This window comes from Serratia sp. S4, assembly GCF_000347995.1.
In the GTDB taxonomy this organism is placed as follows: domain Bacteria; phylum Pseudomonadota; class Gammaproteobacteria; order Enterobacterales; family Enterobacteriaceae; genus Serratia; species Serratia quinivorans.
Genome location: NZ_KB661120.1, coordinates 2,992,459 through 3,223,144, shown reverse-complemented (window position 1 = coordinate 3,223,144; position 230,686 = coordinate 2,992,459). Strand labels below are relative to the sequence as shown.

The following is a 230,686-nucleotide window of genomic DNA, read 5'->3' as shown; positions in this document are numbered from 1 at the left end:
TCGGCGGCGCTCATCGGCTCCATAAAGTTGAGCGTTTCCATGCCGGTGGTGGTCTCGCGGGATTCGAGAATATCCTCCAACAGGCTGGCGGCGCGCTCTTCGCCCAGCGCTTTAACCAGCACCGAACGCAGATAGTCGCTGGCGTTGACGCTCAGTGCCGCATATTGTTCGGCGTCATCTTCAAATTCGCGCAGTATTTCATTCAGTTGTTTGTGCGATACCTGGCTCATGCTGGCCATGGTGCCGCTCAACTGCTGAACTTCCCGCGAGGAGAGGTGTTTGAATACCTCGGCGGCGCGATCTTCACCCAGGGTCATCAGCAGGATGGCGCTTTTTTCGGTTCCGGTCAGACTCATAATTCGTTGCTCATCCATTGGCGGATTACCAGAGCGACCACGCGTGGGTCTTTATCAGCCAGATCGCGGATCCGCTGGCTCTGGACTTCTGCACTGACGCGCTGTTGTGATTTACGGTGCTGCGCCAGCTCCTCGTTACTCTGTTTATTGCTCTCTGCCGGTTTGGCCATTGGCGTATTGGCGGCGGCGATAGCGGCTTTTTGTACGGCCTGACGGTTTTGCAGCTGCGGACGTACCAGTTTGCGCCATAGCAACCAGCCGACCAGCAGGACCAGCAGATAGCGACCGGCGTCGAACAGACGATCGATAAACGCCTGGCTTTGCCAGAACGGCAGCTCACCGCCGGTGACTTCGCTATCGGTAAACGGCGTGTTGACCACGTTGAGCGTGTCGCCGCGGGTGCTGGAGAAACCCATGGACTCGCGCACCAGCGATTCGATCTGCGCCAACTGCTCTTTACTCATCGGCAGTGGTTTGCCGTCTTTATCCGTACCGCGATAGTTAACCACCACTGCCACCGACAACCGCTGTACCGTCCCGGCTTTTTGCTGGGTATGGCGGATGGTGCGATCGACTTCGTAGTTGGTGGTTTCATCCAGGCGGGAATTCTGCGGCCCCGAGGCTGCGCTGCGGGTTGCCGCGGCATTGGGCTGGGTGGCGTTGGCGTTGGCGTTGTTGCCGGTGGCCGCCGGTTTGGCGGTTTCAATCGGCGCGGTCGCTGGAGCGCTAGGCTGATTGGACAAGGCACCCGGTACGCCACCGACCAGTGGCCCGCCAATCTGATCGCTTTGACTCATTTGTTTGGAGCGGACGGCGGCCTTATTCGGCAGTTGGTTCGGTTGGTATTCTTCGTCGGTTTGCTCGCGGGTGGCAAAATCAATCTGCGCGGTGACCTGGGCGCGCGCGTTACCGTTACCGACCATCGGTGCCAAAATCGCTTCGATGCGACGTTGATAGCGGCTTTCCACTTCGTTGGCGTACTTGAGCTGTGCGGCGTTCAGATCGCGCCCGGCACCGTCAGACTGGGTCAGCAGACGACCGGACTGATCGACCACGGTCACGTTGCCCGGCGGCAGGCCGGCGACGCTGCTCGAGACCATATAAACGATGGCATTGATCTGGCCGTCATCCAACGCGCGGCCGGGTTGCAGCGTCAGTGTCACCGAGGCGGAAGGGGATTTTTGCTCGCGCACGAACAGCGAGGGTTTTGGCAGTGCCAGATGCACCCGGGCGTTTTGTACCGGCCCCAGTGATTCGATAGTGCGTGACAATTCGCCTTCCAGCGCGCGCTGGTAGTTGATCTGCTCACTGAACTGGCTGATGCCGAATTTTTCCTGATCCAGCAGTTCGAAGCCAACGGCACCGCCTTTCGGCAGGCCCAACTGCGCCAGACGCAGGCGGGTTTCGTGCACTTTGTCTGCCGGGATCAGCAGCGCCGCGCCATTTTCGGCAAAGCGGAAGGGGATGTTCATCTGCGTCAGTTGGGTGACGATGGCACCGCCGTCGCGATCGTTAATGTTGCTGTACAGCACCCGGTAATCAGGACTTTTTGCCCATAACAGCAGCGCAACCACAATGGCGATGGCGGCGGAAGCGGCGATCAGCAGTGGGATTTTCGGGTTGGCGCGCAGACGGCTCCACATGGCTTGCAGGCCATTATCGCGGCTTTCGGTGGCGGAGATTGAAGCACTCATTTTAGCCAGTGTCCTTCAATGACGCTCAGGATCCGGTTCGGGCCACGGCGTAGCTCTCTGCCAGGCTGATGAACTATGTGGTTAGCGTTGTGTGACAAAACAGACTCCCTGATACACATATAAATATACCCTATGCCTTTCAAGTTGCAGCTAGGCGGCCAGCTCGCTCATCCCCAGGCGCTTACTCGAGTAAGTAACTGGGGATGAGCGAGTGCAGATAACAACGCTGCAACTTGAAAGACGACGGGTATAGCGGCGCTCCCATTACTGGGCAGGCCATTATTTGCTTTTATGGTGATTTCGATGGCCCGAAAAGCCGGGTTTTTTGCAGTTAATTAGCCGCTTTAGGATAAAAACGCTGTGTTAGGGTGTGCAGCATCAGAGTAGTGTCTGCCGCCACAATGGCCGGCAGCCGCATTTTTATTGGGGTTACCATGGCAATTCAGGGTATTGAAGGGGTATTGCAGCAGTTACAAGCCACCGCGATTCAGGCCGGGCAAATGGATCGCGGTGCTGCTGCGCCGGGCGTCAGTTTCGCCAGCGAGCTGAAAACGGCTATTGGCAAGATCAGCGATACCCAGCAGGCCGCACGCAAGCAGGCGCAGGATTTTGAGATCGGTGTACCGGGCATCAGCCTCAATGATGTGATGGTCGATCTGCAAAAATCGTCAATCTCGCTGCAGATGGGCGTGCAGGTGCGTAATAAGCTGGTTTCCGCTTACCAAGAAGTCATGAATATGGCGGTGTAATTGAATGTCACGCGTGCATCGCGTACCACGACATTGTCTTATTAAGTCTTATTAAAAGTCCGGCTGGCAATAGATCAATTGCTGGCGCAACTGCCGGCCAGATTGGCGCAGCTCGGGCCTTAGGTTGTGATGGTGGGATTTTTAGTGGTGGGGTTTTGAACACTGAATTAGCATATTAGGCGTATTACCCTTGGCATAGCGATCGCCAATAGCTGGAGTAACAGGGCAGAAACCCTGCTTCAACTCACATTGCGGCACTTGTCACAGAGTTATAATTTTGGGGTTAAGGGTGTTTTATTACCGGGAAAGACAATGAGCAGCAAAAGTGAACACAGATGGCGGCTGTTGAGTATTTTGATTCTGGCCGTTTTGGTCGTATTAATAATCGTTTTAATTAAACAAAGCTAAAAAACCCGGGCCACTTTAGTGGCCTTGCCGGTTTATTTTCCCGCCAGTATCCGCATGACGTCTTCCTCGTAGGTCAGGCCCAGCAGCCACATGCCGAGCAACAGTATGGCCAGGGAAAACAGCAGTTTTTCGTTGAGCATGGTTTATCACCCCTGATTGAATTAATGCTCGCCGATGCTATCCCACCCGGCTGTTTTCCGCTAACCCGCACTGCATAAACGAGGCTCCCGTTGCTCAATGATTTAACTTATGGCCGTGGCTGTCATTCCTGTGCCTCCATCATGCTGAAATGATCGGGGCGAATAGCGCTGCTCTCCATTGCCCGTTGGTGGCCGCGAATGGCGGTGGGGGCAAAGCCAAAGCGTTTGCGAAAACGTTCTGCAAACCTTGAGGAACTTTCATAACCGACGTGCTGGGCGATGGCGGAGATGGGCCAATCGGTGGATTGCAGTAGTGCCAGTGCGCTGCTCATGCGCACGTCTATCATCAGGGTACGCAACGAGGTATTTTCTGCCGATAATTTACGGCGCAGCATCACTTCACTCATCGACAGGGTGTCCGCTACCTCGGCCGCCGTCCAGATATTATGCGGATCGGTCGCCAGACAACGGCGCACCTGCTGGGTTAAATTTCTGACCTCGTTATGAATGAAGCTGATATTGAATTGCTTCAGCCACAGCAGAATCTCCAGCATTTTGTGGCGAATGATGACCGCAGGGAAACGATGTTTAAGTGCCAGCGCCAGGCTGGTGGTTTCAAAACTGTGTATTAGTGCGCAGGGCAGGTTGCGCAATGCCAGTACTGCGTCGAATGCCGTTGGGGCCTGGGTTTCAACCTGGGCCGGTGGTGCGGCGAACAGCAACGGATCGCAGGTCAACAACTGACAGCTGAATGCCCCTTCCTCTGAGGGCTCATTAATGATATCCACGGTTTGCCCTCCGTCGATAATCAACAATTCCCCGCTATGAGCCACCACTTCACGCTGTTGCCAACGTACGCGTTTATGGCCTTGCTGTACCAAATACAGATGGGGTTGTTCAAAATAGACTGAAGGGAATAATAATTCAGTATGCTGAATGATATGCGCCGAGGCACCAATTCCAGGACAAAGATTAATTGTACGTTCCATCGATATTCATTTCGCAGCCAGTATCTGGGAATATCTTTACGCTTTGATCGGCGCTGGAGCAACATTTTTCCATGCGTTGTGAAACACAACGACGTGTTTTATCTATCAAAAATCAATTTCCTGCTGAACAGAAAACGTCCGTGTCGGCGTAATATTTATCCGTCTCGTAGGGGCGTTGCATGCCGCGCCCGTGTAGGTCGGGGCGAATATATTCGCGCCCTACCAGACCGAGGTGAAAAATACTATAGGTGTATATAATTCAAATGTCATGGATTAATATCCTGACTTAACCGGAGAATAATAGTGCATAGTGCTATTAATTCTGCTTTTTCCGTTATTGTTATGAGTTCATCTGATTTGCGGCTCTCCCAACAGCAGGGCGCGGTCGTTAAACTGGCCATAGGTGCTGTTAACCACGTTCTGACGAGTTGACTGGCCGATCAACTCTTTTAATTGGTCCATGCGTTGCTGCAGCAGGCGTTTGAGCTCGGTTTCGTTGTCCAGGATCTGCTGCAGCTTATTGCGCAGCAACTCCTGCAGTGCCATCGATGGGCCGGCCTGCCCGGTAAAGGCGGCGGTGCTTTCCACTGCGGTGACGTAGGCCAGTTCCAGTTCGACCAGATCCTCCCATCTTTCGGTTTGCGCCAGGGCGATCATCTGGCTGCTCAGGCTATGTATTTGTTGATACGCGGCTAGCAATTGCTGTTGACGTTCCATTAAACGGCGTCCTGAGAGGGGTGATAATTGGGGCCGATTTGGCGCCAGGCGTCGGCAATATTTTCCAACAGTTTGACCACTTCGGTGATCGCCGCCTCGTCATTATGCAGGTTGGCCTGCATCAGGCGTCGCTTCATATAGTCATACAGCGCCGCCAGATTATCGGCCATTTCGCCGCCCTGCTGGTGGTCGAGACCACTTTTCAGGCCGTTATCGATAATGTTGATGGCCTTTGACAGTGCCAGTCCCTTGCCGGCGATATCGCCCTGGTTCATCAGAATGCGTGCGCGTAACAGGGCGCTAAGCGCCCCGTCGAAAAGCATCACGATTAACTGATGCGGGCTGGCGCTCATTACGCCGCTTTCCAGACTGACCTGGGCGTAGGCTTGAGTTCCGCTTCGGTTATACATGTGATTTCTTACCTGGTTAAAAAGTTCTTATTTGAACTGTTGGGTTAAATAATTACCTGTACTGCCCAACTTGGACATCATGGTATCCAGTTGAACGAATTGTTGTTTATAGCGATCTATGGTGTTTTGAATACTGGCGGTTACGGTGGTGATCTGGCTGTTCAGGCGGTCGAGGTTGGTATTAATGCTTTTGGTCGAGTTCTCGATGATGCCGCCGGCCTTGATGTAGTTCTGGATCTCGTTATGGATCTCGGTCGCCATACCGGTGTCCTTGCCGTTGCCGGCGAAGAAGTTGGCGACCTGTGCCGGTTTCTCATCAATGGCTTTGTTCAGCTTGGTGCTGTCGATTTCCAGCTTGCCGGTTTTGGTATTGGTCGAGATACCCAGGTTGCCCAACCCTTTCAGTTCCGGGTTGTCCTGTGCGGCGCTGAGCGCGCTTTTTATCGATGACTGAATGCCACGCAGGGTGTTATCCCCCAGCAGTGCGCCATTTTTGGCATTCTGCGCTTCACCGGTTTTGACCGGGGTAAATTTGCTCAGCGAGTTGAAGGTGTCCAGCAGCGAGTTATAGTTATCGACCCACTCTTTTACTTTATCGGCGGTGCCGGCTTTATCGGTGCTGATCACCAGGTTCTGCGGTGAGTCGGCTTTGGTGACGGCTTTTAGATCAATAGTCACACCCTGCAATGCATCAACAATCGAGTTGGTACTGCGTTTGATCGGCGTGCCGTTGACCTCGATCTGGGCATCCTGGCCGGCCACGGTTTGCTTCATCGAACCGCTTTTGGCCTTGTTGTCATAGTTGAGAATGGCTCCGAGCTTATCGTCATTATTGACCTGCACCGTGATAGTGCTTTTTTCCCCGGTGGTAGTAGAACTGAGCGCCAGTTGGTAGTCGTCATCCCCTACGCGCATGATGGTGGCATTGACGCCGGCCTTGGCGTTGTTAATCGCATCGCGCATTTCCACCAGTGAGGTTTGCTCATCGCTCAGTGGGATCTTCACGTCTTTTTGCGGATTGCCTGCAGTGATGGTAATTGAGCGGTCGCTGCTGCCTGCTGCGCCCAATTTTTCGGTCTGATTGGCGATCGGGGCTTGGGTGGTCAGCGTTTGCGGTTGGGCCAGTGCGTTTACTTTAACAATGTAGTTACCCGCTACGGCTTTATCGGTAGTGGTGATGGTGAACTGGTCGTGTTTGCTGGCGGTGGTGTTGTTGAAAAATGCCGGTTTCGCCAGTTCTTTACTCAAGTTATCAAACTTTTCCAACGAGCCTTTTAACGTGCCGTAAGCCGTCAGTTGGGCGTTATAGCTGGTTTGCTGGGTAGTATAAGGCGTCAGCCGCTGCTGTTCCGCTTTGGTTAGCTTGTCCAGCAAGCCGTTGAGGTCGAGTCCTGAGCCGATGCCTAATGAGCTGATCGATGCCATTGGTAATTCTCCTTGATTATGACTTTATTCGCTTTACGCGTTATCGGCCCAGTGGAGAGAAAGTTTACCGAAAAGTTTAAAAACCGATGACGCAATAGAAGAAGGAAAAAGCGCGTTATTTCTGCCATTGCCTGTAAGCGAAAAAAAAACAAAAAATTTCTAAAGGTTGCAGGGGGAGGGCCGATACCTGATGGGACGGTGGTTGACGCCGTGGGCAAAGCAGCCCGAACCATTTAAACCCTGTTGCGAAGATCGCAACTGACTCGTAAGGAAAGCATACAATGGCACAAGTAATTAACACCAACAGCCTGTCGCTGATGGCGCAGAACAACCTGAACAAATCACAGTCTTCTTTGGGTACTGCGATTGAGCGTCTGTCTTCTGGCCTGCGTATCAACAGCGCCAAGGATGACGCCGCGGGTCAGGCAATCTCTAACCGCTTCACCGCAAACATCAAGGGCCTGACTCAGGCTTCTCGTAACGCCAACGACGGCATCTCCCTGGCGCAGACCACTGAAGGCGCACTGAACGAAGTCAACGACAACCTGCAAAACATCCGTCGCCTGACCGTACAGTCTCAGAACGGTTCCAACTCTTCCAGCGACCTGCAGTCCATCCAGGACGAAATCACCCAGCGTCTGTCCGAGATCAACCGTATCTCTGAACAAACCGATTTCAACGGCGTGAAAGTGTTGAGCGGCGACCAGAAACTGACCATCCAGGTGGGTGCCAACGACAACGAAACCATCCAGATTGATCTGAAAAACATCAACTCTAAAACTCTGGGCCTGGACAAGTTCAGCGTGGCAGATCCAATCGATACAACTAAAGTGGGTACTGCAGCAGTAACAGCTACCGACAAAATGGGCGCGCCGACCATCGCGGCTGACTCCAACACCACGCCAAAAACCAGCGACGGCAAGCTGTACTCTGCTGACGACGGTACTGGTACTGTTAACTACTTCGTTAAAGACACCACTGGCGCTATCTATGACGCGACAGTAGATGCAACCGGTAAAGCAAGCTGGGATTCTACTGCTACTGCGACCAAAGCGACTGCGGGCATGAAAGAAGCTTCTCAAGTTAAAGTGGGTACCAACACGGTGAGCGGCCTGAGCACCGGCGACGAACTGCGCACTTACACCGATCCAGCAGGTAAAGCCGGCTACGTGGTGAAAGGCAAAGACGCTGACGGCAACGACGCTTTCTTCAAGGCTTCTGTAGATTCCGCCGGTAAAGTGACCAAAGGCGTTCAGCAGTCTACCGACCCTAAAACTGCTGACCCACTGGCAACTCTGGACAAGGCACTGTCTCAGGTTGACGGTCTGCGTTCTTCCCTGGGTGCGGTACAGAACCGTTTCGATTCTGTTATCAACAACCTGAACAGCACTGTGAACAACCTGTCTGCTTCCCAGTCTCGTATTCAGGATGCTGACTACGCGACCGAAGTGTCCAACATGAGCCGTGCCAACATCCTGCAACAGGCTGGCACCTCTGTTCTGGCACAGGCTAACCAGTCTACTCAGAACGTGTTGTCCCTGCTGCGTTAATCGACTCTCCCCGATTAACCTGTCGCAAAGAACCCCGCCTCGGCGGGGTTTTTTTATGATGGCGAGTTGTGCAGAGAGTGCATGGCGCAAATAAGGCCTGTTTTGTACGACTGTTCAGCCGATTGGCATTTTGCCCCCTACGGATAATAGCGCTGACTCTCTTATCCGCAGGTTTTAGACATAGTGAGCGATTTGTATACCGCCGAAGGCGTGATGGACAAAAATTCTCTCTGGCTACGCTACGTTCCGTTAGTGCGCCACGAGGCGTTGCGCCTGCAGGTCAGGTTGCCCGCCAGCGTGGAGCTCGACGATCTGTTGCAGGCCGGAGGAATCGGCCTGTTGAACGCCGTTGAGCGTTATGACGCTATGCAGGGCACGGCCTTTACTACCTACGCGGTGCAACGTATCCGTGGCGCCATGCTTGATGAGCTGCGCAGCCGCGACTGGGTGCCGCGCAGTGTACGTCGCCATGCGCGTGAAGTGGCGCAGGTCATGCGGCAATTGGAACAGCAACTGGGCCGCCCGGCCAGCGAAGTGGAAGTTGCGCAGACGCTGAATCTGTCACTGGATGAGTACCGTCAAATTCTGTTGGACACCAATAACAGCCAGCTTTTCTCCTACGACGAATGGCGGGAAGAGCATGGCGAAAGCGCGGAACCGCTGCTGGAAGGGCACGAAGAGGCCAATCCGTTACATCATCTGCTGGAGGGCAATCTGCGCCAACGGGTGATCGACGCCATCGAGGCGTTGCCGGAACGCGAGAAAATGGTGCTGACGCTGTATTACCAGGAAGAGTTGAACCTGAAGGAAATCGGTGCCGTGCTGGACGTGGGGGAGTCGCGTGTCAGCCAGCTGCACAGTCAGGCGATCAAGCGCCTGCGCGCCCGTTTGGCAAGCGAGAACTGACATGCATTCAACTCTGAACCTTCAACCTTGCCACCATTGCGAAAACCGGACTGCCTAATGCCAGGAATAATGTTGAAAAAACGGCCGCTGAGCCGTTATTTAAAAGATTACAAACACAGCCAGACTCATTGTTCCCAGTGCGGTAAGTTGTTGGATCGCATGGCGTTGGTGTTTCGTGGCAAAATCATCAATAAAGACGCCATCGCGCGTATGGATCAGCCGATTGACGATCACGTCTGGCTGAACGTGCAAAATGAGCTGACCGCACTATGCCGGTTCTGCAGTGAAATTTCCTGCAATAGCCATCCGAGCTATTTCGACATTATGGCCTTCAAGCAGTATCTGTTTGAGCAGACCGAAATGAGCCACAGCACCATTCGCGAGTACGTGGTGCGCCTGCGTCGGCTGGACGAAATGCTGGTGGAACGCAACTACCCGGCAGACAAGTTTGCCAGCAACGCCAGTCATCAACGCATCATTGAAGACTTGCCTTCTGCGGCACACAACAATTACCGCATTGCCCTGCGTAAATACGACCAATATCTCGCCTGGCAGAAAAGCTACTGATCTTGCCTCCCCGGCAGGCCAGCCGGGGTTTCCACCGCTATCCCAATACGAATAAAGAGTGATTATTAGGTTCACATCTGCTAAATCTATCCTTTAGCTATTGATACCTTATTCCCTGGGGGAAGTTGTGAATCTGCAACAAAAATTGGCGCAGTTCCCGCGTCTCGATTTAGTCGGTTCTGCCACACCGCTCGAAAAACTGTCTCGCCTCTCAGACTACCTTGGCCGTGAAATTTACATCAAACGTGACGACGTCACGCCGATGGCAATGGGCGGTAACAAACTAAGAAAGCTTGAGTTTTTGGCCGCCGATGCGCTGCGGCAGGGAGCCGATACGCTGGTCACCGCCGGTGCCATCCAATCCAACCATGTGCGCCAAACGGCGGCGGTGGCGGCCAAGTTGGGCCTGCACTGCGTGGCGTTGCTGGAAAATCCGATCGACACCCAGGAAGAAAATTATCTGACCAACGGCAACCGCTTGCTGCTCGGGCTGTTCAACGCGCAGGTGGAAATGTGCGAAGCGCTGCACGATCCGCAGCAGCAGTTGGCCGATCTGGCTACACGCCTCGAAGCACAAGGCTTCCGACCTTATGTGGTGCCGGTAGGTGGCTCTAATGCGCTGGGTGCATTGGGTTACGTACAGTGTGCGCTGGAAATTGCCGAGCAGAGTCAACGCAGCAACGTCGCTTTCAGCTCGGTTGTAGTGGCGTCTGGCAGTGCCGGTACCCATGCCGGGCTGGCGGTCGGTCTGCAGCAATTGCTGCCGGAGACTGAACTTGTCGGTGTGACCGTTTCACGCAAAGTTATCGACCAATTGCCCAAGGTAGAACAGATCCAAAAAGCGCTGGCCAACAGTTTGGCTATCGACCAACTGGCACCCATCACTCTGTGGGATGATTACTTCGCACCGCAGTACGGCATGCCCAATGAAGAAGGGCTGGCGGCCATCCAGTTGCTGGCGCAACAGGAAGGAGTGTTACTGGATCCGGTGTATAGCGGCAAGGCAATGGCTGGGCTGATAGACGGCGTAGCCCAGCAGCGTTTCCGCGATGACGGCCCGATTCTGTTCATCCATACCGGCGGTGCTCCGGCGTTATTTGCCTACCATCCCCAGGTGTGAACGCACTTGGTTATTCCATTTTGAACTATATTTATAATGTTATATTCCTGCGTTCAAATGTTGTGGCTGTTAAAGTGCTGATATCAAAAAAGATAAACAACAGATGGGGTGTTTATGATGTTTTCTAAAGTTCGTCGTCAATTGCTGCTGGGAGTGATGAGCGTTGCGCTGACCGCCGGTTTGAGCACGCAAACCTATGCCGCCGATAACCTGCTGGAGCAGGTGAAGCATCACGGGACTCTGGTCGTCGGGCTGGAAGGCACTTACCCGCCGTTCAGCTTCCAGGGGGAAGACGGCAAACTCACCGGCTTCGAAGTGGATTTCGCCAATGCGTTGGCGCAGCATCTTGGTGTAAAAGCCAAGCTGAACCCGACCAAATGGGACGGCATGCTGGCCTCGCTGGATTCAAAGCGTATCGACGTGGTGATCAACCAGGTGACCATTTCGCCAGAACGTCAGAAGAAATATGATTTCTCCACGCCTTATACCGTCTCCGGTATTCAGGCGCTGGTGAAGAAGGGCAATGAAGGCACCATCACCAAGCCGGAAGATCTGAAGGGCAAGAAGGTCGGCGTCGGCCTGGGCACCAACTACGAACAGTGGCTGCGTGACAATGTGCAGGGCGTGGACGTGCGCACCTATGATGATGACCCGACCAAATACCAGGATCTGCGCGTAGGCCGTATCAATGCCATTCTGGTTGACCGCCTGGCGGCCCTGGATCTGGTGAAGAAAACCGGCGATACGCTGGCGGTAGCCGGCCCGGCGTTCTCTCGTCAGGAGTCTGGCGTTGCGGTCCGTAAAAACAACCCGGAACTGCTGGCCGCGATTAACCAGGCGATTGCCGACATGCAAAAAGACGGCACGCTGGCGAAGATCTCTGACAAATGGTTTGGCGCGGACGTAACTAAATAATGCACGAAAGTATTCAACTGGCGCTGGATTCAGCGCCATTTTTATTGAGGGGCGCGATACTCACTCTCCAGCTCAGTCTGGGGGGCATGGCGCTCGGTTTAATGCTCGGTTTTCTGCTGGCGCTGATGCGCCTTTCGCCGTTATGGCCGCTGTCCTGGCTGTCGCGTTTCTACGTGTCGCTGTTCCGTGGCACGCCGCTGATTGCCCAGCTGTTCATGATTTACTATGGTCTGCCGCAGTTCGGCATCGAGTTTGATCCCTTCCCGGCGGCGCTGATTGGCCTGTCGCTCAATACCGCGGCCTATACCTCAGAAACCCTGCGTGCGGCGATTTCGTCGATCGAAAAAGGGCAGTGGGAGGCCGCGGCCAGCATAGGTATGACCCGCTGGCAGACGCTGCGCCGGGTGATCTTGCCGCAGGCGGCGCGTACCGCATTGCCTCCGTTGGGTAACAGCTTTATCGGCCTGGTGAAAGACACCTCGCTGGCGGCGACCATTCAGGTACCGGAGCTGTTCCGTCAGGCACAGTTGATTACCTCACGCACGCTGGAAGTGTTCACCATGTATCTGGCGGCCTCGCTGATTTACTGGGTGATGGCGACTCTGCTTTCTGCGCTGCAAAATCGTCTGGAAGCCCACGTCAACCGCCAGGATCAGGAGTAACGCATGAGTGCCATCGAAGTAAAACAGCTGATCAAGCAGTTCAAAGGTCAAACGGTGCTGCATGGTATTGATCTGGAGGTCAGTGCGGGCGAAGTGGTGGCGATTATCGGGCCCAGCGGCTCGGGTAAAACCACCTTGCTGCGCTGCATCAACCTGTTGGAAGTACCGGATTCCGGTACCATTCGCGTCGGCGATATTCAGATTGACAGTTCCAAATCGCTGAGCAAACAGAAAAATTTGGTGCGGGCGTTACGCCAGCAAGTCGGGTTCGTGTTCCAGAGCTTCAACCTGTTTCCACACCGTTCGGTGCTGGAGAATATTATTGAAGGCCCGGTTATCGTTAAAGGCGAGTCAAAAGCCAGTGCCGAACAGCGGGCACGGGCATTGTTGGCTAAAGTGGGCTTAAACGGTAAAGAGTCTGCCTATCCACGTCGTCTTTCCGGTGGCCAACAGCAACGGGTGGCGATTGCCCGGGCGTTGGCGATGCAACCGGAAGTGATCCTGTTTGATGAACCCACTTCTGCGCTGGATCCGGAACTGGTGGGCGAGGTGCTCAATACCATCCGTTCGCTGGCGGAAGAAAAGCGCACCATGGTGATTGTGACGCACGAAATGAGCTTTGCCCGTGATGTGGCCGACCGCGCCATCTTTATGGACCACGGCCGCATCGTTGAGCAGGGACCGGCGAAAGAGCTGTTCGCTAATCCGCAACACCAGCGCACCCAGCAATTCCTCGACAAGTTTTTGAATCAGTAAGAAGGGGGGCATTTTGCCCCCTGACTCTCGATTAGCCAGCGTTCAATAATTCATTACGGGCGGCTGCGGCCAAAAAGGCGCTGCGGCTACCATAGCCCGGATGCTGCTGTACCATTGAATCAATACGGTTCAGCAGGCGGTGCGGCAGGGTAATATTGATACGTTCAGCCCGACCGTCAAACTTATCCATATTGATGTCGACCAGCAGCCACTGTCCGCCATTCAGCGTGTCGCTCTCCTGCGCCAGATGGAAGGAAACGGCCTGTGGGCGTGGGATGGACTGGTTGTCTTCGCTCAGAAGTTCGAAATGTGCGTCCAGCGCGCTTTTGGCGTCTTCAAAGGCTCTATCGAGGGTATCGCCTGCAAAATAGCAGCCCGGCACATCGGGAAAGAAACCGCTGGCGCTGCCGTCGTGTTCTGAATGTACATAAGCAGGGTAGAACATAATTTCTCCTGTTAATTCATGGTGCCGGGGGTTAGCGCAGTCCGGCATCTTTCATGATTTGGCGCAGCGTTCCCGGTTTAAGATCCTTACGCGGGTGTGGAACGGTGATCACCAGGCGGGATCCTGGGTGTTTAAACTGATGGTGGCTTCCCTTTATCCGCTCTAAAACCCAACCTTCCTGTTCTAATAGCCCGATCAGTTCTGAACTTTTCACACGCCTACCGTCCTTTTATTGTACGCACCATACACACTCGATGGCAACGAGATTAATACGCTAACGTGCCGCTTTTGTGCAGACAATAAAAAACCCTGCACGAGTGCAGGGTTTGCGGGAAGGTACGCAGGCTGGATGATAAAAGGCAGTAATCCAGCGCTACGGATTAACCAATGGTCATCAGGCTGGCGTTACCGCCGGCGGCTGCGGTGTTGACACTCAGCGAGCGTTCGATCAGCAGGCGTTCCAACAGGATATTGGTCTCGCCGTGGGCAAAGCCCTGCACCGAAACGATCGCGCCACTGCGCTGGGCAATTTGCTCGCACAGGGTACGCAACTGATCGGCGTCGCCGTGGTAAATGGCGGCGTCAAACTCCACCTTGTCCTGTTGCCAGTCCTTGCTGAAACTGATGCTGGCCTGAACCGCTACCGGCAGGCGGCGATACAGGGCGCGTTGCAGCTCGGCTTCCGGCCACAGCACGCTGCTGCCCACTGCCAGTACCGCAGCCAGTTGCGTCAGAGCATCGGCTTCGTTATCGGCCAGGCACAGTACCCGCTCACGCGGCAGCAGGGCGTAGGTATTGCGCTCGCCGGTCGGGCCTGGCAGAGGGCGCAGGGTGCCGCCCTGGCCCAGTTCGGCGTAGCGCTGTGCCAGCGTCACCAACTCAGATTGTTTTTCGGCAACGGCCCATTGCTCCAGAGCCTGATGGGCTTTGAGCAGTTGTGGCCGTGCGGTTGCCTCCAGCGGGTGCTCGTCGTCCTGACGGTTCAGGGTACGCAGCACCGCGTCATCCGGACGGTTGGCCAACAAGCGGTACAGATACAACGGGCCACCGGCTTTCGGACCGGTGCCGGACAGGCCTTCGCCACCAAACGGCTGCACGCCGACCACGGCACCGACCATGTTACGGTTAACGTACAGGTTACCGACCTTGGCGCGTTCGGTGACGCGGGCAATGGTCTCGTCGATACGGGTGTGAATACCCAGCGTCAGGCCATAACCGGCGGCGTTGATCTGATCGACCAGCGATTCCATATTCGAGCGCTGGAAGCGCACCACGTGCAGTACCGGGCCGAAGATCTCTTTTTGCAGCTCGTCGAAGCTGTCCAGTTCGATCAGCGTTGGCTTGATAAAGGTGCCGCGTGACCACTCTTTCTCATCCTGCGCATTGCCTTTCGCCGCCTGATAGACCTTACGGCCCTTGGCGCGCATCGCCTGGATATGGCGTTCGATACCGGTTTTGGCCTCGGCATCGATCACCGGCCCGATGTCGGTAGACAGGCGTTCCGGGTTACCCATGCGGCACTCGGCCATCGCACCGCGCAGCATTTGCAACGTATGGTCCGCCACGTCTTCCTGAATGCACAGGATACGCAGGGCAGAACAACGCTGGCCGGCACTGTCGAAGGCGGAGGCGACCACGTCCGTCACCACCTGTTCGGTCAGCGCGGAAGAGTCGACGATCATCGCGTTCAGACCACCGGTTTCGGCGATCAGCGGCGTTGGGCGACCTTGCGGATCCAGACGACCGGCGATATTGCGTTGCAGAATACCAGCAACGTCTGTAGAGCCGGTAAACATCACGCCACGCACGCGGGCATCATTGACCAGCACCGAGCCGACGCTTTCACCCTGGCCTGGCAGCAGCTGCAGCACGCCTGGTGGAATGCCGGCTTCCAGCAGAATACGTACCGCCTGTGCGGCGATCAGCGGGGTTTGCTCGGCCGGTTTGGCCAGCACGCTGTTGCCTGCTGCCAGCGCAGCGGCAATCTGGCCGGTAAAGATCGCCAGCGGGAAGTTCCACGGGCTGATACAAACTACCGGGCCCAGTGGACGGTGGCTGTCATTGGCGAAGTCATCGCGTACCTGACCGGCGTAGTAATGCAGGAAATCGACCGCTTCACGCACTTCGGCAATGGCGTTGTTGAAGGTTTTACCCGCTTCGCGTACCAGAATACCCAACAGGCTTTGCAGCTGGCCTTCCATCAGTTCAGCGGCGCGTTCAAGAATGGCGGCGCGTTCGGACGGCGGGGTGGCGAACCAGATTGGGCCGGCAGCGGCAGCGGCGTCGAGCGCCCGGCTGACTTCCCCTTCGGTGGCTTCACGCACGTAACCGACGATATCGCCCGGTTCGGCAGGGTTAATCACCGGTTGTTCCACGCCCTGATCCAGCTCGGCATCGATAATCGGTTCTGCGCGCCATGGCTGTGTGGCGCTGGTCAGCAATGCGCTGGACAGTGACGCCAGACGCTGTTCGTTGGACAGGTCCAGGCCGCTGGAGTTGGTACGTTTCTCGCCATACAGCTCACGCGGCAGCGGGATACGTGGGTGCGGCAGGCCAATTTGCCCTTCGCTGGCCGCCATGGCTTCAACGGCGGTGACCGGATCGGCCACCAGTTCGTCGAGCGGCAGGGTAGCGTCGGCGATACGGTTAACGAATGAGGTGTTGGCCCCATTTTCCAGCAGGCGGCGCACCAGGTACGCCAGCAGCGTTTCATGGGTACCGACCGGAGCATAGATGCGACACGGACGGTTTAACTTGCCGTCGGCCACTTTACCCACCACCTGCTCATACAAAGGTTCGCCCATGCCGTGCAGGCACTGGAACTCATACTGACCTGGGTAGTAGTTGTTGCCCGCCATATGGTAAATCGCGCTCAGGGTGTGGGCGTTATGGGTAGCAAATTGCGGATAAATCAGGTTTGGCACCGCCAGCAGTTTGCGGGCGCAGGCCAGGTAGGAAACGTCGGTGTAAACCTTGCGGGTGTAAACCGGATAGCCTTCCAACCCGTCCATTTGGGCGCGTTTGATTTCGCTGTCCCAGTAGGCACCTTTCACCAGACGGATCATCAGGCGACGACGGCTGCGCTGCGCCATGTCGATCACGGCGTCGATGGCGAACGGGCAGCGCTTTTGATAAGCCTGGATCACGAAGCCAATGCCGTTCCAGCCGGCCAACTGTGGTTCAAAGCACAGCTTCTCCAGCAGATCGAGTGAGATCTCCAGGCGGTCGGCTTCTTCGGCGTCGATATTGATGCCGATATCATATTGGCGCGCTTGCAGGGTCAATGACAGCAGGCGAGGGTAAAGCTCTTCCATTACGCGTTCGTACTGCGCACGGCTGTAGCGCGGATGCAAGGCGGAAAGCTTGATCGAAATGCCCGGGCCTTCATAGATCCCACGGCCGTTAGAGGCCTTGCCGATGGCGTGGATCGCCTGCTGGTAAGACACCAGGTAGGCCTGCGCGTCGGCTTCGGTCAGCGCGGCCTCACCCAACATGTCGTAGGAGTAGCGGAAACCTTTGTCTTCCAGCTTGCGGGCGTTGGCCAGCGCTTCGGCGATGGTTTCACCGGTCACGAACTGTTCGCCCATCAGGCGCATCGCCATGTCCACGCCTTTACGGATCAGCGGTTCACCGCTCTTGCCGATAATACGGTTCAGTGAGCGCGACAGGTTGGCTTCGTTATGGGTCGCGACCAGTTTGCCGGTAAACAGCAGGCCCCAGGTGGCGGCGTTAACGAACAGCGACGGGCTACGGCCAAGGTGAGAATGCCAGTTGCCGTTGCTGATTTTGTCGCGGATCAGCGCGTCACGGGTTGGTTTGTCAGGAATACGCAGCAGGGCTTCCGCCAGGCACATCAGTGCCACGCCTTCCTGTGAGGAAAGGGAGAACTCCTGCAGCAGGCCCTGCACCATACCGGCGCGGCCGTTTGCACTCTTTTGGTTACGCAGTTTCTCGGCAATATCGTAAGCCATCTTATGGGTGGCTTTGGCGAGATCGGCAGGTAAGCGCGCCTGTTCGAGCAACATCGGCACCGCTTCGGTCTCAGGACGGCGATAGGCTGCGGTGATCGCCGCGCGGTTGACCGACTGCGGCAGAATTTGTTCAGCAAATTCAAGGAATGGCTGGTGGGACTCTTCCTGCAGTTGCGGCATAATGTCGTCCGCTTCGGCCTGGCCGGCAGCGGCAGTGGCAGGGATTTCAGGAATGTCGGAACCGTTCTCGAGACGCTCGAGATAATTAAAAATGGCCTGCTTGATCAGCCAGTGCGGCGTGCGATCGATACGCTGTGCTGCGCTTTTGATGCGATCGCGAGTTGCCTCGTCGAGCTTTACGCCCATGGTGGTAGTGCCCATGCCAATCCAACTCCTGTGTTTAAGAACCTATATACAAACGGCGGGCCAGATAGGCTGCTGGGATAGGTTCGTGCGTTGTGTGCTGTGATGAATGCAGACAATATCCAGCATGTTGCAACTTTGTGCAACCGTGTTAAATCAGGCGGATGAACGAAGTGTGAGTTCCATCGATTTTTTAACATCAATAACCGGCATGGTTCTTGCGTGGCCTTTGGCACGACAGGGTGGCGAGGGAGGGTTTGAGTGGGATATCCCCAGTGATATCAGGGCTAACATCAGATTTTTATTAGGTGCAACTCCGTTTGGTGTCGTCGGGTGTAACCCTGAGAGCGGTTAAATGTGACGCAGGGTAAACTTTGTGTAACTTTGTTGTTAAATATCTTGTTGGATAATGAATGGGTCATCTAGGATAGCCGGCAGTCAGACAATTGCGGGCGGAAACTATTTTCACCTGCGGGGGCCCGCAATTTCGCCACGTTCCGGCGGATTGGCAAGCAGTAACTATCGCAATACAGCGCGAAATAATAATGAGAGTGGAGAATTTCATGACAATGAGCACACCGATGCTGGTGACCTTCCTGGTGTATATCTTCGGGATGGTGTTAATCGGCTTACTTGCCTATCGGGCAACCAATAACTTTGACGACTACATTCTGGGCGGTCGTAGCCTGGGTAGCGTAGTGACCGCGCTTTCTGCCGGCGCATCAGACATGAGCGGCTGGCTGTTGATGGGCCTGCCGGGCGCCATCTTCCTGTCCGGCATCTCCGAAAGCTGGATTGCCATTGGCCTGACGATCGGTGCTTATTTCAACTGGAAGCTGGTGGCGGGGCGGCTGCGCGTGCATACCGAAGCCAACAATAATGCCCTGACGCTGCCGGATTACTTCACCAGCCGTTTCGAAGACAACAGTAAGCTGCTGCGGGTGATTTCCGCCATTGTTATCCTGGTGTTCTTCACTATCTACTGTGCTTCCGGCATTGTGGCCGGTGCGCGCCTGTTCGAGAGCACCTTCGGGATGAGCTACGAAACCGCGCTGTGGGCCGGTGCTGCTGCCACTATCCTTTATACCTTTATCGGCGGATTCCTGGCGGTGAGCTGGACCGATACCGTGCAGGCCAGCCTGATGATTTTCGCGCTGATCCTGACGCCGGTGATTGTTATCTTCGCGGTTGGCGGCATTGATACCTCGATGATGGTGATTGAGGCCAAGAATCCGGCCAATCTCGATATGCTGAAAGGTTTGAACTTTGTGGCGATCCTCTCGCTGCTGGGTTGGGGACTGGGTTACTTCGGTCAGCCACACATTCTGGCGCGCTTTATGGCGGCAGACTCTCACCGTACCATTCGCAGCGCACGCCGCATCAGCATGACCTGGATGATCCTGTGTCTGGCCGGTACCATTGCGGTCGGTTTCTTCGGGATTGCCTACTTCGCCAATAACCCGGATCAGGCGGGCAATGTGTCACAGAACGGTGAACGCGTGTTTATCGAATTGGCGATGCTTCTGTTCAACCCGTGGGTAGCGGGCATTCTGCTGTCGGCGATTTTGGCGGCGGTAATGAGCACCCTGAGCTGCCAACTGTTGGTGTGTTCAAGTGCGATTACCGAAGACCTGTACAAGGCCTTCCTGCGTAAGGGTGCCAGCCAGCGTGAGTTGGTGTGGGTCGGGCGCTTCATGGTGTTGCTGGTGGCGCTGATTGCCATTGCGCTGGCGGCAAACCCGGAAAACCGCGTACTGGGTCTGGTGAGCTACGCCTGGGCCGGCTTCGGTGCAGCCTTTGGTCCGGTGGTGTTGATCTCGGTAATGTGGTCACGCATGACGCGTAATGGCGCTTTGGCCGGTATGTTGGTGGGTGCAGTAACGGTGATCGTCTGGAAACAGTTTGCCTGGTTGGATCTGTATGAAATTATCCCGGGCTTCCTGTTCGCTTGTATCGCCATCGTGGTGGTGAGCCTGATGGGGCGTCAGCCTTCGGCAACCATCACCGAACGTTTTGATCAGGCAGAGGCCGAGTTCAAAACCGTTTAATTCTCTCGAGGTAATCATCTCAAAGGGCGCTTAATGCGCCCTTTATAAAGTTGTTTATTAGTCCGAGATACTCGGGCCTAGCGCACCGAGGGGCGCTCCGGCGGGCAAGCCGCTACGACCCCTTCGGCACGCTCTCCCTAATAATTGGCTTTGTCCGTAGTCTGAGGGCGCTTAATGCGCCCTTTGTCATTTTCTATTCCGCGGTTTTCTGTCATCTGCTTGAAACACCTGGCGACATTTGATTAGAAAAAATCACCCTTGCGGCTCTTGTATTTCTTCCAGCCAGAATGATAATCACTATCGTTGTGTTTTACTTTTCTTTACATTGGCGTTGCCGCTATTTCTGGCGTGCGGGCGCTTCGCAGCAGATGCCTTTTTAGGGGTTATTAATTATGTTTGTTCCCTTCCTTATCATGTTCCGTGAGGGGCTGGAGGCGGCGTTGATCGTCAGCCTGATTGCCAGTTACCTGAAACGCACGCAGCGCGGTCAATGGTTAGGCGTGGTATGGATAGGGGTGATTGTTGCCGCTGCCCTGTGCCTGGCGCTCGGCATTTTCATCAATGAAACCACCGGCGAATTCCCGCAGAAGCAACAAGAGCTGTTTGAAGGCATTGTTGCGGTGGTGGCGGTGCTGATCCTCACTTATATGGTGTTCTGGATGCGCAAAGTATCCAAGTCGGTCAAGGTGCATCTGGAAGGCGCTATCGATAACGCACTCAGCTCCGGTAAAGGCCAGGGCTGGGCGCTGGTGGCGATGGTGTTTTTTGCCGTGGCCCGCGAAGGTCTGGAATCGGTGTTTTTCCTGCTGGCAGCCTTCCAGCAGGACGTTGGCATTGCGGCGCCTATCGGTGCGGTGCTCGGCCTGGTGGCGGCCATCGTGCTGGGCATGATGATCTACTGGGGCGGGGTAAAGTTGCACCTGGCCAAGTTCTTCAAGTGGACCAGCCTGTTTATCCTGTTCGTGGCCGCCGGTCTGGCGGCCGGGGCGATCCGCGCCTTCCACGAGGCCGGGTTGTGGAACCACTTCCAGGATATCGCGTTCGACTTCAGTAACCATCTGTCGACCCATTCGCTGTTTGGCACCCTGCTCGAAGGCATCTTCGGCTATCAGGAAGCGCCAACGGTAAGCGAAGTGGCGGTCTATTTCCTGTATCTGATCCCAACGCTGATTTTCTTTTTCCTGCCGCAGCGTGCGGAACCGTCAGCGGTTTCGGCGCAACGTAAAATCAATCATTAATTTAAATAGGGAATCTGTATGTCTACTCCATTATTCCGCCGCAAGGCGTTGCACGCAGCATTACTGGCTCTGCCGGCGTTCGCGCTAAGCATCAACGCTCAGGCGGCGGACGTGCCGCAGGTGAAAATTACCGTTAACGACAAACAGTGTGAGCCGATGCAGTTGACGGTAGCGGCCGGTAAAACCCAGTTTGTGGTGCACAACACCAGCCAGAAAAACGTCGAATGGGAAATCCTCAAAGGGGTGATGGTGGTGGAAGAGCGTGAGAATATCGCGCCGGGCTTCACCCAGAAGATGACCGCCAACCTGGAGGCGGGTGAATACGACATGACCTGCGGACTGCTCAGCAATCCGAAGGGCAAGCTGACCGTGACCGCTGCCGCAGGCGCCACCACCGACGGTAAACCGAATGCGATGGATCTGGTCGGGCCGATTGCCGAATACAAGGTTTATGTGACCAAAGAAGTGGAAGGCCTGGTTAAACAGACCAAGCTGTTCACCGATGCGGTGAAAGCCGGCAACGTGGCCGAGGCGCGTAAACTCTATGCACCGACCCGCCAGCACTACGAGCGCATTGAACCGATCGCCGAACTGTTCTCCGACCTGGACGGCAGCATCGACGCCCGTGAAGACGATTACGAGAAGAAAGCGGAAGATCCGAAGTTCACCGGTTTCCACCGCCTGGAAAAAGCGCTGTTTGCCGATAACACCACCAAAGACATGAGCAAATACGCTGACCAACTGTACAACGACACCGTCGAGCTGCAAAAACGCGTCACCGATTTGACCTTCCCTCCGAGCAAAGTTGTCGGCGGGGCGGCCGGTCTGATCGAAGAAGTCGCGGCGAGCAAAATCAGCGGTGAAGAAGACCGTTACAGCCGTACCGACCTGTGGGACTTCCAGGCTAACGTCGACGGCGCGCAGAAAATCGTTAACCTGCTGCGTCCGCTGCTGGTCAAGGCCAACAAACCGCTGCTGGACAAGATCGACGCCAACTTTAAAACCGTTGATACCATTTTGGCGAAGTACAAAACCAAAGACGGCTATGAGTCTTACGAGAAGTTAACTGATGCCGATCGCAATGCCATGAAAGGGCCAATCACCACTCTGGCGGAAGACCTTTCACAACTGCGTGGCGTTCTGGGTCTGGATTGAGGCAAGCATAATGAGTAACAAGATCGGCCCGGAAAACGGGCCGCATCCACAGGACGCGGCGTCACCGTCGCGCCGTCGTTTGTTGCAGGGGTTGGGGCTGGGCGTGCTGGCGCTGGGCGGCAGCCGTCTGACCCAGGCGGCGGATAAAACCGCCGATCCGCTGGCGGTACCGCAGGACGAACGTTGGCAGAAGCAACCGTTCTATGGCGTGCATCAGGCCGGGATCCTCACGCCGCAGCAGGCCGCGATGATGCTGGTCGCGTTCGACGTGCTGGCGAGTAACAAGCAGGATTTAGAGCGTTTGTTCCGGTTGCTGACCACCCGTATTGCCTTCCTGACTACCGGCGGCAGGGCACCGGAGGTGGATCCCAAACTGCCACCACTTGATTCGGGCATCATGGGGCCGGAGATTTATCCGGATAACCTGACGATCACCGTGTCGGTCGGTACCTCGTTATTTGACGAACGTTTTGGTCTGCAGGCGCAAAAACCGCTGCGGCTGCAGAAAATGACGCGCTTCCCGAACGACTCGCTGGACGCCAGCCTGTGCCACGGGGATTTGGTGCTGCAGATTTGCGCCAATACCAATGAAACGGTGATCCACGCGCTGCGCGACATTATCAAGCATTCGCCGGATCTGCTCAGCGTGCGCTGGAAGCGGGAAGGGTTTATTTCTGCCCATGCAGCGCGTAGCAAAGGCAAGGAAACACCGATCAACCTGCTGGGCTTTAAGGATGGCACTGCCAACCCGAAAACCAGCGACAAACCCTTGATGGATCAGGTGGTGTGGACAGCAGACAACGCCGGGGAACCGGCATGGGCGGTGGGTGGCAGCTATCAGGCCGCGCGTATTATCCGTTTCCATGTGGAATTCTGGGATCGCACGCCGTTGCAGGAACAGCAAACCATCTTTGGTCGCGACAAGCACAGCGGTGCGCCACTTGGCATGAAGCATGAGCACGACGAGCCGGACTACGCGCAAGATCCCGAGGGCAAAATGATCCCGATGGACGCGCATATTCGCCTGGCCAACCCGCGCACGCCGCAAACCCAGAGCAACTTACTGCTGCGCCGTGGTTACAGCTATTCAATTGGCGTGTCCAATTCCGGCCAGTTGGAGATGGGGTTGCTGTTTGTTTGTTATCAGGCCGATCTGGAAAAAGGCTTCCTGACGGTGCAAAAACGCCTGAACGGCGAAGCGCTGGAAGAGTATGTCAAACCGATCGGCGGCGGCTATTTCTTTGCGCTGCCGGGGGTAAAAGACGCCAATGATTACCTGGGCAGCGGCCTGTTGAAAGCGTAACTCACCTCTTACAAGGCGGGGGATCCCCGCCTGAATTTTGCAGCCATTCACGACGAACCGCCGTTAATTAAAATCAATAGTGACCTTGCGCAATTGGGGGACCGGGCTTTAATTAGGCTAACTATTTTCATTTTTTGTTAAAAGCATTAACATGCTGGCCATAACGTTCCAAATGGTTCATACCCTTCGATCCCTTTAACGGCATTTTCCTGATGAAAAGCACTCATAAAAACCGGTTGGCAGTTTCAGCGCTGGTTATTCCAGCCCTACTGCCTGTTTCTGCCAGCTTTGCGCAGGACAAGGATAGCGAACAGACCATGGTGGTCACGGCCAAACGCAGCGGTCTTTCTGAACTCTCAACCCCGGCTGCCGTCAGCGTGGTCACGGGCGATCAAATCCGTGAGGCGAGGCCGCAGATCAACCTGTCGGAAAGCCTGGGCAGCGTGCCGGGTCTGCAAATTCAGAACCGCCAGAACTATGCGCAGGATTTGCAGCTCTCGGTGCGTGGTTTCGGCGCGCGCTCAATGTATGGCGTGCGCGGCGTGCGTATCTATGTCGATGGCATTCCGGCCACCATGCCGGATGGGCAGGGGCAGACCTCGAATATTGACCTTAACTCGGTCGAGAAGGTGGAAGTGTTACGTGGCCCGTTTTCCGCGCTCTACGGTAACGCCTCCGGCGGCATGGTGAATGTGGAAACCGAAACCGGCCAACAGCCGCCCCGCATTGAGGCCGGTTCGTACTTCGGCAGCTACGGCACCTGGCGCTATGGCGTCAAGGCCACCGGGGCAACCGGTGACGGTACCCACGCCGGTGATGTCAACTACACCATTTCCGGCACCCGTTTCACCACTCAGGGGTTCCGTGACCACAGTGGCGCGCGGAAAAATCTTGGTAATGCCAAGCTCGGTGTTCGCATCGACGATGTCAGTACGCTCACGCTGCTGTTCAACAGTGTTGATATCAACGCCAACGATCCGGGCGGCCTGACGAATGCCGAATGGCACGATAATCCGCGCCAGGCACCGCGAGCCGATCAGTACAATACGCGCAAAACCACGTCACAAACTCAGGCCGGGTTGCACTACCAGCGTGAGATGGGCGTTGATGACGATCTCAGCATCATGATGTATGCCGGTGAGCGTGAAACCACTCAGTACCAGTCGATCCCGGTCGCGGTACAGCAGCGCAGTGCGCAGCATCCGGGCGGGGTGATTGATCTGACGCGCCATTATCAGGGGATTGATACCCGCTGGACGCACCGTGGCGAGCTGGGCGTGCCATATACCCTGACCGGCGGGCTGGATTATGAAACCATGACCGAGCAGCGTAAAGGGTATGAAAACTTTACTCAGGTCAACGGCGTCACCGAGCTTGGCACCGAGGGAGCGCTGCGCCGTAACGAACGCAACCTGATGTGGAATGTGGATCCTTACCTGCAAACCTCATGGCAGTTGACGCAACAGCTGACGCTGGATGTTGGTATGCGTTACAGCACCGTTAATTTCGACTCTAACGATCACTACGTTACCGGTGCCAATGGCGATGACAGCGGCAGCGCCAGTTACCATCAGTGGCTGCCTGCCGGATCCCTCAACTATGCGGTGATGAGCGGCTGGAACCTGTATCTTTCCGCCGGTCGCGGTTTTGAGACGCCGACCATTAACGAACTGTCTTACCGTTCAGGCGATCAGGCCGGGCTGAACTTCGGCCTGAATCCCTCGACCAGCGACACGGTGGAGCTGGGTAGTAAAACCCGCATTGGCAATGGCCTGCTGACCGCCGCCGTTTTCCAGACTGACACCCGCAACGAAATCGTGGTGGATGAAAGCAGCAACGGCCGCACCAGTTACAAAAACGCCGGGCAGACCCGCAGGCGTGGTCTGGAGCTGGCGCTGGATCAGCAATTCGCTTATGACTGGCGGGTACAGCTGGCCTGGACGCTGCTGGATGCACGCTATCGCGATGATGTGTGCGGCGACAGCCAGTGTTCGGCGACCAACATGGTGCCCAGTGGCAACCGCATGCCGGGCATTGCGCGCAATATGGGCTATGCCTCGCTTGCCTGGTCACCGCCGGAAGGTTGGTATGCCGGCGCAGAGGTACGCTATATGAGTGATATTGAAGTTAACGATGCCAACACGGAGCAGGCCCCGGCTTATACCACCGTTGGTTTGAATACTGGCTACCGCTATCCGCTGGGTAATTGGATGCTTAACGTTTTCGGCCGGGTAGATAATCTGTTTGACCGACAATATGTAGGGTCGGTGATCGTTAATGAAGGTAATGGCCGTTACTACGAACCGGCACCGGGCAGAAACTGGGGCGGCGGATTGAGCGTCTCTTATACCTTCGAGTAACTTCAGGACTTGCCTGTCGGCGTAATCATTCAGCATCAGGGCGGGAGCTTTCCCGCCTTTTTTATTTATAAATTTCGGCGGATTGACAGGTTCTGAGTTGGATGAAATTTAATCGGGAAACCAAAATGTCATCGACGCCATTTAATGGTAACTATTTGATATTATGCATGTTAAAAATTTTATTGAATGACGTAATCGGCGTGATATAGTGTTCTTGCGCCGCGTGAAAACAAAAAAGATTAAAATTTTTTACATTTTAGTAACGCGGCAGGGTTGAATGTCATTATACTGTAATCATCTGGCGGTAGTTTTCACAAGGTGCACAGCTCGAAGCTGTAAATAACACTGCGGGGATCGCTAATGGTAAAGTCCTTGGTTGGGCTAGAAAGAAAAAATAACAGACCTTCCCTGATTTCTCGTTGTAACGAGGGCATTCGCTCCGACTCTCTTTTCCTGGCTACTCCGCACTCTCGTCATCACAAATTCTTGTCACTTTTTAATCTGGTTTTAATTACGCAATCGCGTTATCCCGTGAAACATCGGTGTGCCGTCACGCCCGCCGTATATTCACTTTTTCAATTGGCTATTGTTGGCTCGAAAGGAAGCCGAAACCTAATCTGTGTGTGAAACATAATCGCGCGGCCAGGCCGTTGCGGTAGGTGAAACAAACTGTAAGGTGCCACTATGAGACAAAAAGCAGTGATCAAAGCACGTCGTGAAGCGAAACGCGTTATTCGTCGTGACGCTCGTAGTCATCGCCAGCTTGAAGAAGAGTCCGTAACCTCGCTGGTACAAATGGGTGGTGTTGAGTCTATCGGCATGGCACGTGACAAGCGCGATAGCTCTCCCATAGAGGCACGAACCGAAGCTCAGGGTCATTACTTAATCGCCATAGATAAGAAGCAGTTGATTTTTGCCACCGGTGAAGCCGGCTGCGGCAAAACTTTCATCAGCGCTGCGAAAGCGGCAGAAGCCCTTATACATAAAGAAGTGGATCGGATTATCGTTACTCGTCCGGTTCTGCAGGCGGATGAAGACCTCGGTTTCTTACCCGGGGATATTTCTGAGAAGTTCGCCCCTTATTTCCGTCCGGTGTATGACATTCTGGTGCGCCGTTTAGGATCGTCCTTTATGCAATACTGCCTGCGTCCGGAAATCGGCAAGGTAGAGATCGCGCCTTTCGCCTACATGCGCGGGCGTACCTTCGAAAATGCGGTCGTTATCCTGGATGAAGCCCAGAACGTAACCGCCAGCCAGATGAAGATGTTCCTGACCCGTTTGGGTGAGAACGTAACGGTAATCGTTAATGGTGACGTCACCCAATGCGACTTGCCACGCGGCGTGAAGTCCGGCCTCAGCGATGCGATGGAACGCTTCGAGGAGGATGAAATGATCGGCATCATCCGCTTTGACAAACAAGACTGCGTCCGCTCCGCCCTGTGCCAGCGTACGCTCAACGCCTACAGTTAAAACCTGCCTGCTAATTGAAGGCCGCCGCTTCGGCGGCCTTTTTACTGCGCTGGAGATGGGGCCGACCGATCATCTCAAAACCAAGGATACTGGCCCATCACGCCAGAGTAAAATAGCATCCGGCCACTCACCGAGGCGCAAAGCAGGGCCAGCATCAGCACGCTGGCGGTTCCTGCTGACAACACCGGTCGGCGATAAAGATAGGTCGCCAGCCCGGTCGCGATAATCAACCCGGCAAAAATCAGCCAGACCATCAGGCCTGAGCCAAAGATGGCGATGGCACTGGCCAACATTTTACCCTGTTCACTAAAGCCTGCGCTGTACCCCAGGATCACCGCCAACATCAGTGCCACCGCCAGCAAAATGCCGCCCGGCAGTTGGGTGGGAAGCTGTCGTTGATGCTCATCCAGCGTGGCATTGAAGACACTGATCCTCAGGCCCAAAGTAGCAAAACCCAACAGCAGCGCCGTGGTAATAAAGCTGAGATGGGTGATGGGCGAGTGCCACAGCGGGTGGCTGCTCATCTGGTAATAAACCTGTGCCGAAACCAAAATGGCAGCCAGCCCGGCAAGGGAAGCCAGCAGGCTAACGCCGCGGATTAAGGCATGGCTACGGTTAAAGCGAAACAGGATGGCCGCCCAGCTAAACACCACCGCATTGAGCAAGAAGAAAGCGACGACTTCCCGGCTTAACCAGGAATGACCGATACCCAAAATGGCGCGGTAGGCACCGGTTGGCGAGCCCAGATGCAATAGCGACAGCATCGAACCGAGAATATTGACGGTTAGAATAACCACCGCCATGTTGCGCAGGGCATTAAAGCGTTTTTCTTCCGTCAGCCATATCGGCTGGGCGAGGATTAGTATTGTGATGGCCACAATCGTGCCCACCGCCCACTGACAAAATACGGTAAAAAAGACCAGGGGAAGTTCATATTCAGACATGGCATCTATTCCTTATCACCGGCGGGAATAATCACGATATTGGGATGGCTGATTTGATGGTTCGGCAGTGAGTAACGGGTTTCGATGCGCGTTAAGTCAGCGGAGTACTGCACGCGCAGCACGTCTATATCACCAAACTGCAGCACTCCGGCCGGGCAGGACTCGACACAACGGGGTTGCAACCCCTCATCCAGCCGGTCGGCACACAGGTTGCACTTGCTGGTTTTCCCTTCGACCGGGTCAAATACCGGCGCATTGTAGGGACAAGCCATAATGCACATCCGGCAACCAATGCATTTGTCGTGATCCTGCACCACGATGCCGTCCGGGCGTTTACTGTAGGTATCGGCCGGGCAGACTTTCATACACTGCGGATCGTCACAGTGATTGCAGGACATCGAGATAAACGCCATTGCGTTAGGATCGTCAAAGCTAAATTCCCTGACCCGGCGCCACAGCACGCCCGCCGGGGTGGCATTTTCGGATTTGCAGGCCATTGAGCAGGTTTTACAGCCGTAACAGCCACGCATATCAACCAAGAATCCATATTGTCTGACCATGATTACGCCTCCGCCCGAACGTCAACCAGGGTGCTGTTACAACAATGGCCGGTGCCCAGAACCTCCACATGATCGTTAGTCACATGGCTGCTGCTGCCTCCTTGCTGTTCCCACCAACCGTTATCCAGACACACCACGCCGCGTTTGATTTGGCGGGTCACCACTGCCAATGCCCGGTGTTCGCCACGGTGATTGAAAGCAATGGCCCATGCGCCATTCTGGATATTGCGGCTGGCGGCATCATCCGGGTGGATCATGATATTGGGCTGATTGCGCTGCACCTCGAGGATCCATTCATTCATGCCGTGGCTGGAATGAATGCTGCGGGCCAGCTTGCGCTGCACGGCCATTAACGGATATTTTCTCGCCAGTTCAGGAGATCCTTTGGGCGATTCTTTAACCTGCATATAGGTGACAATCGGCGGGAAGTCCTTCTTCTGCCAGGCTTCAATAAACAGGTGGGCTTTTTTAGTCGGCGTGCGGAAGATGCCATCTTTGAACGGGATCCACGGCACAGGAACCGGCTTGACTGGCCCCTGGCGCAGTTGTTCAATCGTGATGCCGGTACCGGCCAGGCAGTTTTCGATATAGTGCTCAATCGGTTGATTAAACACTTCGCCAAAGCCGAAACGTTCGGCCAGCCGGGCAAAAATCCAGTAATCCGCTTTTGCTTCGCCCACCGGTTCTACCGCTTTTTCCATCAGTTGCACGTAATGGCTGCGAACGCCGGCCATCAGGCTGAGATCTTCAAAGATGGTGGTCACCGGCAGCACCAGATCTGCATACAAGGCGGTGGAGCTCATCAGGTTATCGGCCACCACCACAAAGGGCACTTTCTTCAATGCCTTCTTGACCATATTGGTATTGGGTAGCTGGGTCAGGGCCCCCAGAGTCATAATCCACCAGAAATTAATTGGGTGAGGGCGATCGTTGACGATCCATTCACCGGTTTTGGACACCGGTTTTGGACACCGGTATCGGCGAGATTTTTTCTACCTTGGGTGCCGCCGGCACTGGCGGATTGAACTTCATCATCTGTCTTGCGCCGCCGGCATCACAGACACCGCCACCGGCTTTGCCCATATTACCGGTCAGCAGCGCCAGATAGAACTGGCTGGCGGCCACATAGGTGCCAAACTCGGTGCGCTGAGCGCCGGACATATTCTGTACGATCATTGAAGGCTTATTGCTGGCATATTCCCGCGACAGCCGCAGCAGGGTAGCCGGTGGAACATCAGTCTCCGCCGCTACTTTCTCAGGGTTCCAGGGGGCGGCTTGCTGGCGGATCAATTCAAACACCGTGCTAAAAGCGGCATCAGCAGGCAGTTCTGCCTGCGTCAGTGCCGCAACAATGGCGGGCGTATCGTGACGCACCAGGCGCCGGCTCAGGATGTCGTAGACCAGATAGCTTTCTTGATCCTGTGGGTTTTCCCTAAGTTGTTTTTGCTGGGTATCGACCAGATAAACCGCCCCGGAATGTTGACGCAGAAAGTCGGCATCATAGCGCCGCTCATCGATAATGATTTTAATCATCCCCAGCGCCAACGCGGTGTCCGTGCCTGGAACAATCGGGATCCATTCATCGGCTTTGGCTGCAGTTTCGTTAAATCGAGGATCGATCACTATCAGGCGTGCCCCCCGATTCTGCGCCTTAATATATTCTTTAAAGTAGGCCTGCATGGTCACCGCCGGGTTATTGCCCCAGCACAGGATATAGCGGCTATCGCTAATGGTGTCGCGCATATCCGCATAGCGCAGGCCAAGCATCGGTATCATGGCGGCGGTGACCGCAGAGCAACACAAAGATCCACTGCGTTTGGTGGCACCGCCGAGGTAATCAAAAAAGGCCTTGGCCATATCGTTTTTAATCGAATCCATATTGCCTGCGTGAGTTGAAATCAGCAGGCCTTTATTCCCGTGACTGGCAATGGTATTACGGATATTTAGCTCAATCAGATCCAATGCTTCATCCCAGGATATGGGTTTGAATTTTCCTTCGCCCTTTTCCCCGTCCCGCAGCAAAGGTGTTTTAACCCGCAGTGGGTGATACACCCATTTGGTTCGGCTAATACCGCGCAAGCAGCACTTGACGTTAAAGCCTTTGCTGGCCTCTATTTTCTTGAGTTCACCCTGATAGACATAAGCCGTTAAGTTGCAGTGCAAACACTCCATCGCGCAGGTTGACCTATAGGTTTGGTAGTCGGCGAGTTTAAGCCGCACTCGGGGTAAGGGTTTGCCATTGTCCAGGGCCATGGAAAATATGCAGGGTGAGATGCTGGCCAAGCCAATAACTCCCAGTCCTTTTAACAAGGTTCTGCGATTCAATCTGATATCTGATATGTTTTTCATGATGTTTCCCGCACGTATTATTTGTTTTTATTATTGTTCGTGGTGTTGTTATTTATTTTAAATAACACCCTGAGTTAAACATGGGGGGATTATGATGCACTGATCGAAATCAAATTATTAATTTATTGTTTTACCGTGACTTACACGTTCCACTTATAGCTTAACGGCAAAGTTAATTTTCGTTTATTGCCTTTGGCAGACCGCTCTGGTTGGCCTGGTTGGACAGCGCTGAACCGTCAATTTCCGCTTGTTTACCTCTTGTGTAAATTATTGTGGTTTTTTGTATAGATTTTAGTTGGGTTAGCGTTAATGCTTAGTGGTGTTCCAGACGGGCGAAGGGGTTCATCCGCCAAAAGGAAATATCTGGGAGTATGCCGGGTTGGCGTACTGGGCATTGGGATTTTCAAAGCGGTTCAATCATGAAATATATTATTTTATTGCTATTTATTTTGTGCGTTGTGTATGTCCATTACCGTGGCAGGGTGCGTTACACCTTCTGGCGGCAACTTTCCGATCATTCGACCTTCACTGCGCCATTGAACGTTTTTATGTATTTATTCTCACGCGTGCCGACTACCCCTTATTTGCCGCCGGAGCAATTTCCAGAACTGCAGGTGCTGCGGGAGAATTGGCAAACCATTCGCGATGAAGGGCAGCAGCTGATGGCGATCCAGCAGATCAAAGCCTCGGATCAATTTAATGACGCCGGATTCAATTCGTTTTTCAAAACCGGCTGGAAGCGCTTTTATTTAAAATGGTATGAAGACAGCCACCCGTCGGCGATGAGCCTGTGTCCGCAGACCACGGCTTTGTTACGGAGCCTGCCTTCGGTCAAGGCGGCGATGTTTGCCGAACTGCCGGACGGCAGCCGCCTGCCGCGCCACCGCGACCCTTACGCCGGTTCGCTGCGTTATCACCTGGGGCTGATTACCCCGAATGACGACCGCTGCTTTATCGAAGTGGATGGCGAGCGTTATAGCTGGCGTGATGGTGAGGGGGTGATGTTTGACGAGACCTATCTGCATTTCGCCGAAAACCAAAGTGGGCAAAACCGACTGATCCTGTTTTGTGATATCGAAAGGCCGATGCGTTTCCGCTGGGCGCAGGGCATCAACTACTGGTTGGGGCGTAACCTGATGAGCGCGGCTACCGCACCCAATGAAGAGGGCGATCGCACCGGTGGCGTCAACAAGCTGTTCAAGTACATTTATGCGGTGCGTAAAGTGGGCAAGCGGCTGAAGGCGTGGAACCGTACCGGGTATTACATCATTAAATGGATTTTGTTTGGTGGGATTGCGGCGGGCATTTTCTTCGCGATTTAAACTTTCGCGCTATAAAGGCGATGGGCGCCAACAGGGCGCCCATCGGTTAATCAGGCAAAGATAGTCATCATATAGGCGGCGAACAGTGCCAGGTGCGCAGTCCCGTTCAGCACGTTGGTTCTGCCGGTGGAGAACGAAAGCTGGCACAGCAGCAACACCGTCAGCATTACCACGATATGTGGCGTCTGCAAACCGAAGATCAACGTCTGACCGGTCAGCGTGGCGATGACGGTGACCGCCGGTACCGTCAGGGAAATGGTCGCCAGCACCGAGCCGAAGAACAGGTTCATGGCGCGCTGTACCTGATTATTCAATACCGCACGCAGTGCCCCCAGACCTTCAGGCGACAGGATCAGCAGAGCGACCAGGAAGCCGGTAAATTGCGCCGGGGCATTTACCTTGGTCAACAAACCTTCCAGCGGATTGGCGTTAAACTTGGTTACCGCGATCACCGCAACCAGATGCACGATCAGCCAAACAGCATGCCAGGCACTGCTGTGCGAGGAAGGCTTGCCATGGTGCGGATCGCCATCGTCATCTTCGTGCTCATAGACGAACAGGCTCTGGTGAGTTTTGGTCTGGATCACCAGGAACACGCCGTACATGGCGGCAGATATCACCGAAACCAGCAGTGCCTGACCGGTAGTGAAGTTACCGCCGGGCAGCGCACTCGGGAACACCAGCACAATCACCGCCAGCGGGAAAATCGCCATCAGATACTGTTTTATGCCGCCCAGGTTTACGTACTGGGTAGCGAATTTACGGCCGCCAAGCAGCAGCGCAACGCCGACCAGCCCCGCGCTGACAATCATAATGATCGAGTAAAGCGTATCGCGCATCAGTGCCGGCGCGGCGTCGCCGGTGGCCATCAGCGCTGAAATCAGGCTGACTTCCAGGATCACCACCGACAGGCTGAGGATCAGCGAGCCATAGGGTTCACCCAGGCGGTGGGCCAGAACGTCGGCGTGGCGCACTACGCTGAAAGCACTGCTGAGAATACCGATCAAGGCAACGATGTTAATGCCGACGATCAGCGGAAAGTTGCTGGTAGTGCCCCACAGATTCAGCACCACCAGGGCGGCGATAGGGAGCAACAGGGAATACTCAGTGTGGCGGGATTTGGATCGGCCAGGATCGTTTTGCGACTTCATTTTGATGGTACTCCTTCTCAAACAGCGTGGTCCCGTCATCGCTGACTGCCGTTAAAGGCAACTCTGCGCATCCAGAATGTAATTATATTTAATAATAATAGGATACACCCGGTGGTGCGTGCCGGGGAATGATGTGATGTTGTTTTACTTGCAAAAGCAAATGCTTGCAATATGTGACTAGGTTAACAAAAAAACCGCACGGGATGCGGTTTTCTTTACTTTCTTTTACGCAGTAACATGAAATTACTTCATTAACGGCACATAAATTGCAGTTTGAGCGTGTATGACACCGTTAATAAAGGAAAAAATCCACATCAGTCATCAATATTGTCCATAATTTCATGCCGTTTATTATGATAACCCTCTTCGTTTAACCCCTCACGCCAGTAAGGTACGGCATAAAGCCGATTACGCTCACATTGACGATCGCGGCGCAGGAAGCGGCGCAGTTCAACCACCAGACGATCTTCACCGGCCAGCCAGTATTGGGTCGCGGCCTGTGGCTGCGGCAAGGCGCAAAACTGGGTGATCAGCTCGGCGGTTTTCTCGGTGCCGCCAATAATCCAGCTTAGCTCAAGGCCTGCAGGTTTTTTCAGCTCGATCACGTCGGCCGAGCTATCTACACGGATAAAGGCATTGCCTTCGCTGTGTGCCGGTAGCCCTTCCAGCAAAGCCGCCAATGCGGGTAAGGAAGAAGGATCGCCGGCCAGGCAGTAGAAATCGGCCTCAGGCAGCATGGGTTTCGGGCCACCGGGGTTACTGATGCCAATTTTATCGCCGGCTTTTGCCGCGCGCGCAAAGTCAACGGCCGGGCCGCTGTGATCATGAATGGCGAATTCAATGTCGACCTCTGCCAGTTCTGGACGCACCGCACGGATGGAATAGGTGCGAACAATGGGGCGTACTGCGTCAGCCGCCCAGCGCGGGCCATTTTCGGTCAGTGTCGGCAGATCCGGCTGTGTCTGGCCTGCAAGCGGCAGGAAAACCTTAATGTGTGCGGCGGCGGCGTTGGCCGGGTAATAGCGCAGGTCCGGCGCGGTGAAGGTGATACGACGCAGGTGCGGGGTAATATCGCGAATGGCACTGACTGCAATCAGGTAGGGTGCGCGTGAGCGTGTGGCTTCGGTGGTCACGGGTTTCTCCTTATGTTCGTTTGGCGCAGAGTATATCACGCCATTTGATAATGAGAATTGTTTGCTGATGAGGCTGGTGACAACGGCAGCTGCGCAAAAGCAGGCATTCTTTCCGAAGGGATAACCTAATTGGGAGGCATCATCTGGTTATGCTTAGGTGTGGCATTTTACCTTTTGATATTATTGCTGCTGAGTACAAATACTTTTTCACTTTAAATCCCGCGTGAAACTTGATTGCTCCACGAGAAAAGAATAAGGTCATTATTATCGCGGAAAGGGTTATAGAATTAATAAAATTCCGCAGCTAATAAATATACCCTATAGCTTTCAAGTTGCAGCTAGGCGACCAGCTCGCTCATCCCCAGGCGCTTACAAAAGTTAAGTAACTGGGGTGAGCGACAAATCTGTCGGGAACAGATTTGAACGCTGCTTGCAGCGGCCCTGAAAGGGCAAGGCCCATGGATGGGCCTTGTAAGCAGATAACAACGCTGCAACTTGAAAGATGACGGGTATAAGATGAACAGTGGCTAGGGAGTATGAGCAATCTTATTCCCGGGAGGTTGTTAAGGTGTTAACGCGAGATTTTCTGCAAAATGCGGATTGCAAAACAGCATTCGGCACCATTGAGGAGTCGCTGTTACTGACATCAGAGCAGCGTGCGGCCTCACTGGATTGTACTTTATCCCGCCGGCCGGATAACAGCCCGGTGTGGGTTTTCGGCTACGGTTCATTGATGTGGAACCCGGTGTTTGAATCCGAAGAGGTGCGACCGGCCACGCTGCAAGGTTGGCACCGTGCCTTCTGTTTGCGGTTGACGGCCGGACGTGGCACCTTGCATCAGCCGGGGCGTATGCTGGCGCTGAAAGAGGGCGGCCATACCACCGGCCTGGCGTTCCGCCTGCCGGAAGCCAAACTGCGCGAAGAGCTGGAACTGCTGTGGAAACGTGAAATGCTGACCGGCTGCTATTTGCCGACCTGGTGTGACCTCACCCTGGCCGATGGCCAAGTGGTGACCGCGTTGGTGTTTGTGATGAACCCGCAACACCCGCTGTTTGAAGAAGATACCAGCCACCAGGTGATCGCGCCGTTGATCGCCAGCGCCAGCGGGCCATTGGGCACTAATGCCCAGTACCTGTTCTCACTGGATAACGAGCTGAGAAACCATGGTATGAAAGACGACTGCATCGGTGATTTGGTCAGCTATGTGCAGCAGTGGTTGCAGCAAAATACCTCCGGCCCTGTTGGTGGAGAGGCGACGGCATAATCCCGCACCGCGCTTTCATAAGGCTCAGCATGCTGAGCCTTTTTTATTTGATATATCTAATACCTATATTTAATAACTTTATTCTGCATGAGCACTTAATCCATACTTTATTGATGGGTATTTATCTCGTTAATATTAAAGGAATTGATTATTTATTGGCTTAGAAACAGTTAATCCACCGCGGTGAAAAAATTCACTTAGCATGAAAATGCATAACTAAAGGTTATTTCTTATTTGTCCCCTTACCCCAGACTCCGTATCACTGTGTTTAACAATATTGTTCGACCGGGGGGAGTGGATGAACTTTCAACAATTAAAAATTATTCGGGAATCGGCGCGCTGCAACTACAACCTGACCGAGGTAGCCAACACTTTATTTACCTCACAATCTGGGGTCAGTCGTCATATTCGGGAACTGGAAGAAGAACTGGGTATTGAGATATTTATCCGCCGCGGCAAGCGTTTATTAGGCATGACCGAGCCGGGCAAAGAGCTGCTGGTGGTGGCAGAACGCATCCTGAATGATGCCAATAATATCCGCCGTCTGGCAGACGTATTCAGCAGCAACGACGCCGGTCAGTTGCACATTGCCACTACCCATACCCAGGCTCGCTATAGCCTGCCGGGGGTGATCAAAGAGTTCCGGGCGCTATACCCACGGGTGAGAGTGGTGCTGAATCAGGGCAGCCCCGAGGAAATCGTTGGCATGCTGGCCTCTGGCGAAGCCGATATCGGCATTGCCAGTGAGCGACTGATGAGTGATGAGTCTCTGGCGGCGTTTCCCTACTACCGCTGGCACCACACCATACTGGTGCCGGAGGGGCATGAACTGACCCGCCAGTCGCAGGTGACGCTGGAAATGCTAAGCACCTTGCCGCTGATCACCTATCGACAGGGTATTACCGGCCGTTCACGGCTGGATAGCGCTTTCAAAGCCGCCGGGCTAACGCCGGATATCGCCTTAAGCGCGCAGGATTCAGATGTGATTAAGACCTATGTCGAACTGGGGTTGGGAGTGGGGGTGTTGGCGGATATGTCTTACGAGAAGGAACGCGACCATGGGTTGGTCAGCCTTAACGCCGAACATCTGTTTGAACCCAATACCGTTTGGTTAGGTTTGAAACGCAGTCAGTTACAACGTAACTATGCATGGCGATTTATCCAGCTGTGTAACCCGACGCTGTCGCTGACTGAAATCAAAGACAAAGTATTTTCCTCACAGCTCGATACGGTGATCGACTACCAGATTTAGTTCAGAGGGCGGCGAAAACGCGCCGGGCATAGCGCCCGGCGATAGATAAAGCTAAAGCTGTTTTCTCAACAGTTTTCTCACCAAACGGCGTTTGCTTTTTTGCACTGGACCAATGAGCTCTAATATGGGGACTTCTTCATGAGGCGGTGGATTCTCCATATGCCAGCGAAGATGTTGCTGCAAAATTTCGATTGCGATTTCTTTTTGTTCTTGAATGGTTAGCGTTGGGTCGGTTAGATCCTTCTGTTTCATAGCCTCTTCCTTTTGAGCGTTATTTGTACACATCCTATCATGTGCTGATATTCAATCCCGCGGTCTTTTCAGATCCTCGATGTATTTACTCAATGTAAGAAAGTCAGTTTTGCAGTTCATGGTGCCGGGTATCACGGTGAATGATGCCTGGCGGGTATAGAGCTCGAGCAGACGATTGTTGAGGACGTTACTGATCAGTATGTCGGGAAGCGCTGTAGATATCAGCCCTTGCGTGTGCAGATTCACGCCATAAAAATAGAGGGTGTGCAGGCAGTGTTGCAGCATTTTGCCTCTTAGCGGATGTTTAGCCGCACGTCTGGTAAAGCTCTCCAGTGCGACCAGTTCGATGACGTTATCCACTCGGTGGTAGTAACACAGGCAAAAGCCAACACGAGTCAACGGCGCAGTAATCCACCTGAAAACAAAAGCAAAGCTTCCTGGCCTGAGCGCTGTGCTGTTATAAAATTTCAATAGCGAGCGCCAGTTAAGCGAATGACCATTTTTTCTGCCTTTTTGCCAGCGGCGATCTTGTTCAGTCAATGGGCTAATGAACAGCCCCGATTGGGCCAGCACGGTGTTCATATCTTCAATTGTTTGTTGAACCGCCCGATTATGTGAATCTTTGCCGCCATCCGTTGGCGTGTTTGCTTCCATTTGATAGCCCCCTGTAGCAACAAGTCGCACACTAATTGCTGCTAAGGGATTGCACAAAACGTTGTTTTCTCTAATGCGCAGCGGTACGCAAAAGATGTCATTTGTACTCAGAATTGCCCCGACGATTACGCCGCCACCCGCAAAACCCCGCCTGCTTAATAATCAAAATCGCAGCTATAGACATAAAAAGAATATCTATAGTTATTTAAGTACCTTCGCCTGCCGATGACTCTCACATACACTCGCGAAATTACTATAAATTCCATCCGCTTGGAGAGTTTTGATGAAAGCCTTCGTCCCTTCTTTGGTGTTTTTGGCCGTGGCGGCCAGTTTCAGCACACAGGCAGCAACTCCGGCCAATACTCTGGTGATCGCTCAGTCAATTGATGACGTGGTCAGCTTTGATCCGGCCCAGGGCTTTGAATTAACCACGGTGCAGTCATTTAACAGCCTGTATCAGCGGCTGATCCAGTCCGATCCAAAAAATCCGATTGAGCTTAAACCGACGTTGGCCAGCGAATGGCAGGCGGGCAGCGATAACCGCAGCCTGACTTTTACCCTGCGACCGGACGCCAAATTTGCCAGCGGCAACCCGCTGCGCCCGGAGGACGTGATCTTCTCGCTGTCGCGGGTGGTGAAGCTGAATCTGGAGCCGTCGTTTATCCTCACCCAACTGGGCTGGAACGCTAAAAATGTCGACCAGTACCTGACCAAGGTCGATGACCATCGGGTAAAAATCAGCTGGAGTGAAAACGTCAGCCCGGCCTTTGTGCTTAGCCTGCTATCGGCACCGGTGTCGTCCATTGTCGATGCCAAAGAAGCGCTGGCGCATCAGCAGGGTGATGACTTTGGTCATCAATGGCTGAACAGCCATTCCGCCGGTAGCGGCCCGTATAAAATTCGCACCTATGTGCCGCATGAAGTGGTGGTGCTTGACGCCAACCCTGGCTCGCCAGAGGGCGCACCCACGCTGAAAACCATCCTGATCAAGAACGTGCCGGATCCGGCCGCCCGCCGCTTGCTGATCGAGCAGGGGGACGCCGATATTGCGCGAAACCTTGGTGCCGACCAGATGGCAGCGCTGAAAGGCAAGCCGGGCGTCAAGCCGCTGGCGATCCCGTATGCCTCACTCTATTTCCTGCAGTTCAACGCCAAGGCGTCACCGGCGCTGGGTAACCCGGCATTCTGGGAGGCGGCGCGCTGGCTGTTCGACTATAAAGGCATTGCCGACGATCTGCTGAAAGGGCAATTCCAGACCCATCAGGCGTTCCTGCCGGAGGGTTACCTGGGGGCGTTGAAGGATAAGCCTTACAGCTTTAATCCGACCAAGGCCAAGGAGATTCTGGCCAAGGCCGGTCTGAAAGACGTCAGCTTTAAGCTGGAGGTCAACAACCAGCCGCCGTATCTGGATATCGCGCAGGCATTACAGGCCAGTTTCGCACAGGGCGGGGTGAAGGTGAGTCTGGTGCCGGGCCTCAGTGCGCAGGTCTCCACCAAGGTCAAATCCCTCAACTACGACGCGACCCTGACCTCCTGGGGGCCGGATTATTTTGATCCAAATACCAACGCCGCCGCCTTCGCCTATAACCCGGAAGACGGCAGCAAAACGCTGGCCTGGCGTGCCAACTGGCAGATCCCTGCGCTGAACAAGCTGACGCTGGCGGCCACGGCGGAAAATGACACCGCCAAACGGGTGGCGGATTACCAACAGTTGCAGCAAGCCGTTCAGCAAAGCTCGCCGTTTGTGATCGGCCTGCAGGCACGCAGCCTGATTGCGGTGCGCGACAACCTGAAAGGCTATGAGCAGGGCATCAACCCCGACATGGTGTTCTACAGCAAGGTCAGCAAGTAATGATCAGCCGTTCCTCTTCGGCCGGGTTCGCCCGGCACGGTTGGCGCTGGGGCCGCAGGCTGCTTACCGGCTTACTGTCGCTGGCACTGACGCTGCTTGGCCTGCTGCTGTTCACCTTTATGCTCTCGCACCTGGCGCCGATCGATCCTACGTTGCAAATTGCCGGCGATCACGCCAGCGAAGCGACCTATGCTCAGGTGCGCCATGATTTGGGGCTGGATCAGCCGTTGCCGGTGCAGTTCTGGCGTTACCTGGTGCATCTGGCGCACGGGGATATGGGCATCTCGCGCATTACTTCGCAGCCGGTGCTGAGCGATTTACTTCGTACCTTCCCGGCAACGGTGGAACTGGCGACCTGCGCGATTATCCTCGGTGCCGTCGGCGGCATTACGCTGGCGTTTCTGGCGGTGATCAAACCGGGCGGCTGGCTGGACAACGTGGCGCGCCTGCTGTCGCTGATCGGCTATTCGGTGCCGATCTTCTGGCTTAGCCTGCTGGGGCTGCTGCTGTTTTACGCCACGTTGCATTGGTCGGCGGGGCCGGGGCGGCTGGACGATATCTATCTGTACAGCATGGAGCCGCGCAGCGGATTTATCCTGGTTGACAGTTGGCTGTCCGGCGATCGTGAAATGTTCTACAACGCCATCAGCCACCTGTGGCTGCCGGTGGTGGCGCTGGCGCTGCTGTCGATGGCGGGCATCACCCGTTTACTGCGTGCCGCGATGCTGGAAGAGTGCAATAAAGAGTACGTTACCCTGGCGCGTTCCAAAGGGGCCAGCCGCGCGCGCATTCTGGTGCGTCACGTATTCCCCAACGTGTTGGGTACGTTGATCACCGTACTGTCGCTGTCCTACGCCAGCCTGCTGGAGGGCGCGGTATTGACCGAAACGGTATTTGCCTGGCCCGGTGTTGGACGTTATCTGACTACCGCGCTGTTTGCCGCCGATACGCCGGCCATCCTTGGTGCCACCTTGCTGATTGGCACCTGTTTTGTGGTGCTTAATGCGCTGGCCGACGCGCTGACCTATTTAGTGGACCCGCGAACCCGATGAGCCAATATCTTTCTGAACATGAACCCCAGGGCGAACCGGCCGCCGCTTACCGCCCACGCGGCCGACTGACTACGCTAACGATTGGCGCAACGCTGGTGGCTATTTTAATCCTCACTGCGCTGTTGGCCCCCTGGCTGGCGCCGTTCGATCCCAATTTGCAACACATCGAGCTGCGGCTGTTGCCGCCTTCATCCGGCCATTGGCTGGGCACCGACGGCTTCGGTCGTGACCTGTTGTCGCGGGTGATTTACGGGGCCAGGCCAACGCTGATCCTGGTGTCATTGATCCTGCTGCTGACCATTCCGATTGGCCTGCTGGTGGGCATTAGCGCCGGTTATCTCGGTGGCTGGGTCGAGCGTATTCTGATGCGCATAACCGATATTTTTCTGTCGTTGCCCAGCCTGGTGATCGCACTGGCGTTTGTTGCCGTGCTGGGGCCGGGGTTGATGAACGGCGCGCTGGCGTTGGCGTTAACCAGTTGGCCTTCTTTCGCCCGGCAGGCGCGGGCAGAAACGCTGGCGCTGCGTCGCAGTGATTATTTGGCGGCGGCGCGGATGCAGGGCATTGGTGGCCTGCGGCTGATGGTTGGGCACATTTTGCCGTTATGCCTGCCGAGTGCGGTAGTGCGTGCGGCGCTGAGCCTGGGCGGGATTATCCTGTCCGCCGCCGGTCTGGGCTTTCTCGGCATGGGCGTGGCCCCACCGACCGCCGAATGGGGGTCAATGGTAGCCGAGGGCAGCAAGGTGATTTTTGACCAATGGTGGGTCGCCGCGGTACCGGGTGGGGCGATCCTGTTTGCCAGCCTGGCCTTTAACCTGTTGGGCGACGGCCTGCGCGATAAAATGGATCCTCGTCATGGGCACTGATAACAATTTATTGACCGTTGAACGGCTATCGGTAGCGCTGCCGGGCGCGCAGCCGCTGGTCAAAGGCATTTCTTTCAGCATGGGACAGGAGCGGCTGGCGCTGGTCGGTGAGTCCGGTTCCGGTAAATCCCTGACTGCGCGGGCCTTGATGGGGCTGCTGCCACCGCCGTTACAGCTACAGGCGCAGCGTTTAACCTTGGGCGGGGACGATCTGGCACGCCTGAGCGAGCGTCAGTGGAACCGTCTGCGCGGCAACAAAGTGGCGATGGTAATGCAGGATCCCAAGCATGCACTGAACCCGACCCAGCCGATTGGCCGTCAGGTGGAGGAGCCGTTGCTGCTGCATACCCGCCTGGGCCGCGCCGAACGGCGAGAGAAGGTGCTGGATATGCTGGCGGCGGTTGGCTTGCCCGACCCTGCCGCGCTGCGTCAACGTTACCCGCACCAGCTGTCTGGCGGCATGGGACAACGGGTGATGCTGGCAATCGCGTTGATTAACGATCCGCAATTACTGATTGCCGACGAACCCACGTCCGCTTTGGATCACCAGATGCGCGATCAGGTATTGCAACTGATTGAGAACCTGGTGGAGCAGCGCAATATGGGCCTGATTTTGATCAGCCACGATTTACAACAGGTGGCGCACTACTGCGAACGGGTGTTGGTGATGTACAAAGGCGAACTGCTGGATCAGTTACCCGCCGATCGTCTGGCCTCGGCCACTCACCCCTATACCCGCACGTTGTGGTCGTGTCGGCCAAGTAAGCAAACCCATGGCAAATCCTTGCCGGTGTTGGATCGCGCGTTGCTGGAGTCGCTGAAATGAGCCTGATTACACTGGATAACCTCAGCGTCAGCCATCGTCAGGGCTACGAAATACGTACCGTGGTGCATGAGGTCAACCTGCATATTGAAGCTGGCGAGTGTTTTGGTTTGGTCGGCCCTTCCGGCTGCGGTAAATCGTCGCTGCTGTGGGTGTTGGCCGGGCTGAATGAAAACTGGAGCGGCGGTTTCCAACTGCTGGGCCGCGATTTGCAGCCGGGTCGCCCGTTCACCGGTACGTTGCGGCGCGAGGTGCAGATGGTGTTTCAGGATCCTTATGCCTCGCTGCACCCCAAACATCGCTTGCTGCGCACGCTGGCAGAGCCGCTGAAATTGCTCAAAGAGAGCGCTATCGAACAGAAGATTAGCGCCGGTTTTCGTCAGGTAGGCTTGGATCCTCGGTTGTTGGACCGTTATCCGCACCAGCTTTCCGGCGGTCAACGTCAACGAGTAGCGATAGTGCGCGCACTGCTGTTAAAACCCAAACTGCTGTTGCTCGATGAGCCAACCTCGGCGCTGGATATGTCGGTGCAGGCGGAGATCCTCAACCTGCTCAACGAGCTGAAACAGGCGGGTGACCTGACGATGATCCTGGTCAGTCACGACGCCGATGTGATCGACCACATGTGCGATCGCTCGGTGGCGATGGCGCACGGCCGTCTGGTCAGCTGAATTCTGCCCGCCGTTAACCCGGCGGGTATTATTTGGAATCAATAGACATCTGCGTAATAAATAAAGCAATTTATAGTCGTTCTTCATCTAAGCCACTGCGCCTACACTCGAAAAATAACGCATCCGCGTAATTCTGGAGAGTGCATCTAATGAAACGGCTAATTCCCACCTTATTGTTCAGCGCCCTGGCGGCGAGCTTTGGCGCACAGGCGGCGACCCCGAAAGACCAGCTAGTAGTGGTCAGTTCGCTGGAAGGCATCATCAGTCTGGATCCGGCGGAAAGTTTCGAAACCGTCAGCTCGGCCAACCTGGTCAATCTGTATCAGCGGCTGCTCACGCCGGACCGTACCACGCCGGAAAAATTGGCGCCGGAGTTGGCCAGCGGTTGGCAGGCGGGGGCGGACGGTCGCAGCCTGATTTTTACCCTGAAGGCAAACCAGCGCTTTGCTTCCGGTAATCCGGTGCGGCCGGAGGATGTGATCTTCTCCCTGGTAAGAGCGGTGAAACTGAACAAGGCGCCGTCGTTTATTCTCGGCGAATTTGGCTGGACGCCGGAAAACGTCGAGAGTCAGTTGAAGAAGCTGGGCGATAACCAGGTGCAGTTAAGCTGGTCGGCCAATATCGGTAGTGGGCTGGCGCTGCGGCTGTTGACCGCGCCGGTCGCCTCGATCGTCGATGAAAAACTGTTGAGTGAGCACAGCCAACAGGGGGATTTCGGCAACGCCTGGCTGCGTTCCAATTCCGCCGGTGCAGGGCCTTATCGTGTCAGTAACTATGTGCCGCATGAGGCACTGTTATTCAGTCGGAACGACTACGCTCAACCGCAGGCGAAGATAAAAACGGTGCTGCTGAAGAACGTCAGCGATGCCGGAACCCGGCGCCTGTTGCTGCTGAAAGGAGACGCCGACGTGGCTTACGATCTGGGTGCCGATCAGTTCAATTCGTTGCGTAAAGAGCCGGGTGTCAGGATAGAGCAGCAGGACTCGTCCAAAGTCTATTATCTCGGCTTCAACACCGGCAGCAAACAGACGCCGGCGTTGAGCAACCCAGCCCTGTGGCAGGCGGCGCGCTGGCTGGTGGACTATCAATCCATTGCCGACAACCTGTTGAAGGGGCAGTACCGTGTTCACCAGGCGTTTCTGCCGCTGGGGCTGGATGGCGCGATCGACGACCAACCGTTCAAGCTCGACGTAGCCAGGGCCAAACAGATTTTGCATGACGCCGGGATTGCCGAAGGTACGCGCATTGATCTGATCGTCATCAACCAGCCGCCGTATACCGATATTGCCCAGGTGCTGCAGGCCAGCTTTGCCAAGGCCGGTTTGCAACTGGATATCCATCCGGTGGTGGAAAGCGATCTGTGGGGCAAGATGCGCAGTCGTGATTTCCAGGCCATTTTCACCTATTGGGGGGCCGACTATCTGGATCCGAACACTAACGCCAGTGCCTTTGCCTATAACGTGCCTAACGGGCCGAAAACCCTGGCATGGCGTACCCAGTGGAACATCCCGGCGCTGAGTGCGGAAACCCGCGCAGCGGCGGCGGAAGGTGATGGGGCAAAACGCGCCGCGCACTACGCCAGCTTGCAGCGTGAATTACAGACCAGCTCACCTTACGTGGTGGCATTGCAGGGGCAAACGTTGGTGGCGCTGCGCGACAACGTTAAAAACGCCAAAGTGGATATCGCCAACAGCATGCTGTATCTCGATCGCGTGAGTAAGTAGCCCGCCACGGCACGGCTTTTGCAGGATCGGTTTATTTAGCGAATCGGGGATCCTGTCATGAGCCGCAATCACGTTTTCCCACCCAGCGCCGGCGACTTTTTGCTGGCCTCCAGGCGCTGTGAAATCACCGTATTGCAGCAACTGTTGCAAATGGGGCAGTTGGTCGGCCGGGTCAGCCAACTGATCCATGTGCTCCAACGGGAACGCGGTACCGTCAATATTTACCTGTGTTCACAGGGAGCATTGTTCGGTGAACGCTTGGCCGGAAGGGCGCAGGAAGTGCAACAGGCTGAACTGGCGGTGCAGCGCCAGTTGATGCAGTTGGATGACAACACCGCCCCCCTGGCCAGCGCCAGCCGTCTTTTCAGCCGCATTGCCTGCGCATTGCATAATCTTGCCGGCCTGCCCGCGTTGCGCTGCCAGGTGCAGCAACGTCAAATTTTGCAGCCTGCCGCCATGGGCATCTTTAATGAGGTTATTCATAGCCTGCTGGCGCTGGTGTTCGAAGCGGCGGATGCCTGCGCGGAACCCACCACGGCACGTGCGTTGATCGCCATGTTCAGCTTTATGCAGGGCAAGGAGCTGGCTGGGCAGGAACGGGCGATCGGCGCGGCCGGTTTTGCCTCCATGCATTTCGATGCGTCGGCGCACCAGCAGCTACTGGTGCTTATCGAAGGGCAAGAGCGCTGTTTTGCTACCTTCGGCGAGTTTGCCGATGAGCCTTCGCTGGCCCAGTGGCGGCGAATGCAGCAACAGGATGACCGCGAGTTTGAGCGCCTGCGCCGTATTGCCTGCACCCAATGGCAACTGAGTAACAAAGCCGACACCAGTCTGCGCTGGTTCGAGATCACCAGTGCGCGTATCGATCTGATGAAACAGATTGAGGATCGGCTGGAGGAGGCGCTGATGGCCAGTTGCCGCCACAATCTGACGCAGGCCCAGCACGCAATGGCGGAGGATTGCGCAGTTTACGCGCCACAGCCGATGCGAGAAAGTTACGCGGTTTTCGTGGCTGCGCCTTTGGGGGATGCATCGCCGCTGGTGGGGGATGGTATCCATCCGCGCCTGGGGCGCTCGATGCTGGAATTGATTCAGCAGCAGTCACAACGTCTGCATGCGCTGTCGGAGGAACTGGCCACGGCGCGTGCGACCTTGAGTGAACGCAAGCAGATAGAACGCGCCAAAGCGCTGCTGATCCAGCATCGCGGATTGACCGAGGCGGCGGCCCATCGGCTGTTGCTAAAGATGGCGATGAACCAGAACCAACGGCTGATTGATATTGCCAATGCCATGCTGGCGGTGGCGGATATTCTGCCGCCCAGCGGGAATACTCCCTAAGGGGTATATGCACACAGTCAGTGCAGTTACTGCCTTGCGATCGTGCAAAAGGGACGAATATATTTGCCCTGAATCATGCGGGCGCAGCATGCAGCGCCCCTACGGCCCGCATAACTATAACTTGGCATGTAAAATTAAAAATTGGCACGCAAGCTGCATTACTAAAACGTAGCCCGGCCAATGGCGGTCGGGTTGCCAACAAGATTATGGATAAAGGCGTCCTTTCAGCATGTTCACCCCAACGGTGGAATGTGCTGATGGGACGCCTTTTTTATTTTATCGCCTGATTGAAGGAATTGCCGATGACGCACACCAAACCCTCCGGACTTAGCCTGACGCGCCGCCGTTTTTTGGCCGGTAGTGCGGCGTTGGGCGGCAGCATGATGTTGCCCGGCCTGATGAACGCCGCCTGGGCGGCAGGCTCTGACGCCCCAGAGAAAAAAGAGATCCGCGTGGGCTTTATTCCACTTACCGATTGCGCTTCGGTGGTGATGGCGGCGGTGAAACAGTTCGATCAGAAGTACGGCATCAAAATTATCCCCAGCAAGGAGGCCAGTTGGGCGGCAGTACGCGACAAACTTTTGTCCGGTGAACTGGATGCGGCGCACGTACTGTACGGCATGGTGTATGGCCTGCAGCTTGGCGTCGCCGGGCCGCAGCAGGATATGGCGGTGTTGATGACGCTCAACAACAACGGTCAGGCGATTACGCTCTCCAACCAGTTAAGGCAGGCCGGTGTCACCGATGCTGCGAGCTTGAAAAAAACCGTCGATGCCAGCGCCAAAGGCACCTATACCTTCGCCCAAACCTTCCCGACCGGCACCCACGCCATGTGGCTGTATTACTGGCTGGCTAACGCCGGAATTCACCCGTTTGACGACGTACGCAATGTGGTGGTGCCGCCGCCGCAGATGGTGATGAACATGAAAATCGGCAACATGAGCGGTTTTTGCGTGGGTGAGCCGTGGAACCAACGTGCAATTGCGGAAGACATTGGTTTTACCGCCGTGACCAGCCAGGAGATTTGGCCCGATCACCCGGAAAAGGTGCTGGGTACCACCGGTAATTGGGTGACGGCCAACCACAATAGCGCCCGCGCGCTGACCGCTGCGGTACTGGACGCCGCACGCTGGATCGACAGTTCGGACGCCAACCGACAGGAAACCGCTCAGGTGGTGGCGGGGCGCGCCTATATCAACACCAGGCCGGAAATCATTACCGGCCGCATGCTCGGCCAATACCAAAACGGTCTGGGCAAGTCGTGGCAGGACTCACATGCGATGCGTTTTTTCCACGATGGCGAGGTGAGCTACCCCTACCTGTCCGACGGCATGTGGTTCCTGACCCAGCATCGCCGCTGGGGCTTGTTGAATGCCGAACCGGACTATCTGGCCGTCGCGAAGAAAATCAACCGTATCGAAATCTATAAGCAGGCGGCCAGCGCGGTGGGTGGAGTGAACCTGCCCGGCAGCGATATGCGTACCAGCACGCTGTTAGACGGCAAGCGCTGGGACGGCAGCAATCCGGCGGAATACGCCAACAGTTTCACTTTAAAGCGTTGAGGTCACCAATGAAAAATCTTGCTGAACGGATCGATATTCCTGCGTCATCGCGGGCAGAAGTCAGTGCGGAAATCGTGCCGCTAAAGCGCCCGGTAATGCCACTGCCGCAGCGCAAAGCCCGCTGGGGTTTGCTGTTACAGCAGGGTTTCCGCCGTGGCGTGCCCGCCGCGTTGGGATTGGTGCTGACTCTGGTGGTCTGGCAGGTTGCGGCGCTTAACAGCAAGGGTTTCCCTACGCCATGGGCCACCTGGCAGGCGGCACTGGTGCTGTTTGCCGACCCATTTTATTCCGCCGGGCCGAACGATCAGGGCATTGGCTGGAACGTACTGGCTTCGCTGCAGCGTGTGGCGACCGGTTTTGGGCTGGCGGCGCTGGTCGGTATTCCGGCCGGTTTTCTGCTGGGGCGCTTTGCGTTTTTGGCCAACATGCTCAACCCGATCATTTCACTGCTGCGCCCGGTCAGTCCGCTGGCCTGGTTGCCGATTGGTCTGCTGCTGTTTCAGCGGGCGGAGCCTGCTTCAACCTGGACCATTTTCATCTGTTCCATCTGGCCGATGATCCTCAACACCGCCGAGGGTGTCACGCGTATTCCGCAGGATTACCTCAACGTGGCGCGGGTGCTCAAACTGTCGGAGTGGACGGTAATGCGAAAAATCCTGTTCCCGGCGGTGCTGCCTTATGTGCTGACCGGTGTTCGCCTGTCGATTGGCATCGCCTGGCTGGTGATTGTGGCGGCGGAAATGCTGACCGGCGGCGTTGGCATCGGTTTTTGGATCTGGAATGAGTGGAACAACCTCAACGTCGAAAACATCATTATTGCCATCATCGTGATCGGTGTGGTCGGGCTGCTGCTCGAACAGGGACTGATGTTACTGGCAAAACGTTTTAGTTATCCGAACCGCTAGGAGTACGCCATGAAACCGATTATTCAGGTCCAGAACGTCAGCCAGCGTTTTGCCACCCCGCAGGGGGAGTTTATTGCGCTGGATCGGGTGAGTTTTGATATTCAGGCCGGGGAAACGCTCAGCCTGATCGGCCACTCCGGCTGCGGTAAATCAACGCTGCTGAATTTGATCGCCGGGCTGACCTTGCCCAGCGACGGCGTGTTGCTGTGTGACAACCGGCAAATCACCGGGCCTGGCCCGGAGCGCGGGGTGGTGTTCCAGAACCATTCGCTGCTGCCGTGGCTGACGACCTACGAGAATGTGGCGCTGGCGGTGCATCAGGTGTTTCGCCATGAGATGACGCGCAGCGAAATGCGCGACTGGATTGAACACAACCTGGCGCTGGTGCATATGAGCCATGCGCTGGACAAACGGCCGCATGAAATCTCCGGTGGTATGAAGCAGCGCGTTGGCATAGCTCGCGCACTGGCGATGAAACCCAAAGTGCTGTTGATGGATGAACCCTTTGGCGCACTGGATGCGTTAACTCGTGCACATCTGCAAGACGCGGTGATGGAAATTCAGCAGCGGCTGCACACCACCATAGTGCTGATTACCCACGACGTCGACGAAGCGGTGCTGCTGTCTGACCGGGTGTTAATGATGACCAACGGTCCGTCGGCCACCGTCGGCGAAATCCTGCCGGTGGCGCTGCCACGCCCGCGTTCACGAGTCGCGCTGGCGGATGACCCGCAATATCACCATTACCGTCGGCAGGTGCTGAAATTCCTTTACGAGAAGCACGCGAAAGCGGCATGAGAGCCGGACGATGGATAAACCCAGACTGGTGGTGATTGGTAACGGCATGGCCGGTATGCGGCTGGTGGAAACCCTGTGTCGGCTGGCGCCAGAGCGTTATGCCATCACGGTGATTGGCGAAGAGCCGCGTGGCAACTACAACCGCATTCTGCTGTCACCGGTGTTGGCAGGGGATAAGGCCTTCAGCGACACCCTGCTGCATGACTATGACTGGTATCGGCAGCAGGGAGTGCAACTGCTGGCCGGGGAACCGGCGCTGGCGGTGGATCGGCAACAAAAGTGGGTGAGTACTGCCCGGCATCGGTTGCCTTATGACCTGCTGGTGTTGGCTACCGGTTCGCGCCCCTTGCTGCCGCCGCTGCCGGGTGGGGCATTGAACGGTATTTATGGCTTCCGCACTCTGGATGATGTTGAAGCGATGATCGCTTGCTGTCGTCCAGGCCGACCGGCGCTGGTGATGGGCGGCGGCGTCTTGGGGATTGAGGCGGCGGCGGCACTGGCGCAGCGCGGCATGAGCGTCACCGTGGTGCACCGGGGCGAGCACCTGATGGAACGTCAGTTGGATGCCCGTGCGGGGCGGATGCTGCAACATAACCTGTTGCAGCGCGGGATCGAATGCTGGCTGAGCTGCGAAGTCAGCCGGTTTCAGGGAAGCGAACGGGTCAGTTCGGCCAGCCTGAGTAACGGCGAGATAGTGGCCTGCGAACTGGTGGTGATCGCCGTCGGGGTGCAGCCGGAAATTAGCCTGGCGCACTCCGCCGGACTGGCCTGCCGGCGCGGCATCGTGATTGACGACCAGATGCAAACGGCAGATCCGGCGGTGTTCGCCATCGGCGAATGTGCTCAGTTTGGCGAGACCACTTTGGGCCTGGTAGCCCCCTGCTGGCAGCAGGCTGAACTGTTGGCGCGGCGGCTGAGTGGGGAGCCGGTGGCGGGCTACCGGCCAACGCCGTTGCATACCCGCCTGAAGGTCAGTGGCGTCGAGGTGTTCAGTGCCGGTGAGATGGCCACAGACGGGCTCACCGAGGTCCATCACGCCGAAGATCCGCAGGCGCAGCATTACCGCCGCCTGCTGGTGCGCGACGGAAAATTACAGGGCGTGGTGTTGTATGGCGACGCTCAGGACAGCCCTTTTTATCTGCAGCAGCTTGGCCTGCCGGCGCAACACCCGGACGACTTGCTGTTTGGCAGCAGCGAACCCGTGACGCCTGCGGCGTCTGACGAGAGGATATCTGATATGCACAAGCCCGTTTTGGTGGTTGCCGGTCACGGCATGGTCGGTCATCACTTCCTGGAACAACTGGTTACGCGCGAGCTGCATTTGCAGTACCACATAGTGGTGTTTGGCGAAGAGCCGGTGGCGGCTTACGACCGGGTACACCTGTCCGAGTTTTTCTCCGGCCGCAGTGCGGACTCGCTGTCGATGGTTGAGGCGGGGTTTTTCGAGCGTAGTGGCATAGAACTGCGGTTGGGGCAGGAGGTGTGCGCTATCGACAGACAACGCAAATGCGTGATTGATGCCGAGGGCCGTGAGACGGCCTATGACCAGTTGGTGCTGGCGACCGGCTCCTATCCGTTTGTACCGCCGATCCCCGGCAACGATCGCCCTGGCTGCCTGGTTTACCGCACGCTCGACGATCTGGCCGCGATCGCAGACTGCGCCAAAACCGCGCGCGTCGGGGTGGTGGTCGGTGGCGGCTTGCTGGGACTGGAGGCTGCCAATGCGTTGCGTCAGCTTGGGCTGAACACCCATGTCGTGGAGTTTGCGCCGCGCCTGATGGGGGTACAGTTGGATGACGGTGGCGCGACCATGCTGCGCAGTAAAATTGAGGCATTGGGCGTCAGTGTGCATACCGGCAAGCAAACTCAGGTGATTATTGAAGGTTCGTTACACCGTCACTGCATGAATTTTGCCGATGGGGAGCAGTTAGAGGCTGATTTAATTCTGTTTTCCGCCGGTATCCGTCCTCGTGATCAGCTTGCCCGCGCTGCCGAACTGGAGGTGGGAGCACGCGGCGGTATTGTGATTGATAGCCAGTGCCGCACCAGCGACGAGGCGATTTATGCCATTGGTGAATGCGCCTTGTGGAACGGACAAATTTTCGGCCTGGTGGCACCGGGCTACCAAATGGCGCGTATCCTGGCCGATCGACTGGCTGGAGGCGAAAACGTGTTCTGTGGCGCGGACATGAGCACCAAACTGAAACTGTTGGGCGTGGAAGTGGCGTCGATCGGTGATGCCCATGCTCACACCCCCGGCAGCCAGAGCTACACCTGGGTCGACGGCCCGCAGCAAGTGTATAAAAAAGTGGTGATTGATGCGGATGGCAAGCGATTGCTGGGGGCGGTGCTGGTGGGCGACAGTGCTGAATACAGCACGCTGCAACAGATGATGCTTAACTGTCTGCCGTTACCCACCACCCCGGAAAGCCTGATTTTACCCGCAACGGCGGGGGCTGCGCCGAAAGCGCTGGGCGTTTCCGCCTTGCCGGCCACGGCGCAGATCTGTTCTTGCCATAACGTCAGCAAGGGCGATATCAGTGACGCGGTGGAGCAGGGTTGCGGCGATTTGACGGCGGTAAAAGCCTGCACCAAAGCGGGTACCGGCTGTGGCGGCTGTTCGGCGCTGGTAAAACAGCTGATGGAACACGAATTGCAGCAGCGCGGCGTGGTGGTGAAGAAAGACATTTGCGAGCATTTCGCCCATTCACGCCAGGAGCTGTATCACCTGGTCCGCGTTGGCAACATCCGCACCTTTGACGAGTTGCTGGCCCGACATGGTCATGGGTATGGCTGTGAGGTGTGCAAACCGCTGGCGGGGTCGATTCTGGCTTCGTGCTGGAACGAATATCTGCTAAAGCCGCAGCATCTGCCGTTGCAGGATACCAACGATCGCTTTTTTGCCAATATCCAGAAAGATGGCACCTATTCGGTGGTACCGCGGGTACCGGCCGGGGAAATTACTCCGCAAGGATTGATCGCCATCGGCCAAATCGCTCTGCGCTATCAGCTCTACACCAAGATTACCGGCGGCCAGCGGGTTGACCTGTTCGGCGCCCGGCTGGAGCAATTGCCGGAGATTTGGCAGCAGCTGGTCGACGCCGGATTTGAAACCGGGCATGCCTACGGCAAGTCACTGCGCACGGTGAAATCTTGCGTCGGCTCCAGTTGGTGCCGCTATGGCGTGCAGGATTCCACCGCGCTGGCTATCGAGCTGGAGCATCGTTACAAGGGGTTGCGGTCGCCGCATAAAATCAAGATGGCGGTTTCCGGCTGCACGCGAGAGTGTGCGGAGGCGCAGAGCAAAGACGTCGGGGTCATTGCCACCGAGAAAGGCTGGAACCTGTACCTGTGCGGCAACGGCGGCATGAAACCGCGCCATGCCGATTTATTTGCCAGCGATCTTGATACCGCCACGCTGATCCGCACGGTCGACCGTTTCCTGATGTTCTACATTCGTACCGCCGATCGTCTACAGCGCACCAGCACCTGGATGGACAACCTGGAAGGCGGGCTGGACTACCTGCGTGATGTGGTTTTGCAGGACAGCCTGGGGATCGGTAGCGAATTGGATGCCGAAATGGAAACTGTGGTCAGTCATTACCAATGTGAATGGCAAACCACGCTCGCCAGCCCGGATCGCCTCAAGCTGTTCCGTCCGTTTGTTAACAGCGAACAGCCGGATGAGGCCATAGTCTGGCAGGCGGAGCGCGGACAACGTCGCCCGGCGGCAGGAGTGGAACGCGGGCAGGTGATTGAGGTGCAACCGGCGGTGGCCGCCCAGCAACAGTGGCTGGATGTCTGTGCGCTGGCGGAAATCCCGATCAACGCCGGCATTGCCGCCCGGCTGGGGCAGCGGCAGATTGCGCTATTCCATCTGGCGGACAAGGGCGTTTATGCGTTGGCCAATCAGGAACCGGACAGTGACGCCAACGTGCTGGCACGCGGGCTGTTGGGGGACGTAGCCGGTGAGCCGGTGGTGATTTCTCCGCTATACAAACAGCGTTTTCGTTTGAGTGACGGTATCTGTGCAGATAATGCCGGGCGTGCCGTCACCGCCTGGCCGGTCCGGGTAGAAGCAGGCCGTGTGTGGGTATGCAGTACGCCACTGTCGATACAGGCCAAACTGCCAGAAACGGCGGAAGTGACGTCATGAGCGCCGTACATTGCACCACCTGTCCCTACTGTGGCGTGGGCTGCGGGGTCGCCATTGAACAGCACAGCAACGGTGAACTGACGGTCGGCGGCGACGTTACGCATCCGGCCAATCAGGGACGGCTGTGTGTCAAAGGCAGCGCTCTGGGCGAGACGCTGAGCCTGACGGGCCGCCTGTTACAGCCGCAGGTCGATGGCCTGCCGGTTAGCTGGGATCAGGCGCTTGAGCAGGTGGCACAGCGTTTTAGCCAGATTATTGAGCAATATGGCCCGCAGGCGGTGGCGTTTTATGCTTCCGGTCAGCTGCTGACCGAAGATTATTACGTGGCAAACAAACTGATGAAGGGATTTATTGGTGCGGCCAATATCGACACCAACTCCCGGCTGTGCATGGCGTCGGCGGTAGTCGGCTACAAGCGGGCATTCGGCGGGGATGTGGTGCCTTGTTGTTATGAAGATATCGAACAGGCGGATCTGGTGATATTGACCGGTTCCAACACCGCCTGGGCGCATCCGGTGGTCTACCAACGGTTGGTGAAGGCCCGTAAGTTGCGCCCGCAAATGCGGGTGGTGGTGATTGACCCGCGTGAGACGGCGACCTGCGATATTGCCGACTTGCATTTGCCGCTGCGGCCCGGCAGCGATGCGGCTTTGTTTACCGGAGGGCTGCACTGGCTGGCTGAACAGCAGGCTCTGGATACCGCCTTTTTGCAACGGCATGCCAGCGGCACAGAGGCTACGCTGGCAGCGGCGGCGGATTGGACACCACGGCGGGTGGCCGATTTTTGCGAACTGCCACTGAGTGCCGTGCTGGCGTTTTTCCACCTGCTGACCGCGTCCCACAACTGGGTCACGCTCTATTCGATGGGCATTAACCAGTCTGCCAGTGGCGCGGATAAATGCAATGCGATTATCAATCTGCACCTGGCGGGAGGGCGCATTGGCCGCGCTGGCAGCGGCCCGTTTTCGATCACCGGTCAACCCAATGCCATGGGCGGACGGGAAGTCGGTGGATTAGCCAATCAGTTGGCGGCGCATATGACGTTCAACCCCGAAGACACCGACCGGGTACAGCGTTTTTGGCAGTCGCCACGCATCGCCCAACAACCGGGGCTGAATGCGGTGGATTTATTTCAGGCGATCGCCGCCGGGCAGGTAAAGGCGGTGTGGATTATGGGCACCAACCCGGTGGTTTCCCTGCCGGATGCCGATGCAGTCAGGCAGGCGCTAAAAAATTGCCCGCTGGTGGTGGTGTCCGAAGTGATGGCGATGACCGATACCGCCGAACTGGCACATATCCGCCTGCCGGCATTGGCCTGGGGAGAAAAGGAGGGCAGCGTGACCAATTCCGAACGCTGTATTTCACGCCAGCGCGCCTTTCTGCCGGCGCCGGGGCAAGCCCGTGCCGACTGGTGGATCCTTAGCCAGGTTGCGCAGCGTATGGGGTATGGTACGGCCTTTGGCTATCAACATCCTTCGGAGATATTCAGTGAGCACGCGGCGCTGTCAGGATTTGAAAATAACGGCACGCGCGCGTTCGATATCAGTCAACTGGCGGGATGGGATCTACAGCAATGGTTGCAGATGGCACCGGTACAGTGGCCGGTCAATACTCGGCATCCTGTGGGTTGTCGACGAATGTTTGACGACGGGCGTTTTTTCCATGCCGATGGCAAGGCGCGACTGCTGCCGGTGACGCCACGCTTGCCGCAGAATGCGCTATCACCCGGTTATCCACTGGTGCTGAACACCGGTCGCATCCGCGATCAGTGGCACACCATGACGCGCACCGGCAAGGCCGCGCGGCTGATGCGCCATTTGAGCGAACCCTACTGCGAAATACACCCGCAGGATGCGGTCGAACTGGGAATTGCCGATAGCAGTCTGGTTCGCCTGAGCTCGCCCCACGGCTGGATGCTGGCGCGTGCACAGTACCATCCGGGGCAGCGGCGCGGTAGCCTGTTTGCGCCGATGCACTGGAACGGTCAATTCACCGCGCAGGGTCGGGTCGACAGCCTGATCCCGCCGATAGTGGATGCCGACTCCGGTCAGCCGGAAAGCAAGCATGCGCCAGTGCGGGTCAGCCATTGGCCCACGAGCTGGCAGGCGGAAATTTTTATTCGTGCCGAGGTTGCCGCCCCCAAGGGTATCTACTGGAGCCGGGTCGCGCAGGACGGTTTGACTCACTACATTATGGCCGGGCAGCGGCCGGTTGAAGACTGGCAAGCCTGGTTACGACGGCATTTCTCGCTGGAGGGCATGACGCTGCAAACGGCACAGTTGGCCCAGCGCGGTCTGCACCTGATTGGCTGGCGGCAGGGCGAGGTGCAATTGGCGTTTTATGTTCGCCAGCAGGCCCCGCAGCTGGATCGCCCGGCGATCCTCCGCGCCTTTGAACAGGCTCCCACCGCAGGGGCGGAACGGCTGGCACTGCTGGCGGGGTGTGGTGCGCCAGGCCAGTCAGCGGCTGGTGCCACGATTTGTAGCTGTTTCGGCGTGGGCGAGAATCGCGTCATTGCGGCCATCCAGGCAGGTTGCCACAGCGCAGAGGCATTGGGCGCCCGTCTGCAATGCGGCACCAACTGTGGCTCCTGCCTACCGGAGCTAAAAAAACTGATTCAACAGCATGCATCCCAACGGGTGGCCTAGCGGAGGTAGTGAGATGAACAATATAGATAAACTGATGCTGGCCGGAGATCTGCGCCAGCCGGTACGTAACGGTGAAGTGTGGCTGGTGGGCGCCGGGCCGGGGGATGCGGAGTTACTGACGTTAAAGGCATTACGGGTCATCCGGCAGGCGGACGTGGTGGTGTTCGATCGTCTGGTTTCCCCGGCGGTAATGGCCTTGCTGCCGCCGGAGGCGCTGCGCATTGACGTAGGTAAGTCCATGGGCTGCCACACGCTGTCGCAAAAGCAGATCGATCACCTGTTGGTCGAATTGGCCCTGTCCGGTAATCGGGTGGTACGCCTCAAGGGTGGGGATCCGTTTATTTTTGGTCGCGGCGGGGAAGAGATGGTTGAATTGCAGCGCCATGGCGTGGTCTGCCATGTGGTGCCGGGTATCACTGCCGCCAGCGGTTGTGCGGCGGCGAGTGGTATCCCGCTGACACACCGCGATTACGCTCAATCGGTGCGTTTTGTCACCGGCCATTGCCGTAACGGTGAGGTGAGTCTGGACTGGCACGGCCTGGTCTCTGCGGGGCAGACGCTGGTGTTTTATATGGGGCTGACATTAAGCGAAACCATTGCCACGCAACTGATGCGCCATGGCATGGCTGCACAGACGCCGTTGGCCATTATTGAACGTGGCACGCTACCGCAGCAGCGGGTATTAACCGGTACGCTGTCAGAATTACCGCTGTTAATTACCCGTCAGCGGCCGGTTTCACCCAGCCTGCTGGTGATTGGTGAGGTGGTCAGCCTGTACCGCGCGCCGGCTATTGTCGCTGAGATGCCGACAGAGGCGTTGACCGCCTGAGCCGCTATTGGCCGAAGCGACCGATAATGCCCGCACCGCCCTTGGCGTGGCCCTGTAATTTCTCCAGTAGCTGTTCGCGGGTAAGCCCCGGCCCGAGCGCGTGGGGGGGCAGATCGGTTGCGATCAACACAAAGGTATAGTGGTGAAGCCCGGACCCCGCTGGAGGACAGGGACCATGATAAACCGAGGTGCCCGGTGAGTTTTTGCCACCGACAAAGCCTTTGCCCTGGGTGAGATCGCCCTCGGCGAAGCCGCTGGCGTTGGCAGGTATGCCATAGGCCACTAAATGGCTAACGCCCAGACCTGCCCGGCCCTCGGGATCGGACAGCAGCAGGGCGAAACTTTTGGTGTCTGCCGGTGGGTTGGCCCAGCTTAGCGGCGGCGAAACATTGTCGCCGGTGCAACTGGCGTTGCCCGGTGTAGCTCCGGCATATTTCTGCGCCAGCGAGCCACCATCCTGGAATGCCGGTGAGCTGAGGGTAAAGGTGCCGGCGGCCTGTGCCGCGAACGACAGCGAACCGCTGGCCAATGCCGCGCTGAGCGCGAGTGCAGATAAACCACGACCTGACATACAACCTCCTGTGTTGATTTGGGTAAACCCCGTTTTGCCTTGGGCAAAGCATAGTGCTGCAGGCGGAGGGGCGCCATAACAGCTACGCCAACAGTAGGCTATAACAGCGACATAACGGCCGGGCCAGTCTGGTATCAGGGTGAAATAAGGTGAAATGCTGTGATTTCTCCGCTGAAAGATGAAGGGCCGCTATCGGCGGTCGCCAACAGAACCAACCAGCCTGAAAGCGCCAGATAAAGGCCAAAGGGCAGCGTATCCTGCCTGCCGGGCTTGCGTAGTAAACAGGCTATTGCCGTAGCGCACAACCCGGCCGCTGCGGCGCCGCTGACCAGCATCGGCAGGGCGGCCCAGCCGGTCCAGGCACCCAGTGCCGCCAACAGTTTAAAATCCCCTTGGCCGATACCGTCCGTTTTCCGCCTGCGGCGATAAGCCACATTGAGCAACCACAGCGAAAGATAACCGATACAGGCCCCGCTCACCGCTTCGGTCAGCGAAACAAAATAGCCTTGCTGATTGACCAATAGCCCGGCCCATAGCAGCGGTTGGGTCAGGCGATCCGGTAATAGTCGCTGTTGCCAGTCAATGAGAGCCAGCGCCAGTAATATCGCCGCTGCCGGCAGCAGCAATAGCCGTTGTAGCAGTGGAATATTGAAAGGCAGGGCCGCCAGCCCGGCACTGACGGCAATCAACATTAGCGTGCGTTCCCTCGGTAGCGGGTGTTGCGTCAAGCCTGGTGAGAGGATGCCGATCAGTCTGGTGGCGAGCACTGCGGGCAGTAACATGGCCGGGATAAACAGGCCGCGAAACCAGAAATCGAGCTGAGGATTATCGAACATAAAAGCTTCCTTACCGGTCTGAAATTAGCGTTCAAAATAGCGGCAAAAAGGGTTTCATGCAGAGCGAATGTTTTATCGATTACCGGTATTGCGCAGGGGGCCGCAATCCACGGTTAAGTGCCAGGTGAAATACACTGAAATTGCGAATTGCTACGCATAATCAATAGATTAATTTCTTGGTGAATTTAAATTTGCGGTTTTTTTCGGCAAAATCAGCGATGAAATAAAGTGAATTCTCGTTTTCAGCCGCAAGAGTTTCAGCGTTTTTCTGGCACTCCATCACCGACTGAAATAATTGAAGGTCATGTGACGTTGTCACTAAATTAAATGAGGTTTATCCGATTGTTTCTGATGATAAAGCCATTAGACTTTAGGGTTCATGATGCAGTTTGGCTCGCAACTGCCCGTTAGGGGCAAAATGCCAGACTGCGCAAAGTTTGGGTGGTCTGTCGTCTGGAGTGATGGCAGCAAGAAAGGGTTTATTTGCCAACCCTCTGGATCAAGGGGTGGCGACTGTGCAATGACAGACGTTATTCATAAAGCGCGTTACCGATTGAAAAAAGTTGTGCCTTTTGCCGCGGGTTGTTTACCGGTGATGGGGTTGGCGTGGCTATGCGGCGCGTTGCCCGCCTACGCCGAATCGCCACCCGCACCGGACTCGGTTGTTCAGCAACCGGCCAACGATTTGCCGGAACTGGGCGGCAATGCTTCCAATGACGCCGAGCGCGAAAAAGAGTGGGCCACCATGGCCAAACAGCTGGGCGAACGTAACCTGAATAACGTTTCGAGCCAACAGGTGCGTACCCGTGCCGAGAGTTATGCGGTCGGTCAGGCCAGCAGCGTGCTGCAACAGCAGGCCCAGGAACTGCTTTCACCGTTGGGTAACGCCAAACTGTCGCTGGTGATGTCCGACCAGGGGGATTTTACCGGTAGCAGCGGCCAGTTGTTCAGCCCGCTGTATGACGTTAACGGCTTGCTGACCTACAGCCAACTCGGCCTGTTGCAGCAAACCGAGGGTTCGCTGGGTAATTTTGGCCTCGGCCAGCGTTGGGTCGCCGGCGATTGGCTGTTGGGGTATAACACGGTGCTCGACAGCGATTTCGAGCGCCATCATAACCGTGCCAGCCTGGGGGCCGAAGCCTGGGGAGATTTCCTGCGTTTTTCCGCCAACTATTACTATCCGCTGTCGGCGCTGGCGCAACAGAGGGATAACGCCCAGTTCCTCAGCCGTCCGGCGAGCGGATATGACATCACCACTCAGGGCTACCTGCCGTTTTACCGCCAGATTGGCGGCTCGCTCAGCTATGAACAGTACTGGGGTGAGAACGTCGATCTGTTTGGCAGCGGCAAAAAGCAAAATGACCCGCGTGCCATGCAACTGGGGGTGAATTACACCCCGGTACCCCTGGTGACGGTGAAAGCGTTGCACAAGATGGGGGAAGGTGGGGTAAGTCAGGATCAGGTCGAGCTGGCGTTAAATTATCGGCTTGGTGTACCGCTGGTGAAGCAGATTTCGCCGGAATATGTTGCTCAGGCCAAGTCGCTGCGTGGCAGTCGTTATGACAACATCGAACGGAAAAATGTGCCGGTGATGGCGTTTAAACAGCGTAAAACGCTGCAAGTGTTCCTGGCCACGCCGCCATGGCGCCTGCAACCGGGAGAAACCTTGCCGCTGGTGCTGGAAATCAAAACCACCAACAAAATTACCCGGGTCAGTTGGCAGGGAGATACACAGGCACTAAGCCTGACGCCGTCGCAAAACGGTAACGATCCACATGGCTGGAGCCTGATTGTGCCGCAATGGGATGACTCACCGGATGCCGCCAACCGCTACCACCTGTCGGTGACGCTGGAAGATGACAAACAGCAATTGGTGACCTCTAACTGGATCCAACTGCAGGTGACGCCGCCTTTGACCGTTTCATCTGAAATAGAGCAGGGGCTGCCACCGGCAAAAGTACTGCAACCACCGACTATCCCGGCAGAAACCGGGCCGTTGAACGGCAGTGATTAACCGTTTTTTCCCTGCAGTACCCAGACGGCGGCTTCAACGCGCGATTTCAGCTTCATTTTTTTCAACAGGTGTTTGACGTGCACCTTGACGGTGCTTTCGGTGATGGTCAGCTTACGGGCGATCATCTTGTTCGGCAGACCCTGGGCGATCAGTTTGAGAATGTCACGCTCACGTGGCGTCAACTGCTGGATATCGCGTTCGGCGCTGGGGCGGTTCTCACGCAGGCTGGCCGCCAGGATCGGCGTCAACGCCTCGCTTAACACCATCTGACCGGCCGCCGCCTGATGCAGGGCTTTCAGCAACTCCTCTGGCTCCATATCCTTCAGCAGATAGCCGTCGGCACCGCGTTTTAGCGCGCTGACTACGTCATCCTCGTGATTAGACACGCTAAACACCACAATGCGCCCAGAGAGCGCAGTCATGCGCAAGCGATCCAGCGTCTCCAGGCCATTGATGCCCGGCATGTTCAGATCGAGCAGGATCAGATCCGGGTCATGCTCTTCGGCCAGTGCGACACCCTGTTCGCCGTTGCCGGCTTCAGCGATCACCTGCAGGCGGGAGTCCATGCCGATGAGCTGTTTTACGCCATTGCGCAGCATCGGGTGGTCATCAATCAATAAAATAGTGGCGGCAGTTTCGGTGGTCATGGTTTCTCCCATTAGTCGATGGCGTGGTTGTCCGGTTTAAATACCACCCGGACCTCAGTGCCGCCGCCGCTGCGGGGTAAAATCTCGCAGCGGCCGTGCAGGCTTTTGGCGCGATCGCGCATAATTATCAGGCCGTAGTGATCGGGGCGATCGGTGTCTGGCGGCAATCCGCAGCCGTTATCGCAGACGCTCAGCGTGACCTCGCCTCGTTGATTGACTACCTGAATGCTCACCTGGCTGGCCTGAGCATGTTTGTTGATGTTGCTTAACGCTTCGCGGGCAATTTGCAGCAGGTGGATAGCCTGATAAGCGGGCACCGTACGCGGCGTTAACTGATAGTCGAGCTGGATGGAAATGCCGAGCCGTTGGCTAAACTCCTGCACCGTCGACTGCAAGGCTGCCAGCAGTCCTGGCTCTGTCAGCCGCAGGCGGAAGGTGGTCAAGAGTTCACGCAACTGGCGGTAGGCGATGTTTAACTCTTCGCGCATCTGTTGTACCAGCGCCAGGTTGGCGGGTGAAAGTTCGGCCCCCTGCATTTGCAGGCAACTGGTTTGCATCTTCAGGCACGATAATGATTGGGCAATAGAGTCATGCAACTCACGGGCTATCGCCGCGCGTTCTTCCATCAGCATCAACTGCTGTTGATGATCCACCTGGCGCTCAATCGCCAGCACGCTGGTCAACTGTTCGACCAGGGTACTCATCAACTGCCGATCCTCGTCATTCAGCGGGCGCTGTGGCGCATGTTGCGCAACGATCACCCCGTAATCTCCCAGTTTGTCACTCAGGCTCCAGCTCAGCGAAGGATGATCGGCATGTTGCTGATTGTCGTCGCTCAGGCAGGCGCTGCACACCGGATTATTGCAATATTCCGGCCGCAACGGCTGGTTGCCGCATAGCTGTACAAACTGTTCCTGACTGTTGTTTTCGTACAGGCGTACCTGGATGGCGCGCAGTGGCGTCAGGGTTTGCAACTGATTGAGGATCGGTGTCAGGCGGCTGCACAATGGTTCGTTGGCATGCAACTGACGGCTGGCGTGATACAAAAAGCCCAGCACCTGATTCTTTTGCTGCAGATCGGCGGTTTTTTCTGCCACCCGCTGCTCCAGCCCGTTGTACATGGTAGCCAATTCGTCGGACATGGTGTTCAACGCGCCGCCGAGTGAGGCCATTTCATCCTGATGGCCACGCTGGGCAAAACGGCGGCTGAAATCGCCGCGACCCGCTGACAGCGCCATCGCCACCAATTGACGCCACGGATGCAGCAGACGACGGCGCAGGTAACAGATAGTCCCCACCAGCAGCAGCAGCGTCAGCGCGATAAACACCGCCTGTACCAGCGTCACCGTCAGCAGTCGCCGCTCGGTATGGTGGTCAATATCCGAGACCAGCGTATCGAGCAGGGAAACGAAATGTACCACCTGCGGGGTTGCCTCCGCTGGTTGCCGGGCTGCCCGCAACCTTGGCAGCAGGGTTTCTTGCCAGTAATTATTCAGCGCCTGAAACTGTTCGGTCAGTTGCTCTTGCGTCACTGAACGCTGAAGATCGGGACTGTTGGCATCCTGATCCAACTCACGGATCAGTGCTTCGCTGTGTGCATTCAACGGCACCTGAGCCAGCAGGCGATAACTTTGCATTCGCAGCGAACCGGCTTTGTTGATGGCATGCGCGTTGCCCTGAATGCTTTGCGACATCCAGGCTGAAATGCTCATACCGGCCACGCCCAGTATCCCCAGCAGCAACATCAGGACGGCCACCTGATTCACGATGGAAAGTGGTGCTAACAGGCGTTTCATAGGTTTTGGGTCCCCGAAGGCAGAGCAAGATACGGCTGGTAACCAGAGGACAACGCAGGTGGCATCAGCGGGTGTGGTAACGATTCCGCGTTATTTTTCATCATACCCGGCGATAACCCCATACCTCTAACGAAGTACCCACTAGTTTCCCGTCTGCCTTGCCGGCCGCTGCCAATGGCGTTGAGTAATAGCCAATAGATTGATTTTCAATGTTTTAAATCTATGCGGAGAGTTACTCATAAAGGGATGGCGGGGCTTTTCTGGCGGTTGGCTACCTGCATCCGGGTTGATTTACATCAACTTTGCCGTAGGGGCCGCCGCCTAGGGTGGGCGAAGTTATCATCCTGTGTCTGAGGTTTTTATGTCGCAATCTGCAACGTCATTATCAAAACAAACAGGCGCGGTTATTCAGGACTGGCAGCCTGAGGATGCCGCATTCTGGCAACAACGCGGCCAACGTATCGCCAACCGCAACCTGTGGATTTCCATTCCTTGCCTGCTATTGGCTTTCTGCGTCTGGATGCTGTTTAGCGCGGTCGCGGTCAATTTGAATAAGGTTGGCTTTAATTTCACCACCGATCAGCTGTTTATGCTCACCGCGTTACCTTCCGTTTCTGGCGCTATCCTGCGTGTGCCTTATTCCTTTGTGATCCCGATATTCGGCGGCCGTCGCTGGACGGCGATCAGCACCTGCCTGCTGCTGGTACCCTGCCTGTGGCTGGGGTTTGCGGTGCAGGACGCGAGCACGCCATATAGCGTGTTTGTGATTATCTCTTTACTGTGTGGTTTTGCCGGGGCCAACTTTGCCTCCAGCATGGCCAATATCAGCTTCTTCTTTCCAAAGGCCAGACAGGGCGGCGCACTGGGCCTGAATGGCGGCCTGGGCAACCTGGGCGTTAGCGTGATGCAGTTGGTGGCTCCACTGGCCATCTCTGTTGCCATCTTTGGCGCCTTTGGTGGTACCGGTCAGGTACAGGCTGATGGCAGCTCACTGTGGCTGGAGAACGCCGCCTGGATTTGGGTACCTTTCCTGCTGGTCGGTACGCTGGCGGCCTGGTTCGGTATGAACGATCTGGCGGCCTCCAAAGCGTCGCTGCGTCAGCAACTGCCGGTACTCAAACGCGGTCACCTGTGGGTGTTAAGCCTGCTGTACCTCGCCACCTTTGGTTCCTTTATCGGTTTTTCCGCCGGTTTTGCCATGCTGTCCAAAACCCAGTTCCCGGACGTGGTGATTTTGCATTATGCCTTCTTCGGTCCGTTCCTTGGCGCTCTGGCACGGCCGGTGGGCGGGGCACTGTCGGATCGCTTCGGCGGCATTCGCGTCACGCTGATTAACTTTGTGCTGATGGCCGTGTTTGCTGCGTTGCTGTTCCTGACCTTACCGGGAGCAGGGCATACGGGCTCGTTTATCGCATTTTATAGCGTCTTTATGCTGCTGTTCCTCACTGCTGGATTGGGCAGTGGTTCCACCTTCCAGATGATTGCCGTGATCTTCCGTAAAATTACCGTAGATCGGGTTAAGGCCAGCGGCGGCAGTGACGAAAGCGCTCAACGCGAAGCGGTTACCGATTCCGCGGCAGCTCTGGGCTTTATCTCGGCGATCGGGGCCGCAGGCGGCTTCTTTATCCCAAAAGCCTTTGGCACTTCCCTGGCGTTGACTGGCTCTCCGGCGGGGGCGATGAAAATCTTCCTGGTGTTCTACGTGGTCTGTGTGCTGGTCACCTGGGTCGTCTACGGCCGTAAAAAATAGTTCACACAACCCCAGTTCCTCCCCGGCAGGGGAGGCGCTATTTCCCTTCTTTGCCATGTGAAGTTTTACTCCCTCAGTGAAATCCCTGTCGCTTTAGGTAATATTCTTATTATCGCACGCCATTTTTCCCTTTGTTTATAGGCCTCTCTCTCAAACTGTGCTTTTCACTTTAGATAGACGGTTTTTTTTCTGTTGGTTATTTTTCATTTCCCAGTCGAATTCCTTACGAAAATAAAGCACTGTTTATGACCCATAGCGTGATAATAATTTTTGGTTTTTTCGTTGCCCGAGAATTATCTCACCAAGTTAACAATAGTCCTTTGTATTTGGTGCTATATTTTAACCTGGTGCCCTGTGAAGGATTAAATCAGACAACTCTCATTCTGTTTTGACAGGCTTTTTGTAGGCTGTCTGGCAATCGGATTAGGTGGAAAAACAGGTGATATTCTTCAAAGGCAGGGTAGGATTTCACAATTTCACTTAGCTAACAAATTGATAACATATTTTTATTTTGATTTAAAAACAGCATGTTGGCTGTATTTTATTGCCGGTAAGCATGATAAGAAACCATGTTGCCAACAGGGAAATAATGACATTCAAACAATCATAACCTCCATTTGAGGAGGGATGTAAAAAATGAAATCAGCAAATTTTTATAAAAATAAATATCTGATGAATGCAACCTGTTGAGTTTACATTTAATTTCTTGAACATTTTTTCATATTTCTATACAAAGTGTGCAGGACAGGCACGCTAAGGAAATTAAAAGTGAATCTTGATAAAAGAATAAAGATTAGGAATCTAGATGTTCTGACACCGTCCAGGGAAAAGTTTCGCCTACGTTGGAAGGAGTATCAGATACTTTCACTTCTTGTCGCCAGATCCCCAGAACTGGTTAGCCGTACGGAAATTATAGAAAACATATGGAAAGGAACTTATTGTTCAGATTCAACGATAAATCAAACAATTAAATCTATTCGTCAAAAAATAGGTGATGCTGAGCATACACTTATCAGAACTATTCCTCGCCTGGGTTATAAGGTGGAAAACAAGGCGGTTTTTCACTTTATTTCTGAAGAGGATGAATACGTCGCCGATGAAATATGGAATATCGAAAGTGATGCCAATAAAGATATTCAAGCGGAACTTTCTGAAAGTGACAATAAAGATGATGAAATTCTTACTGAAGAAATAGAACGGCCGGAGGAGGTTGTTGCTCCGGTTTCTTCGTCTGTCGCGCCCGCAGTGCTTAAAAATACGGCAATAACAAACAAGGCTTCAGCGGGTTTTTTCTCAGTTCCTGCCATTCGCGTGGTGAAATACCTGTCGGTATTCGTGTCATTGCTGGTTATTTCACATTTTTCATATGTACTGGGGAACCAAACTCGCCCGCCAATTATCAATGATATTCAAAACAATACCCGCGTGGTACTCACTCTGACGCTGAATAATCCTTTGGCCAAGGGGCCGCAAAGCCTGCTTTGTCTGTATCAGGGTGAAAACCTGGATCAGGCGACCATTGAGTGTGTTGACCCCAAGCAGGGGAAGTTTAAACAGCCGGTGAAATACGATACTTCAGACGCACAGGGAGTGGGTAAGATTAATCTTATATTACCGGGTAAAACCATGGAATATCAAGTTGCTTACGATGTTAAAAATTAGCACCATACGATATTTCACCTTTGTCGATAATTTTACATTCGGCTAATATTTTTATTTCATTATTTGTTATTTGAAAGCCCGCTCTGTTTTGTCCAGTCTGGTTTCCATGTTCTAACGCCAATTAGCGTCCTGCCTCATGGTGCGGTAGGGAATAATGGGAAACCGGATTGAGTGACAAATTATGGATAAGCGTAAAGTAGCTATCATCGGGGGTTCCGGCTTTATCGGGACGCGTTTGGTTAAGCGTCTGAGTGCGCGTAACGACCTGCTGTTGACCATCGTGGATAAAAAGCAGAGTGAGCATTTTCCTGAACTCTATCAGTTTGGCGATGTAACCCAGCCCGAAACCCTGCGGCAGGCGCTGGCGGGTTGTGACGCCGTGATTAATCTTGCGGCCGAGCATCAGGATAACGTCGATCCTGTCTCACTGTATTATCAGGTTAACGTTGATGGTGCGCGCAATGTTTGCATGACGGCCTCGGCGCTGAATATCCAACAAATTATCTTTACCTCCTCAGTGGCGGTATACGGTTTCGTGACTCAGGAAACCGGCGAGGAAGGGCTTTTTGAACCCTTTAACCATTACGGCAAATCCAAGCTGGAGGCCGAGTATGTTTACGAAGCCTGGCGCAAAGCCGATGGCAGCAACAAATTAACCATCATCCGCCCAACGGTGGTGTTTGGTGAAAATAATCGTGGCAACGTCTATAACCTGTTCCGGCAAATCGCCAGCGGCCGATTTGTGATGATTGGCAGCGGTAATAATATGAAGTCTATGGCTTACGTGGAAAATATTGCCGCCAGACTGGAGCATGCGCTGGATCAGCAGGCAACCTACCAGGTCAGCAATTATGTTGATAAGCCCGACTTCACCATGAATCAACTGGTCGACGTTATTTCTTCTTCATTAGGAAAAAGTAATAAGACTATTCGCATTCCCTATTTATTTGGTCTCTGCGGCGCTACGGCCTTGGATGTGGTGAGCAAAATAAGTCACCGTAAATTCCCAATTAGCCGCGTGCGGGTACAAAAATTCTGCGCCAGAACGCAATTTAAAAGCAATGTGCAAAATGATTTCGTGGCGCCGGTCGATCTTAATTTGGCAATCGAAAAAACAATTAAACACGAGTTTTCCTAGAGATAACTTTTTCTAAAACCAGGGCTGTTTATTTTTCGTCGATGACAACCGGATAAATCTGTAATTAACAGGATTAACTCATGCTGACTTATATCCTGGCAATATCAATTTTGTTTTTGTTAATAGCGCATTGGGAGCTGTAACTCAAGGGCGGTAGCGTGCTTATTCGCTGGAGGAACCATGTTATATCAACTGAGTGTGATATTTATTTTGGCGCTGATGCTGGTAGTTATTGCCCGCCGCGCTGCGCTGGCGGTGGGGTTAGTGGATAAACCCAATGCCCGTAAGCGCCATCAGGGGCATGTACCGCTGGTCGGTGGCATTGCTATCTACCTGATCATGACGCTGGTGACTTTCTGGCAACCGGATTGGCTGCCGCACAGTACCACCTATTTGTTGTGCGTCACCGCATTAGTGATGCTGGGGGTGCTTGATGACCGTTTTGATCTGCCGGTGGCGCCGCGCGTCATTGTGCAGGGAGGGATCGCGCTGGCGATGATGCTGGCGGCAGGGATGCAACTCTCTTCATTGGGGTTCCTGTGGGGCCACCAGGAGCTGTTGCTGGGTTATGCGGCGTTGCTGATCACCCCATTGGCGGTATGGGGGGCGATCAACGCCTATAACATGGTTGACGGTATCGACGGCCAGCTTGGCGCACTGTCCTGTGTCACCTTTATGGCGTTGGCCATTTTGTTCGGGCTGGCCGGGCATGAGGCTCAGGCTTTGTGGTGCCTGAGCCTGATAGCGGCCCTGGTGGCCTACCTGCTGTTCAACCTCAGCGTATTCGGTGCGCGTAACAAGATTTTCATGGGTGATGCCGGCAGCATGGTGATTGGTTTCAGCGTGTTGTGGCTGCTGATTGTCGCCACCCAGGGTGCGGACGCGGTCATACGACCGGTGACCGCACTGTGGTTAATCGCCATCCCGCTGATGGATATGGTCACCGTGATGGTGCGCCGTTTAATGCGTCGCCAGAGCCCTTTCAAGGCAGGACGCGATCACCTGCATCACATTCTGATGCGCCGCGGCCTCAATGCGCGCCAGGCGCTGGGGATGAGCTGCATGTTGGCGGTCACTCTGGCCTGTGTCGGCATCTGTAGTGAAGTGCTGCAGACACCGGACCACCTGATGCTGCTGGCCTTTGTATTTTGTTTCTTCGGTTATTTTGCCCTGTTGCGCGAACCGCGCCAGGCAAGAATCTTTACTGATAATCCTACCGCCGATCGTTAATCCCCTAACGTGGCTCTGACCAAGCCCGTTATTAGGGAGAGCGTGCCGAAGGGGTCGTAGCGGCTTGTCCGCCGGAGCGCCCCTCGGTGCGCTAGGCCCGGGTATCTCAGTTCTTAAAGACAACTTTGTCATTCATCTGACGGGCTGCAATGGTGGCCCGTTTTCTCACGGTACCGTTATGAACCTTCATTTGCCTCATTGGATGCCACTGGTGCTGTCCAGCGTTTTGCTCAGCGGTTGCACTGCCTTTCCGGGGTCGCACCTGCCGACCCATGGCAAAGACGTCGTGACTCAGCAGGACGAAGACTTCGATTTGAACAAGCAGGTCCAGGTGTATCGCGTTACGCCGCTGCTACTGCAGAAGATGCGCCGGGTAGAGCCGGTGGCGCGGCCAAATCTGGCGCTGGACCAGCGTCTGCAAAGTTATCAGTACCGTATTGGTATCGGCGATGTGCTTAACGTTACCGTCTGGGATCACCCCGAATTGACCACCCCGGCGGGGCAGTACCGCAGCGCCAGCGACACCGGCAACTGGGTGCATGCCGACGGCTCGATCTTCTACCCCTACATCGGCCGGGTGAAGGTGGTGGGTAAAACCGTCAGCGAAGTGCGCAACCTGATCGCCGGCCGGTTGGCGACCTATGTGGAAAGTCCACAGGTCGACGTCAGCATTGCTGCCTTCCGCTCGCAGAAAGTCTATGTGACCGGCGAAGTGAAAACCTCCGGGCAGCAGGCGGTGACCAACGTGCCGTTGACCATTCTTGATGCGATCAATGCCGCCGGTGGTCTGACCGATAACGCCGACTGGCGCAACGTGGTGTTGACGCATCAGGGCAAAGAGCAGCCGATTTCACTGCAGGCACTGATGCAGCGCGGCGATATCAGCCAGAACCATCTGCTGGAGCCGGGCGACATCCTGTATGTGCCGCGCAACGACGAACTGAAAGTCTTTGTGATGGGTGAGGTCGGCAAGCAGTCGACGCTGAAAATGGACCGCAGCGGTATGACGCTGACCGAGGCATTGGGCAGTTCCGAAGGGATCAGCCAAACGGTGGCCGACGCCACCGGCGTATTCGTGATCCGCCCGAATGGCGGCAAACAGCCGCAGCGGCTGGCGTCGCTGTACCAGTTTGACCTTTCTGATGCCTCCGCGCTGGCGATGGGCACCGAATTCCAGTTGGAACCTTACGACGTGGTGTACGTCACTGCGGCGCCGATCGCGCGCTGGAACCGTTTGATCAGCCAGTTGGCACCGACCATTTCCAGCTTTAACGACCTTAGCGAGGCCACGTTGCGGGTCCGTAATTGGTAAACCCGTAACGGTGACTTAAGGAATACTGATGATGAAGAACAACGCATTGCCGATTGTGATGGCTGAACAGGACGACAAACTGGAGTGGGAGCGCCTGATTGGCCCGCTGTGGGATAACCGCTGGCGCATTCTGCTGGTGACCGGCGTCGCCGGTATTCTGGGCTGCGCTTATGCACTGATGGCGACGCCAATCTATCAGGCCACGGCCCTGGTACAGGTGGAAAAGCAGCTCTCGGGCGATTCATTGCTGCGTGAAACGCTGGACAGCTCTATTGGCGGCTCCATCGGGCAGAACTCGGCGACACAGGACGAAGTTTCGCTGGCGAAATCGCGCTACGTGATTGGCAAAACCGTCGACGATCTTGGTCTGACTGTGCGTATCAGCCCGGATTACTTCCCGCTGCTTGGCAAGGGCATTGCCCGCCTGAGCGGTGAAACGCCGCCGCTGTTGAACATCTCCGGCATGAAGGTGCCGGCGGTCATGCAGGGCCAGGAACTGACCCTGACCGCAGAAGATCAACAGCGTTATAGCCTGAGCCATGACGGCAAAAAATTGTTCAGCGGCAGCGTGGGGCAAGCCCTGCAGCAGGGCAGTTGGGCAATGAATGTGACCGCGCTGGAGGCCTTGCCGGGCACGACTTTCACTATAGTTAACGTGCCGCGCCAGAAAGCGGTGGATGACCTGCGCAATATGCTTGACGTTGCCCCCGGCGGCAAGGAAAGCGGCATCATGACCTTCAGCCTGGCGGGGGAGGATCCGCAGCGTGCAGAGGCGGTGCTCAAAAGCATCACCGACAACTATTTGCAACAGAACGTGGATCGCAAAACCGAGGAGGCGCAGCGCATGCTGGCCTTCCTGCACGAGCAGTTACCTCGTACTCAGAGCTCGCTCAACAACGCCGAAAATCAGCTTAATCAGTTCCGTCAGCAAAACGACTCGGTGGATTTGTCACTCGAGGCCAAATCGGTGCTGGATACCCAGGTTCAGCTTGAAGGCCAGTTGAATGAGCTGACCTTCAAAGAGGCGGAAATCTCCAAGCTTTATACCCGTGTGCATCCGGCCTATCGGGCGCTGTTGGAAAAACGCGCCACGCTGGAAGCGGAAAAAGCCCGCCTTGGCAAGCAGGTACAAAGCCTGCCGAAAACCCAGCAGGAAATTCTGCGCTTAACCCGCGACGTGCAGGTGGACCAGCAGGTCTATATGCAACTGATGAACAAACAGCAGGAGTTGAGCATCAGCAAGGCCGGCACGGTGGGCAACATCCGCATTATCGATGAGGCGGAAACCGGTCTGCGCCCGGTGCAGCCGCAAAAGGCGATGATTGTGTTGTTTGCGCTGCTTATGGGGGGCGTGCTGTCAGCCTCGGTGGTGGTGTTGCGCACCGCGCTTCATCGCGGCATCGGTGACACCGATACGCTGGAAAAGCGCGGTATCAGCGTGTACGCCACGGTGCCACTGTCGCCATGGCAGCAAAAGCGCAACCGCGCTCAGCAGCAACTGCTGACTAAACACGGCAGCGGCAAACTGCCGATATTGGCGCAGGAGGAACCGGAAGATTTATCCGTTGAGGCGATCCGCAGCCTGCGCACCAGCCTGCACTTCGCCATGATGGAGGCCAAAAACAACATTCTGATGGTTTCCGGCGCCAGCCCCGCCAGCGGCAAAAGCTTCACCAGTACCAACCTGGCGGTGGTGATCGCTCAGGCCGGTCAGCGGGTGTTGTTGATCGACGCCGATATGCGCAAAGGCTTTTTGCACCGTTGGTTGAACAACAGCGCCAAGGCCGGTCTTTCAGACATGCTGTCCGGACTGATCGCACCCGACCAGGCGGTGAAGAAAACCGATATCGCCAATCTGGACTTTGTGCCGCGTGGCCAGGTGCCGCCGAACCCGTCCGAATTGCTGATGCATCAGCGCTTTGCCGACTTCCTGCGCTGGGCGGGGCAAAATTACGATTTGGTGCTGATCGACACGCCGCCGGTACTGGCGGTAACCGACGCCGCCATCGTTGGCCATCATGCCGGTACGGCGCTGATGGTGGTGCGTTTTGAGGTCAACACCGTCAGACAGATTGAAACCAGTATCCGTCGCTTCGAGCAGAACGGCGTGACGATTAAAGGGGTGATCCTCAACGGCATGGTGAAAAAAACCGCCACCGATGCCGGTTACTATGCTTTTGCTTACCCCAGCCACCAGGAAAAGGTTCAGTAACCGCATGAAAGCGATGCTGATGAACTCCCTGTGGTTGATGTTGGAACGGGTATCGCTGAGCCTGTCAGGCATTTTTGTTTCGGTGTACGTGGCGCGCTACCTGGGGCCGGCGCAATACGGGCTGATTAACTACCTGCTGTCGGTGATCGCCATTGCCGTACCGCTGGTGCAGCTGGGGGCCGACGCGGTGTTGTTTAACCGCGTAGCCCGGCACCGGCACAGCGGCATCCGGCTGATGCTGGCCTCGATGCGCCTGCGGCGGCAACTGTTCGCGTTGATCGCCATACCGCTGATGGCCTGGGCATTGCTGACGCAGGATCGTACCAGTCAGATCATGATGGCGTTGATGCTGTTCAGCGCCTATTTTTCGGTACAGGACGTTTATAAGATTTATTACGACGCCCTGCTGAAATCTAAGTTGAACACGCTGATCAACAATTTGGCGCTGTTACTGTCGATCGTGGTTCGGCTGGCGCTGGTGCATGCCAAACTGCCGCTGGAGTGGTTTGCCGTGCCTTATGTGCTGAGCAGCCTGATCCCCTACGCGGTGCGCTGGCTGCTGTTTCGCCGTGAACAAGTGGGCATGCGGCCGATCGCCAGGCGTCATCAACGGCGTTACGGACGTTACCTGCTGAAAGTAGGGTTGCCACTGGCGGTTTCGGGCCTGTCGATAGTCATCTACACCCGTATCGATCAAATCATGATCGGTAACTATCTGGGGGAACATAGCGTCGGGTTGTACAGCGCCGCCATCACCCTGAGTCAGGGCTGGATCTTTGTGCCGATTGCGCTGATCACCTCAATGATGCCCGGGGTGGCGAATGCCCGCACGCTGCTCGAACAGGAAGGGCGTATCCGGCTGCTGTATCTGGTGGTGCTGCTGCTTTCGATGCCGGTGATTTTGCTGCTTTCGCTGTTTCCCGGGCCAATAGTGGCGCTGATGTTTGGCGACAGCTACCGTGAAACCGCCACTATCCTGGCGCTGTGTTCGGTGACTTCGTTGTTCTCGGTGATGGGCACCGTCTCTTATCGGGCGATTGTGCTGTTCGGCGGCTATCGGTTTATCGCGATAAAAATGCCGCTGGCCGCCCTGGCCAATGTATTGATGAATCTGGTGTTGATCCCGCGTTACGGCATTGCGGGCGCGGCGGTTGCAACGCTGATCACCGAGTTTATTTCATTTTTTGTACTTAATGGTTTTTTCAGAAGAGGACAAATTACCCGGCTGCAGGTGACCTGCTACCGTTGTTTACCTCAACTAATAGGGAAGGTGCGAGAACTTTATGCTAAATAATCTGGTGGAGGGTTTTTACCGTAATATACCCGATGCACTATATCATCAGTTAAAGTACGCATTATTTTTCCGCAAGATGCCGCATTTGGCCAGACCGGTGGGGTATAGCGAAAAACTGATGCGTAGAAAAGTCTATCCCCTGGCAATGTACACGCAATTATCCGATAAATATCAGGTGCGGGAGTATATTAAAAAACTGTGGGGGGAAGAGTACCTGATTGAACTTTACGCACAGGGAAAAGAACTGACTGAGGAAATGTATGAGGCATTGCCTGATGCATTCGTTATTAAAGCCAACCATGGCAGTGGCTATAACAAACTGGTTTTTGATAAGAGCCAGACCAGTTTTAATGAGCTAAGAGTCCTGACCAACAGTTGGCTGCGGCAGAATTTTTATCAGGTTTACCGCGAGCGCCATTATAAAGATATTCCGCCCTGTGTAATGGTGGAAAAAATGTTGCTGGAAGACGGCAAAACGCCGAATGACATCAAGGTCCACTGCTTTAATCGCGGCGGTGAAGTGCGGTTTTTCATCCAGATTGATTATCAGCGTTTTATTGATCACCGGCGTGACTTTTTTGACGCCGACTGGAACCGTACCGAAATCCGCCTGGGCGTGCCCAACAGCGAAGTGCCGATGGATAAACCCTGCCGGCTGGAGCTGATGCTGGCGTTGGCACACCAGGTCGCCGAGCAATTCTCTTATGTACGTGTTGATTTTTATCAGGTGCAGCAACGTATCTATTTTGGCGAGCTGACATTCACCCCGGGGGCCGGCCTGCAAAGGCTGACGCCAGAAACCATTGAACAGGAGTGGGGAGGTTATTTCCAGGAGTAGTTGAATAACCGGTAGGCTGCGCGGATTTTACCCGCGTCAGGACGGGGGGTAATAACCGGACAAGGATATTCTGGGATAACAAACTATTCCGTTGGCAATAATGCTGTTTTGCCAAATGATAATATATTGTTGAGGTAATAAATGGACTTATCGATTGTCATGCCCGTTTTTAACAACTCAGCCAGTTTGGCCGCCACATTAGTCAGGATGACTAATGCCTGCCTGGGGTTCGATTATGAAATTATCGTGGTTGATAATGCTTCCGACCAACCAGAGCTGGATAATATGCGCGGCTTATTGGCCGCCAATCGCCGGGCACGGTTACATGAAAATAAAGTTCGCAGTAATACGGCGGTTTCCTGTAATACCGGTTTTCGTCTGGCGCGTGCGGAAGTGGTTTTCTTTCTGGAACCGGAGGACTCCTTTAGTACCAACTATATTATCCGCCGCCTGGAACGCCATCAGGACACCCGGCTGGACATTATTTTTGGTAATTACGCCACGGTGAGTGACAAAAATATTCGCAGCTATCGATTTGATTACAAGGAGGGGGCGGCAGGGGCGGATTTTTTATTTCTCGACATGGGGGATATTCGCACCTCCACCATCAGTCTGCGTAAAAAAGATGACCGACGGTTTTTATTCCCGGAGTTCCTCTACAAGTACCAGGACTGGGGGTTTTTGGTCAATGCCACCAATCTGGGGGCCAAAGTGGCCTTTGACGAAGGGCTAGGGGTGTTCATCCGCTGCGGTGATGCCGATACGGATCGTTGCCGGATGAACCTCGACGACAGCGAACAGTTTATTGATGCCTACCTGAATGCCAGTGGCCGTTACATCAGCGGGTTTGCCTGCAAACACCTGCTGGCCTCGCTGTACAGCGAGAACCTGCAGGCTTTCAACTATTACTCATCGCGCACGGAACGCCAGGCTCTGAGCAGCAAGTTCAGGGCGATCAAACTGTACGGCGACTGCCTGGCCAGGCTAGGGCTGTTTCCGTTGGGGGGACGTCTGTTACGCAGCGCCCGTGAGGGATTTCGGAGATGACATGCAGCAACGAAAAGTAGCAATCGTGATTGAGAACATCGCCGAAAAAGGCGGTACCGAACGGGTCGCCAGCAGCCTGGCCAATGCGTTGGCTACGCGTTTGGGGCATCAGGTGGAACTGGTGTCGATCAGCGGTGACCGGGCATTTTACCCGCTGGACGCCGCGGTGACCCTGCGCTTTATGCCCGGCAGAACGCTGCTGTGGCCCTGGCGGCTGGCGTGGTTTCTGCGGCGCGGCCGTTATGACGTGATTATCACCGTTTCGATGGGAAAACTCTCGTCGCTGATGGTGCCGTACCTGCGTTTACTGTGTCCGCACAGCCGCCTGTTGCTGAGTGAGCACGTCAGTTTCCATCAATACGCCTGGCCGATGAAATGGCTGAAGGTGCTGGTTTATCGGTTGGGCGACCGCACGGTACTGCTGACCCAAAAAGATCTGGCCACCATCAGCCGCTGGGTGCCTGAACGCAAATGTTTGGTGATCGAAAACGTTTCTCCCTTCCCGGTGCAATCGCCGCAGCCGAAGTTGCAACAGCCAGTGGCGCTGGCGGTCGGTCGGCTATGCCATCAGAAAGGGTTTGATCGCCTGATAGCCGCCTGGCAACGGGTGGCACGGCAAACGGCGGGCTGGCAACTGCATATCGTCGGTGATGGCCCGGATCGGGCGGCGTTACAGCAGCAGATTGACGCCGCCGGGTTGGCTGAACAGGTGAAGTTGCTGCCGGCGACCGCGGACATTGCCGGCCACTATCGCCAGGCGGCAATGCTGTTAATGACCTCGCGTTACGAGGGGCTGCCGATGGTGTTGATTGAAGCCATGAGCTTCGGCCTGCCGCTGGTGGCGTTTGACTGCCAGACCGGGCCAGCTGAGCTGATCGATGACGAGGGCAATGGCTATCTGGTGGCGGAGGGCGACATCGAGGCCTTCAGCCGACGCACGCTGGCGCTGATCGACGACGGCCAATTGCGTCAACGTTTTTCCCTGCGCTCGCTGGAGCGGGCGCAACAGTTCATCCCTGAGCGGATTTATCCCCAATGGCAACAGCTTATCGCTGGAGGTTAAGATGGAAAAAGTTTCAGTTATCATGCCGGCTTACAACGCCGCAGGCTTTATCAAACAGTCGATCCTCGGGGTGCTGAACCAGACCTATCAGGATTATCACCTGTATGTGATCGACGATGCCTCCACCGATCAAACCGCTGAGGTGGTGAAACCCTTTATTCACGATCGCCTGACTTACATTCGCAACAACACCAACCAGGGCGTGGCCGAAACCCGCAATATCGCGATAGAAGCGGCGCGTGGCGATTATATTGCCTTCTGCGACAGCGATGATGTCTGGCACCCGAACAAGCTGGCACGCCAGGTCGGCATTCTGAAAACCGACCGCTATGACGTGGTGTGCTCGCACTATTACACCTTTGAAGATGACCCGGCGCGGGTGAAAAACTACCGCGGTTCCGGGGAGATCATCGCCTACCGGGACATGCTGAAAAGCAATTGGATCGGCAATTTGACCGGGATGTATAACCAGCGCCAGGTCGGCAAGGTGTACCAAAGCAAGGTCGGGCACGAGGACTACGTGATGTGGCTGTCGGTGCTGGAAAAAGCGCGTAACCACCTGGCGTATTGCATACCCGAGCCGCTGGCCTTTTACCGTCTTTCTGCACAGTCGTTGTCCGGCAATAAAATTCAGGCGGCCGACTGGCAATGGCAGATTTATCGCCGTCATCTGGGGCTTTCCTACCAGAAGTCCTGCTATCTGTTCTTCTCTTATCTGTACAACGCGGTGATGAAACGCCAATGAAACTCAGCAAGCTAACCACCGCCTGCCTGCTGGTAGGCTCCGGGCTGGCCAATGCCGCCCCCTGCGGTAATAACCTGCTGCAGGATCCCGGGTTCGAGCAGGGGGGCGCGGGCTGGTCACTGGCCTCGGCACAGGTGGTAGCGGGCGGCCACGGTGGCCGGAGCAGCCTGTTCTATCAAAATCACAACCCCGCCAACTACCACAATATGCTGCAGACGCTGTCGGTTAAACCGGGTCAGCAGCTGGCTTTTGGCACCTGGGTGCGCGGTGAGAACCTGAAGGGTAAGGGGGAGAATCAGGGTGCCGGGGTGTTTATCGAAAGCTATGACAGCCAGGGGCGTTTTTTGGCCGGCAGCTATCCGCAGGGCCTGCTGGGCACCAGCGGTTGGCAGCCGGTCACGGGGGATTTTCGGGTGCCGCCGCGGGCGGTGAAAGTAGTGCTGGGTGTTTATCTGCGCCAGGGTACTACCGGCAGCGCCTGGTTTGATGACGTCTACGCCTGTCAGCAGCCGGTCGCGCCGGAGCTCTACCAGATGCGCAGTAGCCAGGGGACGGCATCGAGCCTGATCGAAGTGGTTGATCCGCAGCAGGTGCAGGTGGACAGCACGCTGGTTGACGACAAAAACACCGCCGTGAAACACGACAGCCGCCGTTACCGCATTAGCGGAAAACAGCAGGTGGAGTTCCCGCTGCCTGCTGGTCTTGCTGCCGGGGAGTATCGTCTACAGCAGCAGGTGACGGACGTGGCTTCACAGCGCAGCCAGAGTAGCGAAATGCCGATCAGCGTCGGCCGTGAACAGCCCAAAGTGGCATTGGATGCACAGGGCTATACCCTGAAACAGGGCAAACGTTTCTTCCCGCTCGGTATTTATATGTACGGCGAGATGGTGACGGATGAGCATCTGGCACGCATCCGCGATGCCGGTTTCAACACCTTGCTCAATTACAACTACGGCACCGGACGTGACCCTGATAACTATTTCCGCAAAACCCAGCAGTACGGTTTGCAGGTGATTTTCTCACTCAAGGACATGTATGCCGGCACCCGCTTTGCGCCGGAAACCAAAATGAGCTATCCGCAACTGACGGCGAGCTATGTGGAAAGGTTTAAACACCAGCCGAACCTGCTGGCCTGGTATATCAACGATGAGCTGGGGCCGGAATACGTGCCGCAAATTGAGCAAAAGCATCTGCAGGTAAAACGCCTGGATCCGGATCACCTGACGTTCCAGGTGCTGGACAAGACCGGCACGCTCAACGCCTATTTCAACAGTTCGGACGTGCTGGCCAGCGATCCTTACCCGGTCGGCAGAGACGCCGATCTGACGCGGACGCTGGAGTACAGCCGCATTACCAGCCAGGTCGCGCGGCAGGTCAAAGGGGCCTGGCTGGTGATGCAGATTATGGATCACGCCGCTTATGCGCCGGGGCGTAAACCGCGCCAACCGACGGAGGCGGAGATGCGCAATCAGGCCTGGCTGGGGCTGATTGGCGGCGCTAAAGGCATCCTGTTTTATTCCTATACCGACTTGTTCTACAAGCGCCAACGCGGCGGCTTTAGCCAGCAGGAGTTTGATGCTATCTGGCGGGGTGTGGCCAGCGTGGCGCAGCAGATTGTCAGCTTTAACCCTTACCTGCTTTCCGGCGAAAGCACCCTGCTGCAGGGCAACAATACCGCCATCCCGGCAAGGTTGTTTATCGACGGTGATAAGGGCCTGGTGCTGATCGCCAACCCTTACTACCGGCCGATGTCGGCGCGCTTTGATTTGCCAACGGGCTGGCAGGCGCAAGGGCAACGGCAGATTGAGGCTGAGTTGCCGTCGATGGGCAGCCGGGCAGTTTGGGTGCAACTTCAAAAAGAAAAGAAAGGATAACCGATCATGAATATCACTCTGAGCCTGATTATTCCGGTGTATAAGGTCGAGGCTTATATTGAGGCTTGCCTGTGCTCAGTGCTGCAACAACTGCCGGACTGGGCGGAAGTGATCATCGTGGATGACGGCAGCCCGGATGGCGCTATCGGTATTGCCGAAGAGGTGCTGTGCCGCTATCCGCAGCACAAACTGCGGGTCAGTATTCTGCGTCAGCAAAACCAGGGGCTGAGCGAGGCGCGCAACAGCGGCATTGCCCATGCCGAAGGACTCTATATCGGCTTCCTCGATTCCGATGATGTGCTGCTGGAAGGGTATTTCAGCATTTTGGGGCGCCTGCTGGCGGATAACCCTTTGGCAGACATCGTCGCCTTCAATGCCCAGCGTTTTTCGGCTTTCAACAACGGCAAGATCCAGCCGGACGGCACCCTGGCCATCGTACCGGGCAATGCCGCCCCCCAGCAGCGTGATGCCCATATGGCGCTGCTGGCGGACAGCTTCAACCGCAGCCTGTGGTACGCCTGGGCGCGTATTTACCGCAAAACGCTGTTCGAGCAGGCCCGCTTCCCGGCGGGGCGCAATTTCGAAGATATTCAGCTGATCCCGCAACTGTACCTGAAAGCGGAACGTATCGTGTTGTGCGACACGCCGCTGGTGGGTTACCGCGCCAACCCGAATGGCATTACGCGTGCGCCCAAACGACGCGATCTGGACGATCTGGATTATGCGCTCGGCGGTGCCGACATGGGACGCCGGGAGGGAGTGGGGCATGGGCTGTACTCCGTGCTCTTCGTTACCACGCTGAAGGCGCGTTTGCTGGTGGGGCTGGATTTTTTCGGGCTGCGTGACGCGCTGCGCGAAACCCGCGAGCTGAAACGCCGCTACTCCGGCCTGCGGGCAGAGGAGCGCAAAATGCTGAGCCGCAAGAATCGGCTGTTTTACCGCAGCCCGCTGGCTTACTACCTGATGGCCCGGCTGTATAACCTACGGGTGAAATAAAACTATGAGTATTACCGTCAGCGTCATCATACCCACCTATGGCCGCAGTGAACTGTTGGCACGCGCCATCGACAGCGTGCTGGCGCAAACCCATCGCCCGCTGGAAATTATCGTGGTGGATGACAACCCGCAGGGCGATGCGCATCGCCTGGCGACCCGCGAACGCCTGGCCGACTATATCGAGCAGGGGCAGATCATTTACTACCCGCGTCGCCACAACGGCGGGGGCGCACAGGCACGTAACAGCGGGATCCTGCGCTCGCGCGGCGAGTACATTACCTTTCTGGATGATGACGACTACTACCATCCGCAAAAAATCGCCCGTCAGTTGGCGTTTATGCAGCAGGGCAATTACGACGTCAGCCTGTGCGACATGGATATTCTCAAGGACGGGCAGATCAGCGCCGAGCATTATTACCGGGCGCGTTGCGCAGGGCTGGAAGATTTTATGCTGGCCGGGGTGGCCTACACGCCGATGATCATGATGCGGCGCAGCATGGCGATTGCGGTGCGCGGTTTCTTTAATACCCCGCGCTACCAGGATCATATCTTCCTGTACCGGTTGTTGGCGGCCGGGGCGAACATCGGCACGCTGCATGAACGCCTGGCAGTGCACAACGATCATGATGGTGAACGCATCACCTCCAGCCCGAAAGGCATCCTGGGTTACCGCAATAAAATGCAGTTTGAAAAGCGCTTGATGCCGCAGATCTCGCCCCGGGCGCGCAACATCATGCGTTTGCGCCACACCTGCATTAACTCGCGCATCATTACCGACGGCAAGAGCCGTCTGGCTGGGGTGTTATACGGGCTAAGGGGCATTGTCTACGTCAATAGCGGCCTGATGGCTGGGGTCTATATGAAGAATATCATCCGCAATGTGTTTTTCCGTGGCGTGCCTTTCTGATATTACGAAATTAGTCAGGTAAACGTCACCCTCTCCTGTGGGAGAGGGCCGGGGTGAGGGGCTTTTGCCTCTGCTCTGTCTGTTTCCCCTCACCATAACCCTCTCCCAAAGGAGAGGGGACAGTATCGCCTTAACGGATGAGCAATACTCCCAATGAGAGGGAATTATTTAGCCAGAGGATGATTATGCGCTTTGAACGTTCTACGCTGATTGGCAGCGTGCTGCTGCTGACGGTACCGCTGTTTGCCTTGCTACACAGCATTGGCACCCTGCGGGCGGGAAAGAAAAATACGGTGGCCTATCTGCTGATTGCGCTGTGTTTTTTCTTCTTCTTTATCAAAATCCCGCCATTGGCCGATCTCTACCGCCACTTTGCCAACTATGATGCGATTAACTCGGCCACCAACCTGGCTGATGTCGTTCAGGGCAAGGTGGACGTGGTGCTGTACGCCAACTTTTATATTTTCAAAACCCTGGGTATCCCTTTTTACGTCATTCCGGGGCTGTACGTTGGCCTGTCGGTTTACTGCTATCTCGCCGCGCTCAATATTGTCATGCTGCACTCCGGCAAGGTGTTTTCAGCCAGGCAGTTTGTATTGCTGCATCTGGCGGTGCTGTTTCTGATCAACCCGTTTATCATCGGCATGGGGCTGCGTTTTGGCTTCTCGATGGCGGTGATGACGCTGGCGATGGTGCTGTTTTGCCATAAACAGAATCGGCCGCTGGCCGCCGGCCTGATGTTATTCGCCATGCTGACCCACTTTTCCAGCATGCTGCTGGTCGGGGTGTTTCTGTGTAGCCGGGTAATGCGGCTAAACCGCCTGCTGACGGTGGTGTTTAGCGCCATTGCGTTGCTGACCGCCAAGTTCGCACTGCCGTTTATTCTTTCTCACATTACGATTTCTGGCATTAACAGTTATTCCGACGTCTATACCTCCGGCATGTATGCCAGCGATTATCTGACCTCCGGCAATGCCAATGGGATGATTAACTTCCTGATTGTGCTGTTCCCGGCGCTGTTTCTCGGGGTCTTCATGCTGGCGAATCCGATGCGTAACCAGGCGGGGGACATCAAAAACACCGCGGCCTGGCTGGTGGTGTTTGTGTTTCTGTGTTCCAGTTCGCTGCAGGCGGCCAGCCGCTATGCCAGCGTGGCGTCGGTATTCCTGCTGTTTTACTACGTGGCTCATCATCGCTCGTTCATGCGCGGCAGGTTTAACTATTTCTTCCTGTGCTTCATGCTGATGGCCACCGGTTATAACCTGATCGAGAATATCTATGTTCCGCGTCGGCCGATTATGCTGGGGCAAATGTGGCAGTCATTTTATAAAACGCCGTTGCTGAACCTGTTCTACGGTGAACAGGAGTATGAGCAATATCTGCGGGTTATTAATCGCGACAGCGGCGAGTGGATCGGCCATGAGATGGATGCAGGTTAATGAGCTTCTTCCTCCACTAACATCAACATAGCAGCCAGGGATGCGGACGCCCGCCCGCATCCTACCCCCAAATACCTCAACTCACGTCGCAGTACATCCCGCCGAATATCTAAATCATGATTTTTATTCTATTTTCAATTAATTAGCGCCACTTCTTGCCCTGATACTTTAGGGGTAGGCACGCCGTTGCCGCCGTTATTCTCCCTCCGTTCTCTTGATCGCAATCAATTTGCCGTAGTTCTGGCCTCAGTAGGCTGGCGGCAGATTGAGCAATGTCACTTCATATAACAATGAAAGCCTTCAGGAGAATTCCGGATGAGCAAGTTTCTAGACCGATTCCGCTATTTTAAGCAGTTGGCGGAACCCTTTTCTGGCGAACATGGCCAGACGCTAAACACCAACCGCGACTGGGAAGACGGCTATCGCAGCCGCTGGCAGCACGACAAGATTGTGCGATCCACCCATGGGGTTAACTGCACCGGCTCCTGTAGCTGGAAAATATATGTAAAAAACGGCCTGGTGACCTGGGAAACCCAGCAAACCGATTACCCGCGTACCCGCCCGGACTTGCCCAACCATGAACCTCGCGGTTGCCCACGCGGTGCCAGCTACTCCTGGTATCTGTACAGCGCCAACCGACTGAAATACCCATTGATGCGCAAACGCCTGATCAAACTGTGGCGTGAGGCCAAGGCGCTGCACAGTGACCCGGTCGATGCCTGGGGCTCGATCGTCAGCGATGCCGAAAAATCCAAAAGTTACAAAGTCGCGCGCGGACGCGGTGGTTTTGTCCGCTCCAGCTGGCAGGAAGTGAACGAACTGATCGCCGCTTCCAACGTCTACACCGCCAAAACCTTCGGCCCGGATCGCATTATCGGCTTCTCACCGATCCCGGCGATGTCGATGGTGTCTTACGCCGCCGGCGCCCGCTATCTGTCACTGATTGGCGGCACCTGCCTGAGCTTCTACGACTGGTACTGCGATTTACCACCGGCCTCGCCAATGACCTGGGGCGAGCAGACCGACGTGCCGGAATCGGCCGACTGGTACAACTCCTCCTACATCATCGCCTGGGGCTCTAACGTGCCGCAGACGCGTACCCCGGACGCCCACTTCTTCACCGAAGTGCGCTACAAAGGCACCAAAACCGTGGCGGTGACGCCGGACTATGCCGAAGTCGCCAAACTGTGTGACCAGTGGCTCAATCCGAAGCAGGGTACCGACAGCGCTATGGCGCTGGCAATGGGCCACGTGATGCTCAAAGAGTTCCACCTGGATCGTGAGGTGGGCTACTTCCGTGACTACGTGCGTCGCTACACCGATATGCCGATGCTGGTGATGCTCGAGCCGCGCGAAGCGGGCTATTACGCCGCCGGTCGCCTGCTGCGAGCCGCCGATCTGGTGGATGGCCTGGGGCAGGAAAACAACCCAGAGTGGAAAACCGTCGCCATAGATCAGCGCAACGGTGAGCTGGTGGCACCGCAGGGGTCGATTGGCTTCCGCTGGGGCGAGCAGGGCAAATGGAACCTGGAACAGCGCGCCGGTGAAGACGGGCAGGAAGTCGAATTGCAACTCAGCCTGCTGGGCGCACATGACGAAGTGGCCGACGTCGGGTTCCCTTACTTTGGCAGTACCGAAAGTGAACATTTCAACAGCGTGGCGCTGGATGAGATCCTGCTGCACAAACTGCCGGTCAAACGCCTGCGCCTGGCGGACGGCAGCGAAGCGTTGGTGACCAGCGTTTACGATTTGACCCTGGCCAACTACGGTCTCGATCGTGGCCTGAACGATGCCAACTGCGCCACCGACTATGACGACGTCAAAGCCTACACTCCGGCCTGGGCCGAGCAGATCACCGGCGTCTCACGTCACAACATTATCCGCATTGCCCGTGAGTTTGCCGACAACGCCGAGAAAACCCATGGCCGTTCGATGATTATCGTCGGTGCCGGGGTTAACCACTGGTACCACATGGACATGACCTACCGCGGCCTGATCAATATGCTGATCTTCTGCGGCTGTGTTGGCCAGAGCGGCGGCGGCTGGGCGCACTACGTCGGCCAGGAAAAACTGCGGCCGCAGACCGGTTGGCTGCCGCTGGCGTTTGGCCTCGACTGGCAACGTCCGCCGCGCCATATGAACAGCACCTCGTTCTTCTATAACCATTCCAGCCAGTGGCGCTATGAAACCGTCGGCACCGAAGAGCTGCTGTCGCCGTTGGCGGACAAGACCCGCTTTGGCGGTAGCCTGATTGACCTAAACGTGCGCGCCGAGCGCATGGGCTGGCTGCCGTCGGCACCCCAGTTGGGCACCAACCCGCTGCATCTGGCGGCACAGGCGAAAGCCGCCGGTCAATCGCCGCTGGACTATACCGTCGAAGGGTTGAAAAAAGGCAGCCTGAACTTTGCCGCCGAACAGCCGGATAACCCGCAGAACTTCCCGCGTAACCTGTTCGTTTGGCGTTCCAACCTGCTGGGCTCATCCGGCAAGGGCCACGAGTACATGCTCAAGTATTTACTGGGCACCGAAAACGGCATTCAGGGCAAGGATCTGGGCCAGCAGGGCGGCGCCAAGCCTGAGGAAGTGGAATGGCTGGATAACGGCGGCGAAGGCAAGCTGGATCTGGTGGTGACGCTTGATTTCCGCATGTCCAGCACCTGTCTTTACTCCGACATCGTGTTGCCGACCGCCACCTGGTACGAAAAAGACGACATGAATACCTCGGATATGCATCCGTTTATTCACCCGCTGTCGGCGGCGGTCGATCCGGCCTGGGATTCGAAAAGCGACTGGGAGATTTATAAGGGCATCGCCAAAGCCTTCTCCGAGGTGTGTGTCGGGCATTTAGGCCAGGAAACCGACGTGGTGACGCTGCCTATTCAGCATGACTCGGCCGCCGAGCTGGCGCAGCCTTATGGCGTCAAAGACTGGAAAAAGGGCGAGTGCGATCTGATCCCGGGTATTACCGCGCCGCATATCATGGTGGTAGAGCGTGATTACCCGGCCACCTACGAGCGTTTCACTTCGCTGGGCCCCTTGCTGGATAAGCTGGGCAACGGCGGTAAAGGGATTAGCTGGAACACCCAGACCGAAGTCGACTTCCTGAAAAAACTCAACTACGTGAAGGCCGATGGCCCGGCGGCCGGTCGGCCGAAGATTGAAACCGCCATCGATGCCGCCGAGGTGATCCTGGCGCTGGCACCGGAAACCAACGGACAGGTTGCGGTCAAGGCGTGGGACGCGTTGGGCAAGATGACCGGCCGCGATCACCGCCATCTGGCGCTGAACAAGGAAGATGAAAAAATCCGCTTCCGCGATATTCAGGCCCAGCCGTGCAAAATCATTTCCAGCCCGACCTGGTCAGGTTTGGAAGACGAACATGTGTCTTACAACGCCTGCTATACCAACGTGCATGAGCTGATCCCATGGCGCACCATCAGCGGCCGTCAGCAGCTGTATCAGGACCATGAGTGGATGCGTGCCTTTGGCGAAAGCCTGCTGGTGTACCGTCCGCCGATCGACACCCGTGCCGCGCAGCCGTTGCTGAACCAGAAGCCGAACGGCAACAAAGAGAAGGCGCTGAACTTCCTGACGCCGCACCAGAAATGGGGCATTCACTCCACTTACAGCGACAACCTGCTGATGCTGACCCTGTCGCGCGGTGGGCCGATCGTCTGGATGAGTGAGGAAGATGCCAAGGATCTGGGGATTGAGGATAACGACTGGATCGAAGCCTTTAACGCCAACGGTGCGCTCACTGCGCGGGCGGTGGTCAGCCAGCGCGTCCCGGCCGGCATGACCATGATGTACCACGCGCAGGAACGTATCGTGAATATTCCCGGTTCGGAAATCACCAGTCAGCGCGGCGGTATTCATAACTCGGTGACCCGCGTCTGCCCGAAACCGACCCATATGATCGGGGGTTATGCGCAGTTGGCCTATGGCTTCAACTATTACGGCACCGTCGGCTCCAACCGCGATGAGTTTGTGGTGGTACGCAAGATGAACCGCATCGACTGGTTAGATGGTGAAGGCAACGACGACTCGCAGGGTAGCCAGCAGGAGAAAGCAAAATGAAAATTCGTTCGCAAGTTGGCATGGTGCTGAACCTGGACAAATGCATCGGTTGCCACACCTGTTCGGTGACCTGTAAAAACGTCTGGACCAGCCGCGAGGGCATGGAATACGCCTGGTTCAATAACGTGGAAAGCAAACCCGGCGTCGGTTATCCGTACGCCTGGGAAGATCAGGAGAAGTGGAAGGGCGGTTGGATCCGTAAAATCAACGGCAAGCTGGAGCCGCGCATGGGCGGCCGCGTCGGCCTGTTGTCGAAGATATTCGCCAACCCGGACGTTCCGGCGCTGGACGACTATTACGAGCCGTTCGACTACGACTACCAGAACCTGCATACCGCGCCGCAGGGCAAGCATCAGCCGATCGCCCGGCCGCGCTCGTTGATCACCGGCCAGCGCATGAAGAAGATTGAAAATGGCCCGAACTGGGAAGAGATCCTCGGTGGCGAATTCTCCAAGCGTTCGAAGGACAAAAACTTCGACAATATGCAAAAGGAGATGTACGGCCAGTTCGAAAACACCTTCATGATGTACCTGCCGCGCCTGTGCGAACACTGCCTTAACCCGGCCTGTGTCGCGACCTGCCCGAGCGGGGCGATCTACAAGCGTGGCGAAGACGGCATTGTGCTGATCGATCAGGATAAATGCCGCGGCTGGCGCATGTGCCTGACCGGCTGCCCGTACAAAAAGATCTATTTCAACTGGAAAAGTGGCAAGTCCGAGAAGTGCATCTTCTGCTATCCGCGCATCGAATCCGGCCAGCCGACGGTGTGTTCGGAAACCTGTGTGGGCCGTATCCGTTATCTGGGCGTGCTGCTGTATGACGCCGACCGCATCGAGCAGGCGGCAGCGGTCGAAAACGACAAGGATTTATACCAGAGCCAGCTGGATATCTTCCTCGACCCGCACGATCCGGCGGTGATTGCCCAGGCGTTGGCAGACGGCATTCCACAAGGGGTGATCGAATCTGCCCAGCAGTCGCCGGTATACAAAATGGCGATGGACTGGAAGCTGGCGCTGCCTCTGCACCCGGAATATCGCACGCTGCCGATGGTGTGGTACGTACCGCCATTGTCACCGATTCAATCCGCCGCCGATGCCGGTGAGCTGGCGCACAGCGGCGTGTTGCCGGACGTGGAAAGCCTGCGTATCCCGGTGCAATACCTGGCCAACCTGCTGACCGCCGGCGATACCGCTCCGGTGCTGTTGGCGCTCAAGCGCATGCTGGCGATGCGCCACTACAAACGTGCGGAAACCGTTGACGGCGTGGTGGACACCAGCGCACTGGAACAGGTGGGGCTGAGCGAAGCGCAGGCGCAGGAGATGTATCGCTATCTGGCGATCGCCAACTATGAAGACCGCTTCGTGATCCCGTCCAGCCATCGCGAACTGGCGCGTGAGGCCTTCCCGGAAAGCAAAGGCTGCGGCTTTAGCTTTGGTGACGGCTGCCAGGGTAGCGACGGTAAATTCAACCTGTTCAACAGCCGACGCATTGACGCTATTGATGTGACGAAAAAAACGCCCCGCCAGGAGGATGCCTCATGATCAGCCTGAAAGTGATTGCTCGCCTGCTGGACTACCCGGAGCAGGCGCTGTTTGACCATCAGCAGGCGCTGGTGGAGGCGCTGGAACCGGCCAGCGAACTGGATTTGCACCACAGCGCGAAGTTGATCCTGTTTATTCGCCGTTTCTGCGCCCGTCCGTTGCTGGATGTGCAGGCTGAATACTGCGAGCTGTTCGATCGGGGCCGCGCCACCTCGTTGCTGTTGTTTGAGCACGTACATGGCGAGTCGCGCGATCGCGGTCAGGCCATGGTCGATCTGATGGCGCAATACCGCGAAGCCGGGCTGGAGATCGACAGCCGCGAGCTGCCGGACTTCCTGCCGCTGTACCTGGAGTATCTTGCCAGCCGCAGCAAGGAGCAGGCCGCGGAGGGGTTACAGGACATCGCACCGATCCTGGCGTTGTTGGGCGCCCGGTTACTACAGCGGGAAAGCCCGTATGCGGTGCTGTTTGATCTGCTGCTGGCGCTATCTGGCAGTGACGTTCAGGCACAGGCGCTGACGTCTCAGGTAGCAAAAGAAACCCGCGATGACACGCCGCAGGCGCTGGATGCGGTATGGGAAGAGGAACAGGTTAAGTTTCTAGGTGAGGAAGGTTGTGCTTCGGCACAGCAGGCGGCGCACCAACGGCGCTTTGCCGGTGCGGTAGCCCCGCAATACCTGGACCTGACGGATGCGCTAACCGGAACCAAAGGACGCTAATCATGCAATTTTTAAATCAGTTCTTCTTCGATATTTACCCCTATCTGGCGGGGGCGATTTTCCTGATCGGCAGTTGGCTGCGTTACGATTACGGCCAATACAGCTGGCGCGCCGGATCCAGCCAGATGCTGGATAAAAAAGGAATGCGACTGGCCTCCAACCTGTTCCACATCGGCATTTTGGGCATCTTCGCCGGGCACTTCCTCGGCATGCTGACGCCGCACTGGATGTATGAATCCTTCCTGCCGATCGACGTGAAGCAGAAACTGGCGATGATCGCCGGTGGTGCCTGCGGCGTAATGACGTTGATTGGCGGGGCGCTGCTGCTGAAACGCCGGTTGACCAACCCGCGGGTGCGGGCGACCAGCAGTTTTGCCGATATCATGATCCTGACGCTGTTGGTGGTGCAGGTGTGCCTGGGGCTGCTGACCATTCCGTTCTCCGCCCAACATATGGACGGCAGCGAGATGATGAAGCTGGTGGGCTGGGCACAGGCGGTGGTGACCTTCCACGCCGGTGCATCAGAACATCTGGTGGGCGTTGCGCCGATTTTTAAACTGCATATGGTGCTGGGCATGACGCTGTTCGTGCTGTTCCCGTTCTGTCGCCTGGTGCATATCTGGAGCGTACCGGTGGAATACCTGACCCGCCGTTACCAACTGGTGCGTAATCGCCGCTAAAGACATTTCCCCAACTATTACCCTCCATCTGGCGAAACGCGATCCGTCAGATGGGGGGAATTCGTGATACAAACTTTTTCTTCCCTCAGCCTCAGTTCCATCGACGCCTGCCAGTTTGCCAGCAAGGCTCGCGCTCGCTGTGGCGCCAGAGCAAATAACTCCACCTCACTGTGCAACCCCAACCTCTGCATTAAGTGACGCTTCTGGAAACTGACCGTTTTCACGCTGCGCCCCTGCTGGAACGCGATGTCCGACACGCTGTGGCCATTGAGCAGGGCATTTAGCACCTGTTGCTCGCGCGGCGCCAGTAACTGACGGCGCGCGGTAATATCCGCAGATAACGGCGGATTGAGCAGCGCCCCCAGCGCATACAGCATGGCATTGCTGGTCAGACCGAGCTTACCCATAGCCCGTTGCTTGTGGCTGCTGATGGTGCGGATATCGCGCTGCAGCTTCCAGGCAATTGCCGTCAAGTCCTGTCCGCTGAGCAGCGACTGTACAATACGGCGTTCCGTGGGGGTCAAGCGTGCGAGCAGATAGGCCGGCAGCAGAGCCTGGCGAGCAGGCTCACCGTCGCGCTGGAAGGGCTGCGGGCCAGCGTGCGTGCAACGCGATGCCGCGAAAGGATAAACCGGCGAGCCCTTCATTTACTGTACCAAATGGTAAAGGTGGCGCTGGCATTGGCACTGCCAGCGGTTACCGTGTCGCTGATGGCGATGTAGCGTGCGCTGAAGGTCAGAGAATTCACTGTGCTATTGCCACCGATGATTGACATCAACGGTGAACGCGTCCCCGGAGCCAACACTTTTTTCGCACCGTCCAGCAGTTGCACACCGACCCCTTTCGCTACGCTACTGCCGGTCAGCGCTAATGCACTGTTATCTCCGGTTGCGACGACGCCATCAAACTGCACCTGTACCTGGCTGACCTCTGCCGGGCAGCTATTCAGGCGTAAGGTGAAGTCGGTATGGGTACCGGTCGCGCCTTTGCTGCTTAATACGCTGCGCGACAGGGTGCCCAGGTCCACCGCCAGCGGGTCAACCGTCGGTTCACAAGCGGCCGACAGCACGCGTCCGCTAATATTGACGCTGGCGTCATCGGCCCTAACGACCCCACTGCAAAGCATTAGCGTCAGTAGCGTCCGAGCAGTCTGTAAAGCTACCATGTGCATGACAGATTCCTTGTCGTCGCAATCAGTTATTGATAGGTAAAGGACACCACAATGTTGCCAATTACCGTGCCGGCAGTGGCCGAGCCTTTCGAGTAAATTTGCACTTTCTGGCTAAACACCGCGGCTTTGGTAGTCGCGTCCACGGCGACCTGACGGGTGGTGTTGGGGGTAATCGTTTTGCTTGCACCATCCTGAACGTACAGCGCCAACTGTCCTGCGGTACCGGTATTGATAAAACTGTCGTCATAGAGAGGCGAAACCGTGCCGGTGTAACTGGCCGTTACCTTGGTGGTTGCCGCCGGACAGTCCTTCAGTTTTAAATCAAAGCTTTTAAACGGGCTGGTGTCACCGGCTTTTTGCAATTTGCTGACCACGATATCGTCCAGTTTGATATCCAGAGAGCCGGCACCATCAATGACACAAGGGGCGGCAATCACATTGCCGGTGATATTGACCGTGACTGCGTCGGCCTGAGCCAAACCGTTGGCCCCTAAGCCGCTACACAGTATCCATACCGCCGGGTGGCGAATAATCTTCAGCATGTTCCTTCTCCTGTTAGTGTTTTCCATAAATTACATATTGAGTTACTGATAGGTGATATTCAGCGTGGCGGTAGTATTGGCTCGGCCACCGGTGACGTCCTTTTTGGTCTGGTAGTAGCGAGCGCTGAAGGGCAGGCTATCTTTGCCGCCGGCAACCGTTTTCACCAGTAGGTTGGTATCCCGCTTGAGCAATGTCCCGTCAGACAATATTTGTACCCCCAACCCGCTAGCTACGCCGATTTGCCCGGCACCGGTCAATGCCAGTACGCTGCTATCCGTAGTTTCGGCGCTTTGTGTTCCACTCAGGGAAACGCTGACCTTAAGCCCCGGATCGCAGTTCAGCCCCACATCGAAGGTTTTTTCACCAAAGGTGGAGCCAACAGCGGTGAGTTTAGCCGCAGATATACTGCCTAAAGAGACATCAATCGCCGTGTTGGTCAGGGTACAGGTGGTTTGAGAAAATGATGCAGCGGTGCCGACACGAATTCTGCCCAGCTCCCAGGAGCCATTCGGATCCGTCAGGCTAAAGATTGCCAGGGTGGTCCCCGTCGGTAGACTACCGCTGGTAATCTTCCCGGTTTTTATCAGTTCAACCTTCCAGGTGTAATTCAGGACCTGGACAAAGTACCACCCTGCCTTGGCCAGCCATTCATCGCCGATATAATTCGAGTCATAGAGTGAAACTCGCACTCCCAGCCCCGACACGGAAGTACTGGAAATCTTATTGGCGACAACCCAGCCATTAGCGGGTGAAAGTTTATGTTTAACAGAGAGTCGCATAATCGCCTGACACAATCGGGTGAATCCAGGGTCAGGTGGGCTATAGGACAAGATGTAAGTTTCTGGTCCTGCCAATTGATAGGTGCCCAGTACTGTGCCTATCGGTGTACTGTCCGACAGTTTTATATTTCCAAGATTGATATCTTGTATTTTACTGGTTACTGGAGTAACAAGCCGGCACGTAGAGGACATTGCTGGTATCGACAAACAGAGCAGTCCCCCCATCAAACAAGCTTGTAAAATACAGTGACCACGCCGCACAGAATACTTGCCGACCTCATCCCACCATGGTTTTTCCCTGGTCGATTCTTTCCTTGTCATTGACATACCTCGTCCATTTGCAATATCTCTCCCTGTAGGGCTGTCTTTGGCAATTGATACTCCACCCGGCACTGGCCGGCATTGCCGTTCCCCCATTGCACCGTCAGTTTTCCTTGTTCAGCCAGGCCACTCAGGTATACCTGGCCGCCGTCGCCGACGATGCTGCCCTGCGCCGCGTTCTGGTCGGCCTCGCTCACCGTGGCACCAAAGGGCACCGGTTTGCCATTGCCTTGCGTTAGCGTCATCAACACCCGTGCGCCCACTCTGGCACTGAACGTTGCCATCACCAGCGCTCCGCGCGTGGGGACCACGCGGTGACTGGTCTGTGCCACGTCGGTGTCTGCCGATAAGGTTTCTGTCGCCAGCGTGACGTCGGTGCTGCGATAGGGTGTCAGATAGGGCACCAATGCATAACCACGCCAGTCAGTGCGTACACCGGTCTGGTTATTGACGCTAACGCCTGCCGCGCCGGGCATCGCCACCAGCGCCGCCGTTTCACCCAGGGGTTGCCCCAGGGTCACGCCGCTGGCATGCGCCACCACGCTGCCTTGCAGACCATAATTCAGCCGCTGGCTGTTGCGGTCATAACCGTAGCCCGAGCTCAGTTCGCCGTAAGTCCCCTTGTAGTCCAGATTAAGATTGCCACCGTAACCTTGCCCTCGGTTGCCATAATTCTGCTGTGCCGCCCAACTCAGGCTGTTATCCCGCAGCGCCATACCGCTCAGCCCCAGAGACTGAGTAGTCGCGCCGCCCTTGGTATTGTTCAGGTTGTAGCTCACCCAACTGCTGTTGTTGTCCCACAGGTTTAGCGGCATGTTGAGATTAAAGACGATTTGCTGGTCGTTACTGCGCTGCGGCCCAAAACTATTACGGTTATAACTCCAGTTCACCCCGTAGCTGATCCCTTGCCAACTGTTGTTGTAGCCCAGTCCCAACGAGGCCATGCTGCGATCGCTGTTCCAGTAATCTTCGCGTATCGCACTGAGCGAGAGCGAACCGCCGTCCTGCCATAACTGCTGGCTCATGCTCAGTTCCGCCCGGTTGCGCCGCCGCTCATACGCCCAGTAGGCCATCTCTCCGCTACGCCAGGTGTCCAACACCTCCGACAGGGCATAAAACCCTGCGGTCGAATAGCGATAACCGGCAATGGCGAAGTTGGTACCGGTTTGCACCATATTTTTGCTGTAACGCATACGCCACGACTGCCCGGTCTGTCTATCCAGCCCTTTTTGCTGCCCCCGCGACTGGGTCACATCCACCGAGAATGCTCCCCAATCGCCAAGGTTGTTGCCCAGCCCCAGTGCGACCGACTGGTAGCGCTGTGCCATTTGCACGCCACCATACAAGGTACTGTTCCACGGCAGACCATAAATGGCCGTTCCCTGCATCAGGGCGCTTTTATCCACGCTGTGGTCATAACTGCGGTATTGGCCCGCCGTCAGGCTGTATTTGAGCCGGCCTTCACGCTGTAACACGGGCAGGGAGGCGAAGGGCACCACTAGCTGCTGTTCGCTGCCATCGGCTTCTTTGATGGTGACATGCAGGTCGCCACTGCCGCCGGTAGGGTACATATCGTCAATAACAAATGCCCCCGGCGCTACGTAGGTACGGTAAATCTCATAGCCGTTTTGGCGTACTACCACCTGGGCATTGGTGCGGGCAATGCCGCGGACTATTGGCGCATAACCTCGCAGGCTATCCGGTAGCATGTCGTCATCCGAAGCCAGTTGCCCACCACGGAAGGGCACTGCATCAAACACCTCACTGGGCGCGTTGCTGTCACCCAAAGTCATCTGACTCTGCAACCCAATCAGGTTACGTTGGGCGTAGGTATAAACTGTATTCCACTTGTCTTGCCCGTCACTGTCGCGGCCCCAGGTGGTGTAGTTACGCAGTCGCCATGGCCCGAGGTTCGCCCCCGGACGCAGGTTGGCATACTGATTGTTGCTATTACCGTCACTCCCATTTCTGGCATAGGTGTTGGCCCCGCTCAGGCTATAGTTAAGTAATAGCGCTGGAACGCCTTCGTCCCATTGTGTCGGGGAGACATAGCCGCGCGGCTGCTGTTTAATCGCCGCCTGTGGAATGCTCAGCAGCAATCGCTGCTGGTTAAACTGCAAACGTGCCGAGGCTTGAGGTATTGCCGTCAGATCGACACAGGCGCTGTCCGCGGCTCCCAGAGTAGGAAAGCGGCTCACCTGAACGCCGTAATCGCCCAGTTCCGCCACGCTAAGGCAGGGTTGTAACCCATCCCCCTTGGATCCGGCATGAAAAGTCACCGAGCGTGTTGCCACCATCTGCTGATTAAGAAAAATATCGACCCGATAGACGCCGGGTATTTGCCCGCCGGCACTCTCAAATGCCGATAAGTCCACGCCATCCTGTTGGGGAGTCCCAATAGTCAGCAATGCCGGGTTAAAATAATCTCGCCCCTGTGCTGTCGGCTGTAATGCCAGTTGTAAGGCTATTAGCCCCGCCAGCGGCACCTGACGATATCGTCGGTCTGTTTCCGTACTCATTGCCACACTCCCTTGTTTGCCTTTTCACCTCACTGTGAAGAGTCAACATCACCCGGCTAATTTGCCCTGCTGGGTGGCACCGCTACCGCCAAAATCGTTGATAACTATCCAACTCACCGCATTGCCTGCTTTCACCTCTTGCAAAGCAAAATCCGCACTGCTGAACGGCGCTACATAAGTTGCATCCCGCACCTCTTGGCCCTCGATCTTCACACTCTGAAAGTTCATGTAATACGGCGTAGGGTTGTTGACCCGCAGTTTTCCGCCTTGCCGTGACCAGCTCAATTGCCCGGCAACCGTCTCCGGAGATTTATCCTTCAACTGTTCTGGGCGATATATCAGTTTGATGCGGGTGTTCACCGCTATCTGGAGGGTATTGTTTTTATTCTCAGACGAAGGGATGGCTTTCACATTCAACCAGTACAGCGCTTCGCGGTCTTTTGGCAAATTGCCGCCCAGGCGCACTATTCGCAGTACGTTCTTGTCCCCGGCTTCTAAACGAAACAGCGGGGGTGTCAGGATAAACGGGACTTTCTCACTGCCGGCGGTTTGTGGATCGACCCAGGACTGGATCAGGTAAGGGACTTTATCCGGGTTACTCACGCTTAATGAAGCTTCCCGCAATCCACCGTCGTACACCACTCGGGTTGCCCCAATCACCACACCCGCCTGTACCAGACTGCTGCTCAATATCAACCCAAGATACAGCGCGACCTGCCATGCTTTCATGCCCAGTTTCTCCCTGAAAAGGGACGCCCTAATGGGCAGTCCCTGCAAAGCCAAACAGCCTCAAAGAGGCCGCATTCGCGTTTAGTTATACTTGATGTTGAAAGTGGCGCTGGAGTTAGCTACGCCGGAAGTCACCGTCGCTGACGTGGCAACATAGCGCGCGGTAAAGTCCAGTTTGTTAATGTCCGCAGCACCGGTCAGCAAGTCATAGCTGGCAGACGGCGTTTTTAATGCCAAAACGGTGTCGCTTTTATCGCTGATTTGGATCCCAACCCCGGTAGCGGCAGGATCGGCAGTGGTGCCCGCAGTCAGAGCCAGTACTTTTTTGTCGTTGCCTGCCGCAGTGCCGTCAAATTCGACGGTGGCTTTGGTATAGGTCGCTGGGCAACTTTTCAGATTGATGGTGAATTTGCTGGATGTACCGGTAGAGCCGGCGCCCGAGAAGGCCGTTTTATTCAGATCTCCCATAGGGACACTGATACCCGTTTCACCCGCGGCCAAATCGACCACACAGGTTGTATCTTGGATCTTACCCGTAAAGTTGATGTTACCGTCAGCAGCAAACGAAGAAGTGGTGGAAAGCAATGCGGCCGTAGCCAATGAAGTGACCAGCAGAGTTTTTTTCATAGATAGGATTCCTTGAGAAGTGCAGTCTTGCACAATGTCCATTTAACTCATTGATTGAGTTGTCCTTTTTTTAGCCGACGCTCGTGTTGCCATAACGATGCAAACGCAACATTTTGAGTCAAACTGACACATTAGGCAGATAGTTCTTCAGGTTGATTAAGTTGGAGTGATGTATGGGAGATGACACCATGGATGGTGTTTAAATTGGTGAGTAATGCTGCTTAATTATTCAGTAATGATTCAGGGAGATAAAAGAAATAGGCTGACCGTGACGAAAAACCTGGAATTGATGGGCATAGTTATGTGAAGACGTTAGTGAGGGATGAATTTATTTTGTTGATATTAATAGAGTTATAGGTAAGGATTAAAAAACCGTAAAACAAGCATTGACTTTTTTTCAGGATATTCCTAGTTTAGTTAACAGTTTGACTCAAATTGTTACATTTTCCGCCTCTTTTTCCTCTTTCCACAGGTGTTTAAATCGTCCGGCATTGGCCGCGGTATACAGCACCGTATGCTGAATATTACGGTGTCCCAGATAGTCCTGGATCACCCGGGTATCTGCGCCATTATCCGCCAGCGCATAGCCACAGGCATGGCGCAACATATGCGGATGGGCATCCACATCCAGTCCGGCCTGCTTACCGTAAGCCTGCAACATACGATAAATGCGCTGGCGCGACAGCCGGTAGCCTTTCTGCGACAGAAACAGCCATTCTTCATCCTCCAGATTGCGACAGGACCGGCGTTTTTCCAGCCAGCGGGTCAGTAGATGTTTCTCGGTGGTTTCCAGCGGATGGATGGTGGATAACCCGTTTTTAAGGCGGTTCATATAGACGCAACCGCTTTCCATATCCAGGTCCGCCATGCGCAGGCCATTAAGCTCACTAACGCGGCAGCCGTGGATGAAACCCATCCAGATCAGGCAGCTGTCTCGCTCGGGCGCTCGTCCGGCGGCGGCCTGTTGCAGCAGGCGAGTGACCTCGGTACGGGTCAGGTGCTTGCGGTGATTGTGAGATTTTTGCATTGCTTCTCCTCGAAAAAAACAAAGGCCGGCAACAGGCCGGCCATTGGCGTCGTCCGTCAATCATTGACGATGCAAGGGGCAGTATAGTGCAGGTTGGGTGCAAAAGTTCGAAAGTCTGTGGGCTGTAAAATCCGATCTTCTTTAATACCTGGCAGCAATAGGCTGACTTTTCATATTTGCCAGTTCGATGAGACGCTTATTTCGCGCAAGCTGCTGAATTTGCGAAGCGTTACGCAGTTCACTAATTGAACAATGATCGCTGGTGAAGTAAGCTTTTCTCCACTAACTGACAGCCACAGGAGGTGGGGTATGCGTAGTTTGCCAATTCGGTTATCAAATAAAATTGACGACGATCTGAACGATATTGCCAAGCGGCATGGAATGGAGAAAACCGAGGTGATCAAGATGGCTTTCGCGTTGATTGCCATTGCTGATAAACAGTGGGTGAAACAAGATGGTTCATCCCTGGGTATCGTGCGAGGGAACGGCCAGGATTTGGAGGCGGTGGGGCAGGTCGTGGGGATTTTTCCATGAAGGCTGAAGAGACGAAAATACTGGCAGAAGCCAATGGACTTTATCAGGAACAAGTGTTGGTGTTTGACGAAATGGAACGTCTTCGTCTGGCGCGTCAGGTATTGTGCGGCATCTTCGTTATCAGCGTGGGCGTTTTTGTTGCCCACGCGTATTGGGATCAAAATGAATCCATCAGGCAGGTGTTTGAACTGTTGAAGATTGGCGCACTGCCGTTGGTCACATTGGTGATCTCCTTTTATTTCCCTCATCGTACCGCCAGATAACGCCTGCCGATTTGCGCATTTTTGCTTCCTTGCCGTAAACTTGCTATCTCAGTATTGTTACAATTAATTGTCGGCGGCCGCCGGCTATTTGCAGTGCATAACAACAATCAATAGCCCAGGTTTGCGGGCACTTTGGGATTTAAAACCGGGGATGACTCGGTGCTGTCACAGGATAGCGCCGGGAGATCGCTTTATGGATATGCAGGTTAGTTAACAATAATAATGACAACACAATCATGTTCACCCACGTTGCTGCCGTTGAAAGTCATCGCCACGGGGGCAGCACTGCCCCCCAACCGAGTCGACTCCTCCGCGCTCGATAGCCTGCTGTGCAAGCCGACAGGCTACGTCGAGAAACGCTCCGGTATCAGCTACCGTTTTCACGCCACCGATGATGCCAGCCAGGCTGAACTGGCCGTCGCCGCATTGCAGGATGCCTTAACCCGTTGCCGCATCGACGCGCAGTCGATAGATCTGCTGATTTCCGCATCCGCGATTTCAGTACAGGCTCTGCCTTGCACGGCGGCGCATATTCTTAAGGTGGCCGGACTGGCACCGGGCACTGCCGGTTTCGATATCAACAGCAGCTGCGTCAGTTTTATCTCCGCCCTGCAGGTGGCCGCCGGGCTGCTGAATGCCGGTACCTACCGGCGCATTGCTATTGTCTCAGCCGATTTGGCTTCTCGCGGTATTGACTGGGAGCATGAAGAGTCCTCACTGATTTTTGGCGACGGCGCGGCCTGTGCCATCGTCGAGCGTGGCGACGGCAGCAGCGGTATTTTGGCCAGCCTGGTGGAGACCTATCCTGAAGGTAGCGAGCTGTGCGAAATACGCGCCGGGGGGACGCGGCGCAACCCGCGCGCCGGTATGAATAACAGCGATTTCCTGTTCCATATGCAGGGCAAACAGCTGTTCCGCCAGGCGTCGGCACTGATCGAAGATTATCTTGCTCGTCTGCTGGCAGCCAGTGGCCTGACACTGGCGCAGATCGCGACGGTGGTGCCGCATCAGGCGAGCCACCTGTCGCTCGAACATATGCGCAAGCGGCTGCATGTTCCCCCCGAGGTACTGGTGGATATTTATCGCTATCACGGCAATCAGGTGGCGGCGTCTATCCCCACGGCGTTACACGCTGCGGTTACCGGCGGGCGATTTAACCCAGGTAAGCCGGTGATGCTGATCGGCACCGCCGCCGGGCTGTCACTGGCCGGCATGGTGCTGCTGCCATGAGGGTGTTGGTCACCGGAGCCACCAGTGGGCTGGGGCGCAACGCTGCGCAGTGGCTGTTGGAAGCGGGTCATCAGGTGCATGCCACCGGGCGTGACAGTCACGCCGGTCAGGAACTGCGTGAGTTGGGTGCCGAGTTCAGTCCGCTGGATTTGGCGCAGGCCACGGTGGCGCAGTGCCGTCAACTGATGGCCAACTGTGATTGGGTCTGGCACTGCGCGGCCAAATCCTCGCCCTGGGGCAGCAAAAGCGAGTTCTATCAGGCCAACGAGGCCGCGACTGAAAAATTGGCGCAGGCGGCAGGGGACTGTGGCGTCCGGCGTTTTGTTCACATCTCCACACCGGCAATCTATTTCGATTTTCGGCCGCAGCAGAATATTGACGAAGGCTATCGCGCCAGGCGTTTCGCCAACCATTACGCCGCCAGCAAATATGCTGCCGAGCAGCGGTTGCAGGCACTGGTACCGCGTTACCCGCAAACGACCTATATTATTCTACGGCCCAGAGGGCTGTTCGGCCCACACGACCGGGTGATTGTACCGCGGGTGCTGCAACAGTTGGATCGCGATCGCGGGGTGCTACGGTTGCCTGGCGGTGGCAAAGCGGTATTGGATCTGACCTTTGTACTTAACGTGGTGCATGCGATGGATCTGGCCAGCCGCCAGCACGGGTTGCCATCCGGCGCGGCCTACAACATTACTAATCACCAGCCGCAGCGGCTGGCGGAGATGCTGGATTCGCTGCTGCGTCAGCAATTGGGGCTGCGCTACCGGTTGCAGGCGGTGCCTTACTCCTTGCTGTATGCTCTGGCGGGCGGGCTGGAGTTACTGGCCCGTTTTACCGGCAAAGAACCCATGCTGACGCGCTATAGCGTGGCGGCGGTGCATTTCGATATGACGCTGAGCCAAACCCTTGCCGTGGAACAGTTGGGCTATCGGCCACGCTATTCGATGGAAGAGGGGATCCGCATCACCGGCGAGTGGCTTAAGCGGCAAGGAGAGCAGCCCCATGGCTAAGGTCACGGCTTTTGAAGTGGGGTACTGTACCCATATCGGCTGTATGGCGCTGCGCGGTGCCGGTTTTCGGGTGTGTAAATTCCCGGCCCGTGCTTATTTGCTTGAAGTGGGGGATCGTCGTTGGCTGTGGGATACCGGCTATGCGCACTATTTCCAGCAGCAGACGCAGTCCGGCATTTTCCGCATCTACCGCCAAATGACGCCGGTGTATTTCGACCCTCGTGAATCACTGAGCCAGCAGTTGCTGTCTGCCGGTTACGCCGCTAATGATATTCAGGCGCTGATTATTTCGCACTTTCACGCCGACCATATTGCCGGGCTGCGTGATTTCAAACACCTCGATTTTATCTGCTCAGGCGAAGGCTGGCGGCAAACTCGTACCTTACGGGGCTTCGCGGCATTAAAACGCGCCTTTATCCCCGGTTTGATCCCTGATGATTTTGAGAGTGGCCTGCAGTTTATCGAGGGTTTCCAACAGGTCAGTCTGCCTGCGCTGCTGGCCCCCTTTGATCGCGGCTATGCGCTGCCGGGCAGTGAAGGGCAGATCCTGCTGGTTGATTTGCCGGGGCATGCGGCCGGGCATATTGGTGCGTTTATTCTCACCGACGCTGGCTGGACGCTGCTGGCCAGCGATGCAGCCTGGTCACCGCTGAGTTATCAGCAAATGCGCGGGCCTTCACGCTTGGCCAATCTGGTGATGGATGATGCCAGCGCCTATTACCGTACTCTGGAGCGGCTGAATCAGCTATGGGCGAGCGGCAGCGCGAATATTTTACTCTGTCATGAGGGGGATTTATGATCCCGCTAATGACGCTGTGGCATTACTTTCGCACCCGACGCTTAACTTTTGCCGACCGCCAGGCGCTGGAGGCATACCAGGCCAAACGGTTAAAGAGTTTTGCGCGCCGAGTGCTGGCGAAGAGTCCTTATTTCAGGCGTTTCAACCGGCAAGCTATTGCCACCTGGCCGCTGATGGACAAGGCGCTGATGATGGCGCAGTTTGATCAAATGAACACCGCCGGGCTGCACCGCGATCAACTGCTGGCCTGCGCGCGGCGCAGCGAGCAACAGCGAGATTTCAGCCCGAAAATCGGTAAATACAGCGTGGGCCTGTCGTCGGGAACTTCCGGCCAGCGCGGTATTTTTGTCGTCAGCCCGCATGAACAAAGCCTTTGGGCCGGTGGCATGCTGGCGAAAATGCTGCCGGACGGGCTGTTTGCCGGCGAGCGCGTGGCGCTGTTTCTGCGGGCGGACAATAACCTGTATCACAGCGTCAACAACCGCTGGCTGAGCCTGGAGTTTTACGATCTTTTCGCCCCCTTTACCGCGCAGTTGGCACGGCTGGAGCAACAGGCGCCCACCATTATTGTCGCGCCGGCTCAGGTACTGCGGGCGCTGGCGCTGGCGGTGCTGGCCAACCAGATTCGGCTCGAGGTCAAAAAGGTGATTTCTGTCGCCGAGGTGCTGGAGGAGCAAGACCGGCGGCTGTTGGCGCAGGTGTTCCCGGCGGTGGGCGAGGTCTATCAGGCCACCGAAGGCTTCCTGGCGGCCACTTGCGCGCACGGGACTCTGCACCTGAACGAAGAGTTTTTGCATATAGAACCCCAATGGATTGACGATCAGCGCTTTACGCCGTTAATCACCGACTTCACCCGCAGCACCCAACCGATCGTACGCTACCGGCTGGATGACGTGCTGGTCAGGCAGACCGAGCCATGCCCCTGTGGGCAGGCGTCGATGGCGATTGCGCGTATTGAAGGGCGGCGAGACGATCAACTGATGTTGCCGGATGCCCTTGGCCAGCCTCAACTGGTGTTTGCCGATTTATGCAGCCGGGCGATCGCCAATGCGCTGCCGCTGACCAGCGATTACCGCCTAATCCAGAGCGGCGAGCGGCAGTTGCAACTGATTGCCGACTGTAGCGAAGCAGAACTGGCGCACTGCTGGCTGCAGCTGTCTGCCTTGTTTGAACGCCATGGCATCGACAGCGCTGGGCTGGAATGGCAACTGAGCGTGCAGGCGGTGATGCCGCAGTTTGACCGCAAGAGAAGACGGATCACCCGGCAGGTGGCGGCATGATGAAAACGCTGCCGTACCGGCTGTGGCAAATGCTGTTGGGTTGGGGATTCGTTGGGGTGGTTTATAGCAGTACCGATCGCCTGCAGGGCGTGGGCACGCTGCTTCCCCCTTCGGCGATTGACCGTTGGATCCCCTTTAGTCCGACGGCCATTTGGCTGTACCTGTCTTTCTTTATCATTATTCCGTTGGGCTACTTGTTGGCACCGATCCCGCGGGTTCGATGGTTGCGTGCCGCGATGCAACTGACGGCGTTGGGGGCCGGGGCGGTTTACCTGTTGTGGCCGACCACTATGGCTTACCCGCCAGACAGCGGGGTCGGCGTGAGTTCAAAACTGCTGGCGGCGCTGACCCAGGTGGACTCGCTGCAAAACTGCCTGCCTTCACTCCATATGGCGCTGACGGTGCTGGCGGTATGGGCACTGAGCTGCCGGCAGCGTAAAGTGAGAACCGCGCTGTTGATACTGTGGGCGCTGGCGATTGCCTTTTCCATTTTGCAACTGCGCCGCCATCTGCTGGTCGATCTGGCCAGCGGGGCGTTGCTGGCATTTTTGGCCGGCTGGTTGGTTCAGCGCAAACAAAGCTGGCGGCGTAATGCCACCAAAGGAGAGATAGGATGAGCGAACTGGCGATGCCGATCCTGTTCATGCTGTTTGTGGTGATTGGCGAGGCGCTGGTGCTGCAGTATGTACAGCGCCAGCAGGTCAACTGGCACGATCTGGTGTTCAATCTCAACTCCGGCCATATCATGCTGTGGTTGTTCCGCGGGCTGGAAATCACCTGTTACGGCTATGTGGCGGCGCACTTCAGCCTGGATCTGCTGAGCAGTTGGCCACCGGTGCTGATGTGGCTGTTTGCCCTGCTGGCGTGGGACTTCGGCTTTTACTGGTTGCATCGCTTGCATCATCACCTGCGCGTGCTGTGGGCGGTACATGTGGTGCATCATCAGGGTGAGCATTTCAATCTGTCGCTGGGGGTGCGCAATTCCTGGTATTCGTCGTTGACCTCGATCCCGTTTTTTCTGCTGTTGGCGCTGTTGGGCGTGCCGCTGTCGGTGTTTGTCACGGTCTCGATCCTGCATTACAGCATCCAATTGTTTAACCATAATGCGCTGACCCCCAAGCTCGGCTGGCTGGAGTATATTCTTGTTACGCCAGCGCACCATCGGGTGCATCACGTTAAAGATATGGCCTATTCGAACCAGAACTTTGGCGGCAGTTTTATTTTTTGGGACAAGCTGTTTGGCACTTTTTGCCCGAGCCTGCCGGAAACGCCGTTTGTGTATGGCGTTAGCGGCGATAAACCTTCCGCCAATCCGTTCTGGGCCAGCAATCTGCCATTCTTGCGTTATTTTCGCCTGCGTTGGCGGCCCAAAGCGACAAACGGCCGATTCCGCTACTCGGCGCTTAGCGTGTTCAGTGGCGCCATGCTGCTGTTTGCGCTGGTGATTGGCTATGTTTACCAGTACGGCTATGGCTACAGCGATATCAGTTGGCCGCAGATGGCGCTGCTGGTGTTGCTGGCGTTGGGCTCGATGGCGCTGGGCGGCATGACCGAAGGGCATCGCTGGGCGGTTGCCGCCTGGTTGATGATTACGCTGAGCCTTCCGCTGCTGTTTATTGGTTACCTCGGATGGTCGCAGCGTTATTGGCATCTCGCGATGGCCTTGATCACATTGCACGGGGTTTGCGTGGCGCTGGGCTGGGGTCGCGTGCGCGCTCTTAAGCCGGTGGAGGAACCCCATGGCTGACACACTGGCACCACTGAAGTTTCCCGCCGACGGTGAGCAGGCGTTTCATCGTGCGCTTAAACGGGCGGCTCATGCCTATCTGGCCGGTGGCCATCGCTATGCCGACGGTTGGCGGCTGGCAAAGGCGGCGCTGTTGTTGGCGCTGTGCACGGGCTTTTATGCGCTGAGTCTGATGCAGCAGCAGGTTTGGGCATTTTTGGCCTGCTATTTCTTGTTCGTGATGATGGGCATGTTACTCAACGTGAATGTGAACCACGATGCCTCGCATAATGCTTTTCTACGCGCCCCCTGGGCCAACCGACTGGCGGGGCGGCTGGTGACGCTGCCGCTGGGGGTAGACCCGGATTATTGGCGGGTGCGGCATGTGGAATATCACCACGTTTATGCCAACGTCGAACACTACGATCTGGATACCGAAGAGAATGGTTTTTTCCGCCAGACGCCGTTCCAGCGCTGGCGCAAACATATGCGTTATCAGCACCTGTACTGGCCGTTGATTGCCGCACTCTCCTTGCCCTATATCGCCTGGATATTTGACTGGTCGGATCGCCTGGGAAAAACCCCGTTGCATGAAAAGAACATTTTACCGGGCCGCAGCGGCTGGGCGGTGTTTATCCTGTGCAAGATTAGCCATCTGTTGTTGGTGCTGGCAATCCCCCTGGTGCTGTGCCAGCAGAACGGTATCGGCTGGCCGTGGGTGCTGCTGGCCTATGCGCTCAGCCAGATGTGCGCCTCGTTGTTGGTGGTGTTTCTACTGTTGGGAACCCATTGGGCGCAGGCCGAATTTTACCCGGCGCCGGAGGGCGAAAGCATGCCACATGGCTGGTATCGCCATAATTTCGCGACCGCCTGTGACTGGCAGACTTCGCCGCGTGGGTTGCAACACCTGACCGGCGGGCTGAATTATCATCTGACCCATCATCTGTTTCCCGGCTGGAATCATCGTCATTATCCGGCGCTGGCCGCCATAGTGGCGCAGTTGGCGGCGCAATACGGTATGGAATACCGCTGCATTGGTTACCGCGAACTGCTGGCGCAGCAACAGCATTTCTTACGTCGGATGGGGCAGCCATGAAGCCGTTGCGGCCGTTGGCCTTCAAGCCGGATGACACCGGGTTGCATCGTGCGCTGATGCAGGCCGCACAGGGTTATCTGGCCGACAATCGCGACCATCGTTTTGCCGACGGCGGCATGCTGGCGAAGGTGCTTTTCCTGCTGGCGCTATGCGCGCTTTGTTATGGGGTGAGCCTGCAGCAGCAGAGTCTCTGGGCATTTTTTGCCTGCTACTTCGGTTTTATCTTCATCGGCATGTTCCTCACGGTTAACGTGGTGCACGACGCGTCGCACAACGCGTTTTTCAGACAACCCTGGGCCAACCGCTGGCTGAATTGCCTGGTGAGTATCCCGCTCGGTCTGGATCCCGATTGCTGGCGGGTGCGGCACGTTATTTTTCATCATGCCCACAATAACATTGAACATTACGATCCCGACATCGACGCCAATGGCGTGCTGCGGCAGACGCCGTTCCAGCGTTGGCGGCCCTTTATGCGCGCGCAGCGCTTTTACTGGCCGCTGGTAGCGGCGATGACCTTTCCGTATTACATCTGGCTGTTCGACTGGCTGGACCGGGCAGGGCGAACCCGGGTCAGGGCGCGGATGGCACAACAGGGCATACGCGGTTGGGGTATTTTTCTGGCGGGCAAAGCGGCGCACCTGCTGTTGGCATTGGCGATCCCGTGTTATCTGCTGCCGCCGGCAATCGGCATGGGGCAAATCCTGCTGGTTTATCTGCTAAGCCAGATGTTGTCTTCACTGCTGTTCGTAATGTTGATTATCGGCACCCACTGGGCCAAGGCGCAATTTTATCAGGCACCGGCGCAGGGGCCGTTAGCGCACGGCTGGTACCACCATGTGTTCGCCACCACCTTTGACTGGTTCCCGCGGCCGCGCTGGCTGGGCTATTGGTTGGGCGGCGCTAATCTGCACCTGACCCACCACCTGTTCCCGCACTGGAGCCACCGCCATTACCCGGCATTAAGCCGTATCATTGCCGAGGTGGCACCGCGCTTTGGCATCGACTATCGGGTATTGGAACTGGGGGAGTTGCTGCGGCTGCAGCAGCGCTTTCTCAGCGCGATGGGGCGCAAACCCCAGTAGTTATTGAATTTGCGAAGCGTCACGCAGTTCACTAATTGAACGATTTATAAGGCTCAGGTAGACTCTATCCCACTGAAAGATAGCAATAGAAACTGAGCTAAACGTTGTTGGCCGATTCATTTATCTAATGAATCGATAACAATGGGTTGAGGTCGCATTCTGTACAGGTACGTGATAATCATCTTTTGAAATGTTAATCTCTGTCATAAACACTCAGGCATGCGTGGATAGAGGTTACTATGAAAGAAATTACTTTTACCCGACTCCGAGCCGATTTATCTCAGGTATTAGATGAAATTCGCGATGGCGAGACTTTCATTGTTACTCAACGAGGAAAGGAATCTGTAATGCTGGGACAGGATAATAGCAAATCATTAATTTCAACAACCAATGTGTTGGATAGTGAAATTTTAAAGACAATGGTACGTAATGCCGTATCGGCTATAAATGCTGATAAGGTTACGCCGTCCATAGTGTCGAAAGAGGTCGAAGCGCTTGGGAGAATCATTAAACTTCAGGGAATGCTCGATAAAACCACGATTGATACTCTGCAAAAACAAGCTGAATCGGAGAAACCGTCAAACTCGGCTAACCAACTTTCTATCAAAGATGCTGTCGACGAAGTGAGAAAACGTCATGCCAAAACCATAAGGGATTTGGAGGGTAAGTGATGGAGAAACTTATCTTTCTTTCTGTTCAAGAGGTGATTGATATTCAGCGCGTCACCCTACCTCAGGGAGCAGTAGTAGATATTGATAAGCTGGAAGGTGCCCTGGGTCGGGTGGCCAATCATTACCACTATCACTTATGTGATGATGTATTTGAACTTGCCGCAGTATATTTAATTTCTATAGCAAAATCGCATGCATTTGCTGATGCTAATAAGCAAACCGCTTTTATATCATGTGCAACATTCATGTTGGTTAATGGACATACGCTGAGGGAGTCATTTTTTCTCGTCAAGCTAACGGTAATGGTTGTTGAATATAAGGTAGATGTTAATCAGGTTGCTTTTTTACTGCGCCTGCTTAGTGATTATTATTATAAGTCCATTTTTGGTGGTGTTGATGATTTACCAGGAAATGAAACAGAACGTTTTTTGTATAACTTGACGGTATTTACCATCACTGTTGATAATATTGAAACAGCAGAGTTCATAGCTGTGGCAAACCGCCTGATGAATGACACTGAACTTGATGAAATGGCACACCAAATTGTTGATGGTTACCGTAACCCGGTTTAAAACTGTTGCCCAAATAACCACCTGGGTCAGGTGGCATTTGGGCGTGTATTGTTAATGCGATCTCATGCCCGCTGCATTCATCAACAGGCGGAACAGCGAAGCGACCGCGAACAGCCCCAGCACGCTGGCGCTCCAGATCACGACCAGCCAACCGACGCGTTTCCACCAGGGGGCCGGTACAGGTGCGGTTTTATCCTGCATAGTTTCTTCCCTCATCAGTGATAACCCTGTTCATGGCTGACCTTGCCGCGGAACACGTAGTAGCTCCAGAAGGTGTAAACCAAAATAATCGGAATAATAAACAGCGCGCCAACCAGCATAAAGCCCAGGCTTTGCGGCGGCGCAGCGGCTTGCCACAGCGTGATGGAAGGGGGGATCAACAGCGGCCAAATGCTGATGCCCAACCCGCTCAGGCCAAGGAACACCAGCAGCAGGGTGAGCAAGAACGGCGAGTAGTGCGCCGCATTTTTCACCCCATGCCCAATGCCCCAGGCGCTGAGCAGCACCAGGATCGGCACCGGCAGCAGCACAAACAGATTCGGCAGTGAGAACCAGCGGGTGGCGATCTCCGGGTGAGCAATCGGCGTCCAGATACTGACTACCGCCAACACCAGCAGCAGGGTAGCCAACAGTGGTATTGCCAGCCGGTACATGCGGGCCTGCAGGTCACCGGCGGTTTTCATCACCAGCCAGGTGCAGCCGAGCAACGCATAGGTCACCACCAGCCCCAACCCGCAAAACAGCGCGAACGGGGTCAGCCAGTCGAGGGCGCCACCGGCATAGGTGCGGCCGTTGACCGGGAAACCCTTGATGATGGCACCCACTACCACTCCCTGGCTAAAGGTGGCGAACACTGATCCCCAGATAAACGCTTTGTCCCAGATATGACGTTTTTCCGCCGTGGCCTTAAAGCGGAACTCAAAGGCCACACCGCGGAAGATCAGGCCAAACAACATCAGGGTCAGCGGAATGGCCAGCGCGTCGAGGATCACCGCGTAAGCCAATGGGAAGGCGCCAAACAGCGCCGCTCCGCCCAGTACCAGCCAGGTTTCATTGCCGTCCCACACCGGGGCGACGGTGTTCATCATCACATCACGGTCACCACTGTCCTTAACCCAGGGGAACAGGATGCCGATACCCAAATCAAAGCCGTCCATTACCACGTACATCATGGTGCTGAACACGATGATCACAAACCAAATCAGCGGAAGATCAATGCCCATGTTCAGCTCCTGTCATCCAGAGTTTCTTTCACCGCAGACAGCGGACGTGCCGGTCGGCCTTCGGTGTCATCTTCATGCACTTCATGCTGCTGCGGCCCTTTGCGGATCAGCCGCATCATGTAGGAGTAGCCCACGCCGAACACCGAACAGTAGACGATGATAAACGCCAGCAGGCTGATGCTCATGTGCAGGTCGCCGTGTGCGGAGACCGCATCCCTGGTGCGCAGCAGGCCATACACCACCCACGGCTGACGCCCAATCTCGGTAGTGAACCAACCCGCCAGCAGGGCCAGCAACCCGGAAGGCCCCATCCACAAAATGAAGTAGAGGAACGGCCGGGACTGATACAACCCACCGCGCCAGCGCAGCCACAGACTCCAGACCCCGGCGAGGATCATCAGCATGCCCAGCGCCACCATGATGCGGAACGACCAGAACACCACGGTGGAGTTCGGCCTGTCCTCCGGCGGGAAGGATTTCAGCGCCGGTACCTGCTCGGTCAGGCTGTGGGTCAGGATCAGGCTACCGAGATACGGCACTTCAAGCTTGAAGCGGGTTTCCTCACGCTGCATATCCGGCCAGCCGAACAGGATCAGCGGGGTGGCTTCACCCGGCGGGTTTTCCCAGTGGCCTTCGATGGCTGCGATTTTTGCCGGTTGATACTTCAGCGTATTCAGGCCGTGCGCATCGCCGATCATCGCCTGTATCGGCGCGACAATCAGCGCCATCCACATTGCCATCGACAGCATTTTGCGCATCGCCGGAGTGTCACGCCCGCGCAGCAAATGCCAGGCGGCGGAGGCACTGACAAAGAACGCCGAGGACAGGAAGGCCGCGGTCGACATGTGCAACAGCCGGTACGGGAATGACGGGTTGAAAATCACTTTGAGCCAGTCGACCGGTACCACCTGGCCGTTAATGATTTCGTGGCCCTGTGGGGTCTGCATCCAACTGTTGGACGCCAGGATCCAGAAGGTGGAAATCAGCGTCCCCAGCGCCACCATGCAGGTAGCGAAGAAGTGCAGCCCAGGGCCGACACGGTTCCAGCCGAACAGCATTACCCCGAGGAAACCGGCCTCCAGGAAGAAGGCGGTCAGCACTTCATAGGTCAGCAACGGGCCGGTGATACTGCCGGCAAACTCGGAGAAAAAGCTCCAATTGGTGCCGAACTGATAGGCCATCACCAGGCCGGACACCACGCCCATGCCGAAGTTGACGGCGAAAATTTTTGACCAGAAATGATAGAGATCGCGGTAGGTTTCATTTCGCGTTTTCAGCCACAACCCTTCCAGTACCGCCAGATAACTGGCCAGACCGATGGTAATTGCAGGGAAAATAATATGGAAAGAAACGGTGAAGGCGAACTGTATTCTGGCAAGTTCCAGTGCATCAAGACCCAGCATGGCGCCTCCTTGGGTTGTACATAAAATGGCCTCTTCAGTATAGCGGTAATTTTTCTATCGAAAGCTTGGCGTCAAGTTAAGCACGGAGTACATTAACTATAATAGTGACAGTTATTTCACTTTTTCATATAACAGTTAGGGCCTATGACCAGATACGAACAGCTTGCACAACAGATTCGTGAACAGATCCAGAACCGGGTATGGCGGGCGGGGGATAAGCTGCCGTCGCTGCGCGAGAGCGGTAAACGTGCCGGGCTGAGCCTGATGACGGTGGTGCAGTCGTATCAATTGCTGGAGAGTCAGGGTTGGATCGTCGCGCGTCCGCAATCCGGTTATTACGTGGCGGCGCGTCCGCAGCCATTGCCGCAGCCGGCACACGGCGCAAAGCTGTTGCTGAGTGAGCAGGTGGATATCAATACCTTTATTTTTGATGTGCTGCAGGCGTGCCAGGATCCGGAGATTGTGCCCTTTGGTTCGGCGTTTCCCGACGCCACCTTATTTGCTCAACCCAAGCTGGCACGGGCGCTGAGCAGCGTGGCACGCAAGTTTACGCCGCACAGCTCATTGGCCAACCTGCCACCCGGCAATGAAGCACTGCGCCGCCACATCGCCCAGCGTTATGCGCTGAACGGCATGCAGGTGGCGCCGGACGAAATCGTGATCACCGCCGGGGCGATGGAATCATTAAGCCTCAGCCTGCAGGCGGTGACCCAGCCGGGGGACTACGTGGCGATCGAGTCACCGGCGTTTTATGGTGCGTTGCAGGCCCTGGAGCGGCTGCGCCTGAAGGCGGTGGCGATTGCCACTCACCCGCAGGACGGTATTGATCTCGATGCGCTCGAGCAGGCGCTTGAGCAGTATCCGATCAAGGCCTGTTGGCTGATGACCCACTTCCAGAACCCGCTGGGGGCCAGCCTGTCGGACGACAACAAGCAGCGGCTGGTGAATTTGCTGCGTGAGCGGCAGATTTCCCTGATTGAGGACGACGTTTATGGCGAGCTGTATTTCAGCGCCGAGCGGCCGCAGCCGGCCAAGGCGTGGGACAGCGGCGGGCAAGTCCTGCACTGTTCGTCGTTCTCCAAATGTCTGGCACCGGGTTTCCGCGTCGGTTGGGTGGCGGCGGGGCGCTACGCGCAGCAAATCCAACGGCTGCAACTGATGAGCACCGTCTCGACCAGCGTGCCTACCCAGTTGGCGATAGCCGACTATCTGCTGCACGGCGGCTACGATACTCACCTGCGGCGCCTGCGCCGTTTGCTGGCGCAGCGCCAAAGCATGATGCGCCAGGCGATTGCCCACCATTTCCCGCCTACCGTCAAAGTCAGCCAACCCGACGGCGGCTATTTCCTGTGGCTGGAACTGGATCCGGCGCTGTCGTCGATGGAACTCTACCAGCGCGCGTTAGCGCTGGGGGTGAGTATTGCACCGGGCAGGATGTTCACCACCGGTAACCATTTCAACCACTGCTTCCGCCTGAACGCCTCTTTTGACTGGAACGACAAGCATGAGGCGGCAATCAAAAACTTAGCCAAACTTATCCGGCAGCTCGAACCCGCAGGCTGAACAGCGCCAACGGCGGGGCATCGCAATAGAAAAATTCATAATGCTTTTTCCGGCAATGGAATGCCGGTTTCGTTGTTAGACAGCCCTTCGGCCGCCCATTACTCTGCGATAAATTTTGTCACATTTTATCAACGGGTAGACAAGGGGCAGTGGGTGAGAAAAATAAAAAATAATATAAACAGACTGTTGCAAAAACGACTGGTGCCCCTGGCGCTGGCTGGTGCGATAGGCATTACATTGAGTGCGCAGGCGGAAACGCTGACGGAAGGGATCACCCCGGCCACCGACGCCAGCCTGGTACCGAATGCCGCCAAGCTGCGTAAAGACACCGTGGTGGCCGGTATTCTCGAGCCACAGGGCAACTTTAACCCTTATCTGTTCACCAACGGTTGGGATGAGAACGTCACCGACGTGATCTTCACCCGGTTGATTGGCCTGGACAGCCAGGGTAAACCGGTCGCACGGCTGGCGGAGTCCTGGCAGGTCAGCCCGGATAACCGGGTGTATACCATCAAGCTGCGCCCGAACCTGCTCTACAGCGACGGTTCACCCATCAAGGCCGAAGACATCGCCTTTACCCTGACGCTGCTGCATGACCCGGCCTATGACGGTGAAACCGATATTACCCCGGCGCATATTCAGGGCGGCGCGGAATACAAAAACGGCACCGCCCCCAGCATCAGCGGGTTGAAGGTGATTGACGACCGCACCCTGCAAATTACCACCACCCAGCCGGGTGCGACCACGCTGCAACTGATCGGCGGACCGGTATTGTCGAAAGCCTACTATGGCAAGGATTATCAACGCGGCAAGCTGGAAAGCGTGCGCGCGTTGAATGGTAAGCCGTTGGGCAACGGCCCCTATATTTACGACAAATACATTCCGGGGCAGGAGATCCGCTTCCACGCCAACCCGAATTTCTACCTCGGCCAGCCGGCGGTGGCGCGCTTTATTTACCGCGTGACCAACCCGGCCACCAACTTCCAACTGTTCCAGACCGGTGAAACCGACTATGACGCCTTCACCTCCAAGCCCGATGACATTGAACAGTTGAAACTGTTGGGGTTCGCCAACATCAATTTGTACAGCTCAAGCGACTACAGCCGGGTAGATTTCAACTTTAAGCGCCCGGCGTTGCAGGACGTGCGTGTCCGTCAGGCGCTGATCTACGGTTTGGATCGCCAAAAACTGATTACCGTGGTGTATCAGGGATATGGCTCAGTGGCTAACCAGCCGATCTCACCCGTATCCTGGGCCTATGATCCGCAAGGCATCAATCCATACGCTTATGACGTCAATAAAGCGAAACAATTGCTCGATCAGGCCGGGTGGAAACCGGGTGCAGACGGCATTCGCCAGAAAGACGGCAAGAAACTGGAACTGACGCTGCTGGTGACCAAAAAGCTGCTTAACGATGCGCTGGTGCCGATCGCCAAAGACAACTATCGGCAGATAGGCGTGCTGCTCAAACCGCAGGTGTTGGATTTCAACGCGTTGCTGGCGCAGCGCAAGGCCGGGAATTATGACCTGGCGTCGCTCAGCACCAGCGGGTTGAATGACCCGCATGATGGGGTGCGCGATTTCATCAGCCAGGTGAGTGAAACCGGCTATCACAACCCGCAGGCAGACCAACTGATCGGTCAGGCTAACGCCACGCTGGATATCGGGCAGCGCAAACCGCTGTATCACCGGCTGTATCAGGTGCTGGCGGAAGACCCACCGGTGATCCTGCTGGGTAACCGCAAAGTGCTCAGCGCCAGCAGCGCCCGCGTCACCGGCTTTAAACCGGATGTCTACAATGGCCTGACCGGCAGCCTGCCGGACGTCAAACTGGCTCAGTAACGGCAAGGTACCGCCGTGCTCCTCCGTGCGGCGGTAATGGAAAACACCATGAGAAATTTTATCCTGCGCCGCCTGCTGCAAACCCTGCCGATGCTGCTGCTGGCATCTCTGCTGATTTTCTTTATCTTCGCGCTGACGCCCGGCGATTTTATTGACGGCAACATTAACCTGACGCCGCAGCGCGCAGCCGAATTACGCGCGCTGTACGGGCTGGACCAGCCACTGCTGATCCGCTATTGGCACTGGCTCGGCCAGTTGCTGCAAGGCAATCTCGGTTTTTCGCTGCAGTACCAGATCCCGGTCAGCACCTTGTTGAACCAGTACATCTGGAATTCGTTCCTGCTGGCTTCGGTCGCCCTGGTGTTGTACTGGGGCATTGCGCTGGCGGTTGGCGTGGCTTCGGCGATGAAACCCTATTCGCTGTTCGACCATCTGGTCACGGTGGCGGTGTTCGGTGCCATGTCATTTCCGACCTTTTTCCTTTGCCTGCTGCTGATCAAATGGTTTGCCGTCGATCTGCATTGGCTGCCGGCGGGCGGCATGCTGCGCACCGGCAGCGAAGCGACCGGGCTGGCCTGGGTGGCAGAGGTGGCGGCGCACCTGCTGTTGCCGGTGTTGGCGCTGGTGATGCTGCAGGCCGGTACCCTGACGCGCTATTTCCGCGCCAGCATGCTGGATGTGATCCGCATGGACTACATCCGCACCGCTCGCGCCAAAGGCCTGAAGGAGAAAACGGTGATCGTCAAACACGCGCTGCGTAATGCCTTGCTGCCGATCATCACGCTGCTGGGGTTTGAATTACCGGCGCTGTTTTCCGGCGCGCTGATCACCGAAAAAATCTTTAATTGGCCAGGGGCGGGGCATATCCACATCGACTCGCTGGCCGCCCGTGACTATCCGGTGCTGATGGGCTTCACGCTGTTTCTGGCGGTGCTGACCATTTTGGGCAATCTGCTGGCGGACATTCTGTACGCCTATGCCGACCCACGAATTCGTTTGAGGTGAAGATGTTGGCAACGCTGTTTTTTGGACGCCGTCGCCGCTGGCGGCAGGCGCAACTTCCGGCGCTGGCGCAGCTGTCGCCCCCCCCAACCGTACAGGCCTGGCAACGGCTGCGGCGTCACCGGCTGGCGATGGCCTCGCTGCTGTTGCTGCTGATACTGGCGGTGCTGTGCATCTTCGGGCCGATGCTGTCGCCCTGGCAGGACGATGCCGGTGATGCGCTAAACATCAACCAGGCACCCAATGCGGCACACTGGCTCGGCACCGATTTCCTCGGTCGCGATATTTATACGCGCCTGCTGCTGGCGGGGCGTATCTCACTGACCATCGGCCTGGTATCGATGCTGCTGTCCGTGACGCTCGGTTACCTGTTGGGGGCGCTCTCCGGCTATCTGGGCGGCATGGTGGACAAGCTGATCATGCGCTTTGCCGATCTGCTGATGACCATCCCCAGCCTGCCGCTGTTGATCATTATGGGGGCGATGCTGTCCGAGTTGGACGTCTCGCCGGACTACCGTATCTACATGGTGATGATCATGCTCAGCCTGCTGGGCTGGCCTTCATTGGCGCGGCTGGTACGCGGCCAGATCCTGTCGCTGCGCGAGCGCGATTTCATGTTGGCGACCGAAGTGCTCGGGCTGTCCACCCGGCGACGTCTGTTCGGCCATCTGTTGCCGAATACCATTCCCATCCTGGTGGTGGTGGCGACCATGGGCGTTGCCAACGCCATTCTCAGTGAGTCGGCACTCAGCTACCTGGGGCTGGGCGTGGTACCGCCGACGCCGTCGTGGGGCAACATGATGGACGCCGCCAACAGCCTGATCGATTTTCAACGTCGTCCCTGGTTGTGGATGCCACCCGGCCTGGCGATTTTTATCACCGTAGTAGCGATCAACATTCTGGGTGACGGCCTGCGGGACGCGCTCGATCCGAAAATGAACGGAGCAAGACCATGAGCCGACCCCTGCTGGCTTTTAATCAACTGTCGGTGGCCTTCAATGGCGAGCAGGGCCGGGTGCAGGCGGTGCAGCAACTGAGTTTTGAACTGCATGCCGGACAGACGCTGGGAGTGGTCGGCGAGTCCGGCTGTGGTAAAAGCGTCAGCGCCATGGCGCTGATGGGGCTGTTGCCGCAGCCGCTGGCGCAAATTGACGGCGGCGAAATCCATTTCGACGGGCAAGATTTATTGAAACTGCGACCACAGCAGATGGCCGATCTGCGCGGTAACCGGTTGGCAATGATTTTCCAGGAACCAATGAGCGCCCTGAACCCGGTGCTGACCATCGGCGAACAGCTGGTGGAACCGCTGATCCGTCATCGCGGTACTTCGCCGAAGGCGGCCTGGCACGAGGCGACGGCGCTGATTACCGAGGTGGGGTTGGCGCGTGCGGAGCAGTTGATGACCAGCTACCCGCATCAGCTCTCCGGCGGCATGTTGCAGCGCATTATGATAGCCATGGCCATCAGCTGCCGTCCGGCCTTGTTGATTGCCGATGAGCCGACCACCGCGCTGGACGTCACCGTACAGGCGCAGATCCTGGCACTGCTGCGTGAACAGACCCGCAAAAATAATATGGCGATGATGCTGATCACCCACGACCTTGGCGTGATTGCCCAGATGGCCGACCGGCTGGTGGTGATGTACGCCGGACGGATAGTCGAGCAGGGGGCAACGCGTGAAGTGCTGGCTAACCCGCTGCACCCCTATACTCAGGGGCTGATGGCTTCGCGGCCGGTGGCCGGGCAGCGGCGACGCAGGCTGTATTCGATCCCCGGTCAGGTACCTGATTTGGCTAAACTGCCCGACCATTGCGCCTTCGCCGATCGCTGCGCCCAGGCCAGTGCGCGCTGTCGCGACGGCATCCCGCCGTTGTATGGCCCATTGCAGCGCCAGTCGGCCTGTTTTCTGAATGCCGGAGGGCGCATTCATGTCGGCTGAGTGGTTAGTGGAAGTCAAAGGTTTGAAGAAGCATTTTCCGCTGCGGGAAGGCCTGTTCGGCCGGACTACCGGGCAGCTGCGAGCGGTGGATGACGTCAGTTTCGGCATTCGAAAAGGCACGATTTTCGGCCTGGTGGGCGAGTCCGGCAGTGGGAAAACCACCGTCGGCCGCACGCTGCTGGGGCTGCATGACAAAACCGCCGGTGAGGTGCTGTTCAAAGGACAGGCGCTGGATGCGCTCAGCCCACGACGGCTGCGTGAGATGCGCCCGAAGATGCAGTTGGTGTTTCAGGATCCCTACAGTTCGCTGAACCCGAGGATGCGCATTGGCGATGCGATTGGTGAAGCCCTGTTGCAACATGGGCTGGCGCAGAAAAGCGAACTGCGTGATCGGGTGATCGACACCATGGAGATCTGCGGGCTGTCGGCGCAGCACTACGGCCGTTTTCCGCATGAGTTTTCCGGTGGTCAGCGGCAGCGTATCGGTATTGCCCGCGCGCTGATCCTGCAGCCGGAGTTTATCGTTGCGGACGAGCCGATTTCGGCGCTTGACGTCTCAATACAGGCGCAGATCATCAACCTGTTTTCCGATCTTCAGGAGCAGCAGGGGGTGACCTTCCTGTTTATTTCGCACGATCTCGGGGTGGTGGAACACCTGTGTCAGGACGTGGCGGTGATGTATCTCGGCCAGATTGTCGAGAGCGCAGACCGCGACAGCCTGTTTGGCCAACCGCGCCATCCCTATACCCAGGCGTTGCTGGCGGCGGTGCCCAGTCTGGATCCGCAACGCCAGCCGCAGGCGATGGCGCGGGGCGAACTGCCTAACCCGGCGCAACCGCCGCACGGCTGTCGTTTTCACACCCGTTGTCCGCAGGCCACCGCGCAGTGCCGGGAACAGGCCCCGGTATTACGGACGGTGGCCGCAGGGCATCGGGTAGCCTGCCATTATGCCGAGTGACCTAGGCCAGATAATGCTTCAGTGCCCGGCCGGCCTGATGGATGGCTGAATGCACCGCCGGCACATGGGCGATAGGGTTTAGCAGACCGTAATCGTGGATCAGTCCATTGTAGCGAGTGGAAGTGACCTCTACCCCGGCGGCATTCAGCAGCCGGGCATAGGCTTCGCCCTCGTCACGCAGCACGTCCAGTTCGGCGGTCTGCACCAGTGCCGGCGGCAGGCCTTTTAGCTGTTCCAGCGTGGCATTGAGCGGTGAGGCGTAGATCTCCTTACGCTGCGCTTTATCGGTGGTGTAGTTGTCCCAGAACCATTTCATCATGTTGCGGGTCAGGAAGTGGCCTTCGGCGAACTGGTGATAAGAGTCGGTATCAAAGCTGGCGTGCGTTACCGGCCACAGCAGGATCTGCGTGCGCAGCGCCGGGGTGCCTTTTTCTTTGGCCATCAGGCTGACCACCGCCGCCATATTACCGCCGACGCTGTTGCCGACCACTGCCAGCCGCGAGCCGTCAACGTTGATTTTCTCGCCGTATTCGGCCACCCATTCGGTGGCGGCATAGGCCTGATTGATGGCGGTGGGGTAATGAGCCTCCGGTGACGGGGTATAGTTGACGAACACCGCTGCCGCACCTGAGCTGTAAACCAAGTCACGCACCAGCCGCTCATGGGTAGGGAAGTCGCCCAGCACCCAGCCGCCGCCGTGGAAGAACATAAATACCGGCAGTGTTTCCTTGACCTTGGCCGGTCGCACAATGTGCAGCAGGATATCCTGCCCCTCGACATGAATGGTTTTCTCGCTGATTTCGACCTCGTGCAGTGGCACTTCGACGCTACGCTGCGCGCCCTCCAGCACTTTGCGCGCCTCTTTCGGTTTCATTTGTTCCATCGGCTTGCCACCGCCAGCATTCAACGCATCCAGAAAGGTGCGGATATCATGCTGTGCGGCCGGTTGGGTGGGATCTACAGTTTTCTTGGACATCATGGCTCCTCAAGCGTTTTTCGGTCGAGATCACAGTGTAGTTGAATGGCTGCCGTTTGCTGGCCCGACAGCACGTTGAGAAAAGGCGGGCCAAGCCACGCTTTCGGCCGCCTGAGTTTGACTTTTCTACGGGGCGAAGATACTTTTTAAACACCAATGGAACACGTGTTCCATTGGTGCCGAACACCGGATAACCCGGTGCCTCTTTTGGGCGCTTAACGCCGTGCGGGAAACAGAACCCTATGATTGTGATTGCAAACTCTGAAGGACATCCGGGCATCGGTCTGTCGGCCGAACGGCTGCAGCAGGGGCACAACGGCCTGCGCGCCATCGTTGAGGGCATCAAGCTGGTGGAGTTGGATCCGAGCGTGCGCACCGTGGGCTATGGTGGCTGGCCCAACGTGTTGGGTGAGATGGAGCTGGATGCCTCGGTGATGGACGGCGACAGTTTGCGCACCGGCGCAGTAGGGGCATTGCAAGGGTTCCTGCATCCGGTGGAGGTGGCGTACCGGGTGATGGAAGACCTAAACCACGAGATCCTGGTCGGTGCCGGGGCGGCACGTTTTGCCGCTGAAATTGGCGCACTGGCCGGTGACAATCTGATTGCCGACTCCAAACGCGTCTGGTGGGAAAAACTGGAGCAGGCGATGAGTGCTGAGCAGCGTCGTGACTGGCCGAATATTCCGCTGGCCGGGCTGTCCAACAACGCCACCGATCCGGAGCGAGTGCGCGATACCACGGTGTTTTTAGCGCAGGATGGCGGGGGGACGCTCAGTGCCGCTACCTCTACCTCGGGCTGGGCGTGGAAATACCCGGGAAGATTGGGAGACAGCCCGATCATCGGCAGCGGCTCCTATGCCGACAGCCGCTATGGCGCCTGCGCCTGCACTCACACCGGGGAAATGACCATCCGCTGCGGTACCAGCCGCGCCGTAGTGTTGTACATGAAGATGGGCATGACGCTGGATCAGGCGGTGTATGAAGCGATCGAGGATTTGAACTATCTGAAGGACGGTTATACCGAAGGGGTGACGATCCATGCCGTCGATAAGCAGGGCAACCACAAGGTGGTCAGCCTCAATTGCCCCGGCCCGATCCAATACTGGCTGTGGCAAACCGGCATGGCAGCACCGGAATTACGCGATGCCGAGATTATTACTACCCGCTGAAAGGCAGGGTTAGCAGGAGGCACGCACCACCAGTTCGGTGGGGATGGTCACCTGCTGCGGCGCGGCCTGCGGGCTGCTGCTGCGCAGTTCTATCAGTTGCACGATGGCGGCGATCATCGCACTGATATCCCGCCGCACCGAGGTCAGTTGGTAGCTCGGCCAGGCGGCCATCGGAATATCGTCGAAGCCGTAGACCGCGACGTCTTGCGGGATCCGCAGCGGCGTATGCAAACGAATATAATCCATCACCCCCATCGCCATGGAATCTGCGGTGCAGAAGATTGCCTGCGGGGCCGGCTGTGCTGCCAGCAGCTGCGGTGCCAGTTTGAAACCGCTCAGGTAGCTGTAGTCACCGCTGAGCTGGGCTACGATCTGCAACTGCTGCTGCGCCGCCTGGGCTAAAAAGGTCTGTTGGCGCAGCTGTTCCCCTTTGGCGCTGCTGCGTCCGCCCAGCACCGCCACCCGTTGTTGCCCCTTTTGCGCCATCAGCGCCGCCAATTGTTGCAGGCTGGGGGCTTCATCGGCGTTGAGCGCATCGCACAGGGCATCGCCTGCCAGGCCGTTGAGCATAATCGGCGTGGCGACGCGAAACAGATCTTTCGCGGCGCGGGCGCTGATATGGTCGGCGAACACCACGGCAGAATCGACGTGATAGGAAATGGTTTGTTTCAGGTAGCCGGCCGGATCTTCGATACCTTCCAGCCGAATCATCACCGCCTGCCGGTTGCTGTTTTGCAACTGCTCCACCAGACGGTCGAAAAACTCCAGGTCGGACAGGTCATGAAAGTGGTTTACCACCACCGCGACAAAGCCGGTTTTGCCGCTGTGCAGGCTCTGGGCGATGGCGTCAGGGGCGTAGCCCAGTTGGCTGGCGACGCGCATCACCAGCTCACGGTTTTTCTGCGATACCCGACCCTGATTGGAAAAGGCGCGGGAAACCACGGTGCGTGAAACGCCGGCCACGCGGGCGACATCGTGAGAGGTGACTTTTTTAATCGGCATGGTGCGCATACTCAACGGAAAACGGGGCGCTGCGGTAGGGTCGCGCAGCGGGCATAGGGTCTCACAGAATGCCGCTCGGTAATACAGTTTCCCCCTGTGGTGCCAGTCGTTCGCCGGTTTGTGAGTCAAAAAAGTGCAGTGCGCTGGTATCCAGCGTCACCGCCAGCGGTTGCCCTTGTGACTGTTGCAACTGAGAATGCTGTTTCACGATGTATTGTGCGCCGTTGTCGCCTTGCACGAACAGATTGCTTTCGGCCCCCAGATTTTCACTGTATACCAGCGTCCCGGTCAGATGCGGTTCTGCCAGCGGTTCGCTGATACGGCAGGCTTCCGGACGGCAGCCCAGCGTCAGCCAGGCCCCCTGTTGCTGAGCCAACGCCGGGAAATCCGCGGTGGCCAGCGGCAGCACCAGGCCCGAATCGCCTTGCAGCACAATCCTCTCCCCCTGAACCTGGACCTGCACTTCAAACAGATTCATTTGCGGTGAGCCGATAAACTCGGCGACAAAACGGTTAACCGGACGGTGGTAGAGATCCAGCGGCGTGCCGATTTGCTGTACTTTGCCCTGGTTCATGATCACCACTTTGTCCGCCATGGTCATTGCTTCCACCTGATCGTGGGTGACGTAGATAATGGTGGCACCAATCGCCTTGTGCAGCGCCGACAGTTCCTGACGCATGCGGTTGCGCAGCTTGGCGTCGAGGTTGGACAGCGGTTCATCAAACAGAAACACCTTCGGCCGCCGGACGATCGCCCGGCCGAGCGCCACCCGTTGGCGTTGGCCACCGGAGAGCTGCCCGGGTTTAACCTGTAGAAACTCGCTCAGGTGCAGCATTTCGGCGACGGCGGCAATCTGGCCGGCGATCTCCGCTTTGGCCATGCCTTTGATTTTCAGCGACAGCGCCATGTTGTCGTACACCGTCATGTGCGGATACAGCGCATAGCTCTGGAACACCATGGCGATATCACGGTATTTGGGCAGCACTTCGTTCATGCGCTCGCCGTCGATGCGTAATTCGCCGGAGGACAGGGTTTCCAGCCCGGCGATCATCCGCAGGGTGGTGGATTTGCCGCAGCCCGATGGGCCGAGCAGCACCACAAATTCGCCTTTTTCCACCTGCAGATTAACGTTGCTGGCGGCCTGATAGCCGTTGTCATAGCGTTTGTTGATATCAAGCAATTCTACGTAAGCCATTAGTGCTCCGTTTCGGCAAGCAGGGAACTCAGCCGTGCCAGCAGCAGCACGCCGAATGAGGACGCGCCGTTGGCATACAGTTTGCGGTGCGGCATATCGGTCGACATGGCGGCGATGTCCAGATGCGCCCAGCGTTGACCCGGTTGCACGAATTCGCTGATAAAGGTCGCCGCCACGCACGGGCTGCCGTGTGGATCTTCACCGCCGTGGCGGTAGTCGGCAAATTCAGACTTCAGCACGCCGCGATACCAGCCGCCGTGCGGCATCGGCCACACAGGTTCTGCGCTGACCTGGCCCGCCTGGGTGACCTGCGCCAGAAAAGCTTCGTCGTTGCCCATCATGGCGGCATATTCCTTGCCCAGCGCCACGCCGGCGCCGCCGGTCAGGGTCGCGATATCCAGCAGATAATCCGGCTGGAACCGTTGCTGGGCATAGCTGATCACGTCCGCCAGCACCATGCGGCCTTCGGCGTCGGTGGAAATGATCTCCACCGATTTACCGCTGTGCATAGTGACAACGTCACCAGGGCGTTGGGCACGGGAGGAGGGCATGTTTTCCACCAATCCGCACAGGCCAATGACACGGATGGGTAATTGCAGTGCGTCGATAATGCGCATGGCGCCCACCACCGCGGCGGCACCACCCATATCGAACTTCATGGTGCTCATGCGTGCCGCACCTTTGATACTGATGCCGCCGCTGTCGAAGGTAACGCCTTTGCCGACCAGTGCCAGCGTGTGGCGGGCATTGGCCGGGTGGTGATCGAGGATCAGCAGCTGCGACGCACGGGCGCTGCCCTGGCCGACCCCGAGCAGGCCGCCAAAGCCCAGCTCCGCCATTTGTTCATCCCCCAATACCTCCTGGCGCAGATGACGGAAGGGCAACTGTGCTACCGCTTCTACAAAGCTTTCCGGGTAGAGAATGTTGGCCGGTTTATTCATCAGTTCGCGGCCAATGATGACCCCCTCGGCATGCAGATTGGCCCAGTCGCACAGGGCCTGGGTGGCCGCGTCCTGGCTAGCCAGTGGCAGGGTGGGATCGGTGAGCGTCGCGCTGGCGTGATGCTGATAGCGGTAAGCCCCTAAACGCAGGCCGAACAGTAACCAGCGCCAGTTCTCGGCATCTGCCGGCAATTCTGGGGCCAGCGTCAGGCGGAGCTGTTGCAGCCCGTAGTCTTTTTGTCCGGCGGCGATCGCCGCACCGGCATCCTGCAGCGCGGCAGGGGTTAGCGGCGTGCCGATGTTGAGCGCAAAACGGCTGTCACCCAGTGGATAAAGTACGCCGACGGCCGCCCGTTGCAGACCGGCATTTTGCAATGTGGCAGGCAGTTGGTCTTCTACGGCGGCAAACAGGATCACTTGTTGACGCTCGTTCGCGCCGTTAGCGCGGTAAATATCGATTGATTGCATGAGTTACCCTTTGACCGCCCCACGGGTGAGGCTTTCCATCATTTGTTTGGACGAGAAGATAAAGGCGATCAGCAGCGGCACGATCGCCAGAAAACTGCCGGTCATCACCAGGTTCCAAGGCGTGGCAGTGGCGCCACTCAGGCTGCGCAGCACCAACTGGAGAATTTGTTTGTCCGGTGACTGCAAGGCCACCAGCGGCAGCATAAAGTTGTTCCAGGTATCGACCACCACCACGATCGCCACCGTCAGCAGCGCCGGACGCATTAGCGGCAGGCCGATACGCAGGAAGATTTGCAGTTCGTTCAGGCCATCCATGCGCGCACTGTCGAGAATTTCGCTGGGCAGTGAGGAGCTGACGTACTGGCGTACCAGGAAAATGCCGAAGATGTTGACCCCGGCGGGTAGCCAGACGGCGGCGAACTGATCCAACAGGCCGACGCTTTTGATCACGAAGAAATAGGGCACCAGGTTGACCACGCTGGGCACCATCATGGTCAGCATCAGGGTAGTGAACAGGACCTTTTTGCCTTTGAACTGATAAACGCTGAAGGCGTAGCCCGCAGCGGCGGAAACCAGCACGCTGGTCAGCGTCGCCATGGCGGTGACATACAGGGTATTGAGCAGCGCATGGGTGAAGGGGACTTGCTGTTCCAGCCCTTGGTAGTTTTCCAGCAGGTGGCTGCCAAAGCGCAGCGACATGCCCATGATGCTGCGGGTGTCCTGCGTCGCCAGCAAGGCCGACCAATAGAACGGGAATAATGACAGCGAAGCAAACAGTGAGACCAGTAGGTAAATCACCAGTTTGCCGGTGTCAAAACGGCGGCCGTTAGCGTTCATTGTTCAATCCTCCACGCTTGCCAAAGCCCCAGAACACCAGGGCGCTGACCACGGCAATCAACAGGAACAGGATCCAGGAGATCGCAGAGGCGGTACCCATGTCCAGATAGGACCAACCGGTTTTGTACACGTACATCGATACCGTCAGACCGCTGTTGTCGACGCCGCCGGTGCCTTGCGTGAGGATCATCGGTTCATTGAACAATTGCATATTGCCGATTAGCGTCATCAAGGTGGCGAAGAAGATAAAGGGCGCCAACAGCGGCAGGGCGATATAACGAAATTTTTGCCAGCGGCCGGCGCCGTCCAGTTCAATCGCTTCGTACAGGTCCGGTGAGATCGACGCCAGACCGGTCATGTAGATCACCGTATTGATGCCGGTAAACTTCCAGGTCACCTGATTGGCGATGGTGAAGCGGATCCAGTCACTGTCAAAGAAGTTGATGGGCAACGCCGCTGCCAAGGTTGCGAGGTGCAGTTTGGTGGCTAGCCCGCTGAGCAGTTCGTTAACCATGCCGACCGGGGAGAACAGGTTAAACACAATCAGGCTGACGGCGACGGACGAGGTGATGTAGGGCAGGAAGATCGCCGCCTTCAAAAAGCGTCTGCCGCGCACGATGATGTGCAGCAATGAGTAGGCCAGGGTGATGGCGAACAGGTGCTGGCACAGGCCGGACACCAGCGTAATTTTGATGGTGTTGACCAGCGACACCCAGAAGGCATCGTCGGTGAAGGCATAGTAAAAGTTATCCAGTCCGACAAACTTCATCGAACTCAGGCCCTTTACCGGGTTCCAGGACTGAAATGACAAAAACGCCGAGAAGAAGATCGGGAAGGCGTTGAACACCGCGAACAGCAGCATAAACGGCAGCAGCAGCAGGTAGGCGGTGCGGTGATCGTGCAGCAGCCCTTTGAAAAATCGCTTACGCATAGACTCCCCGAACCGACGGAAAACGAAACATGGGTGGCCGAAAGGCCTGACTGAATATCGCCTCTTTCTGGAGGAGAGGGGGAAGGTTATTCGTGTTTCCCCCTCACCATAACCCTCTCCCAGGGGAGAGGGGATTATAATGCGCGCATCCGCCGCTCGAGCAGCTTGTTGGCATCGCGCAGGGTGCTGTCGATGTCCTGATGCTGCACCAGAATTTTCTTCGCCGCTTCGTTAAGAATTTCGTTGGCGATATTGTCTTCCGGCGATGAGGCGACCGGTTTCAGATCTGGCACCAGGCTGGCGTAGTAGCGCATCGAATGCTGACCGCCGAGAATGCTGCTCGGTGTGTCAAAGTAGGGCGCGTTATACACGTCGAGACGGGCAGGCAGGGTACCGGCGGTTTTCGCTGCATCGATCACCACGTCACGCTGCATAAAGTACTGAATGAACTGCCAGGCCGCCTGGGCGTTTTTGCTCTGTTTCGGGATCACCAGGGTGGTGCCGCCGGCATTGACCTTGATATTGCCCGGCACGCCGGTTACGCGCCACAGGCCGGCCTTGGCGCCGTCCGGATCCAGCTCCTGTTCAATACGACCTTCGTCCCACGGACCGTCGATATCGGCGAACAGTTTCCCCTGGCGGTAGAGCTTGATGTATTCCTGCGAGTTGGTTGAGCCGTCGAGCGAGGCCGCCAGCCCTTTGTCATACAGCGTTTTAATCACCGTCATCAGCTGTTTGATCTGCGGTGAATCAAGATTGGGTTTGCCGTCTTTGGTGTATACCGGCTTGCCCGGTTCACTGTTCATGCCCACCACCAGCGGGTTGATCAAACTGGTGGCTGCCGGGAGCAGGTAGGCGCCTTGCTCTTTTTTCAGCTTTTCCCCGAAGGCGATAAAGCTGTCCCAGCTTTGGGTGATGTCTTCAATCTTCATCCCCGCCTTCTGCACCATGTCGTTACGGTAGATCATGACCACCGGGCCGGTGTCGTAGGGCACACCATAGATATTGCCGTCGTTGCCCTTCGCCAGGCTGATCATCGAAGGATCAAACTGCCAGCCCTGGCTATCGATGCTAAACGGCGGGGTGCTCAGGTTGTTCAGGCCACCGGAGTTGGCAAAACTGCCCAGCTTGATGGTGCTGACGCTGAAAATATCGGCGGCGCCCTGGCCGACGGCCAGCGCGGTCGTCAGCTTTTGATGGCAGTCGGCGAAGCCGCATTTGATCGACTGCACCTGGATGTCCGGATGTGCCGCCTCAAAGTCTTTAATCACCTTGTTGATGTAATCATTCGGCAAATAGTTGGCGAAGGTAATGCTGGTGTTGGCGCTGGCGGAAACGGGCAGGGCCAGCAGCACGGCCAGTGCGGCCCCGGTGATCCTATGGTTAGTACGCAAGCAGAAATGAGCCATGATAACCCCGATGCTGTGCAGTCGATGTGGTGTGTGTTTTTTCATCATGGAACACGTGTTCCATTGAAATTAACCTATTATCGTGTCCCCAGACTGTCAACAAATTGTTCGGTAAGTTAACAAATATGAGATCTGGCGCGGAAGTTGCCCGCAGATACGCCCGATGATGGTTCACATTGCGTCACGCAGAGCCTGATCTGACGCGGGTTTGCCCGTGTTTGGTGCGCTCTTTGCACCGAAGTGGGGCGAAAGTGTGATCGGGCGCAGATTGGGCCAAATTATTTTTGCGAGCGCGATCAGAATTATTGAAGTTTTTTGTAATTGAATAGGATTTCGCGGCCAATGATGATTCTTGGCCTTATTTTTCCAATTATTCATTACCAATGCATATTTATTGCATAAGTATGCATTGTAAGCCGTTGTTTTAGCGTAAAAAAACGCAAAATCCGCCAAAAATCCCAGTTTGGCACGATAGCTGCTCTACACTCTTTATCAAACGGCATGTATTTTAACTGCTCGTTAACATTTATTCCCCGTTCCAGGACCCGATACCCGGCATAAATAGCGAAAAACGCGTTTGATGTAACAGATTTGTTTCTGAATAGACGGTGAAAGGCAGAGTTATCACCGGTCGAAAAGTCGAACCCACGGCGCAGTTTTTGTTGTTTTGTTACGGAACATTCGGGCTGGCGCGGCCCTTACAGTCAAAATTCAGTCTTTGCTGAAGTTATGAGGTCATTATGGAACAGCCAATCGCAGTTACCCGCCAGTCTTTCGACGACTGGATGGTCCCGGTTTACGCCCCCGCTGATTTTATTCTGGTACGGGGAGAAGGTTCGCAGGTCTGGGATCAACAGGGTAAATCTTATATCGATTTTGCCGGCGGTATCGCGGTCAACGCGTTGGGCCATGCTCACCCGGTGGTGACGGCAGCATTGGTGGAGCAGGCGGGCAAACTGTGGCATCTGGGCAACGGCTACACCAATGAGCCGGTACTGCGTTTGGCCAAACAGCTGATTGACGCCACCTTTGCCGACAAGGTGTTTTTCTGTAACTCCGGGGCGGAAGCCAACGAAGCGGCACTGAAGCTGGCACGTAAACGTGCGCTGGACCAGGGCAACAGCAGCAAGAATCAGATTGTGGCATTTAACAACGCCTTCCACGGCCGCACGCTGTTTACCGTCTCTGCCGGTGGCCAGCCGAAGTACTCCAAAGATTTCGCCCCGCTGCCGGGCGGTATCACCCACACGCCGTTTAACGATCTGGCGGCCGCCGCCGAAGTGATCAACGACCACACCTGCGCAGTGATCGTCGAGCCGATTCAGGGCGAAGGCGGCGTGTTGCCGGCCGATCCGGCCTTCCTGCAGGGGCTGCGTGAGCTGTGTGACCGCCACGACGCGGTGCTGATTTTCGATGAAGTGCAAACCGGCATGGGCCGTACCGGCGAGCTGTACGCCTATACGCAATACGGCGTGGTGCCTGACGTGCTGACTACGGCGAAAGCGCTGGGTTGCGGCTTCCCAATCGGCGCCATGCTGACCACTGACGAACTGGCTAAAACCCTGGGCGTGGGTACCCACGGCACCACCTACGGCGGCAACCCGCTGGCGACGGCGGTAGCGGGGGCGGTGTTCTCAATCATCAACACGCCGGAAGTGCTGGATGGGGTTAAACAACGCCACCAGTGGTTCCTTGAAGGCCTGAACAAGATTAACCAGCAATACCCGATTTTCTCTGAAATCCGCGGTGGTGGCCTGTTGATTGGCTGTCAGTTGACCCAGGATTATGCCGGTAAAGCGAAACAGATCACCCAACTGGCCAACGAAGAGGGCGTGATTGCCCTGATCGCCGGCCCGGATGTGGTGCGTTTCACTCCTTCGCTGATCATTCCTGAGCAGGATGTGAAAGAGGGGCTGGCGCGATTCGCGCGAGCCGTGGCGCGGATTTGCAGCTAACACACGGGCTGCGCCTTCACCTGCGCAGCCTGCTTAAGAAGAGGTTCGCATTATGATGATTATTCGCCCTATAGAGCGTCGCGATTTGGCTGATTTACTGACGCTCGCCGGCAAGTCCGGCATCGGTCTCACTTCCCTGCCGCAAGACGAAGATACCTTGCTGGCACGCATTGAGCGGGCGTTAAAAACCTGGCAAGGCGAACTTCCGCGTGGTGAGCAGTGTTATCTGTTTGTGCTGGAAGACACGGAGCGCCAACAGGCGGTCGGGGTTTGCGCCATTGAAGTGGCCGTTGGCCTGACCGAACCCTGGTATAGCTTCCGCGTTGGCACCCAGGTGCATGCCTCCAAGCAGTTGAATGTGTATAAATCGGTGCCGACGCTGTTCCTCAGCAACGATCACACCGGCCATTCCGAACTGTGCACGCTGTTCCTCGATCCGGACTACCGTCACGGCGAAAACGGCAAGCTGCTGTCGAAGGTGCGTTTTCTGTTTATTGCCGCTTTCCGTGAGCGTTTCTCTGAGCGCCTGATTGCCGAAATGCGTGGCTTCTCCGATGAAGAGGGCCGTTCCCCATTCTGGGAGAGCGTTGGCAATCATTTCTTTTCCATCGAGTTCGCCAAGGCGGACTACCTGAGCGGCACCGGTCAGAAGGCGTTTATTGCCGAACTGATGCCAAAGCACCCGCTGTATGTCGATTTCCTGGCCGAAGACGCGCAAAAAGTGATTGGCGAAGTGCACCCGCAGACGGTACCGGCGCGCCGCGTACTGGAGTCGGAAGGCCTGCGTTATCAGGGCTATGTCGATATCTTTGACGGTGGCCCGACGCTGGAAGCGGAAATCGATCATATCCGTGCGGTCAAGCAGAGCCGCCTGGTGAAAGTGGTGCTGGATGAAACGCCGATGCGCGCCGATGCGCCGGTTCATCTGGTGGCTAACGATCATTATCAAAATTACCGCGCACTGCTGGTCAATGCCGATCTGTATGACGATCGTCTGCACCTCAATGCGGCCACCGCTGCGGCGCTGGGCGTTGAGCAAGGCAGCCCGGTGCGGGTTATCCCCCTTATTGCACAGGAGAAAGCGTAATGTCACATCCTGCACTGTTTATTAATGGCGCCTGGCAGCAGGGCCGTGGTGCTGAATTCAGCAAAACCGATCCGGTCGATAATCAGCCGCTGTGGCAGGCTAACGCCGCCGACGGCAGCGATGTGGCCGCCGCTTGTGAAGCCGCTCGTGCCGCATTCCCGGCCTGGGCGCGCACGCCGTTTGAACAACGCGAACAGTTGGTAAAACGTTTTGCTGCGCTGTTGGAAGAGCACAAGTCGCATTTGGCGGCCACCATCAGCCGTGAAACCAGCAAACCCCGTTGGGAGACGCTGACCGAAGTCCAGGCGATGATCGGCAAAGTGGCGATTTCCCTGCAGGCTTATCAGGTGCGTACCGGCGTTAGCCAGACCGCGATGGCGGACGGGGCTTCGGTGCTGCGCCACCGGCCACACGGCGTGCTGGCGGTGTTTGGGCCTTACAACTTCCCCGGCCATTTACCCAATGGGCACATCGTACCTGCCTTGCTGGCGGGTAACACGGTGGTATTCAAGCCGAGTGAGCTGACCCCCCAGACCGCTGAGGAAACCCTGAAACTATGGCAGCAGGCCGGCTTGCCTGACGGGGTGATTAATATGGTGCAGGGCGGACGTGAAACCGGCGAGGCGCTGGCCGCCAGCACCGATATCGACGGTCTGCTGTTTACCGGCAGCGCCGGCACCGGTTATCACCTGCATCGTCAGTTGGCGGGGCAGCCTGAGAAAATTCTGGCCTTGGAAATGGGCGGCAACAACGCGCTGATTGTTGACCAGATTGAAGACTGCGATGCGGCGGTCAACCTGGCGATCCAGTCGGCGTTTATTTCCGCCGGGCAGCGCTGCACCTGTTCGCGCCGTATTCTGGTGAAACGCGGCAGTGAGGGCGATGCCTTTATCGAGCGTTTGGTGCAGGTAGCCAGTGCGTTGCGTATTGGGCGTTGGGACGCTGAACCCCAGCCGTTTATGGGCGGGGTGATCTCTTCCGCGGCGGCAGAAAAAATGCTGGCGGCACAACATCACCTGCTGTCGCTGGGCGGCAAAGCCTTGCTGACCATGCAGCGCCTGGAAAGTGGCAGCGCGTTGCTCAGCCCCGGCATTATTGACGTGACTGGCGTGCGTGACGTGCCGGACGAAGAGTACTTTGGCCCACTGACGACCATCATTCGCTATAACGACTTTGATGAAGCCGTGCGTATCGCCAACCAGACGCGCTATGGCCTGTCGGTCGGTCTGGTATCGCCGCAGCGTGAGCGCTTTGACCACCTGTTGCTGGAAGCGCGCGCCGGTATCGTCAACTGGAACAAGCCGTTGACCGGGGCTTCCAGTGCGGCACCGTTCGGCGGTGTGGGGGCCTCCGGCAACCATCGTCCAAGCGCCTACTACGCGGCGGATTATTGCGCCTGGCCAATGGCGTCGCTGGAAAGCGAAAGTTTGACGTTGCCGGCCAGCCTGTCACCAGGACTGTCATTTAATTAAGTTTTAGCCGCCGCTTTTCAAGCCACAGCGTTGTTACTGTAGGGGCGCAGCATGCAGCGCCCCTACAAGATCAGGAGAACAGCATGTCAGGATATGAAGTCAATTTCGATGGTCTGGTGGGCCTGACGCATCACTACGCCGGATTGTCATTTGGTAATGAGGCTTCGACCCAGCACCAAAATAGCGTGTCGAACCCGAAACTGGCGGCCAAGCAAGGCTTGCTGAAGATGAAGGCGTTGGCCGATCTCGGTTTCCAGCAGGGGGTTTTACCGCCGCAGGAACGCCCACATGTGCCGATGTTACGTAAACTGGGCTTCAGCGGCAGCGATGAAAGCGTGTTGGCGCAGGCGATGCAGCAATCCCCGCGCCTGCTGTCCGCGCTCAGTTCGGCTTCCTGCATGTGGACCGCCAATGCGGCCACGGTATCGCCTTCCGCGGACAGTGCTGATGGCAAGGTGCATTTTACCGCCGCCAATCTGAACAATAAATTCCATCGTGCGATTGAGGCTGAAACCACCTCTGGCGTACTGCGAGCGATGTTTAACGATCCCCGCCATTTCGCCCATCATGAGGCTTTGCCGCAGGTGGCGCTGTTTGGTGACGAAGGCGCGGCGAACCACAACCGCCTGGGTGGCGACTACGGCAAGCGCAGCGTGCAGATGTTTGTTTACGGCCGTCAGGAGTTTGGTGGCGAAATTGCCCCAACGCGTTATCCGGCGCGCCAGACGCGTGAAGCCGGGGAGGCGATTGCCCGCCTGCACCAGTTGGATGAGCAGCACACGGTGTTTGTGCAGCAGAATCCGGAGGTGATCGATCAGGGCGTGTTCCATAACGACGTGATTGCCGTCAGCAACCAGAACGTGCTGTTCCATCATCAGCAGGCTTTTTATCGGCAGCAACAGGCGCTGGATGAAGTGCGTGGCAAGATGGCGACGCTGGACAGCGAACTGGTGGCGATTGAAGTGCCGACGACGCGGGTTTCCGTGGCGGATGCGGTGGCAACCTACCTGTTTAACAGCCAGATCCTGACCAAGCCAAACGGCAAGATGATGATCGTGGTACCCGAAGAGTCGCGCCAGCACAGCGGCGTCTGGAGTTACCTGAGCGAGATGGTGGCCAGCGGCGGGCCTATTGATGAAATCAAGGTATTCGATCTGCGTGAGAGCATGCGCAACGGCGGCGGGCCTGCCTGTTTGCGGCTGCGTGTGGCACTGAATGAGCAGGAGCTGCGGGCGGTGAATCCGCGCGTGATGATGAACGATAGCCTGTTCGTCACGCTCAATGAATGGGTCGATCGCTATTACCGCGATCGCCTGACGCAAAATGACCTGGCCGATCCGCAACTGTTGCGTGAAGGGCGTGAAGCGCTGGACTCCCTGACAACCATCCTCGGATTGGGTTCGGTTTATCCTTTCCAACAATAGACGGAGCCACCATGTTTGATTTGTTGGCCCTGACGCTGGCGGGGCAGGTTCCCGCTGAGCAACAGGGCGAAAATGCGAATTTGCACTGGCGTTGGCTGACGGAAGGCCTGCTGGAAATGACCCCGAAGCCAGGTTACCGTCAGGCGGTGGTGCTTTCTGCGGGTATCCACGGCAATGAAACCGCCCCTATTGAGCTGTTGAATCAGTTGGTCAAAGACCTGCTCAACGGCGATCGTCCCCTGGCGGTTCGGCTGCTGGTGGTGCTGGGTAATCCGGCGGCGATGCGTGCCGGAAAGCGTTATCTGCACAGTGATATGAACCGGATGTTTGGCGGACGCTACCGCGATTTTGACCACAGCGGTGAAACCGCGCGGGCGCAGCAGCTGGAGCAGGTTATCGCGGAGTTTTTCGCCGATGAGGGCGCTGCACGTTTCCATTATGATCTGCATACGGCAATCCGTGATTCGCGCCTGCCGCGCTTTGGTATTCTGCCTTTCCAGACGCGACCTTACAGTGCAGAGATGCTGGCCTTGCTGGACGCAGCCGATTTGGATGCATTGGTGATCCACAGCGCACCGGGCGGTACCTTCAGCCATTTCACCAGCGAACAAGCCGGCGCCGCCAGCTGCACGCTGGAGTTGGGTAAGGCGCGGCCGTTCGGCGCGAACGATCTGCAGCAGTTTGCCGCCATTAACCGTGCACTGCAGGCGGCGGTGAGCGGGGAGACTTTGCCGTTGCGGTCAGGAAGTGAACTGCGAATATTCCGCGTTGAACGCTCGCTGATTAAGCGTAGTGAAGAGTTCAGGTTGCATCTCAGTGATGATACCGCCAACTTTACCGAGCTGAAGCAGGGAACGCTGCTGTGTGACCAACCTGGCGAAGAGTACCGGGTTCAGCATGTCAGCGAATGGATATTGTTCCCTAACCCTGGGGTTGCGCTTGGGTTGCGTGCCGGCATGGTGTTGGTTGAAGCGCCGCGCAGCACGCTATATTGAAAGGACGCCTTATAGGGCGGTTTTATTCTTATGTCATTTAAGGTTGTAGCGATGTTGGCTGCAACCTTAAATGACCTCGGTATATAGTTCTGTTTATTTCCCTTATTCCTGTTGGTTTATATTCTGCGATTTATTTTTTCCTTTTTTATCTTTGCCTCTCTCCCATTGTAATTTTTGGTGATTTGGGTCGAATTAATTATTCGAATCGGTAAAAGCTTGCCTTAAAAGCGGGGTAACAGCCCTAAATCAGCTCAATGACTTTACTCAGATAAAAATGTGAAATAAGTAACGTTATTCATAACCCTGCTAAGTTTCATGGTATTTATGAATCGCATGGAAAGCATACAAAAAGAAACTGAATTGCACCAAATTAGTGCGTTGCACCAAATTGGTTATAACTTATGTAGTAAATTTCAATGATAATCAATGGGTTGATATGTATTGTGGTTGTAATATTTACTTACAAATAAACATGCTTTATCCACGGTGTTTTATGAACTTTTTTATTTGAAGTTGGGATTCATGATGCTAATGTCACATGGCTCCTTAATTAGGGGCGCTCATAAAACACTAAATGATAAAGATCACAGCCCAAACCATAAATTGGGCGTGATGGGCAGGAATTAAAAATTATAATATCTAGGAAAATAAATGATGAAACGCAGTGTATTAGCCTTAGCTATTGCCCTCGGGGCAATCACCTCCTTTGCCAACGCGGCTGAAATTTATAATAAAGATGGCAATAAACTCGACCTCTATGGTCGTGTAGCGGCCAAACATGTTTTCAGCGATGATAAATCCGAAGACGGCGACAAGACTTATGTCCGTTTGGGTTTTAAAGGCGAAACGCAAATCAATGATCAACTGACCGGGTACGGCCAGTGGGAATACAACGTCCAGGCCAACCACGACGAAGCGCAGGGTACCGCGGGCACCAAAACCCGTCTGGGCTTTGCCGGTCTGAAGTTTGCTGACTACGGCTCATTCGATTACGGTCGTAACTACGGCGTAGTGTACGACGCGGAAGCTTACACCGACATGCTGCCGGAATTCGGCGGTGACTCCTACAGCTACACCGATAACTTCATGACCGCACGTTCCAACGGTCTGGCAACCTACCGTAACCGTGATTTCTTCGGTCTGGTGGAAGGCCTGAACCTGGCGTTGCAGTACCAGGGTAAAAACGACGGTGACGGTCGTGCCGTGAGCAAGCAAAACGGCGACGGTTACGGCATGTCCCTGGATTATCAGGACATTGGCGGCTCCGGCATCGGTGTAGCGGCGGCATTCTCTGACTCCAACCGCACCAGCAAGCAGAAAGAATCCGACTACGGTAAAGGCGACAGCGCAACAGCCTGGACCACGGCAATTAAGTATGACGCCAACCAGGTTTACCTGGCCGCCATGTACGCCGATACGCGTAATATGACGCCAATCAGCGGCAACGGCATTTCCGGCTTCGCCAACAAAACGCAGAACTTCGAAGTTGTGGCTCAGTACCAGTTTGAAAACGGTCTGCGTCCTTCTCTGGCCTACGTACAGTCCAAAGGCAAGGATATCGAAGGGATTGGCGATGTCGATCTGGTGAAATACGTGGAAGTGGGTGCGACTTACTACTTCAACAAAAACATGTACACCTATGTTGACTATAAAATCAACCAGTTGAACGACGATAACAAGCTGAAACTGAGCACCGACGATATCGTGGCAGTGAACCTGACCTATCGTTTCTAAGTTTCAATGCTATTACCTTCTCCTGTGTCGGGATCAAAGGGTAATGAGGCAGAGCGCTAGCTCTGCCTTTTCTTTTATGGGAGCCACTATCCTCTGGGAGCTTGCCCCATCACTTCAATGGCGGAGCGCAATGTGGCAAAGCGTTGCTGATTGGTCTCATGCTCAATCTCGTTAACCAAATGGGCCAGAATATTATTACCGGAAATTTTTTTATTGAGATTGATCAGCTGGATCACTGCGCCGCCGACCACCAGGCTGACGTCGCGTAGCAGGGCTTCATAATGTTCGTTTGAGAGGGTAGATACGGGCATGACACCGTCTCCATATCGTTCGGGTGAGGCAATTTAGCAAACTGGCGGCATAAAACATCGTCGGTATACCGATTTTCCGATGAATTAGGAAATTCCTCAAAGGAGAATAGCGGAAAAGTTGTCCGACCTCTTACATCGGGGCATATTCGTTGGCAGGTAACCAGAAACCATCGATAAAATCTTCAAACGGAAAACAACCGGCATGGCGCAGGTTCTGTTCTTTCATGCTGATCAGGCACTGGCGTTCATCGCGCAGTACGTCAACCACGATATCGGCGCAGCCACCATCCAGATAACAGACAAACATCACCAAGGCGTACATCGCGTCTCATGTCCTTCATCGACTCTTCCATAACCTTATTGTAGGTAAAGTCGGCGATTGTTTCATCTCGGGCTTGCTGCAACCGGGCCGATTGGCAACCCAGGATGGCACTTTCGGATTACTCTAAGCGCTTAATACCTCAGGGCCAATGGAATATCCCTCTTGCAGTGCTAAGCTTAACTAGCCTTAAGTCAATGCAACATTGTAACCATCGAAAGGAGTGAATATGGGTTTGTTTAACTTCGTCAAAGAAGCGGGCGAAAAACTGTGGGACACAGTGACCGGCAATGCCACTGCTGAAGACCAAAGCGCCAAGCTGAAGGATCACCTTAATAAAACCGGTTTGCCGGGTATCGACAAGGTTGATGTGCAGGTGGTTGACGGTAAAGCGGTGGTGACCGGGGACGCAGTCAGCCAGGAGCTGAAAGAGAAGATCCTGGTGGCCGTAGGGAATGTCGCCGGCATCAGCGGTGTGGAAGACAAGGTGTCGGTTGAACAGGCTGCTGCAGAAAGCCGCTTCTATACCGTGAAAAAGGGCGACACCCTGAGCGCAGTTTCGAAAGAAGTGTATGGCAACGCCAATCTGTACAACAAGATTTTCGAAGCGAACAAGCCAATGTTGTCCAGCCCGGACAAAATCTATCCGGGGCAGGTACTGCGTATTCCTGAGTAACAACGACAGCCTATGCCTGGCCCGATCTTTGGTCGGGCTTTTTTATTTTATTTGGTATAAGTTAGGCTAATTATATTCTCGCAGTAATAAGATTTTCGAATGCTATAGGTTCTACGCTATCTCAGTTCTGGGCCCATGTTGACCCTCAGCAGGAAAATTGATAGCGTCTTGCCACTCTTGAGGTCTGAGCGGTATTGGCGCGGAATCTGATAAACCCGCAATGACGGGCTTTTTATCAATCACCCCTCACAAAAACGTTAACGCGTGATGAGTTAAGATAGATTCTGTGAAACAACAACGTAATACCTCACAAGATAAAAACTACCGTGAAACTTTGGGAGATGCGCAATTTGCTGTCATTGTGCTGGCGATAGCGTCTTGCTCCCTGATCATCTTTACGCTGTCAGTCACGCTGTGGCTGACATGACGTCTTTCAATACAGGGGATAAAATGGAGCACAATCTCCACGATGAAACCAAGCTGTTGGCCGTTATCGGCCTGCTGGTTTCCGTGTTGTTAGTGGTATCAATACTCTTTGGTGTGACTTACTTCTCCGATCTGAAGCATGCACGCGATGAAGTCGATATAAAGGGCTGCTATATCAAGTCGTCCTAGCGCCAGGGCCTCACAGGTTGCGTTCTGGATGCCGGCTCATGCTAAGCTGGCATCCAGCTACTCACTCACCTGTGTGACGTTCTGGAGGCGTTTTATCATGAGCAATTCCCGCCCAACTCATTCTTCATCTTCCCGTGATTGTCCCGTGGTTGACGGTGTTCGTCAGATCCAACGTATTGCCGTACGCAATGCCGAAGTCGGCGGTATAGGGATTAATCGTGCCTTGCCTACCCGTGAACGGCGCACCGTGGGAGCCTGGTGCTTTCTCGACCATGCCGGACCCTCGGTTTTCAGCGGTTCTGCGCAGGGGATGGATGTTGGCCCGCACCCGCATATTGGTCTGCAGACCTTTACCTGGATGATTGAAGGGGAAGTGCTGCATCGTGACAGCCTGGGCAGTGAGCAGATTATACGGCCCGGGCAGGTCAATCTAATGACCGCAGGGCGGGGTATTACGCATACCGAGCAATCAACCGGAGAACAGCGGCGTTTGCATGCCGCGCAATTATGGATCGCCTTGCCGGCCGAACATGCCGATATGGCACCGCGTTTTGATCATTATCCTGATTTGCCATGTTGGGTCAGTGATGGGGTCAAACAGACTTTGTTGGTGGGGGAGTTTGAACAATATCGCTCTCCGGTGTTTACTCTTTCACCATTAATCGCCATTGATCTGGAATGGCAGGCCGACGGCTATTTGCAGTTGCCCCTGCGGGAAGATTTTGAAATAGGCTTTTTGCCCCTTATTGGTGCATTTGAGCTTAATGATGAAAATTTTTCACCCAATGAGTTTGCCTATTTAGGTAAGAATCTTAACCGTATCGGGTTAGATGCCAAGAAAGGAAGCCGGGGGTTATTAATCGGCGGAGTTCCATTAAGCGAAGAGATTCTCATTTGGTGGAATTTTGTTGGGCACAACAAGCAGGAGATTGCCCGTGCGCAGCATGACTGGGAGCAGGGGAATAGGCGTTTTCCCGATGTTGTTGGCTATTCCGGCCCGCGCATGACCGCGCCCCGCCTGCCCTGGAGCGATGTTTGATATCATCAGGCTATAACAAACTAATGGTTTTATTCATTTCGCTCTATTAACGTTAAAATAATGTGATCGAAATTCCATGTTTGGGCGTAGATATAGTTTATCTGGTAAATAGTGATCTGGCGCAAATAAAAGGTCGGAGCAGTGGATTAAGATAAATCTCAAGAAGTGATGTTGTCCACCGCTAGTCTGAAGCCTGTGAGGTCATTATGAGCCAAGTACTCTATCGTGCAAGATTATCCCATGTTGTTATTGCAACGGCGGCTTTTTGGATCTCGATCGCAGCGATGCTGGTTGTTGTTCTTAACTAACTCTGAATGATTATGCAATAAACCCGCCCTGGCGGGTTTTTTTATGTCTGCATATTCGCAATATTCAGAGTGTGGTTATACTTGTTAAACCTAATACCTGATTAACCCTGCAAAATAAAATGATAATTATTTCTAATATAATAGTGCTGCTAATTGCCGCGATTCATCTGTATATCCTGATCCTGGAAATGTTCCTTTGGCAGAAACCCACCGGCAGACGAGTGTTCGCCACTACCGCCGAGTTTGCTGCGGCAACGCGGGTGTTGGCGGCCAATCAGGGGCTGTATAACGGCTTTCTGGCGGCAGGACTGGCATGGGGCGTCTGGCGAGATGAGCCTGCGGTACAGCTATTTTTCCTCGGCTGCGTGCTGGTGGCGGGGGTGTTTGGCGGACTGACGGCCAGCCGTAAAATTCTCAGGGTACAGGCGTTGCCCGCGTTGATTGGCCTGGTGGCGGTACTGTGGGCGCATTAGCCCGCCGCTAGCGGCGGCGGGAAAGTCGGTCAGGCGGTCTTTTGATGAATGACGTGCAGCGGTGGGGCAATATGCAGATCCACGCTTAAATCCTGACGAAAATCATAAGGCGTGATATCGAAGCGCTTTCTGAACATATAAGTGAAGTGTGACTGTGAGCCGAAACCAAAATCGAGGGCGATGTCGAAAATAGAGGCGTCACTGCTACGCAACTGGTAAACCGCACCGGCCAGTCTGCGTTCGCGAATGTACTTGCCCAGCGAAATCCCGGTCGCTTCTTTGAACAGTTTCTGCATGTGCCACAGAGAGTAGCCGGAGTATTCGGCCAGCTCTTCAAGATGGATCACTCTTCCAAGGTGAGTTTCGACCCATTTACTGAGGGCGCAGACCAATGAGAGGTGGTGTTCTTGTATCATCAGTGCGTCTGTGTGAGATCTACATAGCGCTGAAGTATACACAACTTGCCGCCATGGACAAAAAAGCCGCCGACACCAGGGTGAAATTATTCGGAAAAACCATTGTCAGGTGGCTTGTCAGACCGAAGGGAAAACGGCTAATCTGGGCTTGCCCGCTGCCGCTGCTACCGAAGTGGGTCAGGTCGCAAAAAATAACAGCCTAAGCAGAGTCAGCCGTGACAATTCAGCGTTGATGGGGTGATCGCATGTTAATGACAGTGATTATTACTCTGGTTGTAATTGTAGGTGTAGCCGCTTTTATGGTGACACCGGTGATGAGAATGAATAATGCGGAAGGTGTGGGAGGTGAAGAGCCGTGAAATCAGGGCAGAATATGACCCCAAAAGAGGTCTGACAGACTACCGAAAAAGCCTGGGCAATCAGTGACCCGGGCTTTTTATTGATGAGCGTTTGCCGATCAGACGTTTTTCCGCTCCACGGTTTCTTCGCCCCAGTACAGCTGGTCGGCGCTGGTTTTGGCAAAGGCCATTTGCAACGCTTCGTCACTGCCTTCTTCCCAGATTTTTTGTGCCAAAACCTCGTCATTTTTCGCCAGTTCAAAAATAGCCTCGGCGATCTCAACCGAGGTCTCACGCACGGTTGCCCAGGATTTCACATTGTGGTTTGCCATAACTTTCTCCTGTAGGGGGGGGCTGAGGGATACGCCGAAATGCGCGCCGCTCAAACCCCAAGTATAGGTCAATTCAGCCGGGTGTTTTGACGGCCAATGCGCAATAACGTTGAAAATTCAGCGGCAAACGGCCAGGGAGCAGCAAAGCGCCAGTCGGCATGCTATTGTGTGCGGCGTCTGAATCAAGAAGGAAAGGTATTATGTCCGACATGCTGAACAACGATCAGGAATTGGCTTCCGACCTGGTTGCCTGCCAATTGGTGATCAAACAGATCCTGGATGTTATTGATGTCATCGCACCCACCGAGGTGCGGGACAAGATGGCCAGCCAGTTGAAAAGTATCGATTTTACCACTCACCCAGCCGGTGCCGATCCCGTGACCCGGCGGGCGATTGAAAAAGCGATCGCGCTGATTGAAATGAAGTTTACCCGCAACTGAGGGGAACCGCCGCTGAGCGACGGTTTGGGCGGTGGTGATTAATCCACCACCGTTTCGACTTTCTTGAACAGCGGACAGTCGGCAACGCCAATCAGGCCGTTGTCACCATGCAGATACTGGGCTATCACCAGGTTGCGTGCCGTCATGTACTTACACTGCAATCCCAACCCCCCGACGTTTTTATTGCTGCCGACCAATACGCCATATCCCGAGAACAAAAACGCGCCATAAACTACTGCCAGCAGAACCGCCCATTTAATCAGCTTACCCATTGTGACTCCTTGTTATTTATCTTCATTGCGATATAGCCATGCGGAAGAACCGGCCGCAATGGTAACAATCTGAAAAGTGGTGCTGGCACTGGTTTCTAAACGACAGGTTAAAGTTCGTTTAAGTTGGCTGTGATACATTCGGAACAAATTATCAAGATAACAATGAGGCTGCTAAATTTGTTGCGGAAAAAAATCCTCGTGATAATAGCCTTCCTTGCGGCCTGCCTGTTCTTTTATCTGTTGGCGCTGGATAGCTATTGCGATGCGGGGGGCACATTTGCGTTGGGCGTTTGCTCCGTCACCCGTTTCGTTCCCTGGTGAGTTGCGTAGCGGTGCACAACAATTTTCTATCGAGATGTCCGTGCCGGTGCCCGGAGTGCTAAGATGTCCGCCTGTTTTTAGCAGTAGATAGGGTTGTCCATGTACGATTTAGGTTTTGGTCCGAATAGCCTGGTGTCGCTGGTTGTCGCCGTGTTGGCATTGTTGGTGGGATTATGGATCTGGTTCCTGGTGAATCGCGCCAGTGTGCGAGCCAATGAGCAGATCCGCCTGCTGCAGGAAATTGCCGAGCAGCAGCGTCAACAAACCGCGTTATTGAAAAGCCTGGCGCAAAGCGCGCGTGGCGATAGCGTAACGGACGATGACGATCTCAGCCCGACGCTGGATTTCAAAGGTTTTATCCCCGAGCGTTAATCAAACTTTCTGCCGGGTGGCATTGCCACCCGCGTTGCGCCGAAAAACATTAGTATAGATAATATGAAAAGCCATCCCATTGTCATAAATCTGTCGTATTGGCGTCGTAATGTAGCGCCAACTCTACGAAAGATGGATAAAGCCGATGATTAAATGGTATGAAGAAAGCGACGCCGAAGTGAACCGCAGCATTGCGCTGATCACCGGAGAAAATCCGGACAAGTGGTATCCTTACGGCGGCGTGAAAGGTAAAGATTATTGCAAGAACCCCTCCGATGCCTGGCCGATTATCTGCGCCAATAAAATCAGTCTGAATGCCGATACTCAAAGCGATAGCTCGCAGTGGCAGGCACGCATGAGCACCCAGCGTGGCGAGTGGCAGGCGGATTGCAGCAGCCCACTGCGCGCGGCAATGATCTGTTTTCTGCTGAGCCAGCAAACTAACGAAATGGTACGTTGAAACACCAGAATTACTGATGACTTTCCCTTTTTATGACAACAGAACTTGTCTCTGGCGGAGCCTGTTTATGAAGCGCATTATTAAAGGTGATAAAAACTTGTCTCATCTGGTGGTTGCCCATGCGGCAATCGATCGTCATGCCGAAAGCTTTGGTCAGCGCCGACAGGGCTGGCCGTCAACCTATCTGATAAAATATCAAAACGATCGCGTGGCGGTCGAAGTGGTAACGCGACGTCAGTCCTACGTCGCTACGCTGATGATTGGCGCGCGCAATCTGACCAAGTTGTGCGGCCTGTCCGGCTAAAAACCTCCTCTTGATAGGGTTATTCCCAGTCTAAAATAGCGCCCTGGCCATCCTTGCCGGGCGCTACTCCTTGATGCTCACGGGGTTAAGTGTTAAAAAGCCGCCCGCAGATACATTTATTGATTGGCGAAATCTTGCGCAAAAGCGACAGGATCCCACGCCATATGAGGATAAGATGGGCGGTCAGCAGCAGGATACCCCGCTAAAACGCGGTTTAAAAAACAGACATATACAACTAATCGCCCTGGGCGGCGCCATTGGCACCGGCCTGTTTCTCGGCATTGCACAGACCATTAAAATGGCGGGCCCTTCGGTGCTGCTGGGCTATGCCATCGGCGGCTTTATCGCTTTTTTGATCATGCGGCAGTTGGGTGAGATGGTGGTTGAGGAGCCGGTTGCGGGTTCGTTCAGCCACTTTGCCTATAAATACTGGGGTGATTTTGCCGGTTTTCTTTCCGGCTGGAACTACTGGGCGATGTTCATTTTGGTCGGTATGGCCGAACTGACCGCGGTTGGCATCTACATTCAATATTGGTGGCCGGACATCCCTACCTGGGTCTCCGCCGCGGTATTCTTTGTCCTGATAAATCTGATCAACCTGGTTAATGTGCGGCTGTACGGCGAAACTGAGTTTTGGTTTGCCATTATCAAGGTGGTGGCGATTGTCGGCATGATTGTGTTCGGTGCCTGGCTTTTGGCCAGCGGCAACGGCGGTCCGCAAGCCAGTATCAACAACCTGTGGGAGCAGGGCGGCTTTATGCCACACGGCATCGAAGGGTTGGTGATGGCGATGGCGGTGATCATGTTCTCATTCGGTGGGCTGGAGATGGTGGGTATTACCGCCGCCGAAGCGGCCGATCCGCGTCGCAGTATTCCCAAGGCCACCAATCAGGTGGTGTACCGCATCCTGATTTTTTATATCGGTTCGTTGACGGTACTGCTTTCACTCTATCCCTGGCACAAAGTGGTGGAAGGCGGCAGCCCGTTCGTGATGATTTTCCATGCGTTGAACAGCAACCTGGTGGCGACCCTGCTGAACGTGGTGGTGCTGACTGCGGCGCTGTCGGTGTATAACAGCGGGGTCTATGCCAATAGCCGTATGCTGTTCGGGCTGGCGACACAGGGGAATGCGCCCAAGGCGTTGACCCGGGTGAATAAGCGTGGTGTCCCGGTATTATCGATCGCGCTGTCGGCGCTGGTGACCTCCATCGGCGTGCTGATCAACTATGTCATGCCCGGTAAGGCGTTTGAGTTGTTGATGGCGCTGGTGGTGTCCACTCTGGTGATTAACTGGGTGATGATTTGTCTGGCACACCTGCGATTCCGCGCGGCGAAAAATCGCCAGGGCGTGATCCCGGTCTTCAAGGCCTTGTGGTACCCCTTCGGCAACTATCTGTGCCTGGTGTTCCTGAGCCTGATTTTGGTGATTATGTATTTCAGCGAGGGGATCCGTATCTCGGTATTACTGATGCCGGTGTGGATCTTGCTGTTATGGGTTGGTTTTATGCTGACGCGCTGCAAAGGCACTAAAGTACGGCGGTAATTTTAACGGAGGCGCTATCTGGCGCCTCCGTTCCATCCATTAGCTGCGTGGCATAAAGGCATTGCCTGGGGTGGCGCGGCCCAATCCCAACAGTTTCCTGCACAGCAGGAACAGGGTGGTGATGACATCGATAGCCACCACGCTCAGCATCAGCACGCCCAGCATGAAGAAACTCATCAGTGCACCCAGCAGCAGCACCAGCGGTGCCGGTACGCGTACCCGGCGCAGTTTCATCGCGGCATACATTTTCCAATACTGCATCTGTGCCAGCATCGCGCTACGGATACGGCCCAATCGAACACGTGACTTGCGTGATGTAGAACGGCTCATAACTTCTCCTTTTCTGAATGTCCTATAAGTAAATCACAAGGATCTTAAGAGATGCTTAACAGGCTCTAGTCGGCCCTGGCATTCTCACAGAGACTGTGACAACACAATACCCGAAAAGGTCACTCAAGGTGAGCACGGTTCACAAAGCACGCCGATCGAGTATCTTGTTATGTTATTCACCTGCCCGTGTTGGGTGTCCGCAGTGGTCGGGAGAGCAATTTGAAGATAACCAATCGTTACTATGATGCCGGCAAAACGCACCATACCCCGCAGGGGTTTCGTAACCCGGAGCCTTCGCAGCGTCGGGATGGGGATTTGAAACGCTGGCAGAACGAGCGTAAGCAGCAGGGGTTGCCCAAACCTCCGCAGATGGGCTATCAGCAGTTTACCCAGCGCTGGTGGCAACGTGCCGACCTTGGCGGCAGCGATAACAGCATTTGGTGGTTGGGGCACGCTTCAATGCTGCTGCGCCTGGATGGCCGATACATCCTGATCGACCCGGTATTGTCTGAACGTGCATCGCCGCTGAGTTTCTATGGCCCAAAGCGCAAAACACCGCCGCCGTTGACGGTGCAACAGTTGCCGGCAGTAGACGTGGTTTTAATCTCCCACAATCACTATGACCATCTCGATCGGCGCACCGTGCGGCAGTTGGCACGGCGTTTTCCGCACGCAACCTTTATTGTGCCCTTGGGGCTGAAAAACTGGTTCCGACGTTACCGGCTGCAACGGGTAGAAGAGCTGGACTGGTGGGATAGCCTGCAGTTGGGCGATTTGACTTTCTATTGCACGCCGGCGCGTCACTGGAGCATGCGTACCCTGTGGGACCGCAATCGCTCTCTCTGGTGCGGCTGGGTGATCCATCATCCGGCGTTGCGTTTCTATTTTTCCGGAGACAGCGGCTATTCGGATCGCCTGGCAGATATTGGCGCCCGTTTAGGGCCGTTTGACGTGGCGGCATTACCGATTGGCGCCTATGCACCACGTTGGTTCATGCAGGAACAGCATATGGATCCACAACAGTCGGTGACGCTGTATCAACAATTAAATGCGCCGCGGGTCATTCCGATCCATTGGGGCGTTTTTGAGTTGGCCGATGAGTCGTTGGATGAACCGCCGCAGCAATTAAATCTGGCTCTGAGTGCGGCGGGAATAGAGCAGCACCAGTTCCGGCCCATCAAAATTGGCGAGCGCATTGCGCTTGATGCTAACTCTTAAGCGTTATTCCTGGTCCTGTGTGGCGGGTGCGCTTGTCGTCACCGCCTGCAGGCCAGTCCCAATGCGGGTTGTAGCCATTCGGTGGTGCAGGGCCTGGCTTATCCCGCGTCTGACGTAACCTGTTGGCATGAATAGGGGCAACGCGTAGGAAAAGATAAAATAAATACGTTCACATGGCATTGTTATTGATGGCGTAAATACCTATGCCGATTTTAAGATTTAATTCAGCTATGGATTCCCACTATTCTCAGGATTATTGCCGTTATTTAACCCCCGCAGACAGTAATGTATTTCTCTGCCACCGCACGGCAAGAGTGCGTAAATTCTGATTTTGCATGCTTATGCACTATAAAGTGGCACGTTATTTGATTTTTGTCGCGAGATAGCCGCTGCACAAATTGTGCTCACCCTCACTGAGGGCAATAATGACCTTCAGTATTATTTCGTTGTCACAGGCGGGGGGGGGGCGCAGACATGCGGCGGCTCCAGCATTGGGCCGTCTGGATGGCGGTCCAATGGTTGGATCATCCAATAACAAATGTACCCGTTCATCGATATTCAAAAGTTTTATAAGAAATTCCATAAAGATTCAAATTTTTTAACGTTCTAAGCGTCCGTCAGGGGTTATATGTTGCCACATACATTGTTCAATCGGATGAAAGAATTGTTAAAATTCAGTCTGGATGCGGAGTGTAGCGGGGTGCTATTGTTAAGCAGAAAATAGCTAAGGCTTCAACATCTTTTAGTCTATTTAAGCTTATGTTGCTCTCGACCGTTTCAAATATGTGCGACAGCTCCACCAGTGATTAAAAATGGCTTGCCATCGAATACAGAGTATGTGATAACGCATCTGGGTAAAACGAGGTACAGTTCTGTATATGTGTGGCATTTTCAGTAAAGAAGTTCTGAGTAAAAACGTTAGCGTTGAATACCGCTTCTCTGCCGATCCTTATCTTAGTGCCTCAAGCAGTAACGACTCTAGTTTGTCTATGTAACGCCTCCGGGCGGTTTAAACAATCCAAAGGAAATACTCAAGATGGCAAAGATCAAAGGTCAAGTTAAGTGGTTCAACGAATCTAAAGGTTTCGGTTTCATCACTCCAGCTGACGGCAGCAAAGACGTGTTCGTACACTTCTCTGCAATCCAGGGTAACGGCTTCAAAACCCTGGCTGAAGGCCAGAACGTTGAGTTCGAAATCCAAGATGGCCAGAAAGGCCCATCTGCAGTAAACGTTACTGCAATCTAATCAGCGTCAGCTGTACAAAAAACCCGCCTCAGTGCGGGTTTTTTCGTTTCTGTTATCCGCCGGTAATAATAATTCCCGCGTACTGATTGCGCCCTCTAATCCCCGGATGAGTGGGATCTTGTTCGCGTCGGTGGCTGTTGCGCCGATAGCTGGTGTATTTAAAACGCTGTGGCTGGCGCGGATCCGTGTTGGGGGTGCAGATGGTGCAGCTACCGGCATGGTCAACGGCGGAAAAACCCAGTTCGCGCAGTTTGGATTCGGCGATGGCGGCCAGGTCCAGGTGCCGAAAGCGTGGGCTGATTAAGGCCGCGGGCAGTGGCAGCTGTTGCTTGAAGCGCGCGACCAGTTCCTCGTTGACTTCGTAGCAGCAGGGGCCGGCGGCAGGGCCGATGGAAGCCACCCAGTTAGCCGTTGAGTCATCAAGGCGGATACGCGCCGCCAGTTGCTCCAGTATGCCGTCCAGCAGGCCACGCCAACCGGCATGGACGGCAGCAATGGCAGAACCGTCTTTGCGGCTGAAAATCACCGGCAGGCAGTCTGCCGTTAACACACTCAGCAGAATGCCGGGCTCAGTGGTATAGAAACCATCGGCTTCGCCGCACTGTTGTCCCGCCTGTGTCACGTCAATAATGCGTGTGCCATGCACCTGTTTTTTTTCCGGCAGGGTAGAACGATAGGCCAACAGATGGCCTGGCAGCAGCGCACTTTTGTTGCCGAAACCGTGCTGGATGGATGGAATGGCGTTGAGCAGTGGGGAAAAATCGGTCATATCACGTCTTTGCCTGCGTAAGAAAAGTTAACGTCAGTGTAGCCAGTTTTTTTCCTCCCTGGCTAGGGGCTTGCGGCATCTGTCTTGCATCGTACAGAAGGCTTCTTTAGACTAGCCGCGCCGTATCTCTCTGGAATCCAAGCCATGTCTTATCAGTGCCCTCTGTGTCATCAGCCGCTTCATCTTTCTCATCTGCAATGGCGTTGCGACGCTAACCATCAGTTTGACTGCGCCAAAGAAGGCTATGTCAACCTGCTGCCGGTACAGCACAAGCGCTCAAAGCAGCCCGGAGACAGCGCGGAAATGATGCAGGCGCGGCGTGCGTTCCTTGATGCGGGTTTCTATCAACCCTTGCAGCAGCGGGTGGCTGAGCTGTTGGATCAGGCGTTGGCGAGCGATGCGCAGGCGTTACTGGACATCGGCTGTGGCGAAGGTTATTACACGGCGGAAGTGGCCGCCCGCTTGGCGCAGCAGCGTAATATCACCGTTTATGGCCTGGACGTCGCCAAGGTGGCGATCCGCTATGCGGCCAAGCGTTACCCGACAGTCTCATTCTGCGTGGCGTCGAGCCACCGGCTGCCGTTTGCTGATGCCTCTCTGGACGCCATACTGCGTATTTACGCCCCTTGCAAAGCCGAAGAACTGGCTCGGGTAGTAAAACCCGGTGGGGTGGTGGTCACGGTATCGCCTGGCCCACGTCACCTGTATCAATTGAAAGAGCAGGTGTATCAGCAGGTGCAACTGCATGTCGAACAGGATGAGCAGTTTGCCGGTTTTGACTGCGAACGAGTGGAGTCATTGGCATACCCGATGACGCTGCCGGGTGAACAGGCGGCCAACCTGCTGCAGATGACGCCTTTCGCTTGGCGCGCCTCGCCCGAGGTTCAGCAGCACCTGAGTGGCTGTGAGGCCTTCGCCTGCGAAACCGATTTTGTTATCGCGTTGTACCGCCGCCAGTCCGATTAACACTGATTGACGGACTACAAAAGAAAACCTGCCGTTGGGCAGGTTTTCTTTGGGTTCAGCGCTATCCGGCCAGATAGCCCAAATGCTCCAGCAGGATGTTCACACCGATACCGATCAGTACCACGCCGCCGAGGATCTCCGCGCGTTTGCCGAGCAACGGCCCGATAAAGCGGCCTATCATCATGCCCAGGGTGGCCATAATCATGGTAGCGCAGCCGATGGCCATGGCGGTGTGTACGATGTTCACCTGCAGGAAGGCCAGGCCGACACCGATAGCCATGGCGTCGAGGCTGGTAGCGATGGCGGTAGCGACCAATAACCAGAAGCCGTGACGCTTCACTTTTTCCACTTCGTCAGGCCGGTTCCTGACGCCTTCGACGATCATTCGCATGCCGAGGATAAACAGCAGCGAGAAGGCGACCCAGTGATCCCACTCCATAATGTATTGGCTGGCGAATAAGCCGATGCCCCAACCGATAATCGGCGTAATGGCTTCTACCACGCCGAAGATAAGTCCGGTGCGTAGTGCTTCACGAAAACGGGGTTGATGCAGGCTGGCACCTTTGCCAATTGATGCGGCGAACGCATCCATAGACATGCCAAAAGCGAGAATGAGTGTAGCTGACAAGTTCATGAAAAATAACCTCGGCCGGGCGGCTCCATATACACGTAACCCACCCCCAACCATACGACGGAGTTACGTGTCTATGGTCTCGCCAACCTTACCTGGCTGCCCGCACCACGTTTTAATGAGTAAAACGAGTATGTTGATACGGGCGTTTCTGGCGTTTTATTATCCAGAAACCGGCTACTCCCCAATGACGGCGCAACCATAGCATATTAATTCCGTTACCAACAACCCTTATTCCCCATGGGCATTGGTTTGAAATTGATAATGGTTTTCATTAATGAAGTGTATAAGAATGAATATAATGTAGGCGAGTGCAACAACATTGCGCAAATAATCATCAGGTAGCCATGTGCGCTGATGATTAAATATCCACATACAGCGCGGGGCAACACAGGTGAAGGATTAAATCTGTTTTTACTTACTGATTTTCAACAAAAAAGTGGTAAATTTTTTCCAGGTCGTCTAATTGAGTGACCTGAATCAACAACCGACGCTGCTCAAGATCTATCACCAGGATGCCATCCTCGGATAAATTCATAGCCTTAATCCGGTTATATTCAATAAAGGCATTGGCATAAAAGAAACCCTGCGCTTTAAACAACATCTTGGGCCAGCGGATATAAGAAATATAAATGGCGATCAGTGCTAAAGAAATAAGCAGATAGGTGGTTATTACCGCACCTTGGGTGGTGACATTTCGGTAGAGCAGAATAGCGATCAGGCCGACAAAAATCAGGCAATCAATCCGATTTCGGCGCTTTAACTGCACCTTGAGCAAGGTTTTGCCTTTCAGCAGGTTCATGCCGAACTCGTCGTAAATCGCATACACCAGCATCAGCGCGGTGAAAATCAGTAATACGCCATCGGTCAGCGACATCTTTCAACTCCACAAATAAAAAACCGGGGGTTTCCCCCCGGCGGTTAAAACGCTTACAGACCCAGCAGACCTACCCAATAACCGAAGATACCGATGGCGAAGAAGCCAATGATGATCCACAACGCATTCACTTTCCTGCGCAGCAGCCACATACAGCCGAAGGTCAGCAGCAGCGGCACCAGGCCCGGCATCAACTGGTCGAGGATGGTTTGCACCGTGGTCACCGTGGTATGCCCGGTCTGGTCGGTGATCTTCGATACCACCAGCGGGATATTCACGTGCGTCCACTTGTTAACCAAAGCCCCCATGACAAACAGGCCAAGAATGGACGCTCCTTCCGTCAGTTTTTGCAGGAAGCCGCCGCCCATATCATTAACGATATCCACGCCTTTGCGATAACCGTAGGCCACGCCGTAATAGCGGGTCAGCAGGCGCACCAGGTTGAACAGGACGAAGAACAGAATCGGGCCCAGCAGGCTGCCACTCATGGCGATACCGGCGCCGAGCGCAGCGAATACCGGGCGTACGGTACCCCAGAAAATCGGGTCGCCGACACCGGCCAAAGGCCCCATCAAACCGACTTTGATACCGTTGATGGCCGCATCGTCGATAGGCGCGCCGTTAGCGCGCTGTTCTTCCATCGCCATGGTAACGCCAAGGACCGGCGCCGCCACGTAAGGGTGGGTGTTAAAGAACTCCAAATGGCGCTTGATCGCCTGTTTGCGGTCGTCGTTATTTTCCGGATACAGGCGACGGATCACCGGCACCATTGAGAAGCAAAAACCCAGCGCCTGCATACGCTCGAAGTTCCATGAACCCTGGAACAGATTCGAGCGCATAAACACACCGCGAATATCGGCCGGCGTGAGTTTCTTTTGAGCTGTTGTATCAACCATTTCTCTCACCTATTCCTAGTCGAGTTCGTTATCGAGGTCGTTGGCATTTGCCGGGCCAGCCTGGACTACCTGAGACTTGTTGTATTTCGGGCTGAGCTGGATATAAAGCACGGCCATCACCACGCCGATCACGCCGAGGGCGACCAGGTTAAAGTTGGTGAAGGCAGCGGTAACGAAGCCGAGGTAGAAGAATGGCATCAGGTAGCCGGCACGCATCATGTTGATCACCATGGCATAACCAACCACCACGATCATCCCGCCGGCGATGTTCAGGCCGCTGGTGACGACTTCCGGGATCGAGTTAAGCAGCGCGTGAACGCCAGATGTCCCCACCGAGATAGCGACGATAACGGCCGGAATGGCAATACGCATCGCCTGCAGCAGCAGGGCAGAGATATGCAGCCAGGTGATGGCTCGCAAACTGCCTCGCTCCGCCGCGCTGTCCGCCGCGTGCTGGAAGGCTACGGTCAGGGTACGCACGATGATGGTCAGCACTTGCCCGGCTGCCGCCAGCGGAATGGCCAGGGCGATACCGGCACCGACGCTTTGTCCGCCGGCAATAACCAGAATGGTGGAAATAATTGACGCCAACGCCGCATCTGGCGCTACCGCCGCACCGATGTTCATCCAGCCCAGGGCGATCATCTCCAGCGTACCGCCGATGATGATACCGGTTTTCATGTCACCGAGAATAAAGCCGATCAGGGTACAGGCGACCAGCGGACGGTGGAACTGAAACTCGTCGAGGACGGAACCCATCCCGGCGATACAGGCAACGATAAATATCAGTACAATCTGAAGAGTGGTAATCTCCATTGCACTTCTCCTATGACCAAAGATCTCTGAGTAAAATAATTATTGGCTGTCGCCATTAATTGAGTTTGTTAATCAGGTCCATCATTTTTAACCGACTGTCGGACGAGACTTTACGAACTTCCAATTCAATACCGCGCTCGTTTAATTTCTTAAACGCTTCGATATCTTTTTCGTCAACCGAGACGGCGTTGTTCACCTGGGTTTTGCCCTGACGGAACGCCATACCACCGATATTCACCGATTTGATATCCACGCCGGCTTCCACCAAACGCCAGACATCGGTCGGATTGGTAAACAGCAGCATCACGCGATCGCCGGCATATTTCGGGTTGTTCCACACGCGGATGGCTTTCGCCACGTCGACCACGTGTGCGGTGACGCCCGGTGGGGCAACCTGAGTCAGCAAGGTTTTGCGAACGTGGTCGGCGGCGACTTCGTCGCTGATCACGATGATACGACTGACGTCGGTTTCCTTGGTCCAACGGGTCGCGACCTGACCGTGGATCAAGCGGTCATCGATACGGGCCAGGCCGATTTTCATATGGTCATTGGGACCCAGCGGCGCCTGAGGGGCGGCGGGTTTAGCGGTGGGAGCACTTTGTGGTGCCGCGGGCTTAACACTCTCTTCGGCCGGTTTTTTCAGCGCTTTCACGCCTTCACGGCCGGTTTCCAACGCCAGCGCGACCAGTTCGTCGAAGCCAGGGTTGTCGTCTCGTGCCATGAACGTTTCCACCAGCATCGGAATGTTAACCCCGGTGACGACCTCATAGTTCTCTTTATCGACGGCGATGCGGCTGGCCGCGTTGAACGGGCTGCCGCCCCAGGTATCCACCAGGAACAGGACGCCACCGCTGGTGTCTAGTCCGCTGATTTTACCCTTGTACTTCTCGATTAACGTTTCGGCATTCTCACCGGGGACGAAATCTATAAAAGCGACGTTATCCTGTTCGCCCAATAGCATTTCCGTGGTCTTCAGCAATTGTTCTGCTGCGCTCCCGTGTGTGCCGATGATAATAGCTATTGCCACTCGCTACCTCCTCATAGAACTTCATGCACGGATGGTGTGTAGGTTCAGTTCATTTTATTGCTGGCGGTCACTTCCGTGGTTCAGATACATTATGGTAGAAATTTGGAAACCCGCCGTTAACATTTCTCGCGCAGTTTCAAAAGCCTGTGCGCGTTGATCCACGCCAGCGCCATTTATTTTAGTGAGTGAAAAAATAAATTTTGTGACATTGCTCTGCTATTGAGCGCTCGGATTACTCCTAACCCGGTGTTTGCGGAATTAAACAACAGAGCTGTTACAAGACGATGCAGAAGGTAAAAAAGCTTCTTTGCCGGCCAAAAAATTCCTGCTAGAGTATTTCTTCTTTCATATTCAGGAGTGAAGGGCCTCAGCCCACCCTATGGACTGTCACCGAAGTTACTGTTTTTCAAGGTTCCACCCGCCACCTGCTGGCGTAGTACAAATCACACGGCCGCTCGGCCATTCCCCGGTACTGCAATCCCGATATCTTGCTATTTCTGTCCGCGCCTTTTCTGCGTCGGCATCGTCACGCCTGAGCATCGCTCGGCCATCCTGTCTTTTTTTCGGAGTCTGATATGGAATTTCTAATGGACCCCTCAATTTGGGCTGGGTTACTGACACTGGTGGTATTGGAAATCGTACTGGGTATCGACAACCTGGTGTTTATCGCCATTCTGGCCGATAAACTGCCGCCGAAGCAGCGCGATAAAGCGCGTATCCTCGGCCTGTCGCTGGCGTTGTTTATGCGTCTGGGTCTGTTGTCGGTGATTTCCTGGATGGTGACGCTGACCACGCCGCTGTTTAGCGTCGGGGAGTTCAGCTTCTCCGGCCGTGACCTGATCCTGTTGTTTGGTGGTGTGTTCCTGTTGTTCAAGGCCACCATGGAGCTGCACGAACGACTGGAAGGGCAAACGCATCAGGATGGCGCCAACCGGGGCTACGCCAAATTCTGGGCGGTGGTGGTACAGATTGTGATCCTTGACGCCGTGTTCTCACTCGACGCAGTAATTACCGCCGTGGGCATGGTGAACGACCTGCCGGTCATGATGACCGCCGTTGTCATCGCCATGGTGGTGATGCTGGTGGCTTCCAAACCGCTGACCAACTTCGTTAATGCGCATCCTACTATTGTGGTGCTGTGCCTGAGCTTCCTGTTGATGATCGGCCTTAGCCTGATCGCCGAAGGCTTTGGTTTGCATATTCCTAAAGGTTACCTGTATGCCGCAATTGGCTTCTCGATCCTGATCGAGCTGTTTAACCAAATTGCCCGCCGTAACTTTATCAAACATCAGGCTCATCGCCCGATGCGTGAACGCACCGCAGAGGCGATCATGCGCCTGATGGGGCAACAGCGCGCACAGCAGACTGACGAAGCGGCACCGCTACCGGTGAATGAAACCTTCGCCGAGGAAGAACGTTATATGATCAGTGGCGTGTTGACGCTGGCTTCGCGTTCACTGCGTAGCGTGATGACGCCGCGCACCGATATTTCATGGGTGGATTGCGATCGTTCCCGTGAAGAGGTGCGTGAACAACTGCTGGATACGCCGCATAGCCTGTTCCCGGTGTGCCGCGACTCGCTGGATGAAATTATCGGCGTGGTGCGTGCCAAGGATCTGCTGGTGGCCGTAGAGCGGGGTGAGGATATCGCCGAGTTTGCCGCGCGTACGCCACCGATTGTGGTGCCGGACACCATGGATGTGATTAACCTGCTGGCGGTATTGCGCCGTGCCAAGGGGCGTCTGGTGGTAGTCACCAACGAATTTGGTGTCGTGCAGGGCCTGGTCACGCCACTGGACGTGCTGGAGGCGATTGCCGGTGAATTCCCGGACGAGGATGAAACGCCGGATATCGTGGTGGAAGACGCCAGTTGGCTGGTGAAGGGCGGCGCCGACCTGCACTCACTGGAGCAGGCGCTGAACTGCGACGATCTGGTCAGTCCGACGGCGGACTTCGCCACTCTGGCGGGGTTCCTGCTGTCCCACTACGGCCAAATGCCGGCGGTGGGTGAAACGGTGGAGCTTAACCGACTGCGTTTCGAAGTCGTTGCCGTGTCCGAGTACCGCATTGAACTGGTGCGTATTACCAAAGTTGAACCTCACGACGAGGAACACCAGTAACCTACGGGCCGGAGGCATCACGCCTCCGGCTTGCTTTCCTGCTCCATCCGCCGTTCCTCCCGCTGATTCACCGCCCGCAACCGCGACTCATACTGCTGTAACCACAGTGGGAATACATTGATTGGCATCGGTTTGGCGAAATAGAACCCCTGCAACGCGTTCACCTCGCGCGAACGCAGATAATCCGCCTGTTCGGCGGTTTCTACCCCTTCCGCCACCAGTTTCAGCTTCAGGCGATGTGCCAGGGTAATGATGGTATCGGTGACGGTGGCGTTAATCGCATCGGTACCTATGGCCGCGGTGAAACCCCGGTCGATTTTCAACACGTCAGGGCTAAGTTTTTTCAGGTAACTGAGTGAACTGTGCCCGGTGCCAAAGTCGTCGATAGCCAGCATGATGCCCATTTCCTTCAGCGTTTTGATTTGTTCATACTGAATTTCCGACAGGGCGGTACGTTCGGTCAACTCAAGCATCAGTGAAGGCATAGGATGGGCAGGAAGCCACAGACGGCGGATATCATCGATAATGGTCACCCCGTTGAAATGCTCGGCCGCGACGTTGATGCTGATATAAAACGACGGGCGTGGCGGGAACAACTGCAGGTTTTCCACCACGGTGCTCATCAGGTAACGGGTCAGAGCGATGATCAAGCCATGCTGTTCCGCCAGCGGGATAAACACGTCGGGGGAAATCCAGCCCTGTCGTTTGTTTTTCCAGCGCAGCAGCATTTCAACCCCGACACAGCGGCCGGTTTCAGCATTGATGATGGGCTGACAGTAAACACGGAATTCGCGGCGAGAAATGGCATGACCAATGTGGTACGACAGGCTCATGCGATTAGCGGTGAGCAGATACACTACATAGGCCGCCAGCAGACTGATCAACAATGACAGCGGGATATGGCGTGGCAGCGCCGCCAGTGCCAGCATGCTGGCCTGCGGGCCGAACAGTGAAATAGAGAACGGATACCGAGCGGATTTTGCGGTATAGCGCAGGTCAGTGGTCAGGGTATCGCTGCGCAGGATTTCCCGACGACCATACTCCAGGCTGTAGTTGCCGACGTTCAGCACTACTCGCTGCGCGTAGGGTTCCTGAGGTTCCAGCAGGAAGTTCGCCAATAGCTCAATATTGAACACGTGCAATACGCCGTTACTGTTGTTGTCCGGCTGCGCAGGGGTCCACATGATCAGGGTCGGCACGCCTTTGGCGACAGAGAGCGAAGGGCGCAACACCAGCTTCGCGCCATCGTTTGCTACGCTGGGTAAAATAGTGCTGAAAAGGTACTTACGGGTGCCAAACAGGCTGGAACAGTAAATAACTCCGTCCTTAACCAACAGCATTGCCCGCAGAGCCTGGTTTTGCGCAGCGCGAAAACGCAGCGTTGGTATCACCTCTTCACAGGTGGAATCCAGCAGTGGCATGGAGCGCTCGGCCTGTTGCATTGCCGGTGTCAGCAGATCGTTAATCTTGGCGACGGTGCGGGTAGCGAGCACCTGCCGGTTTTGTTCAATAGTGCCAATTTCTTGATAATAACGGGTGTAGAGCGATAACAGCAGAATAGCCAACCCGACCGCCCCGGCCAGTAGCCAACGGTAATAGCGGTATTTGCTCACGGCAAGTTGGGTCATCAACATCGCTAAATCCTTGTTCGGTAAGCCAGCCCTGAATCACCGTCAGGCCAAACTGCCCTGAATGATACTTGGCTAATTCTAGCCTGTCGTTATACAAGAGTGATGTTAACCCAATAAATTATTTAAATTTGGCGAAACAGAGGGCTAAATTGCCGATTAACTGTGGGATAGGGTTTTGAATAGCAGATGTGACGTTGTCACTAAAAAGGGGCTGTGATTTGACTGACTCAGGGGCAGGAAGAAAAACCCCGCCGGAAGGCGGGGTTAGAGGGTCAGTCACACTGCACTTTGATCGCCAGACCACCGCGAGAAGTTTCGCGATATTTGGCGTTCATGTCTTTACCGGTTTCGTACATGGTTTCGATGACCTTATCCAGCGAGACACGTGGTTCACTGGTACGACGCAATGCCATACGCGCCGAGTTGATCGCCTTCACGGAAGCAATGGCGTTACGTTCAATGCAAGGAACCTGAACCTGACCGGCAACCGGGTCACAGGTCAGCCCCAGGTTGTGCTCCATGCCGATCTCTGCCGCGATGCAAACCTGCTCCGGGCTGGCGCCCAGCAGTTCGGCCAGGCCGGCCGCGGCCATTGAACAGGCCACGCCCACTTCACCCTGACAACCCACTTCGGCGCCGGAGATAGAGGCGTTCATCTTGTACAATGCGCCTACTGCGCCCGCAGCCATAAAGTAACGGATATAAATATCCGGGCTGACGGATTCAATAAAGTGGTCATAGTAAGCCAGTACGGCAGGGACGATGCCACAGGCGCCGTTGGTCGGTGCGGTGACGACTCGGCCGCCGGCCGCGTTCTCTTCGTTGACCGCCAATGCGAACATGTTGACCCAGTCAATCACGTTCATCGGATCGTTGGACAGTTTGTCGGAAGACACCAGCATGCGACGCAGCGCGGAGGCACGGCGTGGCACACGCAGTGGCCCCGGCAGTACGCCCTCGGTATTCAGGCCACGATCGATACAGGCACGCATGGTCTGCCAGATATTACCGAAGTAGGTCTCGATATCCTGCTTGCTGTGCAGCGCCAGTTCGTTCTGCATCACCAGGCCGGAAAACGACAGTCCGGTATCACGGCAGTGGGCGAGAATATCACGGGCAAAACTGAACGGATAAGGGACGCTCAGCTCGTGCGCGTCGGCTTTACCGAAGTTCTCTTCGTCGACGATAAAACCGCCGCCGAGTGAGTAGTAAGTCTTGCTGTAAACTTGTTTATCCCCGGCGAAGGCGTGGATCTGCATACCGTTCTCATGCAGCGGCAAATTGTCGCTGCGGAAAACCATGCCGCCGTCACGCGGGAAATCAACCTCATGCGAGCCGTTGGCCAGCATCAGGCGTTGACGTTGTTCTACATCGCGAATAAAGCCCGGGATGCTATCGATATCAACGGTGTCGGGCATATTGCCCGCCAGGCCGAGGATGATAGCGATATCGGTATGGTGACCTTTACCGGTCAATGAGAGTGAGCCGTAAACATCTACGGCAACACGCGTGATAGAAGGCATCAGGCCTTGATTTACCAGATCGTCGACAAACTGTTTGCCGGCTTTCATCGGTCCAACCGTATGAGAGCTGGACGGGCCGATGCCGATCTTAAACATGTCGAAAACGCTAATCACGCTAAAACTCCTTAGAGGCATATTGTTATGGCTGCAGCGGTTAAAAACCGAGCAGGGAACAGCGATATTGTAAAAGGGCCGCACGGGTTTGGCTGCCTTTTTCGCATGAAATTAAATAATCCTTGGTGTTAGTTTTTTACTGATTGCCGCAGGCATTCGGCCGTTCGTGGAACATCCGTTGCCTAAACTCGGTTAATGGCAATCGCGCCAGCTTCCGCTGCTGAACGCGGCCGGCTTAAACCCTGCTGAAATAGTGGTTTATTCCGGACTGCGGTATTTTACAGGTATTTCGTAAGGTTGAAGAGAGGGTTTACAGTTTTTTTAAAACTCTGATAGCCAGAAAGGTAGTTTAAAAAGCAAACCAATGAAGTGATGCCGATCGCTTTACCCACGCCTGTTGCGCAGGTAACCGTTTGGCTTGTGATGGGCATCACATTATTGGCGTTAAATGCTGACCTGCTGTGCCAGTCGTCGAATGATGGCGGCGGTCATTCCCCAGACAAATTGGCTCTGATACCAGGACAGATAAATACGGTGTGAATGACCGGCGCGGTGAATATCCAACGGATAATAGCGCGAAAGCGTCAGCGCTTCGTGCAGCGGCATTTCAAAAACCTCGGCCACTTCGTCTTCATTGGCGAAAAATTGCACGTCGGGTGAGATCAAGCCAACCACCGGGGTCACCTGAAAACCGGTGCTGCTGTCGAGGGGGGCCAGTTGACCCAGAATGGTCACGGCCTGAGGTGGGATAGCCACTTCCTCCTGAGCTTCACGCAGGGCGGTGATAATCGCCGAGGCGTCTTCAGCATCGGTTTTACCCCCCGGAAATGCCACCTGGCCCGGATGCTTGCGCAGTGAATCGGCGCGGCGGGTCAACAACAGGGTAGGTTCGGGGCGGCAGATAATCGGGATCAGCACCGCTGCGGGCCGAACGTTATGTGAAATCTGCGATGCCTGTGGCAGTTGCAGCTGAAAGCGGCTGATAAAGGCTGCCAGCGAGGTGGGATAAGTCGGTGGGTTCATGAAGCGATAAACTCCCCCAGTTGCGGCAGAATGCGGCCGACTTTATCAAAGGTTTCCTGATATTCCGCCTGTTCCTGACTGTCGGCAACGATGCCGCCACCGGCGGAACAGTAAATGCGGCCGTTTTCGGTGATCAGGGTGCGGATAGTGATGTTGGTGTCCATGGTGCCGCAGGCGCTGATATACCCGATGCTGCCGCAGTAGGCGTTTCGTCGCTGCGGCTCCAGCTCTTCAATAATTTCCATCGCTCGCACCTTGGGCGCCCCGGTAATGGAACCGCCCGGGAAGCTGGCGCGCAGCAGCTCGGTCGCCGGAGTGCGTAGCGGCAGGGTGGCGGTGATGGTGCTGACCAGATGGTGTACCGCCGGGAAGGGTTCGACCACAAACAGTTCGGGAACCTGCACGCTGCCCGGTTCGGCAACTCGGCCGATATCATTGCGCAGTAAATCGACAATCATCAGGTTCTCCGCACGGTCTTTGCTGGAGTTTGCCAAGCGTTGTGCCTGCTGCGCATCCTGATCGGCATCGGCCAGCCGCGGCAGGGTACCTTTGATCGGGCGGGTCTGAATATGTTGGTTTTCCAGCCACAAAAAGCGCTCGGGTGAAACGCTCAGCACGGCGTTATCCGGCAGACGCAGGAAGGCAGAGAAGGGGGCGCGATTGCTGGCGCTCAATTGCTGAAAGGCTTGCCATTCATCGCCCTGATAATCGGCAGCAAAACGTTGCGCCAGATTGATTTGATAACAGTCGCCACTGCGCAGGTAATGCTGAATACGCTGGAACTTTTCACCGTACTGCCGGCGCGTCATATTGGCCTGCCAGGGGCTGGTCAGGGCAAATGCAGGCCGGGCTGCAGGCTGCTGATTGCGGAGCCACTGCCAGCGCTGTTCCCCATCACCATAGCTGAGTAACGTCAGCGTTTGTTGGTGGTGATCGGCTATCACCGCCCAGTCGTAAATACCGATCGCCATATCCGGCAGCGTGATATCTGCCTGTGCCCATTGAGGCAGTTTTTCTACCCGACGACCCAAATCGTAACCGAACAACCCGAGGGCGCCGCCCTGGAACGGCAAACAGGCATCCACCTGCGGGTGCAGGTTCAGCTGTTCCAGCTGCTGTTGTATCAGGCGGAAAGGATCTTCCGGCGACGTCCAATGCTCTTCACCGCGACGTATCTCGGTAATGGGGCCACGAGTGCTCAGGGTTGCACAGGGTTGCGCCACCAGAATATCGAAACGGTTATGTGAGTGTTCGGCAAAACCGGAATGTAGCAACATCGCCCAAGGCTGTGAGGCCAGTGGGGCAAACAGCTCCAGCAGGGCGGTGCGGGTGTAGGGTAAAGACTTAATATTCGGTGCGGTTGCGCTCATGGGCCTCAATAAACCTGACTGATGGGGCGGCGGTTTCTGACGGCTATTCTGCCATATTCAACCGGCTGACGCATGCTCTGGCATCAGGCGCATAAGCACACTCCGTATAAACGATGATTAAACATTTTCGCAAATGAAGCATTTTTTGCGACTTTGACTATAATCCAATATGTTAAAAACTACACCAGTGAAGGGTTGAGATAATTCTCGGACTCGATGTTTTCAAATTCTAAACTTCATTATTAGTTTCATTCGGTTATTGTTTTTTCTTGTTATCACTCGTCTGTGAAAGCGCAGATCTTAAAATATAAATGATAACAAGACACATTTGTGCCCCGGCAGAGTCGATGGGCCAATGCCTTATTTAATTGCACCCTGATATTTTTAAAAAATAGAAATATTCATTCGTTACTTTTTGCGAAGAGCTGCCTATGCCCCTAATGCTGAGTGTTATTGTCCCGTTGCACAACGTGGGCGAACTGTTTGAGCCGTTTCTGGCATCACTGCTGGCCCAGAACGAACGTCGGTTGGAAGTGATCATCGTTAATGATGGTTCCACCGACGGCTCGGGTGATATCGCCCACCGCTATGCGCAGCAATACACGCATATTACCGTGATTGATCAGCTTAATGCGGGGGTGTCCTGCGCCCGTAATGCTGGGTTGGCGGTTGCCAGGGGGAAATATGTGGCATTCCCCGATGCCGATGACTTACTGGCTCCGGAAATGTATTCAACGCTGATTGAATTAGCCGAACAAAACCAATTGGATGTCATGCAGTGTAACGGTGAACGTTATTTCACCGACCAGGATGAATTGCAGCCGATTATTCCGCTAAAGCGATTAGGTGATACCGATGTTATTAGCGGCGTGCAATGGCTGGAGCGTGCGTTAGAATCAAGAAAGTTTATTCATGTGGTCTGGCTGGCGGTATATCGTCTTGATTTTATTAAGCAGCACCGGTTGTATTTCGAACCGGGTTTGCACCATCAGGATATTCCCTGGACTACTGAGGTGATGTTTAATGCCCAGCGGGTGAAATACCTTGGCAAAGCGCTGTATCGCCAACGGGTGCACGGCCAGTCGATCAGTAACCGCCGCCGTACGGGCAAGGCAAACGTCGAGTATCAGCGCCATTACATGAAAATTGTAGCCATGCTGGTGGCGTTGAATCGGCGTTATGCCGATAAAATTGCCATCCGCCCGGCTTTCCACTGGCAGATTACCCGTGAAGCCTTGGGCATTTGCCACAGCATCCGTCGTGAGCCCGAGTTGGCGGCCCAGTGCCGTATCACCGATGAGTTCTTTCGGCTTGGCATCGATCGGGCGATGGTTGATAACGCGCGCGGCCTCAAACAGGGATGGCACGTTATTCTCTGGCTTCACCGCCTGAAGCAGTGGCGACATGGCGATCCTTGTTCACTGCCGGCGGCCGAATAACAGACGTTGGGATCCGTCGGTTTAAGGCGTATACTCAGCCTCCATTTTGCCGGAGAGAAACACATGCTTGCAGGTATGCCGTCACTGAGTCATCTAGAGCAGCAGGAAGCTGCAGATCGTATCCATCTGTTGATGGAACAAGGCATGAGCAGTGGTGAAGCCATCGCGCGCGTCGCGCAGGAAATCCGCGAAAAACATCAGGGTGATCAGGTTAGCGTCATGTTTGATGACGAAGACGACGATGAAGAGTATCAGGAACGGCCGGATGACCAGGCTGATGACGACTCGGAAGAAGACGAAAACTATTGATGTTGTCGGGGCCGGCAAACCGGCCCCAAAGCATTAACCTTCAATCACCACCGCAGCTGCGGCCCGTTTGGCCGATTCCACCGCCAGCGCTACATTTTCTGCCGTAGCCAGCGCGACCCCCATCCGACGTTGACCGTTAATTTCCGGCTTGCCGAACAAACGCAGTTGATTGTGGCCGACCAGCGCGCGATCCAGCCCACTAAAGCGCAGGTCACTGCTGATTAGCTGTGGCAGGATCACCGCCGAAGCAGAAGGGCCAAACTGGCGAATGGCGCCAATCGGCAGACCGAGGAAAGCGCGAACGTGTAGCGCAAATTCGGACAGATCTTGTGAAATCAGAGTCACCATGCCGGTATCGTGCGGGCGCGGTGAAACCTCGCTGAAGATCACTTCATCGCCACAAACAAACAATTCAACGCCGAACAGGCCAAAACCGCCCAGCGCCTTCACCACATTTTCTGCAATCGCCTGTGCGCGGCTTAGCGCCAGGTCACTCATCTGCTGTGGTTGCCACGATTCGCGGTAATCGCCGTCCTCCTGGCGATGGCCGATCGGCGCACAGAAATGCACACCGTCGACAGCGCTGATGGTCAGCAGGGTGATTTCAAAATCAAATTTTACCAGCCCTTCAACAATCACCCGGCCACCACCGGCACGACCGCCTTGCTGGGCATAATCCCAGGCGGTTTTCAACTGTTCCGGGCTGCGGATCAGACTTTGGCCCTTGCCGGAAGAGCTCATCACCGGCTTGATAATGCACGGGTAGCCAATTTCGTCGACCGCCTGGCGGAAAGCGGTTTCGCCGTCGGCAAAACGGTAACTGGAGGTCGGCAGGCCAAGGGTTTCCGCCGCCAGACGGCGGATGCCTTCGCGGTTCATCGTCAGGCGAGTTGCCTCGGCGCAGGGCACCACGCGGTGTCCTTGCTGTTCCAGTTCAACCAGCATGCTGGTGGCGATGGCCTCGATCTCCGGCACGATATAGTCAGGACGTTCCTGCTCAATCACGGCCTTCAGCGCGTTGCCATCGAGCATGTTAATCACGTGGCTGCGGTGCGCCACATGCATGGCAGGGGCATCGGCATAGCGATCTACGGCGATCACTTCGAGGCCCAAACGCTGGCATTCGATAGCAACTTCTTTACCCAGCTCGCCGGAGCCGAGCAACATAACGCGGGTGGCGGACGGGCGCAGGGCGGTTCCAATAGTTAACATAGTCTCGTACCTGGATCTGTGGAGTGTAATGCGGTCGGATAATGGCACGGCAGTATATACGAAAACGTTTGCGTATGCAGCCGGAGGCTATTGAACTGCCGATGTGGTGGCCAAAAGCCGCAGTTGGCGGCTTTTTTTATGCGTGAAATCCGTAATCCACCCTATCTCTGTTATCATCTGCGGCTGATTCGGTGCTGCCCTGAGCGCGCCGCCATTCCATTTGCCATAAAGAGTTATCGCCGTGAGCACAGTATCTTTTTCTTCCCTGCCGCTGCCAGCCGAACAGTTGGCCAACCTCAACGAACTGGGGTATGCCGAAATGACACCGGTGCAGGCCGCCGCACTGCCCGCCATCCTGAATGGGCAGGACGTACGTGCCAAAGCAAAAACCGGCAGCGGTAAAACGGCGGCGTTCGGCATCGGTCTGCTGGACAAAATTAACGTAGCTCAGGTGGCCGCGCAGGCGCTGATCCTGTGCCCAACGCGTGAGCTGGCTGACCAGGTGAGCAAAGAATTGCGCCGTTTGGCGCGTTTCACCCAGAACATTAAAATTTTGACCCTGTGCGGCGGCCAGCCGATGGGGCCACAGCTTGACTCGCTGGTACATGCCCCCCATATCGTGGTGGGGACGCCGGGGCGCATTCAGGAACACCTGCGCAAGAAAACGCTGGTACTGGATGAACTGAAAGTGCTGGTGCTGGACGAAGCTGACCGCATGTTGGATATGGGTTTCGCCGATGACATCGATGACGTGATCAGTTACACGCCGCCGCAGCGCCAAACGCTGCTGTTCTCGGCAACCTATCCGAGCGGTATCGAACGCATCAGCGCCCGCGTGCAGCGCAGCCCGTTAAATGTGGAAGTGGACGACGGTGAAGAACAAACCACCATCGAACAACGCTTCTATGAAACCACCCGCGATCAGCGTCCGGCGGTGCTGGTTTCGGCAATCCGCCATTACCAACCTTCTTCCTGCGTGGTGTTCTGCAACACCAAGCGCGACTGTCAAAGCGTGTATGAAGCGCTGGAGTCTCGCGGCATCAACGTGCTGGCGCTGCATGGAGATCTGGAACAGCGCGATCGTGACCAGGTGCTGGTGCGTTTTGCCAACCGCAGTTGCCGGGTGCTGGTGGCAACCGACGTCGCTGCGCGCGGCCTGGATATCAAAGAGCTGGAGCTGGTAGTCAACTACGAGCTGGCATTTGATCCGGAAGTGCACGTTCACCGAATTGGCCGTACCGGCCGTGCCGGTTTGAGCGGCAAGGCGATCAGCCTGTGTACACCGCAGGAAATGACGCGCGCGCATGCCATTGAAGACTATTTGCAAACCAAGGTTAAGTGGGCGCCGGTATCTGAGCTGAGCGGGGCGGGGAATACCACGCTGGAAGCCGAAATGGTCACCCTGTGCATCGACGGTGGTCGCAAGGCCAAAATCCGTCCAGGCGACATTCTCGGCGCATTGACCGGCGATGCCGGGCTGACGGCGGCGGAAGTGGGCAAGATCGACATGTTCCCGGTACATGCCTATGTGGCGATCCGCAAGGAAAGCGCCCGCAAGGCACTGCAACAGCTTCAGCAGGGCAAAATCAAGGGTAAGAACTGCAAGGTGCGGTTGTTGAAATAAGTCGCGTCAGGGGTGCGCTTGCATCCCTGCGTAAAATCACCTTATACTGTATAAAAATACAGTATTCTAACCTTTGAGGAATGCACACATGGCCGTTGAAGTTAAATATGTGGTGGTGAGAAACGGTGAGGAAAAGATGACTTTCGCAACCAAGAAAGAAGCCGACGCTTACGACAAAATGCTGGATCTGGCAGATAGCCTCGGTGAATGGCTGCAGCAGTCACCCCTGACCCTGGATGATGAGCAGCGTGAAGGGCTGAGCTTCTTCCTGGCGGAGAATAAAGACGTGCTGGGGCAAATTCTGCGCGGCGCTGGGCCGACAGAAGCGCCTAAGAAATCCGCCAAAGTGAAAACGGAAAAACCTGTCGCTACCACTAAAGAGGGATCTGCGTCAGAAAAGCAGGCAGCATAATGACTTATGTTGCGGCAATGTGATGAAAAAGGATCTAGAATGAGCCGTGAAATAACTTTCTTCAGCCGCTTTGAGCAAGATATTTTGGCCGGGCGCAAGACCATTACCATTCGGGATGCCAGTGAATCCCACTTTCAACCCGGTGAGGTATTGCGCGTTAGCCGCAATGAAGACAACGTCTTTTTCTGCCAGATTGAAGTGCTGTCAGTCACGCCGGTGCGCCTGGACGGGTTAACCGAGCAGCATGCCCGGCAGGAAAACATGTCGCTCAGCGAACTGAAGCAGGTGATCAAGGAAATCTATCCGGGGCTGGATGAGCTGTTTGTCATCACCTTCGCCAAACGCTGATCTGTCGCCAGACCAGTTGTGAGCCAAGGGCCAATGCCTGCGGATAGCGTTAATCACAACTGGAGGGAATATGAAAACAACGGGACTGAGTTTGGCGGTAGCGCTGTTGGCCATGGCGGGGTTAACCACCTCGGTGCAGGCACAGGAGCAACGTAGCGCCAAAGTCGCGCAATGCGCGGGTCTGCAACCGGCAGACGTTGCCGCTCAGGTGAAACGCGATTTTCTGCAAAACCGTATCACACGCTGGGAATCGGATAAAAAACTGCTGGGCACGGCCACCCCGATCGCCTGGATCAGCCCGGAAGCCATTACCGGTAAAGATGCCGTCTGGCAGGTCCCTTTGACGGTTCGCGGTACCAAACAGGATAAAACCTATCACGTGATCCTGGACTGTAACGCCGGTAAGATTACCTACAGCGAACCACAGTAATTACATAAATTTCAGGCGGTGTTGCGTATAGCTTGCCCAACTGAAAAAACTCAGCCCGCCTAATCAGCGGGCTTTTTGTTTTAAACCGTCGGCCTTAGTCGGTGAACGGGATCACTAATTCACCCGGTTTCACTTCCAGTCCTTTCGCCAGTTTCTTGGCCATCGCCTCGGTTTTACTGTTATCCGGGTTCAGCACGTAGGCCGGCTTTTGGTCAAAGTAGGATTTCAGCGACTGGTTCAGGTAAGGCGTCAGCGCCTTCATCACCGTCTGCATTTTCTCTGGCTGCACGCTATAGTCGGTCAATTCCATATCCTTCAGGAATACCGCGCCTTGCTCGCGGTCATAGACCGGCTGTGCCTTCAGCGTCAGCTTCAGATCCGCTGTCTGCGGGCCAAGGATCGAGGTAATGTTCACTTTCGCATCGCCGGAAAGGGTGACCTTGCCAGGTTCACTGCGGCCGATTTGGCTCTGCAACTGCGTCAGCACGATATTGGCGTCCAGTAATCCCGGCACGCCGATCTGCTTCTGGTAATCGTTATGCTTTTGCAGGTAGTCGTTCACTTCCTGCTCGCTAAGTGTGTATTGGGTCAGTTGGTTGCAGCCGACCAATGCGCCAACAAATGCCAGGGCTGCCACACCCATTAGGATCTTTTTCATAAGTACTCACGTGTTGGGGGCGTAGCTATCTGCCCCGATTGACATGGCCGCAGTATACCGCGACCCTTCCAGAACATGGGATAATATTGATAATGCGCGGAAAACTTGTCATGACCTATCGGATAACGCCGAAACTGTTCAGCGCCGCAAACGCAATGCCAGCAATAATACTCCCCCCAGACAGGCTAACCCGCCCAGTGCCGGAAACAGCGGAATGCCCCACAACCGCACCGAGGATTGCATCAGATAGGGCGCCAGGCCCAGCGTGAAGGCGGCGGTCACTATGGCAATGGCCAGCGTGACGGCAGCACGTTCCAGCGCCTTGCTTAACTGACTGATGTTCTTGAGGTTGATATCGGCGCTGATTTGCCCGCGTTTTAGTCGGCGCATCAGCAGACGCAGGGTCTGCGGAAGTTCTTCGCCCGCATCCAGCGCTTCACCGCCTAGCGCCAGCATCCGCCGACGCACAGCCTCAGGGGTGTAACGCTGCAGCATCACCTGTTGCAGCATGGGTTTCAGGGTGGCAATAATGTCGAAATTGGGATCCAACCGGTGCAACACGCCGTCTGCGGTGATTAACGCCTTGAACAGCAACACCAGATCCGGTGGCAGCGCCAACTGATGTTCACGCGCCATCACCAGCAGATCGGTCAATGCCTTACCCAGCGTCAGGGTTGCCGAAGCCTGCTTATCGAGAAAGTTTTGCGCCGCCAGTTCCAAATCCAGCAGATCCAAAGGATCGCTGTCCGACCAGGCGATCAAGGTATTGACGATACCGCCGGACTCCCGCTCGGCAATCGCCTGCAGCAACAGCAGTAACTGATTACGCCGCCGTTCGGAAAGTTGGCCGACCATACCGAAATCGATAAAGCCGACGCGATTATCCGCCAGCGCCATCAGATTACCCGGGTGCGGATCGGCGTGATAAAGCCGGTGCTCCAGCACCATTTTCATAAAGGCCTGTGCGCCGCGCTGTGCGAGAAGTGGGCCATCAAAACCGGCGGTTGCCAATTGCTGTGGATTTTCCGGCGCGATGCCGGGCAGAAACTCCTGCACCAGCAGGCGTTTTGACGACCATTGCCAGTAAATTTTCGGTATTACTACCTCGGGCTGTTGAGCAAATTGCTGAGCCACCCGTTCACAGTTATTGCCTTCGTGAGTCAGGTCCAGCTCATGATTAAGCGCGGTTGCCAGCGCTCGTACCATCTGACGCGGCCGGTAGCGGGCCAGCGCCGGGCTTTGTTGTTCCACGGTTTCTGCCAGATAGGCCAGCAGGCGCAAATCGGCGTGAATGGTTTTTGCCAGCCCAGGGCGTAATACCTTGATCACCACGGCTTCACCGCTGTGCAAACGGGCGCGATAAATCTGTGCCATCGATGCGGCGGCCAGTGGGGCTTGATCAAACTCGGCGAACAGGTGGTGTGGGTCACCGCCCAAATCGGCGGTAATCTGCGGTGCCAGTTCGCTCCAGGCCAGGGTTGTCGCCTGGCTGTGCAGGCGATCCAGTTCGTCGGTCCAGCTTGAGTCCAACAGGTCTGAGCGGGTAGCCAGGATCTGGCCGAATTTAACAAAGGTTGGCCCCAGCGCTTCCAGTGCGGCACGCAAGCGTTGTGGCAAGGTTTGGTTATCTTGCGTTTCACCGCCGCCTTCACCGCCGCTTAGCAGGGTGCTCAGGCCCAGCAGGCGAATGACATCCTGCAGGCCGTAGCGGATCAGCACCGCGGATATTTCTTTCAGCCTCGCCCGATCGCGGGCGGTAACCAGCACCATTTTCAACATTTGCGCGCTATATCCTTATTGCGGAGGATCACTGTTCCATATCGAACAGCAGTGGAATATCACTGCGCTGTGCCATCCGGTTACGATAGGCTTCAATGTTATCCGGCAGCGTAAGCCCGGCGACGATCGACAGCGAACGCAGCAGTGGGAACAGGTGAATATCGTCTTCCGACAGGGTACCGTTCACGGCATCAGGGGCGGCTATCAGCCCGGAAAGCACCTGGAGATCGGCTTCCAGTTGTGCGATCAGATCGGCGCTGTCGGCAAGGTGTGTGGAGAAGTCACCGATTGAAGCCTGCTTTTTGTCGGTAAAATACTGGCGCGCTGCTGCTGTGGCGAACTCTTCGAAATCCGCGTTGGCGAAGCGTGGCAGCAGCAAATTGAGGCTGTAGCTACCAACCCGTTGTAGCCATTCGGCGATCGCCGGGTTGGTTTTACCGGTCAGCAGGGGGTTACCGTCGAGTTGGTCGACGTAATGCACGATATCCATGCTTTCCGGCAGGTAACTGCCGTCGTCTTTTTGCAGAATGGGGGCCATTTTCTTGCCAATCATGCCGATCGGCGTCGCTTCATCATCGTTGAGCAGAGTGACCAGGCGGACGGGCAGATTTTTCAGGCCAAAAATCATACGGGCTTTAACGCAGAATGGGCAATGATCGTAGATAAACAGTTTCATGCTTGCTCCGGTTGTCAGGTTTTAACAGCAATAGTTATCACAGCATACTGAGGCTGTCGCGAAGAGTTCTTGTTGGAAGGTGCGTTATTGTTGAATGGCCCGCGCAAAGTACGCGGGCCAAAGCAGGCGTTATTTTTTGGTTGGAACGGAATTGATCACTTCTATCAGGTGGATACGCGCCTCTTCCAGATCGATTTTATCCCGTTCGTTGCTGGCGTTGACTATCTGCAACTGTTTGATGATGTCGCTCTTCAGGCTGGCATCTCCAGCAATGATATGGGCCAGTGCTTTTTCTACCAGAGTTGAGCGCGCGTACAGCATGCGCAGGTTCAGTACCATGTGCTCCAGTAACTGCGGTAATTTTGATTCATCGGTCATCGCCAACTTCTCCTGTTTATGTTTTTACTATCAGGATAGCAGCTATGGGAAATTCGGCTGATTTTCTGGCAACTTAGAGAAAAAATTAGCCGCCGGGGGCAACTGCCGGTGCGCTGCTGCGCGGGTTGAACTGCCAGTAAAGTGCAAACAGGGTAATAAAGCCTACGATACCCAGCAGTATCCACGGCAGTTCCGGCATGTTCAGCGAGTGGCCGGTGTCGTACATCCAGCCGCCACCGGTGTAACCCAGTGCGCCGCCCAATGCCAGCCCCAGGCGGCTGAACCCCATGTAACTGCCGCGTGCGCGGGGATCGGCCAGCGAGGCGCTGAGGGTTTCACGCGCCGGTTCGGCGATGATGGAACCGAGATAGAAACAGCAGATCAGGGTAAAGACGCCCTGCAGGCTGGTTGCCAGCCCAACCGGCATCAGGCTGAGGGTCATCAGCAGCAGGCCGGCCATCAAGCGTTGCTCCAGCCGAAAACGTTTTTCGCTCCAGCGAGCCAGTGGATACAGCAGTGACAGCGACAGCGCGGCTTCGATGGCATACATCCATTTTACCGCCGTGGGTGAACCGGCGATTTCATTGACCACGATCGGCAGCATCAGCATCACCTGTACCGACAGCATGTAGTAGCCGGTCAGCGTCAGCACGTAGGTCAGGAAGCGGCGGTCGCGCAGTACGCGCATCATGCCTTCCTTCATTGGGGTGCGGACGGTAGAAATACGGTATGCCGGCAGCAGCCAGGCGTTCCAACCCGCGGCCAACACGAAAATGCCCGCGCCGACCCAGCAAACGAAGTGGAAATCATATTGCAGCAGCCAACTGCCGATCAGGGCGCCAATCACCGCCCCGGCACTGTCCTGCATCATTAACAGAGAGTAAAAACGGCCGCGCTCATGCGGACGGGTGAGCTTAATCACCAGCGCGGTGCGCGGTGGGTCAAACAAGGTGCCACCGAGGGCGGAAAGGGCGCAGGAGAACCACAGCAGCCAGGGCTGATCGGCCATTGCCATGGTGGCGAAACCGGCCGCGCGCATCAGCATGCCAGTGACAATCATCGGTTTGGCACCAAATCGGTCGGCGATTGCTCCGCCAAAAATGCCCAATCCCTGTTGGATTAATTGCCGTAAACCCAGTGCGGCACCGACCACCACGGCCGCCCAGCCAAGCTGATCGACAAAGCGAATCGAAATAAGTGGAAAGACTACAAAAAAGCCTAAAACCACTAACAGGTTATCGAGTAATAGAAAATACTTACCCAAGCTCCGAGCTTGCGATACCAGAGACATGCTTCACCACGAGCAATTAAGGGGGAGAGGAGTGCGACCGCTCTAGTTTGTACCCATTCCCGGATTGCCGATAGGGGCGAGGAAGATAATATTTTTTTATCGTCAATACGTTACCTGCACGGCAAAACAGCACGAAAATAGCCGTAAAATGGTTAATCGCTTATTTACTGAGCTGCCGGGATTTTACCTCCGGGGCAGGCTACGGTTATATTAAATGAGGGTAAGTGCGGTTCTGCGCCGCTGTTTAAAAAATAATGGCCCAGGATAGGTTCGTCGCAGGATGAATATCCAGACATGCGCCCAATAAATACTTCTTATCGAACCGTTCTGACCGCGGGGGAAATGATGTTTGGCTATCGCTCTGCATCACCAAAAGTACGCCTCACCACCGACCGGCTGGTTGTCCGTTTAGTTCATGAACGCGATGCCTACCGGCTGGCGGAATACTATGCCGAAAACCGAGCCTTTCTTAAGCCCTGGGAACCGGTCCGGGATGAAAGCCATTGTTATCCTTCCGGCTGGCAGGCACGGCTGGGGATGATTACCGAAATGCAAAAGCAGGGCAGCGCCTACTATTTTATCCTGCTCGATCCGGAAGAACATGAAGTGCAGGGCGTGGCGAACTTCAGCAATGTGCTGCGCGGTTCTTTCCATGCCTGTTTCCTCGGTTATTCATTGGCCGAAAAATGGCAGGGGCAAGGGCTGATGTATGAAGCGCTGCAGTCCGCAATCCGCTATATGCTGCGTCAGCAGCGAATGCATCGCATTATGGCCAACTATATGCCGCACAATCAGCGCAGCGGCGCGTTGTTGACCCGCCTGGGATTTGAACGTGAAGGTTATGCCAAGGACTATCTGCTGATCGACGGGCAGTGGCAGGATCACGTACTGACGGCATTAACCAATAAAGAATGGCTACCGCCACGCTGAGGCCAGAAAATGAAATATGAATTAAGCGCTAAAGAAGCCAGGGTGATTGGCTGCCTGCTGGAAAAGCAGGTCACTACCCCGGACCAGTATCCCCTTTCTCTCAATGGCATCCAGCTTGCCTGCAACCAGAAAACCAACCGCGAGCCGGTGATGGAACTGACGGAAAGCGAAGTGCAGCAAATTCTCGACCTGTTGCTAAAGAAACATTTTCTGCGCACCCTCAGCGGCTTCGGCAATCGAGTGGTCAAATATGAGCACCGCTTCTGTAATTCGGAGTTCGGTCAGCTAAAACTGTCTGCTGCCGAGGTAGCGGTGGTTGCCACCCTGTTGCTTCGTGGCGCGCAAACCCCCGGTGAACTGCGCACCCGCACCAACCGCATGCATGAGTTCAATGATGTCAGCGAAGTCGAGCAGGTGCTGACGAATCTGAGCGCCCGTGAGGATGGGCCTTTTGTGGTGCGTTTGGCGCGTGAGCCAGGCAAGCGTGAAAGCCGATTTATGCATTTGTTCTGCGGCCAGATTGACGAGGCACCGGCAGAAGCCGCATTGGAAAATGACACTGAATTGAGCCAGCGCGTGAGCGTATTGGAAAACGAAGTCGCGCAGCTTAAACAACAACTGCAGGCGTTATTGGAGCGGGGGACGCATGACTAAATTACGCGTTGGCGTCGTGGGGTTGGGCGGCATTGCGCAAAAAGCCTATTTGCCGATCCTCAGTCAGGCGGCGGACTGGACGCTGGTCGGCGGTTTTTCTCCTAACCAGCAAAAGGCGCAGCCGATTTGCGACAGCTATCGGATGGCCTGTTTTTCGGGGCTGGATACTTTGGCTCAGCAATGCGATGCCGTTTTCGTCCACAGCAGTACCGCCAGCCATTTTCAGGTGATCGGCGAATTACTGCGCTACGGCGTTCACGTCTATGTCGACAAGCCGTTGGCGGAGACGGTTGAACAAGGCGAGCAGTTAATCGCGCTGGCTGAAAAGCAGGGCAAAACGCTGATGGTGGGTTTTAACCGTCGCTTTGCGCCGTTATATCGTCAGTTGAAGCAACAGATGCAGCAACCGGCATCGATTCGCATGGACAAACACCGCGCCGACAGCGTCGGGCCAAACAGCCTGCGCTTTACCCTGCTGGACGATTATCTGCATGTGGTGGATACCGCGCTGTGGCTGGGCGGCGATGAGGGGAAATTACTCAGCGGTAGCCTGCGAGCCACGGCGGCCGGTGAGTTGATGTATGCCGAGCATCATTTTGAGTGCGGCGAAACGCTGGTGACGACCAGTATGCATCGCCGGGCCGGCAGCCAGCGCGAAAGCGTGCAGGCAGTCACCGACGGCGCGGTCTATCAGCTGAGCGATATGCGCCAGTGGCTGCGAGAAGACTCACAAGGCGTGCTGGAGCAACCGACGCCAGGCTGGCAGACCACCCTGGCACAGCGCGGTTTTGACGGTGCAATCCGCCATTTCCTTGCTTGTGTCAGCAACCAGACGGTGCCGGAAACCGCCGGAGAGCAGGCAATTGCTGCTCAAAGGGTGATTGAAAAACTGCTGCGCGATGCCGGTTTATAAGGTAACTCCATGTAACATATGGCGGTAGCTATTCTGCCGTGGATGGGTAAACTTAGCCGATAGTTTTACTGACGCCTGCTGATGCAGGCGTCGACATTTACAGGGCACATCAGAAAAACCACATGAACCTACTAAAATCGTTGGCCGCCGTCAGCTCTATGACGATGTTTTCGCGGGTGCTGGGCTTTGCCCGTGACGCTATCGTGGCGCGGGTGTTTGGCGCCGGAATGGCAACAGATGCCTTTTTCGTGGCGTTCAAACTGCCTAACCTGCTGCGGCGTATTTTTGCCGAGGGCGCATTTTCTCAAGCCTTTGTGCCGATCCTGGCCGAATATAAAAGCCAGCAGGGTGAAGAGGCGACGCGTACCTTTATCTCCTACGTTTCTGGTCTGTTAACGCTGATACTAGCGTTGGTCACGGTGTTGGGGATGCTGGCCGCCCCCTGGGTTATCTATATTACCGCACCGGGTTTTGCCGATTCGCCGGACAAGTTTGCTCTGACGTCGTCGCTGCTCCGCGTGACCTTTCCCTACATTCTGCTGATTTCGCTGGCCTCGCTGGTCGGCTCGATCCTCAATACCTGGAACCGTTTTTCAATCCCGGCGTTCGCGCCGACGCTGCTAAACGTCAGCATGATCGGTTTTGCGCTGTTTGCCGCGCCTTACTTCAATCCACCGGTGATGGCGCTGGCCTGGGCGGTGGTGGTCGGTGGGGTACTGCAACTGGGTTATCAACTGCCGCATTTGAAGAAGATTGGCATGCTGGTGCTGCCGCGCATCAAACTTGGTGATGCCGGCGTATGGCGCGTGATGCGTCAGATGGGGCCGGCGATTTTTGGCGTTTCGGTTAGCCAGATTTCACTGATTATCAATACCATTTTCGCCTCGTTTCTGGTCTCGGGATCGGTTTCCTGGATGTACTATGCCGACCGTCTGATGGAGTTCCCTTCCGGGGTGTTGGGTGTGGCATTGGGCACCATTTTGTTGCCGTCGCTGGCAAAAAGTTTCTCCAGCGGTAACCACGACGAATATTCCCGACTGATGGACTGGGGGCTGCGTCTGTGCTTCCTGCTGGCGCTGCCGAGTGCTATCGCACTGGGGATCCTGGCCAAGCCGTTGACCGTTTCGTTGTTCCAGTATGGCAAGTTCAGTGCCTTTGATGCCGCCATGACTCAGCGTGCGCTGGTGGCCTATTCGGTCGGGCTGATGGGGTTGATCGTGGTGAAGGTGTTGGCGCCAGGGTTCTATTCGCGTCAGGACATTAAAACACCGGTTAAAATTGCCATTATCACGCTGATTTTGACCCAGGTGATGAACCTGATGTTTATCGGCCCGCTGAAACATGCCGGACTTTCGCTGTCGATTGGTCTCGGGGCCTGCCTTAACGCTTCGCTGTTGTACTGGCAGTTGCGTAAGCAGAAGATTTTCCACCCGCAGCCGGGTTGGGCGATGTTCCTGACCAAGCTGGTGATTGCGGTGATGGTGATGTCGGTGGTGCTGGTCGGTGTGATGTGGCTAATGCCTGCCTGGGATCAGGGCAATATGCTGGAGCGCCTGCTACGACTGGCGGTCGTGGTGGTCACCGGCGTGGTGGCTTACTTTGGCGTATTGGCTGGATTGGGCTTCCGGCCACGCGACTTTGCACGCCGGGTGGCATAAACGGATATTGCCGTTGCCAAAGCATAAATAAGGGTCGCCGTGGCGACCCTTGAGTTTGATGACAACGTTGTCTTTGAATCCGAGATACTCGGGCCTAGCGCACCGAGGGGCACTCCGGCGGGCAAGCCGCTACGACCCCTTCGGCACTCTCTCCCTAATAACGGGCTTTGTCAGTCGTCTGAAGGGTCGCCGTGGCGACCCTTTTTCGTATTCAACCCCGAGAGGTTACATACGTTCGACGGTTTCGATGCCCAGCGTGTCCAGACCGGCCTTCAACGTTTTGGCGGTCAACAGTGACAGTTTCAGGCGGCTCTGACGCGCTTCTTCGCTGTCTGCATTGAGGATCTGGCAGTGCTCGTAGAAGCCGGAGAACAGGCCCGCGAGGTCATACAGGTAGCTACACATCACGTGTGGGGTGCCTTCGCGCGCTACTGTGGTGATCACTTCTTCAAACTGCAGCAGACGGGTTGCCAGGGTGATTTCACGCTCTTCGGTCATCACCAGTGGCAGGGTCAGGTTGCTTTCATCGACACCGGCGCGTTTGAACACCGAGGCAACGCGGGTATAGGCATACTGCATATAAGGTGCGGTATTGCCTTCAAACGCCAGCATGTTATCCCAGTCGAAGATGTAATCGGTAGTCCGGCTTTTTGACAGGTCGGCGTATTTCACCGCACCGATGCCAACGGCATTGGCCAGGCTTTGCATTTCTTCTGCCGGCATATCCGGGTTTTTCTCGGCGATCAGTTTACCGGCGCGATCCACCGCTTCATCCAGCAGATCGGACAGTTTCACCGTGCCGCCTGAGCGGGTTTTGAACGGCTTGCCGTCTTTACCCAGCATCATGCCGAACATGTGGTGTTCCAGCGACAGCGAGTCCGGGATATAGCCGGCCTTACGCACGATGGTCCAGGCTTGCATCAGGTGCTGGTGCTGACGCGAGTCGATGTAATACAGCACACGATCGGCGCCCAGCGTTTCATAACGGTATTTGGCACAGGCAATATCGGTAGTGGTGTACAGGTAGCCACCATCCTTTTTCTGGATGATGACGCCCATCGGCTCGCCGTCTTTATTCTTGTATTCATCGAGGAATACCACGGTGGCGCCTTCGCTTTCCACCGCCAGACCCTTGGCCTTGAGATCGGCAACAATCCCCGGCAGCATCGCGTTGTACAGGCTTTCACCCATCACGTCGTCTTCGGTCAGGGTGACGTTCAGACGGTTATAGGTCAGCTGGTTTTGTGCCATGGTAATGTCGACCAGCTTGCGCCACATCTTCAGACAGTACTGGTCGCCGCCTTGCAACTTCACCACATAGGCGCGAGCGCGCTCGGCAAAATCGGCGTCTTCGTCATAGTGTTTCTTCGCTTCGCGGTAGAACTGTTCCAGGTCGGACAGACCCATATCGCTGGCGTTCTCGTTCTGCATTTTTTCCAGATAGGCGATTAACATGCCGAACTGGGTGCCCCAGTCGCCAACGTGGTTAGCGCGGATCACCTTGTGGCCCAGGAACTCCTGGGTACGTGCGGCGGCGTCACCGATAATGGTGGATCGCAGGTGGCCGACGTGCATTTCTTTCGCCACGTTGGGGGCAGAGTAGTCAATAACGATGGTCTGTTGCTTGACCGGCGCAATATCCAGTTTTGGCGCGCTCAGCACGCGATCGGCTTGCTGGGCAACCCATTGGCTGTTCAGGAAAATATTGATAAAGCCGGGGCCGGCGATTTCCACTTTGCTGGCGACGTCGCCGAGGTCAAGCAGTTGCACCACTTTTTCCGCCAGCTGGCGCGGCGGCATGCCGAGTTTTTTGGCGACGGACATCACGCCATTGGCCTGATAATCACCGAACTGCGCTTTTGCTGATTGACGGACCTGTGCTTCGCAATCGGCTGGCGCGCCTGCGGCAATCAGCGCCTGGCTGACTTTATCTGAAAGAAGAACCTGAATATTCACCGGGTTACCTTAATGACGAACGAGGGGCCGTATGCCATGCCCCTGCGGGATTCAAAGGTGGTTTTTTTGGCTGCGCGTCAAGACGGCGGCCCACCACAAAACAGCCTGTAATTGTAACTGATTTGATGGGGTACGTCAGCAGTTGGCGCGGGAGGATTAGGTGAAAGTCTTGGTTCATTAATGCCCGCCTGCAATGAGTTGCGGTGGCAGAGTGAACGGCATACGAGAAAAACATGGATGGGATAAAATGGAATCAGCAGAACTAGTGCTTTTTGTTTCGGCGGCCGGCATCCAGCGTGTTATTGCGACGTGATTTAAAATGACGATATATCGCATAGGCAGCAATAACTACCAATAGCAAAGAAACTATTAAAAGGAACATAAGTGATTATCTCTGACTCAATTTTCACTAAAGTAGCTCAATTGATATTTCCAAGCAATTACCGTACTCGTGTTTAGGAAGATTCTCATACTTGGTTTATTGCAAAGTCTTTAGTTAACAGGTTGTTACTGTTTGTTTTTGTATGGGGATTCATTTCCAATCGTTTTTTGCTACGTATGAATTAACTATTTCTTAAGCATTTATGAATGTTGACAGCGCTGAATTATTTGGCTTAATAAGTTAGCAATATCTTCAGTGCTCTGGTCATAAGAAAAAGCTATAAACTTATGCCATAGCCTTTGTCAGGAATTAAAGGCTTAAAAAGTAAAATCCGCAGTGTAATAAAAAACGTGAAAATTATTCTTTCGTGCTTTTTATGTTCAGCGAATAGCCACTTTATCTTGTCGCGATTTTTGAGAGCAAAAAATATTAACTCGCCGCGTCAGCCGGGTGGCTAGCAGCACCTCAGACGTGTAAATTACACCTCCTGAAAACCGCTTTCCGCAGTATCGAGGACGTTATGACCACTTTCCCGGCGATGGCCGAACTTAACGATTTAGCGCTGGATTTACCCCGCTTTGAACTGGCGTTGAGCCGGTTTGCCGAAAAGCTGCATTTGGATTTGTCCCAGTTTACGGCGGATCATATCTCGGTGCGTTGCCATCAAAACACCACGGCCGATCGCTGGCGGCAGGGGTTGCTGCAGTGTGGCTCATTGCTGTCAGAGTCGATGATCAATGGTCGTCCTATTTGCTTGTTTGATCTCCAGCAACCGCTCAAGGTCGGGCCATGGTTGATCGACTGCGTGGAGCTGCCTTATCCCGGCGATAAACGTTATCCACACGAGGGCTGGGAACATGTGGAGCTGGTGCTGAGTGGCGAACCGGCCACCTTGTATGCGCGGGCGTTGAGTCATTTGCCTGATGAAGCGTTGTTGGCACCTGGGATTAAATTGAAACAGAGTTCACCGCAGGGTGAGGGCGAACGTTTGCCTAATCCGACGCTGGCGATCACCGATGGGACTGTGACTATCAAATTTCATCCTTATTCCATCCGGGAAATCGTCGCCAGCGAGCAAGCCTAATTTGGCATCAGCGTCTGGGTCGCCAGCATCATGCGATCCAGCGCCTGGCTCAGCAGTTCGCGCCGGCAACCGAAATTTAGACGGACGAAATGGCGGTTGCCAAAATCCAGCCCCGGACTTAACCCGACGCCAGCCTGTTCAAAAAAGGCGTGCGGGTTATCGACTGCCAGTTGACTGCAGTCGATCCAGGCCAGATATGTCGCTTCGATGGGCTGCAGCAACAGTCCGGGCATGGCATTAATACGCTCGGTCACCAAATCACGGTTGGCGCGCAGATAACTTAACAGCGCGTCCAGCCAGTCTTGGCCATGCTGGTAGGCGGCCTGGGCGGCAACCAGCGCCAGTACGTCCACCTCTGGCACGATGCCGCTGCGAGCACGGGCCAGCTTCTGACGTAACTGCGGGTTGGGAACAATCGCCATCGAGGCGCCAAGACCGGCAATGTTGAAGGTTTTTGACGGCGACATCAGCGTGATACTGCGCTGGGCCGCATCTTCATTCAAGGTGGCAAAGGGGATGTGCTCACCGCCGGGTTCAAGCAGCAGGTCGCAATGAATTTCGTCCGAACAGACTGTCAGCTCATGGGCCAGGGCAAACTCATGGTGTTCCAGTAACTCCTGCCGGCGATAAACCGTACCGCCCGGATTTTGCGGGTTGCACAACAACAGTAATTTCTCTTTGCCGCTGAGCTGCCCGGTAATGGCGCTGAAATCCAACAGCCAGCGACGGTCGTGCAACGTCAACGGCACAGGCAACTGGGTGCGTCCGGCGAATTTCGCCGCTTTGCGAAACGGGGGATAAATGGGTGACGGTGCCAGGGTGCCTTCTCCTTCGGCGGTAAAGGCACGCACGCATAAATTAAGACCGCAAACCAAACCGGGCAGGAAAATCAGCCATTCGGGGTTGATTCGCCAGCCGTAACGTTCCAGCATGCGGCGGGTAAAAACCTCAATAAGTTCGGGTGAGGGATGACTGTAGCCGAACACCGCATGGGCTACGCGCTCCTGTAATGCGTCGATGATGGCCGGTGGTGACGGGAAGTCAGTATCAGCGACCCAGAGTGGAATAATGTCGCGGTCGCGATATTTATCCCACTTAACGCTGTCACTGTGACTACGGTCTACCCATTGATCAAAATTGAATGCCATAGTTACTACCCTGTATAGGTTGATAGCTCTTTATCAGCCTAAGAGATAAATCGAAAAATTAACAATTGCCGTCGCAGGTTAGCCGTCATCTGGGGGTGACAATGATAAAACTGGAAGTTTGTTGCTATAGCGTCGATTGCGCGCTGACGGCTGAGCGGGCAGGTGCCGATCGCATAGAATTGTGCGCCAGCCCGAGTGAGGGCGGTTTGACACCCAGCTACGGCTCATTACGCCTGGCGCGCGACAGGGTCAGCGTGCCGGTGCATCCTATTATTCGTCCGCGCGGTGGGGATTTTTGCTACGGTGCGGTGGATTTTGATGTGATCAAGCATGATATTGCACAGATCCGCGATATGGGTTTTGCCGGTGTGGTGGTCGGCATGCTGGATGAAGAAGGGCATATCGACCTGCCGCGCATGCGTGAAGTGATGCGCTTGAGTGGCAATATGGCGGTGACCTTTCATCGCGCGTTTGATATGTGCCAGAACCCGATGGTGGCGCTCAGTCAACTAACTCAGTTGGGCGTGGCGCGGATACTGACCTCCGGCCAGCAGCAAAATGCGGAGCTGGGTTTACCCTTGCTGCGTGATCTGCTGCAGGCCAGTCAGGGGCCGGTAATTATGGCCGGTGCCGGCGTGCGCCTGAGCAATCTGCATAAATTTGTCGATATCGGCATTCAGGAGCTGCATAGCTCATCCGGTCATGCGGTGCCTTCGACCATGCGTTATCGCAAAGCCGGCGTGACCATGTGTTCAGACAGTGAGTTTGATGAATTTAGCCATTATTGCGTGGACGGCGAAATGGTCGAAGCCATGAAAAACTCGTTGGCACTGGTCGATCCGCTGGTGCAAAGTGCCTAATAGCTAATAGATAGCAAAGGGGGCAGCCGTAGAGCTTCGGCAGTCCCCTTGGCGCCACTCTCCGTAAGTATTCCTTCCGTATCTACCGTTAATATAAAATCGGTAAAGCAAGAAATTATGTCAAAAATATATCGGCCACTCGCGATGCGATACCCATTGGCGGAATACAATAATTTTTCGTCTGGGATTTGTTTTTCTGGATGATGTTATGTATTCCCTTGAACAAGTTATTATCAGCTGATAGATTTTGTTTTTTAATGTCGGATGGCATTATTTTTATAGATTAATTTGATTGCAGTTATTTGTTTTGTGAATGTGTTTGGTTAAATGTTAACGGTCCCTTGTTTTTATTTTAACTGATTTTATTCTATGTTATTAATTTCATTGGTTTATTAAATTTAAATGCCGTTAGCGATACCTGTGTTGCAATATGATTACTGCGACCTGTCTCAACGCGCCAAGTGGCCGTTATGGACATAAACTGAAGTCCTTTTTGGACTTAATAATGGAGATAAAAACAATGACCAGATCGGCATATTGCCTAACCGCTACACTTTTGTTGGCCATGACATTGACCGGTTGTCAAAAGGTTAAACGCCCTGTGACCGCCGTGAATAAAATCGGCGCAACAGAAACGATAGAGCAAGATAAAAAACAACGCGAGGCCGAACGTATACAACAATGCCAACATGAACTTGAGGCAATGAGAAATATGGATCCCGAGAAGTACAAAAAATTCAAACTCGAATTTGACACTTTGATGAGCGGCGCGGCGCAATATGCCGGTGTACGATCAAGTGTCACGATGGGCACTCAGGAAACCGTTGATGCACTTTACCGCTACCGCATTAGCCGCACTTGCGCCGATATCAGTGCCACTATGATGACTAGCCTCGCCGATCGGGGAGAACGTATCCAATGACCTCTTGTTCCCGATTGACTCTTTTGGGGTTAATGCTGCCGCTGATAGTGGCACCGGGCTCGCTTTATGCGGATGACGGCGTACCCGCTTTACTGCAGTTTGCAGAGCAATATCACAGGCAGGAGCCACAGCAAGCTCCGAAAGACAAGTCACCGCCGGCCAAGGCACCGGCCCCAAAACCCGTGAGCAAGGTGGGTCCGACGCGAGAGCTTAGCGTGCGTCAGCAGCAGCAATTGGCGGCAGCCCGGGCGACACTGCGTGAAAAAGAAGCTCAACTGGAGCATCAGCAGGCCAGGATACAGTCTTTGCAAAAGGAGTTAACGGCATTGCGCGTGGAGGCATCAGACAATGTACTGTCACAACAGGATCTTAACGAATTAAGTAAGTTCGCCAGCGGCATACGACAGGCGTTTAATTTGACGCCGAAGGAACAACAGATGCAGGCGCTAATCGCAAAGACGCAGCAGGAGCTGGAACAGCAAAAGTCTGAGGCCGCCAAGGCGATAAGTGGGCTTCAGCAGCAGCTCACGCAGCTTCAGGATAAGAATCTGCAGCAGGCGAAACAGTCTGATGAAGCGCAGGTCACTGCCAATCGGGTGCAAAAAAACCTGCGTGACGAAATCGAAGGGTTGCGTTCCCAGGGCAGACTCTTGCTGGATCATCAGGCATTGGAAAAAGACCGGGATCGGCAGAGTTATGCCGCCGGTGTGGCACTGGGGCGAGATATTCAGACCCTGCTGGGTGAACGTAAAAGCTGGGGGATTGATCCCGATAGAACAGCGCTGTTGGCTGGCGTGATTGACACTTTTAATGGTCAGTATCAATTGAGTGAAAAGCTATTGGCAAGCTCGCTGGCAGAATCAGAACAAGCCGTGAATGTTGCCAGAGGCCAGGTGCTAAAAGATCAGCGTGCCAAGGGCGAATCTTTTGTCGCTGAATTCAAAAAGAAAAAAGGGGCAAAGAAATCGTCCTCCGGTTTCTGGTACCGGATTGACTACCCGGGCGACGGAGCCATCGCTGAAACCTCTCGGGTAGATGTGGTGGTAAAAGAAACGCTGACCGATGGGCTCGTCATTCAGGATATGGAGAGCAGTGGGAAGGTACTTTCCCAGTCGTTGTCGGCTTTCCCGCCGTTATTCCGTGAAGCCATCGGTTACCTGAAAAATCATGGTTCACTGACGATGGTGGTTCCGCCAGAGCTGGCCTATGGAGAGGCGGGCTACGCGCCCCAAATCCCACCGGATGCCACTATGGTGTATGAACTGCGGATTGTAGATGTCGACAAGTGATAATACAGGGCCTGGTCTCCCAGGCCCGATTGGCAAGCATTAAGGTTTTTTGGCCACCAGCACGGCGCGCAGCGGGGCGGGGTAACCTTCGATGGTTTTGCCCGGATCGTTAGGATCGAGGAACTCGGCCAGTGACTCGCTGGTCATCCAGTCGGTGCGGCGTTGCTCTTCGGTGCTGGTCACGCACATGTCGGCGATTTTCACGTCGACGAAACCGCACTTCTCCAGCCAGCACTTCAGCGCTTCGGCAGACGGAATAAAGTAGACGTTACGCATTTGCGCATAGCGGTCACCGGGTACCAATACCTGATTGCGGTCACCTTCTATCACCAGCGTTTCCAACACCAGCTCACCTTCGCTGACCAATTGGTTTTTCAACTGGTAGAGGTGATCCAGCGGCGAGCGGCGGTGATACAACACACCCATCGAAAATACCGTGTCGAAGGCGGCCAGTTCCGGCAGTTGCTCAATGCCGAGCGGCAACAGATGAGCGCGCTGATCGCCGCCCAGCAGTTTACGCACCGCTTCGAACTGACACAGGAACAGTTGCATCGGGTCGATGCCGACTGCCAACTGCGCACCGGCGCCAAGCATGCGCCACAGGTGATAACCGCTGCCGCAGCCGACATCAAGAATGGTGCGACCGGCCAGCGGTGAAATGTGCGGTAAAACGCGATCCCATTTCCAGTCGGAATGCCATTCGGTATCGATATCGATGCCATACAGCGAGAACGGCCCTTTACGCCACGGCATCATGGTGCGCAGCATCTTTTCGATGCCTTCCAACTGGCCTGGAGTCAGAGGGGTGTCCATCTCGGCACGCACGCCGTTCAGCAAATCCAGACGGGTCGGCGTCAGTGCCGGCAGGTGTTCAACCGAATTAAACCACTGTTTGAACTTGCCGTGCAGCGACTCACGCTGCCAGGCGCTAAGCTGCGCGGGCAGTGTATCGAGCCAATGGCTGAGGTTGCCTTTTGCGATGCGTTGATAAAAATCACCAAACTCAATCATGCTGCTGCCCCCGATTTCAGGGCGATCAGTGAACCGAAGTTAAAGCACTGGAACCAGACTTCCGCATGCTCGAAGCCGGCCTGTTTCAAACGCGTCTTGTGGGCGGCCACGGAGTCGGTCAGCATGACGTTTTCCAGCATGCTGCGCTTCTGGCTGATTTCCAGTTCGCTGTAGCCGTTGGCACGTTTAAAATCGTGGTGCATGTTGAACAGCAACTCGCCGACGTCGGCATCTTCAAAACTGAATTTCTCCGACAGCACCAGTGCGCCGCCCGGACGCAGCCCGCGATAAACCTGTTCCAGCAGGCGCAGTCGGTCAGCCGGCTCCAGGAATTGCAGGGTGAAGTTCAACACCACCATCGAGGCATTTTCGATTTTGATATCGAGAATATCAGCCTCAATCACTTCTACCGGGGTGTCAGCGCGGAAGGCGTCAATATGGCGGCGGCAGCGTTCCACCATTGCCGGGGAATTGTCGACGGCAATGATGTTACAACCCGCCACCTTGATATTCCTTCGCATCGACAGCGTTGCGGCGCCCAGTGAACAGCCGAGGTCATACACCTGGCTGTCGGGCTGAACGAAACGTTCGGCCAGCATGCCAATCATCGAAATGATATTGGAATAGCCGGGAACGGAACGCTGGATCATGTCAGGGAACACTTCAGCGACGCGTTCGTCGAAGGTCCAGTCGCCCAGTTTGGCGATTGGGGCAGAAAAAAGAGTATCGCGGTTTGGCATGGCGGCAAATCAGTTCAGAATTCGAAGGCGCATATGCTAACAGAAAATGGCAAGAAAGAGCAGCGGAAGCAGGCGGCGTAACCGCCTGAGGTGGTGCGGGGATCAATGAAGGCTGAAAATAATATCCCACGGCAGATAGAAAATATTGGCCAGCACCATTAACACCAACGAAAGGTAGGTGGCAGTCATGCCGGAACGACGCCAGCGGACTTCACGATTACGTAAACCGTAATAATGCACCAGACGGCCGGCCATCAACATCAGGCCACAAATATGGATCATCCATACCTCAGCGCCGTTCATCTCCATGATCACCAGCAAAACGGCGGCGATAGGAATGTATTCTACGGCATTGCCGTGAACGCGGATGGCGGTCTGTAGCTCGTAAAACCCGCCGTCTCCGTAAGCGACACGGTATTGCATCCTTAGCCTAACCACGTCATAAGATAGTTTGAGCAACAACAGTGCGCCGAGCACGACATAGAGCGCGCTTACCATTTTTAACTCCATTCCCTAACCAAAACTGGCAGCCAGCATCATAGCCGCCATTGCATTCACTGTCGCGAGGAAAAATCTGATGTAATTGGTCAGATTAATAGGTCAAAACAGTGCATCCTGCTCGGGCCAGTCGGGTGGGGGCGGTAAATTAGGAATAGCCTGATGCAGTTGCTGCCAGATTTTTTGGGCCTGTTGTGGGGAATCGCCGTTATCCGGCGTATGGATAAACAAGAAGGGTTGATGTTGAGCTTGCCAACTGGGCAGCTTCTGTTGCCAGGCGTCGAACCAGCGCAGGTTATCCTGTAACACATCGCCACCGATAAAACGTACCAATGGATTGTTGGCGGTGACCAGCGCGTGTACCGGCAGTTTGGGTTTTTTCTGCTGTGCATCGCGCACCGCTGCACTGTTGGGGGCGGCGTGATGTACCGGCCGGCTGTCTAGGATCACCCGGTTGATACCGCGCTGATGCAGCCCCTGATTCAGCAGTCTTTCTTCTTCACCCTTGCCAAAGAATGCCGGGTGGCGGACTTCCACTCCGTAGGTAAACTCTTTTGGCAAGGCGTCAAAAAATTGCCACATTGCCGGTAGCTCCGCCGGGCCGAACGCGGCGGGCAATTGCAGCCACAGTTGACCGATACGTTGATGCACTGGGCTCAGGCACTGGTAAAAGGCTTGTAGATCGGCGTCACAGTTACGTAGTGCGGCCTGATGACTGATGGTGGCGGGAAATTTGAAACAGAAGCGAAAATCATCGGTGGTCATGTCGCGCCAGCGCTGGACTATTTCCAGTTTCGGTAACGCGTAGAAGGTGGTATTACCTTCCACGCAGTTAAAGTAGCGGCTGTAATCCGCCAAATCGCGCAGCCCGATACGGTTCCAGGCCGGGTGTTGCCACTGTGGGAGTCCGATATACATCAAGCTGGCATCTTCCTTAATTATCCCTGTCAGTCGAACGCGGGCGCAGTATGCGGCGCCCCTACAACTTAACGTTACTCGCCGATGGCGGCAAGAATTTCACGGGTGCTGCGAACGCGCGCCAGACGCGGGAAGATGTTGTTGAAAGCAAACTGGTGCATTTCAGCGTTGGGTGCGCTGCACAGGTCTTCGGCGATCACCAATTCATAACCGTGTTCCCAGGCGTCACGGGCGGTCGATTCCACGCCAATGTTGGTGGCAATGCCCCCTAGCACGATGGATTTGATGCCGCGGCGATGCAGTTGCAGCTCAAGGTCGGTACCGTAAAATGCGCCCCATTGGCGTTTGGTCACCAGGATATCGCTGTCGCTAACCGCCAGAGACTCGGGGAATTCCCACCAGTTGGCCGGCAACCCGCCTGCAGGCGGGTTGATCCACCGGCTGTTTCAGCGCTTCGGCAAAGGAATCTGACCAGCCGACGCGCACCAGAACAACCGGTGCACCCAGCGAACGAAAGTGTGCTGCCAACTGTGCACCATGGGCAACCACGCTCTCGGCGCTGTGTGGTCCACCGGCATAGGGCAGAATGCCGTTTTGCAAATCAATCAATACCAGGGCCGTGGTTTGAGCATCAAGTTTTAACATGGGAGTATCTCGTTACGAGGTGGATAAAATACGCGCAGGTGAGCTGGCGTGCTAAACAGGGGTTGATTCAGGCTACGTGAAAAAAGCGTCACGGGTTAATGGGAAATTTGTTAATCAATGTGTTACTTCGGGCAAAAACACGTCATTTAGTGCTGCAACAAAACTGTGTTCGCACTTATCTGGCGCATGAATTTCCTTTATAATGATCGCCTTTTTTCAACACACTTTACTCCGACGACCTATGCCGATTTATGAATATGCATGTGGTGCTTGCAGCCTTCGGTTAGAGAAACTGCAAAAATTTTCCGATGCGCCGCTGACAGATTGTCCGGCGTGTGGGCAGCCCGCGTTAACCAAGCTGATTTCGTCCACCGGTTTCCAGTTAAAGGGTACGGGTTGGTATGCAACAGACTTCAAACCGGGTAATAAGTAGAGTTCATCAGAAATCATCAGAAAACAGCCGCGTGGCAGGCGCTAAAGCCCGCGCGGCATCGGCTTAAGCCAAAAGGATAGCGTATGCGTACTGAATATTGCGGGCAGTTGAATCTGTCTCACGTGGGCCAGGAAGTCACTTTGTGTGGTTGGGTCAACCGTCGTCGCGATCTGGGCGGCCTGATCTTTATTGATATGCGCGACCGCGAAGGCATCGTGCAGGTGTTTTTCGATCCGGACCAGAAGGCCGCGTTCGATAAGGCGTACGACCTGCGCAATGAATTCTGCATCCAGATCGTCGGCACCGTGCGTGCCCGTCCGGACAGCCAGATCAATAAAGATATGGCCACCGGCGAAGTGGAAGTGTTCGCCCACGCTCTGGAGATCATCAACCGTTCCGAGCCTCTGCCGCTGGACTCCAACCAGGTCAACAGCGAAGAAGCGCGCCTGAAATATCGCTACCTGGATCTGCGTCGTCCGGAAATGGCCGATCGCCTGAAAACCCGCGCCAAAATCACCAGCTTTGTGCGTCGCTTTATGGACAGCCACGGCTTCCTCGATATCGAAACGCCGATGTTGACCAAAGCCACGCCGGAAGGTGCCCGCGACTACCTGGTACCGAGCCGGGTACATAAAGGCAAATTCTATGCGTTACCGCAGTCACCACAGCTGTTCAAACAGTTGCTGATGATGTCTGGTTTCGATCGCTACTATCAAATCGTTAAATGCTTCCGCGACGAAGACCTGCGTGCTGACCGTCAGCCTGAATTTACCCAGATCGACGTGGAAACCTCTTTCATGACCGCCGAGCAGGTGCGTGAAGTGATGGAGAAACTGGCGCGTGAACTGTGGCTGGACGTGAAGAACGTAGATCTGGGTGATTTCCCGATCATGACCTTCGAAGAAGCGATGCGTCGTTACGGCTCGGACAAACCGGACCTGCGTAACCCATTGGAACTGGCGGACGTTGCCGATCTGGTCAAAGACGTCGAGTTCAAAGTGTTCTCCGGCCCGGCTAACGATGCCAAAGGCCGCGTAGCCGCGATTTGCGTTCCGGGCGGCGCGCAGCTGACGCGTAAACTGATCGACGAGTACGGCGCTTTCGTTAACATCTATGGTGCCAAAGGCCTGGCCTGGTTGAAGGTCAATGACCGTGCCGCCGGCATGGAAGGCGTACAAAGCCCGATCGCCAAATTCCTCAGCGCAGAAGTGCTGGAAGCGATCCTGGCGCGCACTAACGCGCAATCCGGCGACATTCTGTTCTTCGGTGCCGACAGCTTCAAGATTGTGACCGATGCGATGGGCGCACTGCGTCTGAAACTGGGCCGCGATCTGGAGCTGACTAAACTGGACAGCTGGGCACCGCTGTGGGTGGTTGACTTCCCAATGTTCGAAGAAGACGGTGAAGGCGGCCTGGCAGCGATGCACCATCCGTTCACTGCTCCACGCGACATGAGCCCGGAAGAGCTGGCCGTAACGCCAACCGCGGCCATTGCCAACGCTTACGACATGGTTATCAATGGCTATGAAGTGGGCGGCGGTTCCGTGCGTATTCACCGCAGCGAAATGCAGCAGACGGTGTTCAGCATTCTCGGTATTAACGAGCACGAACAGCGCGAGAAGTTTGGCTTCCTGCTGGACGCATTGAAGTACGGCACGCCGCCACACGCCGGCCTGGCTTTTGGCCTGGATCGTCTGGTAATGCTGCTGACCGGTACCGACAACATTCGTGATGTCATCGCCTTCCCGAAAACCACCGCAGCGGCCTGTCTGATGACCGAAGCGCCGAGCTTCGCCAACCCGGCGTCGCTGCAGGAGCTGGCGATCTGCGTGGTGAAGAAAGCCTCTGAACAAGAGAGCGAGTGATGAACTACAAGCGACCCGAGTCTATTCTGGTAGTGATTTATGCAAAATCCAGTGGTCGGGTGCTGATGTTACAGCGGCGCGATGATATCGAGTTCTGGCAGTCGGTGACCGGCAGCCTGGAGGAAGATGAGTCGCCGCCGCATGCCGCCCGGCGTGAGGTCATGGAAGAAGTCGGCATCGATATCGAAGCAGAGAATCTGCCGTTGTTCGATTGCCAGCGCTGTGTGGAGTTTGAACTCTTTGTCCATTTGCGACATCGCTATGCCCCGGGAACCACGCGCAATAAAGAGCATTGGTTCTGTCTGGCTTTGCCTGAAGAGCGCGATCCGGTGATTACCGAACATCACGCCTACCAGTGGCTTGAGGCGGCGCAGGCCGTGAAGTTGACCAAGTCCTGGAGCAATCAGCAGGCGATTGAAGAGTTTGTGATTAATTCAGTCCAGTAATTTTTTTCGGAGATTTTTTATGGCAGGTCATAGTAAGTGGGCCAACACCAAGCACCGCAAGGCAGCGCAGGATTCCAAGCGCGGTAAAATTTTCACCAAAATTATTCGTGAGCTGGTGACCGCCGCGAAACTGGGCGGTGGCGATCCGGGGGCTAACCCGCGTCTGCGTGCGGCGATCGACAAGGCGCTGTCCAACAACATGACGCGCGATACCCTGAACCGTGCCATCGCGCGCGGTGTGGGCGGTGACGATGATTCCAACATGGAAACCATCATTTATGAAGGCTACGGCCCGGGCGGTACTGCCGTCATGATCGAATGCCTGAGTGATAACCGTAACCGTACCGTGGCCGAAGTGCGTCATGCCTTCACCAAATGTGGCGGTAACCTGGGTACTGATGGCTCCGTGGCTTACCTGTTCACCAAGAAGGGCGTAATCACTTACGCACCGGGCCTGGATGAAGACGTGGTGATGGAAGCGGCGCTGGAAGCCGGTGCCGAAGATATCGTCAGCTACGACGACGGCGTGATCGACGTATTCACCGCCTGGGAAAACCTCGGCGAAGTGAAAGACGCTCTGACCGCAGCCGGTTTCACCGCCGACTCGGCAGAAGTTTCCATGATCCCATCGACCAAGGCCGATATGGATGAGGAAACCGCGCCTAAGCTGTTGCGCCTGATCGACATGCTGGAAGACTGTGACGACGTGCAGGAGGTTTATCACAACGGTGAGATCTCCGACGAAGTCGCGGCCACGCTGTAATCGGCTTGAAGTACGGCGCTGCCTGGTGGCAGCGCCTGGCGAAGTTAATGCTTAACGCAAGGTGGGTGTAGGGATGACGATCATTCTCGGTATCGATCCCGGATCGCGCGTCACCGGTTACGGCCTTATTCGCCAGCAGGGCCGCCAGTTGACCTATGTGGCCAGCGGCTGTATCCGCACCGTGGTGGATGATATGCCGACGCGTTTGAAGCTGATTTATGCGGGCGTCAGCGAAATAATCACCCAGTTTAAACCGGACTTTTTTGCCATCGAACAGGTGTTTATGGCGAAAAATCCGGATTCGGCGCTCAAACTCGGGCAGGCACGCGGTGTGGCCATTGTTGCCGCCGTGAACCAGGATTTGGAAGTGTTTGAGTATGCGGCACGCCAGGTGAAACAAACGGTGGTCGGTACTGGCGCAGCAGAAAAAGCACAGGTGCAGCATATGGTGCGCTCCTTGCTGAAACTGTCGGCCAACCCTCAGGCTGATGCCGCCGATGCGCTGGCCATCGCCATTACCCACTGCCACCTCAGCCAGAACGTGCTGCGGATGAGTGAAGGGCGCTTGAACCTGGCGCGTGGGCGTTTAAAGTAGCGCTTGATCGGTGATACCTTAGGCTGGATATTCATCCAGCCTTTTTTATGTTATAAGCTTTACCAGCACGGCATGACAGCAGGTCATGCTCATGAATTCTGCAGGAGGGTAAATGATAGGTCGTCTCAGAGGTTATATTCTGGAAAAGCAGCCGCCGCTGGTGTTACTGGAGGCAAACGGTGTGGGCTATGAAGTGCATATGCCGATGACCTGCTTTTATGAGCTGCCGGAACTGGGGCAAGAGGCTATCGTGTTTACCCAATTCGTGGTGCGCGAAGATGCACAGCTGCTGTACGGCTTTAATGATAAGCAAGAGCGTGCGCTGTTCCGCGAGTTGATCAAAGTCAACGGCGTAGGGCCAAAGCTGGCGCTGGCTATTTTGTCCGGCATGTCCGCGCAACAGTTCGTTAGCGCGGTAGAGCGTGAAGAGATCACTTCATTGGTGAAATTGCCGGGCGTAGGCAAGAAAACCGCTGAGCGCCTGGTGGTGGAAATGAAAGACCGCTTCAAAGGGCTTAATGGCGATCTGTTCAATAACAGCAGTGAAATCACGCTACCAACCGCAGCGCAAGCCGCCGAGTTGGACGCGGAAGCCGAGGCAGCATCTGCACTGGTGGCATTGGGATACAAACCGCAGGAAGCCAGCCGTATGGTCAGCAAAATCGCCAAGCCTGGCGCCGATTGCGAAACCCTGATCCGCGACGCGTTGCGCGCCGCGCTGTAAGCGCCGATAAGGGATAGAGAATGATTGAAGCCGATCGCCTGATTTCTGCCGAACCGATCAATGAAGAAGAAATTCTTGATCGCGCCATCCGGCCGAAGCTGCTGACGGAGTACGTCGGTCAGCCACATGTGCGCGAGCAGATGGAAATCTTTATTCAGGCGGCCAAGCAGCGTGGCGACGCGCTGGACCACCTGCTGATTTTCGGTCCTCCGGGGCTGGGTAAAACCACGCTGGCCAACATCGTTGCCAATGAAATGGGCGTTAACCTGCGTACCACTTCCGGGCCGGTATTGGAGAAGGCGGGCGATCTGGCGGCGATGCTGACCAACCTCGAGCCACACGATGTGCTGTTCATCGATGAAATCCACCGCCTCTCTCCGGTAGTAGAAGAAGTGCTGTATCCGGCGATGGAAGATTACCAACTGGATATCATGATCGGCGAAGGCCCGGCCGCTCGCTCGATCAAACTCGATTTGCCGCCGTTCACGCTGGTGGGCGCAACCACCCGTGCCGGTTCACTGACGTCGCCATTGCGTGACCGCTTCGGTATTGTGCAGCGCCTGGAGTTTTATCAGGTCGCCGATTTGCAGCATATCGTTTCACGCAGCGCTAATTGCCTGGGGCTGGATCTGTCGGAAGAGGGTGCCCATCAGGTAGCTCGTCGTGCGCGCGGCACACCGCGTATTGCCAACCGTTTACTGCGTCGGGTGCGTGACTTTGCCGAAGTTCGCGCTAATGGCGTCATCAATGGCGAAGTGGCGATGCAGGCGCTGGATATGTTGAACGTCGATGCCGAAGGCTTCGACTATATGGACCGCAAGCTGTTGCTGGCGATTATCGACAAGTTCACCGGCGGGCCAGTGGGCCTGGATAACCTGGCGGCGGCGATTGGCGAGGAGCGGGAAACTATCGAAGACGTTATCGAACCCTTCCTGATCCAGCAAGGTTTTATCCAGCGCACACCGCGTGGGCGCATGGCGACCAATCATGCCTATAAGCACTTTGGCATGGTGCGCGAAGAGTAAGAGAACGCTGTGCATTAAAAAAGGGCCGCAATTGAATCAATTGCGGCCCTTTTGACATCTGTAGCTGCCAGGGGTCAGGCTTGCTGTTTCTTGGATAAGCTTAAAACAAACAGCACCGCGGCGCTCAAGACGACAGACGGACCGGCCGGGGTGTCGTAGAAGGCCGAAAAGGTCAGCCCGCCGGTTACGGCAAGTATGCCCACCAGCACCGCGTATCCGGCCATTTGCTCCGGCGTGCGAGCGAAGCGGCGTGCGGTCGCCGCAGGAATAATCAACAGTGAAGTGATGATCAGCGCACCGACGAATTTCATCGCCAGGCCGATGGTCAGGGCCGTCACCAGCATCAACACGGTGCGCGCACGCACCAGATTAACACCGTCGACATGTGCCAGTTCCGGGCTGACGGTCATCGAAAGCAGGTTGCGCCACTGCCACCACAGGATCAGCAGCACGACGGTTACGCCAATGCCAATCATCCAGATATCGGTGAGGGTGACCGACAGCAGATCGCCAAACAGGTAGGCCATCAGATCGACCCGCACGTTCGACATCAGCGCCACCACGACCAGCCCCAGTGAGAGTGCGCTGTGCGCCATAATCCCGAGCAGGGTATCAACGGAAAGCTGCGGGCGACGCTCCAGCCACACCAACACCAGAGCCAACACCAGCGTCACGGCAATCACCGCATAGAAGGGGTTGATGTCTAGCAGCAGACCGAAAGCCACGCCAAGCAACGAGGCATGCGCCAGGGTATCGCCGAAATAGGACATCCGTCGCCAGACCACAAATGAGCCAAGCGGACCGGCGGCGCAGGCCAACAGGACGCCGGCCAGCCAGCCGGGTAATAACAGTTCGATCATGCCTCACGGCCCCCGGTTTTCTTCAACACAATTCGTCCTTGCAGGTCGTGACGGTGGTTATGGTGGTGGCGATAGACCGCCAGTTGTTCCGCACCGCGGTTGCCGAACATGGCGATAAATTCAGGATGCATCGAAACCACCTCCGGCGCGCCGGAACAGCAGATGTGTTGGTTGAGGCACAGCACTTCGTCGGTTTTCGCCATCACCAGGTGCAGGTCATGGGACACCATCAATACCGCGCAGCCCAACTCTTTACGCAGTTGGTCGATCAGATCGTACAGCGCCAGTTGGCCGTTAACATCAACCCCCTGGGTCGGCTCATCCAGCACCAGCAGCTGTGGCTTGTTCAGCAGCGCCCGAGCCAGCAATACGCGCTGGTTTTCACCGCCTGAGAGTTTTTGCATGGGTTGATCGAGCAGGTGGGCCGCCTGCACACGCTTAAGCGCTGGCAGAATATCGGCCTTTTTGACGCCGGGCTTCAGGCGCATAAAGCGGCTGACGGTCAGCGGCAGGGTGGCATCGAGGTGCAATTTTTGCGGCACATAGCCAATGCGCAGGCCAGGCTCGCGTTCCAGCGTTCCCTCGGTGGGCGCAATCAGCCCCAGCACCACTCGCACCAGCGTGGATTTGCCCGCGCCATTTGGGCCGAGCAGCGTCAGAATACGGCCCGGCTGCAGGCTGAGCGAAATATTCGACAGCACCTTGCGGTTACCAAAGGAGACGGAGATATTTTTTAGCGTTGTCAGTGTGGACATCTCATGATTACATTTTGCAGAACTAACCGAATGTTATAATATCACGCCTCGCTGATGAAAACGACGGGATTACTGATAATGGCACAGAAAAATAAATGGCTGCAGCGTACGTTGCTGGCCAGCGCATTGATGATGGCCGGGCCGCTGAGCAGCGCGTCTGCGGCGGTGGTGACTTCTATACGGCCGGTGGGTTTTATCGCCGCGGCGATAGCCGACGGCGTAACACCGACCGAAGTGCTGTTGCCGGATGGCGCATCACCGCACGATTTCGCGCTGCGGCCTTCCGATATCCAGCGCCTGCGTGCCGCCGATCTGGTGGTATGGGTGGGGCCGGATATGGAAGCCTTTCTGGCCAAGCCCTTAATCTCCATATCGGCTAACCGCCAGGTTGCCATCAGTGAATTGAGTGGGGTCAAACCGCTGCTGATGAAGGGTGAAGACGACGATCACGACCATGAACACGACCATGATCATGCAGCAGATGCGCATAATCATGCTGGAAGTGACGAAGGGGATGGGCACCATCACGGCGAATATAATATGCACGTTTGGCTGTCCCCGGAAGTGGCAAAAGTGACCGCGATCGCGATTCACGACAGGTTATTGGAACTTATGCCGCAAAATAAAGACAAATTAGACGCAAACCTGCGCCAGTTCGAGAATCTGCTGACGCAAACTGACAAAAATGTTGGTAACATGCTTAAGCCTGTGCAAGGCAAGGGATATTATGTTTTTCATGATGCTTACGGCTACTTTGAGAAACATTTCGGTTTGAGCCCGCTGGGCCATTTTACCGTTAATCCCGAAATCCAGCCTGGGGCACAGCGCTTACACCAAATTCGAACACAGTTGGTTGAGCAGAAAGCAGTATGCGTTTTTGCTGAGCCACAATTCAGGCCGGCCGTAATCAATGCGGTTGCCAAGGGGACCAAAGTGCGTTCTGGAACGCTGGATCCGCTGGGCACCGGCATCGCACTGGGGAAAGACAGCTACGGGAACTTCCTGACTCAGCTGTCAAACCAGTACGTGAGCTGCCTGAAGTAAAGATTATGAGGATAAAATCGAGTGCAGCAGATAGTCAAAACTATCGCTCTGGCGTATAACAACCTGCCACGGCCCCACCGCGTCATGCTGGGGTCGTTGACAGTGGTTACATTGGCCGTTGCCGTCTGGCGGCCTTTTGTTTATCACCCAGAACATAACCCCATCGTTAAGAGTATCGAATTAGAATCCAGCCAGTTACGATCCTTGCTGCCAGAAGCCAGTGAGCCGATCGATCTTGACCAAGCCACCCCCGATGATGACATCCCACAGGATGAGCTGGACCAGAAGGTCGCCGGCGAGGATGGAGTGCATGAATATGTGGTTTCCACGGGTGACACCCTCGGCAGTATCCTGACCCAATATGGCATTGATATGTCGGACGTCACGCTGTTGGCATCGCAGAACCGCGATCTGCGTAATCTGAAAATTGGCCAACAGCTGTCATGGACAGTGAACGATGCCGGCGATCTGCAGCGTTTGACCTGGGAAGTGTCCCGCCGCGAAACCCGTACTTACGATCGTACGGGCAACAGCTTCAAAGAAAGTCAGGAATCTCAACAGGGTGAATGGCGTAATAATGTGATCAGCGGCCGACTCAACGGCAGCTTTGTCACCAGCGCCGCTAACGCCGGCCTGAGCCGTGCCGAAATCAATGCGGTGATCAAGGCGCTGCAGTGGCAGTTGGATTTCCGCAAACTGCGCAAGGGCGATCAATTCTCGGTATTGATGTCCCGCGAACACTTTGATGGCAAGAGTGCGCAGAGCCAGTTGCTGGGTGTGCGCATGCGCACCGGCGGTAAGGACTACTACGCTATTCGTGCCGAAGACGGTAAATTCTACGATCGTCAAGGTTCCGGTTTGGCGAAAGGCTTTATGCGTTTCCCGACCATGAAGCAATTCCGCATTTCCTCAAACTTCAACCCACGCCGGGTTAACCCGGTCACCGGGCGCATTGCGCCGCATAAAGGCGTCGACTTCGCGATGCCGGTTGGCACCCCGGTGCTGGCCGTAGGTGACGGTGAAGTACTTATCGCCAAACGCAGTGGCGCTGCGGGTAACTATGTGGCCATTCGTCATGGTCGCCAGTACACCACGCGTTATATGCATCTGAAAAAACTGTTGGTTAAGCCAGGTCAGAAAGTGAAACGTGGTGATCGTATTGCGTTGTCCGGTAACACCGGCCGCTCTACCGGCCCACATCTGCACTTTGAAATGTGGACCAACCAACAGGCCGTGAACCCGTTGACGGCGAAACTGCCGCGCTCTGAAGGATTGACCGGTAAAGATCGCAGTGATTATCTGGCGCAGGTGAAGGAAGTCACCCCGCAGCTGCAGTTGGATTAATCCCTTGTTCGGGCGCTATGCGCCAGTGATACCATCGGCCTGATTTCGGGCCGATGTTGTTTTATATTGGCGCTTCGCCGTGGTTAATTGCAAAATCAATCTTTGCAATTATGATTAGCCGAACCGCTAAGTTAAGAGCTTGTGCATGCAAAACGAAAAAAAATCTAACTCAGAGTTCATCCCGCAATTTCAGAAAGCCTTTTACCACCCGCGCTACTGGGGCGTTTGGCTGGGAACCGGGCTGATGGCCGGTATTTCATTAGTGCCTGCGCGCTTGCGCGATCCGGTACTGGGTGCCGTTGGCAAGCTGGCCGGCAAGGTGGCTAAAGGCGCCCGACGTCGTGCGCGCATCAACCTGCTGTATTGTTTGCCGGAAGTGCCGGAAAACGAGCGTGAGCACATCATTGATGAGATGTTTGCCACCGCGCCGCAGTCGATGATCCTGATGGCCGAACTGGCCTGTACCAAACCGGAAAAAGTGTTGAAGCGCGTTCGCTGGCACGGGGAAGAGGTGCTGGATAAAATCCGTGAAGAAGGCCGTAACGTGATTTTTCTGGTACCACATGGCTGGGCGGTGGATGTTCCGGCGATGTTAATGGCGGCTCGCGGTCAGCCGATGGCGGCGATGTTCCACAACCAGAGTAACCCGTTGGTCGACTACCTGTGGAATACGGTGCGCCGTAAATTTGGTGGACGGATGCATGCGCGCAATGACGGCATCAAGCCATTTATCAGCTCAGTGCGCCAGGGCTATTGGGGCTATTATCTGCCCGATCAGGATCACGGTGCCGAACACAGTGAGTTCGTCGACTTCTTCGCTACCTATAAGGCGACGCTGCCAGCAGTGGGCCGTCTGATGAAAGTCTGTCGTGCGGCCATTGTGCCTTTGTTCCCGGTGTATGACGGCAAAACCAGTATGCTGGATGTTTATATTCGTCCGCCGATGGACGATTTGGCCACCGCCGATGACCACACTATTGCGCGTCGGATGAATGAAGAGGTCGAGAATCTGGTAGGGCCGAACCCGGAACAGTACACCTGGATCCTCAAACTGTTGAAAACGCGTAAAGAAGGTGAGATTGAACCTTATTCGCGCGATGATCTCTATCGCTAAAAGTCATATTTGCTTAATGCCATAGGTCAGTCATCTCAGGTGATTGGCCTTTTTCGTATGGTGCTTAAAAATGCAATAGGTGGCGCTCCATTTGCCGTAACGGCGACTGGACATGAGTTTCTCAGGGGGAAGGGGGAGCGTAAAAAAATGCCGACCGCGTTAACGGCCGGCAGCAGTATATTTTACTCGACGCGCAGGATACGGCTGGTATTGGTGGTACCCACGGTTTCCATCACGTCGCCCTGGGTGACGATCACCAGATCGCCGGAGACCAGGAAGCCTTTATCACGCAGGCGGTTAACCGCGTCATTGGCCGCGATAACGCCGTCATTATGGCTGTCGAAGTACACTGGCGTAACGCCGCGGTACAGCGCAGTCAGGTTCAACGTGTGCTCATGGCGTGACATGGCGAAGATCGGCAGACCGGAGCTGATACGTGACATCATCAGCGCGGTGCGGCCTGACTCGGTCATGGCGATCAGTGCGGTAACCCCTTTCAGATGGTTAGCCGCGTACATTGAAGACATGGCAATGGCTTCTTCAATGTTGTCGAACTGCACGTCCAGACGGTGTTTGGAGACGTTGATGCTTGGGATTTTCTCTGCACCCAGACAAACACGCGCCATAGCCGCCACGGTTTCTGCCGGGTACTGGCCTGCCGCGGTTTCAGCAGACAGCATCACGGCGTCGGTACCATCCAGCACGGCGTTCGCCACGTCCATGACTTCGGCACGGGTAGGCATCGGGTTGGTGATCATCGACTCCATCATCTGGGTCGCGGTAATGACGGCGCGGTTGAGCGTACGGGCACGGCGGATCAGTTTTTTCTGGATGCCGACCAGTTCCGGATCGCCGATTTCGACGCCCAGGTCGCCACGGGCTACCATCACGACGTCGGAGGCCAAGATGATGTCATCCATGGCTTCGTCACTGCAAACGGCTTCGGCACGTTCAACCTTGGACACGATCTTGGCGTTGCAGCCTGCATCGCGCGCCAGTCGACGTGCGTAGTTCAAATCTTCGCCGGTACGCGGGAAGGAAACCGCCAGGTAGTCGACGCCGATTTTAGCCGCGGTAACGATATCGGCCTTGTCTTTCTCGGTCAGGGCTTCAGCGGACAGGCCGCCACCCAGTTTGTTGATGCCTTTGTTGTTAGACAGTGGGCCGCCAACGGTGACTTCGGTAAACACTTTCATGCCCTGAACTTCGAGCACTTTCAGCTGTACGCGGCCGTCATCGAGCAGCAGTACGTCGCCGGGTACCACGTCGGCAGGCAGGCCTTTATAGTCGATACCGACTTTTTCTTTATCGCCTTCGCCCTTGGACATGTTGGCATCAAGCAGGAATTTATCACCGATGTTAAGGAAGATTTTGCCTTCCTTAAAGGTGGAAACACGAATTTTCGGCCCTTGCAGGTCACCCAGAATAGCGACGTGGCGTCCCAACTTGGCAGCAATTTCGCGCACTTTGTCAGCGCGGATCTGGTGGTCTTCTGCGGTGCCGTGGGAAAAGTTAAGCCGAACTACGTTAGCGCCGGCGGCAATGATCTTTTCCAGATTATTGTCGCGGTCTGTAGCCGGACCCAGGGTGGTAACAATTTTGGTTCTTCTGAGCCGTCTGGACATGTATTACTCCGTTGACTGGTGAAGCAAATTATTGGTGTTGCGATAACGTCGGATAACGAAACCAGGAGTGAAATGTCATTTTACTACACTGATATTTCACCCGGGTTACCCGCATGAGCGTATTACAGGGTACAGCCTCTAATGCTGCCGTCCAGATGAGTTTGAACGACAGTTTTTTTCACATAGGTTACGAGTCGAAACTGTTGGGGATAACCACACCCTTATCAAAGCGCGATTCTTTCAACGCTTCCTTGACCCGCTTCAAGTTATCTCTGAATTTGGCCCCTCTACGCAAGGTAAATCCGGTGGCCAGCACGTCGATGAGTGTTAATTGCGCAATTCGCGATACCATCGGCATATAAACGTCGGTATCTTCCGGAACATCGAGCAATAATGCCAGCGTGGCTTCATGAGCCAGCGGGGTATCGCGCGAGGTAATGGCTATTACCGTGGCATCGTTTTCACGTGCCAGTTGCGCCATCTCCACCAGGTTTTTGGTGCGGCCGGTATGGGAGATGAGTACTACCACATCCCCCTCGCTGGAATTCATGCATCCCATGCGTTGCATGACGATGTCATCGAAATAGACCACCGGAATATTGAAGCGGAAAAATTTGTTCATCGCGTCGTGGGCCACTGCCGCCGAGGCACCCAAACCGAAGAAAGAGATTTTTTTTGCCTGGGTAAGCAAGTCAACCGCACGATTGATTGCTGCAATATCCAAATTTGCCTTTACTGTATCAAGGCTGGCCATGACGGATTCGAAAATTTTACCGGTATAGGAAGCAACGCTGTCATCTTCCTCCACGTTACGGTTTACGTACGGGGTGCCGTTGGCCAGGCTTTGGGCAAGATGCAGTTTAAAATCGGGAAAACCCTTGGTATCGAGACGGCGACAAAAGCGGTTGACGGTGGGCTCGCTAACGTCCGCCATCCTGGCCAGCGTCGCGATACTTGAGTGAATGGCGGTCTGCGGGGAGGCGAGGATCACCTCGGCGACTTTCCGTTCAGATTTGCTCAGCAGCTCCAGATGGCTCTGGATTTTTTCCAGCGTATTCATATAACGAGAGTCACTCATGGGTTTTGTCGATTTCAATCAAAGGAGAAATCAATGCCGGTTTAGTGAAAATATACTACGTGCTGGTAACCGTTGGCAGTGTCGACAGAGGGTATGCAGAGTTTTTTCATCAGAACATGACCTGTGTCTAACTTTCATAATGGTAAAAGAGCGTCAAAAAAGACAGAAAATTACAGTTTTTGGTTCAGTCAGCGGCATTTACTGCCAATAGCGCTTAACACTGCAATTTTTGGGGCTTTTTTTCTACTTTTGATCCGGGTTTACTGGCTGTAGTTAAAGAGAGTACATTAGTAATGTAAGAAAATTACAAATATCCTGCAACGAGGAGATGAACATGGCGGTAACCTCTACAGCCCAGGCGTGTGACCTGGTTATTTTCGGCGCGAAAGGCGATTTGGCGCGTCGTAAGCTGTTGCCTTCCCTGTACCAGTTAGAGAAAGCCGGTCATATCCACCCGGATACCCGTATTATCGGCGTCGGCCGTGCCGAGTGGGATAAAGATGCCTATATCAAGGTGGTCAAGGAAGCGCTTGGCACCTTTATGAAAGAAAAACTTGATGACGAACTTTGGGCCACGCTTAGTGCGCGCCTGGACTTCTGCAACCTGGATGTGAACGACAGCAAAAATTTTGCCAAATTGGGCAAAATGCTGGATCAGAAACATCGCACCACCATCAACTATTTTGCCATGCCGCCCAGCACTTTCGGCGCGATCTGCAAAGGGTTGGGTGAGGCCAAGCTGAACCACGAGCCGGCACGCGTCGTGATGGAAAAACCACTAGGTACCGATCTGGCCTCTTCGCGTGTGATCAACGATCAGGTGGCGGAGTATTTCAACGAGTCTCAGGTTTACCGTATTGACCACTATCTTGGCAAAGAGACGGTGTTGAACCTGCTGGCACTGCGTTTTGCCAACTCACTGTTTGCCTCCAACTGGGACAATCGTACCATCGACTCGGTACAAATTACCGTAGCGGAAGAGGTGGGTATTGAAGGGCGCTGGGGTTACTTTGACCAGGCCGGCCAGATGCGCGACATGATCCAGAACCACCTGTTGCAAATTCTGACCATGATCGCCATGTCACCTCCGGCGGATCTGACCACTGACCGTATTCGCGATGAGAAAGTGAAGGTGCTGCGCTCACTGCGTCGTATCAATCAGACCAATGTGCGCGAAACCACCGTGCGTGGCCAATATACTGCCGGTTTTGTGCAGGGCAAAAAGGTTCCTGGTTACCTGGAAGAGGAAGGGGCGAACAAAAGCAGCAACACCGAAACCTTCGTCTCTATCCGTGTCGATATCGACAACTGGCAGTGGGCCGGCGTGCCGTTTTACCTGCGAACCGGTAAGCGCTTGCCGACCAAGTGCTCTGAAGTGGTGGTCTACTTCAAGAACCCACCGCTGAACCTGTTCAGCGATTCTTACCAGCAACTGCCGCAGAACAAATTGACCATTCGTCTGCAACCGGATGAAGGCATCGAGATCCAGGTATTGAACAAGGTCCCTGGCCTGGATCACAAACACCGCCTGCAAACCACCAAGCTGGATCTGAGTTTCTCAGAGACCTTCAACCAGGAGCACGTGGCAGACGCCTACGAGCGCCTGTTGCTGGAGACCATGCGTGGTATCCAGGCGCTGTTTGTGCGCCGTGACGAAGTGGAAGAAGCCTGGAAGTGGGTTGACTCCATCATGGACGCCTGGAAAGCGGATAACGAAGCGCCGAAGCCGTATCAGTCCGGTACCTGGGGCCCGGTAGCTTCGGTGGCGATGATCACCCGCGATGGCCGTTCCTGGAACGAGTTCGAATAACGACCCGGCCGGCAGTTTATCTGCCGGCATTTTTTTGCCTGCACGACTGGGGCGCAACATCACTTGGGGTACGGCCGGACGCCCGCGAGACTCCGTGGGCCCCTGTGGCAGGGGCGTGCCATTGATAACCCGTAAGTAATGGAGAAGTAACGATGAAAAACTGGAAAACCAGCGCAGAACAGATCCTGACCGCCGGTCCGGTAGTTCCGGTGATTGTGATTAATAAGCTGGAACATGCGGTGCCGCTGGCCAGGGCGCTGGTCGCCGGTGGCGTGCGCGTATTGGAAGTCACTTTGCGCACTGCCTGCGCGATGGACGCGATCCGCGCTATCGCGGCAGAGGTGCCGGAGGCGATTATCGGTGCCGGTACTGTGCTTAACCCGCAGCAGTTACAGGCGGTGACCGAAGCCGGTGCGCAATTCGCTATCAGTCCGGGCCTGACGGAGGCGCTGCTGAAAGCCGCTACCGCAGGCAGCATTCCATTGATTCCGGGTATCAGCACCGTTTCAGAACTGATGCTGGGCCTGGATCACGGTCTGCGTGAGTTCAAGTTCTTCCCGGCTGAAGCCAACGGTGGCGTTAAGGCGTTACAGGCGATCGGCGGCCCATTCCCGCAGGTACGTTTCTGCCCGACCGGTGGCATTACACCTGGCAACTACCGTGATTACCTGGCGCTGAAAAGCGTACTGTGTATCGGTGGTTCCTGGTTGGTACCGGCCGACGCGTTGGAAAATGGCGACTACGCACGCATCACTGAACTGGCTCGTACCGCAGTGAGTGGCGCCACGGCGTAACCCGCGCCGGGCCTGGGTTTGGCGATTATTTGCCCGAACCAACCTAAACCAAGGTTCAACAGAATGTTGAACCTTTTTTTTATTTTTAAATTCCTTAACTTTCTTATTTATAGACTGTTTTTTTATAGTTTTTGTGAAAATGGCGGTTTGCTTTATGATTATTGCTATGGTACAACTATTGCAGTTAAAATTTTACTTGATGAGGATATTGGGCAAATCGCACTCCGTGTAACAAGATTATGTGCGGCTGAGAATAGAGAATACTTATGATGACAACTAATGGAATTACCCTCAGAACCTCTACTTGCCAGCTTTTCCTGTCTGCCATCCTTGCCAGTGAGCATCACTGGTGCAGCGAGCTATAGCGTCTTTCTCCCTTAACCGGTGCTGGTGACAGGCTCAGTCCTTCGTCATTTCGCGTAGCCGGGCAAACATTTTTATTACGTTTGGGTCAGTTTATCCCCAGGGATCTCTGCGTCTTTAGCGCCTGTTTGCGCCTGTCTGACGAGATAAATCGGGATAAATATGCCTTAGCGTGCCTTATTCGCCGTTTGGGAGAGAAATCATGATTTATTGGATCTTTTTAGGTTTGGCCATAGCGACCGAAATTATCGGTACCCTGTCAATGAAATACGCCAGCATTAGCGGCGGCATGACCGGCCATATAGTGATGTATGTAATGATCACCGCATCGTATGTGATGCTGTCGATGGCGGTAAAACGGGTTGCTCTGGGCGTCGCTTATGCCCTGTGGGAAGGTATCGGTATCCTGTTTATTACCCTGTTTAGCGTGCTGTGGTTTGACGAACCGATCTCGGCGTTGAAGGTGCTGGGTCTGGTGACGTTGATTGTCGGCATCATGCTGGTGAAGTCCGGCACCCGCAAACCACGAAAACAGGTAACGCCGCGAGGTGACAACCATGCAACAGCTTGAGTTGTACCACATTGCTTTTCTGGGATTGGCGATCGTACTGGAGATTATCGCCAACATTTTCCTGAAGATGTCGGACGGTTTCCGTAAAGTTTGGTTGGGCCTGTTGTCTCTGCTGTCGGTACTGGGGGCGTTCAGTGCGCTGGCGCAGGCGGTGAAGGGGATTGATCTTTCGGTTGCCTATGCACTGTGGGGTGGTTTCGGTATCGCCGCGACAATCGCTGCCGGCTGGATCCTGTTTGGTCAACGGTTAAATGCCAAGGGCTGGATTGGTCTGGTGTTGTTACTGGCGGGGATGGTGATCATCAAACTGGCTTAATCAGCCGCAAACACGACAAAATAAAACCGCAGGCGTTATCGTCTGCGGTTTTTTTGCTTTACAGCGCGGCAATGATTTTGATTTCAACCTTGTATTTCGGGTTCATCAATTTTGCCTGCACGGTACAACGCACTGGGGCACTACCGGCAACCACCCAGGCATCCCAGGCGGCATTCATCCCGGTAAAGTCAGCGCCGTCGGCCAGAAAAATGGTGGCGTCCAGCACCCGGCTTTTGTCGGAGCCCACACGGGCCAGGATCACGTCAATCGCCGCCAGGGCGTTAGCGGTCTGTGCGGTAGCGTCATCATCCAGATTTTCCGGCACGCTGGTGTAATAAACAGTATCGTTATGAACCACGGCTTCAGACCAGCGATCGGCGGGATCAATTCTTTCAATATTCATTCGGTTATCTCCATATCATAGTCGCGTGTAGGGTATCACAGCCATCGGCAGAAATACTCGACGTTAAAGTCGGTGGTAGCCTCGCTGCAGGATTGGCATAATCAACGCTGAATAATACCGGCAGAGAGATAGCGTGACAGACGATTTCGCAACAGACGGCGCCCTGGCGCAGGCAATCAAGGGTTTCAAACCGCGTGAAGCACAGCGGCAGATGGCGGAAGCGGTCACCGAAGCCATTAACTTCAAGCAGGAGTTGGTGGTTGAAGCGGGCACCGGCACCGGTAAAACCTTCGCCTACCTGGCACCGGCACTGCGGGCCGATCGCAAAGTGATTATTTCCACCGGTTCAAAAGCGCTGCAGGACCAGCTTTATGCACGGGATCTGCCCACCGTTGCCAAGGCGCTGAACTACAAAGGCAAGATGGCGCTGTTGAAGGGGCGATCCAACTACCTGTGTCTGGAGCGTCTGGAGCAGCAGTCGATGGCCGGTGGCGAACTGGCCGGACAGGCGCTGATCGATCTGGTCCATCTGCGCAAATGGTCATCAATGACCAAAGAGGGTGACATCAGCAGCTGCAGCGACGTGGCGGAAGACAGCTTCGTCTGGCCGCTGGTGACCAGTACCAACGATAACTGTCTGGGCAGCGACTGTCCGTTGTATAAAGATTGCTTTGTGGTCAAAGCCCGTCGCCGCGCAATGGATGCGGACGTGGTGGTAGTGAACCACCATCTGTTCCTGGCGGACATGGTAGTGAAAGAGGGCGGTTTTGCCGAACTGATCCCCGAGGCCGATGTGATGATCTTCGATGAAGCGCATCAGATCCCTGACATCGCCAGCCAGTACTTTGGCAAACAGCTAACCAGCCGCCAATTACTGGATCTGGCCAAAGACATTTCCATTGCTTACCGCACCGAAGTGCGTGACGCGGCGCAGCTGCAAAAAAGTGCCGACCGTCTTAGCCAAAGTACGCAGGATTTCCGCTTAATGCTGGGAGAGCCAGGATTTCGCGGTAACCTGCGCGAGGTACTAAGCCAACCTAATGTGCAGCGCGCCTTGCTGTTGCTCGATGATGCGCTCGAACTCTGCTACGACGTAGTCAAGCTGTCCCTCGGTCGTTCAGCCTTGCTGGATGCCGCCTTCGAACGCGCCACGCTGTATCGTGCGCGCCTCAAACGTTTGAAAGAGGTGACGGAACCCGGTTTCAGCTACTGGTACGAGTGCAACTCGCGCCATTTTATTTTGGCGCTGACGCCATTGACGGTCGCCGATCGTTTCCGTGAGTTGCTCGATGAGAAGCCGGGCAGTTGGATTTTCACCTCGGCAACGTTATCGGTTAATGAGCAAATGGGGCATTTTACCGATCGTCTGGGCCTGAATAAGGCCAAAACCCTGCTGTTGGCCAGCCCGTTCGACTATGCGAAACAGGCATTGCTGTGCGTGCCGCGCTTTTTGCCGTCACCGAACCAGCCGGGTGGGGCACGGCAATTGGCGCGTATGCTGCGGCCGTTGATTGAGGCCAATAACGGCCGCTGTTTCTTCCTCTGTACCTCGCACCAGATGATGCGTGAACTGGCGGAAGAGTTCCGTGCAACCATGACCTTGCCGGTGTTGTTGCAGGGGGAAACCAGTAAGGGCCAACTGTTGGCGCAATTTGTTGAGTCCGGTAATGCGCTGCTGGTGGCGACCAGCAGTTTCTGGGAAGGAGTCGACGTGCGCGGCGATGCTTTGTCGTGCGTGATTATCGACAAGCTGCCGTTTACCTCGCCCGACGATCCCTTGCTGAAAGCGAGGATTGAAGATTGTCGACTGCGCGGTGGCGATCCTTTTAACGATGTGCAATTGCCGGATGCGGTCATCACTCTGAAACAGGGAGTTGGGCGCTTGATCCGCGATACCGACGACCGTGGCGTGTTGGTGATCTGCGATAACCGCCTGGTGATGCGGCCGTATGGAGAAGTGTTCCTCAACAGCCTGCCGCCGACGCCCCGTACCCGCGATATCGCCCAGGCGATTGCCTTCCTGCAGGCGGAGCGCTAGCGGATAGGCGTGACCACAGGGCTGTGCTACAATGCGCGCCCTGTATGAAAAACCCTGTTTTTTTCCCGCCTGAGGTTGGCATGTCCACGCGAATTTTAGCGATCGATACAGCGACGGAAGCCTGTTCCGTTGCCATCTGGAATCAAGGCGAAATCCACGCCCTGTTTGAACTGTGCCCACGTGAGCATACGCAACGCATTTTACCTATGGTGCAGCAAGTGCTGGCGGAATCCGGCGTCACTCTTAATCAACTCGATGCTCTGGCCTTTGGCCGTGGCCCAGGGAGTTTTACCGGCGTGCGTATTGGTATCGGTATCGCGCAGGGTCTGGCGTTGGGCGCCGGCTTGCCGTTACTGGGTATTTCTACTTTGCAGACCATGGCACAGGGTGCCTGGCGCGTCGCCGGGGCTGATCGAGTGCTGGCGGCGATAGATGCGCGCATGGGTGAAGTTTACTGGGGCCAGTTTGAGCGTCAGCAAGACGGCCATTGGCTGGAAAGTGAAGGTGAGGCGGTACTTTCACCCCCGCAGGCGCTGGCGCGTGCGCAAGGCCTGCAGGGGCACTGGGCGCATGTTGGCACCGGCTGGCAAACCTATCCGGATCTGGTCACCGGCTCTTCGCTAAGCTTGAGCGATGGCCAAATGCTGTTGCCGCAGGCGGAAGATATGCTGCCATTGGCGTTGCATGCCTGGCAACAGGGGCAGGCCGTAGCGGTAGAAAATGCCGAGCCGACCTACCTGCGTAACGAAGTCACCTGGAAAAAATTGCCGGGGCGTGAATAGCGCAACCTATTGTGCTTTGCTGGCGTTCGGCATATGAATGAACTGCAACTTGCTCGGTGAACTGATGTCAAAGTTACAGCTATTTCAGGAGATTGCGACGATGCTAACCCGCACTGTAAGTAAAAAAATGGCGCTACTGGCTATTGCCGGTGGTGCGTTTGCGTTGTCGGGCTGCGTTACCGTGCCCGATGCAATTAAAGGCAGCACGGAAACGCCGGTGCAGCAGTTGTCCTCGGTGCAGAATGCACCGAACCTGTTTGTGGGTGCTGAGGCCCGTTTTGGCGGTACCGTGGTGAATGTCGCTAATGAGCAGGGGCGTACGGTGCTGGAAATTGCTGCCGTGCCGCTCGATTCCGGTGCCCGACCGATTTTGGGCGAGCCGTCACGGGGGCGTTTGCTGGCCTCTGTTAACGGTTTCCTGGAACCGGTCGATTTCAAAGGTCAGTTGGTTACCGTGGTGGGGCCAATTACCGGCGTCAGAGACGGCAAGATTGGCATGACTCCGTACAAGTTTGTCACCATGAACGCCACCGGTTATAAACGCTGGCACCTTAGCCAACAGGTGATGATGCCGCCGGCGCCAATGGGGCCATGGGGCTGGCGTAGCGGTACCTGGGGCCCCGGCTGGGGCGTGGGTTACGGCTGGTACAATCCTGGTCCGGTGCAGGTGCAAACCATAGTTACCGAGTAGTGTTCGCGAGAAGTTAACCATTTTGAAAGGGCGGCTCCGGCCGCCTTTTCCTTTTGGCGCAGGGAAACGGCGCCAATTAGTGACGTACATCGCAACCTTAATATTGTTTAAAACTCAAACTGGTCTGCTGAGTTAAAATATTGTTATGGTTTGGCTGCATATTTAGGGGCTGCGATGATAATGAATAATGATTTCAGGAGTAATACCTTGGATAAGGTTTGGTTAAAACGTTACCCGGCAGATGTTCCGGCAGAGATCGACGCCGATCGTTATTCATCTTTGGTCGAAATGTTTGAAAATGCGGTTAAGCGTTACGCGGATCAACCCGCTTTTATGAACATGGGCGAGGTGATGACCTACCGCAAGCTGGAAGAGCGTAGTCGCGCTTTTGCCGCTTACCTGCAAAATGAACTGGGTCTGCAGAAGGGTGACCGCGTTGCCCTGATGATGCCGAATTTGTTGCAGTATCCGATCGCACTGTTTGGCATTTTGCGAGCCGGTATGGTGGTGGTCAACGTTAACCCACTGTATACGCCGCGTGAACTGGAGCACCAATTGAACGACAGCGGTGCCAGCGCCATTGTGATCGTCTCCAACTTCGCCCACACGCTGGAAAAAGTGGTGTTCAACACCCAGATAAAGCACGTGATCCTGACGCGCATGGGCGACCAGCTCTCCGCTGCCAAAGGTACGCTGGTTAACTTTGTGGTGAAATACATTAAGCGGCTGGTGCCGAAATACCATCTGCCGGCGGCTATTTCTTTCCGCAGTGCGCTGCAGCGCGGACGCCGGCTGCAGTATGTCAAACCCGATATCATCAACTCTGACCTGGCGTTCCTGCAATATACCGGTGGCACCACCGGCGTGGCAAAAGGCGCGATGCTGACGCACCGTAACATGCAGGCCAACCTGGAACAGGCCAAGGCGGCCTATTTACCGCTGTTCCGCGAAGGGCAGGAACTGGTGGTGACGGCGCTGCCGCTGTACCACATCTTCGCATTGACGGTGAACTGCCTGCTGTTTATCGATCTGGGTGGACATAATCTGCTGATCACCAACCCGCGCGATATTCCGGGGCTGGTGAAGGAACTGGGCAAATATCCGTTCACCGCCATGAGCGGGGTGAACACCCTGTTCAATGCGTTGTTGAACAACGAGGACTTCCACAAGCTCGATTTCTCCACGTTGCGTTTCTCCGTCGGCGGTGGCATGTCGGTGCAGAAAGCGGTGGCGGAAAAGTGGGAGAAAACCACCGGCAAGCACCTGCTGGAAGGCTATGGCCTGACGGAGTGTGCGCCACTGGTCACCGGAAATCCTTACGATCTGAAACACTACAGCGGCAGCATCGGTTTACCGGTGCCTTCCACCGATATTCGGCTGGTGGATGATAACGGCCATGATGTGCCAGTCGGCGAGCCGGGCGAACTGTGGGTTAAAGGGCCGCAAGTTATGTTAGGCTACTGGCAGCGGCCGGATGCCACTGATGAAGTGTTGAAAGATGGCTGGCTCGCGACCGGCGATATCGTTACAGTGGATGAGATGGGCTTTGTGCGCGTCGTCGATCGCAAGAAGGACATGATCCTGGTTTCCGGGTTCAACGTGTACCCGAACGAGATTGAAGACGTGGTCAGCCAGCACCCTAAAGTGTTGGAATGCGCGGCGATTGGCGTGCCAAGTGACGTCTCTGGTGAAGCGGTCAAGATCTGCGTAGTGAAGAAAGACGCCTCGTTGACCAAAGAAGAGCTGTTGACCCATTGTCGTCGGCAGCTTACCGGGTATAAAGTGCCTAAAATTGTTGAGTTCCGCGACGAGTTGCCGAAGTCTAACGTCGGTAAAATTTTGCGGCGAGAACTGCGTGATGAGCAGAAAAAACCTGTGGCAGCCGATGCCGCCTAGGCTATCATCTACGCCTTACAGATCAACAACGCCGGTGAATGCCGGCGTTGTTGTGTTTGAATCATGAAAGCGACCAAGAGAATGACGTTTTGAACTATCAGTTGATCACTACCGATGCCGGATTGCAGCAGGTCTGCGATCAGGCAAAAAAGCATGCCCAGATTGCGCTGGACACCGAATTTGTCAGAACGCGCACTTACTATCCGCAGTTAGGCCTGATTCAGTTATACGATGGTGAACAACTCTCCCTGATTGACCCCTTGCCAATCAAGCAGTGGCAGCCGTTTATCGAGCTGCTGAGCAACACTCAGGTGGTGAAATTCCTGCACGCCGGCAGTGAGGATCTGGAAGTGTTCCTCAACGCGTTCAAAACGCTACCGACGCCAATGGTGGATACCCAGATCCTGGCGGCCTTTACCGGTCGTCCGATGTCTTGTGGCTTCGCTACCCTGGTGGCGGAGTATATGCAGGTGGAACTGGATAAAAGCGAAGCCCGGACCGACTGGCTGGCGCGTCCGCTGACGGAAAAACAGTGTGTCTACGCTGCTGCGGACGTGTTCTATCTGTTGCCAATGGCCAAACGGCTGGTGCAGGAGACGGAAGATGCCGGTTGGACGGCGGCTGCCAGCAATGAATGCCTGCTGTTGTGTCAACGCCGTAGCGAGACGCTGGCGCCGGAATTGGCCTATCGCGAAATCACCAACGCCTGGCAATTACGTCCCCGCCAGTTGGGTTGCTTGCAGAAACTGGCTGAATGGCGACTGCGTCAGGCGCGTGAGCGCGATCTGGCGGTGAACTTCGTGGTACGTGAGGAGAACCTCTGGCAGGTAGCGCGTCATATGCCGACCTCGTTGGGTGAACTGGACTCGCTGGGGCTGAGCGGCCCTGAAATTCGTTATCATGGTAAAACGCTGGTGGCCTTGGTGGCAGAGGCCGCCGAGCTGGAAGAATCGGCGTTGCCGGAGCCGTTACCGAACCTGATTGACCAGCCGGGTTATAAGAAAGTATTTAAGGAAATCAAAGCGGCGATCGTCATTGCCAGTGAGCAAAGCGGGTTGAGCAGCGAATTGTTGGCATCGCGTCGGCAGATTAACCAGTTGCTGAACTGGCATTGGAAATTGAAGGTTGGCGACAATTTGCCAGAATTAGTCAGCGGATGGCGCGGTGATTTATTAGCGGCGCCACTTCAGGACATTTTGAAGGGTTATTAATCGGGCTGTAAAACGCTGGGGTAGGGTAAGGAAACCCTGCTCTGATTATTTATTAGAAATAGTCGAAGTCAAAACTCTTATCGGCAGCATTTACTTTAAACAAACGTGACGCAAGATTAATTGAGATTAATCCCAAAGGATAAAAACGATTATTAAGTTTTTTTTATCTCAATAACTGGTTATGCATACAGTTACCCCCTGTATAAAATACACAGGGGGTAATTAATGCGTCACACTCATTTAGTTACTTCTTCCGATTCCGGTAATGTCACGTTGAGTTCAAGCACCGAAATATCGTCCCCTTTCTGCTCAAACTGCACGTGCAGCATTTCAGGGTCGATTTGAATGTATTTGCAAATTACCGCCAGAATATCGCGTTTCAAATCAGGCAGATACGGGGGCTCACTGTCCCCCCGACGACGCTCCGCGACGATAATCTGCAGCCGTTCCTTGGCTATATTGGCTGTCTGCTTTTTGCGGGACAGAAAGAAGTCTAGTAATGCCATGGTTTATCCCCCAAAAAGGCGTTTCAGGAAACCCTTCTTCTCTTCTTCAATGAAGCGGAAGGGGCGTTCTTCCCCTAACAAGCGGCTAACGGTGTCGTCATAGGCCTTGCCAGCGTCTGATTCGGCATCAAGGATCACCGGCTCACCCTGGTTGGAGGCCCGCAGCACGGACTGGTCTTCCGGGATAACGCCGACCAGTGGAATGCGCAGGATTTCCAGTACGTCTTCCATGCTCAGCATATCGCCACGGCTCACGCGGCCCGGGTTATAGCGAGTCAGCAGCAGATGTTCCTTAATCGCCGATTCGCCTCTTTCAGCGCGACGGGATTTGGATGACAAAATGCCCAGAATACGGTCTGAGTCACGTACTGAGGAAACTTCCGGGTTGGTGGTGATGATGGCTTCATCCGCGAAGTACAGCGCCATCAGCGCGCCGGTTTCGATACCTGCCGGAGAGTCACAGACCACGAAGTCAAAATTCATCTCGCCCAAATCGTTGAGGATCTTTTCAACGCCTTCGCGGGTCAGCGCATCTTTATCGCGCGTTTGCGAAGCCGGCAAGATAAACAGGTTATCGGTGCGCTTGTCTTTGATCAACGCCTGGTTCAGCGTGGCATCACCCTGAATGACGTTAACGAAATCGTAAACCACCCGGCGTTCGCAGCCCATGATCAGGTCAAGATTCCGCAGACCGATATCAAAATCGATCACCACGGTTTTCTTACCTTTTTGGGCTAGGCCGGTAGCGATGGCCGCGCTTGAAGTGGTCTTGCCAACGCCCCCTTTACCCGATGTAACAACAATAATGCGTGCCATGAAATGGATTCCTTGTCAAAAGGGCTTAATTTAAAGGTTGTATGGTTAAAGCGTTTTCCAACAGGCTGAGTCGTACAGCCTGCCCGACAAAGTCGGACGGGATTTGGTCGCTCAACCAGTACTGCCCTGCGATAGAGACTAGCTCAGCACCCAGGTGCGTGCAAAAAATCTGGCACTGCGTATCACCTGAAGCACCAGCCAGCGCACGACCGCGCATCATGCCGTAAACGTGAATATTGCCATCGGCAATTAATTCAGCGCCGGCGCTGACGCTGCTGGTCACGATCAGATCGCTGTTGCGGGCATAAATCTGTTGGCCGGAACGAACAGGGGTACTGATGATGCGCGTCTTGGCAGGGGCGTTGGGATCCACCACCGGGGCTGGCGCGGGCGCCGGTTCCGGGGTAGCCATCTTCTGGCCTTTGCCTTCGTTCAATAACGGCAGCCCGGCACGGGCTATTGCACGTTTTTGCCGCTCATCTCTGCAACCGCTGATACCCACAACGCGCAGCCCTGCTGCCGTGACAGCCTGTTGAAGTTCTTTCCAGTTTGCGTCGCCGTTCAGCGTTGCAACGTTGATAACAACAGGGGCATTTTTCAAAAAAGCGGGCGCTTGCTCGACTTTTTCTTGTAACGCCTGACGTATTACCTCGGGTTCCGAATTATACAAATGAACAACCGATAGGGTAAAACTGCTGCCTTTTAGCTCAATTGGCGATTGTGACATCTATCCTGACTCAGTCTCAGCAACTTTAAATCCCCGGAATACCAATCGGGGTGCGATATTCCGAAGTACTATAAGCATGTTATAGTCAGAGTTATATCCAGGCAAGACGCTGCCCCAATTAAATAGAGTTAAAAACATGCTTTGTGTGATCTATAGAAGCTCGAAACGCGATCAAACTTATCTTTATGTCGAAAAAAAAGACGATTTCTCCCGAGTGCCGGAAGATCTGCTGAAAAGTTTCGGCACGCCGCAATTGGCCATGGTGCTTTCTCTTGAAGGTCGGGAGAAATTAGCCTCGGCAGATATTGAGAAAGTGAAAGAGGCCCTGAAAGAAGAAGGGTTCTATCTGCAGGTTCCACCGCCATTGGAAAATTTATTAAAACAGCACTTGTCTGACGACAAAAAATAACCGTCGTTGGCGTACAGAGGGGCTACGCTGGATCAGTAACCCCAAACCAACAAAGGAGCTGGGTGATGAGAGGGTCAGCGAAGACAGCGATAGTGGCTCTGCTGGCGTTGGGAACTGGCGTATGTCCGCAACTGATGGCACAGGTCGCTTCACCGGCTACAACTGCTGCGCCAGCACAAGGCACGTTGGCTGAAACCGGTCGCGATCCGGCACAGTTCCCAGCCTATATAGAACAACTGAAACGTCAGGCGCTGGCGCAGGGCATTAGCCCGGCGATCGTCGCCAGCGCTTTTGCCAACGTGCATTTTGTCGACCGAGTGATTAAGGCAGACCGTAATCAGCCGGAAAAGAAAATCACGCTGGATGATTATCTAAAACGTGTATTGCCGCCGGCCAAGATAGCGCAGGGCCGCGCTCTTTACCGGCAATATCAACCCCAGTTGTCTCGTGTTACCGCTCACTACGGTGTTCCTGGACGTTATGTGGTGGCGCTGTGGGGGATGGAAAGCGCCTTCGGCAAGATCCAGGGGCGTGAAGACGTGATATCTGCGCTGGCTACGCTGGCCTTTGAAGGTCGCCGTGAAGCTTTCTTCAGCCAACAGCTAATGGCAGCACTGCGGATCCTCGAACAGGGGCATGTCAGCCGTGAACAACTGAAAGGCTCCTGGGCCGGTGCGATGGGGCAGTGCCAGTTTATGCCGACCTCATTCCTGAATTATGCGGCGGATGGCGATGGCGATGGCCATATTGATATTTGGAACAACGTTGATGATGTGTTTGCCTCTACGGCCCGTTATCTGTCGCGTGAAGGTTGGCAACCGGGCGTAGGCTGGGGCAGGGAAGTTAAACTGCCTGTCGGTTTCAGCAGTGACAGCCTGGGGCTGAAAGTGAGCCAGGCCCACAGTGTCAATGAATGGCAAAAACGTGGCGTGCGTCGTGCGGATGGTTCAGCCTTGCCGCATTCTACCCTGCGCAGCTGGGTGATCACGCCGGATGACATGCAGGGCCGGGCGTTCATGGTTTATGACAATTTTCGCACGATCATGCACTGGAATCGCTCTTACTATTTTGCCATCGGTGTGGGTATGATGGCTGATGGTATCGGGCAATAAATTAGGGCCAGAGTACCTCCACCCACGCGTGGGATAACGGGCTTAGCAAGCTAAGCATGATTGTAGGGAGATGCGGTATGTATCAACATAGAGACTGGCAGGGTTCATTACTTGATTTTCCGGTAAACAAAGTGGTTTGTGTAGGCAGTAACTACGCCGATCATATTAAGGAAATGGGTAGTGCGACCTCGGCAGAACCGGTAGTGTTTATCAAGCCTGAAACGGCGCTGTGCGATATCCGCCAGCCGGTGGCGATCCCCAAAGAGTTCGGTTCGGTACATCATGAAGTGGAACTGGCAGTGTTGATTGGCACGCCGTTAAAACAGGCTAATGAAGATCGAGTGGCTCGGGCCATCGCCGGTTACGGTGTTGCGCTGGATTTGACGCTGCGTGAGCTGCAGGCGGGGTTCAAGAAGGCCGGGCAGCCTTGGGAAAAAGCCAAGGGTTTTGACGGCTCCTGCCCGATCTCCGGTTTTATTCCGGTGGCAGAGTTTGGCGATCCGCAAAATGCCGAGCTGTCACTGACGGTCAATGACCAGGTGCGTCAGCAGGGCAATACTCGCGATATGATCACCCCGATCCTGCCGCTGATCAGCTATATGAGCCGCTTCTTTACGCTGCGCGCAGGTGATATTATTCTTACCGGTACACCGCAAGGCGTTGGCCCGATGAACTCAGGCGACATGCTGAAAATCACGCTCAACGGTAAATCATTAACGACTCGTGTGATTTAAAGCCAGGCAAGACGCACTAAAAAAGGCCCCATGGGGCCTTTTGTCTTTTTCTTCGGTTAGGGGTGGGCAAAATGCTTATTTACGGCCCAGCAAGAAACCGAAAACAATCCCGACCGCAGCGGCGATAGCCACGCCGGCAAGTGGGTTGGATTCAACCTGAGTCCGCACCGTATCAGCCGCATCGCGAGCCGCGTAGCTGGCCTGAGAGGCATATTTGCGGGCTGCGCCTTTAACCTGATGATCCGGCGAGTCCGTTGCTTTACCAAAGGCTTCCTCAACGGCACCGGCAGCTTCATTGACCTTGTCTTCTGCTTTTCCAAACATACTTGGCTCCCTATCTCGGTTATAAAGGCGAACATTAAACATAGCAGGATTGTGCCGTTCCTGGCGGCAAAAAGTGCTTTATAAGATGAATCTTAGCGGTAAGTTGAAGCGTTGGCTGGCGCTAATCCTGGGGTAAACGAAAGGGTGATAGGCCTGTGATTTGTACGTATAATTAAGCGATGCGAGCCGTGTTGTTTTCCACCGAAAGCCCACAAAAATTGGCCGATGGCCATGACGCTTAATGCTGAATACTGTTGTTTTAAATAGCATTTTTTTTAAACAGATATATTGTTATCGCTATGATTATATTGTGTTTTCAGCCTTTCCATTTGGTTAGGATATCTATATAGTGCATCCTCAAAACCTGTACGCAGGTTATCTATTCATTTACCTATACCGGACGCGAACATGTCACAAACCCCTTTTTGGCAACAAAAAACGCTGGCGGAAATGTCAGAACAAGAGTGGGAATCGCTGTGCGACGGTTGTGGGCAATGCTGTCTGAATAAGCTGATCGACGAAGATACCGACGAGATTTATTTCACCAACGTAGCCTGTGACCAGCTGAATATTAAATCGTGTCAGTGCCGCAACTATGAACGTCGCTTTGAGCTGGAAGAGGACTGCATCAAGTTGACGCGTGAGAACCTCACGACGTTTGACTGGTTGCCACCGACCTGCGCATATCGCCTGATTGGCGAAGGCAAACCGTTATTCTCCTGGCACCCACTGGTTAGCGGTTCCAAGGCGGCGATGCACGGTGAGCGCATTACGGTGCGGCATATTGCGGTACGTGAAAGTGAGGTGGTGGACTGGCAGGACCACATAATGAACAAACCAAGCTGGGCGCGATAAACGAAAAAAGCCCCTGCAAAGAAGAGGGGCAAGACACACAACAACACCAGGGAAATCGTTAATACTAACTTGCGGATACTATAAGGTTTTTGCGGCCAAACTTCATCAAAATATCGATGCAATAATGCATCACTATGATGAGTTTTTTTGTATAAGGTGGGTGAGAGCAGATAAGTTGTTCCGTTATAGTACGATTTTATAGCGGAAAAGTGAGATTGTAATCCCGCGAATAAGACGTTTTCCCCCGCTAACTTAATGTTATGTAAATTACGTACCAAATCTCGCCCGGATGCTTCTTTTTATACAGAAGGTTAGGTAGCTTGACCGCTCTCACGCTAAGTTCCGAGAGTAAAATAATGAAAATGATACGTCTGTTTGCCGTGGCTGGGGCGCTGATAGTGCTCGTTTATTACCTTACGCACACTTGATATCGCTTTATCTCTGAAGAGTCTCCTCAACTCCATAAAAAACGGCGCCCTGAGGCGCCGTTTTTTATTCGGGCATGCTTAACGACCAAACAGGTCACGTCGACGCGGACGCACAAACTGCGCGATCAACACAATGATGGCGAAAAGCAGATAAGCCGTGAAGATACCCACCAGCCACTGCGGCATCTCCAGAGTCAGAAACTCCCATTGACGCACTGAACAGTCACCTGACGCGTGAAACACGGCAGGCAGCCACTTATCCAGCGGCAGCCAGGATGGGAAGCTGACAAAGAAATCACAGGTATTAAACGGCGAAGGATGCAGTTGGATCATGGTGTGTTTCCATGCCAATTGCAGGCCTTCCCAGGCGCTGTAAATCCACAGCAGGATAGCGGCATAACGCAGTGGCGTTTTCGGTGCGATGGCACCGAGCAGCGAGGCGCCCAGAATGCCAAACAGCGCACAGCGTTCGTAAATGCACATCACACAGGGTTGCAGCAGCATTACGTGCTGAAAGTAGAGAGCAACTAATTCCAGCACCAGCGCAGTCAGGGCCATCAACAGCCAAGCACCGCGCCCCTGCGAGCAGCGGTTAAAGAATTGCAACATATATTTATTCTTCCATGCAGTAAGCAATTGAACTGGCAGTGTAAACCAATTCAACTCTGCTGCCAGCTACCTGAGCCTGTTTCAGCACAAAAATAGTCGCTGACAGCGGAGTGGGTTAACAGGGTCAGTGTGCCGCGGCTTCAATCGATGGCAGCGTCAGCCAATGCCACTGGGTCAGCAGGTCAGTCGCAGGTGCCAGTGTAAACTGGACGCACAGCAGACCCACCAGGGTTAATACCACAGTATAGGGTAAAGCCATCCATACCATCCGCCCGTAAGACAAACGCACCAGCGGTGCCAGCGCAGAGGTCAGCAGGAACAGGAAAGCCGCCTGACCATTCGGCGTGGCGACCGATGGCAGATTGGTGCCGGTATTAATGGCGACCGCCAGCATTTCGAACTGCTTCAGGGAAATCACACCGTTTTCAAATGCAGCACGGGCTTCATTGATGTATACCGTACCGACGAACACGTTGTCAGATACCGAAGACAGCAGGCCATTAAACAGATAAAACAGCGCCAGTTGTGAAGAGGGTTGCGCCTGCAGAACAAAATGAATAATCGGTGTAAACAGGTGTTGCTCAATAATTACTGCCACCACGGTGAAGAATACCGTCAGCAGCGCGGTAAAAGGCAGCGCCTCCTGGAAGGCCTTACCGATGGCGTGTTCATCGGTGACGCCGCACAGAGAAGTGGCGAGAATAATGACCGAAAGACCAATCAGGCCTACTTCCGCCAGATGAAAGGCCAGCGCCACCACCAACCAAATGCCGATTAGCGCCTGAACGACCAATCTGACCTGTTCTTGTTTACTGCGTCCGGCGGTAGCCTGGCGGTCAAACTCGGTCAGTACCTCACGTACGCGTTCCGGCAGTTTTGCTCCGTAGCCGAAGACGCCGAAGCGTTCGAGCAGTAAGCAAACCAGCAGGCCGCACGCAAACACCGGCAGGGTAACCGGCGCCATGCGCAGGAAGAAGTCAACAAATCCCCAGCCGGCGCTTTTGGCAATAATCAGGTTCTGCGGTTCACCCACCATGGTCATCACGCCGCCCAGCGCGGTACCGACGCCTGCGTGCATCAGCAGGCTGCGCAAGAAGGCGCGGAACTGCTCGAGCGTCTGTTTGTGATCGTCACTGACCAGGGTGCTATCGTCACCGACATCAATATTACCGTCATTACCGTCAGAACGGTTTGAAGCCACGTTGTGGTAGATCGAATAAAATCCGGTAGCGACGCTGATAACCACCGCAACGACCGTCAATGCATCGAGGAAGGCTGACAGCAGCGCCGCCGCAAAACAGAATGCCAAAGAAAGCAGCATTTTTGAGCGGATGTTGAGCAGTAGCTTGGTGAAAACGAACAGTAGCAACTGCTTCATAAAGTAGATGCCGGCTACCATAAAGATCAGCAGCAGCAGCACTTCCAGATTATGGGCAATTTCCTCACCCACCCGATCGGGGCTGGTCATGCCGATCAGCACTGACTCAATGGCCAGCAGACCACCCGGCAGCAGTGGGTAGCACTTCAGCGCCATTGCCAGGGTAAAGATAAATTCGACTACTAACAGCCAACCCGCAATGAACGGATCGACCAGGAAGAAAACCAGTGGGTTGACCACCAGGAAAACCAGAATGGCCAGTTTGTACCAGTCTGGTGATTGCCCGAGGAAGTTTTTCACCAGGGCACTGCGAAAGGTCGTTTCCATTATGCGTTACACGTCCTGAAAATAAGTTGTCTCATACTAGCCTAACAATGCCGCCGGGGCAGATGCAATAAGGGCTTGCTTTACGATGAGAAATTTCTCTAAGCGGTGTTTTTGCACGTTTTTTGCCACTTTATGCACAGTTTCGTTCAATGTTTTTCGCTCACGCTAGGTCATGCAATAGCGATCTGGTATGATCAGCCGACTACTATTACTGATTATCGTCGCTACGGAACGTCAAACACATGGTCATAAAGGCGCAGAGTCCTGCCGGTTTCGCGGAAGAATACATTATCGAGAGTATCTGGAATAATCGCTTCCCTCCTGGCACTATTTTGCCCGCGGAGCGTGAGCTTTCAGAACTGATTGGTGTCACGCGCACCACGTTACGTGAAGTTTTACAACGCCTGGCGCGTGATGGCTGGTTGACCATTCAGCATGGCAAACCGACCAAAGTAAATAATTTCTGGGAAACATCCGGCCTCAATATTCTTGAGACGGTGGCACGCCTCGACCATCAGAGCGTTCCACAATTGATCGACAACCTGCTGTCTGTGCGAACCAATATTGCGGCGATCTTTATTCGCGCAGCGGTGCGTAACCATCCAGAGGCCGCTCAGGAAGTGTTGGCGAAAGCCACTCAGGTGGAAGATCAGGCGGATGCTTTCAACCTGTTGGACTACGAAATTTTCCGTGGTCTGGCGTTTGCCTCCGGCAACCCGATTTACGGTCTGATCTTCAACGGTCTGAAAGGCTTGTATACCCGCGTTGGCCGTTACTACTTCTCAAACCCGGAGTCTCGCAAACTGGCGCTGACTTTCTATAGCAAGCTGTCGACGCTGTGCCATGAGAAGTCATACGATCAGGTAATGGACTGCGTGCGTAACTACGGTAAAGATAGCGGCGCCATTTGGCAAAGCATGCAAGGCACTATGCCAAGCGATCTGACCGAAGCCCGTCGTTAACCTCAACACCGCATTACGTAAAAGGGGCGCCATTTGGCGCCCCTTTAGTTTTTAGTTATTGAACAGTCTTACAGTGGTGTTGGGCGCGGTGGGCAACGCTCCAATAGCTCGACGCTGCCGTCTTCGTTCTGTTGCTCCAAAATAATGTCGAAGCCCCACAGACGGTGCAGGTGTTTCATCACTTCACGCCGACTTTTATCCAGCGGGGCGCGATCCTGCGGGATATAACGCAACGTTAATGAACGGTCACCGCGTAAATCTACATTCCAGATCTGTATGTTCGGCTCGTGGTCGCTCAGATTATATTGCGCCGACAGCTCCTGACGGATTGCGCGGTAACCGGCTTCATCATGGATCGCGGCTATTTCCAGGTAGTTATTGCGATCGTCATCCAGCACGGTGAACAGCCGGAAATCACGCATGATCTTCGGCGACAGGAACTGGCTGATAAAGCTTTCATCCTTGAAGTCACGCATGGCGAAGTGAAGTGTTTCCAGCCAGTCTTTACCGGCGATGTCCGGGAACCAGTAACGATCTTCTTCCGTCGGCGACTGGCAGATGCGCTTGATGTCCTGGAACATGGCAAAGCCCAGTGCGTAAGGATTAATGCCGTTGTAATAAGGGCTGTTGTAAGGCGGTTGATAAACCACGTTGGTATGGCTGTGCAAAAATTCCAGCATAAAACGTTCGGTAACCCGACCCTCGTCGTACAGATGATTGAGGATGGTGTAGTGCCAGAATGTCGCCCAGCCTTCGTTCATCACCTGGGTTTGTTTCTGCGGATAAAAATACTGACTCACTTTGCGTACAATTCGCAGAATCTCACGCTGCCAGGGTTCCAGCAACGGCGCATTCTTCTCCATAAAGTAGAGGATGTTTTCCTGCGGTTCGCTCGGATAGCGGCGCGCCTGCTCAGGTGCCTCTTCACGTTCAACCCGTGGCAGGGTCTTCCACAGCGTGTTTACCTGGCTTTGCAGGTACTCTTCGCGGCTTTTTTGCCGGGCAGTTTCTTCGACCAGTGAAATTTTCTGTGGCCGTTTGTAACGGTCCACGCCGTAGTTCATCAACGCATGGCAAGAGTCCAGCAGCCTCTCCACCTCTTCAACGCCGTAGCGCTCCTCGCACTGGCTGATGTAGTGGCGGGCGAACAGCAGGTAATCGACAATCGAACTGGCGTCGGTCCAACTGCGGAACAGGTAGTTATTCTTGAAGAAGGAATTGTGCCCATAGCAGGCGTGCGCCATCACCAAAGCCTGCATGGTGATGGTGTTTTCTTCCATCAGATAGGCGATGCAGGGGTTGGAGTTGATCACAATCTCATAGGCCAGGCCCTGCTGCCCATGCTTATAGCGCTGCTCGGTCTCAATGAATTTTTTACCGAATGACCAATGGGTGTAGTTAATCGGCATGCCGACGCTGGAATAAGCGTCCATCATCTGCTCTGAGGTAATGACCTCGATCTGATGCGGGTAGGTGTCGAGCTTGTAATGTTTGGCTACGCGATCGATGTGCTCCAGATACACCTGCAGCAACTCGAACGTCCAGTCCGGTCCATCGCTCAGACGTTTATCTTCCTTGACCTTATCATGTGTTGAAGTAGTCATCAGCGCACCCTCGTTATTACGGACCTTGCTCGAACGGCAGACCCTGTATCAATCGTAGCTCAATCTACGCAGAGGTAATAATGATATAAAGCTTAAAAATTCAACGATCTGTCGTCGGCAACCCACCGGGAGAGCTACCGGGGAGCTTTTACCCTGAGTTTTTTCTGCTGGAACAGGATCTCACTCCGGCAAAGCGTTATATCAGTAAAGTTGCTATTTTGTAGTTTATTACTCTGTGGTATTGGCGCTGTTTCATTTTTATATTCTGTTAAATCCTTGTTGCTTTCTTGGCTTTTACTTGGTGCTATCAATGCAGTCATTGACTGCACATCGGCCTGTGTTTCGCTCTCAAATCCTCCTTTCACCGCATCTTATCGCTATTTATAGGTAGCTATTGCAAAAGAGACGGCCATGAACGATAAATTAATTGTGAATGTTGTCACGTTTGATGACGAAGATGTTGGACGGATTTTTCCACTGAGTTAATTTCCTGTGAGCAGAAGATTATGCTTTGTGAAGCCTTAAGCTGGAGTCAGCGATGCGAGTGGTAATTTTAGGTAGTGGAGTGGTGGGTGTTGCCAGCGCCTGGTATTTGGCGAAAGCGGGGCATGAGGTGACGGTGATCGATCGTCAACCCGGCCCGGCGATGGAAACCAGTGCGGCGAATGCCGGTCAGATCTCACCGGGCTATGCGGCTCCGTGGGCTGCGCCTGGCGTGCCTTTGAAGGCGGTTAAATGGATGTTCCAGCGCCATGCGCCTTTGGCGGTTCGTCTGGACGGCAGCAGCTTCCAATTGAGCTGGATGTGGCAGATGCTCAAAAACTGCAACACCGAACACTACATGACCAATAAAGGGCGTATGGTGCGGCTGGCGGAATACAGTCGTGACTGTATCAAGGCGCTGCGCCAGGAAACCGGCATCCAGTATGAAGGCCGTCAGGGCGGGACGCTGCAACTGTTCCGTACCCAGCAACAGTTTGAAAGTGCGGCCAAAGACATCGCGGTGTTGGAAGATGCCGGCGTGCCCTACAAACTGCTGGAAGCCAGTCAGTTGGCCAGCGTTGAACCTGCGCTTGCACAGGTGGCGCATAAGCTGACCGGTGGGCTGCAACTGCCTAACGATGAAACCGGCGACTGCCAACTCTTTACCCAGCAACTGGCCAAACTGGCGCAGCAGGCCGGGGTTACTTTCCTGTATAACCGCAGCGTCGATCGCCTGCTGGTGGAAGGGGACAAGATTAGCGGTGTGCAATGTGGCGGAGAAATCTTCAAAGCCGACAGCTACGTAGTGGCCTTTGGTTCTTATTCCACCGCGCTGTTGCGTGACCTGGTGTCGATCCCTGTCTATCCGCTGAAAGGCTACTCGCTGACCATTCCTATTACCGATGAGTCCGCCGCGCCGTTCTCAACCGTGCTGGATGAAACTTACAAAATCGCCATTACCCGTTTCGATCAGCGTATTCGCGTCGGCGGCATGGCGGAAATTGTTGGTTTTAACACGCAGCTTGAACAAAAGCGTAGAGAGACGCTGGAGATGGTGGTGCGCGACCTTTACCCTAACGGTGGACGGGTGGAAGACGCTACCTTCTGGACCGGTTTGCGGCCGATGACGCCGGACGGCACGCCAATTGTCGGCAAGACCTCGCTGAAAAATCTGTTCCTGAATACCGGCCACGGCACCCTGGGCTGGACCATGGCCTGTGGTTCCGGCCAACTGCTTTCCGATTTGATTTCCGGTATCACGCCGGCCATTCCTTCAGACGATCTGGGAGTGGCACGTTACAGCGCCGGATTTCGCAGCCTCTACACCGGCCCCTTGAACGATGTGCATCCCGCGCGTTAAAAACCCTAATTTATAATGTTATTGTCACGGGCGTTGGCCCGTGACCGCATTTGCCGGCCCGTAGGAGTGCCCATGCCTCGCCCGATTTCCGCCACGTTACACCTTGGCGCTTTTGAAAATAACCTGCAGGTGGTTCGCCGTTTCGCCCCCAAAGCCAAAGTCTGGTCGGTGGTCAAGGCCAATGCCTATGGTCACGGTATCAAACATGTCTGGCGCAGTCTGGCGCAGACAGACGGTTTTGCCTTGCTGGATCTGGCCGAAGCCATTTTGCTGCGTGAGTCCGGCTGGCAAGGACCGATTTTGTTGCTGGAAGGTTTTTTCAAGCCACAGGATTTGGCCCTGCTGGACCGCTATCGTTTGACGACCTCGGTACACAGCGACTGGCAACTGGCGGCGATAGCCGAGGCCAAACTGTCGGCACCGCTGGATGTTTATCTGAAAGTGAACAGCGGCATGAACCGTCTGGGTTTTGCACCGGAACGTTTGCACTCTGTCTGGATGAAGGCTCAGGAGATCGGCAATATCGCCAGCCTGACGCTGATGAGTCATTTCGCCACCGCGGACGGTCCACAGGGCGTCGAGGCGCAAATGGCCAGCATAGAACGGGCGGCGAAGGGCATCACTTTGCCGCGCTGTCTGGCCAACTCTGCCGCTACGCTGTGGCACCCGGAAACCCATGGCAGTTGGGTGCGGCCGGGCATTGTGCTCTATGGTGCTTCACCAAGCGGCCAATGGCGTGACATTGCCGACAGCGGTCTGCAACCCACCATGACGCTGAGTAGCGAAATTATCGGTGTTCAAACGCTGAAATCCGGTGATCAGGTGGGTTATGGCTGGCGTTACCGCGCCGAGGGAGCACAACGCATCGGCGTGGTAGCCTGTGGTTATGCCGATGGCTATCCGCGTCATGCGCAAACCGGTACGCCAGTCTGGGTGGACGGTGTGCTGACACGAACGTTAGGCACGGTTTCAATGGATATGCTGGTGGTCGATCTTACGCCTTGCCCGCATGCGGGTATCGGGGCGGAAGTGGAACTGTGGGGGCGGCGCCTGCCGGTTGACGATGTCGCCACCGCGGCAGGTACGCTGGGTTATGAATTACTGACGGCACTGGCCGCCAGAGTGCCAATCATCACCGAGGCCTAAGCCTCAGGCAATCTTCTTCAACTGACCTTTTATTTGCTTGCTGCGCTGTCGTGCGTGCAGCGCCAGCAGGCAACCCACCAGCATCACCAGCGCCAGTGACAGTTTGGGCTGCAATGGCAGCGCCATCGCCAACAAGCCCAGAGCCGCACCGCCGGCCATCTGCACAAAACCTACCAATGCAGAAGCTACCCCGGCCTCATTGGAATACGGCTCCAGCGCGTAGCTGGTTGCCGGGCCCATCACAAAGGCTAAACCAGCGCAGGCAAAAGCGACCGGTAGCATATAAGCCAGCCAGTGAGTTTGTGCCGCACCGGACAGTAAGGAGACGCCCAGCAGCAGCCCAATAGCCCCGATACCCATCAATATACCGCCGGTTGCCAGACAGACTGGGCGTCCGACCTTGTGAATGATGCGGTTGGCGAAAAAACTCACCAGCATGATCCAAAAACCATTGGCGCCAAACACCAACGAGAATTGCAACGGCGTCAGCCCGGCGGTGCCCATTAGCACGTTGGGGGCCAGCGAAACGTAGGTCAGCGCCATGCCCATGGCACCGGAGTTGACTACGGCGAAGGACAGAAAGCGGCGATCGCGGGCGATGCGAGCATATTGTCGCACCGGCAATCCTTTGACGCGCACGGTGTCCGCCGGACGGGTTTCCGGCAGGCGAAGGGCGATCAGTACCAGTACCGCCAGCGCATAACACACCAGGAACCAGAATGGGGCGCGCCAGCCAAAGGCTTCTGCCAGCAGCCCGCCCAGCAAGGGGGCCAGAGCAGGAATAATATTCAGCGTACCGTTGAGAAAACCGAAGGCACGGGCCGCATCGTCGCCGTTCATCCGATCGCGCACGCCACTGAATGCCACCACTGCGGTACAGCAGACCGCCACACCCTGCAACAGGCGAGAGGCGACAAACATCGTTGGCGTGGTGGCCAGCGCCGCCATCGCCGCGCCAATCATGTAAATCACAATACCGGCCAGAGCCACCGGCTTGCGGCCGTAGTTATCCACCAGCGGGCCGGCAATAACCTGCCCGAGGCCCAGCACCAAAATGAACAGAGAAATGGTGGACTGAATCAGCGCTTCACTGCTGTTAAGGCCAACGGCGATAGCGGGGATGGTCGGCAGATAGAGATCGATACCCAGCGGGCCGAGCAGCACCAGGCTAAGAAGCAGAAACAGAAATTTTTGCATAACAAAAACAGCACATCCGAGTGACAAAGAGGGCTAGAGTAGAGATTCTGGCGCTAAATGGAAAGAGGCAAAACATAGGCCCGCCGCCGGTACGCCAGTCCGGTTCTATTTATGACCCAGCGGCTTTGCGATAGTAAAGTGCCGATACCGTATCCGCCACGTAACGCGCCTGATGTTTGGCGTCGTCCAATGCCCGATGGGGCGTGCCTTCAAATGCCCGCTCTTTCTTCGGATTAAAGCCCAGCATTTCTGCCAGGGTGATCACCGTGCGCACATCTTGCGTATCCCAAAACTTCCATGGACAGGGCATATCAAGCTGCTGGAAGGCATGTTCGAGGATGGCGCAATCGAACTCCTTGCCGTTACCCCAAACCTTGACCTTATCGGTGCTGTTCATATGGATAAACCGGCTCAGATTGGTCAGCGTGCGTTTAAGGCTTTCTGTGCCGCCGAAAGCCAGTTTGCGCGCTTCGTCGGACTGTTTCGCCCACCAGGCGACGGTATCCAGGCTGATGGTTCTGCCGGGCTGATCTTTTTGGCTGCTGACGGCGTTTTCAAATTCCGCACCGAGCTGCCCGGTTTGAGGATCGAAAAATACCGCGGCGACCACCAGGATCACCGCACTGGGTTTTATATCCAGCGTTTCAATATCTAACATCAGATGGTGCATTGGGTCTCCCGGCCGGTTGAGGTACCGCATAATATTACTACAAACCGGGCCGGGATGCGCCGTCAGCCCCGACGGTTACCGGCGGTATTGGCCAGCGTTACCGCGAGCACCGCCAGTAATATCAGGGCGATCGCCGGTGCCAGAACTCCCCATGGCGCCCGTTCGATATAGGGCATGCCTTCCGCCAGCACCAGCCCCCATTCTGCTCTGGGTGGCTGCGGACCCAGGCCAAGGAAACCCAGGGCGGCCAGCGCCAGCGCAATCCCCGGCAGGCGCAGCATGGCATGGCGCAGCAGTGGCCCCCATAAGGCAGGCAGCAGGTAATGCGTCAAGGTGCGCAGTCGACCTATCCCCAACACCGGCAGCATGCGGATATAGGGCTGAGTGCGGGCTTCCATCAGCAGCGAAGCGCAATGAGCGGCCAGCGGAGCCCAACTGACCAACATCACCGCGCAGGCGGCGCCGTAGGCTGAAGGGCCGCTAATGGCGACCACTAACAGGCCTGCGATAATCGGCGGTGTGGCGTTGGCCAGCTCAATCATTCCGCACATCAGACGTGGCATCAGCCCGAAGATTATCCCGAGGAACAGCGAAGCGAAGCTGACCGCCAGTGCCAGCAGGCTGGTATTCAGCGCACCGTAAGCGACGCGCGCCAGGATGTCCCGACCGGTGGCATCCGCGCCGAAGGGCAGATCGAGGCTGGGTGGCTGGAGGCGTATATGCAGAGACGAAAGTGGATCGCGTATGATCCCGCTCAGCACCAACAAGCATAACAACAGCGCGGCAAAGGCGGCGAAAACATAACTGCCTTTGCCGCTGTGCGGTGGCGGCGTCGAATTGGCCAGGCTTGGCGCTACCCGACCCAGCAACAGATAATGCGCGCCCTGTGCCAAAAAACCGGTGCTGAAGGCGATCAGCAACAAGATCAGAATGCCGCATTGCAGCGTTGGAAGATCTTGTGCGATGGCGGCACCTAATGTCGCTCTGCCCAGACCGGGAATGGCGAAGACTTTCTCGACGGCGATAGCGCCGCCGGTAAGCCCAACCAGCACCAAACCGATTTGCGGTAACAAGGCGGGTAGCGTGCGGCGCAACACCGCCAGCAGACAACGCCACCGGGAGATACCGGCCAGGCTCCAGGTGATTAACCAGCGCTCGGATAGGGTCGCGGCCAAACCATCACTGAACAACAGGCCCAGCAGGCCGCCGGCAGGTAAACCCAATGCCAACGCCGGCAGCACCACATGGCGCAAACTTTGCCAGCCGTAGGGGGGAAACCAGTTTAGCCAGACGGCGCCGAGGATCAGTAACAGCGCGGCCAGGAGAAACTCGGGCAGGGCGGTCAGCACCACCGCCAACACGCCTGCGGGACGGCGGTACTCGCCATGCAGGCCGCGCCAAAGGGTTGGCAGTGCCAGCAACCCTGCGACCAACAGCGCTATCGCCAGCGCGTAGCCCATTAACGTTAGAGAAACCCCGGTAGCCTGTAACAGCCCCTCCAGTACCGGGCGACCGGAGATCCAGGAGTGACCGGCGTCGCCATGCAATACCCCATTAAGCCAGCGGCCAAGCAGCATCAGCGGCCCGTCGTCCAGAGCAAAGCGTTGGCGAATGGCATTCAGGGCTTCGGGCGTCGCTTCCTGTTCAGCCGAGCGAGCTCGCAGCAGGCTAATTGCCGGGTCGCGACCGGATAGCCAGGGCATCAGACCGATCAGGGATATCATTGCCAACAGGGCAAACAGCCGCGAGGCCAGTGGCAATAGCCATTGCGCCAGTCGCATCAGGGCTGTCCGCTGGCGATCATGCTGCGCGGTGTCACCAGTTGGCGTTCTCGCGGATCGCGCTCTGCATTCTTCATGCCCACGGCTTCCCCCTGGATCACTCGTTCATGCAGCAGCGGGATCGCGGCATTAGTGGCCAGTATGCGTTTTTCCGCCGCCATGATCGCCTGACGCCGCTGTGCTCCGGCCGCAATAGCGGCAGCCTGAGTTATAGCCGCATCCACCTGCGGGTCGCACAGTTGGGCGATATTGAACGAGCCCTGACAGGCGAAATCGCTGAACATATAAGCCAGTGGATCGCCGGAGTCCAACACCGTGGCTCGCGACAGAATAAATGCGTCGAATTTGCCTGCCAGCGCATCGGCCTCAATATGCGCATATTCCCGCACTTCCTGTTTCACCACAAAGCCTGCTGCGCCAAGCTGTTGCGCCAGATAAACGGCGACTTCCGGTAGCTCGGCGCGATCGCTGAAGGTGGCCAGGGTGATGGTTTTATTCGTTACCGTCTTGGTGGGCAGCAAGGGTTGCGGCTGTCTCAATGGGGCGGCCCAGGGCAGTGCCGGGCCAAGCAGCCCGCTGGCGACATCGGCACGGCCTTCGTAAACATTGTCCACCAGGGGTTGACGCTCAATAGCCGCGGCGGCGGCGGCACGCACCTGCGGATCGCTAAAGACACCTACTCGGGTGTTCAGATACAGGGTATTGGTGCGCGGCATCGGCACTTCATGGATGCGTTCTGCCGCAATCAGTGGCAACTGTGATACCGGCACGGCTTCAACCAGATCGGCACTGCCGGTGCGCAGAGCTGCGGCTCGGGCGGAACCGTCCGGTACAAAACTGACGTCGATACCCGGCGCTGCGGCTTTTTGGCCCCAATAACCTTCAAAACGCTTTAGTCGCGCGCTGCTGGTCCCGTTGATTTCCGTCAGCACAAAAGCGCCGGTCCCGGCCAGCAATGGGTTAACCACGCCGTTGGCACCGTAAGCCCGTTCGGCAAGGATCGCCAACTGTGGGCTGGACAGCCGTTGCGGAAGTAAAGGGTCGGGGACCGCGGTGGAAATAATCACGGCGTGATCGCCTTCAATGCTGACTGATAATTCAATGCCGTCGAGGATACGCGGTTTGGGTGCGGCGTTGATTGCCGCCGAAAGTGAGCGTACGACGCTCTGTGCTGTCATTACACTGCCGTCGTGGAAACTGACCCCCGGCCGCAACACAAAGCGCCAGCGGTGTTGATCTATCTGCTGCCATTCGGTGGCCAATGCCGGTTCGGCATCACCATTGGCGTTCAGCAGCACCAGCGTTTCGGTATTGCTCCAGCGCGAAAGTTTAAACGCATCATCGCTGAGCGGCGTGAGCCCGGAACGAGGCGGTTGCAACATGGCCAGCCGGATGCGCCGTTCTTCGCCGTTACCTGCTTTCGGTTCGGCAGGGTCAAAACAGCCGCCAAGCAGCAAGCTGCCGGCGAGCAGGCAGCCGGTGGGGCCAATAAAGCGTGGGTTCAACATGAAAAAGTCCTCAGAATGTCAGGGCTGATAAAGGGCGGGTAACGAGGGAATGGCGGCCAGCAGATCGCAGGTGGCGGCATGTCGCGGGCTGCGCAGCAGTTCATCGGTTGGACGATCTTCCACGATGACGCCGCAGGCCATCACCAGCGTTCGTTGGCATAGGGCGGCGACCAGTGAAATATCATGGGAGACAAGTAGCATGCCCATATTTTGTTGACGAGTAATCT

The 230,686-nt window shown here is 55.4% G+C and carries 213 protein-coding genes, 2 pseudogenes and 1 riboswitch (2 of these 216 running past the window's edge); of the genes and pseudogenes, 131 read left to right on the top strand and 84 right to left on the bottom strand.

Annotation, left to right across the window (positions count from 1 at the left end):
- Window positions 1-356: the 5' end (the start) of a flagellar motor switch protein FliG gene (fliG, locus tag SERS4_RS0115785; protein WP_012145670.1), read on the bottom strand. Its footprint begins 637 nt before the window's first position; the window shows 356 of its 993 coding nt (coding positions 1-356); its start codon is at window positions 354-356; the stop codon falls past the left edge of the window.
- Window positions 353-2,050, bottom strand: coding sequence for a flagellar basal-body MS-ring/collar protein FliF (gene fliF, locus SERS4_RS0115780; RefSeq protein ID WP_017893216.1), 1,698 nt, complete (start codon window positions 2,048-2,050; stop codon window positions 353-355). The genes fliG and fliF overlap by 4 nt, the downstream gene beginning before the upstream one ends.
- A gap of 434 nt (window positions 2,051-2,484) precedes the next feature.
- Here fliF and fliE point away from each other — a divergent pair, with 434 nt between their 5' ends.
- Window positions 2,485-2,799 carry a flagellar hook-basal body complex protein FliE gene (fliE, locus tag SERS4_RS0115775; RefSeq protein WP_026142424.1) on the top strand — a complete coding sequence of 105 codons (315 nt, stop codon included), beginning with the start codon at window positions 2,485-2,487 and terminating at the stop codon, window positions 2,797-2,799.
- Window positions 2,800-3,469: 670 nt separating this feature from the next.
- Here fliE and SERS4_RS0115765 read toward each other — a convergent pair.
- The 4 genes from SERS4_RS0115765 to fliD all read right to left on the bottom strand — a co-directional run bounded on the left by SERS4_RS0115765 (window position 3,470) and on the right by fliD (window position 6,888).
- Window positions 3,470-4,336, bottom strand: a complete 867-nt coding sequence (locus SERS4_RS0115765) for an AraC family transcriptional regulator (RefSeq protein WP_017893213.1) — start codon at window positions 4,334-4,336, stop codon at window positions 3,470-3,472.
- Between the two features lie 348 nt (window positions 4,337-4,684).
- The gene (gene fliT, locus SERS4_RS0115760; protein WP_012145665.1) at window positions 4,685-5,053 is read right to left on the bottom strand and encodes a flagella biosynthesis regulatory protein FliT; all 369 of its coding nucleotides are present in this window, start codon (window positions 5,051-5,053) and stop codon (window positions 4,685-4,687) included.
- Entirely contained in the window at window positions 5,053-5,463 is a 411-nt protein-coding gene (fliS, locus tag SERS4_RS0115755; protein ID WP_012145664.1) for a flagellar export chaperone FliS, read from the bottom strand. Before fliS ends, fliT begins: the two co-directional genes overlap by 1 nt.
- 27 nt (window positions 5,464-5,490) lie before the next feature.
- Entirely contained in the window at window positions 5,491-6,888 is a 1,398-nt protein-coding gene (gene fliD, locus SERS4_RS0115750; protein ID WP_017893212.1) for a flagellar filament capping protein FliD, read from the bottom strand.
- A gap of 281 nt (window positions 6,889-7,169) precedes the next feature.
- On the opposite strand from fliD, the gene SERS4_RS0115745 reads away from it, so the two are divergent.
- The 7 genes from SERS4_RS0115745 (at window position 7,170) to tcyN (ending at window position 13,364) form a co-directional block, all read left to right on the top strand.
- On the top strand, window positions 7,170-8,438 hold the full coding sequence (locus tag SERS4_RS0115745) for a FliC/FljB family flagellin (protein ID WP_017893211.1): 1,269 nt from the start codon (window positions 7,170-7,172) through the stop codon (window positions 8,436-8,438).
- Between the two features lie 183 nt (window positions 8,439-8,621).
- Entirely contained in the window at window positions 8,622-9,344 is a 723-nt protein-coding gene (locus tag SERS4_RS0115740) for an RNA polymerase sigma factor FliA (RefSeq protein WP_012145661.1), read from the top strand.
- Between the two features lie 57 nt (window positions 9,345-9,401).
- Window positions 9,402-9,911, top strand: coding sequence for a flagella biosynthesis regulatory protein FliZ (fliZ, locus tag SERS4_RS0115735; protein WP_012145660.1), 510 nt, complete (start codon window positions 9,402-9,404; stop codon window positions 9,909-9,911).
- A 127-nt stretch (window positions 9,912-10,038) separates the two neighbouring features.
- Window positions 10,039-11,031, top strand: coding sequence for a D-cysteine desulfhydrase (locus SERS4_RS0115730; RefSeq protein ID WP_017893209.1), 993 nt, complete (start codon window positions 10,039-10,041; stop codon window positions 11,029-11,031).
- 114 nt (window positions 11,032-11,145) lie between these two features.
- A complete protein-coding gene (tcyJ, locus tag SERS4_RS0115725; protein WP_017893208.1) occupies window positions 11,146-11,946 on the top strand; it encodes a cystine ABC transporter substrate-binding protein in 801 nt (266 codons plus the stop codon).
- Window positions 11,946-12,608, top strand: a complete 663-nt coding sequence (gene tcyL, locus SERS4_RS0115720) for a cystine ABC transporter permease (protein WP_026142423.1) — start codon at window positions 11,946-11,948, stop codon at window positions 12,606-12,608. The genes tcyJ and tcyL overlap by 1 nt, the downstream gene beginning before the upstream one ends.
- 3 nt (window positions 12,609-12,611) lie before the next feature.
- The gene (gene tcyN / locus SERS4_RS0115715) at window positions 12,612-13,364 is read left to right on the top strand and encodes an L-cystine ABC transporter ATP-binding protein TcyN (protein WP_012145656.1); all 753 of its coding nucleotides are present in this window, start codon (window positions 12,612-12,614) and stop codon (window positions 13,362-13,364) included.
- 31 nt (window positions 13,365-13,395) lie between these two features.
- Here tcyN and SERS4_RS0115710 read toward each other — a convergent pair whose 3' ends face one another.
- The 3 genes from SERS4_RS0115710 to putA form a co-directional block, all read right to left on the bottom strand.
- Window positions 13,396-13,809 carry a type II toxin-antitoxin system HicB family antitoxin gene (locus SERS4_RS0115710; RefSeq protein WP_012145655.1) on the bottom strand — a complete coding sequence of 138 codons (414 nt, stop codon included), beginning with the start codon at window positions 13,807-13,809 and terminating at the stop codon, window positions 13,396-13,398.
- A 31-nt stretch (window positions 13,810-13,840) separates the two neighbouring features.
- A complete protein-coding gene (locus SERS4_RS26440; RefSeq protein WP_012145654.1) occupies window positions 13,841-14,023 on the bottom strand; it encodes a type II toxin-antitoxin system HicA family toxin in 183 nt (60 codons plus the stop codon).
- A 166-nt stretch (window positions 14,024-14,189) separates the two neighbouring features.
- On the bottom strand, window positions 14,190-18,161 hold the full coding sequence (gene putA / locus SERS4_RS0115700; RefSeq protein WP_017893206.1) for a trifunctional transcriptional regulator/proline dehydrogenase/L-glutamate gamma-semialdehyde dehydrogenase: 3,972 nt from the start codon (window positions 18,159-18,161) through the stop codon (window positions 14,190-14,192).
- A gap of 545 nt (window positions 18,162-18,706) precedes the next feature.
- Here putA and putP point away from each other — a divergent pair.
- From putP to phoH, 6 genes are all read left to right on the top strand, one after another.
- On the top strand, window positions 18,707-20,191 hold the full coding sequence (gene putP / locus SERS4_RS0115695) for a sodium/proline symporter PutP (protein ID WP_026142422.1): 1,485 nt from the start codon (window positions 18,707-18,709) through the stop codon (window positions 20,189-20,191).
- A 392-nt stretch (window positions 20,192-20,583) separates the two neighbouring features.
- Window positions 20,584-21,429: an iron uptake transporter permease EfeU gene (efeU, locus tag SERS4_RS0115690; RefSeq protein WP_017893204.1), complete on the top strand. Its 846-nt coding sequence runs from the start codon at window positions 20,584-20,586 to the stop codon at window positions 21,427-21,429.
- Window positions 21,430-21,447: 18 nt separating this feature from the next.
- Entirely contained in the window at window positions 21,448-22,584 is a 1,137-nt protein-coding gene (gene efeO / locus SERS4_RS0115685) for an iron uptake system protein EfeO (RefSeq protein ID WP_017893203.1), read from the top strand.
- A gap of 10 nt (window positions 22,585-22,594) precedes the next feature.
- Complete coding sequence (gene efeB, locus SERS4_RS0115680; RefSeq protein WP_017893202.1) at window positions 22,595-23,887, top strand: iron uptake transporter deferrochelatase/peroxidase subunit; 1,293 nt, start codon at window positions 22,595-22,597, stop codon at window positions 23,885-23,887.
- A gap of 212 nt (window positions 23,888-24,099) precedes the next feature.
- Complete coding sequence (gene pqqU, locus SERS4_RS0115675; protein ID WP_012145648.1) at window positions 24,100-26,247, top strand: TonB-dependent receptor PqqU; 2,148 nt, start codon at window positions 24,100-24,102, stop codon at window positions 26,245-26,247.
- Between the two features lie 684 nt (window positions 26,248-26,931).
- A complete protein-coding gene (gene phoH, locus SERS4_RS0115670; protein ID WP_004945903.1) occupies window positions 26,932-27,717 on the top strand; it encodes a phosphate starvation-inducible protein PhoH in 786 nt (261 codons plus the stop codon).
- 74 nt (window positions 27,718-27,791) lie between these two features.
- Here the strand turns inward: phoH and SERS4_RS0115665 are convergent, their stop codons facing one another.
- The 3 genes and pseudogenes from SERS4_RS0115665 to SERS4_RS25805 all read right to left on the bottom strand — a co-directional run bounded on the left by SERS4_RS0115665 (window position 27,792) and on the right by SERS4_RS25805 (window position 31,570).
- A complete protein-coding gene (locus tag SERS4_RS0115665; RefSeq protein WP_017893201.1) occupies window positions 27,792-28,661 on the bottom strand; it encodes a DmsC/YnfH family molybdoenzyme membrane anchor subunit in 870 nt (289 codons plus the stop codon).
- A gap of 5 nt (window positions 28,662-28,666) precedes the next feature.
- The gene (locus SERS4_RS0115660) at window positions 28,667-29,221 is read right to left on the bottom strand and encodes a 4Fe-4S dicluster domain-containing protein (protein WP_026142421.1); all 555 of its coding nucleotides are present in this window, start codon (window positions 29,219-29,221) and stop codon (window positions 28,667-28,669) included.
- 2 nt (window positions 29,222-29,223) lie between these two features.
- Window positions 29,224-31,570, bottom strand: a pseudogene (locus tag SERS4_RS25805) (molybdopterin-dependent oxidoreductase).
- A gap of 419 nt (window positions 31,571-31,989) precedes the next feature.
- Between SERS4_RS25805 and lpxO the strand changes: the two are divergent.
- Window positions 31,990-32,892: a lipid A hydroxylase LpxO gene (lpxO, locus tag SERS4_RS0115650; protein ID WP_026142420.1), complete on the top strand. Its 903-nt coding sequence runs from the start codon at window positions 31,990-31,992 to the stop codon at window positions 32,890-32,892.
- Between the two features lie 50 nt (window positions 32,893-32,942).
- Here the strand turns inward: lpxO and chaA are convergent, their stop codons facing one another.
- Together chaA and SERS4_RS0115640 are read right to left on the bottom strand one after the other, a co-directional pair.
- Window positions 32,943-34,043, bottom strand: a complete 1,101-nt coding sequence (gene chaA / locus SERS4_RS0115645; protein WP_012145643.1) for a sodium-potassium/proton antiporter ChaA — start codon at window positions 34,041-34,043, stop codon at window positions 32,943-32,945.
- Between the two features lie 314 nt (window positions 34,044-34,357).
- Window positions 34,358-35,176 (bottom strand): siderophore-interacting protein, encoded by an 819-nt coding sequence (locus tag SERS4_RS0115640; protein ID WP_017893198.1) that lies wholly within the window; start codon window positions 35,174-35,176, stop codon window positions 34,358-34,360.
- A gap of 568 nt (window positions 35,177-35,744) precedes the next feature.
- Between SERS4_RS0115640 and SERS4_RS0115635 the strand changes: the two genes are divergently transcribed.
- Together SERS4_RS0115635 and cbl are read left to right on the top strand one after the other, a co-directional pair.
- The gene (locus SERS4_RS0115635; protein ID WP_017893197.1) at window positions 35,745-36,440 is read left to right on the top strand and encodes a gamma-glutamylcyclotransferase; all 696 of its coding nucleotides are present in this window, start codon (window positions 35,745-35,747) and stop codon (window positions 36,438-36,440) included.
- A 298-nt stretch (window positions 36,441-36,738) separates the two neighbouring features.
- The gene (cbl, locus tag SERS4_RS0115630; RefSeq protein ID WP_017893196.1) at window positions 36,739-37,692 is read left to right on the top strand and encodes an HTH-type transcriptional regulator Cbl; all 954 of its coding nucleotides are present in this window, start codon (window positions 36,739-36,741) and stop codon (window positions 37,690-37,692) included.
- A 51-nt stretch (window positions 37,693-37,743) separates the two neighbouring features.
- Here the strand turns inward: cbl and SERS4_RS0115625 are convergent, their stop codons facing one another.
- Both SERS4_RS0115625 and SERS4_RS0115620 read right to left on the bottom strand, forming a co-directional pair.
- Window positions 37,744-37,944: a hypothetical protein gene (locus tag SERS4_RS0115625; RefSeq protein WP_017893195.1), complete on the bottom strand. Its 201-nt coding sequence runs from the start codon at window positions 37,942-37,944 to the stop codon at window positions 37,744-37,746.
- A gap of 51 nt (window positions 37,945-37,995) precedes the next feature.
- The gene (locus SERS4_RS0115620; RefSeq protein ID WP_017893194.1) at window positions 37,996-38,598 is read right to left on the bottom strand and encodes a hypothetical protein; all 603 of its coding nucleotides are present in this window, start codon (window positions 38,596-38,598) and stop codon (window positions 37,996-37,998) included.
- A 283-nt stretch (window positions 38,599-38,881) separates the two neighbouring features.
- Between SERS4_RS0115620 and SERS4_RS0115615 the strand changes: the two genes are divergently transcribed.
- From SERS4_RS0115615 to cobA, 13 genes are all read left to right on the top strand, one after another.
- The gene (locus SERS4_RS0115615; protein ID WP_017893193.1) at window positions 38,882-40,450 is read left to right on the top strand and encodes an ABC transporter substrate-binding protein; all 1,569 of its coding nucleotides are present in this window, start codon (window positions 38,882-38,884) and stop codon (window positions 40,448-40,450) included.
- Window positions 40,450-41,502: an ABC transporter permease gene (locus SERS4_RS0115610; RefSeq protein ID WP_017893192.1), complete on the top strand. Its 1,053-nt coding sequence runs from the start codon at window positions 40,450-40,452 to the stop codon at window positions 41,500-41,502. Before SERS4_RS0115615 ends, SERS4_RS0115610 begins: the two co-directional genes overlap by 1 nt.
- Window positions 41,499-42,368 carry an ABC transporter permease gene (locus SERS4_RS0115605; RefSeq protein WP_017893191.1) on the top strand — a complete coding sequence of 290 codons (870 nt, stop codon included), beginning with the start codon at window positions 41,499-41,501 and terminating at the stop codon, window positions 42,366-42,368. The genes SERS4_RS0115610 and SERS4_RS0115605 overlap by 4 nt, the downstream gene beginning before the upstream one ends.
- Window positions 42,358-43,194 (top strand): ABC transporter ATP-binding protein, encoded by an 837-nt coding sequence (locus tag SERS4_RS0115600; RefSeq protein WP_017893190.1) that lies wholly within the window; start codon window positions 42,358-42,360, stop codon window positions 43,192-43,194. Before SERS4_RS0115605 ends, SERS4_RS0115600 begins: the two co-directional genes overlap by 11 nt.
- Window positions 43,191-43,862 carry an ABC transporter ATP-binding protein gene (locus SERS4_RS0115595; protein ID WP_017893189.1) on the top strand — a complete coding sequence of 224 codons (672 nt, stop codon included), beginning with the start codon at window positions 43,191-43,193 and terminating at the stop codon, window positions 43,860-43,862. The genes SERS4_RS0115600 and SERS4_RS0115595 overlap by 4 nt, the downstream gene beginning before the upstream one ends.
- A 149-nt stretch (window positions 43,863-44,011) precedes the next feature.
- Complete coding sequence (locus SERS4_RS0115590; RefSeq protein WP_017893188.1) at window positions 44,012-45,586, top strand: ABC transporter substrate-binding protein; 1,575 nt, start codon at window positions 44,012-44,014, stop codon at window positions 45,584-45,586.
- 57 nt (window positions 45,587-45,643) lie between these two features.
- Entirely contained in the window at window positions 45,644-46,924 is a 1,281-nt protein-coding gene (locus tag SERS4_RS0115585) for a nitrate regulatory protein (protein WP_017893187.1), read from the top strand.
- Between the two features lie 302 nt (window positions 46,925-47,226).
- A complete protein-coding gene (locus tag SERS4_RS0115580; protein ID WP_017893186.1) occupies window positions 47,227-48,486 on the top strand; it encodes a CmpA/NrtA family ABC transporter substrate-binding protein in 1,260 nt (419 codons plus the stop codon).
- 8 nt (window positions 48,487-48,494) lie between these two features.
- Window positions 48,495-49,391 carry a nitrate ABC transporter permease gene (gene ntrB, locus SERS4_RS0115575; RefSeq protein ID WP_017893185.1) on the top strand — a complete coding sequence of 299 codons (897 nt, stop codon included), beginning with the start codon at window positions 48,495-48,497 and terminating at the stop codon, window positions 49,389-49,391.
- Between the two features lie 9 nt (window positions 49,392-49,400).
- Complete coding sequence (locus SERS4_RS0115570) at window positions 49,401-50,189, top strand: ABC transporter ATP-binding protein (RefSeq protein ID WP_012145630.1); 789 nt, start codon at window positions 49,401-49,403, stop codon at window positions 50,187-50,189.
- A gap of 10 nt (window positions 50,190-50,199) precedes the next feature.
- Window positions 50,200-54,345 (top strand): nitrite reductase large subunit NirB, encoded by a 4,146-nt coding sequence (nirB, locus tag SERS4_RS0115565; protein ID WP_017893184.1) that lies wholly within the window; start codon window positions 50,200-50,202, stop codon window positions 54,343-54,345.
- A complete protein-coding gene (locus tag SERS4_RS0115560; RefSeq protein ID WP_017893183.1) occupies window positions 54,342-56,993 on the top strand; it encodes a nitrate reductase in 2,652 nt (883 codons plus the stop codon). The genes nirB and SERS4_RS0115560 overlap by 4 nt, the downstream gene beginning before the upstream one ends.
- A gap of 13 nt (window positions 56,994-57,006) precedes the next feature.
- Window positions 57,007-57,822 (top strand): uroporphyrinogen-III C-methyltransferase, encoded by an 816-nt coding sequence (gene cobA / locus SERS4_RS0115555; RefSeq protein ID WP_017893182.1) that lies wholly within the window; start codon window positions 57,007-57,009, stop codon window positions 57,820-57,822.
- Between the two features lie 4 nt (window positions 57,823-57,826).
- On the opposite strand, the gene SERS4_RS0115550 is transcribed toward cobA, so the two are convergent.
- Window positions 57,827-58,393 carry a YbhB/YbcL family Raf kinase inhibitor-like protein gene (locus SERS4_RS0115550; protein WP_017893181.1) on the bottom strand — a complete coding sequence of 189 codons (567 nt, stop codon included), beginning with the start codon at window positions 58,391-58,393 and terminating at the stop codon, window positions 57,827-57,829.
- Between the two features lie 134 nt (window positions 58,394-58,527).
- Window positions 58,528-59,229 carry an A24 family peptidase gene (locus SERS4_RS0115545; protein WP_017893180.1) on the bottom strand — a complete coding sequence of 234 codons (702 nt, stop codon included), beginning with the start codon at window positions 59,227-59,229 and terminating at the stop codon, window positions 58,528-58,530.
- Between the two features lie 520 nt (window positions 59,230-59,749).
- Here SERS4_RS0115545 and SERS4_RS0115535 point away from each other — a divergent pair.
- A complete protein-coding gene (locus tag SERS4_RS0115535) occupies window positions 59,750-61,243 on the top strand; it encodes a YchO/YchP family invasin (protein WP_017893178.1) in 1,494 nt (497 codons plus the stop codon).
- On the opposite strand, the gene narL is transcribed toward SERS4_RS0115535, so the two are convergent.
- Together narL and narX are read right to left on the bottom strand one after the other, a co-directional pair.
- Window positions 61,240-61,890, bottom strand: a complete 651-nt coding sequence (gene narL / locus SERS4_RS0115530) for a two-component system response regulator NarL (protein ID WP_012145623.1) — start codon at window positions 61,888-61,890, stop codon at window positions 61,240-61,242. The two genes, SERS4_RS0115535 and narL, sit on opposite strands and share 4 nt — an antisense overlap.
- Window positions 61,891-61,901: 11 nt before the next feature.
- Window positions 61,902-63,686 carry a nitrate/nitrite two-component system sensor histidine kinase NarX gene (gene narX / locus SERS4_RS0115525; RefSeq protein WP_017893177.1) on the bottom strand — a complete coding sequence of 595 codons (1,785 nt, stop codon included), beginning with the start codon at window positions 63,684-63,686 and terminating at the stop codon, window positions 61,902-61,904.
- 361 nt (window positions 63,687-64,047) lie between these two features.
- Here narX and SERS4_RS0115520 point away from each other — a divergent pair, with 361 nt between their 5' ends.
- From SERS4_RS0115520 to narI, 19 genes are all read left to right on the top strand, one after another.
- Window positions 64,048-65,436 (top strand): NarK family nitrate/nitrite MFS transporter, encoded by a 1,389-nt coding sequence (locus SERS4_RS0115520; RefSeq protein ID WP_017893176.1) that lies wholly within the window; start codon window positions 64,048-64,050, stop codon window positions 65,434-65,436.
- A gap of 768 nt (window positions 65,437-66,204) precedes the next feature.
- On the top strand, window positions 66,205-67,098 hold the full coding sequence (locus SERS4_RS0115515; protein ID WP_026142418.1) for a transcriptional regulator: 894 nt from the start codon (window positions 66,205-66,207) through the stop codon (window positions 67,096-67,098).
- Window positions 67,099-67,279: 181 nt separating this feature from the next.
- The gene (locus tag SERS4_RS0115510; RefSeq protein ID WP_017893174.1) at window positions 67,280-68,236 is read left to right on the top strand and encodes an NAD(P)-dependent oxidoreductase; all 957 of its coding nucleotides are present in this window, start codon (window positions 67,280-67,282) and stop codon (window positions 68,234-68,236) included.
- A 180-nt stretch (window positions 68,237-68,416) separates the two neighbouring features.
- The gene (wecA, locus tag SERS4_RS0115505) at window positions 68,417-69,466 is read left to right on the top strand and encodes a UDP-N-acetylglucosamine--undecaprenyl-phosphate N-acetylglucosaminephosphotransferase (RefSeq protein WP_017893173.1); all 1,050 of its coding nucleotides are present in this window, start codon (window positions 68,417-68,419) and stop codon (window positions 69,464-69,466) included.
- Window positions 69,467-69,644: 178 nt separating this feature from the next.
- Window positions 69,645-70,778, top strand: coding sequence for a polysaccharide export protein (locus SERS4_RS0115500; protein ID WP_026142417.1), 1,134 nt, complete (start codon window positions 69,645-69,647; stop codon window positions 70,776-70,778).
- Between the two features lie 28 nt (window positions 70,779-70,806).
- Window positions 70,807-72,990 (top strand): polysaccharide biosynthesis tyrosine autokinase, encoded by a 2,184-nt coding sequence (locus SERS4_RS0115495; RefSeq protein WP_017893171.1) that lies wholly within the window; start codon window positions 70,807-70,809, stop codon window positions 72,988-72,990.
- 4 nt (window positions 72,991-72,994) lie between these two features.
- The gene (locus SERS4_RS0115490) at window positions 72,995-74,284 is read left to right on the top strand and encodes a flippase (protein ID WP_012145615.1); all 1,290 of its coding nucleotides are present in this window, start codon (window positions 72,995-72,997) and stop codon (window positions 74,282-74,284) included.
- The gene (locus SERS4_RS0115485) at window positions 74,274-75,122 is read left to right on the top strand and encodes an ATP-grasp fold amidoligase family protein (RefSeq protein ID WP_012145614.1); all 849 of its coding nucleotides are present in this window, start codon (window positions 74,274-74,276) and stop codon (window positions 75,120-75,122) included. Before SERS4_RS0115490 ends, SERS4_RS0115485 begins: the two co-directional genes overlap by 11 nt.
- Window positions 75,123-75,263: 141 nt before the next feature.
- Window positions 75,264-76,169: a glycosyltransferase gene (locus SERS4_RS0115480; RefSeq protein WP_026142416.1), complete on the top strand. Its 906-nt coding sequence runs from the start codon at window positions 75,264-75,266 to the stop codon at window positions 76,167-76,169.
- A gap of 1 nt (window position 76,170) precedes the next feature.
- Window positions 76,171-77,232 carry a glycosyltransferase family 4 protein gene (locus tag SERS4_RS0115475; protein ID WP_017893169.1) on the top strand — a complete coding sequence of 354 codons (1,062 nt, stop codon included), beginning with the start codon at window positions 76,171-76,173 and terminating at the stop codon, window positions 77,230-77,232.
- Window position 77,233: 1 nt separating this feature from the next.
- Entirely contained in the window at window positions 77,234-77,977 is a 744-nt protein-coding gene (locus SERS4_RS0115470; RefSeq protein WP_012145611.1) for a glycosyltransferase family 2 protein, read from the top strand.
- Window positions 77,974-79,851, top strand: coding sequence for a carbohydrate-binding protein (locus SERS4_RS0115465; protein ID WP_017893168.1), 1,878 nt, complete (start codon window positions 77,974-77,976; stop codon window positions 79,849-79,851). The genes SERS4_RS0115470 and SERS4_RS0115465 overlap by 4 nt, the downstream gene beginning before the upstream one ends.
- Window positions 79,852-79,857: 6 nt before the next feature.
- Window positions 79,858-80,847, top strand: a complete 990-nt coding sequence (locus SERS4_RS0115460; protein WP_017893167.1) for a glycosyltransferase — start codon at window positions 79,858-79,860, stop codon at window positions 80,845-80,847.
- A 4-nt stretch (window positions 80,848-80,851) separates the two neighbouring features.
- Window positions 80,852-81,754: a glycosyltransferase family 2 protein gene (locus SERS4_RS0115455; protein WP_017893166.1), complete on the top strand. Its 903-nt coding sequence runs from the start codon at window positions 80,852-80,854 to the stop codon at window positions 81,752-81,754.
- Window positions 81,755-81,939: 185 nt separating this feature from the next.
- On the top strand, window positions 81,940-83,193 hold the full coding sequence (locus SERS4_RS0115450) for an EpsG family protein (RefSeq protein ID WP_017893165.1): 1,254 nt from the start codon (window positions 81,940-81,942) through the stop codon (window positions 83,191-83,193).
- Between the two features lie 315 nt (window positions 83,194-83,508).
- Window positions 83,509-87,270: a nitrate reductase subunit alpha gene (locus tag SERS4_RS0115445; protein ID WP_017893164.1), complete on the top strand. Its 3,762-nt coding sequence runs from the start codon at window positions 83,509-83,511 to the stop codon at window positions 87,268-87,270.
- A complete protein-coding gene (gene narH / locus SERS4_RS0115440; protein WP_017893163.1) occupies window positions 87,267-88,811 on the top strand; it encodes a nitrate reductase subunit beta in 1,545 nt (514 codons plus the stop codon). Before SERS4_RS0115445 ends, narH begins: the two co-directional genes overlap by 4 nt.
- Window positions 88,808-89,530, top strand: a complete 723-nt coding sequence (narJ, locus tag SERS4_RS0115435; RefSeq protein ID WP_017893162.1) for a nitrate reductase molybdenum cofactor assembly chaperone — start codon at window positions 88,808-88,810, stop codon at window positions 89,528-89,530. Before narH ends, narJ begins: the two co-directional genes overlap by 4 nt.
- A gap of 2 nt (window positions 89,531-89,532) precedes the next feature.
- Window positions 89,533-90,210: a respiratory nitrate reductase subunit gamma gene (gene narI / locus SERS4_RS0115430; protein WP_012145603.1), complete on the top strand. Its 678-nt coding sequence runs from the start codon at window positions 89,533-89,535 to the stop codon at window positions 90,208-90,210.
- Between the two features lie 17 nt (window positions 90,211-90,227).
- On the opposite strand, the gene SERS4_RS25800 is transcribed toward narI, so the two are convergent.
- From SERS4_RS25800 to SERS4_RS0115390, 8 genes are all read right to left on the bottom strand, one after another.
- The gene (locus tag SERS4_RS25800; RefSeq protein WP_051071212.1) at window positions 90,228-90,857 is read right to left on the bottom strand and encodes a LuxR C-terminal-related transcriptional regulator; all 630 of its coding nucleotides are present in this window, start codon (window positions 90,855-90,857) and stop codon (window positions 90,228-90,230) included.
- A complete protein-coding gene (locus SERS4_RS0115420) occupies window positions 90,854-91,381 on the bottom strand; it encodes a fimbrial protein (RefSeq protein WP_017893161.1) in 528 nt (175 codons plus the stop codon). The genes SERS4_RS25800 and SERS4_RS0115420 overlap by 4 nt, the downstream gene beginning before the upstream one ends.
- A gap of 26 nt (window positions 91,382-91,407) precedes the next feature.
- Complete coding sequence (locus tag SERS4_RS0115415; RefSeq protein ID WP_017893160.1) at window positions 91,408-91,923, bottom strand: fimbrial protein; 516 nt, start codon at window positions 91,921-91,923, stop codon at window positions 91,408-91,410.
- A 42-nt stretch (window positions 91,924-91,965) separates the two neighbouring features.
- Window positions 91,966-92,613, bottom strand: a complete 648-nt coding sequence (locus SERS4_RS27180; protein ID WP_017893159.1) for a fimbrial protein — start codon at window positions 92,611-92,613, stop codon at window positions 91,966-91,968.
- Between the two features lie 407 nt (window positions 92,614-93,020).
- Window positions 93,021-95,543 (bottom strand): fimbria/pilus outer membrane usher protein, encoded by a 2,523-nt coding sequence (locus tag SERS4_RS0115405; RefSeq protein WP_017893158.1) that lies wholly within the window; start codon window positions 95,541-95,543, stop codon window positions 93,021-93,023.
- Between the two features lie 48 nt (window positions 95,544-95,591).
- Window positions 95,592-96,272 (bottom strand): molecular chaperone, encoded by a 681-nt coding sequence (locus SERS4_RS0115400; protein WP_017893157.1) that lies wholly within the window; start codon window positions 96,270-96,272, stop codon window positions 95,592-95,594.
- Window positions 96,273-96,353: 81 nt separating this feature from the next.
- On the bottom strand, window positions 96,354-96,899 hold the full coding sequence (locus tag SERS4_RS0115395) for a fimbrial protein (protein ID WP_017893156.1): 546 nt from the start codon (window positions 96,897-96,899) through the stop codon (window positions 96,354-96,356).
- Between the two features lie 430 nt (window positions 96,900-97,329).
- Window positions 97,330-97,926 (bottom strand): tyrosine-type DNA invertase, encoded by a 597-nt coding sequence (locus SERS4_RS0115390; protein WP_017893155.1) that lies wholly within the window; start codon window positions 97,924-97,926, stop codon window positions 97,330-97,332.
- A gap of 309 nt (window positions 97,927-98,235) precedes the next feature.
- Between SERS4_RS0115390 and SERS4_RS0115385 the strand changes: the two genes are divergently transcribed.
- The 12 genes from SERS4_RS0115385 to SERS4_RS26425 all read left to right on the top strand — a co-directional run bounded on the left by SERS4_RS0115385 (window position 98,236) and on the right by SERS4_RS26425 (window position 108,192).
- Entirely contained in the window at window positions 98,236-98,460 is a 225-nt protein-coding gene (locus SERS4_RS0115385) for a hypothetical protein (protein ID WP_017893154.1), read from the top strand.
- Complete coding sequence (locus SERS4_RS0115380) at window positions 98,457-98,723, top strand: hypothetical protein (RefSeq protein ID WP_012145593.1); 267 nt, start codon at window positions 98,457-98,459, stop codon at window positions 98,721-98,723. The genes SERS4_RS0115385 and SERS4_RS0115380 overlap by 4 nt, the downstream gene beginning before the upstream one ends.
- Window positions 98,724-98,945: 222 nt before the next feature.
- Window positions 98,946-99,953 (top strand): 3-oxoacyl-[acyl-carrier-protein] synthase III C-terminal domain-containing protein, encoded by a 1,008-nt coding sequence (locus tag SERS4_RS0115375; protein WP_026142414.1) that lies wholly within the window; start codon window positions 98,946-98,948, stop codon window positions 99,951-99,953.
- Window positions 99,950-100,966, top strand: coding sequence for an NAD(P)-dependent oxidoreductase (locus tag SERS4_RS0115370; RefSeq protein WP_017893152.1), 1,017 nt, complete (start codon window positions 99,950-99,952; stop codon window positions 100,964-100,966). The genes SERS4_RS0115375 and SERS4_RS0115370 overlap by 4 nt, the downstream gene beginning before the upstream one ends.
- Window positions 100,959-101,765, top strand: a complete 807-nt coding sequence (locus SERS4_RS0115365) for an MBL fold metallo-hydrolase (RefSeq protein ID WP_017893151.1) — start codon at window positions 100,959-100,961, stop codon at window positions 101,763-101,765. The genes SERS4_RS0115370 and SERS4_RS0115365 overlap by 8 nt, the downstream gene beginning before the upstream one ends.
- Window positions 101,762-103,045: a F390 synthetase-related protein gene (locus SERS4_RS0115360; RefSeq protein ID WP_017893150.1), complete on the top strand. Its 1,284-nt coding sequence runs from the start codon at window positions 101,762-101,764 to the stop codon at window positions 103,043-103,045. Before SERS4_RS0115365 ends, SERS4_RS0115360 begins: the two co-directional genes overlap by 4 nt.
- On the top strand, window positions 103,045-103,662 hold the full coding sequence (locus SERS4_RS0115355) for a phosphatase PAP2 family protein (protein WP_037410738.1): 618 nt from the start codon (window positions 103,045-103,047) through the stop codon (window positions 103,660-103,662). The genes SERS4_RS0115360 and SERS4_RS0115355 overlap by 1 nt, the downstream gene beginning before the upstream one ends.
- Window positions 103,659-104,792 (top strand): sterol desaturase family protein, encoded by a 1,134-nt coding sequence (locus tag SERS4_RS0115350; protein ID WP_017893148.1) that lies wholly within the window; start codon window positions 103,659-103,661, stop codon window positions 104,790-104,792. Before SERS4_RS0115355 ends, SERS4_RS0115350 begins: the two co-directional genes overlap by 4 nt.
- The gene (locus SERS4_RS0115345; protein WP_017893147.1) at window positions 104,785-105,867 is read left to right on the top strand and encodes an acyl-CoA desaturase; all 1,083 of its coding nucleotides are present in this window, start codon (window positions 104,785-104,787) and stop codon (window positions 105,865-105,867) included. The genes SERS4_RS0115350 and SERS4_RS0115345 overlap by 8 nt, the downstream gene beginning before the upstream one ends.
- Complete coding sequence (locus SERS4_RS0115340) at window positions 105,864-106,949, top strand: acyl-CoA desaturase (protein WP_017893146.1); 1,086 nt, start codon at window positions 105,864-105,866, stop codon at window positions 106,947-106,949. The genes SERS4_RS0115345 and SERS4_RS0115340 overlap by 4 nt, the downstream gene beginning before the upstream one ends.
- Window positions 106,950-107,188: 239 nt before the next feature.
- Window positions 107,189-107,620, top strand: a complete 432-nt coding sequence (locus SERS4_RS0115335) for a type II toxin-antitoxin system Phd/YefM family antitoxin (protein WP_071593023.1) — start codon at window positions 107,189-107,191, stop codon at window positions 107,618-107,620.
- A complete protein-coding gene (locus SERS4_RS26425; RefSeq protein ID WP_017893144.1) occupies window positions 107,620-108,192 on the top strand; it encodes a type II toxin-antitoxin system death-on-curing family toxin in 573 nt (190 codons plus the stop codon). The genes SERS4_RS0115335 and SERS4_RS26425 overlap by 1 nt, the downstream gene beginning before the upstream one ends.
- A gap of 51 nt (window positions 108,193-108,243) precedes the next feature.
- On the opposite strand, the gene SERS4_RS26420 is transcribed toward SERS4_RS26425, so the two are convergent.
- The 3 genes from SERS4_RS26420 to SERS4_RS0115315 are packed head-to-tail and all read right to left on the bottom strand — an operon-like array spanning window position 108,244 to window position 110,818.
- Window positions 108,244-108,393 (bottom strand): DUF2474 domain-containing protein, encoded by a 150-nt coding sequence (locus SERS4_RS26420; RefSeq protein WP_071593056.1) that lies wholly within the window; start codon window positions 108,391-108,393, stop codon window positions 108,244-108,246.
- Window positions 108,394-108,407: 14 nt separating this feature from the next.
- Window positions 108,408-109,415: a cytochrome d ubiquinol oxidase subunit II gene (gene cydB, locus SERS4_RS0115320; RefSeq protein ID WP_017893143.1), complete on the bottom strand. Its 1,008-nt coding sequence runs from the start codon at window positions 109,413-109,415 to the stop codon at window positions 108,408-108,410.
- Between the two features lie 2 nt (window positions 109,416-109,417).
- Entirely contained in the window at window positions 109,418-110,818 is a 1,401-nt protein-coding gene (locus tag SERS4_RS0115315; RefSeq protein ID WP_012145582.1) for a cytochrome ubiquinol oxidase subunit I, read from the bottom strand.
- Window positions 110,819-110,962: 144 nt separating this feature from the next.
- Here SERS4_RS0115315 and SERS4_RS0115310 point away from each other — a divergent pair, with 144 nt between their 5' ends.
- From SERS4_RS0115310 to SERS4_RS0115285, 6 genes are all read left to right on the top strand, one after another.
- Window positions 110,963-112,381, top strand: coding sequence for a PLP-dependent aminotransferase family protein (locus SERS4_RS0115310; RefSeq protein WP_017893142.1), 1,419 nt, complete (start codon window positions 110,963-110,965; stop codon window positions 112,379-112,381).
- Between the two features lie 153 nt (window positions 112,382-112,534).
- Entirely contained in the window at window positions 112,535-114,223 is a 1,689-nt protein-coding gene (locus SERS4_RS0115305) for an ABC transporter substrate-binding protein (protein ID WP_017893141.1), read from the top strand.
- A gap of 48 nt (window positions 114,224-114,271) precedes the next feature.
- Window positions 114,272-115,228 carry an ABC transporter permease gene (locus SERS4_RS0115300; RefSeq protein ID WP_017893140.1) on the top strand — a complete coding sequence of 319 codons (957 nt, stop codon included), beginning with the start codon at window positions 114,272-114,274 and terminating at the stop codon, window positions 115,226-115,228.
- A 2-nt stretch (window positions 115,229-115,230) separates the two neighbouring features.
- Window positions 115,231-116,181 (top strand): oligopeptide ABC transporter permease, encoded by a 951-nt coding sequence (opp4C, locus tag SERS4_RS0115295; protein WP_017893139.1) that lies wholly within the window; start codon window positions 115,231-115,233, stop codon window positions 116,179-116,181.
- On the top strand, window positions 116,178-117,164 hold the full coding sequence (locus tag SERS4_RS0115290) for an ABC transporter ATP-binding protein (protein ID WP_017893138.1): 987 nt from the start codon (window positions 116,178-116,180) through the stop codon (window positions 117,162-117,164). Before opp4C ends, SERS4_RS0115290 begins: the two co-directional genes overlap by 4 nt.
- On the top strand, window positions 117,154-118,122 hold the full coding sequence (locus SERS4_RS0115285) for an ABC transporter ATP-binding protein (protein WP_017893137.1): 969 nt from the start codon (window positions 117,154-117,156) through the stop codon (window positions 118,120-118,122). The genes SERS4_RS0115290 and SERS4_RS0115285 overlap by 11 nt, the downstream gene beginning before the upstream one ends.
- Window position 118,123: 1 nt before the next feature.
- On the opposite strand, the gene SERS4_RS0115280 is transcribed toward SERS4_RS0115285, so the two are convergent.
- Window positions 118,124-119,098: an alpha/beta hydrolase gene (locus SERS4_RS0115280; RefSeq protein WP_012145575.1), complete on the bottom strand. Its 975-nt coding sequence runs from the start codon at window positions 119,096-119,098 to the stop codon at window positions 118,124-118,126.
- 242 nt (window positions 119,099-119,340) lie between these two features.
- Here SERS4_RS0115280 and SERS4_RS0115275 point away from each other — a divergent pair, with 242 nt between their 5' ends.
- Window positions 119,341-120,267, top strand: a complete 927-nt coding sequence (locus SERS4_RS0115275; RefSeq protein ID WP_017893136.1) for a N(4)-(beta-N-acetylglucosaminyl)-L-asparaginase — start codon at window positions 119,341-119,343, stop codon at window positions 120,265-120,267.
- Window positions 120,268-120,276: 9 nt separating this feature from the next.
- Here SERS4_RS0115275 and SERS4_RS0115270 read toward each other — a convergent pair whose 3' ends face one another.
- The 6 genes from SERS4_RS0115270 to SERS4_RS0115245 all read right to left on the bottom strand — a co-directional run bounded on the left by SERS4_RS0115270 (window position 120,277) and on the right by SERS4_RS0115245 (window position 127,098).
- Window positions 120,277-121,269: a LacI family DNA-binding transcriptional regulator gene (locus SERS4_RS0115270; RefSeq protein ID WP_253275389.1), complete on the bottom strand. Its 993-nt coding sequence runs from the start codon at window positions 121,267-121,269 to the stop codon at window positions 120,277-120,279.
- 61 nt (window positions 121,270-121,330) lie between these two features.
- Window positions 121,331-122,464, bottom strand: coding sequence for an ABC transporter ATP-binding protein (locus SERS4_RS0115265; protein WP_017893134.1), 1,134 nt, complete (start codon window positions 122,462-122,464; stop codon window positions 121,331-121,333).
- Window positions 122,464-123,873 carry a M17 family metallopeptidase gene (locus SERS4_RS0115260; protein ID WP_017893133.1) on the bottom strand — a complete coding sequence of 470 codons (1,410 nt, stop codon included), beginning with the start codon at window positions 123,871-123,873 and terminating at the stop codon, window positions 122,464-122,466. The genes SERS4_RS0115265 and SERS4_RS0115260 overlap by 1 nt, the downstream gene beginning before the upstream one ends.
- A gap of 3 nt (window positions 123,874-123,876) precedes the next feature.
- The gene (locus tag SERS4_RS0115255; protein WP_012145570.1) at window positions 123,877-124,710 is read right to left on the bottom strand and encodes a carbohydrate ABC transporter permease; all 834 of its coding nucleotides are present in this window, start codon (window positions 124,708-124,710) and stop codon (window positions 123,877-123,879) included.
- The gene (locus SERS4_RS0115250) at window positions 124,700-125,641 is read right to left on the bottom strand and encodes a carbohydrate ABC transporter permease (RefSeq protein ID WP_017893132.1); all 942 of its coding nucleotides are present in this window, start codon (window positions 125,639-125,641) and stop codon (window positions 124,700-124,702) included. The genes SERS4_RS0115255 and SERS4_RS0115250 overlap by 11 nt, the downstream gene beginning before the upstream one ends.
- Window positions 125,642-125,775: 134 nt before the next feature.
- The gene (locus SERS4_RS0115245) at window positions 125,776-127,098 is read right to left on the bottom strand and encodes an ABC transporter substrate-binding protein (protein ID WP_017893131.1); all 1,323 of its coding nucleotides are present in this window, start codon (window positions 127,096-127,098) and stop codon (window positions 125,776-125,778) included.
- Between the two features lie 692 nt (window positions 127,099-127,790).
- Here SERS4_RS0115245 and SERS4_RS0115240 point away from each other — a divergent pair.
- From SERS4_RS0115240 to ompC, 6 genes are all read left to right on the top strand, one after another.
- Window positions 127,791-129,005: an aspartate aminotransferase family protein gene (locus SERS4_RS0115240; protein ID WP_017893130.1), complete on the top strand. Its 1,215-nt coding sequence runs from the start codon at window positions 127,791-127,793 to the stop codon at window positions 129,003-129,005.
- A 52-nt stretch (window positions 129,006-129,057) separates the two neighbouring features.
- A complete protein-coding gene (astA, locus tag SERS4_RS0115235; RefSeq protein ID WP_012145566.1) occupies window positions 129,058-130,092 on the top strand; it encodes an arginine N-succinyltransferase in 1,035 nt (344 codons plus the stop codon).
- Window positions 130,092-131,564 (top strand): succinylglutamate-semialdehyde dehydrogenase, encoded by a 1,473-nt coding sequence (gene astD, locus SERS4_RS0115230; protein WP_012145565.1) that lies wholly within the window; start codon window positions 130,092-130,094, stop codon window positions 131,562-131,564. Before astA ends, astD begins: the two co-directional genes overlap by 1 nt.
- Before the next feature lie 83 nt (window positions 131,565-131,647).
- Window positions 131,648-132,988: an N-succinylarginine dihydrolase gene (astB, locus tag SERS4_RS0115225; protein WP_017893129.1), complete on the top strand. Its 1,341-nt coding sequence runs from the start codon at window positions 131,648-131,650 to the stop codon at window positions 132,986-132,988.
- A gap of 11 nt (window positions 132,989-132,999) precedes the next feature.
- On the top strand, window positions 133,000-133,983 hold the full coding sequence (gene astE / locus SERS4_RS0115220) for a succinylglutamate desuccinylase (RefSeq protein ID WP_017893128.1): 984 nt from the start codon (window positions 133,000-133,002) through the stop codon (window positions 133,981-133,983).
- Between the two features lie 651 nt (window positions 133,984-134,634).
- Window positions 134,635-135,717, top strand: a complete 1,083-nt coding sequence (ompC, locus tag SERS4_RS0115215) for a porin OmpC (protein WP_017893127.1) — start codon at window positions 134,635-134,637, stop codon at window positions 135,715-135,717.
- Between the two features lie 86 nt (window positions 135,718-135,803).
- Here the strand turns inward: ompC and SERS4_RS0115210 are convergent, their stop codons facing one another.
- Both SERS4_RS0115210 and SERS4_RS0115205 read right to left on the bottom strand, forming a co-directional pair.
- The gene (locus SERS4_RS0115210) at window positions 135,804-136,028 is read right to left on the bottom strand and encodes a biofilm development regulator YmgB/AriR family protein (RefSeq protein WP_017893126.1); all 225 of its coding nucleotides are present in this window, start codon (window positions 136,026-136,028) and stop codon (window positions 135,804-135,806) included.
- 130 nt (window positions 136,029-136,158) lie between these two features.
- The gene (locus SERS4_RS0115205; RefSeq protein WP_012145560.1) at window positions 136,159-136,350 is read right to left on the bottom strand and encodes a YebW family protein; all 192 of its coding nucleotides are present in this window, start codon (window positions 136,348-136,350) and stop codon (window positions 136,159-136,161) included.
- Window positions 136,351-136,576: 226 nt separating this feature from the next.
- Between SERS4_RS0115205 and lysM the strand changes: the two genes are divergently transcribed.
- The 5 genes from lysM (at window position 136,577) to SERS4_RS0115185 (ending at window position 139,458) form a co-directional block, all read left to right on the top strand.
- The gene (lysM, locus tag SERS4_RS0115200) at window positions 136,577-137,023 is read left to right on the top strand and encodes a peptidoglycan-binding protein LysM (RefSeq protein WP_012145559.1); all 447 of its coding nucleotides are present in this window, start codon (window positions 136,577-136,579) and stop codon (window positions 137,021-137,023) included.
- Window positions 137,024-137,309: 286 nt separating this feature from the next.
- Window positions 137,310-137,450, top strand: coding sequence for a hypothetical protein (locus tag SERS4_RS27175; RefSeq protein ID WP_165366775.1), 141 nt, complete (start codon window positions 137,310-137,312; stop codon window positions 137,448-137,450).
- A 23-nt stretch (window positions 137,451-137,473) separates the two neighbouring features.
- Window positions 137,474-137,638: a hypothetical protein gene (locus SERS4_RS27170; RefSeq protein WP_017893125.1), complete on the top strand. Its 165-nt coding sequence runs from the start codon at window positions 137,474-137,476 to the stop codon at window positions 137,636-137,638.
- Window positions 137,639-137,735: 97 nt separating this feature from the next.
- Window positions 137,736-138,677 (top strand): pirin family protein, encoded by a 942-nt coding sequence (locus SERS4_RS0115190; RefSeq protein ID WP_017893124.1) that lies wholly within the window; start codon window positions 137,736-137,738, stop codon window positions 138,675-138,677.
- 427 nt (window positions 138,678-139,104) lie between these two features.
- Window positions 139,105-139,458, top strand: coding sequence for a DUF1304 domain-containing protein (locus tag SERS4_RS0115185; RefSeq protein WP_017893123.1), 354 nt, complete (start codon window positions 139,105-139,107; stop codon window positions 139,456-139,458).
- A 29-nt stretch (window positions 139,459-139,487) separates the two neighbouring features.
- On the opposite strand, the gene SERS4_RS0115180 is transcribed toward SERS4_RS0115185, so the two are convergent.
- Window positions 139,488-139,874 carry a helix-turn-helix domain-containing protein gene (locus SERS4_RS0115180; protein WP_012145556.1) on the bottom strand — a complete coding sequence of 129 codons (387 nt, stop codon included), beginning with the start codon at window positions 139,872-139,874 and terminating at the stop codon, window positions 139,488-139,490.
- A gap of 457 nt (window positions 139,875-140,331) precedes the next feature.
- Window positions 140,332-140,544 carry a YccJ family protein gene (locus SERS4_RS0115170; RefSeq protein WP_012145555.1) on the bottom strand — a complete coding sequence of 71 codons (213 nt, stop codon included), beginning with the start codon at window positions 140,542-140,544 and terminating at the stop codon, window positions 140,332-140,334.
- A 200-nt stretch (window positions 140,545-140,744) separates the two neighbouring features.
- Between SERS4_RS0115170 and SERS4_RS0115165 the strand changes: the two genes are divergently transcribed.
- A complete protein-coding gene (locus SERS4_RS0115165) occupies window positions 140,745-140,984 on the top strand; it encodes a DUF2766 family protein (protein ID WP_012145554.1) in 240 nt (79 codons plus the stop codon).
- 38 nt (window positions 140,985-141,022) lie between these two features.
- Here SERS4_RS0115165 and SERS4_RS0115160 read toward each other — a convergent pair whose 3' ends face one another.
- Window positions 141,023-141,256, bottom strand: a complete 234-nt coding sequence (locus SERS4_RS0115160; protein ID WP_012145553.1) for a YobH family protein — start codon at window positions 141,254-141,256, stop codon at window positions 141,023-141,025.
- A 162-nt stretch (window positions 141,257-141,418) separates the two neighbouring features.
- On the opposite strand from SERS4_RS0115160, the gene mgrB reads away from it, so the two are divergent.
- The 5 genes from mgrB to SERS4_RS0115140 all read left to right on the top strand — a co-directional run bounded on the left by mgrB (window position 141,419) and on the right by SERS4_RS0115140 (window position 144,256).
- On the top strand, window positions 141,419-141,577 hold the full coding sequence (mgrB, locus tag SERS4_RS26415) for a PhoP/PhoQ regulator MgrB (protein WP_071593022.1): 159 nt from the start codon (window positions 141,419-141,421) through the stop codon (window positions 141,575-141,577).
- 99 nt (window positions 141,578-141,676) lie between these two features.
- Window positions 141,677-141,949: a YebO family protein gene (locus SERS4_RS0115155; protein WP_012145551.1), complete on the top strand. Its 273-nt coding sequence runs from the start codon at window positions 141,677-141,679 to the stop codon at window positions 141,947-141,949.
- 145 nt (window positions 141,950-142,094) lie between these two features.
- A complete protein-coding gene (locus tag SERS4_RS0115150) occupies window positions 142,095-142,409 on the top strand; it encodes a phage protein NinX family protein (protein ID WP_012145550.1) in 315 nt (104 codons plus the stop codon).
- Window positions 142,410-142,476: 67 nt separating this feature from the next.
- Window positions 142,477-142,713 carry a DUF4060 family protein gene (locus SERS4_RS0115145; protein WP_012145549.1) on the top strand — a complete coding sequence of 79 codons (237 nt, stop codon included), beginning with the start codon at window positions 142,477-142,479 and terminating at the stop codon, window positions 142,711-142,713.
- Between the two features lie 175 nt (window positions 142,714-142,888).
- The gene (locus SERS4_RS0115140) at window positions 142,889-144,256 is read left to right on the top strand and encodes an amino acid permease (protein ID WP_017893120.1); all 1,368 of its coding nucleotides are present in this window, start codon (window positions 142,889-142,891) and stop codon (window positions 144,254-144,256) included.
- A gap of 39 nt (window positions 144,257-144,295) precedes the next feature.
- On the opposite strand, the gene SERS4_RS0115135 is transcribed toward SERS4_RS0115140, so the two are convergent.
- Window positions 144,296-144,586, bottom strand: coding sequence for a hypothetical protein (locus SERS4_RS0115135; RefSeq protein ID WP_017893119.1), 291 nt, complete (start codon window positions 144,584-144,586; stop codon window positions 144,296-144,298).
- Window positions 144,587-144,805: 219 nt separating this feature from the next.
- On the opposite strand from SERS4_RS0115135, the gene SERS4_RS0115130 reads away from it, so the two are divergent.
- The 3 genes from SERS4_RS0115130 to cspE all read left to right on the top strand — a co-directional run bounded on the left by SERS4_RS0115130 (window position 144,806) and on the right by cspE (window position 147,050).
- Window positions 144,806-145,804, top strand: coding sequence for an MBL fold metallo-hydrolase (locus SERS4_RS0115130; protein WP_017893118.1), 999 nt, complete (start codon window positions 144,806-144,808; stop codon window positions 145,802-145,804).
- Window positions 145,805-146,682: 878 nt separating this feature from the next.
- Complete coding sequence (locus tag SERS4_RS26410) at window positions 146,683-146,799, top strand: DUF2627 domain-containing protein (protein WP_071593021.1); 117 nt, start codon at window positions 146,683-146,685, stop codon at window positions 146,797-146,799.
- Window positions 146,800-146,840: 41 nt separating this feature from the next.
- Window positions 146,841-147,050, top strand: coding sequence for a transcription antiterminator/RNA stability regulator CspE (gene cspE, locus SERS4_RS0115125; RefSeq protein ID WP_002221949.1), 210 nt, complete (start codon window positions 146,841-146,843; stop codon window positions 147,048-147,050).
- A gap of 52 nt (window positions 147,051-147,102) precedes the next feature.
- Here cspE and pgeF read toward each other — a convergent pair whose 3' ends face one another.
- Complete coding sequence (pgeF, locus tag SERS4_RS0115120) at window positions 147,103-147,819, bottom strand: peptidoglycan editing factor PgeF (RefSeq protein WP_017893117.1); 717 nt, start codon at window positions 147,817-147,819, stop codon at window positions 147,103-147,105.
- A 144-nt stretch (window positions 147,820-147,963) separates the two neighbouring features.
- Between pgeF and rlmA the strand changes: the two genes are divergently transcribed.
- A complete protein-coding gene (rlmA, locus tag SERS4_RS0115115) occupies window positions 147,964-148,785 on the top strand; it encodes a 23S rRNA (guanine(745)-N(1))-methyltransferase (protein WP_017893116.1) in 822 nt (273 codons plus the stop codon).
- Window positions 148,786-148,846: 61 nt separating this feature from the next.
- Here the strand turns inward: rlmA and mntP are convergent, their stop codons facing one another.
- The 5 genes from mntP to manX all read right to left on the bottom strand — a co-directional run bounded on the left by mntP (window position 148,847) and on the right by manX (window position 153,032).
- Window positions 148,847-149,419, bottom strand: a complete 573-nt coding sequence (mntP, locus tag SERS4_RS0115110; protein WP_026142411.1) for a manganese efflux pump MntP — start codon at window positions 149,417-149,419, stop codon at window positions 148,847-148,849.
- 13 nt (window positions 149,420-149,432) lie between these two features.
- Window positions 149,433-149,614, bottom strand: a riboswitch (yybP-ykoY riboswitch).
- Between the two features lie 220 nt (window positions 149,615-149,834).
- Window positions 149,835-150,293 carry a DUF986 family protein gene (locus tag SERS4_RS0115105; protein WP_017893114.1) on the bottom strand — a complete coding sequence of 153 codons (459 nt, stop codon included), beginning with the start codon at window positions 150,291-150,293 and terminating at the stop codon, window positions 149,835-149,837.
- A gap of 53 nt (window positions 150,294-150,346) precedes the next feature.
- Window positions 150,347-151,189 (bottom strand): PTS mannose transporter subunit IID, encoded by an 843-nt coding sequence (locus tag SERS4_RS0115100; protein WP_012145539.1) that lies wholly within the window; start codon window positions 151,187-151,189, stop codon window positions 150,347-150,349.
- Window positions 151,190-151,204: 15 nt separating this feature from the next.
- Complete coding sequence (locus tag SERS4_RS0115095) at window positions 151,205-152,005, bottom strand: PTS mannose/fructose/sorbose transporter subunit IIC (RefSeq protein WP_017893113.1); 801 nt, start codon at window positions 152,003-152,005, stop codon at window positions 151,205-151,207.
- Window positions 152,006-152,060: 55 nt separating this feature from the next.
- Entirely contained in the window at window positions 152,061-153,032 is a 972-nt protein-coding gene (manX, locus tag SERS4_RS0115090; RefSeq protein ID WP_017893112.1) for a PTS mannose transporter subunit IIAB, read from the bottom strand.
- Between the two features lie 575 nt (window positions 153,033-153,607).
- Here manX and SERS4_RS0115085 point away from each other — a divergent pair.
- A complete protein-coding gene (locus SERS4_RS0115085) occupies window positions 153,608-155,152 on the top strand; it encodes a TerC family protein (protein ID WP_012145536.1) in 1,545 nt (514 codons plus the stop codon).
- Window positions 155,153-155,169: 17 nt separating this feature from the next.
- Here the strand turns inward: SERS4_RS0115085 and SERS4_RS0115080 are convergent, their stop codons facing one another.
- The 4 genes from SERS4_RS0115080 to pabB form a co-directional block, all read right to left on the bottom strand.
- The gene (locus SERS4_RS0115080; RefSeq protein WP_017893110.1) at window positions 155,170-156,786 is read right to left on the bottom strand and encodes an EAL domain-containing protein; all 1,617 of its coding nucleotides are present in this window, start codon (window positions 156,784-156,786) and stop codon (window positions 155,170-155,172) included.
- A 269-nt stretch (window positions 156,787-157,055) separates the two neighbouring features.
- A complete protein-coding gene (gene sdaA / locus SERS4_RS0115075; RefSeq protein ID WP_017893109.1) occupies window positions 157,056-158,420 on the bottom strand; it encodes an L-serine ammonia-lyase in 1,365 nt (454 codons plus the stop codon).
- A 444-nt stretch (window positions 158,421-158,864) separates the two neighbouring features.
- The gene (locus tag SERS4_RS0115070) at window positions 158,865-159,443 is read right to left on the bottom strand and encodes a CoA pyrophosphatase (RefSeq protein ID WP_012145533.1); all 579 of its coding nucleotides are present in this window, start codon (window positions 159,441-159,443) and stop codon (window positions 158,865-158,867) included.
- Window positions 159,440-160,813 carry an aminodeoxychorismate synthase component 1 gene (pabB, locus tag SERS4_RS0115065; RefSeq protein WP_017893108.1) on the bottom strand — a complete coding sequence of 458 codons (1,374 nt, stop codon included), beginning with the start codon at window positions 160,811-160,813 and terminating at the stop codon, window positions 159,440-159,442. The genes SERS4_RS0115070 and pabB overlap by 4 nt, the downstream gene beginning before the upstream one ends.
- Window positions 160,814-161,244: 431 nt before the next feature.
- On the opposite strand from pabB, the gene SERS4_RS0115060 reads away from it, so the two are divergent.
- Entirely contained in the window at window positions 161,245-162,252 is a 1,008-nt protein-coding gene (locus tag SERS4_RS0115060) for a glycosyltransferase (protein WP_026142410.1), read from the top strand.
- Between the two features lie 63 nt (window positions 162,253-162,315).
- Window positions 162,316-162,561, top strand: a complete 246-nt coding sequence (locus tag SERS4_RS0115055) for a YoaH family protein (RefSeq protein WP_012145530.1) — start codon at window positions 162,316-162,318, stop codon at window positions 162,559-162,561.
- A gap of 33 nt (window positions 162,562-162,594) precedes the next feature.
- On the opposite strand, the gene purT is transcribed toward SERS4_RS0115055, so the two are convergent.
- The gene (gene purT / locus SERS4_RS0115050; RefSeq protein ID WP_017893106.1) at window positions 162,595-163,773 is read right to left on the bottom strand and encodes a formate-dependent phosphoribosylglycinamide formyltransferase; all 1,179 of its coding nucleotides are present in this window, start codon (window positions 163,771-163,773) and stop codon (window positions 162,595-162,597) included.
- A 241-nt stretch (window positions 163,774-164,014) separates the two neighbouring features.
- Between purT and dbpA the strand changes: the two genes are divergently transcribed.
- The 4 genes from dbpA to yebF all read left to right on the top strand — a co-directional run bounded on the left by dbpA (window position 164,015) and on the right by yebF (window position 166,587).
- The gene (gene dbpA, locus SERS4_RS0115040) at window positions 164,015-165,397 is read left to right on the top strand and encodes an ATP-dependent RNA helicase DbpA (protein ID WP_012145528.1); all 1,383 of its coding nucleotides are present in this window, start codon (window positions 164,015-164,017) and stop codon (window positions 165,395-165,397) included.
- A gap of 88 nt (window positions 165,398-165,485) precedes the next feature.
- Complete coding sequence (locus SERS4_RS0115035) at window positions 165,486-165,809, top strand: YebG family protein (RefSeq protein ID WP_017893104.1); 324 nt, start codon at window positions 165,486-165,488, stop codon at window positions 165,807-165,809.
- 39 nt (window positions 165,810-165,848) lie between these two features.
- Window positions 165,849-166,157, top strand: a complete 309-nt coding sequence (yqfB, locus tag SERS4_RS0115030; RefSeq protein ID WP_017893103.1) for a N(4)-acetylcytidine aminohydrolase — start codon at window positions 165,849-165,851, stop codon at window positions 166,155-166,157.
- Window positions 166,158-166,227: 70 nt separating this feature from the next.
- Entirely contained in the window at window positions 166,228-166,587 is a 360-nt protein-coding gene (gene yebF / locus SERS4_RS0115025) for a protein YebF (protein ID WP_012145525.1), read from the top strand.
- Window positions 166,588-166,681: 94 nt separating this feature from the next.
- On the opposite strand, the gene SERS4_RS0115020 is transcribed toward yebF, so the two are convergent.
- The 5 genes from SERS4_RS0115020 to mdtH form a co-directional block, all read right to left on the bottom strand.
- Window positions 166,682-167,245: a lipoprotein gene (locus SERS4_RS0115020; RefSeq protein WP_012145524.1), complete on the bottom strand. Its 564-nt coding sequence runs from the start codon at window positions 167,243-167,245 to the stop codon at window positions 166,682-166,684.
- A gap of 138 nt (window positions 167,246-167,383) precedes the next feature.
- Window positions 167,384-169,024 (bottom strand): AarF/ABC1/UbiB kinase family protein, encoded by a 1,641-nt coding sequence (locus tag SERS4_RS0115015; RefSeq protein WP_017893101.1) that lies wholly within the window; start codon window positions 169,022-169,024, stop codon window positions 167,384-167,386.
- A 28-nt stretch (window positions 169,025-169,052) separates the two neighbouring features.
- Entirely contained in the window at window positions 169,053-169,700 is a 648-nt protein-coding gene (gene grxB / locus SERS4_RS0115010) for a glutaredoxin 2 (RefSeq protein ID WP_012145522.1), read from the bottom strand.
- A 129-nt stretch (window positions 169,701-169,829) separates the two neighbouring features.
- Entirely contained in the window at window positions 169,830-170,078 is a 249-nt protein-coding gene (locus tag SERS4_RS0115005; RefSeq protein WP_017893100.1) for a hypothetical protein, read from the bottom strand.
- 85 nt (window positions 170,079-170,163) lie between these two features.
- Complete coding sequence (gene mdtH / locus SERS4_RS0115000; RefSeq protein WP_017893099.1) at window positions 170,164-171,369, bottom strand: multidrug efflux MFS transporter MdtH; 1,206 nt, start codon at window positions 171,367-171,369, stop codon at window positions 170,164-170,166.
- A 345-nt stretch (window positions 171,370-171,714) separates the two neighbouring features.
- Here mdtH and rimJ point away from each other — a divergent pair, with 345 nt between their 5' ends.
- From rimJ to murJ, 4 genes are all read left to right on the top strand, one after another.
- Window positions 171,715-172,299, top strand: coding sequence for a ribosomal protein S5-alanine N-acetyltransferase (gene rimJ / locus SERS4_RS0114995; protein ID WP_012145519.1), 585 nt, complete (start codon window positions 171,715-171,717; stop codon window positions 172,297-172,299).
- A 9-nt stretch (window positions 172,300-172,308) separates the two neighbouring features.
- The gene (locus SERS4_RS0114990) at window positions 172,309-172,953 is read left to right on the top strand and encodes a YceH family protein (protein WP_017893097.1); all 645 of its coding nucleotides are present in this window, start codon (window positions 172,309-172,311) and stop codon (window positions 172,951-172,953) included.
- Window positions 172,946-173,866: a Gfo/Idh/MocA family protein gene (locus SERS4_RS0114985; RefSeq protein ID WP_017893096.1), complete on the top strand. Its 921-nt coding sequence runs from the start codon at window positions 172,946-172,948 to the stop codon at window positions 173,864-173,866. Before SERS4_RS0114990 ends, SERS4_RS0114985 begins: the two co-directional genes overlap by 8 nt.
- Window positions 173,867-173,988: 122 nt before the next feature.
- Window positions 173,989-175,524: a murein biosynthesis integral membrane protein MurJ gene (gene murJ / locus SERS4_RS0114980; protein ID WP_012145516.1), complete on the top strand. Its 1,536-nt coding sequence runs from the start codon at window positions 173,989-173,991 to the stop codon at window positions 175,522-175,524.
- Window positions 175,525-175,749: 225 nt separating this feature from the next.
- Here the strand turns inward: murJ and argS are convergent, their stop codons facing one another.
- Window positions 175,750-177,480, bottom strand: a complete 1,731-nt coding sequence (gene argS / locus SERS4_RS0114975) for an arginine--tRNA ligase (protein WP_017893095.1) — start codon at window positions 177,478-177,480, stop codon at window positions 175,750-175,752.
- A 902-nt stretch (window positions 177,481-178,382) separates the two neighbouring features.
- On the opposite strand from argS, the gene SERS4_RS0114970 reads away from it, so the two are divergent.
- Window positions 178,383-178,946 carry a VOC family protein gene (locus tag SERS4_RS0114970; RefSeq protein WP_012145514.1) on the top strand — a complete coding sequence of 188 codons (564 nt, stop codon included), beginning with the start codon at window positions 178,383-178,385 and terminating at the stop codon, window positions 178,944-178,946.
- Here SERS4_RS0114970 and SERS4_RS0114965 read toward each other — a convergent pair.
- Entirely contained in the window at window positions 178,943-180,094 is a 1,152-nt protein-coding gene (locus SERS4_RS0114965; RefSeq protein ID WP_017893094.1) for a MalY/PatB family protein, read from the bottom strand. The two genes, SERS4_RS0114970 and SERS4_RS0114965, sit on opposite strands and share 4 nt — an antisense overlap.
- Window positions 180,095-180,195: 101 nt before the next feature.
- Between SERS4_RS0114965 and cutC the strand changes: the two genes are divergently transcribed.
- The 3 genes from cutC to SERS4_RS0114950 all read left to right on the top strand — a co-directional run bounded on the left by cutC (window position 180,196) and on the right by SERS4_RS0114950 (window position 183,165).
- Window positions 180,196-180,954, top strand: coding sequence for a copper homeostasis protein CutC (gene cutC, locus SERS4_RS0114960; protein WP_017893093.1), 759 nt, complete (start codon window positions 180,196-180,198; stop codon window positions 180,952-180,954).
- Between the two features lie 520 nt (window positions 180,955-181,474).
- Window positions 181,475-181,876: a hypothetical protein gene (locus SERS4_RS0114955; RefSeq protein ID WP_017893092.1), complete on the top strand. Its 402-nt coding sequence runs from the start codon at window positions 181,475-181,477 to the stop codon at window positions 181,874-181,876.
- Complete coding sequence (locus SERS4_RS0114950; RefSeq protein ID WP_026142409.1) at window positions 181,873-183,165, top strand: FKBP-type peptidyl-prolyl cis-trans isomerase N-terminal domain-containing protein; 1,293 nt, start codon at window positions 181,873-181,875, stop codon at window positions 183,163-183,165. The genes SERS4_RS0114955 and SERS4_RS0114950 overlap by 4 nt, the downstream gene beginning before the upstream one ends.
- A 39-nt stretch (window positions 183,166-183,204) precedes the next feature.
- Here the strand turns inward: SERS4_RS0114950 and cmoB are convergent, their stop codons facing one another.
- The 5 genes and pseudogenes from cmoB to SERS4_RS25785 all read right to left on the bottom strand — a co-directional run bounded on the left by cmoB (window position 183,205) and on the right by SERS4_RS25785 (window position 186,977).
- A complete protein-coding gene (gene cmoB / locus SERS4_RS0114945; RefSeq protein ID WP_017893090.1) occupies window positions 183,205-184,176 on the bottom strand; it encodes a tRNA 5-methoxyuridine(34)/uridine 5-oxyacetic acid(34) synthase CmoB in 972 nt (323 codons plus the stop codon).
- A complete protein-coding gene (gene cmoA / locus SERS4_RS0114940; protein ID WP_012145510.1) occupies window positions 184,173-184,916 on the bottom strand; it encodes a carboxy-S-adenosyl-L-methionine synthase CmoA in 744 nt (247 codons plus the stop codon). The genes cmoB and cmoA overlap by 4 nt, the downstream gene beginning before the upstream one ends.
- A 102-nt stretch (window positions 184,917-185,018) precedes the next feature.
- A complete protein-coding gene (locus tag SERS4_RS0114935) occupies window positions 185,019-185,414 on the bottom strand; it encodes an MAPEG family protein (RefSeq protein ID WP_012145509.1) in 396 nt (131 codons plus the stop codon).
- A 102-nt stretch (window positions 185,415-185,516) separates the two neighbouring features.
- Entirely contained in the window at window positions 185,517-186,332 is an 816-nt protein-coding gene (locus tag SERS4_RS0114930) for a DUF72 domain-containing protein (protein ID WP_012145508.1), read from the bottom strand.
- 74 nt (window positions 186,333-186,406) lie between these two features.
- A pseudogene (locus SERS4_RS25785) lies at window positions 186,407-186,977 on the bottom strand (hydrolase).
- Between the two features lie 202 nt (window positions 186,978-187,179).
- On the opposite strand from SERS4_RS25785, the gene SERS4_RS26400 reads away from it, so the two are divergent.
- The 7 genes from SERS4_RS26400 (at window position 187,180) to ruvB (ending at window position 192,828) form a co-directional block, all read left to right on the top strand.
- Window positions 187,180-187,410 (top strand): zinc ribbon domain-containing protein, encoded by a 231-nt coding sequence (locus tag SERS4_RS26400; protein WP_331251156.1) that lies wholly within the window; start codon window positions 187,180-187,182, stop codon window positions 187,408-187,410.
- 83 nt (window positions 187,411-187,493) lie between these two features.
- Entirely contained in the window at window positions 187,494-189,275 is a 1,782-nt protein-coding gene (aspS, locus tag SERS4_RS0114920; protein WP_017893089.1) for an aspartate--tRNA ligase, read from the top strand.
- Window positions 189,275-189,721, top strand: coding sequence for a dihydroneopterin triphosphate diphosphatase (nudB, locus tag SERS4_RS0114915; protein ID WP_017893088.1), 447 nt, complete (start codon window positions 189,275-189,277; stop codon window positions 189,719-189,721). Before aspS ends, nudB begins: the two co-directional genes overlap by 1 nt.
- A 19-nt stretch (window positions 189,722-189,740) precedes the next feature.
- A complete protein-coding gene (locus SERS4_RS0114910) occupies window positions 189,741-190,484 on the top strand; it encodes a YebC/PmpR family DNA-binding transcriptional regulator (protein WP_012145503.1) in 744 nt (247 codons plus the stop codon).
- Between the two features lie 73 nt (window positions 190,485-190,557).
- Window positions 190,558-191,079 (top strand): crossover junction endodeoxyribonuclease RuvC, encoded by a 522-nt coding sequence (gene ruvC, locus SERS4_RS0114905; protein WP_012145502.1) that lies wholly within the window; start codon window positions 190,558-190,560, stop codon window positions 191,077-191,079.
- Window positions 191,080-191,191: 112 nt separating this feature from the next.
- Complete coding sequence (gene ruvA, locus SERS4_RS0114900) at window positions 191,192-191,803, top strand: Holliday junction branch migration protein RuvA (RefSeq protein WP_012145501.1); 612 nt, start codon at window positions 191,192-191,194, stop codon at window positions 191,801-191,803.
- Between the two features lie 20 nt (window positions 191,804-191,823).
- Complete coding sequence (gene ruvB / locus SERS4_RS0114895; protein ID WP_012145500.1) at window positions 191,824-192,828, top strand: Holliday junction branch migration DNA helicase RuvB; 1,005 nt, start codon at window positions 191,824-191,826, stop codon at window positions 192,826-192,828.
- 74 nt (window positions 192,829-192,902) lie between these two features.
- Here ruvB and znuB read toward each other — a convergent pair whose 3' ends face one another.
- Entirely contained in the window at window positions 192,903-193,688 is a 786-nt protein-coding gene (gene znuB / locus SERS4_RS0114890; RefSeq protein ID WP_012145499.1) for a zinc ABC transporter permease subunit ZnuB, read from the bottom strand.
- The gene (znuC, locus tag SERS4_RS0114885; RefSeq protein ID WP_012145498.1) at window positions 193,685-194,443 is read right to left on the bottom strand and encodes a zinc ABC transporter ATP-binding protein ZnuC; all 759 of its coding nucleotides are present in this window, start codon (window positions 194,441-194,443) and stop codon (window positions 193,685-193,687) included. Before znuC ends, znuB begins: the two co-directional genes overlap by 4 nt.
- Before the next feature lie 78 nt (window positions 194,444-194,521).
- On the opposite strand from znuC, the gene znuA reads away from it, so the two are divergent.
- The 3 genes from znuA (at window position 194,522) to lpxM (ending at window position 197,945) form a co-directional block, all read left to right on the top strand.
- Window positions 194,522-195,487 carry a zinc ABC transporter substrate-binding protein ZnuA gene (znuA, locus tag SERS4_RS0114880; protein ID WP_017893087.1) on the top strand — a complete coding sequence of 322 codons (966 nt, stop codon included), beginning with the start codon at window positions 194,522-194,524 and terminating at the stop codon, window positions 195,485-195,487.
- A gap of 21 nt (window positions 195,488-195,508) precedes the next feature.
- Entirely contained in the window at window positions 195,509-196,831 is a 1,323-nt protein-coding gene (gene mepM, locus SERS4_RS0114875; protein WP_012145496.1) for a murein DD-endopeptidase MepM, read from the top strand.
- Between the two features lie 145 nt (window positions 196,832-196,976).
- On the top strand, window positions 196,977-197,945 hold the full coding sequence (gene lpxM / locus SERS4_RS0114870) for a lauroyl-Kdo(2)-lipid IV(A) myristoyltransferase (RefSeq protein WP_012145495.1): 969 nt from the start codon (window positions 196,977-196,979) through the stop codon (window positions 197,943-197,945).
- A gap of 182 nt (window positions 197,946-198,127) precedes the next feature.
- Here the strand turns inward: lpxM and pyk are convergent, their stop codons facing one another.
- Both pyk and SERS4_RS0114860 read right to left on the bottom strand, forming a co-directional pair.
- A complete protein-coding gene (gene pyk / locus SERS4_RS0114865) occupies window positions 198,128-199,570 on the bottom strand; it encodes a pyruvate kinase (protein WP_012145494.1) in 1,443 nt (480 codons plus the stop codon).
- A 187-nt stretch (window positions 199,571-199,757) separates the two neighbouring features.
- Entirely contained in the window at window positions 199,758-200,630 is an 873-nt protein-coding gene (locus SERS4_RS0114860; RefSeq protein WP_012145493.1) for a MurR/RpiR family transcriptional regulator, read from the bottom strand.
- Window positions 200,631-200,982: 352 nt separating this feature from the next.
- Here SERS4_RS0114860 and zwf point away from each other — a divergent pair, with 352 nt between their 5' ends.
- The 4 genes from zwf to mdtI all read left to right on the top strand — a co-directional run bounded on the left by zwf (window position 200,983) and on the right by mdtI (window position 204,502).
- Complete coding sequence (zwf, locus tag SERS4_RS0114855) at window positions 200,983-202,458, top strand: glucose-6-phosphate dehydrogenase (RefSeq protein ID WP_012145492.1); 1,476 nt, start codon at window positions 200,983-200,985, stop codon at window positions 202,456-202,458.
- A 152-nt stretch (window positions 202,459-202,610) separates the two neighbouring features.
- Window positions 202,611-203,252, top strand: coding sequence for a bifunctional 4-hydroxy-2-oxoglutarate aldolase/2-dehydro-3-deoxy-phosphogluconate aldolase (locus SERS4_RS0114850; protein WP_012145491.1), 642 nt, complete (start codon window positions 202,611-202,613; stop codon window positions 203,250-203,252).
- Between the two features lie 565 nt (window positions 203,253-203,817).
- The gene (mdtJ, locus tag SERS4_RS0114845) at window positions 203,818-204,186 is read left to right on the top strand and encodes a multidrug/spermidine efflux SMR transporter subunit MdtJ (protein ID WP_012145490.1); all 369 of its coding nucleotides are present in this window, start codon (window positions 203,818-203,820) and stop codon (window positions 204,184-204,186) included.
- A complete protein-coding gene (gene mdtI / locus SERS4_RS0114840; RefSeq protein ID WP_012145489.1) occupies window positions 204,173-204,502 on the top strand; it encodes a multidrug/spermidine efflux SMR transporter subunit MdtI in 330 nt (109 codons plus the stop codon). Before mdtJ ends, mdtI begins: the two co-directional genes overlap by 14 nt.
- 58 nt (window positions 204,503-204,560) lie before the next feature.
- Here mdtI and SERS4_RS0114835 read toward each other — a convergent pair whose 3' ends face one another.
- Window positions 204,561-204,905, bottom strand: a complete 345-nt coding sequence (locus SERS4_RS0114835) for a RidA family protein (protein ID WP_017893086.1) — start codon at window positions 204,903-204,905, stop codon at window positions 204,561-204,563.
- 133 nt (window positions 204,906-205,038) lie between these two features.
- On the opposite strand from SERS4_RS0114835, the gene SERS4_RS0114830 reads away from it, so the two are divergent.
- The 5 genes from SERS4_RS0114830 (at window position 205,039) to rnd (ending at window position 211,523) form a co-directional block, all read left to right on the top strand.
- Window positions 205,039-206,943 (top strand): ATP-dependent DNA helicase, encoded by a 1,905-nt coding sequence (locus tag SERS4_RS0114830; RefSeq protein ID WP_012145487.1) that lies wholly within the window; start codon window positions 205,039-205,041, stop codon window positions 206,941-206,943.
- A gap of 80 nt (window positions 206,944-207,023) precedes the next feature.
- Window positions 207,024-207,725, top strand: a complete 702-nt coding sequence (gene tsaB / locus SERS4_RS0114825; RefSeq protein ID WP_026142407.1) for a tRNA (adenosine(37)-N6)-threonylcarbamoyltransferase complex dimerization subunit type 1 TsaB — start codon at window positions 207,024-207,026, stop codon at window positions 207,723-207,725.
- A 100-nt stretch (window positions 207,726-207,825) separates the two neighbouring features.
- A complete protein-coding gene (locus tag SERS4_RS0114820) occupies window positions 207,826-208,416 on the top strand; it encodes a Slp family lipoprotein (RefSeq protein WP_012145485.1) in 591 nt (196 codons plus the stop codon).
- A gap of 207 nt (window positions 208,417-208,623) precedes the next feature.
- On the top strand, window positions 208,624-210,312 hold the full coding sequence (fadD, locus tag SERS4_RS0114815; RefSeq protein ID WP_017893083.1) for a long-chain-fatty-acid--CoA ligase FadD: 1,689 nt from the start codon (window positions 208,624-208,626) through the stop codon (window positions 210,310-210,312).
- A gap of 89 nt (window positions 210,313-210,401) precedes the next feature.
- Entirely contained in the window at window positions 210,402-211,523 is a 1,122-nt protein-coding gene (rnd, locus tag SERS4_RS0114810) for a ribonuclease D (RefSeq protein WP_037410731.1), read from the top strand.
- Window positions 211,524-211,759: 236 nt separating this feature from the next.
- Here rnd and minE read toward each other — a convergent pair whose 3' ends face one another.
- Genes minE through minC form a run of 3 tightly spaced genes read right to left on the bottom strand, consistent with a single transcriptional unit; the run spans window position 211,760 to window position 213,572 of the window.
- Complete coding sequence (gene minE, locus SERS4_RS0114805) at window positions 211,760-212,029, bottom strand: cell division topological specificity factor MinE (RefSeq protein ID WP_012145482.1); 270 nt, start codon at window positions 212,027-212,029, stop codon at window positions 211,760-211,762.
- Between the two features lie 3 nt (window positions 212,030-212,032).
- The gene (gene minD, locus SERS4_RS0114800) at window positions 212,033-212,845 is read right to left on the bottom strand and encodes a septum site-determining protein MinD (protein ID WP_012145481.1); all 813 of its coding nucleotides are present in this window, start codon (window positions 212,843-212,845) and stop codon (window positions 212,033-212,035) included.
- A gap of 25 nt (window positions 212,846-212,870) precedes the next feature.
- Window positions 212,871-213,572 carry a septum site-determining protein MinC gene (minC, locus tag SERS4_RS0114795; protein ID WP_017893081.1) on the bottom strand — a complete coding sequence of 234 codons (702 nt, stop codon included), beginning with the start codon at window positions 213,570-213,572 and terminating at the stop codon, window positions 212,871-212,873.
- A 136-nt stretch (window positions 213,573-213,708) separates the two neighbouring features.
- Here minC and SERS4_RS0114790 point away from each other — a divergent pair, with 136 nt between their 5' ends.
- The 3 genes from SERS4_RS0114790 (at window position 213,709) to SERS4_RS0114780 (ending at window position 215,827) form a co-directional block, all read left to right on the top strand.
- A complete protein-coding gene (locus SERS4_RS0114790) occupies window positions 213,709-213,981 on the top strand; it encodes a YcgL domain-containing protein (RefSeq protein ID WP_012145479.1) in 273 nt (90 codons plus the stop codon).
- A 65-nt stretch (window positions 213,982-214,046) separates the two neighbouring features.
- Complete coding sequence (locus SERS4_RS0114785) at window positions 214,047-215,093, top strand: lytic transglycosylase domain-containing protein (protein ID WP_026142405.1); 1,047 nt, start codon at window positions 214,047-214,049, stop codon at window positions 215,091-215,093.
- A 77-nt stretch (window positions 215,094-215,170) separates the two neighbouring features.
- On the top strand, window positions 215,171-215,827 hold the full coding sequence (locus tag SERS4_RS0114780; RefSeq protein ID WP_017893079.1) for a fumarylacetoacetate hydrolase family protein: 657 nt from the start codon (window positions 215,171-215,173) through the stop codon (window positions 215,825-215,827).
- 75 nt (window positions 215,828-215,902) lie between these two features.
- Here the strand turns inward: SERS4_RS0114780 and SERS4_RS0114775 are convergent, their stop codons facing one another.
- On the bottom strand, window positions 215,903-216,151 hold the full coding sequence (locus SERS4_RS0114775) for a CsbD family protein (protein ID WP_012145476.1): 249 nt from the start codon (window positions 216,149-216,151) through the stop codon (window positions 215,903-215,905).
- A gap of 408 nt (window positions 216,152-216,559) precedes the next feature.
- Here SERS4_RS0114775 and SERS4_RS0114770 point away from each other — a divergent pair, with 408 nt between their 5' ends.
- Complete coding sequence (locus tag SERS4_RS0114770) at window positions 216,560-217,006, top strand: YcgN family cysteine cluster protein (protein ID WP_012145475.1); 447 nt, start codon at window positions 216,560-216,562, stop codon at window positions 217,004-217,006.
- A 506-nt stretch (window positions 217,007-217,512) separates the two neighbouring features.
- Here SERS4_RS0114770 and dsbB read toward each other — a convergent pair.
- Together dsbB and nhaB are read right to left on the bottom strand one after the other, a co-directional pair.
- A complete protein-coding gene (gene dsbB, locus SERS4_RS0114765) occupies window positions 217,513-218,043 on the bottom strand; it encodes a disulfide bond formation protein DsbB (protein WP_012145474.1) in 531 nt (176 codons plus the stop codon).
- A gap of 124 nt (window positions 218,044-218,167) precedes the next feature.
- Entirely contained in the window at window positions 218,168-219,748 is a 1,581-nt protein-coding gene (nhaB, locus tag SERS4_RS0114760; protein ID WP_017893078.1) for a sodium/proton antiporter NhaB, read from the bottom strand.
- A gap of 242 nt (window positions 219,749-219,990) precedes the next feature.
- Between nhaB and fadR the strand changes: the two genes are divergently transcribed.
- Window positions 219,991-220,710, top strand: a complete 720-nt coding sequence (gene fadR, locus SERS4_RS0114755) for a fatty acid metabolism transcriptional regulator FadR (RefSeq protein WP_012145472.1) — start codon at window positions 219,991-219,993, stop codon at window positions 220,708-220,710.
- Window positions 220,711-220,778: 68 nt separating this feature from the next.
- Here the strand turns inward: fadR and SERS4_RS0114750 are convergent, their stop codons facing one another.
- The gene (locus SERS4_RS0114750) at window positions 220,779-222,314 is read right to left on the bottom strand and encodes a SpoVR family protein (RefSeq protein ID WP_012145471.1); all 1,536 of its coding nucleotides are present in this window, start codon (window positions 222,312-222,314) and stop codon (window positions 220,779-220,781) included.
- 538 nt (window positions 222,315-222,852) lie between these two features.
- Here SERS4_RS0114750 and SERS4_RS0114745 point away from each other — a divergent pair.
- Both SERS4_RS0114745 and dadX read left to right on the top strand, forming a co-directional pair.
- On the top strand, window positions 222,853-224,157 hold the full coding sequence (locus SERS4_RS0114745) for a D-amino acid dehydrogenase (protein WP_012145470.1): 1,305 nt from the start codon (window positions 222,853-222,855) through the stop codon (window positions 224,155-224,157).
- A 72-nt stretch (window positions 224,158-224,229) separates the two neighbouring features.
- The gene (dadX, locus tag SERS4_RS0114740) at window positions 224,230-225,303 is read left to right on the top strand and encodes a catabolic alanine racemase DadX (protein ID WP_017893077.1); all 1,074 of its coding nucleotides are present in this window, start codon (window positions 224,230-224,232) and stop codon (window positions 225,301-225,303) included.
- Window positions 225,304-225,306: 3 nt separating this feature from the next.
- On the opposite strand, the gene SERS4_RS0114735 is transcribed toward dadX, so the two are convergent.
- The 5 genes from SERS4_RS0114735 to SERS4_RS0114715 form a co-directional block, all read right to left on the bottom strand.
- Window positions 225,307-226,500, bottom strand: a complete 1,194-nt coding sequence (locus SERS4_RS0114735) for a multidrug effflux MFS transporter (protein WP_012145468.1) — start codon at window positions 226,498-226,500, stop codon at window positions 225,307-225,309.
- Between the two features lie 109 nt (window positions 226,501-226,609).
- On the bottom strand, window positions 226,610-227,170 hold the full coding sequence (locus SERS4_RS0114730) for a 3'-5' exonuclease (RefSeq protein ID WP_012145467.1): 561 nt from the start codon (window positions 227,168-227,170) through the stop codon (window positions 226,610-226,612).
- A gap of 62 nt (window positions 227,171-227,232) precedes the next feature.
- Complete coding sequence (locus tag SERS4_RS0114725) at window positions 227,233-228,951, bottom strand: ABC transporter permease subunit (protein WP_017893076.1); 1,719 nt, start codon at window positions 228,949-228,951, stop codon at window positions 227,233-227,235.
- Window positions 228,951-230,459, bottom strand: a complete 1,509-nt coding sequence (locus SERS4_RS0114720) for an ABC transporter substrate-binding protein (RefSeq protein ID WP_017893075.1) — start codon at window positions 230,457-230,459, stop codon at window positions 228,951-228,953. The genes SERS4_RS0114725 and SERS4_RS0114720 overlap by 1 nt, the downstream gene beginning before the upstream one ends.
- A gap of 18 nt (window positions 230,460-230,477) precedes the next feature.
- Window positions 230,478-230,686, bottom strand: the end of a protein-coding gene (locus SERS4_RS0114715) for an ABC transporter ATP-binding protein (RefSeq protein WP_017893074.1). The gene runs 574 nt beyond the window's last position; the window shows 209 of its 783 coding nt (coding positions 575-783); its start codon lies off the right edge, out of view — the gene reads right to left on this strand; the stop codon is at window positions 230,478-230,480.

Bases quoted from the DNA above. Each gene is read 5' to 3' on its own strand.
- fliF (WP_017893216.1), bottom strand. From the start codon at position 2,050: ATGAGTGCTTCAATCTCCGCCACCGAAAGCCGCGATAATGGCCTGCAA.
- fliE (WP_026142424.1), top strand. From the start codon at position 2,485: ATGGCAATTCAGGGTATTGAAGGGGTATTGCAGCAGTTACAAGCCACC.
- SERS4_RS0115765 (WP_017893213.1), bottom strand. From the start codon at position 4,336: ATGGAACGTACAATTAATCTTTGTCCTGGAATTGGTGCCTCGGCGCAT.
- fliT (WP_012145665.1), bottom strand. From the start codon at position 5,053: ATGGAACGTCAACAGCAATTGCTAGCCGCGTATCAACAAATACATAGC.
- fliS (WP_012145664.1), bottom strand. From the start codon at position 5,463: ATGTATAACCGAAGCGGAACTCAAGCCTACGCCCAGGTCAGTCTGGAA.
- fliD (WP_017893212.1), bottom strand. From the start codon at position 6,888: ATGGCATCGATCAGCTCATTAGGCATCGGCTCAGGACTCGACCTCAAC.
- SERS4_RS0115745 (WP_017893211.1), top strand. From the start codon at position 7,170: ATGGCACAAGTAATTAACACCAACAGCCTGTCGCTGATGGCGCAGAAC.
- fliZ (WP_012145660.1), top strand. From the start codon at position 9,402: ATGCCAGGAATAATGTTGAAAAAACGGCCGCTGAGCCGTTATTTAAAA.
- tcyJ (WP_017893208.1), top strand. From the start codon at position 11,146: ATGATGTTTTCTAAAGTTCGTCGTCAATTGCTGCTGGGAGTGATGAGC.
- tcyL (WP_026142423.1), top strand. From the start codon at position 11,946: ATGCACGAAAGTATTCAACTGGCGCTGGATTCAGCGCCATTTTTATTG.
- tcyN (WP_012145656.1), top strand. From the start codon at position 12,612: ATGAGTGCCATCGAAGTAAAACAGCTGATCAAGCAGTTCAAAGGTCAA.
- SERS4_RS0115710 (WP_012145655.1), bottom strand. From the start codon at position 13,809: ATGTTCTACCCTGCTTATGTACATTCAGAACACGACGGCAGCGCCAGC.
- putA (WP_017893206.1), bottom strand. From the start codon at position 18,161: ATGGGCACTACCACCATGGGCGTAAAGCTCGACGAGGCAACTCGCGAT.
- putP (WP_026142422.1), top strand. From the start codon at position 18,707: ATGACAATGAGCACACCGATGCTGGTGACCTTCCTGGTGTATATCTTC.
- efeU (WP_017893204.1), top strand. From the start codon at position 20,584: ATGTTTGTTCCCTTCCTTATCATGTTCCGTGAGGGGCTGGAGGCGGCG.
- efeO (WP_017893203.1), top strand. From the start codon at position 21,448: ATGTCTACTCCATTATTCCGCCGCAAGGCGTTGCACGCAGCATTACTG.
- efeB (WP_017893202.1), top strand. From the start codon at position 22,595: ATGAGTAACAAGATCGGCCCGGAAAACGGGCCGCATCCACAGGACGCG.
- pqqU (WP_012145648.1), top strand. From the start codon at position 24,100: ATGAAAAGCACTCATAAAAACCGGTTGGCAGTTTCAGCGCTGGTTATT.
- phoH (WP_004945903.1), top strand. From the start codon at position 26,932: ATGAGACAAAAAGCAGTGATCAAAGCACGTCGTGAAGCGAAACGCGTT.
- SERS4_RS0115665 (WP_017893201.1), bottom strand. From the start codon at position 28,661: ATGTCTGAATATGAACTTCCCCTGGTCTTTTTTACCGTATTTTGTCAG.
- SERS4_RS0115660 (WP_026142421.1), bottom strand. From the start codon at position 29,221: ATGGTCAGACAATATGGATTCTTGGTTGATATGCGTGGCTGTTACGGC.
- lpxO (WP_026142420.1), top strand. From the start codon at position 31,990: ATGAAATATATTATTTTATTGCTATTTATTTTGTGCGTTGTGTATGTC.
- chaA (WP_012145643.1), bottom strand. From the start codon at position 34,043: ATGAAGTCGCAAAACGATCCTGGCCGATCCAAATCCCGCCACACTGAG.
- cbl (WP_017893196.1), top strand. From the start codon at position 36,739: ATGAACTTTCAACAATTAAAAATTATTCGGGAATCGGCGCGCTGCAAC.
- SERS4_RS0115625 (WP_017893195.1), bottom strand. From the start codon at position 37,944: ATGAAACAGAAGGATCTAACCGACCCAACGCTAACCATTCAAGAACAA.
- SERS4_RS0115620 (WP_017893194.1), bottom strand. From the start codon at position 38,598: ATGGAAGCAAACACGCCAACGGATGGCGGCAAAGATTCACATAATCGG.
- SERS4_RS0115615 (WP_017893193.1), top strand. From the start codon at position 38,882: ATGAAAGCCTTCGTCCCTTCTTTGGTGTTTTTGGCCGTGGCGGCCAGT.
- SERS4_RS0115610 (WP_017893192.1), top strand. From the start codon at position 40,450: ATGATCAGCCGTTCCTCTTCGGCCGGGTTCGCCCGGCACGGTTGGCGC.
- SERS4_RS0115605 (WP_017893191.1), top strand. From the start codon at position 41,499: ATGAGCCAATATCTTTCTGAACATGAACCCCAGGGCGAACCGGCCGCC.
- SERS4_RS0115600 (WP_017893190.1), top strand. From the start codon at position 42,358: ATGGGCACTGATAACAATTTATTGACCGTTGAACGGCTATCGGTAGCG.
- SERS4_RS0115595 (WP_017893189.1), top strand. From the start codon at position 43,191: ATGAGCCTGATTACACTGGATAACCTCAGCGTCAGCCATCGTCAGGGC.
- SERS4_RS0115590 (WP_017893188.1), top strand. From the start codon at position 44,012: ATGAAACGGCTAATTCCCACCTTATTGTTCAGCGCCCTGGCGGCGAGC.
- SERS4_RS0115585 (WP_017893187.1), top strand. From the start codon at position 45,644: ATGAGCCGCAATCACGTTTTCCCACCCAGCGCCGGCGACTTTTTGCTG.
- SERS4_RS0115580 (WP_017893186.1), top strand. From the start codon at position 47,227: ATGACGCACACCAAACCCTCCGGACTTAGCCTGACGCGCCGCCGTTTT.
- ntrB (WP_017893185.1), top strand. From the start codon at position 48,495: ATGAAAAATCTTGCTGAACGGATCGATATTCCTGCGTCATCGCGGGCA.
- SERS4_RS0115570 (WP_012145630.1), top strand. From the start codon at position 49,401: ATGAAACCGATTATTCAGGTCCAGAACGTCAGCCAGCGTTTTGCCACC.
- nirB (WP_017893184.1), top strand. From the start codon at position 50,200: ATGGATAAACCCAGACTGGTGGTGATTGGTAACGGCATGGCCGGTATG.
- SERS4_RS0115560 (WP_017893183.1), top strand. From the start codon at position 54,342: ATGAGCGCCGTACATTGCACCACCTGTCCCTACTGTGGCGTGGGCTGC.
- cobA (WP_017893182.1), top strand. From the start codon at position 57,007: ATGAACAATATAGATAAACTGATGCTGGCCGGAGATCTGCGCCAGCCG.
- SERS4_RS0115550 (WP_017893181.1), bottom strand. From the start codon at position 58,393: ATGTCAGGTCGTGGTTTATCTGCACTCGCGCTCAGCGCGGCATTGGCC.
- SERS4_RS0115545 (WP_017893180.1), bottom strand. From the start codon at position 59,229: ATGTTCGATAATCCTCAGCTCGATTTCTGGTTTCGCGGCCTGTTTATC.
- SERS4_RS0115535 (WP_017893178.1), top strand. From the start codon at position 59,750: ATGACAGACGTTATTCATAAAGCGCGTTACCGATTGAAAAAAGTTGTG.
- narL (WP_012145623.1), bottom strand. From the start codon at position 61,890: ATGACCACCGAAACTGCCGCCACTATTTTATTGATTGATGACCACCCG.
- narX (WP_017893177.1), bottom strand. From the start codon at position 63,686: ATGAAACGCCTGTTAGCACCACTTTCCATCGTGAATCAGGTGGCCGTC.
- SERS4_RS0115520 (WP_017893176.1), top strand. From the start codon at position 64,048: ATGTCGCAATCTGCAACGTCATTATCAAAACAAACAGGCGCGGTTATT.
- SERS4_RS0115510 (WP_017893174.1), top strand. From the start codon at position 67,280: ATGGATAAGCGTAAAGTAGCTATCATCGGGGGTTCCGGCTTTATCGGG.
- wecA (WP_017893173.1), top strand. From the start codon at position 68,417: ATGTTATATCAACTGAGTGTGATATTTATTTTGGCGCTGATGCTGGTA.
- SERS4_RS0115500 (WP_026142417.1), top strand. From the start codon at position 69,645: ATGAACCTTCATTTGCCTCATTGGATGCCACTGGTGCTGTCCAGCGTT.
- SERS4_RS0115495 (WP_017893171.1), top strand. From the start codon at position 70,807: ATGATGAAGAACAACGCATTGCCGATTGTGATGGCTGAACAGGACGAC.
- SERS4_RS0115490 (WP_012145615.1), top strand. From the start codon at position 72,995: ATGAAAGCGATGCTGATGAACTCCCTGTGGTTGATGTTGGAACGGGTA.
- SERS4_RS0115485 (WP_012145614.1), top strand. From the start codon at position 74,274: ATGCTAAATAATCTGGTGGAGGGTTTTTACCGTAATATACCCGATGCA.
- SERS4_RS0115480 (WP_026142416.1), top strand. From the start codon at position 75,264: ATGGACTTATCGATTGTCATGCCCGTTTTTAACAACTCAGCCAGTTTG.
- SERS4_RS0115475 (WP_017893169.1), top strand. From the start codon at position 76,171: ATGCAGCAACGAAAAGTAGCAATCGTGATTGAGAACATCGCCGAAAAA.
- SERS4_RS0115470 (WP_012145611.1), top strand. From the start codon at position 77,234: ATGGAAAAAGTTTCAGTTATCATGCCGGCTTACAACGCCGCAGGCTTT.
- SERS4_RS0115465 (WP_017893168.1), top strand. From the start codon at position 77,974: ATGAAACTCAGCAAGCTAACCACCGCCTGCCTGCTGGTAGGCTCCGGG.
- SERS4_RS0115460 (WP_017893167.1), top strand. From the start codon at position 79,858: ATGAATATCACTCTGAGCCTGATTATTCCGGTGTATAAGGTCGAGGCT.
- SERS4_RS0115455 (WP_017893166.1), top strand. From the start codon at position 80,852: ATGAGTATTACCGTCAGCGTCATCATACCCACCTATGGCCGCAGTGAA.
- SERS4_RS0115450 (WP_017893165.1), top strand. From the start codon at position 81,940: ATGCGCTTTGAACGTTCTACGCTGATTGGCAGCGTGCTGCTGCTGACG.
- SERS4_RS0115445 (WP_017893164.1), top strand. From the start codon at position 83,509: ATGAGCAAGTTTCTAGACCGATTCCGCTATTTTAAGCAGTTGGCGGAA.
- narH (WP_017893163.1), top strand. From the start codon at position 87,267: ATGAAAATTCGTTCGCAAGTTGGCATGGTGCTGAACCTGGACAAATGC.
- narJ (WP_017893162.1), top strand. From the start codon at position 88,808: ATGATCAGCCTGAAAGTGATTGCTCGCCTGCTGGACTACCCGGAGCAG.
- narI (WP_012145603.1), top strand. From the start codon at position 89,533: ATGCAATTTTTAAATCAGTTCTTCTTCGATATTTACCCCTATCTGGCG.
- SERS4_RS25800 (WP_051071212.1), bottom strand. From the start codon at position 90,857: ATGAAGGGCTCGCCGGTTTATCCTTTCGCGGCATCGCGTTGCACGCAC.
- SERS4_RS0115420 (WP_017893161.1), bottom strand. From the start codon at position 91,381: ATGCACATGGTAGCTTTACAGACTGCTCGGACGCTACTGACGCTAATG.
- SERS4_RS0115415 (WP_017893160.1), bottom strand. From the start codon at position 91,923: ATGCTGAAGATTATTCGCCACCCGGCGGTATGGATACTGTGTAGCGGC.
- SERS4_RS0115405 (WP_017893158.1), bottom strand. From the start codon at position 95,543: ATGAGTACGGAAACAGACCGACGATATCGTCAGGTGCCGCTGGCGGGG.
- SERS4_RS0115400 (WP_017893157.1), bottom strand. From the start codon at position 96,272: ATGAAAGCATGGCAGGTCGCGCTGTATCTTGGGTTGATATTGAGCAGC.
- SERS4_RS0115395 (WP_017893156.1), bottom strand. From the start codon at position 96,899: ATGAAAAAAACTCTGCTGGTCACTTCATTGGCTACGGCCGCATTGCTT.
- SERS4_RS0115390 (WP_017893155.1), bottom strand. From the start codon at position 97,926: ATGCAAAAATCTCACAATCACCGCAAGCACCTGACCCGTACCGAGGTC.
- SERS4_RS0115385 (WP_017893154.1), top strand. From the start codon at position 98,236: ATGCGTAGTTTGCCAATTCGGTTATCAAATAAAATTGACGACGATCTG.
- SERS4_RS0115380 (WP_012145593.1), top strand. From the start codon at position 98,457: ATGAAGGCTGAAGAGACGAAAATACTGGCAGAAGCCAATGGACTTTAT.
- SERS4_RS0115375 (WP_026142414.1), top strand. From the start codon at position 98,946: ATGACAACACAATCATGTTCACCCACGTTGCTGCCGTTGAAAGTCATC.
- SERS4_RS0115370 (WP_017893152.1), top strand. From the start codon at position 99,950: ATGAGGGTGTTGGTCACCGGAGCCACCAGTGGGCTGGGGCGCAACGCT.
- SERS4_RS0115365 (WP_017893151.1), top strand. From the start codon at position 100,959: ATGGCTAAGGTCACGGCTTTTGAAGTGGGGTACTGTACCCATATCGGC.
- SERS4_RS0115360 (WP_017893150.1), top strand. From the start codon at position 101,762: ATGATCCCGCTAATGACGCTGTGGCATTACTTTCGCACCCGACGCTTA.
- SERS4_RS0115355 (WP_037410738.1), top strand. From the start codon at position 103,045: ATGAAAACGCTGCCGTACCGGCTGTGGCAAATGCTGTTGGGTTGGGGA.
- SERS4_RS0115350 (WP_017893148.1), top strand. From the start codon at position 103,659: ATGAGCGAACTGGCGATGCCGATCCTGTTCATGCTGTTTGTGGTGATT.
- SERS4_RS0115345 (WP_017893147.1), top strand. From the start codon at position 104,785: ATGGCTGACACACTGGCACCACTGAAGTTTCCCGCCGACGGTGAGCAG.
- SERS4_RS0115340 (WP_017893146.1), top strand. From the start codon at position 105,864: ATGAAGCCGTTGCGGCCGTTGGCCTTCAAGCCGGATGACACCGGGTTG.
- SERS4_RS0115335 (WP_071593023.1), top strand. From the start codon at position 107,189: ATGAAAGAAATTACTTTTACCCGACTCCGAGCCGATTTATCTCAGGTA.
- SERS4_RS26425 (WP_017893144.1), top strand. From the start codon at position 107,620: ATGGAGAAACTTATCTTTCTTTCTGTTCAAGAGGTGATTGATATTCAG.
- SERS4_RS26420 (WP_071593056.1), bottom strand. From the start codon at position 108,393: ATGCAGGATAAAACCGCACCTGTACCGGCCCCCTGGTGGAAACGCGTC.
- cydB (WP_017893143.1), bottom strand. From the start codon at position 109,415: ATGGGCATTGATCTTCCGCTGATTTGGTTTGTGATCATCGTGTTCAGC.
- SERS4_RS0115315 (WP_012145582.1), bottom strand. From the start codon at position 110,818: ATGCTGGGTCTTGATGCACTGGAACTTGCCAGAATACAGTTCGCCTTC.
- SERS4_RS0115310 (WP_017893142.1), top strand. From the start codon at position 110,963: ATGACCAGATACGAACAGCTTGCACAACAGATTCGTGAACAGATCCAG.
- SERS4_RS0115300 (WP_017893140.1), top strand. From the start codon at position 114,272: ATGAGAAATTTTATCCTGCGCCGCCTGCTGCAAACCCTGCCGATGCTG.
- opp4C (WP_017893139.1), top strand. From the start codon at position 115,231: ATGTTGGCAACGCTGTTTTTTGGACGCCGTCGCCGCTGGCGGCAGGCG.
- SERS4_RS0115290 (WP_017893138.1), top strand. From the start codon at position 116,178: ATGAGCCGACCCCTGCTGGCTTTTAATCAACTGTCGGTGGCCTTCAAT.
- SERS4_RS0115285 (WP_017893137.1), top strand. From the start codon at position 117,154: ATGTCGGCTGAGTGGTTAGTGGAAGTCAAAGGTTTGAAGAAGCATTTT.
- SERS4_RS0115280 (WP_012145575.1), bottom strand. From the start codon at position 119,098: ATGTCCAAGAAAACTGTAGATCCCACCCAACCGGCCGCACAGCATGAT.
- SERS4_RS0115275 (WP_017893136.1), top strand. From the start codon at position 119,341: ATGATTGTGATTGCAAACTCTGAAGGACATCCGGGCATCGGTCTGTCG.
- SERS4_RS0115270 (WP_253275389.1), bottom strand. From the start codon at position 121,269: ATGCCGATTAAAAAAGTCACCTCTCACGATGTCGCCCGCGTGGCCGGC.
- SERS4_RS0115265 (WP_017893134.1), bottom strand. From the start codon at position 122,464: ATGGCTTACGTAGAATTGCTTGATATCAACAAACGCTATGACAACGGC.
- SERS4_RS0115260 (WP_017893133.1), bottom strand. From the start codon at position 123,873: ATGCAATCAATCGATATTTACCGCGCTAACGGCGCGAACGAGCGTCAA.
- SERS4_RS0115255 (WP_012145570.1), bottom strand. From the start codon at position 124,710: ATGAACGCTAACGGCCGCCGTTTTGACACCGGCAAACTGGTGATTTAC.
- SERS4_RS0115250 (WP_017893132.1), bottom strand. From the start codon at position 125,641: ATGCGTAAGCGATTTTTCAAAGGGCTGCTGCACGATCACCGCACCGCC.
- SERS4_RS0115245 (WP_017893131.1), bottom strand. From the start codon at position 127,098: ATGATGAAAAAACACACACCACATCGACTGCACAGCATCGGGGTTATC.
- SERS4_RS0115240 (WP_017893130.1), top strand. From the start codon at position 127,791: ATGGAACAGCCAATCGCAGTTACCCGCCAGTCTTTCGACGACTGGATG.
- astA (WP_012145566.1), top strand. From the start codon at position 129,058: ATGATGATTATTCGCCCTATAGAGCGTCGCGATTTGGCTGATTTACTG.
- astD (WP_012145565.1), top strand. From the start codon at position 130,092: ATGTCACATCCTGCACTGTTTATTAATGGCGCCTGGCAGCAGGGCCGT.
- astB (WP_017893129.1), top strand. From the start codon at position 131,648: ATGTCAGGATATGAAGTCAATTTCGATGGTCTGGTGGGCCTGACGCAT.
- astE (WP_017893128.1), top strand. From the start codon at position 133,000: ATGTTTGATTTGTTGGCCCTGACGCTGGCGGGGCAGGTTCCCGCTGAG.
- ompC (WP_017893127.1), top strand. From the start codon at position 134,635: ATGATGAAACGCAGTGTATTAGCCTTAGCTATTGCCCTCGGGGCAATC.
- SERS4_RS0115210 (WP_017893126.1), bottom strand. From the start codon at position 136,028: ATGCCCGTATCTACCCTCTCAAACGAACATTATGAAGCCCTGCTACGC.
- SERS4_RS0115205 (WP_012145560.1), bottom strand. From the start codon at position 136,350: ATGTACGCCTTGGTGATGTTTGTCTGTTATCTGGATGGTGGCTGCGCC.
- lysM (WP_012145559.1), top strand. From the start codon at position 136,577: ATGGGTTTGTTTAACTTCGTCAAAGAAGCGGGCGAAAAACTGTGGGAC.
- SERS4_RS27170 (WP_017893125.1), top strand. From the start codon at position 137,474: ATGGAGCACAATCTCCACGATGAAACCAAGCTGTTGGCCGTTATCGGC.
- SERS4_RS0115190 (WP_017893124.1), top strand. From the start codon at position 137,736: ATGAGCAATTCCCGCCCAACTCATTCTTCATCTTCCCGTGATTGTCCC.
- SERS4_RS0115185 (WP_017893123.1), top strand. From the start codon at position 139,105: ATGATAATTATTTCTAATATAATAGTGCTGCTAATTGCCGCGATTCAT.
- SERS4_RS0115180 (WP_012145556.1), bottom strand. From the start codon at position 139,874: ATGATACAAGAACACCACCTCTCATTGGTCTGCGCCCTCAGTAAATGG.
- SERS4_RS0115170 (WP_012145555.1), bottom strand. From the start codon at position 140,544: ATGGCAAACCACAATGTGAAATCCTGGGCAACCGTGCGTGAGACCTCG.
- SERS4_RS0115165 (WP_012145554.1), top strand. From the start codon at position 140,745: ATGTCCGACATGCTGAACAACGATCAGGAATTGGCTTCCGACCTGGTT.
- SERS4_RS0115160 (WP_012145553.1), bottom strand. From the start codon at position 141,256: ATGGGTAAGCTGATTAAATGGGCGGTTCTGCTGGCAGTAGTTTATGGC.
- mgrB (WP_071593022.1), top strand. From the start codon at position 141,419: ATGAGGCTGCTAAATTTGTTGCGGAAAAAAATCCTCGTGATAATAGCC.
- SERS4_RS0115155 (WP_012145551.1), top strand. From the start codon at position 141,677: ATGTACGATTTAGGTTTTGGTCCGAATAGCCTGGTGTCGCTGGTTGTC.
- SERS4_RS0115150 (WP_012145550.1), top strand. From the start codon at position 142,095: ATGATTAAATGGTATGAAGAAAGCGACGCCGAAGTGAACCGCAGCATT.
- SERS4_RS0115145 (WP_012145549.1), top strand. From the start codon at position 142,477: ATGAAGCGCATTATTAAAGGTGATAAAAACTTGTCTCATCTGGTGGTT.
- SERS4_RS0115140 (WP_017893120.1), top strand. From the start codon at position 142,889: ATGGGCGGTCAGCAGCAGGATACCCCGCTAAAACGCGGTTTAAAAAAC.
- SERS4_RS0115135 (WP_017893119.1), bottom strand. From the start codon at position 144,586: ATGAGCCGTTCTACATCACGCAAGTCACGTGTTCGATTGGGCCGTATC.
- SERS4_RS26410 (WP_071593021.1), top strand. From the start codon at position 146,683: ATGTGTGGCATTTTCAGTAAAGAAGTTCTGAGTAAAAACGTTAGCGTT.
- cspE (WP_002221949.1), top strand. From the start codon at position 146,841: ATGGCAAAGATCAAAGGTCAAGTTAAGTGGTTCAACGAATCTAAAGGT.
- pgeF (WP_017893117.1), bottom strand. From the start codon at position 147,819: ATGACCGATTTTTCCCCACTGCTCAACGCCATTCCATCCATCCAGCAC.
- rlmA (WP_017893116.1), top strand. From the start codon at position 147,964: ATGTCTTATCAGTGCCCTCTGTGTCATCAGCCGCTTCATCTTTCTCAT.
- mntP (WP_026142411.1), bottom strand. From the start codon at position 149,419: ATGAACTTGTCAGCTACACTCATTCTCGCTTTTGGCATGTCTATGGAT.
- SERS4_RS0115105 (WP_017893114.1), bottom strand. From the start codon at position 150,293: ATGTCGCTGACCGATGGCGTATTACTGATTTTCACCGCGCTGATGCTG.
- SERS4_RS0115100 (WP_012145539.1), bottom strand. From the start codon at position 151,189: ATGGTTGATACAACAGCTCAAAAGAAACTCACGCCGGCCGATATTCGC.
- SERS4_RS0115095 (WP_017893113.1), bottom strand. From the start codon at position 152,005: ATGGAGATTACCACTCTTCAGATTGTACTGATATTTATCGTTGCCTGT.
- SERS4_RS0115085 (WP_012145536.1), top strand. From the start codon at position 153,608: ATGGAATTTCTAATGGACCCCTCAATTTGGGCTGGGTTACTGACACTG.
- SERS4_RS0115080 (WP_017893110.1), bottom strand. From the start codon at position 156,786: ATGTTGATGACCCAACTTGCCGTGAGCAAATACCGCTATTACCGTTGG.
- SERS4_RS0115070 (WP_012145533.1), bottom strand. From the start codon at position 159,443: ATGAACCCACCGACTTATCCCACCTCGCTGGCAGCCTTTATCAGCCGC.
- pabB (WP_017893108.1), bottom strand. From the start codon at position 160,813: ATGAGCGCAACCGCACCGAATATTAAGTCTTTACCCTACACCCGCACC.
- SERS4_RS0115060 (WP_026142410.1), top strand. From the start codon at position 161,245: ATGCCCCTAATGCTGAGTGTTATTGTCCCGTTGCACAACGTGGGCGAA.
- SERS4_RS0115055 (WP_012145530.1), top strand. From the start codon at position 162,316: ATGCTTGCAGGTATGCCGTCACTGAGTCATCTAGAGCAGCAGGAAGCT.
- purT (WP_017893106.1), bottom strand. From the start codon at position 163,773: ATGTTAACTATTGGAACCGCCCTGCGCCCGTCCGCCACCCGCGTTATG.
- SERS4_RS0115035 (WP_017893104.1), top strand. From the start codon at position 165,486: ATGGCCGTTGAAGTTAAATATGTGGTGGTGAGAAACGGTGAGGAAAAG.
- yqfB (WP_017893103.1), top strand. From the start codon at position 165,849: ATGAGCCGTGAAATAACTTTCTTCAGCCGCTTTGAGCAAGATATTTTG.
- yebF (WP_012145525.1), top strand. From the start codon at position 166,228: ATGAAAACAACGGGACTGAGTTTGGCGGTAGCGCTGTTGGCCATGGCG.
- SERS4_RS0115020 (WP_012145524.1), bottom strand. From the start codon at position 167,245: ATGAAAAAGATCCTAATGGGTGTGGCAGCCCTGGCATTTGTTGGCGCA.
- SERS4_RS0115015 (WP_017893101.1), bottom strand. From the start codon at position 169,024: ATGTTGAAAATGGTGCTGGTTACCGCCCGCGATCGGGCGAGGCTGAAA.
- grxB (WP_012145522.1), bottom strand. From the start codon at position 169,700: ATGAAACTGTTTATCTACGATCATTGCCCATTCTGCGTTAAAGCCCGT.
- SERS4_RS0115005 (WP_017893100.1), bottom strand. From the start codon at position 170,078: ATGACCGATGAATCAAAATTACCGCAGTTACTGGAGCACATGGTACTG.
- mdtH (WP_017893099.1), bottom strand. From the start codon at position 171,369: ATGTCTCTGGTATCGCAAGCTCGGAGCTTGGGTAAGTATTTTCTATTA.
- rimJ (WP_012145519.1), top strand. From the start codon at position 171,715: ATGTTTGGCTATCGCTCTGCATCACCAAAAGTACGCCTCACCACCGAC.
- SERS4_RS0114990 (WP_017893097.1), top strand. From the start codon at position 172,309: ATGAAATATGAATTAAGCGCTAAAGAAGCCAGGGTGATTGGCTGCCTG.
- SERS4_RS0114985 (WP_017893096.1), top strand. From the start codon at position 172,946: ATGACTAAATTACGCGTTGGCGTCGTGGGGTTGGGCGGCATTGCGCAA.
- murJ (WP_012145516.1), top strand. From the start codon at position 173,989: ATGAACCTACTAAAATCGTTGGCCGCCGTCAGCTCTATGACGATGTTT.
- SERS4_RS0114970 (WP_012145514.1), top strand. From the start codon at position 178,383: ATGACCACTTTCCCGGCGATGGCCGAACTTAACGATTTAGCGCTGGAT.
- SERS4_RS0114965 (WP_017893094.1), bottom strand. From the start codon at position 180,094: ATGGCATTCAATTTTGATCAATGGGTAGACCGTAGTCACAGTGACAGC.
- cutC (WP_017893093.1), top strand. From the start codon at position 180,196: ATGATAAAACTGGAAGTTTGTTGCTATAGCGTCGATTGCGCGCTGACG.
- SERS4_RS0114955 (WP_017893092.1), top strand. From the start codon at position 181,475: ATGACCAGATCGGCATATTGCCTAACCGCTACACTTTTGTTGGCCATG.
- SERS4_RS0114950 (WP_026142409.1), top strand. From the start codon at position 181,873: ATGACCTCTTGTTCCCGATTGACTCTTTTGGGGTTAATGCTGCCGCTG.
- cmoB (WP_017893090.1), bottom strand. From the start codon at position 184,176: ATGATTGAGTTTGGTGATTTTTATCAACGCATCGCAAAAGGCAACCTC.
- cmoA (WP_012145510.1), bottom strand. From the start codon at position 184,916: ATGCCAAACCGCGATACTCTTTTTTCTGCCCCAATCGCCAAACTGGGC.
- SERS4_RS0114935 (WP_012145509.1), bottom strand. From the start codon at position 185,414: ATGGTAAGCGCGCTCTATGTCGTGCTCGGCGCACTGTTGTTGCTCAAA.
- SERS4_RS0114930 (WP_012145508.1), bottom strand. From the start codon at position 186,332: ATGTATATCGGACTCCCACAGTGGCAACACCCGGCCTGGAACCGTATC.
- SERS4_RS26400 (WP_331251156.1), top strand. From the start codon at position 187,180: ATGATCGCCTTTTTTCAACACACTTTACTCCGACGACCTATGCCGATT.
- aspS (WP_017893089.1), top strand. From the start codon at position 187,494: ATGCGTACTGAATATTGCGGGCAGTTGAATCTGTCTCACGTGGGCCAG.
- nudB (WP_017893088.1), top strand. From the start codon at position 189,275: ATGAACTACAAGCGACCCGAGTCTATTCTGGTAGTGATTTATGCAAAA.
- SERS4_RS0114910 (WP_012145503.1), top strand. From the start codon at position 189,741: ATGGCAGGTCATAGTAAGTGGGCCAACACCAAGCACCGCAAGGCAGCG.
- ruvC (WP_012145502.1), top strand. From the start codon at position 190,558: ATGACGATCATTCTCGGTATCGATCCCGGATCGCGCGTCACCGGTTAC.
- ruvA (WP_012145501.1), top strand. From the start codon at position 191,192: ATGATAGGTCGTCTCAGAGGTTATATTCTGGAAAAGCAGCCGCCGCTG.
- ruvB (WP_012145500.1), top strand. From the start codon at position 191,824: ATGATTGAAGCCGATCGCCTGATTTCTGCCGAACCGATCAATGAAGAA.
- znuB (WP_012145499.1), bottom strand. From the start codon at position 193,688: ATGATCGAACTGTTATTACCCGGCTGGCTGGCCGGCGTCCTGTTGGCC.
- znuC (WP_012145498.1), bottom strand. From the start codon at position 194,443: ATGTCCACACTGACAACGCTAAAAAATATCTCCGTCTCCTTTGGTAAC.
- znuA (WP_017893087.1), top strand. From the start codon at position 194,522: ATGGCACAGAAAAATAAATGGCTGCAGCGTACGTTGCTGGCCAGCGCA.
- lpxM (WP_012145495.1), top strand. From the start codon at position 196,977: ATGCAAAACGAAAAAAAATCTAACTCAGAGTTCATCCCGCAATTTCAG.
- pyk (WP_012145494.1), bottom strand. From the start codon at position 199,570: ATGTCCAGACGGCTCAGAAGAACCAAAATTGTTACCACCCTGGGTCCG.
- SERS4_RS0114860 (WP_012145493.1), bottom strand. From the start codon at position 200,630: ATGAATACGCTGGAAAAAATCCAGAGCCATCTGGAGCTGCTGAGCAAA.
- zwf (WP_012145492.1), top strand. From the start codon at position 200,983: ATGGCGGTAACCTCTACAGCCCAGGCGTGTGACCTGGTTATTTTCGGC.
- SERS4_RS0114850 (WP_012145491.1), top strand. From the start codon at position 202,611: ATGAAAAACTGGAAAACCAGCGCAGAACAGATCCTGACCGCCGGTCCG.
- mdtJ (WP_012145490.1), top strand. From the start codon at position 203,818: ATGATTTATTGGATCTTTTTAGGTTTGGCCATAGCGACCGAAATTATC.
- mdtI (WP_012145489.1), top strand. From the start codon at position 204,173: ATGCAACAGCTTGAGTTGTACCACATTGCTTTTCTGGGATTGGCGATC.
- SERS4_RS0114835 (WP_017893086.1), bottom strand. From the start codon at position 204,905: ATGAATATTGAAAGAATTGATCCCGCCGATCGCTGGTCTGAAGCCGTG.
- tsaB (WP_026142407.1), top strand. From the start codon at position 207,024: ATGTCCACGCGAATTTTAGCGATCGATACAGCGACGGAAGCCTGTTCC.
- SERS4_RS0114820 (WP_012145485.1), top strand. From the start codon at position 207,826: ATGCTAACCCGCACTGTAAGTAAAAAAATGGCGCTACTGGCTATTGCC.
- minE (WP_012145482.1), bottom strand. From the start codon at position 212,029: ATGGCATTACTAGACTTCTTTCTGTCCCGCAAAAAGCAGACAGCCAAT.
- minD (WP_012145481.1), bottom strand. From the start codon at position 212,845: ATGGCACGCATTATTGTTGTTACATCGGGTAAAGGGGGCGTTGGCAAG.
- minC (WP_017893081.1), bottom strand. From the start codon at position 213,572: ATGTCACAATCGCCAATTGAGCTAAAAGGCAGCAGTTTTACCCTATCG.
- SERS4_RS0114790 (WP_012145479.1), top strand. From the start codon at position 213,709: ATGCTTTGTGTGATCTATAGAAGCTCGAAACGCGATCAAACTTATCTT.
- SERS4_RS0114785 (WP_026142405.1), top strand. From the start codon at position 214,047: ATGAGAGGGTCAGCGAAGACAGCGATAGTGGCTCTGCTGGCGTTGGGA.
- SERS4_RS0114780 (WP_017893079.1), top strand. From the start codon at position 215,171: ATGTATCAACATAGAGACTGGCAGGGTTCATTACTTGATTTTCCGGTA.
- SERS4_RS0114775 (WP_012145476.1), bottom strand. From the start codon at position 216,151: ATGTTTGGAAAAGCAGAAGACAAGGTCAATGAAGCTGCCGGTGCCGTT.
- SERS4_RS0114770 (WP_012145475.1), top strand. From the start codon at position 216,560: ATGTCACAAACCCCTTTTTGGCAACAAAAAACGCTGGCGGAAATGTCA.
- dsbB (WP_012145474.1), bottom strand. From the start codon at position 218,043: ATGTTGCAATTCTTTAACCGCTGCTCGCAGGGGCGCGGTGCTTGGCTG.
- nhaB (WP_017893078.1), bottom strand. From the start codon at position 219,748: ATGGAAACGACCTTTCGCAGTGCCCTGGTGAAAAACTTCCTCGGGCAA.
- fadR (WP_012145472.1), top strand. From the start codon at position 219,991: ATGGTCATAAAGGCGCAGAGTCCTGCCGGTTTCGCGGAAGAATACATT.
- SERS4_RS0114750 (WP_012145471.1), bottom strand. From the start codon at position 222,314: ATGACTACTTCAACACATGATAAGGTCAAGGAAGATAAACGTCTGAGC.
- SERS4_RS0114745 (WP_012145470.1), top strand. From the start codon at position 222,853: ATGCGAGTGGTAATTTTAGGTAGTGGAGTGGTGGGTGTTGCCAGCGCC.
- dadX (WP_017893077.1), top strand. From the start codon at position 224,230: ATGCCTCGCCCGATTTCCGCCACGTTACACCTTGGCGCTTTTGAAAAT.
- SERS4_RS0114735 (WP_012145468.1), bottom strand. From the start codon at position 226,500: ATGCAAAAATTTCTGTTTCTGCTTCTTAGCCTGGTGCTGCTCGGCCCG.
- SERS4_RS0114730 (WP_012145467.1), bottom strand. From the start codon at position 227,170: ATGCACCATCTGATGTTAGATATTGAAACGCTGGATATAAAACCCAGT.
- SERS4_RS0114725 (WP_017893076.1), bottom strand. From the start codon at position 228,951: ATGCGACTGGCGCAATGGCTATTGCCACTGGCCTCGCGGCTGTTTGCC.
- SERS4_RS0114720 (WP_017893075.1), bottom strand. From the start codon at position 230,459: ATGTTGAACCCACGCTTTATTGGCCCCACCGGCTGCCTGCTCGCCGGC.